Below are 162253 nucleotides of genomic sequence, written 5' to 3'. Positions count from 1 at the left end.
TTCTCTCATGCGAGAGAACCAGCTATCCGGTCTTAGCTATCGTTTCCGATAGTTATCCCAGTCTTACAGGCAGGTTGCCTACGTGTTACTCACCCGTCCGCCGCTATCCCCGAAGGGACCGCTCGACTTGCATGTATTAGGCACGCCGCCAGCGTTCGTCCTGAGCCAGGATCAAACTCTCCAAAAAGGATGAATCTGAATAGCTCATTTAAAGCTGACGAGATTGTTAATCTCTTTTAAAGTTTAGAGTCGATTACTCGACTTGCTTCTCACTCGTTGTTCAGTTTTCAAAGAACAATTCTCTTTCTTCATCCCCGTCTGCTTTTCAGCAACAGGAATTACAATATACCACAGCAACCCAACCAGATGCAAGCTTTTTTTAAAAATCTTTTTTTGAAATTTCAGCTCGTCATGGCCGGAAAAATAATATAGCATGCTGGCACAGCGTGCGCAAGAACCTAAATTTCCCATTCACCAACTATCGATCCAACATGCCCTCAACCAGCTCTTGCTCAAATCGTTCTTTCAGCGAATCGTTGCTGTAGCCCGTCGAAAAGCGAAGCTCATGATACTGCGCAATTAAATTCTGAATGTCGGTAAGCTTCCCTTCCTGAGCCAGTTGTCCGGTTTGTTCAATCACATGGTAGGCTAATGCCTGATAAGCGTCCTCAAAGCTTTGATCGCTATCTGCTGCACTGCGGTAATCGGCATAATATCTTTTTAAAGTCTCAATTAGTGTCTCGTTCATCGTCAGCACTCCTTTCAAGATACGAGACAGTTTGCCTCATCATCCATCAAAATATGCGGCATCACATGCAAAAGCTCCCACTGATGGCAGCAGGAGCTTCTACAGGATTCAATCCTTTTTCATATTTATCGTATCTCTATTATTTAACGTCAATTGCGTTAACGACTTGATTCTGGCCTTTTAGCTCAACCACATGACCATTTGTGAAGGAACCGATGTTGCCTGTCAATGCAACGTCAGAAGCTACATTGTAAACAGTGCTTTGGTTCGTACCATTGATGGTTTGCGTAATGGAGATCGTTGCGATTTTACCTTGCGCGTTCAGCGTAGTGCTATCCAGCGTGCCTACTACGTCAAAAGAAGCATTGACATCCGCCAATTTAGTAACTTCGATATAGACAACAACGTTGTTGAATGTGCGCACTTTCACTTCATCGCCTACTTGCAGAGCGGAAGCAGCCACTTTCACTCCGTTACGCAGCACGAATACATCCGGATGAAGCGTGTATTGCGTTGGCGTACCGTTTTTAGTCAATGTCATAGTATTGTTGTAGACAGTTGTGCTTACAGTGCCGCTGCTTGCATTGGCATCTTGATCAGGCAGTTGGTCGCTAGTACGATCCAACAATGCTGCTAATTGTGCACGCGTCACGTTTTGGTTCGGTCTGAATGTATTGTCCTCGAAGCCATCAACAAGGTGCTTCTCGATCGCTTCTTCTACATATCCAACGGAACCAGCTGGGATTTTGTTGGCATCTTTAAAGGAAAGCGTGGAGTTCATTTTCGTTTTTGCTTCGCCTTCCAGTTTCAAAGCTTTCACGAGCAATGTAGTTGCCCACAAGCGGTCTGCTGGTTGATCAGGTTTTACGGAATCATCGTTCTCGGAGAAGAGATCGTTCTCCAATGCCACTGCAACATAGCCGACTGCCCATGCAGGAATTTTGTCAGCATCTTTGAAATTCAGCTTTGTTTGCATTTCTGTTGTTGATTCAGCTTGATCGCGCAAGCCCATCAGACGAACAGCCGCTGTGATCGCTTCGATGCGGGAAACTGTGTTGTCAGGTTTGAAAGAACCATCTTCATAACCTTCGAATACGCGCTTGGAAGCAAGGCTCGCTATGTATCTCAGTGCCCATTGTGCACCTTTCATATCATTGAAGTTCAAGTTGATTTGAATGTTGCCACTTACATTGCCATAATTGTTCTTGCCGTTTGTATTATAGTAAACATTTTTGTTGTTATTTTTATCATTACCTTTATTGTCATTGCCGTGGGCAAAAGCTGCAGTGCCTCCACCAGCGATCATCGTAAGTGCCAAACCAGTTGCTACTACCTTTTTCATCATGTTCTTTTTCATCAATTCTCTCTCCTTAAACTAATTAAGTGGTAGATTACTGCTGGAGCCTTCGCGAAGGGTTCCTGTGTTATGCTACAAGGATTCGCCGCGGCGGATATGTTTAGGGGGGTGACAGCAAAAATCGTCAAAATCTGTACTCCCAATCTCTTAAACAGTGGACCCATACTATTAAAAAGATAGGGAAACTGATAGACTGAAAAGGTACGAATCTACCTGTAAAAAAGGAGTTATCGCATGCGACTACTAAGCCCTAGAATTCAGCTCATTATCGCCATTGCCGTCATCCTTATCGTGGCTTCCGTTTTCTCTGTAAACAAGTTCTGGATACAGCACGACAAAAGTGAAGTTCCGACGGCACCCGCAATTTCGCATGAGAACCCCAGCGAACTTCCTTCAAAGCAGGAAGCGACAGCCGCAACAACTGAAAACCCAAACAATGTGTCGGAGCATACTGACATTGTGGTAATCGGCAGCGAGCTGGAAGGTCTTTATCTAGCCAGAGCGGCAGCTGATGAAGGACTGCAAGTGCATATTCTTGATCCGCACGCGGAGTTTGGCGGACAGATTTTGCAAAGCCAGATGCTGTTTCTAGACGAAACAAAGGATGATCAGGGTAAAGTGCTCGTGCAAGGCAGAGCCAAGGAGCTATTCGACGGCTTCCGAAATGGTAAAATCCGCAAGCTCCCCGAGTTTACGGCTTATATGGATAAATTAAAATTGAACATTCCCATTGAATCCGGCATCGTCATCGACGATATTGAACAAGTGGAAACACCTGATAACTTACATAAAATCAATTCCATCGAATACACCGATGCGAATCATACGAAAAAAAGAATCACGGCGTCTTATTATGTCGATAACAGCGACTATGCCGCTCTAATCAGCCGGTTGAATGTAAAACGGCTCCCTGGCTTGGAAAGCTTTTATGGGCAAAAGAATATTGAGTATATGAGCGCCGGCATGATGATGAAGTTCAAAAACGTCGATTGGAAGAAGTTCAATACTGCGTTCAACCAATTGAAAGCTGAGGAAAAAAAGAAGCAGTTCGGCGGAGGCTACGTCGACAATAATTTTGCCATCGGGTTAAGCGGCATGACGAATGGCTATCATCCCTCCAATGACCGCGTCTTCCTGCGGGGATTGAATGCGGTGAACCAGCGAGACGGTGACGTGCTCATCAATGCCTTGCTCGTCTACACGGTAGACCCTGCGGATCCGGCCTCCGTGCAAGAAGCTGTAGCTCTGGGCAATAAAGAAACGCCGCTCATTTTGGACTATTTCCGCAAAGTATTGCCGGGCTGGGAGCAAGCCACACTTGGTGATTTGCCGACATATCCGTATATCCGGGAATATAATCATTATGAAATGGATTATGTATTGAAGCCTTCGGACTTGCTCTCCGGCCGTATGTTCTGGGACAATGTGAGCATCGGCGGATACCCGCTTGATCTCCAGGGCACAAGCGCGAACAAATGGGGCATCGAGATGGGACGTCCTGACAAATACGGGATGCCGCTGCGAAGCTTTATGCTGAAAAACTATGACAATGTGATCGCCGCCGGCAAAAACGTCGGATCTTCCGCCATCGCTTACGGCAGTACTCGCATTCAGCCGAATACCAGCCTTGCCGCAGAGTCCATCGGGATTATTCTCGGACAGCTGCATGGTAAGCAGAGGCTGCGCGATGTCCAACCAGAGGATATGGAGAAGCTGCAAAAATATATAGCCGACCGCTACCATATCAAACTGACCGGCATTACTGGAGCGAACAAGATCAGCGGCTGGAACGACGAAGAAATCCGCAAGCTGGATGCCGGAGAGATTACGTATCCGAACTATGTGCTCAAGCGCAAGCAAGCAGCTCCGCCAGCTTCCGTTTCGACGCCGAAGCCATCTCCGACTCCATCTCATCACTCGAGTTCAGCTGCGGCTTCAACGCCAACAACAACCACAACGCCAACCCCGGCTCATCCAAAAAAGTGAGCGAAAATAGACGAAATACCCTGGAACATGGTTCCGGGGTATTTTTTGTTGAAGTTATGCCGTATTCATGCATATAATAAGGATATAACTTATAATTACTTACGAAACCTTAAGTGAACGGAGGTGATTCTCCTTGTTTCAGGAAGAACGACTGATTTCTATCCTTAATTACTTAAAATCAAATAAGCGAATTACCGTTGATCTCATTTGCGAGCTGTACGATGTTTCGCGTGACACGGCAAGACGGGATATGGTCAAGCTCGAGGAGCAGGGTCAAATCATCCGCACTCGCGGAGGCGCCATCCTGCCTACGCTCTCCAAAATTGTTGGTGACTATGATCAGCGGCTGCAAGCTGAGCCCACGTCCAAAGTCACCATCGGCAGAGCGGCAGCGGAGCTGATTCAAGATGGCGATTACATCATGATGGACGCCTCCACCACGGTGCTTCATGCCGCTACCGCCATGACTTCGAGGCATAATGTCGTGGTAACAAGCTCGATTGAGACAGCGGCAATTCTGACGCGCAAGCCGAATATGACGATTCATATGATCGGAGGCGTGCTCGACAATAAGCATCACAGCGTTTACGGCGCCAAAGCGATAGAAATGCTCAGCGAATATCACGTCGACAAGCTGTTCATCGGCACATGCGGCATTACCGCAGAGGGGCTGTATGCGCCTAATGAAGAAGATTGCTACCTGGTGAGGGCGATGATCCAGCATGCCGATCAAGTCATCGTGTTGGCGGATCACTCCAAATTTGGCAGAAGGCTGTTTCAACGTGTCGTCGGTTTTGAAAACATTGATATTCTGATTACGGATCAAGAGCTCAGCTCGGAAATCAAAGAAAAGCTGCTCGCATGTAATGTGGAGCTTGTATTAGCAGGAGGCGAAAATACATGATTAAACTCATTGTCAGCGATCTGGACGGTACCTTGCTTGACCACCATAAACAGGTGAGCCTGAGAGAGCAGGAGCAATTGGCGAAGGTCAAAGAAGCAGGGCTGCAGCTTTGCTTGGCCTCGGGAAGGAATCATTTTGAAATCCAAAAAATTCTCGGCGACATCGGCCATCAGGCCCATTCCGTATCGCAAAACGGCGCATTCATCCATCTGAATGACGGGACATTTTTTAAGTCTAAGCTTTTTGAGGCTGAGCTGGCCCATCGGGTTTACCAACTGCTGCATGACTTCGATCTTGTTAAATTGGTCTGCTCGATCGATGGCAATTACATCGCGATTCCAACACCTGCGTCTGATGCTATCGAACAAAGAATGTTTCAACCTCTTATTATAAAATCAGATCTGGAACATGCGTTTATGCTCGGCTTGCCGACCAGCAAGTTCTCCCTATTCGGACAATTGGAAGTCTTGCTGCAGGTAAAAGCCAAAATGGAAGATAAGCTAGGGGACCAATTAGAGCTTTTTATTTCAGACAAAGATTGCCTCGACATTATGCCCCAACATGTTTCAAAGGGCAGCTCCCTGCTTGTCCTTATGGAACAATTGGGCTTAAAGCCTGAAGAAGTTGCCTGTGTAGGTGATTCATTTAACGATGTGTCGATGTTCGGGGTCACGCCTCACAGCTTTGCTATGCATGGCGCTCACCCTGACGTGAAAAAAAGAGCCGCTAATCAGGTTCACTCTGTCTCCGAAGCGATCGAACATGTGTTTGCTGTGAATCAGCAGCTTACCCTCCAATCCAAAGGGAGCTCATCACTATGAAAAGACTGCTGATCATGGGCTGCTTGTCTTATTTTTTGACAGGCTCGATGCACGTGATTTATGGAGCCGTTTTGCCGGAATTGCTAGCTCATTATGGGCAGAGCTACAGCGACGGCGGCTTAATTGTATGCATGCAATTTGGCGGCTTCCTGCTTGGCGTGCTCAGCATGCCCGCACTCATCCGGCGCCTAAGCCGCAGAAGCACAATCACCTTGGCGTTCTCGCTGCTTGCTGCCGCCATGTTCGCCATTGTGCTGCTCCCGCCATGGGCGGTAACTGTGGGTCTGACGCTGCTGGCCGGTTTTTCCTTCGGATTGATTGAATCCAGTATCAGCACGTTCGTTTTGACGGCCGCCAAAGATCAACAAGCGACGGCTTTCAGCAAGCTTGAAGTTTTCTTCGGACTCGGTGCGCTTGTCATGCCGCTGGTGTCCAGTTTGCTCATTGCTGCCGGTGGCTGGAGGTATGCTTTCTTCATTCTAAGCGCGAGTGCGCTGATTGCAGGACTCATTTGGTCCAAAATATCGTTAGGCGTGCATGATGAGCTGCTGGCTCACCGGGCTGATCGTTCGCAAACGGCGGCCAAAACGCCACCTTTGACAAAGAGCTCCATTCCCCTCCTCGCTCTGTTCATGGTCGTTTTCTTTTTCTATTGCGGGATGGAAAACAGTATTGTCAACTTCCTGCCTTCGATTTTTATCGATCATTTGAGAGCTCCAAGCTCCATTTCATCACTCAGCGTCACCGCCTACTGGCTGACAATGGTCATTGGCCGTGTCTTTGCAGGTGTGCTTGCCGAGAAAATGACGTATTTCCGTTACTTGGCCGTCTCTTTCGGAGCCTGCTTAGCGAGCGCTCTCCTGTGGGTTTTCAGCGACGCCATCTGGAGCAGTTTCATGATCGTGCTATTGCTAGGGCTGTTCATGTCCGGGATGTTTGCAGTTGCGCTCATTTATGCTAACCAGCTGCTGCCTGGACGCACGGAAGAAACGACCAGCACCCTGATCGCCTCGGGCGGTCTTGGCGGCGCCGTGCTCCCGCTAGCCGTAGGCTGGGGGATGGATCATATTCAGATCGGTGTCCCGATCTGGTTTATTTTGGGCGGGATGCTGCTGTCGCTGGGCATCATGCTGTATTCGCGCCGCTGGAATATGCAGGCTATTCGGGCGCGAGGCAGCGCGGAAATAACGCCTTAGCTGCGGGTAGAGCCGTTGAGGCCGTGTGTAACTCGGGTACCCCCTTAGCGAGTGGAGCCGCATAAAGCAAAAAAAGCTGCAGCGCTTTGGGCGCTGCAGCTTTTTGATGTGTCATTTTATCTATCTGAGTAGTTTCAAATCGATGCGGATGGCCTGATTCTCGAATGCTACATGTTTGACTCCCACCAGCTGAGGCAAATAGGACTCCAACGGGATTTGCACCGGAGCGAGCTGCAGCCAATCGCTGGGCAGCTGCTTGTCTTTGATTTGTGTGCCAACATGCCTAACCTCAATGTTCGGCGGGCTCCAGTCAAGGGCGAACAATACTGTGGCCCCAATCGGTATCTGCTCACGCCAGCGCAGGTTCACATCCGCTTCCAGCTGAGAACCGTTAAGCCGCAGCTTAGCTCCTTCAATCATCAAATCATTCGGCAGTGTGCTGTGCGCAGCAAGCTGTTTTTTGACGATATTGTTGATATCCTGCTCAGTGAGCACCACTTCTAGCTTGCGGTTTTTGATGATATCGGCAATTTTTCCGGAAATGGCGACTTCTTGATAATTCAAGTCCATCGCTTCGCTTGGCTTCACGTACGAAACTAGACTTAGCAAGCCAACTGCGAGGACCAAGATGACTACGACTATGAAAATCATCAGCTTCTTCAACCAGACTGCCCCCCATCTCTCCCGTGATGCGGATTCGCTCAGGCCACAGGCCGCGCTACTCTTCTTTGCCCTGCTGCTTCGCTTTCAGCCAGCGCGGCGCGCCCTTGCTCTTGCGGTCCCGCTCGCGCTCCGCCTTGCGAGCGGCTGCACTCACGCGCACGGCCGGCTTCGCTGGGGCCGCTTCGCGCACCCCGCCGCGCTCGCCACGAGCCGCGGCGTCGCCAGTACGCGCCGTGCCTGCGGCAGGCGCAGCATTCCCCCGCGCGCCACCGGCCGGGCCGCGCGCAGGCGCTGCGCCGCCCGCTGGGCGCGCGGCCTGAGTGCGGCTGCGCTTCGCAGCCGCACTGCGGTCCTGGGCCGGGTCAACGATCCGGCCTTCGTACATCGCTTTCGGCGCAATCTCGATGCCGAGCTGCTTCTCAAACTTGCCGAGGATGAACAGCTCCTTCGGCGTCACGATCGATATGGCCGTGCCCTTGCGGCCCATACGGCCTGTTCGGCCTACGCGGTGCAAGTAGTACTCCGCGTTTACAGCCGGGTCCAGATGGAAGACGTGCGTCACGCCTTCAATATCCAAGCCCCGGGCTGCGATATCCGTAGCCAGCAGCAGCTGGAATTTGCGTTCGCGGAATTGGGTCATCACTTTGGCCCGCTCCTGCTTGCCCGCCTCACCATATAGAGCCTCTACGGAGAGACCGATATATTGAAGCTTGGCCACAACCTCGGCGATGTCCGCAGTCGCGTTCACAAAAACAATGGCGGAAGGCGGATTAATCAGCCGCACCAATTTCCGCAGCGTGTCGATTTTGTTCCGCTCCTCACAGACAAAATAGCAGTGCTCCAACGTTTCCGCTGTACGCTGCGACGGATTGATTTTGACAATGACCGGCTCCTTCATCCATCTCTGTGCGGACGCTTCAATCGTCGGAGGGATCGTCGCCGAGACAAACACCGTTTGACTCGAACGCAGTGTTCCTTTAAGTACAGCTTCCACTTCATTCATCGATCCTAGTTCAAAGACTTGATCAACTTCATCGACCACAGCCAGCTTTACGTGATGCAACGTTAGCTTCCGCAGCTTGAGCAGCTCCAGAATACGCCCAGGCGTCCCAACCACAATGTGCGGGTGCAGCTTCAGCTTCTCGACCTGTCTGGCGATTGCCGCCCCGCCGATCAACGATTGAGATCGAATGGAACCGCCTTGTGTCAGCAGCTCAATCTGCTGCAAGATTTGCATGCCCAATTCGCGTGTAGGCACTAAGAGCAGAACTTGCAGCTGCTTTTGCTGCGGGTCGATCTGTTGCAGCGCCGGGAGCAAGTAAGCCAATGTTTTGCCCGTGCCTGTTTGCGACTGGATGATTGCATCCTTCCCTTGGCCAAGGAGGGGAATTGCTTCCTCTTGAATCGGCGTTGGCGAAGCGATTCCCATTTCTTGTAATTTATGTACATACGACTGCTCAACCAGCAGTTGCTCGAAAGTCGTGCTCACTAATACAAAACCCCATTTCTTTCAAACCTTTTTTTCAATTATATGACACGCTGCACGGGGACACAAACAAAAGGGCAAAAAAGCTCTGTCCACATCGACAGAACTTCACAATTCGCCGCCATTTGTTCTCGGGAGACGGTTCCCGCAGCACATTCATCATGCTGAATGACGGACCGCTGGATCCGCTCTATTCATGAGCGGTCCCCCACTCAGCAAGCAGCTTCTGCTTAATGGCCTCGCGCGCCCGGAATAGCCGCTGCCTGATGACCCCTTCCGTGACACCAAGCTCCCCAGCCATTTCTTTGTAGGTTAAGTTATGTATCCATTTCATAGCGATAATTTGCCTATAGGATGGGCTTAATTGATTGATATACTTGATAATCGCTTCGCGCATTAGTTTTAATTCGACTTCTTTTTCCAGAGGGACCAGACTTTCCTGTGCCGGCGCCGCCTCCATCGTCATCAAAACGAGCTCGGCTTCCAGCTCCTCGCGATTCCGCTTATGCTTGCGCAAATGATTCAACGTCACATTGCGCGTCAGCTTCTTCAGCCAACTCTCGTATTTATCCATTTCTTTGAGCATAGGAGCCTTGCGGACCGCGCGCAAGAACGACTCCTGAACAATGTCCTCAACAGCGGAATGATCCCGCAAAATAAAATAAATCATCGGATACACAAGCAAATAAAATTCCTGGTAGACTTGCTCCTGAATATCTTTATCTAACGTATAAAAGTCGCAAGTAAAAATCAGCAATAAATACTTCGACATAAAAGCCCCCCGCTGCAACCGGCTCAAAACACGATGTCCACTCCTTCATATTAGGGCATTAGCGGTGAGTAAACAATATTGAAAAGCAAAAAAAGTGGAATTTCCTGCCTAAAATTTAGCTTTTAACCTATCATTCAACCATTCGAAGACGGAGTCCAGCGCTTTTTCGTCTTCCTTTTTCGGAAAACGGTGATCAAGCCCGTCATATAAAGCCATCGTATAGTCTTTGCCGGCTTGCTCCAAAGCCAGGGCCAGCTTCCTGGCATGACCGATATCGACTTGCGTATCTTTGGTGCCGTGTACAATGTAAATCGGCGATTGGACTTGATCCGCCCAATGCGCGGGAGAGCGCTGAATGTATGCTTCTACATCTTTTTTCGGATGACCGACAACCCGCTTCAGCATTCTTCTCATGTCAACCCGCTGTTCATACGTATCGAGCATATCGCTGACCCCGCTCCACACGACGACAGGACCGACTCCGCCGCATTCTTGTGCAGCGCGCATCGCCATGACCGCGCCTCTGGAAAATCCAATCAAGGCAACGGGGCCGGACTTCACTTCAGCCAAAGCCTGAACCATGGGAATGGCGTTAAACACGTCAAAGCGGTCCTCTCCGCCAAAATCTTCGCGTCCTTCCCCACCTTCATTGCCTCGGTAAAATGGAGCAAACACCACGAAGCCGCGCCCGGCCATCGACACAATTCTCCGCTTACGAACCATGCCGACCCGTCGAATACCGCCTCGGCAATAGATCACGGCAGGCTTCGGATCCTCTCCGGCGGGAACGGCCAGAAACCCTTTTACCCGCAGCCCTTGACTGCTATATGTAATGAGGTATAAGGATACATGCTTCGCATAGCAGCGCAGCTGTTCTCTTGCTAATAATTGACCGTCCGGGACGATCGTTTCCAAGCTTGTCATGTAAGCCTCCTTAGACAATAGCCGTCCAGCGTTTTTTGACACTTGTAACGTCTTGCGATAGACTGTGCATATACTTTAATATTCCATCCGAAGGGATGAAACTATGAATACGGAATTTACTCAGGAATTTGAAGCTTTACTGGTCAAAACGGCCGAACTGATCACGGGTGACACCTCGCCAGAAATGGTAGAGAAAATCAAGATTTGGGCCATCTATAATCACATTCATAAATCATTGCCTGCACTTGCTTCTCACTGGAACCAAACGCATGCGGTCGGCAAAGCCGAGGTTCGTCGCATTTTTGAAGAAGTCCGTGATTTGAATCAAGCGTTGAAAGCAGCCCAAACAACGAATCAGCAATAGCCCAATGAAGAAAAGCGGTACCCCGATCGATCTATATCGGCGGGGAGCCGCTTTTTTTTACTTTTTATTGAGCAGCCTGGCCGTCAATCGGTTAAACGTACTCGGGAACAGATGGAACAGCTTCACGCCGACATTCGCGACGAAAGGCAAATTCTTCTCAGGTACGTTGCGTTCCACGGCATCAATCAGTTCATTCACGACCTTGTCCGGCGTGAGCATAAATTTGGCAATGTTCTTCACATAGTTGCCGCTGGGATCAGCGCGGTCAAAGAAAGGCGTAGCAATCGGCCCTGGATTGACCGCCGTCAGTGATACGCCGGTTCCCGCCAATTCCTGGCGCAAGCTGTTGGTGAAGCCCAGCACCGCATGCTTGGTCGCCGCATAGGCGGTCGATTTGGCGGTACCGATTTTGCCGGCCATGGAAGCAACATTGACGATATGCCCGCTGCGCGCAGCCAGCATAGAGGGCAAGACCGCTTTCGTGCAGCGTACGATGCCCATATAATTGACGTCCATCATCTCCTCGAAGTCGGCCAAGGACGCTTCAATAAAAGATTCAAACCGGCCGTAACCGGCGTTATTAATAAGGACATCGATTCGTCCGTATCGCTCCAAAATCTGTCCCACAACACGGAACACTTGTTCCGTATCAGTCACATCCAGCGGATACACAGCATGCGGTGTCTGCAAAGCCGCAGCAATTTCCTCTAACTTCGCTGCGCTTCGCGCGGTAAGAATCGGAATCGCTCCCTTGTCTGCGAACCGCTGAGCCATCACCGCCCCGATCCCGCTCGATGCGCCTGTAATCAGCACAACTTTACCTGATAAGTGCACGCGCTACGCTCCTCTCATACAAAAAAATGGAGCCGCTGCAGAAGCAGCACTCCATTCCTATTCTAACCTTTTTCTCTTTTTCAATCTATGAAGTTGACAATCTCACCTAATATCAAAGATAAAATTGCAACTAAGTAATCAGTACTTGAATATCCAACTCACCGATGTTTTCCATAATTAAAGGTATAGTGAGCGCCTTCTTCGGCACAAACCCTGCCGCGGTAGCGGACTGAACAAGCTTCGGCGGCGTAATGTCTACGCGAACCCCTTGATTGAACAGCATTGTACTCGCGTTGCCGCTGATCATATTCCCGAGCTCGGAAATTGCGCTCTTCCCCATTTCATCCATTTCTGTCACAGTAAAGCCGCCCATCATCGCAGAGACCATCTTCAGAGCTACCTCTTCCGCCAATCCAAATACGATATCGCCTTCCATTTGACCGGTCATCCCAATTTGGATCCAGATGTAACTTTCCACAAATTTGACGTCTTTGACGCCGAGCTGGCCTGTTGTAGGGCGAATGTTAGCAACTTGCTCGATGACGATTCTAGCTGATTCCAAAAAAGGGTTAATATACTCAGCCTTCATAGCTCCGATCTCCTTTGTAGACGATATTCCGGAAAAACCGACTTTTTCTTACATTATACCTAAATTTTTAGGACAAGTATACTGAATTTTTTGGTGAAAATGGGGCTACTTACTCAAATCCGTACGAATTATAGCTGACATTCTGCCTTTTTCTCTTCAATTAGCAATCATTACAAGAGTGACATTTCACTCAAGTCCCAGAATCTATAGGCCAAATAGAGGATTTACCCTGAATGCTTGACTTTACAGCGAATATTCTAACCTATAAATTCACATAAATTCCTGATACACTATTGGTAGAAAATGACTTGAAGGAGCGCTGAAAGTCGAACATGTCGAATCAGAACCGAGCTAATCCGCGACCTGCATTTATTGAAATCGTGCAAGGCTTCTTGATCGTAGCCTTTGTACTTCTTCTGATTGATTTTCTCGTTTTACACCGCGTCGACGCTTCGACAACCTTCAAGTACGCCGTTACGGCGATCGATCTGTTGCTGACAGCTTCGATTCTATGGCTTGCCTCTTATTCCTTGAAGCAGATGAAAATGAAAGAAACGCAAATGGCAGAGACCGTAGAACGCTTTAAGTCGCTCTATGACAATCACCCGGATTCGATCATTTCATTCAGCCTGGATGGCGAGGTGCTGTCTTCCAATCACGGATTGGAGAGCCTGCTTGGTCTCAGCCGGGAAGATTCCCTACTAACCTCGTTCATTCCAATGATCCATCCGCCGGATTTATTGAAAGCTCTGCATCACTTTCAAGTCGCTTCCGCGGGGATGCCGCAGCACTTTGAGGCTGCTTTTGTCCATAAGAAGGGCTTTCCAGTCCTGTCCCATGTGACGTTCGTCCCGACGGTGGTGCATGGCCGTATTGTCGGCGTCTACGCGATTCTGAAGGACTTGACAGAAGTCAGGGAACAGAAAAAAGAAATTGATAAGCTGCATAAGCAAAATCAATTGATCCTCAACTCGGTTTCCGAAGGCATATATGGGATTGATAGGAATGGAAGGACCATTTTCTGGAACAAAGCAGCTGAAGCCTTGACAGGGTGGAGAGTCGATGAGATGCTGGGCAAACAGATTCACCATCTCTTCCAGGATACTTACATAAACAACAAGGAAAGCTCCGGTACAGGCGAGATTTTGAATACCGTGCTGAGCCGGGAAGTGATCATTGAGAAGGATGGCACGTTCTGGCGAAAGGACCACTCCAGCTTCCCTGTCGAGTACATGTGCAGCCCGATGCTGGACAACCACGGTCAGCTGCTCGGAACGGTGATCACCTTCAACGATATTACGGAACAGAAGAAAACGCAGGAGCTCCTGATCAAATCCGATAAACTGTCGGCGGTCGGTCAACTGGCGGCAGGTGTCGCGCATGAAATCCGCAATCCTTTAACGGCTTTAAAAGGTTTTCTGCAACTCCTGAAGACAAACAGCGCGAAAGAGAAATATTATATAGAAATTATGCAAAAAGAACTGCAGCGCATCGAATTTATCGTCAATGAATTTCTATTCGTTTCCAAACCGCAGGCCATTCACTTCGTACCGCGCCGGCTGGAGGCGATCGTCACGAGCACGATCGATCTATTGCAGCCGCAAGCGCTGCTGGGAAATATCGAGATCGAAAATGAGCTCGCTCCCGATCTGCCGCTCGTCTCCTGCGATGAGCACCAGCTTAAGCAAGTATTCATTAATGTCCTCAAAAATGCGCTGGAGGCGATGACGCTGGGCGGTGTCATGCGCATTGAAGCGCTTGTTGAGCCAAGCGGAACCGATATCCTCATCCGGTTCACTGATCAAGGCTGCGGGATCGCGCCGGAGCGGCTGCCGAAGCTAGGCGAGCCTTTTTACAGCACGAAGGAGAAAGGTACGGGGCTTGGCCTCATGGTGTGCTATCGGATTATCGAAGCCCATGGCGGCACGATGAAGATCCGCAGCAAGCTGGGCGAAGGCACGACGGTGGAGATTACACTGCCTGCGAGCACGATCAGCTAGGCAGTGTAGATAGGCAGTTCAGAAAGGGACCAACATAGTTAGGAGCATGCAACTAATGAAAGAGAAGAACAGAACCATCGGATTCCTTATTGACTTGGACGGAACGTTATATCGGGGCCGGGAGCCGATCCCGCATGCTGCGGAATTTATTCGCTTCCTGCAGGATGCGGCCTTGCCGTATCTGCTCGTGACGAATAATTCCTCGCGCTCGCCGGAGCAGGTCGCTGAGCATCTGCAGGAGCTCGGGATCGAGGTTCCGGCAGCAGCCGTCTATACGTCATCGCAAGCGGCCGCGCAGTATATGCAGGAGCAGCGCCAGGGCAACCGCGTGCACATGATCGGGGAAGCCGGATTGCAAAACGCCCTGGAGGCGGCCGGCTTCCTGCTTGATGCACAGACGCCGGACTACGTCGTCCAGGGCATTGACCGCAGCTTCACCTATGCGAAGCTGACGGAGGCGGCTCGCCACCTGCATAAGGGGGCGGCCTATGTATTAACGAACCCCGACAGGCTGCTGCCGTCGGATGGAGGACTAATGCCAGGGGCAGGCACCCTGGCCGCTGCCATCACCGCCGCCACAGGCGTGCAGCCGGTGATCATCGGCAAGCCTTCGCCGATTATTATGGCTTACGCCATCGAGCGGCTCGGTCTGCCTGCCGCCGATGTCTGGGTCATCGGCGACAATGCGGCGACGGACATCCGCGGTGGCCTGGAAGCCGGATGCCGCACGGCGCTCGTGCTGACGGGCGTCGCCACGAGCGCGAATGTGCAGGATCAGCTGGCAGCGGCCGGCGTGACACCGGACTTGATTGCAGCTGATCTGCGGGAATTGCTCACGCGGATTATGCCGCGTGATGAAGCAGATTCTGCCAGCCGTCGATAAAAATCTTCACCGTCAGGAACAGGAACAGAACCGCGGAGACCAGCGACATGACGCGTACGAATCGTGCGCTGGACCATTTGCGGGAGACGCCGGAGACCAGCGCGATAAACCCGGACCAGACGACGCTGGCGGCAAAGAACCCGGCAACGAAGACGGTCGTCGTCTTCAAGTCATGTGTGCCGAAACTGGCGATAATCGGTCCAGCAACGATGGCGAACCATAGAATAACGGTCGGCGACGACAGCGTGAGGCCAAGCCCCCACCAGAACTGCTTGCCCTCCTTCGTCTGTGTGCCCGAAAGCTCAAGCGCCGCTTGCCGGCTGAGCGATTTGCGCAGCATGGAAACCGTCATCCACGCCAATACCAGCGTTCCGCCAATCCACAAAACCCATCGGATAACTGGAATTTGAAAAATAACAGTGACGCCAAGCAGCGCCAGCACCAAGTAAGTCAAATCGCCGAAGCAGGAGCCGAACCCCAGCTCAAACGAAGGCTTAAACCCTTTTTCAATCCCCGTCTTAATCATCGCTATATTGACAAGCCCAAGATCGCAGCAGAGCGATAAAGAAAATACAAATCCTTTGATAAATGCCGTAAGCAACACAATAATACCCCTTTCCTTCTGTACAAGCGCTTCTGAAATACAGCTTAAACGAATTGGCCGCTATCGTCAGGAGCCAATTGGCAGTTGATTTTGCCGGCCAATTCGCCCAAGATAAAAGAAACAGCTTTGAAACAAAAGGATGAACGGCAGTTATGCAAATTGAAATTAATCGCAATCGTGACACCAAAGAATCGATTCCCAGACAAATCACCCGACAAATCGAAGCGATGATCATGGACGGCACGCTCGCTCCTGGCAGTCAGCTGCCAACGGAACGATTCCTGGCTTCCTTACTCGGTGTTCACCGCAGCACGGTGACCAAATCATTCGAGGAGCTCCGCGCCTTTGGCCTGATCCAATCTTCACAAGGACGGGGCACGTATGTGAGCGATAGCTTGTGGAATTTATCCGCCTCAAAATTCTCGGAGTGGCGCAGTTATATGGCTTCAGGACTGTTCCGCCCGACGCAGTCACTGCTGCGCAAAGTACGTGAGCTGACGATGGACCCGATCTATCTGAACTTGGCCGATGGGGAAATGTCGGCCGATCTCTTGCCCGCCGACATGGTGGCGGACATGCTAAAGCGCAGCAGCCGCACGCTGCCTCTGCATTACCCGGATGCCAAGGGCGAGCTCAGCCTGCGCCAAGCGCTATCCGCCCATTTGCTCCACAATGCCGGGATCAGCTGCAAGCCGGAGCATCTCCTGATCACATCCGGGGCGCAGCAAGCGCTGCACTTGATTGCCCAGTGCCTGCTGAGTCCCGGTGACAGCATCGCGATCGAAGGCCCGTCCTACCATTACTCCCTGCCGCTATTCGGTGCGTCAGGCATTCGCCTGGTGCGGATCCCCTTCGATCGCGATGGTCTGCTGCCGGACGAGCTGCATGCCCTGCATAAAATGCACCGCATCAAGATGGTCATCACCATGCCGACCTATCACAACCCGACAGGCGCGGTGCTGCCGCTTGAACGGCGCCGGCGCCTGATTGAAATCTGCGAATCGTACCGCATTCCGATCGTTGAGGACCAAACGTTCGGCTCCATTACGCTTGCCGGAGAAGCCGATCCGCCCCTTTCGCTGCTGGCGCTCAGCGGCTCGAAAGAGTCCATCCTGCACATCGGCAGCATGTCCAAAACGACCGCGCCGGGGCTCCGCCTCGGTTGGATGGTCGGGCCGGCCTCGGTCATCGACCGGCTCGCTGATGCGAAGCAGCAGATGGACTTCGGCACGAGTCCCTTGCTGCAGCATCTCGTGGAGACGTTCATCACATCGAACGCCTACACGGAGCAGCGCGAGCGCGTGCTGCAAGGCTTAACCGTGAAACGGGATTACATGCTGGCGGCGATGGAACAGCATCTACAGGGCAAAGCCGAATGGGAGAAGCCCGTCGGGGGCTATCATATCTGGTGCAAGCTCAGTCAGCCGATCGCCGAAACCGAGCTGCTGGAGCGCGGCATCAGGCAGGGCGTACTATTCGTGCCAGGGGGCGTCTATGGCGCAGACAAAGGGTATGTGCGCTTTTCTTATGCGCGCGCGAATCGAGCGGAGATTGAAGAGGGCATCGCCAGGTTTGCTCGTATATTGGAGCCGTAGCGGGCTATCGTGGGACATGGCGGGGACATAGCTGGACATGGAAGGGGCATTGGCCGGGGCCATAACGGCAAACAGCCGCAGCAGCTCTCATCGGCAGAGTCGCGGCGGCTGTCCTATTTTACAAGGATACTCATTCAATCCGGTCCCAATTCACTTCCAGTGGTGCGCCTTTCTCATGCAGCCTGCCCTCTTCGGCATCTTGCTGCAGTTTCTCCAGCCATCTGAGCTCGGCAAATGCCCGCTGATACCAACCGACCATCATATGCAAGGAAACCCTTGGAATGATATCCACGTGCTCTTCGTACAGATCTTTCGCTCGCTGCATCGCGATTTTTTGCGCCATGATCTTGTTCTCGAGAATTTGGGCAATTTTCTTCTGGTCGCCATGCACCGTAAAAGGCAGCGCCACATAAAGCGGGTGGTAATGCTTAATATCCTCATGAAGCTGTTCGACCAGCATCTGCTGAAACTTTTTTCGGCCGGATTCCGTCACTTGATAGATCGTCTTCTCAGGACGCTTCGCTTCCCGCACAACTTCCAATGCTTCTACATGGCCATCTTTCTTCAGCTGGTCCATCGCATAGTAGAGGGAGCCATCCTGAAGCTTCATATAATTGTGCATGCCTCTTTCTTTCATAATTTGCCTGATTTCATAGGGATGCCGGTTGGCTTCCATCAGGAGACCAAGTATGACAAGCTTCATTGACATAAGTTTAACGCTCCTTCGTACCCTGCAGCAGATGAGCGTCATCTGTCAGGGGCTCTGCCTGCTTCCGCATTCATATTTTAATATTTTAGCATCACTTCAGCTGAATGTGAAAAGGAACCAAACGACGAACATTGCCGACATTTGCGACATCGCATATAATGAGGTTATCCAAAGTTAGAAAAGGATTTTATCCCTCTTTACAATTTCGATAAATTTTATTTGTATATCCTTTACAATTCGATATGCAGGAGGTGCGCTCATGAATATGAACCAGTTAGAAACGCTGCTCACGATTTCCAAAACGATGAGCTTCCGTAAAGCTGGAGAAATTCTCAACTTGACCCAGCCTGCCGTTTCCGCGCAAATCAAAAGCCTCGAAGACGAATTCGGCACGATTCTCATTGACCGCAATCAACCTGTCACTTTAACCGATAGCGGAAAACTATTCCTGGAGCATGCAGAAAAAATGCTGCGCATCGCCAGCGACCTGAAGCAGCGGCTAGCAGATTTGAATCAGACCCCGCAAGGGCATATTCATATCGGAACGACCACATCGATCGCGATGCAAATTTTGCCGCGGGTTTTATCCTATTTTCAAGATCAGTTCCCCCTGATCAAAACGACGATCCATTCAATGACCTCTTCCCTCATTATGAACAGCGTGGAAAATGGGCATATCGATATCGGGATCACATATTTGTTCGAGAAAAATCAAGCGCTGGAAACATCTGTCCTCTACTATGACAGCTTTGAGCTGATCGTAGCGGCCCAGCATCCGCTCAGCCGCTTTGCTCATTTATCGATCGAGAAGCTGCGCAATATTCCGTTTATTATGCTGTCTCCAGAAACGGCGGGGCGGCGGTTCGTTGACAAGCTCTTTGCCACCTACGACGTGTCGCCTCATATTGTCATGGAACTTTCGAGCAGCGAGGAAGTCAAGCGCATGGTTGAACTGAATCTTGGCGTCGCCATCATTTCCAAGATGTCCGTTGCCGACGAGCTGCGCCATGGGACGTTAAAAATGATTAAGGTCAGTGAACTGGATATTACCCATCCGGTAGGTGTAGTATATAAGTCAGGGCGTTATCTGAACTCGGCCATGCAGCAATTTCTCCTAGATCTCAAAGGTATGCCCGAGACTCAATTTCTCGGTTCGGAGTAGCGAGCTCCGAGCGTTCAAAGGAGGCTTCATTGTATATGAAATTCGATCTACATACCCATCACGACCGCTGCGGTCACGCGCAGGGTAAGATTCGCGATTATATTGAAGCCGCCATTGCCGGCGGTCTGAGCGTCATCGGCATCTCGGACCACTCCCCCTATTTCGGCAGCCCGGATGATCAGGCACAGCCGTTGATCGCGATGGCGAAGAGCGAATTCCCCCGCTATGTGGAGGAAGTGCTGCAGCTCAAGCGGGAGTACGAAGGCCAAATCGACGTCCTGCTCGGCGTGGAGTCCGATTTCTTCCCGGAACATGCGGAAATCTACCGGCAGGAATACAAAAAGTACCCGTTTGATTACATCATCGGGTCCGTTCATTTGTCCGGCGGCGTCAGCATTTTCAACCGCAACCGCTGGAAGAAGCTGAACGACGCGCAAAAGGTGGAGCAAAAAGAGGAGTATTACCGCCTCATTCAAGAATCCGCACGGGCGGGCATGTTCCACATTCTTGGCCATATCGATGCCATGAAGGGCTTTTATCCCGAGTTTTCGGATATCCGTACACCGAAAGTGAACGATACACTCAAGGTCATCGGCGAATGCGGCGTTGCGATTGAAATCAACACGTCCGGCAAAACCAAAGACGTTGGCGGCTGGTATCCGTCCGATGAGATTCTGGAACGGGCGCTGTTTTACGGTGTAGAAGCCACCTTCGGTTCTGACGCTCACATTCCGAGCCGGGTCGGCGACGAGTGGCAGGAGGTCAGTGCGAAGCTGAAGGAGATTGGTTTTAAACACTGGGTTTATTACAAAAACCAGGAGAAACAGATCGTGCCGCTATAAGCGAGACACGTGCAAAGAGGCTGCTCCCCGGCAGATGAATCTGCTGGGGAGCAGCCTTGTTTTTTACGCTGGGCGCGAGGGAGGGGGCACACCTTTCAAGCCTGCCCCTCAGCAGCGGCGACTTCCATGAAGGCGAGCTTCGATCGCAAGCTCTGTCTTAACACAAGCAGCATATCCTCGGCGAACATCGGCCGGTAGAAATAGTAGCCTTGAATCTGCTTGCAGCCATTTTCAACGAGAAAGCTTGCCTGCTCCTCAGTCTCCACACCTTCAGCGATAATATTCAACTGGAAGTAATTGGCGACAGAGATGATGGCTTTCACCATAGCGCGATCCTTGGCATCCGTGTGCACACCGCGTACAAACGACTGATCCAGCTTAATTTTAGTAACAGGGAACCGCTTCAAATAGCTGAGCGAGGAATATTTTGTCCCGAAATCGTCGACTGAAATGGCGATGCCGAGACTCCGCAGCTCACGCAACACATCGAGCTGCTCGTCCTTCATCGCTACATTTTCGGTAATCTCCATCTCCAAAAATCGTGGTTCTAAGCCCGTCTCCTCCAAAATCAAACGCACCTTGTCCACCAATCGCTCATCATGCAGCTGACGGACAGATAGATTGACCGACAGGGCGACGGATATCCCCATCTGCTTGTGCCAGGCCTCCATCTGTGCGCAGGCGCTGCGCAGCACCCACTCGCCGATCGGGATAATCAAACCCATCTCCTCGGCTAATGGAATAAACTCAGCGGGCGAAATATAGCCTTTGGTCGGATGCTTCCATCGCAGCAGCGCTTCGACACCTACAATTCTTCCCTGCTCGCAATCCACCTGCGGCTGGTATACGATCTCCAGCTCATTGCGCGTCATCGCCTGCCGCAGATGATTGCCCATCTCCAGCTTGCTCAAAGTGTTCGACTCCATCTGCCGGTTGAAAAAGATGTAGGAGCCGCTGCTTTCTTTTTTCGCTATGTACATGGCAATGTCCGCATTCTTGAGGATGCACTGCGCTGTCGTGCCGCCATGCGGATATTCGGCAATCCCGATACTCAGATTGATAAAGAACGAGCGGTTCGCGATGAGGCAAGGAGCTTTAAACAGATCCAGCAGTCGTTCGCATACTTGACGAATGTCCTGAACATGATCGAATGCTGTAAACAGCATGACGAACTCATCGCCCCCAAAACGGGCGAACGTATGGTAAGGCAGCTCGGCCTGTTGAATGCGGTTCACCACCTGCTGGAGCAGCAGATCGCCTATGTGATGGCCATGCGAGTCATTGACGATTTTGAAGTTGTCCAGATCAAAAAATAATACGGCCAACAAACCGCCCCGCTCCTGCTGGAGCTCCATCTGCTCCTGCAATCGCGTTTGAAAATGCGTTCGATTATAGATGCCAGTCAGCATATCATGGTAAGCCATGTACGTCAGCTTTTGCTCCGATACTTGCAATCGCCGGGTTGACTCCTGCAGCTCTTGCTCCCCTACCGTCAGCTCTTCATTCATCGCTGTGAGCTCTTCATTGGCCAAAAGCAGCTCTTGCGTGCGCTCGCGAACGATGCGGCTTAGCTGAATCCGCTGCCTTACGATGTATAAGTAAAATAGCAACCCTAATACCAGAACACTAATATACGAGGAGCGAATGAAGCGGATCTGTTGACTGACGTGTTGCAAGGCGCTTTGCTGCGGCAGCGCTGCGAGTTCCCATACGTTATCTGAAAAAGTAATGGTAGCGAACATTGGCTTCATTTGAAAAATGCGGTCATCCCCATAAAAAGCAGGCTCTCCCGGCTTGCGGATGGCGACCTGCAAAGCGCCGTTATCTTTGCCTTTAACACCGGCGTCCACCATCAATTGCTGTACATCCAAACCGACGGAAATCAATCCCCAAAACTCGCCGTCATGATAAAAAGCTTTTCTTGCTACGACGCCGTCCTTGCCCTGAATCAGTCGAAACGGTCCGTCAATGGTCATACCTTTCGAGTTTAATGCGCGCGCAACCTGCGCTTGCACATTGCCCCTGGGATCATGCAGCAAGTCCCTATTCATAATACTCTCATTGCCTTCGAGCGGATACACATATTTGACAATCCCGCCGGGAGCGATCAGCACATTCAAGGCCGAGCCTTGAATTCCTGTATACAGCGAGGACATGTAATTCAGAACCTCTATATCGCTCTTGCCCTTCAAGAAATCCGAATTCACATAGGCTTCCAAGCTGGCCATGAGGTTAAAGTTACGGTCAATAACCGATTTAAGGGCGAGCGCCCTAGAGGATAACTGAGACTCTTCGGACAGTTTGCGCTCATGGAGCAGCGCATTCTCATAATTACCCAGCACGGCTTCGACGGAAGAAACAATGGCAGTGACAATGACAGCAATAAGTATAAGATGAAGAGTTCTCATATAATGACACTATCCAGCAGCCGATGTGGGATGGTCCAAGGTTTTCGCATAGTTCTTCACTCCTATAAAAGGATCGCATAAATCCCGGAAGCTGCACAATTAGCTCGCAGCTGTAGTCCTATTTTCTCATTTCGCACGTGTTCATGTCTACGAAAAAAGTAATCGCGCACCATGGCAATTTCTAACAATAAAAAAAGGGACTCAACCGACGTGGTTGAGTCCAAATTATATATTAAAAAAAGGGGGTCTTGGTAATTATAATACCCGCTAATTGTTATCGGAAAGTAACGGGAATATTCCAATTGTGTTACAAAAATAGCGATTTCAATCAGGCTGCTTGTTTATCCATCTGTTGCACATACTAAAAAACGGGGGAAATTTAATAGTAGGAGCCAACTTATCGTGAGCGTTCAGGATGTTATCGTCGATCAACTGGCCAAGCAAGCTATCCCGCTGCGTACCTCTGACGATTTGGATGTACTGCTTGAGGCCATCGGAGATAAAAAAGTGGTGCTGCTGGGCGAAGCCACGCATGGCACATCGGAGTTCTACAAGCTGCGCATGGAGCTGAGCCGGAAGCTTATTGAGCAAAAAGGTTTTTCATTTATTGCGGTTGAAGGCGATTGGCCTTCCTGCTATGAGATTAACCGCTATGTCAAACAATATGCGGATGCTAAATCTGATGCACGCGAGGTGCTCGAAGGCTTCGACCGTTGGCCGACTTGGATGTGGGCCAATGAAGAAGTGCTGGCCTTGATCCAATGGCTGCGAACGCATAATGCTGCTTTGCCGCCGGAACGGCGCGTAGGCTTTTATGGCCTGGATGTGTACAGCCTGTGGGAATCTCTGCAGGAAATTGAGCGCTACCTGCAGGAGCATGGCACGCCCGAACAGCTTGCTTTGGTGCGCGAAGCTTTTGAATGCTTCGAGCCATACGACAAGGAAGGCCAGCATTACGGTGTGTCGGCAGCTTTCTACGGAGAAAGCTGCGAAGATGATGTCCTGAAGCTGCTGGCAGCGCTTCATGAGAAACGTATGCGGTACGAGCATGACCGCGAAGCCTCGCTCAGCGCGGAGCTGAACGCGCTGGTTGCGGTCAATGCGGAGCATTACTACCGCATCATGGTGCGCGATGACGTGGAGTCGTGGAACATCCGCGACCGCCACATGACCGAGGTGCTGCGCCGCCTCGGTGAATTCCATGGCCCAGACGCCAAAGTGATCGTCTGGGCGCACAACACGCACATCGGCGATGCGCGTGCTACCGATATGGCCGACGACGGCATGGTGAACGTCGGCCAGCTCGTGCGCGAAGCGCACGGGGAAGCCGATGTATTCGCCATCGGCTTCGGCACTTATCGCGGCACCGTGATCGCCGCGAAGTCCTGGGGCGCGCCGATGGAAGCGATGCAGGTGCCAGCTGCCCGGAAGGGCAGCTGGGAAGAGCTTCTGCATCGGGCCGGCGCGCAGGATCAGATCCTCCTGCTGAATCAGGAGGATCCCTTGCTCGGGCACGAGGTTCAGCGGCACCGTGCCATCGGGGTCGTGTACCGCCCGCAGTATGAACGCGGGAACCTTGTTCCCACGGTGATGGCGCGGCGGTACGACGCTTTTGTGCATATAGACGAGAGCACTGCGCTTCGTCCGATAGCCATTAAAAAAGTGCTTGTGTGATTACACAAGCACTTTTTTTGTTCGCTGCTAGGACATACCCAACCATTTTTTTATACACAAAGTTCCATATACACTTCTAGTTCCAGGGGGAATGGTTTCCGTACATTTTTATCCGTGCTTAACAGCATGGTACAATAGCCATATGAAGTGATGATTGAGGTGGCTTTTGCATGATACGTTTGTTAGCTGTAACGACTGACTATGAGGTGCTGACCGATCTTCCGCTGGAGAAGCTCTCACAGAACAGCATTCTATGGTACTGGGTCGATTTTAATAATCCGAGTGAAGAGGAAGCCAGGCTTTTGCGGGACCACTTTCATTTTCATCCGCTGGCAATTGAAGATTGCTATTATTTGTTGCAACGGCCCAAAATGGATCATTATGAGGATGTTACTTTTTTTGTTCTGCATGCGATCAATGCCAAGACATTAGAAGCTGAAGAAGTGGATATGTTTTTGGGGAAAAATTTTATCGTTACCTTTCATTTAAAGGATTCTCAGGAGATTGAAGATGCCTGGTGCCATGTTCGTCAGGAAGAGAAGATCCGCGTCAAAGGCCACTTCTATGCGGCTTATTTGGTGATGGACAATTTGGTTGACCAGTATTTCCCAAGTGTTTTTCAGATCGAGGACCAATTGGATGAAATTGAGGACAATGTGAAAAATGAATCGATTCAGGAGTTAATGGATCAAATTTTTGATATTCGCGCCAAGCTGTTGAGGCTGCGCCGGACGATTGTGCCGATGCGCGACTTGCTTTATCGGGTCGTGAATTCGGAACGCGTTCAGGAGTTAAAGGAGCATCATCTGTTTTTTACGGATGTTTACGACCATTTGCTGAAGTTATCGGAAATGATTGAGTCGAATCGCGATATGACCGCAGATATGCGGGACAATCATATTTCGATGAATTCGAACCGCATGAATGCCATTATGAAAACTTTGACGGTCATTACAACGATTTTCATGCCGTTGACTTTCATCGCTGGGATTTACGGGATGAACTTCAATTATATGCCGGAACTCACCTGGCATTGGAGTTATTTTGTCGTGCTGGCGATCATGTTGGGGATTGGCCTCGGCATGTACATGTGGTTCCGCAAAAAAGGCTGGTTTGACTAGTAAAGTCAAATCAGCCTTGTTTTTTGGGACTTGCGATCAGGAGCATCGCAAATGAAATCAGAATGATCGCGCCGGCCCAACACCATGCCAAGGGCTGGTTGCCGGATTCAACCGCGATATAGATCGCTGTGGGCAGCGTCTGTGTCTTATGCGGGATGTTCCCCGCAATCATCAGCGTGGCCCCGAACTCGCCAAGCCCTCGGGCAAAGCCGAGGACATAGGCGGTGATCACCGAGCGCCAAGCCAAGGGCAGGGTGATGAGACGCAGCACCTGCCACTCGCCGGCGCCGAGTGACCGGGCCGAGTCCTCGAGGTCGCGGCTGACGGAGGCAAAGCCCGTTTTCATCGTTTGATAAACAAGCGGGAACGCGACGACGATCGAGGCAATGACAGCCGCTCCCCAAGTAAAGATGATGGGCTGGTTGAACCATTTTTCCATGATGATGCCTACCCAGCTTCTTTTCCCCAAGGTGACGAGCAGGATGAAGCCCACCACGGTCGGCGGGAGCACAAGCGGCAGCAGCAGCAGCGTTTCCAGTACGATTTTCCCCTTAAAGCTGTATTTGGAGAGCCACCAGGCGGCTAAAGCGCCCAGGATGAGGACCAGCACGCTGGAGACGACCGCAACTTTCAGTGACAACAGGATGGGAGACAGGAAATCTGACCAGTTGATTGACAGCATTATTTGGCAGGGATTGTGAAACCATATTTAACGAAAACATCCTGCGCCTCTTTGGTTTTCAAGTACGCATAGAAATCTCCGGCTTCTTGGCTGTGCTTCGTTGCTTTTACAATGCCTGCCGGATAGGCAATCGGTGTGTACGATTTGGGATCAACGGCAAAGGCGACTTTGACTTTTTTCGATGTTAACGCATCTGTCTTATAAACAAAGCCCGCTTCTGCATTCCCGGTTTCGACGTAAGTCAGCACTTGGCGCACATCTTTGCCTTGCACAAGCTTCGGCTGGAACGCATCCCACTGCTTCGCATAAGTAAGCGCGTCCTTGGCATAGCTGCCAGCTGGCACGGTTTGCGGTTCGCCGATAGCCAAATGCTTGACGTCGCTGCTGGTCAGATCTTCGATCTTGGCAAACGCCGCTTTCCCGTCAGCCGGCACAACGACGACCAGCTCGTTGACGAGTAGGTTCGCTTGCTGGGAAGCATCGATCAACTGCTGATCGACGAGCGCCTTCATATTTTTAGTGGCAGCCGAAAGGAATAAATCGCTCGGCGCTCCTTGTTCGATTTGCTGTTGCAGTGCGCCTGAGGCGCCAAAGTTGAAGTTGAGCTTGATGTTCTTATGTTTGCTTTCGTATGCTGTCTGGATTTCTTTCAGTGCGTCGGTTAAGCTTGCTGCCGCCGAGATTGTAAGCTCCACTTGCTGAGCAGGCGTCTGTGAGGCTGCGGCTGTTTGCACAGGCGTCTGAGCGGGTGCTTGCGTAGCTGTTTGTGTTTGTGCGGTTGTTGTAACTGCAGGTTGCTCTGCTTGCTGCGCGCAGCCGCTCAAAAGCGCTAATGATAAACCAAGTATTACCATACTGCTTTTCCCCATTTTGAACATGATCGTTTCCTCCACCGCTTTGTTTTGTTTAGTTATATTTAGATATAATTAAATATATGTAATTATAAATGATTATACTGAAACCGTTGAATCTAGTAAACTAGAAATACCGAATTGTTTTTGGAGGTAACGATGACCGCCGATATTTCCTACACCACTGAAGAAATTTCCAAATTGTTAAAAATATCCAAATTAACCGTATATGATTTGATTAAAAAAGGGGATCTCCCCGCTTATCGCGTAGGCAAGCAAATGCGTGTAGACGCGGTCGATCTTGAAGCTTACAAGGCGCGCGCCAAAAGCGGGCATGCCTTCGCAGCGCCCAAAGAAGCCATAGAGATACCTGTCCGCGGCGAAGCTTTCGCTGCTGGCGGCGGCAGCCGGCCGCTGGTCATCACCGGCCAGGACGTGAGCTTGGACATTCTGGCCAAGCATATGGAGAAAAAAGTGCCAAGCCACCGGCCGCTGCGCTCGTACTCCGGGAGTCTGGACAGCCTCATCTCGATGTACCGCGGCGAATCGGATATCGTCAGCACCCACTTGCTGGATGGTGACACCGGGGAGTATAACCTCCCCTACATCCGCAAGCTGCTGATCGGGTCCTCCTACGTTGTCGTGAACCTGATCGCCAGAGCCGCCGGGTTGTACGTGCAGCGCGGCAACCCGAAGCAGCTCAGCGGCTGGGCCGACCTGGCGCAGCCCGGGCTGCGCCTTGCCAATCGCGAGAAGGGCTCCGGCGCGCGCGTGCTTCTGGACGAGCAGCTGCGGCTGCACGGCATGGCGCCGGCGGCGCTGCTCGGCTATCAGGACGAGGAGACGAATCACATGAGCGTCGCTGGCAAAGTGGCTTCCGGTGAAGCCGATGTCGGCGTCGGCATTGAGAAAGCCGCCAATCTGGTTGGCGGCGTCGATTTTATACCGATGATCCAGGAGCGCTACGACCTGGTCATGCTCAAGAAGCCCGAGAACCTGGAATGGATCGGGCAGGTGAAGGCGATTCTGCTGTCGGAAACTTTCCAGCATGAGCTGCGGTTCATTCACGGCTATGACTTGGCGCAAACAGGACGCGTGCTGTTTGAAACATAAAAAAAAGGAACAGAACCGAATCCCCAGGATTCGTCTGTTCCTTTATCTTTTTTAGTAGCCTTCGCCCTTACCGCCAGTCACGATGGCAATGCTGGAGCTTGCGCCGATGCGCGTTGCGCCCGCTGCCACGATCTTGCGAGCCGTTTCGAGGTCGCGCACGCCGCCGGAAGCTTTAACGCCCATATCCGGGCCGACCGTTTTTCTCATCAAAGCAATGTCTTCCACCGTTGCGCCGCCATGGCCAAAGCCTGTGGAAGTTTTCACGAAGTCCGCGCCAGCCTCTTTGCAGATCGCGCTGGACGTCACTTTTTCCTCATTGGTCAACAAGCCTGTTTCCAAAATCACTTTCACAACCGCTTGGCCGTTAGCCGCTTGAACGACGCCTTCGATGTCTTTTTTCACCGTATCCAGATCACCGGATTTCAGTGCGCCGATATTCAATACCATATCGACTTCCGTCGCTCCGTTCGCGATCGCGTCGCGCGTTTCAGCCATCTTGGCAAATGTCGTTGCTGCGCCTAGAGGAAAGCCGATGACCGTCGTGATGCCAACGCTCGAGCCTTCAAGCTCTTTCGCAGCAAGCGCAACCCATGTCGGATTCACGCACACGGTAGCGAAACTGTATTGTTTGGCTTCGCTGCAAATTTTTACGATTTCATCCTTCGTTGCATCCGGTTTTAAAAGCGTGTGGTCGATTATTTGAGCAATATCTTTGTTTTCCATCGGGTATACTCCTTCTGTTCTTCCAATTATTTATTTCGTTTGTTCTTCGGCGTAAGCCAACAAATGTTCTGCGGTGAATTGATCTGTAATCAGTGTATTGGTATAATTTCCTTTGATAACACCATAGATGGCTTCTACCTTCTTCATGCCGCCTGCGACTAGAATCGATTTCTCTTTCGTTCTCAGTTCGGCAAGGTCGATGCCAATCGTCCGAAGATTCAGCTCTTCGCTGCACACTTGGCCTTCCAGATCGATAAATCTGGAACAGATGTCGCCCGCCCCCTTGGCGTGGATGATCTCCAGATCGGATTCGGAGAAATAATTCGCCTTGATCAGCACCGAGTCTTCCGACGGGACGCCAACGGTGAACACTGCGATATTCGCCCGCTTACCGATTTCGAGAATTTTGCGGATATGCCGATCCGCCTCGATCGCCTGCTTCACGACAGCGTGATCCACGATCGCCGGCAGCGGCAATAAATGCGGAGTCGTGTTATACGCATTGCCAAATAGATGAATGATTTCCGAAGCATACGTATTCGTCTCCGAATAACTTACGCCGCCGTTCAATTGAACGACTGTGACATCTTTCACAAGCTTATTCGGCAGATGGACGGCAACTTCGTAAAGCGTCGTCCCCCAAGTCATGGCGATCGTGTCGCCATCTTTGACAACTTCATGCAAATATTCAGCCGCCGCTTCCCCGATATATTTCTTGACGATATGATCTTCATATTCGGGAACCGAGGCGACGACCGCCTTTTTGAGTTTAAACTTCTCTTCCAACTGTGAAGCTAAAAGCTCTTTATTTTCAGTCGGATCCATGATTTTGATCTGGACAATGCCCTCTTCTTTCGCCTGCTGCAAAAATCGGGATACAGTCGGACGAGATACTCCTAGTTTCTTGGCTATGTCTTGTTGACTATAATCCAATTGGTAGTACATGCGAGCCGCATCTACGATCTTCTCCAGTTTGTCTCCGCCCATATGTCTCCACCCTTATAATAAATTGAAATTCCGTTCAGAAGTTATTGACATAATTTCATATCTATTATACGGAGATTTTCCCCTAAAGACAATGCTTTTATGCAAAAAAACCTTGTATCCATTCAATCAGTTTCCCGCCTGCGTAAATGCCAACGATCCCGATGATCCCGGATAAAACGGGGGGAGCCGGCAAAGGCAAACGAAGAAATTTAAAGACGACACCGACTAGCGCTCCAGCTGCAAATGCGAGCAATACTTCCTTCATGTTCGTTCACCCTTTAACTTGCATGTTGGAATCTTGTTGTTGTGTATGCAAGCCCTCATCTTTAAGATTCCCATTTTCCGACTGAACAACCACATATTTCAGTTGTCACTAATTGAAATAATGTTCATTTCTATTTTTACTATTTACAATAAAATTTATTATAACTCAACTTTTCATTTTTTCAAATAGCCATTCTATCTTTTTTCATCTTTTTTTTACATTTATACTGAAAATTCGGTTTATACTATATTTACATTTGTGCATGAAAAAAGGCGCCTCACGGGCACCTTCTGTATCACTCGTTATGTTTGCTTATTTAACCGTAAATGTCCCTTTGTAACCTCCAGGCTCCACCGTATAAGCATATGTGCCTGGCTGCGGGTTGTTCATGAGGAACATGTTATCGCCATTTTTAAGGTCAGCTTTGATGCCCAGAACGTCAGAGATCAGCTTTAAGCCCGTTTCGGCATTTGGCTCCACTTTGACAATAACCTTCATCATCTGCTTAGCTTTAAAATCTGTATTGGGCGGACTGATGCCAGCATGCGACAATTGAATGGTGGCTACTTGCATATCGTTCTTCTCATCAATCGCGGCCATCTGTGATTGCGGTTTACCGATTTGACCGATATGAATGTGGTTTTTCCCGATGAGTACTCCAAAGCCGAAAATGAAACAAATGACAGATAATATCACTGTCGAGATGTAGGAAGCTTTCTGGACAACGAGTTTCTGTTTATTTTTTTTGGCAGGTTTCGACTGTGCCTGTATGCCCGGCTGCCGGGACTGCCATTCCATCGTTTTTTGGAAGAGAAACATAACTACAATGAACACAGTATCGACGATCAAAACGGTACGATCCGCTCCAAAGAGCAGGATGCCCAACAACGAACCGATTCCCGCTCCAAGCAATCCTGTTATTGCGCCATTGATCGCAGTCATTGGACTGTAAGATTTACCGGCAACATAACCGGCAGCAATAGCATAGAGCAATGCCACACCTACCGCCACAATCAGATAATCTCCAAAAGACATCACAGCGACTATAGCTGCTGAGGCACTGGACATAAACGCAGCCGCAAGCGCTGTAAAGGCGCCCATTTTTTTAGAAATCAGTTCTTTTCTGCGGTATGAATAAAAAATAATGTAGCTTGTATAGAGCAGTATTAATACTAAGCTTCCCGCCTGTAAAAGCATGCAAGCACCTCTCCATTTCCAACACACTGGTTACAATTTTGATGCAAAATCCCAATCCGGATACACATAAGGCACACTTGGCGCTTTCGCAGGCTCTACGCTGCTAATGTTGATTTTCATGACTTTTTGATCGTGGTAAGAGGTTTTGCTGATCGTGCCCGTCACGGTGATCCAAGAATCATTGGCATACTGGTTGGCGTCTCCGCCTTCAACGATAATGCCGTAAGGCGCAATATCTGCAATGCAATGCGTCATTGCTAACCGGCCAATAATAAACTGGGAATCGGGAAGCCCGTCCTCCCGGTAAACAAAACCGGTAATTTTGATCTGTTTGTTTTCAAAATTGTCGACGAACGTGTTCATTGCTCTCATTTTCTCAATATACCACTCATCCTTCATCTCAATCCTATCTTGTTGGTACAAGAGCATTCCCAGTTTGGCGTAATCCCGATTGTAGGGGGTTGTTTTGAATTTTTCCTTTAGCGCAGGATCTTCGGTTCCTTCCACCTCAACAAGGTCGGCGGGCGCTGCGCTCTGATTAGCCAAAACGCCTCCCAGGTTCATCCCTTTCGTTTGAGCCAGTGAACCAGCAAGCGCTGTATTGGGCAGCAAGGTGCCAAACAAGAGCGGAAGGATGAATATGCCGTAGACGACGACATTTTTGCCGATCGATTGCGGCGGCTCATGAGAGTGTCGACCGTGTTCATGATCGTGGTCATGACCGCACTCGCAGACGATCACTGGCTTTTTCAGAGATAGAAAGGAAATGTAGAATTGAAAAGCTGCAGTAACCATCAGCCCCGCGGCAGCTATTTCCAAATAAATGCTTAACCGCGGTGTCACATAGAGTAAGATATCGCCAGATATCTTCAAATATACAATTAAAGCCCCGAATCCCAATAGGATAAACGCTCTTAGAAAACTGTGGAACACGGCGGCGTTCATTTTCTTCATTAATTAACCCACCTTCCCGGGTGAATGGAACTACTTTAACACGAAGCCTTCAAGCAGCAGGGTGCCTGCATAGACAAGAACGATGACAAGAACACTGAGAATGACGACGAACTTGGCCTTGAAAACAGCTGACATCATAAAGAGACCTTTTAAATTAAGCATCGGTCCGAACACCATAAAAGCGATTAGCGAACCTTTGGAGAAGGTTGTCAGGAAAGACTGTGCTACAAATGCGTCAGATGTCGAGCATAGCGATAAGATGAAGCCGAGGCCCATCATAAACACATTGGCGCTGCCTTGGCCATGTCCAAGGGCAACCAGGCTGTCTTTGGAGACAAAGGTTTGAAGCAAACCCACCAAGAGTGCGCCGAACAATAAGAACTTGCCCATATCAAAAAATTCGCTGACTGTATGTCCCATCACTTCTACGACTTTATTGGGACGGATTTGATCATGGCCATGATCCTGATTGTGAACGTGCGCATGAGTGTGCGTGTGAGTATGATCGTGAGTGTGCGCGGCTTTGCTGCTGCCTTTTACGGATTTCAGCGTTTTCTTAACTTTGTGCTGCTGAACAGGCGCATGCTCTTTCAATTGATCCGGGTTCACAAATTTATAAACGATTAACCCGGCCACGAGCGCGACCACGAACGCTAAACCCATACGGGCATAGGCAATTTCGGGATTGCTGCGGAAGGCAATGAAAGTCGACCAGAATACGATCGGATTCAGGATCGGTCCTACTAAAATGAGTGTCGTCGCCACATAGAGCGGCATTCCCTTCTTCATCAGCTTGCGAATCGCCGGGACCATGCCGCACTCGCAGATCGGAAAAATGATTCCGATAATACTAGCCGTCAGGATACCGAGCAGTGGGTGGCTAGGAATCATTTTTTTAATCATCTGATCCGTAACAAACACTTGCAGCAGCGCGGAAATAAAGACACCTATCAAGATAAACGGCATCGCTTCTAATATAATGCTAATAAACATCGTCTTAAAAATTTGCAGCTTGGTATTTGTTAGAACAGTCCCAGGTGCTGCTGTAGAAATAAAGTAAAGAGCCAGTATAAATGCTAAACAAAAGCCGGCTAACACATTGCTATTCCACGCTGAGCTTTTATTCGCGACTGCCGTTTGCATGATTGCCTTTCTCCCTCCCTTAGGCGATTAACCTTTGAACTAGCCAGATCGCGCCCAATAAGAGCACGATACCTGAAGCTGCAACGATTGCCCGTCTCGATAATTTCCAGCGATGGAAATAAAACAGCAGCGGAAGCATAATCGCTAAAATCGTAATTTGTACCACCTCAATACCCAAGTTAAAACTGATCAAATCTACAGCTAACTCATGCTTAGGGATAACCATTTCCTTGAGGATATCGGCAAACCCCATACCGTGAATTAGCCCGAATAGGAAGGTCAGCAACCAGCGGTGGCTAACGTTAGTACGCATCATATTATCTGCAGCCACATAACAAATGCTCAATGCAATGGCAGGTTCTACCAGCTGCGAAGGCACATTGATCATGCCTAGCACCATTAATGTCAAGGTTAAACTGTGAGCGACCGTAAACGCTGTAATCATCGTGGCGTACTGTTTAAAGGATTGTCTGGCAATCAGCAAGGAAAAAATGAAAAGCAAGTGATCATAACCGGATAAAATATGGTTAACACCAAGTTTGAAAAACGAGAACCAGCCTGATGACTTGTCCGTACTTTCCTCATGCGCTTGAGCTCCTGATTCGCCCTCTGTCTGCTGAACTTCTGCCTTTTGATCAGCTGCTTGCCCAGCCTGTTGATCGCCAGCTTGCCCGTTCTGCCCGATACTTGTCTGCAAGGAAGCATAATCTTCCGGGCTCATGCGCATGATCCAAGTGCGATCCTTACCGGATAACGCGGACGTACTTTTCAGCGCACCGTATTGAATCGTCAATAAGTTTACATAATTCGTCTTTACATCACTTACATATTGATCATCCGACAAAGAAATGGAGCTTGAATCCGATATAGGAGGATATAAGACCTTCAAAATAACCTTGGAGTTATCCCCTTTTCGATCCAATATGAAACTTTCAACTTGCGTCCACGCTTGCGGTTCATTATCGATTTTTAAAATAACATGATCTTTCAACATCGTGCCGATCTTATCTTTCATCGCATCGAACTCTTCTTGTTCAATCATGTAATTGCCATTGAGGTCTCCGCCAACCAATTCGATGACAGACAACTCGTCTAAAGCATAAGTCATCTCGGTCTGTGTTTTCGTCAATGTCAGTGTTGTATAAGCTGCACTATAGGCATGGGCATAAGCCGATTGTTTGAAAGGAGCTGCACATAAAATAAAAACAACGAATGCAATAACGAAGATTCGCAACGGTTGATAAAGCTTGTACATGTCCGCCTCCAAAAAATACCTGATGTCTATGGATGAATCAGAATGCCATTCCTAAGAATGGCATTCTGTTCATTAACGCATACTTCAAACTATTTAGTTAATAGATTATAAATGACTTGCGCCGCTTCCGCACGGGTTGTGATGCCCTGTGGATCAAATACGCCTGCTGCGCGTCCTTGAATCAATTGCTTCGCTGCCGCTTGTTTCACAAATGCTGCAGCCCATGTGGAAATGTCAGCTTCATCCTTAAAGGATGTGCCGCTAGCAGCCGGTTGAGCGCCATGCACAGTTGTATAAGCGCGCATCATCATCGTTACCATTTCTTCACGAGTGATTTGTGCGTTCGGGTCAAAGATACTATCGCTTTTCCCGTTTGCAATTCCCACTTTCACGGCAATGGCAATAGCATCCGCATACCAATCGCTAGACAACACATCTGTAAAGGCAGTCTTCTCAGTTGCAGTAAGCTTCAATGCTCTTACCAGCAATGTTGTGAACTCAGCGCGAGTCACATTACGTTCCGGAGCAAAGGTTGTTGCATCCATGCCGTTCACAATTTGCTTCGCAGCCAATTCTTTAATGACGCCTGCCGCCCAATAGCTGGAAGCTACATCTGTAAAGCTCTTGGTTACTTGCAGCACAGCATATTTACTGAAGTGGCTGATTAGTGCAACCATTTCTCCGTTGGAATATGTCCCTCCAACAAACTCCAATGCACCGGAGTCGGAAATGTAGTAAATACCTGCTGTTTTCGGATCAATGGAAGCATCCACCTTCAGGTGAATGGTGATTGGTTCATCGAATTGCGATAGAACCGAAGCATCTGTACCATCCGCACGTTTAACCGATAACTTGAATTCGTAAACTTCACCGGCAAGTTTAATATCGGATTTAGACACGTCTTGCGCTTTGGAAACCGCGCTTATTGCGTCAGACTCAGCTAAAGGCTCAAACTTCAATGAAATTGTACTGTTCTTCAATTCATCTGCACTGAGTTGACTTGTCAACTTTTTAATCAGACTAGCTGGAACATCCAATGTCATTTTGTCCGTATTCAACTCAAGCTTGTTCTGACCGAGCAGATCTGCAGTGTTAACCGGCAGTGAAACTTCTGTAGAGTTCGCTGGTACTGTAAGTACTGCTTTGCCGTCGCCGTTCACAACAAGTTTATCCGGTGTGATCGTCGTAACTGTCGTTGAGCCTGTCGTTGAACCCGTCGTTGAATTGTTTGCTGAACCTGTACCATTGACAGATCCGCTATTTCCTTTATCATCGTTGGTTTTGCCTGTTCCAGGGTCTCCTACCGCTGTTAACTTCAATTCCTTGGTATCTCGGATACGAATTCGGTTGCCTTCCGAGAATTTACCCGATAGACCTACAGCTTCTAGCGTATCGCCAATTTTCGCTACTGGAATTGGACCGCTTTGGTTAATGATATAGCCGTCTGCGAAGACTAACACATTGCCGGATCCATCATTGATCACGTAGGAGGTGCTATCAGGAATTGCAACAACCTTACCTGTTACTTTCACCAATTGCCCTTGATACGCATCGCTTACTGAATCTTTGGTGCTTACTGATTTCGGCGCAATCGGTTCTCCCGAGCTTACTTGAACAACGCTATTTGCAAATTTGTCAAATTCAAGCTCTGTATTATTTTCGAAAACTTTGATGTGACCGTAAACACGAACAACGTCGCCTTCCTTCAAAGTTCCCTCTGGTACTTCACTAAAGGCCATAATCCCGCCAGTATCATCTTGTACATATGCGGAGTCATAGAATACGCCAGCCGCTGTAGTCACTTTACCTTGTACGACAACTTGCGTACCTTCCGGCAATGCGCGAGCATCAGCGATATTGATAACTTTTGGCTCCATGTGCGATAACCAGTTCATCGCATTCAATGCAAACGGGTCATTCCCTTTCGGATTAAAGGACTGATCCATTTCTTTATCATGGAAAATGTTCATCCCCGAAACAATGATTCTTCCGCCATTAGCGCCAATCGTTTCGGAAGCTACCATCGGAATGACGGATCCGCCAGTCACCGTATCCAACGCAGGACCTGCCGGCGCTTTGGACGTTTGCACATTGTAAGCTGCAGCATCTTCTTTCACGGTTGGACTGTTCTGGAACGTTGTTTCGTTACCGCGCACAAGGATCGTAACCGAGCTGCTGTCGGTAAGCGGCGCTTTTTTCGACGTGCCATCATTTTTGGCAAGACTTGCACCCATGAAAGATTCTATCGTCGGTACAAAATCGGTCAAATGATTGCTCACTGGTGTCGGATACGCTTTAACCGCGTAGTTATATTTCAGCTTGTCGCCGAAGAAGTTCCCATTCTCCGACTCGTCGTAAATACTATCGTTGTTCACTAGGATGCTTGAACCGATACCTGACAGAACCGAATTCAACGCTTGATTCGATACGCTGTAATTGCTATCCTCTGCCAAGAATACGGATCTACCCTTAGCAACAAAGTTGTTCACAGCCGCGATTTCATCTGTACTGTACGGAGTAGCTGGATGCGTAATGAACAGTACGCTAGCGTTATTTAACACTGCATCCGTCAAATTCGCTGTATTTTCAACTACCGTGTAGCCCTGCTGCTTCATCATAACGGTGAACAGCTTCAGGTTATCCGGGTAACCTCCAGTGTCTTTCGTTGTATTCTCGTTTTTCTTCGAGGCTTCAATCATAATCGTTTTGCCCAGAGGCGGTTTGATCGTGAAGCTCTGCTCGAACTTATTCGTACCTAAGTCGGCATCTGTTGAGCTTAACACAACAATCACTTTATGCTCCCCGACAGGCGGGTTCACCCAAAGGGTATTTACCGTAGCGGACTTGCTGGCCTGAAGCGACGTAATTGGCGCATTCCCGATAGCATGTGCTTCGTCCACTTGGTCGTAATAAAATTTGGCTGTAATGTTGTTAACGTCAACAGTTCCCATATTCGTAACACCGGCTTGCACGTTAGCGTCAAATCCGCCGATGATGGCACCGTCAACCGCTACCACATTGTTGACTTTCACAGAAATCGCTTCGGAAGGCGACCAGATTGGCGAAGAATAGAGACGATCGCCATCTTTTTGCGTAACACGTACGACAAACCATTGCTGTCCTCCGACAACGTTAACTTCAGGCTTCCAGTTAAAGGAAGTAGAATCTGTTGTCGGCGTGAAGGTGTCAATGACGCGTCCACCGTTCGTAATCAGCTCGACTTTAGCAATGTTATCGTTGGACTCTGTTTTCATATAGCTGTATTTCGGATCAGAAGCGCTTTCCTTAACGGAATCGGAACCCGTAATGTTAAATTGAAGGTCCTTGGTATCCACTGTCGAACCCATGTACCACCCACTTGCAAGTACATCCAGCTTGGCATTTGGATCTTCCGTCATGTACACATGCATTTTGCGCATAGCATCAAGCAACGAGTCTTGGCTTAGGTCATTTGCTACGATAACCGTACGTTTATTCGTTTGGCCCCAAGTTGCATCATGGTTGTCTTCCCCATAAGTTGGTGAAACATGCCAGCCCAAGTCAAGCGCGCTAAAGAATTTATCTTCCGCGTTGGCATAAGAATATTTACCAGAGCCATTGCCTACTTCCAGCATCGTAAACAGCTTATCCACTTTTTTATCGTAAGGGATGAAGTTGTCGAAGGCGTTAGCAGACATGTCCGGATGGTTAAACTGTGCGACTATGTTGTCGTAAGTCAGAATCCATCCGTAGTATTGTTGCAGGTTTTGGTACTTACCGCCGTCTTGTACGCGATCAATAAAGTTGCTTGTTCCGAATACGTTGGAGTGTCCCCAAGTCGTTGAGGTCATCTCGAACGCCGGGAATACGACAAAGCTTCCATTATGCGTGTACTGTGCAGCCAAATCTTTCGTCAGCTGCCAGTCCGAGCCGCCTGTACGTTCCGGCATACCGTTGTGATCAACTGTGTCGGTACAAGTCTTATTCGCACATGCATCAATATCATGCGAGTGGTCAGAGAAAGCAAACCAGTCGTAATTATGAGCCTGCGCAGCTTTCAAAGCATCTTCCGGGCTACCAGCAGCGTCATGCGAAATATTCGTATGATTGTGCGTCGTACCGTAGTAGTGATTGCCGCCCGTGAAACGTTCCACGACGTTGAAGGACCAGTTAAGTGTACCTACATTTTGCTTAGCACTTTTATCCTTCGCCGTAACTTTTACGGCATAAGTGCCGATTGCGAGATCCGTGTCAGGCGTGTAGCTCAGAACATCGCCGTTAATGACTGCTTTGGATGTCACTTCGGCATCATTGATCCACATTTGAACCGAAGAAGCATCGACGCCGCTCGGATCATCAAGAAGGATTACAATTTCCGGCCTAACTGATTCCACATTGTTGCTAGGCTTATCCACAGTCATCATCGGACCTTCAGTATCTTCAACCAACGTGACATGGAATGGGCCAGCTTGTTGCTTTTTGCTGCCTGCTACAGCTTCAATGTAGTAATCGAAGCCTCCAACAGGAATTACAGATGCAGCCAAAGTAACGGAATATAACGATTGATTATTAGTGACCATGTCGACTGCCGTATAAGCTGCGTCACTTGTCGCTTTGTAATAGAGCTTAACCGAAGCCGCTCCACTTGCATTTGCTTTAAATTGAATATTCGTTGCCTTATACGCTTGTTGAATAGGAGTGTGTTCTAGCGACAACTCCGGCATAATGTCGTTTTTGTCTCTTGGGAACAACTCATATCCAGTGGTATAAGGGGAAGACGAATCGTATTGACCGACAATGCCTACGAATGTGTAAGTTTTGTTTAACTCCAGATCATGAGCAAGGTCAATACCAGTTCCAGCCATCACACGCAAAATCGTCGATTTGCCTGCTTCGTCAACGATCGTAATGTTTTGACTACCGCTTGTTGATGGAATGTTGCTGACTTTACCAGTCAATGTTGCAAGTAATCCATCAACCGGTTCAGCCGCTGCATAGTTGTTCAAATCCGCGATCGTTATTTCCTTCGGATCTGGCAGTTGCTGGCTTGTACCCGTCTGTTCCACGGAAGTGGCTTCCAATTCAACCAAGCCATTGTAATTGAGCACTTTACCAGTTGCCTTAATTTTGTCGCCGCGTACAATCGTTAAACCATGATCGACGACATTTCCATAAATATTGATCCCGCCTGTGGCATCTTGAATATAGAAGTTGCTCTTCTGAGTGCCAAGCTTTCCGTTCTCAAAAGTTACAGTACCCTCAACGGTAAATGTTTGATTCAGGTTAACAGGAACACCGCTTGCATCTGCGGCGCGAACCGTGTTAATCGGAGTAACGGCTGATGTATCAAGCTTCGTAATAGAAACAGCAGCGCCTTCCAACAGATAACCGTTGCTGCCGGTTGCTTGTTGAGAGATGTAGATCGTGTTCGGAGCGGACGTATTAATCGCGGAAGTGAACCCGCCGGATCCATTCGCGTACACCGCAGCACCAACCGAATTCATCTTAGCGCTGTCCGCATAGATACGAATATAGGAAGCTGCTCCTGCGGCTCCGTTGCTTCCTGTAATTGTGCCTTTTCCTGTAGCATCTACAGAATAGCTCACTTTGGTAGCGTCGATTGCATCGCTGAGACTAGCCAATTTAATGAGCGTGGCATCACTTCTTGTCTTTCCACTCTCCGTAGCCGTCACGTAAACAGAGGATAGGCTGCTAGAATTAAAACTCAACGAGAAGGAGCCGTTAGCGCTGCTAATTGTCGTTGCTAACTCTGTTCCACTCGCTTCAGGATCACTGCCGTATACAGCGACTTGCACGCTAGATGATACTGCGCCAACATCACCGATCAGGTTGCCGTTGGTGAACTGAATTTTGCTGCCTGCAGGGGCAGTAGATTTGGAAGGTGTTGAGTCACCGCCGCCTGTTAAAGAGATCCCCATGATAGAGATATCAGAGATTCTGCTGTTACCGCCGCTTGCAGTCGTTCCACCACCAATAGAAGTGGTCGTGTAGTTAAGCCAGCGGATGTAAACGGCAGGCTGATTATCAACTGCACTAGGAAGTACCAAATCTTTAACGCCATCAGCTATCGTTGAACCTTGGACAAACGCACCGTTAGGTACATCGGTAAAATCAGTTCCATCCAGACTGTATTGGATTTTAAAATCTTTCGGCCCCGTACTAGTGCCGTAGTTTCTAGAAGAAAGCGTCAACTGAGAATACCCCAACGTGCTTACTTGAGCTTGCCAGTATCCGTTTGCCGCATTCCAGCCTCCGGCATATATCGTCGAGTTCGCGCTAATATTAATTGTGCGGCCTCCGCTAACAGCAAGAGTAGCACTCGACTTGTTCACGCCGCTTGTTGCCGCGATTGGAGTCGTCGTAGTTGAAGCAGTTGTCGGGAATGTCCAACTTGCTACCGCTTCCGGCGTTCCCGCATAGGCTGCGAGCCCATTCGGCAGAACCATCGAAAGCACCAGCAAAGCAATTAACGCAATGCTGTACCACTTTTTGTTTCTATGTAACATACCTTGCAACCCAAGCACCTCCATCTTTTTACGCTGTTAACACTTCATACATTGAAACGCTTAAACCTGCATCAATTCAAACAAGACAGCCCGTTGATTCCTTTTCTTAAAATTAAACCAGTATACCTCACGCTCCGATCCATCTTTTCGCAAAAGCCCATCTCCACATTAGCGAATTGACATTTTGCAAGAATCAATATTTTACAAATGTAAAGAATAATAAATAGATCTTCCATTTGAAAAATGATTCTTAAGACTCATATATCACTATAAACCTGTTTTATTCGTTGAATGTTATCGCAACTTGAAGGAATTATTAAGACTTTATCTTGCTAAATTAAAAAGATAGACGCCTATTAGGATTTCGGCATTTAGAATGGAACATGATGTCGGAAATATGGATAAAAATGTATTTTTACATTTGTTCAACAAAAAAAGCCATCCAAGCTCTAGGCCTGAACGACTTTCACACACCATCTATTCCATTACAGCAGCCAAATCTTTAATCCAAGGTAAGCCTGACAGCGGTTCGACCTTCACACTCGAATCCGGTACAGCGCGAATACTGCATAAGTAGCCGGCCTTGCCGTCAACGACAGCCATGCACTCCTTGCACGCATTGGCTGAGCGGCACGAGTACCTGACCGCCAGGGAAGGGTCTTGATGTTCGCGGATCCAAAATATCGCTTCTAATAAGCTCATACCTTCGCGGTATGGCACTTCGTAGTCTTCGAATCTTCTTCCCGTTTCTCTATCTCCGCGGACGACATGCAATGTGACACTCGACATGTTGATGAGCCCCTTTCTCCATTAATGGATAGCCGGCAATGGAATTTCCTCCATCGTCCACTTACCGCTTGGATCGAATTGAAACTTCGTACTTACCGCTGTTTCATAAGCAGAATCGTAATCGAGACGTACGTGCGCCCCTCGGGATTCGCGTCTAGCCAGCGCTCCCATAATGATAGATTCGCTTAATTGAATCATATTGAAGAGTTCGATTTTTTCGAGCAGCGTCAAGGCAAAAAAGTTCACCTTCGCCAAAGCAGCGCTTTCCACGCGTTCGCGCAGCTCGCGAAGCTGCTCCACCGCACGGCTCAAGCTCGCCTCTGTACGAAGTGGGCCTGCGCCAGCCCACATGATTTTTTGCAGCTCATGCTTCAAGCTCAGCATAGCGACCTCATCTTGATCCACTTGACGTGGATGCCAAAACTGCTCTAGCCGCTCCTGCTCCTGCTCCATCTCTACCTGCAGACGCTCGGCAGACGCTTGCTTGCCGCGAACTTGGGATGCCGCTTCTGCAGCGATGCGGCCCGTCACCAAAGCTTCCGTTATCGCATTGCCGGACAAGCGGTTAGCGCCATGCATGCCGTAAATCAGCTCTCCGCAAGCATATAAGCCGGGAACCGTCGTTTCCATCTCGGTATTCACGCGAATGCCGCCCATCGTGAAGTGCGCCATTGGCGCGACCTCGACCATATCCCGCGTCAAGTCGACACCTTGGTTTTTCAAAAGATCGATAACCGGCCCGAACGCTTCCTTCAATTTATCTTCAGGCACCATACGGAAATCCAAATAAGCGCCACCGTGTGGCGTCCCTCTTCCCGCTTCCACCTCTTTAAAGATGGCAAACGTCGTCTGATCACGGGCAGCCGTATATTTCCCCGCAACTTCATTATTGTACTTATCCATGAATTCTTCTTGCAGGCCATTCAAGAGCCGTCCGCCCAATTTATACCGGAATGGGTCCCACATGATCGGATCGATGCCGACCAAAGGCGGGTACAGATGAGCTATCGGGAAAAATTGCACCATTTCCAGATCGCGCAGCTCCGCTCCCGCTTCTGCAGCGAGCATGAAGCCGTCACCGGTCATGTTGGCAGAGGCGCTGTTCCGTTCATAAATTTCCGTTAATCCGCCGGTTGCCAAAATAACGGCGTTCGCCGAAATTTGCACAGGCTGAAATTGCTCAGCCGCGAAGCCTACGGCGCCAACTACCGCTCCATCCTCGATCACCAATTTGGTGATCATGACATTTTTCAAACGCTCGATGGACGCATCCTTCCAAATCGCTTTTCTTAACCCGGCAGAGGTGGCCCCGCCCGTATTCAAAATGTCCACATAGACACAACGTCTACGTGAGTGCCCAGGGGCAACGACTTGGGAATGGTTGCCGTCCGCGGTCCTTGCCCACTTTACGCCGTAGCCCTCAACTTCCCGAATCAGCTCGGGTCCGCGGTCCACAATCGCTTTGACAATGTTAGGATCGGCCATACCGCGGCTGCCTTTCATCGTATCCTCGAAATGGATATCCGGATGATCTTCTTCCGCTTCACCCAGCGCCACGGCGACAGTCATTTGTGCCAAAATGGTCGCACCGCCGCGTCCAACCAGACTTTTATCGACCAGCAGGACGCTAGCGCCTGCTTGGGCAGCCGCTTTAGCCGCCATCATCCCTGCGGCACCAGAGCCAATAACTAATACATCTGCTTGTTTATATAGGGGATTCATCGATATGCTCCTATCTGTACAAGTACTATTCCGCCCATGTTTTTCCAATTGGTTGCACAGTTATACCCGCTTGTGCTAGAGAGTCGTTAATCGTTCGGGCAAACGCAAGCGCATGCACACCGTCGCCATGGATACAGATCGTGTCCGCCTGAATATTAACGTCGACCTGCTGCCTGGATAGCACCTTGCCTTCGTTCACCATGCGAATCACCTGCTTCAAAGCTTCCTGATCATCCGTAATCATGGAATCCGGCTGCCTTCTGGAAGTTAACGATCCGTCAGATTGATAGGTGCGATCCGAGAACACCTCACTCGCCGTACGGAGCCCCGCCTTCTTACCGGCTTTCACCAATTCGCTGCCGGCTAGTCCGAGCAGAATCAGATTGGGATCTACCTGATACACGGCTTCCGCAATCGCCTCAGCCAGCGCTGGATTAACAGCCGCCATATTGTATAATTCGCCGTGCGCCTTCACATGCTGCATCGCGCCACCTTCAGCGCGGACGAAGCCCCACAAAGCGCCGATTTGGTACACGACAATGTCGTATGCTTCTCGCGGAGATATATCCATTTTTCTGCGGCCAAACCCAATCAAATCCTGCAGGCCCGGATGTGCGCCTATACCGACGCCGTGCTCCAGGGCCAGCTTTACCGTCTTGCGCATCGTCCCAGCATCGCCCGCATGAAAACCGCACGCGATATTGGCCGAAGTTATATAGGGCATAATCTCAGCATCTCTGCCCAGCGTGTATGCGCCGAAGCTCTCACCCATATCACAATTCAAGTCTACATATCTCATGCTTGTTCCTCCTTAATCGAAGTACATGTGAATACTCTTTTTCAAATATTTTACATTTAATTCCATCTTCAACTGTGTTTCCTGCGCTTCATACAGATCGACCAGCTTGAAGCGTATCCGACTGCCAATTGTCGCTTGAGCCAGCAGCGGCAGATCCGCCGAAATGACTTGCGCCACCTTCGGATAGCCGCCTGTCGTCTGCCGGTCCGCCATCAAAACAATCGGATTGCCATCCGGCGGCACCTGCATCGTGCCGAACGTCACCGGCTCTGACAGCATTTCTTTACGCTCGATCATCTCTAACGTCTTGCCCGTGAGCCTGTACCCCATCCGGTCCGACTGGGGCTGCACGACAAATTCTTCCGTAAACAGAGCTTCCAGACTCGCCGGTTCAAACAAGGAATACTGCACGCCGGCAATCACACGAATCTCCGGATTCGCCGCATAGGCAGGCAAGAGTTCGTAGGATACACGCCATGATATCGTGCCGAACGACGCATCCGCATCCATCTGGCTTCTAAGCCGCTGCTGGATGTTCTCACCCAGCGCGCTTGCCGGCTTCACTTGAAGCTGGTCGCTCGCCTTTAACGCTCTTCCCTCGAAGCCGCCCAGCCCCGCGCGGAGGTAAGTGGAATAGCTATCCATCTGCCGGGGGACGTCAAAACCGCCCGAAACCGCGAGATAGCTTCGGCAGCCTTCACGGGAAGACCCGAATTGCAGTGTCGTTCCCGGCTTTATATAGACGGGCCTCCATAACGGCACGGGCACCCCGTCGATGCGGGGCTGCAGATCCGACCCGCAAATGGCAATCAGCGCAGCCTCAGCGAAGTAGAGGACCGGCCCGATCACGGTCATCTCTATCGTGGCTTCGTCTTCCTCATTGCCGACGAGCCAATTGGCTGTATGATGAGCAAATCGATCCATTGCACCACTGACAATGACGCCATATTTCTGGTAGCCATAACGACCCGCATCCTGCAGCGTGGACAGCAGGCCTGGTTTATGCACATGAATGCTCATCCGGTTACTCCTTCCATTGATCGTACTCTCGGCGGGTGATGGGATAGAATCGGATCCGGTTACCCGCTTCCAACAATGTGGGAGGCTGCTGCTTGGGCAAAAACAAAGATAGCGGCGTTCTGCCGATTAACTGCCAGCCGCCTGGCGTTTCAATCGGGTACACGCCCGTTTGTTCACCGGCAATCCCCACTGTCCCGGCTGGAATCGCCAAACGCGGGGTCATCTTGCGCGGTGCCGCAATCCGCTTATCCATCCCGCCTAAATAAGGAAAGCCCGGAGCAAAACCAAGCATATACACGAGATACTCGCCACTGGCATGAATCTCAATCACTTCATCTTCGCTTAGGCCGTTGAGGCTGGCGACATACGCCAAATCGACCCCAAACTCGCCGCCGTAGCAGACGGGAATCTCGACAATGCGAGGCGTGGCTGCTGCCGCTTCGCGGATCGACGCGAGAATCTGTCTAAGCTGCTGTTCCACATAATCGTATGGATAGCGAAACTCTCCGGCATGCGGCTTTTTATTTTCACTCATAAAAATTTGAACTGGATCATACACGACCGTCACCGAGGTAAAAGCCGGAATGTATTCGATCATTCCCACAAACGGATGCTGCTCCAAATAATCAGCGACCATGCGCACTTTCGTATTCGTATCCAAGTCGGCCTGCTCGCCAAGCCTGACGATAATGGCACTATCCCCCAATGGAGACATTTCCACATCTCGCAGCATACTTTTACCCCTTTCCTATGAAGCTTGCACAAAAAGAAATAGGCTAGCCCCAAGCTGGCCTAGACAAGAGCGGGAACTTCCTCCTTGCCCAGTCATCCTCTCGGAGCTGCAGCCCAGAACACCTTAAGGTCATTCTCCTCCAAAGTGTAAGCAATCTTTAGGCTTTGGTAAAGCCAGCTTCTTCGTTCTCCACATCTTGACCGACCGGCTCCCATTTGATCAGCAGTGTAGCTACCAAACCAAGAAAAGGAACGATCGCCAGCAAAAGCAGCGTATTGTACAGACCAACCGCAGCCAGTACGACTGGGAAAAGGAAAAATCCTAATACACTGCCAACACGTGTAATACCTTGTCCAAAGCCTGTGCCCAATCCGCGCAGTTCTGTCGGATAAGACAGCGTAGCCATCGTCATCCCTTGGGAACCTGGACCGAAGGCATGACCAAAAATAAATGCAGCCAGCAAGACAGCAGATATGCCGATGTAGGAGTTGCCCACAGTACCCATGCAGATCAGCCCAAGCGTAGCAACGACGTACCCGATGATCGACAATTTGCGCACGCCCCAGCGGGTATTGAGCGACGAACCGACGAAGCCGCCGAGCGCGCCGAACAAGTTAAATACGATCGTTCCCGTAATGGCATAGATAACGCCTTTTCCAAACAAAATCGTCGAAATCGTCGGGATATAGAAGCCTACAGCAAAATACTCCATACTTTGGGTGAATGTGATGATAGAAGCAAGTACCGTTCTCAATTTGTATTTGCCTTGAAAAATCGCTTTGTAGGATAGCTTCTCCTTGCTGACCTGTGCAGCGCTCGTTTTAACAGCAGCCTGTGGTTGTACGTTCACTTCAATGTTGTACGTTTGACGGATGACCTTCGCGCTTTCTTCCAGAGTCAAATGCTGAGCCGCCCAGAGCGGACTTTCGTTCATATAAAAATAACGCAAGAACAATACGATAAGTGCAAAAACACCGCCAAGACCTACAGACCAGCGCCAAATATATTCATGTTGGTTTAAAAAGTAAAACGGCAGCGCAATCAAGCCGGTCACCGATGCGGCGCTAAACCAGAGCGGGCACCACAGCGTGACATTAGCGCCTTTTTTCCGCATATTGCTGTACTCGGCAATAAAGCTCAAGGCAACCGGAATGTCGAGGCCTACCCCGATGCCCATCAGTAAACGGAAGAACACAAGCGTCGCAAAATTTGGGGAAAGCGCTGCACCGAACGCTGCGAAAACCATTAGAAACAAATCGATCAGAAACATTTTGTTACGGCCGAATTTATCGGTGTAATAACCGCCGAAGATCGCTCCCAGCAAGGAACCGACAGCCATAATCGCCGTTAGGCTTCCCAGTTGCACAGCCGACAGTCCGAACTGCTGCTGAAGTTGGGCCGTGCCAATTCCAATGCTCGTAAAATCATACGCATCGACGAAAACGCCTGCGAGCGCGAGCAAAATAATTTTCAGTCCCGGCCGACTGACCGGATTGGCATTGATGAAGTTGACGATATCGCGTCTGCTTCTCACTTCTAATTGCGCCTGCATAGTTCCCATTGCCCCTCTCTTCTTTAGTTCCGAATACCGGAACGGCAATTCCGAATTTTAATTCATATATATACGATCATTATAGTCGGTATTTACCGAAAAGCAAGAGAAAATTTCGAGCGATTTACTAGGAATTAAGGCGATCTGAATGGAGTTCATCTACCATTCGATGTATACTGGATAAATATAGTTAAAAGCTCGGATTTTTAGAGGCTACAAACCGCTTATCGGCATCTGAACACAGGGGGAACATCGTGCAAAATAAAAACAAAACCGTTATTAAATCTATGGATTTGCTTAATCTTTTTTTGACCCACCATAAATTGAGCATGAACGACATGGTGCAGCTTTCCGGCATGCCAAAGACATCTGTCCATCGCATGATCGGCTCACTATCCGATATGGGCTTTTTGCATAAAAATAAAGATGGCTACTATTCGCTTGGCCTGCTATTTCTGCAATTCGGCAACTTGGTGGCGGAGCGCCTGGATATTCGGCATATCGCCTTAGCCATCATGGAGAAGCTGCGCGACGATATCGGTTTTGCCGTTCATCTCGTGCTGCGGGACGGGGAAGCATCCATCTATATTGAAAAGCTGGATACCCATCATCCTGTGCGACTGTTCACCAAGATCGGCAAAAAAGCGCCGCTTTACGCAGGAGCTTCCTCGCGCACGATTCTTGCTTTTATGCCGGATTCGGAAACCGAGGCTTATTTGGCAGAGGTTGAACTAGAGCCCATCGGATCGGGGACGATTCTAGGCAAAGATGAGCTTCGCGCCCTGCTAGCCCAAACGAGGCAGACGGGGTACAGCTTCAGCCGCTCGGAATTGGAGGATTACACGGCGGAGCTGAGCGCGCCGATCTTCGATCATTCCGGCCAAATCATTGCCGCGCTCAGTATCGCCGGGCTTGAGGTGCAGTTCGGCGAGGAGCACATCCCCGATCTGATCCAGAAAGTGCGCAGCGCAGCAGCGGAGATTTCGCTGAAGCTGGGGTATGGCGGGTCGCGGGTGTGAAAGAAAAGGCTAAGCACGATTTATTGTGCTTAGTAAAAAAAAAGGAACCCAGCCAACGAGACGTAGGTTTCGAGATTTCGGTAATTTTTTAAGGATTGAGAGATAAGGAAAACCAAGGCGCAAAGCCTTGCGTGACAAGGGTTTGCGTGTGCTACTGAAAATGGAGGAATTTTGCGCCGCGGTCCGCTCCGGACACAATGATCGTGTACGGTTGATATTGTAAAAAGAAATCCAGGCCGTCACGGAGTAGGAGATAGTCACGACTGCCCGTAACAATTAAACGAAATAGCTGCGCATCATCTGGAATTTCTCAAACGTGGCTAGAAGTATAGGAGGGGCAAATGAAAAAGAACAACAATCGATTCTTCTTTCGGTTACTCTCGTTTTTTAATCCGAAAATTAATCCTTTAAACATCGTGCTATTGGCTTTTGCAGTTGTTATATTGGCTTTTTTTATTGGCTTTTACGGGATGAATGCTTCTTAACAATGTGTAAAATGAACCTTGGTGTCAGCCAGAACTATTGCGAACACCATGTGAACATTCAGTAAAATCGTCAATTGGAAATTATCTAGGGTTCATTTACCCTAGGTTTTCCACTATGTATTATATATAGTGGCATTTTTAATCAAGCTTCATGAATCAAGTAATCATGACATCCCTCATCTTTTGGATAACCAAAAATTCATTCCAAAAAACCAAATCATTTCAAATTCCCTTATACTCCCTTTTATATATACACCTATCCCCGTATACCTTTACCGTATAAGGGCTATTCGCGCTGCATAAAAAAAAGGAACCCGGCCAACGGGGCCAGGTTCTAAAGTTTATATATTAAAAAGGGGGTCTTGCTTATTATATTACCTCCCCAACATTATGAAACCATAACAGAAATATTTCAATTGTGTAACAATTATGAAAGCGCCACCACATTTAGGCAGTTTTTTCATTTTCCTGTTGCACCTTTTCGAACTTTGGCATATACTGATCTCAGTTAATTAGAATTATTCTAAATAAGAGAATCATAATCATTCTCAATTAGCATGCATTGAACTCGCCAAAGGAGGACTACACATGGCCATGGAATACGATTACCACCATCTACACCACGTCAAAGAACAAAGCAAATCGCGGAGAACATTATGGGTGACCCTCATTCTGACCGCTTTTTTCACCGCTGTAGAAATCATTGGAGGCCTGCTGTCCAACTCTCTTGCGCTGCTTTCGGACTCCGCCCATATGATCTCGGACGTGATCGCGCTAGCGTTAAGCATGATCGCCCTGAACCTCGCAACCCGGCAGCCAAATGCCAGGTTCACGTTTGGGTTCCTGCGCTTTGAAATCATCGCATCATTTCTTAACGGCTTAGCGCTCTGCGTCATTGCGGTCGGCATTTTCATCGAGGGCATCCAGCGGATCATCCATCCGCAGCCCATTCAGCTCGGCCTTATGCTGGGCATCGCGTCAATCGGCTTCATCGTCAATCTCGTGCTCACCTTGGTGCTGCACAACAGCGTGAAGGAAGAAGAGAATCTGAATGTCAAAAGCGCGCTCTGGCACTTCTTCGGTGACCTGCTCAGCTCAGCCGGGGTCATCATTTCATCCATTATCATATATTTCACTGGCTTGCTCTGGTTCGACCCATTGATCAGTATGGTCATTGGCGGCATTATTTTCACAGGCGGCAGCAAAATCATTCGTGAATCGTACCTGATTCTGATGGAATCCGTACCGAGTCACTTCGACCTCGATGAGATCCGCAGCACAATCCGGCATGTCGAAGGGGTCGAGGATGTGCACGAGATGCATCTATGGGCGGTGTCTACGGATCATTACTCGCTCACCGCGCACGTCTTTATCGATCCGAACATCCAGCCGTTCTGCGTCATTCTTGCCATCAATGAAACGTTAAAAAGCAAATATGGCATCGCTCACGCCACGATCCAAATCGAGAACGCCAACATTAACCCGCATGGTGAATATGGTAAAGAGTTTCTCAAGCATCAAGAAGAACTCAAACGCCGGGAGCGCCTCGTATAAAACAACAAAAACCGTTACAAGCTATCATCAGCTTGTAACGGTTTTTTGTGCTGTCGATTGTCGCGCAACCATCTGCATATCGATCAGCAATTCCCGCCCATCGGCGCGGGGCCTATGCGTATCAAGCAGCCGTTCGCTTTCCTCATCCAACGTTTCGCCGATTTGCTTCATCAGGAAGGCAGCCACCAGACTGGCCTGCAGTTCCACAGGCATATCGAAGCTCGTAATGGAAGGAAAACTGGCGTTCGCATAAAATTCATTATCCATACCGATGAGCTGAATCTCCTCAGGCACCCGGATTTGGCGGGCGTGGCATAACGCCAACAGTTCCAAAGCCAGCGCATCATTGAAGGTATAGATGCCCAGAGGCTTCTGCCCGCCGCTTAGGCGCAGCGCCTCATCCAGCGTACCTTCGATGCCAAGCTCGCCGGCGTCCAGCACCGCGTGAGGCGTATCTGCGGTGAAGTCGCGGATGCCTGCGCGGAAGCCTTGAATGCGCTGCTCATTGGCGCCCAGCCCTTTGCGCCGGCCTGCATAGATAATCGCCTTGCAGCCATTGGCCTGAAATTGCCGCACCGCTTCGTACGAAGCTTTGGCGAAATCCAGGTTGATCGCCAGCTTCACAATTTCCTCCGGCCAGCCCCAGCCGTTAAAGATCACAAGCGGCGTCCCTTCGCCGACGATGTGCTGCGTCGACTCCATGCTCATCGCCAAGCCGTGGCATACCAGCCCGTCCACCCGGCGCTGCAGCAGCGACTCCAGATGACGCCGCTCAATCTCCGGATTCATGCCTCCCGCCGAAAAAATAGATAAGTGATAGCCGAAGCGGTGCACCTTCTGCTCCAGCATCTCGGCAAACCGCCCGTAATAGCCGCCAAAATGCGGAATGATCAGCCCGAGCTCATAAGAACGCCGGCGGCTTAAGTTCGTCGCCATCACATTGCGGCGATAGCCCAGCCTGCCCACGGCCTCCTCCACTTTGCGGATCGTCTCCGGCGCCATCGGCACCTTGCGGCGATTGATCACATTGGAGACCGTCGCAATGGAAACACCGGCTTCTTGGGCCACGTCGATGATCGTGGGCTGTTTATAATTATTCATCCATAATCCCTCATTATCTTGTTGAAGCGCTTCATTTATTGTATCGGTTGCCAATAGCCTCCGTCAAATCGCAGGGAAGAAAAAAGCCCAATCTCCATTAAGGAGACCGGGCTTTTCAATGTTACACGCCTAACCACTTTTTGAACAAGTGCTTTGTTGTGTCTGCGTTCAATGCTGCGATGGAAGTCGTCAGCGGAATGCCTTTCGGGCAGGAGCGTACGCAGTTCTGCGAGTTACCGCAGCCTTCGATACCGCCATCTGTCATTAGCGCTTCCAGACGCTCTTCTTTGTTCATCTCACCTGTTGGGTGAGCATTGAACAGACGAACTTGCGAAATCGCAGAAGGACCGATGAACGAGTTCTTATCGTTCACGTTCGGGCAAGCTTCCAAGCAGACGCCGCATGTCATACATTTGGACAATTCATATGCCCATTGACGCTTGGACTCAGCCATACGCGGTCCAGGACCGAGATCGTACGTACCGTCGATCGGAACCCACGCTTTAACTTTCTTCAAAGCGTTGAACATGCGTCCGCGGTCGATAACAAGGTCACGCATAACAGGGAACGTGTTCATCGGCGCGATGCGGACAGGCTGTTCCAGCTTGTCGATCAGCGCGGAGCACGCTTGACGCGGTTTGCCGTTGATCACCATGGAGCAGGCGCCGCAAACTTCTTCCAGACAGTTGGATTCCCAACATACTGGCGTTGTTTTATCACCTTTGGAGTTCTTCGGATTCCGTTGAACCTCCATCAGACCACTAATCACGTTCATATTAGGACGGTAAGGAACTTCAAACTCTTCGGTGTAAGGTTGGGAATCTGGGCTCTCTTGACGAGTGATAATAAACTTCACTGTTTTTTGTGCAGTTTGTGTATCAGCCATGATTAGTTTCCTCCCTTCTTCTTATCCGTGGAGTAGTCACGTTTACGTGGCTTAATCAAGGATACGTCGATATCTTCATAGCTGATTTTCGGGCCGTCCGGCGTCCAGTCAGCGATGGTTGTCTTCATGAAGTTATCATCATCACGTTCAGGGAATTCTGGCTTGTAGTGCGCGCCGCGGCTCTCGTTACGCATAAGAGCGCCAACCGTCATCGCTTCAGCAAGCTCGAACATGTTCCACAGTTGACGCGTGAATGCGACACCTTGGTTGTTCCAACGGGCTGTGTCTGTGATGTTGATGTTTTTGTAGCGTTCTTTCATATCTTTAATACGATTGATCGTATTTTCCAAACGGTCATTATAACGAACAACCGTCATGTTAGCATTCATCATATCGCCGAGCTCTTTATGCAGCACGTACGCGTTCTCTGTACCGCTGTTCATTTTGAGCAGGGACTCGTAACGGTCTTGATGACGTTTCTTCTCGCGATCGTAGACGATCGAGGAAGTGTCGTCCGCATGCTTCGACAAGCCGCGAATGTATTCAACCGCTTTAGGACCGGAAACCATACCGTCGAAAATCGCGGATACGAGCGAGTTTGCACCCAGACGGTTAGCGCCATGATGCTGATATTCGCACTCACCGGCAGCGAACAAGCCCGGAACGTTCGTCATCATGTTGTAGTCAACCCACATGCCGCCCATGGAGTAGTGAACCGCTGGGAAAATACGCATAGGAATTTTGCGCGGGTCATCGCCCATGAACTTCTCGTAGATTTCCATGATACCGCCGAGCTTCACGTCAAGCTCTTTCGGATCTTTGTGGGAAAGATCCAGGTAAACCATGTTTTCGCCGTTGATGCCGAGCTTCTGGTCTACGCAGACGGAGAAAATTTCACGTGTCGCAATGTCACGGGGAACCAGATTTCCGTAAGCTGGATATTTCTCTTCCAGGAAGTACCAAGGCTTACCGTCTTTGTACGTCCAGATTCGACCGCCTTCACCACGCGCAGACTCGGACATCAAGCGAAGCTTGTCATCGCCAGGAATCGCTGTCGGGTGAATTTGAATCATTTCGCCGTTCGCGTATTTCACGCCTTGTTGGTAAACCGCACTTGCCGCCGTACCCGTGTTGATAACGGAGTTCGTCGTTTTACCGAAAATGATACCAGGGCCGCCAGTCGCCAAAATAACAGCGTCAGCCGGGAACGTTTGAATCTCCATGCTGCGCAGATCTTGTGCGGCAATACCACGGCATACGCCATCGTCATCGATGACCGCACCCAGGAATTCCCAGTGCTCGAACTTCGTAACGAGACCTGCTGTTTCCCAACGGCGTACTTGCTCGTCGAGCGCGTACAGCAATTGTTGTCCGGTCGTCGCGCCTGCGAACGCCGTACGGTGATATTTCGTTCCGCCGAAACGACGGAAGTCAAGCAGACCCTCTGGCGTACGGTTGAACATAACGCCCATACGGTCCATCAAGTGGATGATACCAGGAGCTGCATCACACAGAGCTTTAACTGGCGGTTGGTTAGCCAGGAAGTCCCCGCCGTATACTGTATCGTCAAAGTGCTCCCAAGTGGAGTCGCCTTCACCCTTCGTATTTACCGCACCGTTGATGCCCCCTTGAGCACACACGGAGTGCGAACGCTTAACCGGAACCAAGGAGAACAATTGAACGTGTACTCCAGCTTCCGCCGCTTTGATTGTCGCCATGAGTCCCGCAAGGCCTCCGCCGACGACGATAATTTTTGAATTAGCCACTTTACTTCACCCTCCCTTAATGCCCGGCATGCGCTTCAACAGGAAGCTGCTGGAATTCTGATCCTGTAAATGCGGTCAAAGACATAATGAACATAACCGCCATTACAACGAAAAGCGCCATCCATACAAACGAAGAAATACGCTGTGCGCGAGGGCCCACCGTGATTCCCCAGCTAACTAGGAAAGACCACATTCCGTTACAGAAATGGAACGCCGCAGATACAGTACCGATGACATACACCGTGAACAACACAGGGTTCGTCGCGATGTCATGCATCGTCATACCGAGCGCTTCGTGCTCCACATTCCCAATCGCCACTTGAAAGCGCGTCTCAAAGAAGTGCCACGCGACAAAAAGGAACGTAATGACGCCTGTTACACGCTGCAGCAAAAACATTTGGTTACGGAAGTAACCGAATCTGCTGACATTGTTGCGCGCTTGATAGGCGACGTACAGGCCATAAACCGCATGATAAAGAAGCGGAAGCCAGATCCCGAAGATTTCGAGAAACAAAACCAATGGCAGTCCGTTCAGCCAATTAATCTGATCCACAAAAGCGCCATGCCCTTTTGTAGCCTCATAGTTCGTGATCAGATGCTCGATGAGAAAGAAACCCACTGGAATTACGCCAAGCAAAGAGTGGATCTTTCGAAAGTAATACGAATTACCCGTCATTGAACCAATTCCCCCCCTAAATGATAACTTCCGGCATTTTCGGACAGACAAGCCCATACTATTGTACTCTCGCCGCAAACGAGCGTCAACCCAGATTCATCCACAACTATTGTGTCAAAATAAACTGTTGTCTATGCAGTTCTTAACAAATAATGTGAACCGGCAATATTGACAATACATCAACAAGCGGCGGTTTTTTGTGAACAAGAGATGACATATACATCGTACCTCTTCATCGCTTATAATGGAAGTGCTGATTTTTTATAAACGCTTATAACAATTTTGCATATAGATAAGAACGGAGTGAATGCAATATGGAACTTCTGGATATCTTCGCGGTCGTCGTCGAGCAAAAGAGTTTGAATAAAGCTTCCGAATTGCTTAATCTGTCACAACCGGCGCTTTCCCGGAAGATCATGAAGCTGGAAGAAGAGCTTGGCGCGCTCCTCTTTACCCGCAAAGGAAAGCGGCTTGAATTAACGAAGGTCGGCCAGCTTTGTTATGACCACGCTTTGGAGCTGCGCCATCTGGAACGCAAATTCCAGCAGGCGATTCAAATTTACAAATCAGCCGGTCAACAGGCCTCCATCACGATCGGCGCCAGCTTAACCACCTTGCAAGCAACGCTGCCGGACTTGATCACCGACTATCTGCATGACCATCCGATGACCGAAATCAAGCTGCTGACCGGTAAAACCCATGAAGTCGTCACGATGGTCAAAGAGAAGAAAGTCGACATCGGCCTCGTAGCCTCGCAGATCAACGCTGCTGGCCTGCATTGCGAACACCTGTTCGACGACCATCTCTGCCTCGTGCTGCCGCTCGGCCATCCTTATATCGACCGGCCGCGCCTGGCGATTCACGATTTAAACGAACTGCCGATGATCTTATTTTCCAAAGGCACCTGGTATCGCGTTTTGATGGATGAACTGTTCCATCGGTATTCGATTTTTCCGAACGTGCAGATGGAGATCGACTCGTTTGAAGCGATTTTGCGCCTCGTCTCCACCTGTAAAACGGCAACGCTGCTGCCCAAATCCTATTTGCGCGAAGATCTGATCGGCAATAACGAACTGATTCTTCGCGATCTAGCCGAGCTGCAGCAGACGAAGCGCACCACCTCGATTATTTACGCGGAGAGCACTTCGGATAATCCGGCCGCCGTGAAGTTCATCTCGCAAGCGACAGCCTACTTCGCCGATCATGAATGACAAACAAGCCTCTATGCGCAGATTTCTCTCGTAAGAGACTGCTTATAGAGGCTTGTTTTGTCGGCATTATTGCACATATTTGTACCCGACACCCCAGACGGTGCGGATGCGCTTCGGTTCTTTCGGGTTCTCTTCGATTTTCTTGCGCAAATTGGCAATATGAACGTCGATCGCCCGATCTGTCACCAAGGAATCAATACCGCGCACGGTTTGCAGCAGATCTTCCCGGCTGAACACCCGTCCCGGGTATTTGATAAAACATTTCATAATTTCAAATTCGGAATACGTCGTTTCAATCAAATCGCCTTTGACCCAGATCGAGCGCGTATGATGATCCAGGCTGATTAAACTGGAGGATTCATCCATTTCCTGCGCAGGCTTTTTCGGCAATTTGGATAGAGCCTCCACAGGTTTGGCAGGAATGCTTGAAGGCACAGCTGACGAATGGTAATGCTTAGATCGCCGGATTAATGCCTGCACTCTGGCACTCATTTCGTGCATGCTGAAAGGCTTGCTCAAATAATCGTCGGCGCCCGCCGTTAAAGCATTGACCCGCTCAATCACTTTATTCTTCATCGACACAACCAAGATAGGGATGTTGGAGAGTTCCCTGATTTGCCCGCATAAGGCAAGTCCATCTATATCAGGTAGCATAAGATCCAGCAGGATAATATCAGGCTGAAACTCGCTCATTGCCTCAAGCCCCGCATGCCCCGTCTCATAACGGACTACATGGAATCCTTCTTCACCTAAATACATCGACACCATATCACCGATTACAGCATCGTCTTCGATCACTAATACTTTATACATGATGAGTCCACCTCATCTTTCGAAATCCCCTTGTTCGAGCAAATTGATATGCCTACTATACTATACGGCTGCCGCGACAAACAAGTTAAGCATACAGGAACCTGTTTCAATCCGCTGTGGCCTGCACTTTCAGCCCCAATTTTGTTGCGACCCATGCGGTCGTGCTGGCCTGAAACAGAATCGTAATCAACACTGCCATGAAAGTGACGCTTGCAATCAACTCGCTGTGCTGAAGGCCTAGTCCTGCAACCATGCCGCATAGCGCCGCGGGAATTACCCCCGTTTCCCGCACCCAGAACATGAACAAGATTTCATTCCATTGCCATCCCGCTTTCCGGTCAGGAAGCGCACAGAGCAATACTGTCAAAGGACGGGCGATAAACATGAAGACAACAATAATACCGAGGCTTGCCCAAAAATGCTCGAAGATCACGGCAAAGTTAACCTGACTGCCGAGCAGGATGAAGATGAGCATGCGCATGATGACCGTTATGTTTTCCGAAAAATGCTCCATTTCATGCTGTTTATCATTCATCTCCAGCTTAAACGTCCCGGCATTGCCCCAGATGAGCCCGGCCGTGAACGTTGCCATAAACCCGCTGACCCCAAGCTTTTCACCTAACATATAAGCGCCAAGCGAGGTGACAACCATGGCAATCGTTGCATAGTCCCGGAGAAATCCGAGCTTCAGATGAGCCGTCAAATAGGTCACCAGATAGCCAAATACACCGCCAAGCAGTAAGCCGCCGACCGCTGTTTTCACGAATGCGCCGGCACCTGAGGCTAGCGACACTTCTTGGGTGCCGAGGATAATCGCAATCAGGGAAAATGTCAGGATTGAGCCTGTCGCATCATTGAAAGCCGACTCGCTCTCCACCGTTTCCCGCACTTTAGCGCGAATCCGCACTTGCTTAAACACCGGAATCAGCGTTGCTGGGTCCGTCGAACTGATGATCGCTCCCAGCAATAGCGCGTAGAGCCATGGCAGATCCAGCAGCAGGTGCGCCGTGAGAGCTACCGCCCCACACGTCACAATGACGCCCGGCACGCTGAGCAAGCTGACAGTCAGCCACACCTGGCGCAGCCCTGCAAGCCTTATATTTCGCCCGCCATCAAACAAAATAAGCGTCGAGCCGATGACCAATATAAACTGATTTGTGAAAGAAGTGCTCGGCTCGTCAATCCAGTGTAGCCCTTGCCCAATCAACATGCCGGCAATAAGAAACATCGCCACGTCCGGCAGCTTCAAAAAATGCGCCGCTTTTCCGAACAGCATCCCCAAACCAAAGATTAAAATGAGCAAAATAATAACATGATCGATAAGAATCGAGGTCGCGTTCTCCACTATCTGATAACTTCGCTTTCGAATTCTTCGATTTGCGCATTCGTGCCGATAATCACCATGACATCCTTTTCATGGATAACATCTGTGCTGGCTGGGGCAATGATGACACCGTCCTGTTTATGAATCGCCACGATACTGCAGCCGTACTTCGCCCGCGGATCCAGCTCCTTCAAGGACTTGCCGCTAAGCGCTTGGGGTACGGAGAGCTCAGCTATCGTATACTCTTTGGAAATCTCAATATAATCCAGCAGGTTCGGCGATACCAGTTGATGCGCCACCCGCACGCCCATATCCCGCTCCGGATAAACGACGCGGTCGACGCCAATCTTATCCAGCACTTTGCCGTGAAGCTCGGATAACGCTTTGGCCACAACGGTTTTGACGCCCATGTCCTTCAGCACAAGAGCAACCATAATACTGGACTGAATATCGTCACCAATCGCGACGATCGCACAGTCAAAATTGCGGAGGCCGAGCGATTTTAATACCTCTTCGTCCGTCGCATCGGCAACAACCGCATGGGTCAAATCATCGCTGAGTTCATCCACAGCTTCCTCATCAATATCAATCCCCAGCACTTCGTTTCCCAGATTCACGAGTTCTTTCGCTATGCTGGACCCGAAACGTCCCAAACCAATAACTGCATACTGTTTACCCATTCCTCTGACTCCTAACCAATGGTGATTTTACCCTCTGGGTATCTGAAAAGTTCTTTCTCCTGCTTCGGCTGCAGTGCATAAGCGAGTGTAATTGGCCCTAACCGCCCTGCGAACATCGTTAGGCTGAGCATGATTTTCCCAAACGTCGTCAAATCCGGCGTGAGCCCCATCGTCAACCCGACCGTCCCGAATGCTGACGTCACTTCAAACAATATCTTCAGGAAATGCGCGTCTTCCGTCGTCGACAGCAGCATCGAGACGAAGATCACCAGGAATAAAGCGAACATAGACAGCGTAATCGCTTTGAGAATGCGGTCTTTGGCTAAGCGGAAGCGGAAAATGACGATATCTTCCTTGCCTCGCAGCATGGTCAAGATCGCGCTGATCAAGATCGTGAACGTCGTCGTCTTAATCCCGCCTCCCGTTGATCCCGGCGAAGCCCCGATGAACATGAGCAGCACGATGAAAAATTGCGACGCTTGACGCATCGATCCAATATCGATCGTATTCGGTCCGGCTGTTCGCGGAGCAACCGATTGGAAGAAAGAGGCAAGTATTTTGCCGCCCATATGCAGCTGGCCCAGCGTCTTCGTATTCGAATATTCAAAGATGAAGATCACGATGGCTCCAAACACAATCAGAAACCCGGTCATGCTGAGTACAACTTTTGTATGTAAGGATAACTTTCTCGTCCTCTTGTAATCCATGACGTCCGCCATGACGATAAAGCCGATTCCCCCTAGCACAATTAGCGCCATCGCCACAACGTTGACAACCAGATCATTGGCATAGCCGGTAAAAGAGACAAAAGGTGCATCGACCGTGCCGAACAAATCAAATCCGGCATTATTAAACATCGATACCGCATGCCAGATTCCAAAATATAATGCTTTGGAGAACTCCATGTCCAGCGACCAGCGAATCGTAAAAATGACTGCTGCTGCAGCTTCAATACTGAGAGAATAAATGATGACTTTGCGGATCAGCCGCACGATGCCTTCCATACTGCTTTGGTTCAATGCTTCCTGGAGAACAAGTCGTTCTTTCAAAGTAATCTTCTTGCGGAAAACAAAAGCAATCAATGTTGCCATCGTCATAAAGCCCAAGCCGCCAATCTGGATCAAGCTGACGATCACAATCTGCCCGAAAACCGTAAAGCTGCTGCCTGTGTCTACGACAATAAGACCTGTTACGCAAGTCGCCGAAGTTGCGGTGAACAGCGCGTCAATGAAGTGCAGCGACTGGCCTGATGCCGAAGCGATGGGAAGCGTTAACAAACCGGCGCCGGCCAAAATAATCAGGGCAAAACCCAGGACTAGAATTTGCGGCGGAGTCAACTGCCAGATGCTCAATTTCTTCTTCATATTGCCCCCTATACACGTGAAAAAGACACTGGAAACCCAATGCCTGTTCGATGTGTTCCTCGCTTAAAGCCTACGAGGGTTAGCTGTCCCCAACATATGGTTCCCCCGTTTTTACATGGAAATTCGGCTTTTCCCTGCAATTCATATGAATTATATTATTGAATACGTCGATAGACAAAGCTCGTTTCAGTAAATTGGCATTATTTTCCGCGCGTTATCGCTGGTTTTCGAACGTTTCCACCGAAATTGGTTTTCTTTGTAAACTGTGATAATTTAGATGTAACTGTATGTTGAAGGGGACAACTGAATGATCGAGCTGAAATTGAACCGCTTCCTGCTCTTGCTTGCGGTCATTGGCATCGCACTGTATGCGACCATTACCGCCTTATACGGTCTACATGAGGAAGACGCTGCTCCTACGGATAATCCGTCAATTACGAAGCAGCAAGCGGCCGAGAGAGCCGCTCAGTTTGTTCTGGAACGGTATAACATCCATGATCCACAAACGTTCGTCGTCTATCAATCCGAGAAAGAGCGAAGCGGATATTTGCAAAAGGAACAACTCACGGATGTTTATGAGCAAAAATATGGGGACCGCTTCCCCATCGACTTCTATCAGGTACGAGTCGTGGACCAGGCCACTGACCGCCGGTTCGACATCGAGGTCAACTATCGCACCTCACAGATTATTGGCTGGAACCAAATTTCTGACATTTCCGCCTCCATGAATAAGCAAAAAGCCGATATTATGGCCAAAGAGGAATTGCGTAAGCAAGGCTGGAATCCGGACGATTTTGTTCAGGTAAATAAGCCCAATACCTCAAGGGATCAACGCATGACGCTCGTTTATGAAAAACAAGGTGGTGCCGACGCGATCGGGGAAGCGCGCTTGCAATTGCAGATGAATTTCGATAATCAATCGATTATCGGTTACAACTCTCTTTTCAGCTTACCTGCATCGTACCAAGCTTGGCTGGATCAGCAGGACCATTCGGCCTCGGTGATGACATGGGTTTCGATGGGGTTTACATTGTTGATGTCGCTGGCAGCGGTCCTATACATCATCAAGCATAGGAAACGCGTTGATTTTCGCAGAGGTCTGCTCTTAACGGTGATCTTCGTTGTGATCTATATCATCAACAACATTAATATGTACCCAGCCTACAAGTCCATGGCAGGGGCGTCCAATGAAGGGCTGGCCATGCTGCTTGCCGCCTTGTTCATGAATGCCGTAACGATGCTCCTCGGTGTCGCGCTCTACTTAGCGCTGGCAGCAGGCAACGCCTGGTGGGAGCAAAGCGGCTGGCGGCCATGGCCATCCTGGCGCGAGCGCCGGTTCGGCGAAGAAGTCTGGAGGGGCATGGGACGCGGATATTTGCTGGCCCTCTTTATTTTAGGCGTCCAGCAGGTGCTGTTTTATTGGGGCGAAAAGCAATTTGATGTATGGTCCGTCAACGATCCGTCCGATTCCGTGCTCAACATGCTGGAACCGCGGTTGTTCCCGCTCATGGCCTGGGTGGCTGCCATCTCCGAAGAAGCTACCTTCCGGCTGCTGGGAATTGTGCTGTTCAAACGAATATTCCGCAACAATTTCATCGCGGTCTTGATTCCCAGCATCATCTGGGCCGCCAGCCATACGCAGTACCCGATTTATCCTGTCTATACAAGGCTCGTTGAAGTTACCGTTATTGGCCTTATTCTTGGTTATGTATTTCTCAAATACGGTTTTATTACAGCCATGTTCGCTCATGCTTGCATGGACAGCATTCTGATGGGCATGTCCTTGTTCTCGATCGGTTATGTCAGTGATGCGATCGCCGGCGCTTTCTACATCCTGCTGCCTGCGCTGATTGCGCTGCTGATCTCCTGGATGCACAAAAGGCGGGGCCCCCTTACTCCTGGGGAGCCGCCGCCTCGCCTTGAAGCGCTTTGAGAATTTCGCTTGCTAATTTTTCACCAATACCTAGAGGCTTGAAGTCCTGGACTTCGGCCTCTTTAATTTTGCGCACGGAGCCAAAATGTTTCAGAAGCGCCTTGCGCCGCTTCTCGCCAATGCCTGGAATGGCATCCAGCTGCGAGGTGATCATGGACTTGGCGCGGGTTTCGCGATGGAACGTGATTGCGAATCGGTGAACCTCGTCCTGGATGCGCTGCAGCAGGTAAAACTCCTGGCTGTCGCGCGGCAGCGGGATCACTTCCGCCGGATCGCCCATCAGCAGCTGGGCGGTTTTGTGTTTCGCATCTTTTACGAGACCGCAAACCGGAATGAACAAGCCAAGCTCATTCTCCAGCACATCAATTGCGCCTGAAATTTGCCCTTTACCGCCATCGACAACAATCAAGTCAGGCATGGTCAAATTATCCTTCAGCACGCGCTCGTACCTGCGGCGAATGACTTCGCGCATTGTTTCGTAATCGTCAGGGCCTTGCACAGTCTTGACTTTATACTTGCGGTATTCTTTGCGATCCGGCTTCCCGTCGACGAAAACCACCATGGCCGAAACCGGATTCGTGCCTTGAATATTCGAGTTGTCGAACGCCTCGATCCGGCGGATCGTGCCGGTGCCAAGCCATTGGCCGAGATTCTCCACGGCCTTGACCGTACGCCGCTCGTCCCGTTCAAGAAGGCGGAACTTCTCCTCGAGCGCGTTGCGGGCATTGTCCTTGGCCATATCGACCATTTGCTTCTTCAGTCCTCGCTGCGGGAACAGCACCTTCACCTTCAGCCATGACTCCAACGCCTCGCGCACATCTTTCTCCTCGGCTTCCTCGTGCGGAGCCGTCGGCTCGGCGGATCCTGCGGGCTCGGCGGTTGCTTGATCCGACGCCGCCTCAGGCATGCCCGGCAGGAAAATCTCTTTCGGCAGGGCCGGATTGTCACTGTAGACCTGCATCACATAGGTGATGAAATCACTGTATTCATCCCCGTAATAAGGGAATAAAGAGACGTGCCGCTCGATGAGCTTGCCCTGTCTCATGTACTGGATGTGCACCGCCATCCAGCCCTTGTCGACGGCATAGCCGAAGACGTCACGATCAACGGCATCGTTCGTCGTGATCTTCTGCTTCTCCATCACGGCATCGATGTTCATGATATGATCGCGGAGCTCTTTGGCGCGCTCAAAATTCAATTCCTCTGCTGCGGCTTGCATCTTGGCCGTCAGCTCTTCTTTGATCTCGTCGTGTCCCCCGTTCAGGAAACGCGTAATTTGCTGCACCATCCGCTCGTTCGTCTCCGCGGATATGTCATGCACGCAAGGCGCGAGACATTGCCCGATATGATAATAGAGACATACTTTATCGGGCAGCGTGCGGCACTTGCGGAGCGGATACAGGCGGTCCAGCAGCTTCTTCGTCTGCTGGGCCGCGAAAGCGTTCGGATAAGGGCCGAAATACTTCCCCTTATCCTTCACAATCCGCCGCGTGACTTCCAGACGCGGCTGCTCTTCATGCGTGATTTTGATATAAGGAAACGTCTTGTCATCTTTGAGCAAAACGTTATAGCGCGGATAATGCTGCTTAATCAGGTTGCATTCGAGAATTAACGCTTCCATATTACTGGAAGTAATAATATATTCAAAGTCGCGGATTTCGCTGACTAATCGTTGCGTCTTGGCGCCATGGCTCCCCGTAAAATAAGAGCGCACGCGATTTTTCAAAACCTTCGCTTTGCCCACATAAATGATCGTGCCTTCGCGATTCTTCATCAAATAGCAGCCAGGCTTATCCGGAAGCAGTGACAGCTTATGGCGTATCACTTCCAAGCTCGCTTCCCGGGATGCTGCATCTTCATGTTCCATGACGGTCTTCACTCCTTCCCGTTAACAACAAAAAAACTCTTTCTCAGCATAGCAGAAAAAGAGTTTTTTCTAAAGAAGTTTTGCCGGAAGCAAATCTCCAATTTTTTGTCATTATTGATGACGGGATACTACGTTTTTCAGAGCGTCTTTGGATTGGAAGCCAACCACTTTATCTACAGGCTGTCCGTCTTTGAATACGATCAGTGTAGGAATGCTCATTACGCCAAAGCGAGCAGCGGACTCCGGATTGTCGTCAACGTTCACTTTTGCGATTTTCAAAGATTCTACTTCTTTATCCAGTTCTTCCAAGACTGGCGCGATCATTTTGCAAGGTCCGCACCAAGGAGCCCAGAAGTCCACCAATACTGTACCTTCACTTTCAACTTCAGCTTTAAAGCTGCTATCGGAAACATTCACGATTGCCATGAGAGTTCCTCCTTCTTAAACATAGAATTTATAACATCAAGTAGATCAATGGCTACTGATGAGTCAACATGTAAAGTATACCACATTAGCAGGTCATTTCAACCGAGCCTCAAGCTAGTGAAATGCTGGCAGCCGGCTAAACGTGCGAAGGTGTGTCCGCATGCTAGCCTTGCCGTTTTTGCTGCTCAATGTAAGCGATCCGGTCTTTCAGATTCGCCTGCAGCAGCTTCAGCATCTCCATTTGCTGTTCGATTTCTTTCAGCTTCTCGGTGTATAAAGGCAGCAAGTCGTCGCATAACGACTCCTGATTCTTCATGACACAATTGAGGAAGCTCTCAATCTGCTCGGTTGTAAAGCCCAAGCTCAAATAAAACTGGATCGTTTTGACCCGTTCTACAACCATCTGGTTAAACACCCGATATCCGTTTTCCTCACGTTCGGTTGTAATCAAACCCTTTTGCTCATAGTAACGTAAGGAGCGGATACTGGCGCCTGTAAGCTTGGATAACTCGCTAATCCGCATGGCGTTCACCTTTTCTTCCTGATCTCATCGTAGTGATCTATCGAGAATGATTTTATTTTAAACCATAACACTAATGTCATAGTCAAGTGTTTTTTGAATATTCCGCTGCCATCCTGCATATGCTCCTTGCATAGTGTTTGCATAATTGTCAAAAAAGCCACATGGACGTGCTTTACAACTTTCGACGAATTTGGTTATACTAAACTTAAACTTATTCTAACGACGGACGTCAGGGGGTAACCAACATGAGCGATCCTAAGCATCCTGAGCTACACGTATACGAAGAGCCGCGCAACGATTTTATGGATGTCGGCATGGGCTTCGGCGTATTCTTCGGATTTCTGTTAGTTGTAGCAATCATTGCTACCATCATTCAAGTGATGAAATAATTGAACATGTGAGCGAGGGCTGCTTTGCACGGATGCGAAGCAGTTCTCTTTCTAACCGGTTGTGAAGCACAAGCCGCTTTTCCAGATGAGTCTGGGGGAGCGGTTTTTTATTTTTGCGGTTAGTCCGGATCTGCTTTCTGTAATCCGATTTTTCCGAACTACAGGGGGCTTACAGCGGAATTCCCCTCTGCAATCAGAATTTGCCCAGCTACAGCGTCATAATCTGCACAACCGCCGCTTTTTCCCGCTGTAATTCGGCGAAATCGGACTGCAGCGTATTTTAGTCGGTGTAAACCTCCTGCAATTGGGCAAAATCGGGCTACAGCGTTATGAAGTCGTTGCAAGCGTGCGCACCACCACCACCAAACAACAAAAAGCCGCACACCCAAGGTGTGCGGCCTGCCAACTCAGCCCCCGCGCTTATTCCTGCCAGTCACGGGAACGACTTGGACGAACGGGCGGATCCGGTCCATGATCCGCTGCCCTTTATACTCTTCATCGCCATCTTTGTTGGTGAAGCTGAAATGCTTTTCGAGCCCGGAGAGCTCGTAATTAGAGGTGAAAAATGTCGGCTTGCGATTCATCCGATAGTTCAAGATCGCGCCAATGACATGATCCCTCAGCCACGGATTCAAGTTCTCCGCGCCGATATCGTCGAAGACGAGCAGATCCGTTTCCTTCAGTAGGTCCACGGTTTCCTTCAGCTTCTGCGGCTCCTGAAACATGCCTTTCAAATCCTCGGCAAAATCCGGCATGTACACAATCGCCCCCGTCATGCCTACCTTGGCCAGCTGGTAAAGCATGTAGCCCATCAAGAACGTTTTGCCCGTTCCAAAAGAACCGGACAAATACAGTCCATTCGTCTGCAGCCCTTCCTCGATTGTCAGATTAACGTAGTCGTTGATCTGCATGACCGCTTTGGCCCGGTCCAGATCGACTTCGAGAATGTCACCGAACGAGTAGCTGCGCGAAATCATCCGCGGATCAACATGGAACGTGCGAATTCGGCTGCTGATCGCATCCTGCATCTGCTTGGCAACAAACTTTTTGCAGGCGACCTTCTCCTCATGAATAAAAGAAACTCCATTCACCGATTCCGCCGCCAACATCGTATAATGGCCTGTCATATCATTTGGACAAAGGTCCAAGCCTGGGCAGTTGGAGCAAGATTTGTACTCGTTAACATGCTGATACAGCTTATTCATATTGATCTTAATTGTATGGTCATCAAGAAACGGGTATTTCTGACGGAACTTTCCAATCAAAGGATCCTGCATAACAAGCCGAATCTTTTCCTCTGCGTTCTTTCGCCACTCCGAACTCGGCATTGCTTTCAGCAACTGAGACAAGGATTCCATCAAAATGCCACCTCCTGGCTTTAGCTTTTGCGGTTAAATCGTTCATCGAGCTTCTGGGCCATGCGCCTTGCAGCCTCGAGCTCTTCATCGGTCAAACGGGATGACGCTGTATTCCCCTCATCCGGCACAACGATCGGAATGTGCGGCTTCTGCGTCTTGCCTTGACGTCCACGCGTCACCGCGCCGCCGCCTGCCTTGGCCGCTTCTACCTTGGAAGCTGCCTTCTGTTTATAACTGATTTTCTCACGCACGTATTCAACGGCTTGTTCGTATGTCGAAATTTGCTTGCCAAGCATATCGGAAGCTACAGCTTCAATCGAGGACTTAGCCCAGGAGCGGCGATCGATGTGCAGATAATGGATCAGCACATTAATCACTTCCTCCTTCAATTTATAGTTCAAATCGATTTTCTCGAAAATATTAAGTACACCGTCCGGGATCGACCCCTGCGTGAAAAACATTTTCAATACTGCCGTGTAAGGCTCGTTGCGCAAAATATAATTATACTGATGATCCGTGCATTCACCGCGCAGCTGCTGAGGTACTTCCAAGTAATACTGCATTTCTACCGATTTATCGGCAGCAGCCTCAGTACCTTGTTCCGTCTCTTCTCCGCGAGCCAGTACGCGCTCACGCTCTTCATCGCGCTTCTTGCTCTGCCTGTAAAACAAATTCGCATTGTACTGCAGCAGATCCATCTGCAGCTCGCCCTCTTCCGAGAACACCCCGTCCTCATCCAATAAGCGGCAGGTTTCTTGGAGCGATAAATGATACTTCTTGGCCACAATATTGATGGCCGCCATCTGTTCGGGCGCATGCTTGAGCGCCTCTACGAAGACCCGGTTGTTCGCGCCGCGCGGGAACCTCATAATGATATCGGCATATTGGAAGCCCTTCGTCGTCACATCCAGCCTGCCCTCGCCCTGCTTGGACGCGGAGGCTTCATAGAGCGCCTGCTCCAACTCGTAATCAATGACCTGCGTATTAAGACGAAACAGATCGTAAAATGGCACCGACAGGTCCTCCGAGTTTGCATCCCGGCACTCTTCCGGCTCGGGAGACAACAATTCTTCCCGCAAGGACAGCAGCATGAATTTCCCGACCTTATCGCGAAGCAGCAGCGTCAAATGCTGGTTGCGGAAAAATTCGTTCGGTCCCAGCGGCGGGAACAGTACATATTCGAATATATAATCCTCCTCGTCGGGCAGAAACTTGCGGCTCGTCTGCATCAACCCGATCGCCTCGAGTTTAGAGGACTGTTCAATCAAATACTTGCGACCGCGCTCCCCCTGTTCCAGCTCCAACAGCAAGAACAGTTTGCGCTGCTGCTCCAACGGCGAATAACCTACTCTATCAGCGCTAATCTGCTGGTAGAGAACTTGATAGAGACTTGTCGCATAGCCGCCAATCATTGGCTGATACATCATCGCCAACATTTTATAATCCAGGCTGCTCAAAGAAAAGTCCCGGCTTACACAGAAGCGGTGATTCTCCGTAAAGTGCAGCATATTCGTCATTCGCATTCTATTCCAGCACCATCCTGACCTATCCGTTCTAGCCCAGCCTTCTCAGCTACACTCTATCAGTCTACCACAAAAATCGACACGCTGGGATGCATCGGATGAAAGATAATTTTTCCTGAAAAAAAATCGCCAACCTGAAGGCTGGCGTGTGTAAATCCTCATATTGTTGCAAATATTTAGAACATTTTGAAGCCTTTAATTCGCAGCGCTTTAATCGCTGATCCGCTCAAAATCGCTCCGGCAAAACCGCCGATCGCCGGCACAATATCCACGATAGTAAACCCTGTATCGCTGGACAAGAATGAAGCCGTTCCCATGTAGCCGTAAATAATAACGCCGATGATCAAGGCAATATAGACGTATAGCGGAAACCAGGTCGTTTTCATCAGCATATTCAAAATAAAGCCCAGTCCAAAAAACAGAACCATCATAAGGACTGTAGCAATAATCATCTGTAACAAAACATTCTCCTCCTATTGTTGAAACTATTCGAAACTATGAAGCTCTCTTCACTTCGTCGGAAATGGTCTGACCATTATGTATATTTACATTTTAATTCACCTGTTGGTTTAGGTAAAGTGTCCACATGTTGAACATTTGCATTTTCACCCATTGTTCATTTGCCCTTTCTCCATGAATTGGATACAATGTAGTGGATATTAAGCCCTGAATGGAGGATTTTTCATGAGTGAAGCCGTACAAACACTGGAAGGCTGGTATGCGCTCCATGACTTTCGTCTGATCGATTGGAATGCATGGAATGCCGCAACACCTCAGGAACGCAAGCACGCTCTCGATGAGCTGAATACATTTCTGACACAGTGGCAGCAAGTTGAAAATGACAAGTTAGGCAGCACAGCCGTTTATAGCATTGTAGGCCAAAAAGCCGACTTCGTATTCATGCAGCTGCGTGAAACTTTGGAAGAACTGAACGAACTGGAAACAGCTTTTAATAAATCCAGCTTTGCCGCATTTACAATTCCGGTTTATTCGTACGTTTCGATCGTCGAGCTTAGCGCTTACTTGGCCAAGCCTGGCGTCAATCCAGCCGATGACCCTGAGCTTCAAGCGCGTCTGAAGCCCATTCTGCCTAAAGCGAAGCACATCTGCTTCTATCCGATGAACAAACGCCGTGAGGGCAATGACAACTGGTACATGCTCCCTACGGAAGACCGCAAGAACATGATGCGCAGCCACGGCATGATCGGACGCTCCTATGCGGGTAAAGTGAAACAAATCATTACCGGCTCCGTCGGTTTGGACGACTGGGAATGGGGCGTTACGCTCTTCTCTGAAGACCCGCTTCAATTCAAGAAGCTCGTCTATGAAATGCGTTTCGATGAAGTAAGCGCGCGTTATGGCGAGTTCGGCGACTTCTACGTCGGCAACCTGCTGACGTCCGAGAAGTTCGCGAAGATGCTGCAAATTTAATCGCACACAAAAAGGAAGCTGACTCTATGAGCCGAGCTTCCTTTTTTCATGGATTAATCCTCATCTTCGTCATCGCGCATGGCAGCTGCTAGCTCAGCTTCCATCTGAGCCTTGCGGGCCAGATAAACTTCCGTGTCGCGGTCGCGCTGGCGTCCCTTTTCCTTCAGCCGCTCAATGGCCGGCAAGATGAGAATGTCAATTTCTTTTTGGACAACAGCTACGTGATCGTAACGCTTCTCGTTCTCCAAGAAACGGCCGACCTCGATCAAGGCATTATAGCGATCCAGTTCCTCCCGGGTAAGAAGTCCTCTTACTTGGACACTGCAGTGCCGCATTGACAATTCCCCCGATACTTAAGGATGCTAGAAGCGGCCTTTACGAATAACTAGCGGAATACCGCCAATAATGTAAAGGTAACGCATATCTACGATTTTCTTCATAATAGCCGCAACATTGCCTTTCAGCTTGCGGGAGCCGACGATGCCGATCGCCTGGCCTTTACCCAATGAAGCAACGGTTCCCTTGTTGGAGAACTTGAACGTCTTCATTTGGGATCCGCGGATCGACGCAATCAAGTTATGAGCGACAGCTTCGCCCTGCTGCATCGCGATTTGCGCTGTCGGCGGGAACGGTCTGCCTTCATCATTCATTACGATGGAGCAGTCGCCTACGACATAAATGTTATCGAACTGCGGTGCACGCAAGTATTCGTCAACTTTGATTCTGCCGCGCATCGTTTCAAAACCGGCTTCTTCGAGCATGTGATTGCCGCGGATACCCCCCGTCCATACTACGGTAGCCGCTTTGATAAACTCGTCGCCAGCGATCAGCACGCCTTCCGGAGTGCATTCTTTAATCGCTGTGCCAATTTTGAACGTGATGCCTTTATCTTCGAGGACTTTCATCGCATACTGAACTAGCTCAGGATCGAAGCCTGGAAGAGCTGTCGGCGCCGCTTCAATATTATAAATTTTGACCAAGGAAGGATCCACGTCAAATTCTTTGCACAATTCAGGCACGCGATCGGCCAACTCGCCGATGAACTCGATACCGGTAAATCCGGCCCCACCGATAACAAAGGTCAAATAATCTTTGCGCTCAGGCTCGCGCTTGTATTTAGCGAATTGATATTCGATATGTTCACGGATGAAGCGAACGCTGTTGATGCTGCGGATGTTCATCGCGTATTCTTTCAGACCAGGGATACCAAAGGTTTCAGCTTCGCCACCAAGACCGATGACCAAGTAATCATAGGATAATGTGCCATCTTCTAGAATAACCTTTTTCTCGTGAGGGCGAATTTGTGTCACCGTTGATTTCACAAAATCCACTTTGAATTCATCGATTAATTTCAAAATGTTCACGCGTGCATTCTCAGGGTTATCTGTTCCCGCAGCAGGCATATGAAGATGGGTTGTAATATAATGATAATCGTGTTTATTAACGAGGGTTACATCAGCTTCATTATAATTTAATTCCTTTTGCAGGCGAATTGCTGCCAGGATCCCGCCGTAACCGGCACCTAAGATGACGATTCTTGGTATTCTGCTCATGGCTCTCTCACTTCCATATCCATTTTATTTCTCTATCTTGTGAAAAATTACACAAACGGCTTCAAATTAGCAATTCTACACTTAGTTTGCACGTTACAGAAGTGATTTATGATGCAATAAAGCTGATAAAATCACAACATACGAAAAGATTCTCCATGATATAATATAATGTTCATAAGTAAATATCAAGTGCTATTTGCCTGAAAATGGGGCTTGTTGGCGATTCTCCGGGCCTCCCATTCCATTACTAAAACTTCTCATCTTTATGGATGAAATATTTAAAGAACTCACACTTTTCTGTTTCTTTCGACAAGCTAGCCGTTTATAATGTAATAATGGTTAGGAAATTGCTGGCTGTAACAAATTTACATCGGAGGAGAGTTTCAAATGAGTGAGAGAGAAATTAGTCAAGATGTTGTAGACATAATTGTAATCGGTGGCGGTCCTGCTGGGATGTTCGCGTCTTTCTATGCCGGCATGCGTCAAGCTTCCGTTCGAATTATTGAAAGTATGCCCCAGCTCGGCGGCCAGCTTGCGGCGTTGTATCCGGAGAAATACATTTATGATGTAGCCGGCTTCCCTAAAGTCACGGCTCAAGAGCTCGTGAATAATCTACTTGCTCAAATGAAGCACTTCGCTATCGACGTTCGTTTGGAAGAGAAGGTGCACCAAGTGAACAAGAAGGAAGAGCGTCTGTTCGAAGTTACCACGGATAAAGGCGTTCACTACGGCCGTGCCGTTGTCATTTCCGGTGGCGTAGGCGCCTTTGAGCCGCGTCGTCTTGAATTGCCAGAAGCTCCTCAATATGAGAAAAAGAACCTCCATTACTTCGTTAGCGACCTGAATGCATTTGCCGGTCAAAAAGTGCTGATCAGCGGCGGCGGCGATTCGGCGGTAGACTGGGCGCTGATGTTGGAGCCGATTGCCGAGAAGGTTACGCTGATCCATCGCAGAGATAAATTCCGCGCGCATGAACATAGCGTGGAGAACTTAATGAAGTCGAATGTCAACATTGTCACGCCAACGGAAATCACGAAGCTGACTGGCAGCGACAAGATTGAGCAAGTCACCTTGAAAGATATCAAATCCGGCGAAGAAACCATCGTTGATGTTGATGCGGTGATCGTAAACTTCGGTTTCGTCTCTTCCTTGGGTCCAATCTCCGAATGGGGACTGCAGATCGAGAACGGCTCCATCGTCGTTGATTCCCGTATGGAGACGAACATTCCAGGCATTTTCGCAGCTGGCGACATCACCACCTATCCTGGCAAATTGAAACTGATCGCTGTAGGCTTCGGTGAAGCTCCAACGGCCATCAACAATGCGAAGGTTTATATCGATCCTTCCGCTAAGCTTTCTCCAGGACATAGCAGTAATTTGAAATTTTAATTATTTATAAATAAAATGGGGTATTCTATGCCTAATCAAATGGGAGACTTTGTTGCGAACAAAGATCCTATGTCGGTTAGGAGGAATACCCCTTTGTCTTATATATGTCCGGTTTGTAATGGCTTGCAGTCTTTAAATGCCGAATGCCCCGTATGTACCCATCAGGCCAGTGATTGCGGGAGGCTGGACGACTACCTCGGTCCCTATTCCCCATATCGCGAAATTGACGACATCGCGATGACGAATGGATATCAAGATGTCGTGAACCATCTGTGCATTCATCTCGTGAATTGTACGGAATGCCATCACAGCTTCACCGTGCAAATTACAACAGATCCATAGCCAGCAGCTCTCTATTAAGTGCTAATTCATAGGTGTTTCGTCTTTCACGAACACATTCAACTTTAAATTGCGTCTCTTAATTTCTGCTAGCAACAGGTCGAGAAAATCTGACTCTAATCTCAAATCTATAGCTTTGTAATAGGAGTCAATCAATGTTTCATCGCTTATTTGTCTCACCTGAATCACCTTTATCCTAGAATTTGTAATTATATTATCACGCGCCAAAAAATAGAACAAGCGTTCCAATATCCACAGGTAATTGTGCATATCTTGTGGGTAACGTGTTGATATGTACCAGAAATATACAATTTACTAGGGGGATAATGTGTATAAAGTTATGCACATGCGCACACTCCTCTTGACTGATAAAAAAAATTGATCACAAAAAATGGAATGATTAAGTGCCAATTAACATTCGTCTAACAAATATCATGCAATTTTCACAGAATCGAAAGAAAAAATTAATAGTGACTTAATGTTTCTCTCCTACAATGAATCTATAAGCAAAGAAGAAACACAATTCCCCAAAGGAGTGAAATGATAATTATGCTAGTCTATGATATTGTGGTTAATGGTGAGATTAAAGAAACGATCAAGCCTCGCAAGAACAGATTGAAAGAAATATATGCGTACATGCTGGAACAAACCAAGCTGATGAGAGCCAAATACGGCGAAAACGTCAAAATAAAAGGCCGCATGGTGTACTAGGGATTCACCCTTTTGTCACCGCGGCCTTTTTCTCTATTAATTACTTCACTTCTAAGGTTGATGAAGATTCGGAAATGCCTTCCTGCAGGATGAATTCGCGCAGCTTCTGATCCGCTCTATCGTAACTCAGGCGCATAATGTTCTCCACATCATGCGTAGAGACAGCGTCACCTTGTTGCGTTGATTGCTGCTTCGAGCACTTCAAAACTTCAAATAGCATGCCCAATCTGGATCACCTTCTCTTTCTCTACGAATTCATGATCTACGGCGAACCGTCCGCTTGGGTGCGGTACCTTAGGCAAGGGTAGATCAATCGCTTCATCCAGAAGTCCATTGCAATGAAATCGCACTTCAAACATGCTGAAGCCAAGAGCCTCCGCTTTATATCGTACAAATCTCCGAATCGCTTCAAGGAGCCCATCATATTGCTCACAGGTTTCTATCTCTGACAGGAATAGGTCCACCAGGATCACAAGTTCCCGCTTCATGGTTGTAATGTGCCCTACGGCAGCCCAGGGATCCAAATATCCTTGCTCGAGCTGAAATCCATATAAATGATCGGAGATACTTATCGTGTTCCACATCACAATTCATCCACCTTTGTAAGAGTAGTTGTTTGTTGTATGTATGACGCTACATATTCATTTTAAATGAGAATGATTATCAATGTCAACTGTAGGTGGGGGTTGGCGATGAATCGTTTCCTATTTTCAAACGTATGATTGGATAAACGGATCCTATGGAGGGATTACACCATGCGAGTCGAAGACGCGATTCAGGAGAAATTCAAATGTACCAAGTGCAGCGGCAACCACTGCCGCATCAAAGAGGTAGCCATGACCGGCACAGGTCTCAGTAAAATGTTTGACATACAGAATAATCACTTTTTATTCGTATCTTGTGAGAATTGCGGTTTTGTGGAGGTGTACAACCCGAACATTCTGGAGGGCAAAACCCGGGGGCAGCTGGGGACGATCCTGGATGTGTTGTTTGGTTAAGGTGGAGTCGTAGGGGCGGGGCTCCAGGCCGGATTTGCCCAATTGCATACGGACCATGTGTAGGTATGGCTGTTGCAATTAGGTAAAACCTGACTACAGGGCGACTTGGATGAAGCCAGCCCCTGTAGCTGGGCATAATCTGACTGCGGCATCTCCGGCTTAATGCCACCCCCAAAAGAATCCATCGCGTTCCCAAGCCGCTCTTCCATTGTGCAGCTTCTTAAAAATCTTTTTTACTTCTTTTGAAATGGCTTGATTCCCATTTTCATTGACATAAATATATGATTCTCCGAAGTTTTTCAAAATATAGTCAACGGCGTCCTTTTGGTACAAGATGCCTGAAGATTTCACTTCAGTTAGCATCCACTCTGCTATTTCATTTGCTGTAGTATCCATTGTTGTTCTCTCTCCGCTTTCTATTTTTAAGTTTCAACATGATTGAGCCTAATCTCTCTACTTTTATAATAAACGATCTCAGGGTCGCCTTCATCTAAATTCTCAATCCACCCGCTCTTGGCAAATCCAAGCGACTCGCAGAGATGGTGCATGTCAGTATTAGATTCATTGGTAGAGGTAAACAATTTTTCCGTTGGGCTGATCGATTCAATATGTTGGATTAACGCTGTAGCAATGCCTTTTCGCCGGTAACGAGGACTTACAATGACTAACCATATAAAAGCATGATGATAAAAAGTGGTATCATAAATGATAAATCCAGCTGGTTCGTGATCCATTTTGGCTATATAACATTTTCCGTCCAAAATAGCTTGAAAGAGATACTCCCTTCTGCTCGCATTCCCCAAAACGATTTCATCAATCAAGCAAACAGCTTCAATATGTTGGTCTGTTGCAGCAGTAATGTCCATAACCATGTTCTCCCCCAACTGTTAACACCAGACTTCGTCAAAATAATACAAAACACAAATAAGCTAACAGCTCAATATAACTCAGAGTGATCCTATAGGGTAAGGTTTCTCGCGGGTTTCAACAAAATAAAAAAACCTCCCCTACATGTGCATTTTAGCATGATACACATGTTTGAGAGGTTATATTTAACAAGCTTCCAAACCTTAATCCTCACAAGGCTGCGCCAAAACCGCATCCTCTTCCTTTGTACGGAACGACTGACCGCATCCGCAGGAAGCTACGGCGTTCGGGTTGTTGATGGTGAAGAAGCGGCCGGCTAACGTTAGGCTAAAAACCGCGGTAGGTCAACGTTTGTTCACTCGGTTAGGGATTGCGGATTGTAACGATATGTTGTGGATTGCTGCGAATCCTGACGGTTATTCACGTTGACTCAATTGTACCCAAACGCATGAAATTACGCAACTTCTATAAAATAGAAGGATCGCGCGGGTTAGAGAGTGTCTTATTACTAATTCGACTCGCTCGAAAATTTATCGCATATAGAAAATTGGAAACGCATAAAGGAATAATATGAAAATACGTCGAAACTGAACGTAGTAGTAAATCCATATTTTAGGAGAGTGCGCCATGAATTTGAAGAAGAAAGTTTTAATCGCAACAGGCATCACCGCAATAGTAGCCGCAGCGTTCTCAATCGGTGTGTACGCAGCCTCTGATATTAAATTATTCATTAACGGCAAGCAAACTTCCGCTGATGTTCAAATCATTGACGGATCGAGTTACGTACCTCTTCGCGTAGTATCGGAAATGTTGGGAGCTAACGTTAAGTGGGACGGGGATGCGCGGACGATTACAATTACGTCGGGTCCTTCGGGGAACAGCGGGCCGTCATCTAATGTTTCCTCTAATAAGGCAGGGGTATTTGCTATTGATGACTTCACAGTTAAAAAAGATGACATTGGAATATGGAGAATAGCCGGTGACGTGAAAAACACAGATTCAAAGGACTATAAATCAATTCATTTAACCGCTGCCTTTTACGACGAATCGGGTAAAAGATTAGGAACAGCTGGCGCATCTCTTTTTGACCTAAAGCAGGGCGATATTAAGACAGCGGATTTCGCAACCAGTGATGATCTAAGTAATTATGCGACAGTAAGGTTTCAAGTTGACGTTGCCTATTGATCGATAAAAGGCGCCACCCATTCGTTAGGACCGTAATCCTGACGTTTGAGTGGCGTTTTATTTTCGTTTACAGCGCGAACTTAAACTCGCGTCTTAACATCGACATGATGTCACTACCAATTTGTTTGCCGTCCTTACCTGCGCCACTAACCGTAATGTTAATACCACCGTTAATCACAGTCTGTCCCGTACGCACACCGCTCGCTCCGCCTGGCATAGAAACACCGTTTAATCCGAGCGTATAACCGTCTTGACCACGCAGCTTACTCTCCGGCAGGATGTACTCAGGCTCACCGCCTTCGCCGACCATTGCGAGAGTCGGTTTCGTAACTTTACCGCCTTCTGCGAATTGAGGAACTGCCGCCGCAGCTTGCGAGATCGCGTTTCCGCTGCTAATGCTCGGCGACGTCGGTGCTGACGAGAATATCGATGTAATCGCGGAAACAACTTTCCTAGCGGCCGATATTGCGGCATCTATGGCGCCTTCGATACCTCGAGCCACCGCCATTACCATATCCTTACCGAAATTGAACGAGTTCGTAACGAAATCGCCGAACAGTTTGTTGATATCTCCGAACAAATTTGATAGGAGTGTTTTCATATCCTCCCAAGCTTTCGACCAGTTTCCACTGAGTAAGTCGAGCGCAATCTTAAATATGCCGGTAATGTCGTCCCACCCGATACGTATCAGATCCACTAATAAGTCCCACGCCGTCTTAAACAAGTCTTTTATCGCGTTCCAAGTATCACTCCAAGCGCCCTTGATGAATCCAAGGGATACTGAAAAGTATCCTTTTATAAGTTCCCACGTTATCCTGACGATCGGTTCTAAGAAGTCCCAGAAAGCCTTAGCGATATCACGCATCTGCGGAAATACTTCGCCCCAAAAGTCCGAGATTGCCTTGAGGCCGTCGGTAATCGTAGGACCGATATAATCCCACACTTCCTGCGTAATCTTCTTAATCCCGTTCCACGCGTCAGAAAATATGTCGCTAATTGCTTTGAAGACGGCGGTCGCCGTGCTCTTTAGCGCGGTCCATATTTGCGGAAGGTCAATGCCGATGTGTTGACGCATCCACGCGTTAACTTCGTCCCAATGCTTAATGAGTTCGTACACGGCAAGGCCGAGGACTGCGACTGCTGCGATGACGAGCCCGATGGGTGAAAGTAAACCTGTCAGGGTTGCGCTAGTTCCCATGAGACCCTGCATCCCCATTTTCAAAAATCCGAGCGTCGAAACTACGCTGAGAATCGATCCGCCAACAACGAACATGGCCGAGGCAATCCCGCCGACTACCATAATGGCTTGTTTCGTAGCCGGCGAGAGTTCCGCAAACCAGTTTACAGCCCCCTGCGCAGCTTGCGCTACGCTTCGCATCGCCGGCGCCAATGTGTCACCAAATGATTTCTTAGCGGTTTCCACTGACGCGTTCAGTTTCCACATATCGCCCTGAAGGTTGTTCATCTTTTCTCGCGCGATATCAGCGGACTTTTCTTCCATGAGCGTTTTCTTAAGCTCTTGGAATTTATCCTTGCCTTCTCCGACGATCGTATTGAGACCGGCTAATCCGTATTTAGTGAATGTCGCGCTTAAGGCCGCTTGCTTCTGCGAGTCATTTAGATCGCCGAATTTATCGTGAAGCACCCCGATAATATCTGGCAATGGCTTAAGATTACCGTTCAACTGATAGAACGAATCGGCAGCCCCATTTTTCGCGGAAATCCCCAGGTCCTTCATAAGAGCCGCAGCTTTCTCTGTCCGTGGTTCGAGTCCGAGAAGCATGTTTTTCAAGGCGGTGCCTGCACTACTTCCGGAAATACCATGCTGTGCAAGTTCAGCTATAACCGTCGAAACGTCCTCAATCGATTGATGCATATTTGACGCGACCGGTCCGACTTGCCTCAATGAGTAGTAGAAGTCATTCATTGAGATAGATGACGTATGCATAGTTCCGGAGATCATATCGCCTACCTTCGCCAATTGATCGCCGGACATGGAAAATTCGTGCATTACGTCGGTGATGACTTTGGCCGTTTCACTCATATCCGTATCAGTTGATTGCGCGAGATTATTTACAACCTCGATCGCGCCATTTACACCATCGCCGAGAATTTGCGTAGATGACAAGCCTTGGCGTGCCAAGTCATAAAGGCCTTGCGCGATTTCATTCGCGGAGAATTTTGAGTTAGAACCGAGTCTAAGCGCCGTCTGCGACATCTCTTCCATATTGGCGTTTGGTTCACGGTTCATTAAGACCGCATGAATCCGGGAAATGTTCGCCTCAAATTCAGCTGCCGACTTAATCGCGTCCTCAAACATATGCGCACCGGTCTCGCCTACGCCTTCCATGCTCTGACCGAGCATTTGCATGCCGATGAGCAAGCCGCCCTTATCGACCGACTCTTTCAACGTATTGGCGTTACCACTCGCTTTATTAAAAGCCTGGGACGCTTCCCCTACGCCACGCATCGTTTGTGCCGTCTCATTAAGCGCGCGATCAAATCCGCTAAGCGACTGCGTTACCTCTCCAACCGCTTTCTGATCGCCCTCTAACGCTTTTGTTAAACCGCCGGAAGCCTGCGTAACGGCCTCAAACGATTTACCTGTATCGTTAATTGTTGTTGAAGCGCTCTTTAGCGAATCGGTAAACCCGCGTAGTCCGCTAGCTGCTTCGTTAAATGCCTTTGACGCGGTTTCAGCCGGTCCGTTAAGGTCGCGCATCGCTTGCGCAGCCGATTCAAATGCTGGGTTAGCTTCATTCTGCGCGGTTAGTTTTAGCCGTAATATTGCTTCTCTTTCCATATCTATCCCCTTTTCTTTGCATATAAAATAGCCCCACGGCAATAACCGTAGGGCTTAGCGAATATTATTTGAAAAACACTTCGTTTAACTAACGTTATCAGAAAAGCCGGAAAAGGGGCTTGTGTAAAATAATAGACGGTTCAAATTCGTTGGTGGACCGCCAAATCATTTTATAACCTAGCTAGTCTAAACATTTGTCAGAGTCTTACGATTAGCTGCATGTGGTGGTTCTTCCATCCAGCCGTTATCAATCATGATGTTTATCCCATCCTCACCATAATGTGCAAACTCTGCCGCTAGACGAATGTACTGTGCTGCTATATCATGTCTCACGGCTGTAGCTATACCAGTTCCGTAATTGCCTACTCCAGCCATACTCAAAACCCTTGTATGGAACATCATGAGTTTATCTGAAAATGGTGGAACCGTGGAATCCATGACTTCTGAATCCCAAGTTTGGGGTAAAGAAAGGTCATTTTCACGAAAGAGTCCAGTAAAAACTTCAACATGTTTATCAGCAATGTTTTTCCCCCTAATCATATACTCACGAACTTCTTTTGATTTTGCCACTTGACTATAACCCATTACCAATGCCTTACCAAACACATTTGTAAGTATGCTTAAGAAAAGTTGAGTTATTTCCATCGCTTCTAGTGGTCTACGATCTCCAAACCAACCTGTCAGAAAGCTCTGCTTATTTACAAAATAAACCATTTCTGGTACAGGAATGTAGGGTGGTCTCGTAAATATTCCTTTGGATAGGATAACGTTTTTTACTTTTTCTGTTAGCTGAGTAGATGAAGAAAGACATTCATTGTAAAAATCACAAACGTCTGATCGTACCATTAAAGGTAAAGCTAAACTGTACCCAATCAACCCAATTCTAGACATATTCTGGAGATAAATGAGGTAGAATGTATCCGTAAACAAGCGTGGGGCATCTAGGTTCACATCGTCATCTGTAAAGCCTTGAGGAATAGGGTAGTTTTCACTTTTAAAGATTTCAGTAATTCTTTGAACATGCTGTTCTGATAAACCCAAAGCGTATTCGATAACAGGGCGAATTTCTGCATCTTCAACTTTGTTCACATAGTATTTAAGGACACATATTGCCAAACTGTCAGTTAAATACTGATTCCAAAGGTTTCCGATTTCTGCTGCAGTTAATCTAATGTTATGAGCCGATTCCAATGCCTTTTACCTCCCGAAGTAAATTCAACATGTATTAGGTATCCCCTTGTATCTTTGCCTCTATGTAAATATTCACCATTATTCGTAATTAATTTTTGTTCAACATTAATGTTTAGTAGAATCATTTGAAAAAGTCTCGAATCCTCTGTCCTAACGTCTTCTCTTCGGGTAAATCGAAACTGATGGACTGCGCAATTTTCACCAATTGGCGCATCTCTTCGTCAAGACGCTCGCCCTCCCGTTCATGAACTACGTTACCGGTCTTGATAAACAGCGCGAACTGATTTATCCGCGCCTGATTCGATAGGATGATGCGATCAACAAGTCCGCCATACATCCGCCCGATGTCCGAGCGATACCGCGTGTTAATGGATTCCTGCGCCACTACTGCCAGTTTGCGCGTATATGTATCGGCATGGCGAACGATTAGCGCCTTCGCTACGGTCGGAGTAAGCTCGTAAAACTCCCGCATAATCTCGGCAATTGCCGTACCTCTATGTGAAATTGCGTAAAAATCTGCGGCTACGTCTGCCTCATTAATTCCGTCTAATCGTTGCTCTAAAATTGCGTTTGTCATTTCATTTCCACCTTCCGCGGGATCTCCGCAAATTTTTAAAATTTTTTGAGCGGCTAGCCACATTTTCAAAATCGAAATGGTAGCGAGGGAGTGGCGTACCCCCTACCGTTTGAAAGTCCTGAGAGGTTATCCGGATGTTTACGCAAAGTCTAACGGTCTACGCGATATAGAAGCGGGACCATTTCTTGCACACGGGCGGGACCCTCCGAAGTTGCCGAAGTTGTGCAATCGAGCGCGAGAAATCGGGCCGGCGTGCTCGGAGCGATGCCGCAATTCTTTCGCATACGGTAGCGGTACCCTGGGGCCTTTACCGATCGCAGCGCAACGCAAAAAGACCGGTCCCAATCGGGCCGGCCAAAATGTATCGCTATAGTCCCGCTTAAATTACGCGGCTATCCTCGTACTCCTTAACGATCTTGTAGAACGTCGTCTTCTTAACGTCAAGCCTGCGCATGAACTCGACGGCTGTGATCGCTTCTGACTTCCATTGCGGATACATAGCATCGAATACCGCCAGCTTATCCTTAGTCAACGCTGACAGGTTCATTTGCGGACGTCCCAGGTGCTTACCTTGCTCTTTAGCTACCGCAATACCTTCGGCCTGCCGCTGTTTAATCTTCTTACGCTCCTGCTCCGCTACGTACGATAGTAAGCTAAGGAATTGATCCTCCATCAACTTACCCATATCACCCATTGCTTTGAACTTACGGCTATCGAATAGCGACTCGTTCTCAAGAATGACGATATCGGCGTTTAGCTCGCGCGTGATGTACTTCCATTCGCGGATAATGCCGTCATAGTCCCGGCCAAGACGATCCAGCGCGTCAATGTAAATCAGGTCACCTTCGCGAATAACTGATTTCATCGCCTGGTACTGCGGCCGATCGAAATCTTTGCCGCTTTGCTTATCAACGAAAATGAATCGGTCATCGATTCCAAGCTCGCGCATTTTAACGAGCTGCCGTTCCTCATTCTGTGATAAGCTCGATACCCTTACGTAACCGATCTTCGCGCTTTTCATATTGACCGCCGCCCTTTCGTTGATCCCTTATGACCCAATTATACCCAATTAGTTCGTAAAGGTCAACGAAATAACGCGAACGTTCGTAAATAATTTTAAGTGCGTTTACGGACGGAAATAGTATTACTTTTCGCGTCGTCTTAAAATCATACCTTTGCGAACGCATCTAACGAGATGATTTTCGAAACACTTCAACGAGAAAATCAGTGAATTTTTTATTTGTCACGTTATATGAGTTTAATAGTTCTGGATAAAGCGCTATTTGAACTGTTTCAAAATTTGGACCTGTTCCAAACCTAAGGCCTGATTGATCGGTAAATTTATCTCTAAGCGGTAAATCTAATCGATTTCTTATTTCCTCACTGTTAAAAGCCCCATGTGGATAATCTATAGCAAAAAACAGTCTTGATTTTTCTAGATGCATGACTCCCCATTTCTTTCCTCCCCAAACAACTCCGCGACCTGACCTTAATGTATACCAATCTTTACTGGTGTCCTTTAATTTCGTTTTGTAAGGTACGAACCCAGGTACACCTTTAAGAAATTCAAGTAACTGCAAACCTTGTTCAACGATCATAACGCAACCCTCCTCATCAGATTTAAGGAGATATTACCACACCAAGGAAACATTGTGTGCGTTTATGCAACAATGATTTTGAAACGGTTTTTAAAACTACAAACCGGTTATTTAGCTTCAAATTTTACCCGTTTCACAATCGCATCATATACGAAGGTTTTTGAAACGATTTTCGCGATGAAACCCTTTGATCAAGTATCCGCGCGGGTTCGCGTCATATCAGCATTGCTAATTTTTTGGGGCCATGTAAAAGTATTTAATGTGAACTCTGATTTTATATATAGGAGGTGAACGATATGCAAATCCGAAAAGCAGATTGCTGTAAATGCTGTATGGAGACAGACCACAAAGTAATCGCGCATCGCCGTGATTCCTTACGGGACTGGACTCTTATTATTGTATGTATAAAATGCGCTGAGACGCGTTACATGTTCGAATATTTGCAGGGTTAGCCTTTCAAACCCGAGTAGCAATTTAAGAGGGGTGTTTATTATACGCCGCCTCTTAAATACCATTTTCTCTGTTTCTCTGAGCGTTCATAGATATTTTTATCGCTATTGCGGACGGACACAGAAAACTGCCGTCCACACAACGAAAAAAAGACCGGAATCATTTCAATTCCAGCCTAATAAGTATCGAAAAAGTCCTTTTCACTTTCACATAAATTGTTTATTCTACTTAGGACGGTATTTCCCGATCATCATAGGCTCAAGCGATCGCAACTATGAATTAATCCAAGTGTTTAAACAAACTTACTTTTCACTTGTTGCACCGGACTTGCGAAGTGTTTGGTAGGTTTCCTTCGAGTACGATACCTTATATATCCAATTAAAAATGAATCCCTTCCAGATTAAATTCAATATAAAATGTGCGACAACTAATCCTATTACAGCTGGAATCATCCAATGAGAATCCCTATTGTTATCGTAACTACTACCTATTCCAGAGAAAACAAACAAATAAACAATTGCCCTTACTAACCGCCAAATTATAGACCTGACCATGAAACCTTTAGGTAATATAATATATTCCTTGTCTGGGCCAATTTGATCTTTTCTTTGAAATAACTCAAACTGCTGCTCATCACTCATTTATGTTACTCCCCTTTGATGTTGGTGTACAAGTAGAATAGTATATTATTCCTATTTTGGGAAGTGATTTTGTCGAATCAAAGCAACGCTGAATACCGTTTGCACGATCAAAACTATGTCTATTCCAAACGGTTAGTCCGTTTTAGCGCTATTGAAAACACCGAGAACCAGCACCACTACGCGATTCCTGTCCGTCTACGCGTACGCCCCCGCGTAAACTTCGAAGTTTAAGTGTATCACATACAAAAGTTTCGGAACAAAAGTTCGCTAATAACATTAAAAAGGAAAAATCCCCCTAATGTCGAATAATAAAGCAAGTCTATTCTAATCTCAACTGAAAGGGAGGTCACCAATCGATGGATGAAAAGAGAAAAGTCATTAATGATTCCCTAAATAAAGTATCTGCGAAGATGGCTACTCCAGCAGAAAAAAAAGTAACGGCATCGGTTGATAAATTATCAGCAAGACTAACCGATTCTGGCAACACTAAAAAGAAATGAGGAGATAAGTTTGAGCAAAGAGAACAATGATAATAAATTAAATATACTAAATGAATCCTTCAATAAACCCTCGGCTAAACTGGAGAAATCGCTTGACAAGCCGTCGGCCAGACTTACTTCTCCTGCTGATCCAAAGAAGAAGTAACAGAAACGGGTTCTTTTTGAAGTTCTGCTTTTTGACGATCTTCCACTTGTGCATTATAAATTGCTTCGGCATCAAATATTTTCACGTAAGAACCAGACTTTGTATCATAAAAGACATGAGATTCAGGAATAGGATAGTTCTTAACGAGTTCGGTGAAAAAAGTAACATCTTCTAAATGTAAATGGCGTTCCGGTTCAAAAGTACGGGACGCTTTTTTTATACAACCGATCATCGACATACCTGACTTATCGATTCTGCCAATTTCAACAACTTGGGAGTCATTCTGAGCAAATACTTCATCCCAAACAGAAGACGAACTGGAAAAAGGAGCTAGTCCACGCCATTCCCTAACCCTATTGATAATTTTATTTTGCACCAATGGGTGAACCCACTTTGCCCAAATGATACTTGCAATCAAACTAACAATTCCACTCAGGCATAAAAAGATAACTAAGAAATAAAGATTTGATGATTCTGCTTTTAATGCATCTAAAGTCCAAATTTGACTTGCTGTTGAAATCAGCTTAGATAACGAAATAGCCGAGTTATATAATAATATTGTTAAGAATGAAACCGGTAACCATAAGAGTGCAGAAACTGCGGTAAATTCCGTTGGGGTATGTTTTACTACAGGGTTAATCCCAAACGCTTGAAGCCAAAAATACATAATAAATCCTGGAAGTAAAAAAACAATTGTTCCCAAAAGATTATCCAAAATACATCTCCTCCCGAAAATATGTATTCGACAAGTAAAACTTTTCACCTTTTTACCATTCCAATATTTTGAAGAAAAATCATTTGCATGATCGCAATTATGTCATATTCCAATCAGTCGGATCATTTTATTGCTTTTGAACCGCCGGAAAGCCGCGCCACTATGCGTTTTTCGTCCCAAATACACTATGCGTACACCTACCATTCTAAGTTTTTAATATGATGGAAGCGAAGCTAGAAATCTCGTTAAATATTGCATTTTTCGTTAAGTTTACATGTCATTCAATCCAATCCTAAGTCTCAACTCCGCTAATTCGTTTGTCAGAGCATCGTTATCTTGATCCGCTACTCCAACGTTAACAATCGTATCCGGACCGCCTTCTCTCCGGTCGACTAGCATTCCACGCGAACGAAGTACAATTTCCGCAGCCTTGACATTTCGTTTGGTACGAAGCTGATACCTTAGCGCAGTAAACGCGTCACCAACGATCTCATCTGCGTAACTATCGACTAATTCTTTGCGTGCAGCTTTAAAGTCCGGATCTTGCGTCCGCCACCGGAACAATGTCGCCACATCAACACCGCATTCCTCCGAAATCTTGCCATATGTAAGGCGCTCAGCCTCCGGATCAATGATAGACTGCGTTAACAGAAGTATCGCCTTTTGCTTTTCAGGTTTCAATTCGTGGAATTTACTCATAATTCGCCACCCTCCCGCTTACTTAGTTCTCTACATCCATTGTGGTTTTATCTGATTCGTACTCAATTTCGAATTTGTCGATGGCACCAGGAACTTTCGAAAATAGCGCTATCGGTAAATTCCCGAAAGTATCGCGCAAATCCAAAGCTCTAAAAAATCCCGACCATAGCGCATCGACCGCGGATTCAAGAGGCGTTTTATCTCGATCCATTTCCCAGTTTCCAATCTCGTACTCATATCCTGATGGCGCATAGATTCGGACAATTTCCTTCCTTCCATCTTGTACATGTCGTACCGAAATTTGTTGAGGGTTTGTCATACTCTACCTTCTTTCCGTATTTTTTAATAAGCATAGGAGCCATGAAGCCGATATATTGCTCACTTACACTTTCACCAAAAGTCATCCACTTGTTGCCGATCGTAACAATCCGCTTATGGCCGATGCGTTCGATATGCATGATTCGCCTACTTCCTCTATAGAATCGACGCTTTACAACGTAAAAAAAGCAATAAATGGTTTATCCCCTTATCGCAGTTATCGAGTGCTTAATTTCCCGCTTTAAACGCGTCATATCATGCTGATTCTACTCTTAAACCGTCGCTTTCTTCCCTTTGTACCGCGCGTCTCTCTTACGTCTCGCCAACGACTCGGCACGATCACGACAACCGGTACAATACCGCTGTCTGTTCGATGTTTTAACGTAATCCTTACGGCACATATCGCAACGATCGAGGTTTTTCTTCGTACCTCCGAAATACTTCGCTTCGAGTCCGCTATCTTCCGGAAGCACGCTGGATTCGAAATACTTACAACGTGCCCCTTCTGCATTATCACGAAAGAACCGGCATGTTAGTCGATCGTCTAATTCGATTAGACAACCGTCACAACGTGTAAAATTTGCGCACCGATTTCGGGCTAAGCGCTGAATTTCCGTTAGAACGCTAACTTTGGCCCCCTCCAAACCTCGTAAGATTAGTTTTCTTAAGCATAAAAAAAGAGCCTTATCCAACAAATGGACTGCCCCGTTCAAAATGCGCATGCGCAAAATCGCTCCATTATGCAAGCGTATCTGAGTAGCGCGCACGTTTTATTGCTTCGATGATGCCGTCATCAACACCGACAAACTGCGCTATTTTGTATTGAAGTTTTAGACTGACCGCGCGTAATCCAGCCTCGACACTCGAAATTAAGGAACGACTGACACCGAGATGCACAGCAAATTGTTGTTGTGTGAAGCCTAGTTTAATTCTGACTGCTCTTACCGCCGTCGAATCCATATACGTCTGCTCCTCTCTGCTTTAGAATGTCACATATAATAATCTCGCAGGAGTTTGGCCCCCTACATGTATACCTTTTTGTCGCCACTTAAAAATCATCTGTCTTGCTCGTCCTCGCCGTTTTTTACTTTGCGATTACCCTCCCCGTAAATTAGTCTTTGGCCAAGGATGGCGTCAATTAGTTCGGTTTCGTATGGAACTTCGTATTTCCAAGATTGTTTGAGCATTTCGTACTCGTTCAGCCAGAACGGATACTCGTGCCACCATATGTAGTTCTCTTCACGCTTCGTTTTCTTCTTTTTAGATACTACACCAGCTAGCAGTGCTTTATCTGTGCGTTGATTCCTTTTTTGAAGTGTCTTAAATGCTCGCTTACAATCGTCGCAGCAAGTTTGCTTAGTATTGTTTCGGCTATCATCCCTCCACAGGTGCCAGCAAAAAGCACACTGTTTAACTCGTTTGTCTAAAGGCAAAGCAGCGCATAGTTCACTTATGATTGGGGCGGCCTCCTCACGCGTTAAACCAGATACGTACTCAAGTGCGTAAGCTATTGCACCCGTGCCAGGATCGATACGATGAATTAGACCTACCCGATTTTCTGTTTCTGGCTGTAACGACTCGATCCGGGCACCAATTGCCTCCGCATCAATAATACGCTCGATCGCGTCGTAATCTCCGTTATAGTAAGCGTCCTGACGTGCTAGCTCGTATTCCCTTTGTCTAATCAATAGTACCGCCCTCCAGTTGTCTAATTGTTGACTTTCGATTGTTTATCGGGTATATTTTAAGCGAATGGTATAATTGAGATAACTTTGTACGTTTTGGGGGTTAATAGGTTTATTTCATCTTTTATGACGTTTACTTACGATACTGTTAATACCGCATTACTCTGTCTCCGCGGTAATAACGATCTAATCTCCTTCTCCGTATAGAAATACCGTAAGCAATCTCCAATATCTGAGCCCCCGTTAATTTCGTAACTCCGCTCATCCGCAGCTTTTTCTACGCTTAAAGTCATCCGGTAAAAGTTTGGCCTTTTCTTATACGTTCCCTTCTGCTTTTGATTCCGGCTTACTATCGCGATTACGCCGAGCTTTTCGAGTTTATTTATCTGCCGGCCGACCGTGTTATCGTCCACGCCCGCTGCTTCTTCGATCTGACCGTACGACATGTAAAAAATCCCGTTTCCCCATCGTTTAGAATGTACAAGCATCGCATACGCGACCGCCTTCTGATTCTTCTGCGGACATCGCCGGATTATCGCGTCAATCTCTGAAAATGTAACCGTGAGGTCCCGCTGATCGGTAATGAGCGTTTGATTATGGTGATAAACGTAATCGACGCACTCCTGCAGATCCTTTATGCATGCGGACCATTCCGTACTATATAAGCGGCGATCCTGCCACGTAAACCATTCGGTTATTGCCGCTAATGCGTCCGGCCGCTCAACCCCGTTATGGTTCATTAATCGCGCGAGCAGTAAGAATGATTTATGACGCTGCCCTGGCGCCGTCATTCCGTCGTTGTAACGCTTGGCCGCGTGCGCCAACGTATAGCTCTCCGATTGGTCATAGATCGCGAGCGGTTTGTGTCGGCTTATCGCGTTTTCCATATCGGCGGCGGCCCGGCTATCGTACGAGCTCTCTTCGTGAATAAGCTCGAGAATGGCGGCATGGTCCGTCTTCTTTAGCGTGAGAAAGTAAGCAATTGATTCGGATCGGTCCATAACGCGCAGCCCATCGTCAACGTTGCAGAAGCCGCAAAAATTGCCCGTTTTCTGCTGGATTCCAAGCGGCAACTTAACGCCCCTTGTCGCGTACGGTACGAACTCCGTTTTACCCTGACCGACACCTACTATTTCCGCGCGTTGCACGATAAAATCGAAGAACTGGCGGGAGGCGGCGACGCTGATCGCTTTGTCGTAGAATAACTCAACGTGGTAACCCTTCGAGCCGCTGAAAGATATCGCGTAATTATGCAGGCCAAGATCGTCGAGTGTATCCGCCAATTTATACGTCACCCATCTGGCCGTTTCCGCTTCATCAGCGTAATCAACGTCGAAGCAGATAAATTTTGTTAGGTACGCGCCGGAAAATGTACCGATCGGCAGCTTGCCGCCGAGATGGTTTTGAACGTGAAACCGACGTAATGGCTTGCTACGATCATTCCGCGTGATAAATGTACCGTCTTTCATTTGAATGAGGTAATGCGTGTTCTGAATTAAGTAATAATCGAACAATTTGTCTATCACTTTTTGCATTGTTTAACCGCACTCCTCCGCTAATTGAGATGATATAACGCTTCTGAAAGTTCGAGTGTTTGCTCGTAAAGCCAGAACATTCGATGAGTCTTCGGATGAACCGCGACGGTTATGTACCTAATACCTCGATCGCGGAGTTTTCGGCTTAATCCAACGTCATAGCAAAAGAAATAAGTTTTCAGTTGCGACCCTCCCTTCAAGTTTATTGTTCTCACTGTTACTTACGAGGCGATATTTAACTTCGCACACCTGCCGCGAAAATTAATTCCCGCCCTACACCACGTTAATATACGGCGAAGATAACTTCGCACACTTTTGCCAAAAAAAAATTCAATATTTGAATGAAACCACCACGAATGCATGTTCGTATTAATGAGTATAAGAAACGCGCAGACAACGGCAGCCTATCCCGACATCTACGCGTTATATGTAAAATTCGGCGTTGGCGTACGAGTCGTTTGGCGCCGACTCCACCGGACACAAGATCGGTTAAACAACGTTGGCGCGTTTGTTTAACAGAACGTACAATTTGTTTAACGGTCCCGACTGGCGGTAAACGTTTGCAGCGTTAACGACGGGATCGCGCTTCAAGCTAAGCAGACATTACGTAAGAGCGCGAGCTGTGCCGGCGTTTGAAACGTTCGCAGCGTCTCGACACCGGTGAAACTACCGTCTTCACGCGATTGGATCCGTTGAATCTTAACGGCTCCTGTTTCGCTATCATATACAAGCGCGATTTCGTCATATACGACTACGGCCGCATTACCGTCGACCATGAGCAATAAAACCACCCCCTTTCCGGACTCGTAAGCGGTGCGGTCTTGCAGCTTCGTAACAATTTCCGGTATCATCGATTCATCTCGATCGGTATGTCCGATAAGAAGCGGCGCGCCCACTTGCCGGTATAGGTCCGGCTTGTCCAACGGTTTAACACGGATAACCCACAAGCTGCCGCCTTCCTCGCGTTCGATAAAGGAATACGTTATTCTCCGAGGTGAGGACGCCGGGCATCGGCAGGTACTCGTCATTGTCAAAACGGTCCAATTTCAGCGATTACTTGTTTCATTGCGCAGCCCTCCTTTTACGCTAAAAATGCGTGTAGCATCTCGGCTAAGATAATACCGATTAGCTTCAAAATGAGGCGCGTGTGTTTACGGCGATAGCGTGGGGTAGGCTCTGGCGGATAGATCGATGCTCCAACATACGTCATACAGCGACATCTCCTTTCGCGATCGGTACGATGAAGCCGAGTGCTACGGCGATGGTTGGCGCTATTTCAACGGCGCCAAGGATTGCGTCGCGACCAACGCCTGTTAACGAGCAAAAGTAACCGTGTTGAACCGAAATAGTCTGGCGATTTGCTACGTTTAACATAGTTGCGTGAATAGTTCCGGACGGTGAGTGCTTAATGAATCGAATATGTACAATAGTCATAAAATGTGAAACCTCCTTGCGTTATTTATCGTATAATGTTTAACGTCTATCGTTAACTTTAGTTTATACGTCCTATCGTTAAACGTCAAGGAGTAATTTCCAGATGATTAATATTACGTTATAATCAGGAGGTGAGGAGTTGATGACGTTGGCTATTCGGATTAAGTTAAACGAGGTCCTTGAAGCAGCGAAGATTACAAAGAACGCACTAGCGCGTGAAGCAAAAGTAAGGCCAAATTTAATTTACGATTTATGCGAAGAAGATAAGACGAAGCAAACGAAGCGTATTGATCTCAAAACACTAAGTACAATCATCGATACTCTTGAAGAACTAACTGGAAAAAGTTATAGTATTTCGGACATATTAGAATACGTTTCTGACAAAAAATAAACCGCGCCCTCACTAGAGGAACGCGGCTTTTATTTTTAAATCCATATCAAGTTTTTGAACTGCCATTCAAAGTTTCTACCGAGTACCTTCTGTATTCGATAAACGTAAAATTGTTGCGGCCGATAAAAGTATGGTGACTCTAGCCGTTTGATCACGTTAGTTGGTAAATCGAACTTTGCGGCAAACTGCACCTGCGTTAGTCCGTGTGTTTGCCTTCTGCGCATTTTTACAAGGTCCCACCTCGTAGTCATCCGCGAATCCCAGCACATATACGCCTGACGTGTTTCACACCAAACGAGATTAATAACAGCGTCACCTATATCGATTTGCCGGATTCCTTTCGTTTCCTTATTAACCTTTATACTCTCTTCTGTTTGCGGTTCGAAAAATGTTGTCGTCATCACATATTCCCTCCCCGTTATTTTGGCCAGTCAACGTGATCCATTACAAAATCCATCGTTACCCCGAGAATTTTTTCGTATTGCTCGCTTCTCCACGCTGGATTATACGGTTCTCTCGATTCTAGTCTCTGTATTACAGCTACGGACACTTCACATTGCTCCGCGTACTCTTCTTGATTCATGTTTCCCCACGCCCGTCGGCGCAACTTGCATAGATCCCAGCGAGTGATCACGCGCAATCGTTGTACTTCCTCCTCCGTATACCGAACGCAAGTGTAATAGTTAATCCCTTTCATCGCACACCGTCTCCGTTCTTTTGCGGAATAAACGGCTTCGACTTAACCGTTACCAGTGGCTGAAAAATTTCCGACTGCTTATCTTCGCGTCTCCCGCTAATATTCATCTCGATCGAATCAGGGCCACGTTCTTCTAATTTGAGATTCAATACTCTGCGCAGCCCCTCACGACAAATCGCGGATAAGGTGTTATTTGATGTAATGTTTTGAACTGCAGCTATGATATCGGAATCCGCTTCCTCACGAAGTCGGAATGCTATAAATTTACGTTGCACATCGATTACCTCCATTCGTTTAACTCCTGATGGTAAACAATATGCGCTAATCACCTGAGTATGACAACGAAATAAAAAAGCCCGCCCGATGTTTAATCGGACAAGGCGCGGAATGTTTAACGTATTCTGTTTAACGTGCATACCTCCGGTAACGCTCGGGGCCGACGCGTACGGGCACTGCTTTATGTGCCCTAGCGCACTATTTAGCGTATTCAGACCGGCTCGTACATAATGCAAGTCCCGTTTAATATTTGAGGGCACTTTACCTCCCCTGTTTAAATTACGAAGTCCACGAACGCGGGCGATCGAAGCTGTCCTCTACGCGTCCAGTTGCGGATTTTTACGCGAGCCTTGAGCTCAGGTCGCAAATAGACGTATTCATCGTCCTCAACCCTTTTAAGATGGTCCTTGACGCTGTTAAACGCCTTGCGCTGCGCCGGTGTAACGCCTAACTCTATAACTCCGATCGGTTCAAGTCGTTCATTAGCGGCAAGCCATCCGAACTCTCCTTTCGAATAGCCCATGATGTAAACGTCGGTATATGTCCAGTTAATTATTTTAAGCCAGGCGCTTGATCGGCTACTGACATACGTGCTGTCTTTCCGTTTCGCGACGATACCTTCCATGCCCTGCGCCTCGATATTTTTGTATAGCGCAATACCGGTCCCGTCAAAATACGGAATTTTAGCGATAAGTGAATTCTGCGGGAACACGATCGACGATAGAATTTTCTTGCGCTGTTCGAGCGGTAGACCGCGCAAATCTTCGCCCTTATAGCGAAGGATATCAAATACAATGTAGTTAGCCGGTAATTTTTCCGAGAGCCTCCGTATCTTGTCAGCTTTCTTAGCTGAAAATCGCTCCATAACGGATTCGAAGCATATTGCGCCTGTTTCCGGGCTAACGCATGCTACCTCACCGTCGAGTAAAATATCTTCAGTAAATGGAACCGCTAGTAATTCTGGATATTGATGAGTGCAGTCATTGTTATTGCGCGTAAATAGACGTGTAAGACCGTTTGTACGTGAAAGTATTAAGCGATGACCATCGATTTTCGGCTCGAATATGTAATCATCGCTATCAAATGGTTCTTTCGCTGTTTCGAGTAACATCGGCGATATAAATGCCGGTAGATTGGTAGATGCTTGTGTAGCCATAGTTAACACCTCTACCGTAATTATACCGCGATGGTTTATACGTGTAGAGGCGGGAACTAGTGGGATAATACGCATATCCTTCCTGTGCACGTTGAGAACGGCTTAATTCGACGATTCAACCGAGAAAGTTAACGATAAAGTGACGCAAACATACGCGGTGGACACGTATAAGTATGTGGATTATGTTCGTGGTAAAAAAAATGCCAGCATAGCAGAATTTCCTCCGTTATCTGGCGTTTTTATTTTGTTAATTATTTACTTTTTTTCTTTTTGCGTTTACTAAAATACTGTTTTAGTGCCTTGTTAATTATTCTAGTTTGTTCCCCTCGTTCCGCTTCAAGCATAGCGGCCATGATTTTATCAAGCAGTTTTTTTTGAATCATAAACGTTTTCTTAACGAGCTTCCCCTCATCAGATTTAATTATCGGGGAATCACCCTCGTTATTCTCTACTTCTATTACTTCAATTGCCTTCTTCTTTCCCATATTCTCTTCTCCTCCCATGAAAACAATAAAACCGCCCTGCGCATATTTGCGTGGACGGTTTCGTCAATGTTCGTTAATTTTACGTGTGATTTGATTAGTGCTATGTTGACCTGTGTGCGATACCATATTCTGTGAATATCGTTGTTTCTTCATGCTGCCACCTCCTCTACGCGACATTGTAGCATATCACTTTTGATTGCGTAAACTAACCCCAACTCAACGTTGATTATGAATCCCTACCGCGATATAATTTATACAAACTAATGTTCGTACGTTTTCCTTGGAGGCTGAGCAACACCATGACTAATACAACTACGCCAAACGAAGTCGAAACGCTTTTCATCCGCCAGTACATCATGCTACCGTTTCTGACCACGATGGTCGAAAAAAGTATCCGCGACATCAAAGCGGACCCGACCGGTGTACTTGACGAATTGTTCATACGGACTTCGCAGCACATCATCAATGAAATCCAGGCGGACTTAACCGAGGTCCGCAAAGCGCTCCGATCGTTAAATATTCGCGTATGGGACGATCCGAAGAATGACGGCGCGCTGCACTACCGCTATCTATGCCGTGGCCGCGAATACGAGCTTGCGATACCGCGCGTAATCGCCAGAACGGAACTTAGCGAGTTGCTCGGTAAATATACGCATAGAGCAGAAAAAGCGCTAAGCCAACGGTAGGCTTGCGCTTTTCTTTTTATTGAAATTTGTTATATACGCTTTTTCACGAACTTATTGGCCGGGGAATATAAATCGTGACTGTTCCGCATCTCCGATGTGTCCATTTGAATATATCGCCGCATGGTCCGGATATCAGCCCAGCCTCCCATCTTTTGCAGCGTAAACGGATCGCAGCCATTAAGAATCATATTCTTCGCCCAAGTATGGCGATACACGTGCGCAGTCATCTTAGCCGCGGTTATTCCGGCTTTTTGGCCGTAATATTTTAACCGCTTATTAAACTGATTCGCGCCAAGTGGTTCCCCGAAAGACGACATAAAGATGCGCTCCGTCGTAAAGTGTTGCCGATTTTCTTCTATCACGTTTAACGTAAGCTTCGCTACTTGCGGGGAGAATGGAATAAGTCTCGGCCGGCGATTCTTGGAACGGTCGCCGGGTAATGTAACAAATCGCGTTTGAAAGTCGATATCGCTAATTCGTAAGCTCAATAACTCCGAAATCCTCAAGCCTGCGTCCAACATCCACATGATCGCGACATAATCCCGGTAGCCTACATAATCTCTCTGGTTTGGCTGCGCTAATATCGCTTTAACCTCGTCGTCCGTTAAGCAGTTCGTCAAATCGATATCTTGCTTAAGAGTTTTAATGTTATTGAGCGGACTCCCCTCGATAAGCTCGTCCTTCTGCAGTTGGTTAAATATAGCCTTTAACGTTCTGATCCGGATGTTGACGGTCGTATCCGATAATCCTACGCGCTGCTTTTCCGTTGGAATATACGCATGCCCTTCGTACCTAATCGCATCATAGCGCATGAAATTGATGTGATCGCGTATCATTCCCGTTGTGATGTCACCAATGAACTCAACGTCCGGATACGCGTTATTCAGCCATTTCAAAAAGTAACCGTAATGTTTCTCGTAATCTATAAGCGTTCGATCGCGTACACCTTCCGATCTTTTTGCACTCATTACAAGATCCAGCGCATGATCAAATGTTAGCCGCGGAAACTCCTGAACATTCGTGCGAGCTCCAACCGGAACTCTCCGTTCTTTCTTTTTTAGCGTCAAAATAAAAAACCTCCCAAAGAATATTCGCGTAGAATATCCGTCAGGAGGTCCGTAATCCACAACCCTGAAACGCCAATTTAAGGGTTGTTATTGTACGTATCGCACGGTTGTTAATCCGCTGTTTTATCGATACAATCCGCAATCCACCGCATCGGCTAACGTTTAGGCAACGTCTAGGCCACCGATTAGGTCAACGAAGCTAAAAACGTTGATTTAACGCTTAATCCTCACAAGGCTGCGCCAAAACCGCATCCTCTTCCTTTGTACGGAACGACTGACCGCATCCGCAGGAAGCTACGGCGTTCGGGTTGTTGATGGTGAAGCCCCCGCCCATGCCTTTGTCTTCGAAGTCGATCTCGACGCCGTACAAATACTTGGCGCTTTCCTCATCCACAACGACCTTCAGTCCGTTGAAGTTCATTTCTTTATCGGTATCGATTTGCTCGTTATCGAAGCCCATGCCATAAGAAAAGCCGCTGCAACCTCCTGCTTTGACACCAAGACGCAGGAATAAGTTCGGTGTTTCTTCAGAGGCAAGGAGCTCCTTAATTTTATCACAAGCTGGTTCGCTGATCTTAATCATATGAGAATCCCTCCTAAGCGTTTTTCCCTGAAAAACGTTTTCATAAGCACTTTAATCTTCATGCTTACTATTAAGTATACTCCTCTTCGAGAGATTGCTCAAGGGCGCTGACACAGGTCAGCTTTATCGGCTTCGCCGAATCTCATAATACTGCAATAACAGCTCGTCCAACTGTCTGCTGCAGTGTTGAACCTCAGGATGAAGTAAGCCATACGTGTTACCTAAAGTAACCATCTGTTCCCTGAGTCGTTCGATTTCCAAAATCAATCGTTCCTGTGGTTCGGTCACGAAAGTATGTAGCACGTTTTATTCACCTTTGCACACGTTATCACATTGGACTAGTATACAGGAATAAGCCAATATTGGGAATATGTTTCTCCATATAAAGTTGGACATCCGTTGAATTGTGGCGATTGTCTGTTAATCGCGGTATATAGGTTGCCCGTCCTTATCAGTAGGTTTATAATAGGATGGATTGCTTGTGCGTTTTTCAACAACATGGTGAATCTCCTGTACCGCAACGGAAGAAAGGCGCAGGACTCATTCACATCAGGAATGCATTCGTTCGGGTCACCACGGATGCGTCCATTTTGCATGGACATAATTGAATCTAAGGAGGCACGAATTATGAGTATGCTCATCACCAATCCAGACAAACGGATGGCCGAAATCGCCGAGAAAGTGGAACATGGCGAGCGGTTATCTCTGGAAGACGGGGTCTATTTGTACCAATCGGACGATTTGCTAACCATTGGTCAATTAGCCAATGTAGTGAACACGCGACTGAACGGAAATAAGGTTTATTTTGTGCAAAATATGAGCTTGTACTTCACCAATGTGTGCGAAGAGCACTGCGCGTTTTGCCATTTCCGCCGGGATGAAGGCGAAGAAGGCGCATATACACTAACGCCAGAGCAGATGCTGGAATTTGTGCAGGAACATTATCACCCTGAGATCAGAGAGTTTCATATCAGCCAAGGGCACAACCCGCACAAGCCATTTGAGTACTATGTCGATGGCATACGACAGTTGAAGAAGGCTTACCCGAACGTTACGATCAAAGCGCATACCGCGGCTGAAATCGAGTTTTTCTCCCGCATCAGCGGACTCAGCTTCCGTGATGTGCTGAAAACACTGATGGATGCCGGCCTCTCCACCCTGCCTGGCGGCGGCGCTGAAATTCTGACAGAGCGTTACCGGAACAAAATGCGCGTGGAGAAGGCTTCCTCCGAGGAATGGCTCGACGTACACCGCAACGCGCATCAGCTCGGTATGAAAACCCATGCGACGATGCTGTACGGCTCCATCGAGACGATGGAAGAGCGGATTCGCCATATGATGCTGCTGCGCGAGCTGCAAGATGAGACACAAGGCTTCCTTGTCTTCATCCCGAACTCGATCCAGCCAGCCAGCAAAACGGCGGGCATTAAACGCCGCGTACCTGCTTTTGACGAACTGAAAACGATGGCGATCAGCCGCTTGATGCTGGACAATTTCCCACATGTGAAAGCTTACTTTATTAATATCGGCGTGAAGCTGACCCAGTTGTCGTTCGCTTTTGGCGCTTCCGATGCCCACGGTACGATTGTTAAAGAGCGCATCTCCCATGCGGCCGGCGCATTGTCTCCGGAAGGCCTTACTCGCGACGAGTTGGTATGGCTGATTAAGGGCGCAGGACGCGTACCTGTGGAACGAGACACCTTTTATAATGAAATCAAAGTGTATTAGTCATACTATGCGTAGAGATAAAGATTAGAAGGGATTAGGAGCGCAATGAAAAAGTTTGTCATTCTTGGAGGAGGTTATGGCGGTTTGACCATAGCCTTGAACATGCTGGAGAAGGATCTCCCGGAAGATACAGTGATGGTGCTTATCGATCGCAGCCCGTTCCAAGGGCTGAAGACGGAGTACTACGCGCTGGCTTCCGGCACCATTGCAGAAACGGAAATTCGCGTGCAATACCCGGTTGATCCACGCTTAATTCTTACTTATGGCGAGGTCACCTCGGTCGATATGGACAATAAACAAATTTTGTTCGCTGATAAAGAACCGCTGTCTTATGACTGGTTAGCCATTGGTCTCGGATGTGTGGACAACTATCACGGAATTACAGGAGCTGAAGATCACACCTTCAGTATTCAAACACTCGGACAAACCCGCCAGACATATCAATATGTAAATGATATTGCACCGTATGGTCAAGTTTCCATTATTGGCGGCGGCTTGAGCGGCGTGGAGATGGCAGCCGAGCTGCGTGAAAGCAGATCCGACTTGAACATCCGGCTGATTGACCGCGGACCAAGCCTGCTGTCTTCGTTCCCGAGCAATCTGCAGAAGTATGTGCGTGGTTGGATGGTTGAACATGACATTGAGCTTCGCCCGAATGTCTCTCTTTGCCGCATCGACGGCGGAGAATTGCAAAACAACGAAGAAATTATTAAAACCGATATCACGATCTGGACAGCCGGCATCCAGCCTAATCCAATCGTACGGGCATTGAATGTGCCTAAGGACAAGCAAGGCCGGGTAGTGCTCAATGAGTTTCATCAAATCCCGGACTATCCGGATGTGTTTGTTGTCGGCGATTGCGCTTCGCTGCCATTCTCTCCAAGCGCCCAAGCGGCACAGGCACAAGGCAAGCAAATTGCTGAAGTGATGCACGCTATCTGGAAAGGTGAAACACCGAAGCTGGGCAAAATCAAGCTTCGCGGAACACTGGGTTCACTCGGCAAGAAGAGCGGCTTCGGTATTATGGGCTTCGGTATTATGGGTAAAAGCACGTTAATGACAGGCAAGATCGCCCGCGCCATCAAAAGCGGTGTGCTGTGGAAATCCAAGCGTCATTTTGGCTAGTTCGGCTTGCTGCTCTTGCGCGCAGCATCAATCGTCTCCAAGAAGATCATACATCGCTTCGATCTCTTTGATCTTGCCAAGTATGCGCTCAAGGAGCTGATCAGCGTCAGGAGCTGCAATAATCTCACCATTGAGCAGCGCGTATGGCTCCATATAGCACTGCCCGCAATTGCCAAGGCAGCCGTATTCGATCACGTCGTAATCCGGGTTTTGTTCGAGTGTCTTCATCACTTTATCAGTGCCGTGATGCATGTTGCTTGCGCAAAATTCAATAATAGGTCTCATAATAAAAAATTTCCACCTTATGATTTATAGATTCAGTTGAAATCCATTTTCATTTACTTAGTATTGTACTATAATAATAAAAGAAAGGAGATGAATCAAATGTCTGAAAGAACAAAAGACGTCATTTATGATGAAGTCCTAGAGGTTTTAGATAAACTCCGCCCATTCCTACAACGCGATGGCGGTGACGTAGATCTGGTTGACGTTGAAGATGGCGTCGTGAAGTTGAAGCTGATGGGTGCATGCGGAAGCTGCCCTAGCTCCACGATTACATTGAAAGCCGGTATCGAGCGTGCCCTGGTTGAAGAAGTAGAAGGCATCCAAGAAGTCGTTCAAGTATTCTAATACGGCTCTACCATAGACATGAGGATGTCCCCGCTGGGACATGATTGAAAAGGAGTTAAGCCCAAGGGCTTAGCTCCTTTTTATGTTCGTTTTCGAATAACGGGATAGACAATCGACTTACCAAAAATTTGATCATTTTTATCGTTCTACCAGTTACTGTGTGCTATAATCAGTATACCAATAGAATAGGCTTTAGGGCGGTCGGCTAATCCTCTGTGAAAGGAGGGTGATGCCTATGGAAGTATACCAAACATTGACGTTAATGATTTCATTCGCGACATTGGTTGTGCTGATACTTTCCTTCAATAAACGCAAATAGACCGCCCTCTGTCATGGAATGCGGTCTATTGCTGCTCCGTTAAAGCCTACCGCCTTAAAAGCGGCTATTGCGCGGGAGAGTCGTGTTACAGCACGGCTCTCTTTGCATTTTATACATATCTTGTTTCCAGTATACCACAGCACAACAAGGAATATAAAGTCCCCATAGCCTGCCTATTACCAGGCACTTGTAATAAATTTAATGATTGCGCTGCTTCAGCACGGGCAAAGTTTGAATCGGATCCAGCCCGCCGGAAATATCCATAATATTGCCTGTAATAAAATCCGATTCCGCTTGGCACAGGAATCCAATTACGCGGGCCACATCCTCTCCCGTCCCTGGACGCCCGACTGGCGTTTCGCCATCAGCCTCCAGGCGAGCCTCTTGCATCGTCAACTCTTTGTAAAGGCCACGGATATCGCCGGGACAAATCATATTGACGGTGACTCCATAAGCGGCTTCTTCCTCAGCCAGCGTCTTCGTAAAAGAGACGAGGCCGACCTTAGCCGCGGCATAAACCGCGCGATGCGGCCATCCTCTAGCCTCGGCGGCTTTGCCAAAACCAAAGTGCAGGATCCGGCCCCAGCGCCGTTCCCGCATCATCGGCAGCACGAGGTGATCCAGTTCCATCACGCCAAGCAAATTGCCGCGCATCAAATATTCAATTTCATCGACCTGGTAGTCAGCAAAGAAGCGTCTTTCTCTGAAAAAAGGGCCGGCATTATTGACGAGGATGTCAATCGGGCCTAGCTTGGAAACGGTCGTCTCCACCATCCGGACAATATCGTCCCGCTTGGCAACATCGCCTTGCACGGCTATGCTGCGGACACCGAGCTGCTCCAACTGGCTGACAAGCCCAGCTGCTTCTGCTTCACTATTGACATAATTGACAGCTACATTACACCCGTGCTTTGCGAGTGTCATCGCCGTCATTTTCCCAAGACCCTTGGCGCTGCCTGTGATCAGAACCGTTCGCCCTCTCAATTCCATCCTCCTCTTATTCCTTTGCTTGCAAGGACGTAATGTAACTAAAAGCTATTATTAAGGTTCTGCAAACCATATCAAATCCCTGCTGGAGATCAGCTATATTCGCTTTCACATTTTCCACATGAAGGGGCTCGGCAAGTTTGGGCTCCTGCTGTGTAAGATCGTCGAACATATCCGCATTAATATAGTGCATCTCCATATTGCGCTGGTTGCGCAGCCGCTCGAGCGCAGGTTTATAGTCGAGTTTGAGATTGTACAACTGATTCTCCAGCGGTCCGTGAATGTGATGCTCATGCATGCGGCGCAGCACGGTGAAATAGGAAAATCGCGTTTTGACCTTCTCCGTCTTAACCTCGAAAAGATCGTTCAGGAAGGTCCCTAATTTATCCAATATCGAGAATAAACGAATGAAAGCATTTTTATAAAAATAAACGAACCGATGATAATCATCCTGCTCTTCGGGATTCATAGCATCCACGGTCACCTTGCTGATTCGCTGAGCAAAGCGTTCGCAGCAGTACTTGCTCCCCTCCAGCTCATCCAAGGCATCAATGAACCCTTGACTCCAGATCTTATAGCGATGATGCCGTTTATGTGCCTTTGTATCCGAACGCTCCTGCGCCGCTTTCTGCAGCGACTGCATATAGCCTTTCACCGCTTGTATCGCTTCAAGCAGCAGCCCGCTGTCAATCCGCTTCGGTTCATTGAACAAAATGCGCAGCATAGGTACACCCCTTTGATTGGAAAAGATGTCGGTTACAGCCCTGCAGCCGGTTCACGGCGGTAAGCAGGTTTAGCCGCTTGATTGCGGTCACGCTGCACCAAATACATGGCTGTCAGTACGCCCGCGCCTCCGACACACTGGTACAACGAAATGGATTCCTGCAGGATGAAATAACCTGCAATAGCTGCCGTTACCGGCAATAAATAGCCGTATGCGGAGGATTTGAACGGCCCAAGCCGCCCCAGACTCCAATTATGGATGGAGAAGCCCAATGCGGTCGCGAGCAGCGACGTATAAATCAGGCTGATCCAGCCTGTCGTAGAAATGGCGGCGAAATAAGCCGCGTCTGCCCGCCATAGGACGAAGGGCAGCAAAGACAGCGCGCCGGCTGTCATTTCCAGCGAGATGAGCAGCGGCAGCGGATAGCGCTTTACAAGGCGATTCATCCCGATCAGGTAGATCGCGCCCATGACGCTGCGCATCAGCAGCAGGACGTCGCCTTTCATCGTGTCAGCGCCCAGATGGAAGCCGCCGGCTCCGCCTGACACGATCACGATGACGCTGATGAGCGCCAGCGGGATGCCGACGAAGATCCGCCATGTCGGCCGCACTTGGCGCGCGAACAAGGCGATGACCACCGTGATCACCGGCATAAAGCCGCGCCCCAAGACAGCGCCGTTGGCCGAGTTGGAGAATTGCAGCGCGTACTGCAGCATCGCCTCCATGCCTACGGCATTGAGAATGCCAAGCCCGCAAATCAACAGCAGGTCACCTGCCGCAATGCGGGGCTTTAGCGAATGCGAGCGATAATAGAAATAAGTATAGACCCATAGAATCGGAATCATACTTGCAAAACGCAAGCCATTAAAAACGAGGGGGTCCCATTCGGTCCCCCCGATTTTCATCGAAGTCAAATTGATGCCCCACAGCACATAGACAAGCACAAATCCCGCGTGAGGATACCAATGACTTAAACGGTTCGAGCTCATGCGAAATATTCCTTCCAGCGACGGTCTACGAGCTCGACAATATCTTCGCGCGGGAACAGCTCGTCCGGATAGCCGGGCTTCATCCTGGCGTCGATGACAATCGGCAGCTCGTATGCAAGGTGGTGACGGTCAACACTTGTCTGCGCGAACATATCCGTCGCCGGGTTAAAACGAGTGAACACCGTCCATAAGAACTGGGTCTGGTCACCGGCAATGCCGCTCGCATCATCGACAAGAATGACCAGCGGCCATTCCGTTAAGCGGCCGGCGGCATTCGCCAGCAAGCGCTGCGGCAGCTCAGGCTCGACCTCGTAAGCAGCGCCGGATACGAGCAGACAGCCGCCGCAGTACACGGCAATGTCATGGATCTCCGGCAGCTCGCCAGCGGTGTACGCTCTCGGAAGCTCGCGCACGGGAGCTCCTGTGCCGAGAAGCACGGCTTTGCTGCCGTGGTTGAGCTTGCCGCCTGTATAATCCAGCGTATCATGCGACGTTTTATTAAAAATAAACAGATCCCGATGTGGATCGAAACGTTCCAGTACAATTTCAAACAATTGCTTGAAATTCGCCAAGTCGACACGTTGATCCGTGACGATAAGGAATTTGGTCAGCGACAGCTGGCCTTCGCCGAGAATGCGGAAGGCTGTACCCAGCGCTTCCCGGCTGTAGCTTTCGCGGACGACGGCGGCCGCCAACGGGTGGAAACCGGTCTCGGCGTAGGTCCACAGGTCTTTGACACCCGGCATCGCCATCGGGAAAGCGGGCTCCAGCAAACGCTGCAAGAACTCGCCGAGGTAGTAATCCTCCTGGCGGGGCTTGCCGACGATCGTCGCTGGATAGATCGCGTCTCGGCGGTGCCAGACATGATTCACGTTGAACACAGGGAAATCATGGATGAGCGAGTAATACCCGAAGTGGTCGCCGAACGGCCCTTCGGGACGTCTGAGATGCGGCGCCACGGAGCCGCAGATCGCGAACTCCGCCTCGGCTACGAGGCGGTGCCCCCCATGGGGGTTGTCCACCATGGGGAGCTTCTGCCCGAGGATGAGCGAGGTCAGCATCAGCTCGGGCAAGTGCTCAGGCACCGGCGCAATCGCCGAGGCGATGAGGGCCGGCGGCCCGCCCAGGAACACGGTAACGGGCAGCGCCTGGTTGCGGTTCTCGGCTTCGTGGTAATGGAAGCCGCCGCCTTTATGGATTTGCCAGTGCATCCCCGTCGTGCGGTCATCATAAACCTGCATGCGATACATGCCCAGATTATGATGGCCTCCGTCAGGATGCTCGGTATAGACGAGCGGGAGTGTAACGAACGGCCCCCCGTCTTCCTGCCAGCTGGTCAGGACCGGCATACCGGCCAGCGGTTTATCGCGGTTGATAGCGCCGAGTATGGGCGCTTGGCTCGGTTGGACCTTTTTCGTGCCGACTTTAAACAGGTCCATAATCAGTTCGCGCTCGTTCCACAGCGCTTTGGGCGTCGGCGGCATCAGGGTGCTGGTTGCGTTCACAACCGCTTTCATGAATTGCTCCGGTTTTGGCCCGAAAGCGAGATCGACACGGCGCGTCGTACCGAACAGGTTGGTGACGACCGGGAAGGAACTGCCTTTTACATTCGTAAAAAGCAAGGCTGGTCCCCCTTCGTCGATCACGCGGCGATGAATTTCGGCCAACTCCAGATTCGGGTCAACCGGCGCTGAGATTTCCACAAGTTCATTCTCGCGGCGTAAAATATCCAGAAATACTCGTAAATTCGTGGGTACCATGTTTTGTCTGTTCCACCTTTGACACTAATAATAAGGTAAATATGTAGAAATAGCCTTCTATTAGAAGGCTTTTCGGTCGTATATAGTCAGTACGCAAATATAGCACAGGAATCCAAACAGGCCTGCGACGATCATCGCATGAACCATTCCGGCAAACAGATACGCCACATCGTGCCCGATCGACCAAGTCACGACAGCACCACTGACAATTTGCAGCAGTACGAAAATCAAGGCCCATCTGCTTCCTGTTACCAAACGGTCCGAGGAGCTGTAATGGCGCTTGGCTTGAAGATAAAGAAACAGCAGACAGATGAACAGGAGCACGGCCGCAATGCGGTGAATGAACACAATCCCTGTGGCTCCGCTCAGTTCAGGGACCACTTCGCCGTTGCACAGCGGCCAACCGACGCAGCCTCCCGAGGAAACGGTATGGCGGACGAATGCGCCCAAGTAAACGACAACGTAGCAATAAACGACGGAGAACCAAGCCATCGTCTTAAAACCCGGAAGGATCCTCTGCGACCTCGAATAATCGCCGTACGACGTAAACACGAGCGATAGCAGCAGCGAGAAGGCGAAGGCAAGCAGCGAGAGGCCAAAATGCAGCGCAAGCACAATCGATGATTGTGGCCAGACGACAGCCGCAGCGCCCATGAGCGCTTGAATCAAGGTCATCAAGACGGTCCCGCTGATAAACCACCTGGCATCGGATCGCTTCACATAACGGAAAACGAGGTACAAGGTGATAATGAGGATCACCGTAACGATGCCGACTACGAGCCTATGACTATATTCAATAAAAGATGAAATCGTGTATGCCGGGATGAATTTCCCGTTACATAGCGGCCAGTCGTCTCCGCATCCTCTTCCCGCTTCGGTCTTGGTAACCAAAGCGCCCATAGCTAGAATCAGAAACATCCCTATAGCCGACAAATTCGCAAATGTCTTAATCCATTTTTGCAAAACGGCACCTACTTTTTTGTGTGACTTCTGAGCACATGTCGAATTTCGTCTTACCGTTTCAATTATAGCTTTAATTGTCAAGCAAATCCATTCGCATTTGTTACAAAGCTCAGACAGGCTTGTGACAACTTTGGTAAAAGAATGTTTCGGTGAAGTCAGGCTAATGTAGGCATTGCCAGCACAAAAAAACCTGGCCGTTAGACCAGGTTTTCTCTGAATTTATTTGGCCAGCGCGTTCGCTACTTCTACCGCCCGGTCCAGGAATTGCTCGATTTCCTCGCGCGTCTTACGCAGCTTGCTGACGAAACGGACGAGCTCTTGGCCTTCACGAAAAGCGATGAAGCTTGGAATGCCCAGAATATTCAGCTGTTCGCACAGATCCGGTACTTCATCACGATCTAATTCAATAAAAGTGATCCGGTCCGCATAAGCTTGCTCCACATCCGGCATGAAAGGTTCGATATAGTGGCAATCTTTGCACCAGGTTGCTTTAAAAACAGCCACGGTCAGCTTCGACTGCGATGTTTGCTCATGGAAATCATGTTCATTGGACACTTTACGCATATCAAGGCACCTCTTTGAAAGTGAATTTACTCACTTATAGCATGCCCGAATTACAGTGTCAAGGTTCCATCGGCATGGGGAACGTTTTTGGGCTTATTTACAATTTACAATTTAAGTAAAAAGTGATATCATATAAATATCAAAACAATATGTTTCTTGTTGAACTATCCTACAACTACGTGAGGTGTTGAGAATGAAAGAAACGAAGGCTTGGTCACTGAATGGGTTTTTGGGATTGCTATTATTCCTGATAGGTGCAGGATTAGGCGTTTATCTGTTGACTCAGATGTTTATTCTGCCTGGAGTCATCCTCGTGATCCTAGGTTTTATCTTTGTCTCTACCATTACCGCCGTACAGCCAAACGAAGCTTCGGTCATTACGTTCTTCGGCAATTATCTGGGTACGATTCGCAAAAGCGGGCTATGGCTGGTCGTTCCATTTTCCACCAGGAAGAAAATTTCCCTGCGCGTCCGCAACTTCAACAGCGTCAAACTAAAGGTGAACGATGTCGAGGGGAATCCGATCGAAATTGCTGCCGTCGTTGTTTTTAAAGTCGTGGATACGTATAAAGCGCTTTTCGAAGTGGACAATTACGATAAGTTTGTTGAGATTCAAAGCGAAACCGCACTGCGTCACGTCGCCAGCAAATATCCGTATGACCGTTTTGATAACAATGGCTACTCGCTGCGCGGCAACGCTGACGAAGTTGCTGCCGAGCTCAGCCAGGAGCTGCAGCATCGGCTCGCCGTTGCTGGGGTGGAAGTGATGGAATCACGGCTAACGCACCTCGCCTACTCGACGGAGATTGCCAGCGCCATGCTCCAGCGCCAGCAAGCCGATGCCATCCTGTCCGCCCGCCAGAAGATCGTCGAAGGCGCAGTCGGGATGGTGCAGATGGCCATTGCCAAGTTGGAAGCCGAGGGTCTGCATCTGGATGAAGAGAAGAAAGCTGCCATGATTAACAATCTGCTGGTAGCCATAGTCTCCGATCGTTCGGCGAGTCCGGTTATCAATACAGGCACGCTGTATTAACGGGTCGTGTTGTCATGGCGCCTAAGAAAAACTTCCCGCTGCGGCTCGATCCGAAACTTTACGAAGCGCTGGAGCGTTGGGCCGGTGACGAGTTCCGCAGCGTCAACGGGCATATCGAGTATTTGCTCCGCGAGTCGCTTCTGCGCGCTGGCCGTCTACCGAAGCCAGGTGCAGGGACGCGATCAGCCCTAACGGCAGATGAGACGGAGCCGCAAGAATGATGCTGCTGGCTGCATATTGATTCATTTTGACTGCATCATCCGCCTTTCCATTTTTTCCAGTACGCAGTAATTTCAGCATGCAAAAAAGCAAAAAAGCCTCTCCTGAACTACGTTCAGAAGAGGCTTTTTTTACGAGCGGCCAGTCAGCCGCCCGGCCTTGGCAATGATTTTTTGCAGCGGTCTAGGGAAATTGCCGACATCGTCTTTGGTTACGACGCGTGTGAGCATCAGCATCACTGGATAGAGTACTGCGGTGAAGCCGCATACGAGAATCGCATTCAGCCCTTCATTGAGACGGTACTGAGCGAAAGGATGCACATATGTATGTGTCAACCACTCAGCGAGTGCGCCTAGTACGACGATAACGATAATGCTCACCAGGAGACCGCCAAAACGGCGTCCAAGAACGGTGAAGCGGAACTCCTGGCGCAGCGCGCGCAAGTTCAACCATGACATGGCGATGAAGCAAAGGCCTGTGGAAACAATGATTCCATAAATGCCAAGCGATCCGGCAAGAAGGAAGCTGCCCGCCAGCTTCACGGCGATCCCTACAGCCACGTTTACCATAAGCGGCTTCATGCGCCCCATCCCCATCAGGACAGCGCCGGAAGTTTGCATGACGATCTGGAACATGGCGCTCAGCGTGAGCAGTGAAATCATGTGTGGACCATGGAGCATCCCATACGCAGAATCCTCATGCCCAAACAGGAAGTAGTCCAGCGGGCGTGCCGCCAGGCTGATGACAAGTACGGCTGGAAGCCCGGATAGAATCGCCAGCTGCAGCACCCGGGTCGTTTGATGTCCGACCTGCTGCATATCCTTGCGCGAATAGGCGCCCGAAATGATCGGAACGACAGATTGGCTCAGCGCAATGGCCAAAATAATCGGAATACCGGCCAAAGACTGCGCGCGTCCGCCCATGATGCCGACAAGTCCATGGGCTTCCTTGCGGGTAATCGCTCCTTCAAGAAGCGGAATAATGATGGATGTATCAATGGCGTATACAAGGGTTACGGTCACTGAAAAAATAACAATCGGGATCGAGAGCTTGAGCATGCTGCCGTAAATCGCCTTGTAGCCCAGCAGGGCTGGAACGGAGTCGGATGCGCTTGGTGCGCCAGAAGCGCCAGCTGCCGCTTGCTCGGCGGCAGCCTGCGACACAGCGCGGTCGCTTCGCTTCTGTCTCAGCGCATAGTAGAACATCACGGCCAACGCCGCAACGCCGCCCATGACACCGCCGAACGAAGCTCCAGCCACGCCCCAGCCCAAGCTGATGTTCAAAAATAAATAAGCCAAGCCGATAGAAGTCACCAGCCTGAACACTTGCTCCACGACTTGGGAAACCCCGTTCGGCATCATGTTGCGGCGTCCCTGGAAGTACCCGCGCATGATCGCGATCAGCGGGAACATCAACATGGCCGGCGCAATGGCGCGTGTCGCCAGTGTCGCATCAGGACCGCCGCGCGAGATCGATTCGGCGTACAGCGGGGCGAACACGTACAGCAGGATCGTCATGACGACTCCCGCAACGACAGCGAACAGAACGGCCGCACGATAGATGCGCTCCGCTTCCGCTGCACGGCCGACAGCATAGCGTTCGGATACCATTTTGCTTAAAGCACTAGGAATACCGGCTGTCGCCACAACAAGTAAAATCGAATATAAGTTAAAGGCGATGGAATAACTTCCCATCCCTTCCTCGTGAAGCAGGGACACCAGCGGAATCCGCTGAAAAACGCCGAGAAACCGCGCTACAAGCGCGGCCACGGTGAGGATGAGCGTCCCTTTTACAAGAGAATCTTTTGTTTCTTTCGTCAACGTCCGTTCCTACTCTCTCAGTTCGCTTTAATTTCCTCTAAAGGCTTGTGATTGCCGTAATAAGGACGTGTACCATGCACAGGCGCAGCCCAATTAATGCCGTTAGAGATGACTTTTAACACATTTTTTTCGAAATAAGTGGGATGCGTCTCATGCCCGGGACGGAAATAAAACACTTTCCCGTTGCCGCGATGGTAGGTGCATCCGCTGCGGAACACTTCTCCGCCTTCGAACCACGAGATGAAAATCAGCTCGTCCGGCGCCGGAATATCGAAGTGCTCCCCGTACATTTCTTCATGCTCCAGCTCGAAATACTGATCCAAGCCTTCCGCAATCGGATGAGCGGGATCGACCACCCAGATGCGCTCTTTCTCATTTGCTTCGCGCCATTTTAAATCACAGGAGGTACCCATCAGTTTCTTAAAAATTTTGGAAAAATGTCCGGAATGCAAAACGATCAGCCCCATGCCCTGCCAGACACGCTGCTGAACGCGGTCGACGATTTCATCAGCCACCTTGTCATGCCCCATATGCCCCCACCAGATAAGCACATCGGTTTGCTCCAGCACCTCTTGCGTCAAGCCATGCTCCGGCTGATCAAGCGTTGCGGTTCGCACCTCAAAGGAAGGACAGGCAATGCCTTCGGCGATGGCGTTATGAATGCCTTTCGGGTAAATCTCTTGGACTTCTTTGTGCGTTTGCTCGTGCAAATTTTCGTTCCATACCGTAACCCGGATCAAGTTGAATGCCTCCTGACATGTTATCGTTGGTTCATCTTAATGAGCAAAAACCCATATCAGGAACAGAACGATCATCATCAGCTGCAGGACGATTTTGACTGCGGTGCTGGCAAAAAAACCGAGCACAGAGCCAAACCCGACGCTGAACGCTTTGTTCCACGCTGTTCCGATAATAAGTTCTCCGATCACTGCCCCCACAAACGGTCCAATGATGAGCCCGAACGCCGGAATGACGAAGGGGCCGAGAATTAAACCAATCGTGCTGCCGATCACAGAGGCGCGGGAGCCTCCGAACTTTTTGACCCCTAGAGCGCTAACCGCATAGTCCGCCACGATGACGATCAGTACGATTAACGATTGAATCAGCCAAAACCAGAAACCGAACGGTTTGAAGCTGATCAACCAGCCATAGAGGAAGAATGCGCCGTAAATCGCCAGCACACCCGGCAGCACAGGGTAGACAGCGCCAAGCATGCCCACTACAAATAATAGGATAACCAAAACCCAACCTAACTCAACCATGTTTTGCAAGCTCCTCCAGGTCACGGATTGGATACTAAGCTTTTATTTTAACAAGTACTCGTCAATCACCTTGGCAACGGCATGCTCTTCGTTCGTTACGGTCGTTACATCGGCGATTTGCTTCACTTCCTCTTGGGCATTGCCCATCGCAACGCCGAGTCCGGCCGCTTGAATCATGGAGATATCGTTCTCACTGTCCCCCATGGCGATCACTTCGGACATCTCGATGCCGAGCAGCCGGCAGACAGCTTGAACGCCGCTGGCTTTGCTGATGCCTTGAGGGTTCAGTTCGATATTGCACGGATGTGAATTCGTAATTTCAAAACGCTCCATCGCTTCGGCAGCGGCCCGGATGTGCTTCAGCTTCTCTTCATTTTCGGTAAAAAAGCCGAATTTCAACCAATGCAGCTTATCGATATCCATGGCTGCGCTCTCCCGATTGAAGATGCCTTCAACCGCATACGCCCACCACCACACGTCGTACTTCTGCGCGAGAGCGTGCAGTTCATGTACAGCGGCCGTTTCCATTAATTGGCGGCTGAGCAGCTTATCTGGCGTCTCCCAAACTTCGCCGCCATTGACGGTGACGATCGGCGTATTCAAGCCGAGTTCCTTAATATAAGGCATCGCGCTTTGGACGCCGCGTCCCGTCGACATGATGACCGTTTTGCCTGCTTTCAGTGCGGCGGCAATCGCTTTGCGATTTTCGGCCGAGACGGTCTTCTCCTCCGTTAACAACGTCCCGTCCATATCGAGAGCAATCAGTTTATACGTCTGTGATCCCACCGTTTCTCATCCCCTATCTTTTGAATGCCAAGCCAGGTGCAAGGTGTTGGGTGCTGAGCGTTAGTACGCAGCCAGCACTTTTTTCGGCAGCTCTTCCATATAAGTCATATGCCACAAAGCAAAAATATAGATCGTCCAGATGCGGCGCGCATAATCGCCTTGACCGCTGCGGTGCTTTTGCAGCATCCGCTCGACTGCTGCGGTATTGATGTAGTCTTCAATGCCGCTGGCTTTGATCTGCTCCAGCACCATGTCACCAACGGAGCCGTTCATCCAATCGCGGAGCGGAACCGGGAAACCAAGCTTCGGACGGTTCAAAATAAAGTCCGGAATGATCCCTTCCATCGCTTTACGGAAGATGTACTTGGTCGTGCCGTTCGCAATGCGGTACTTCGCCGGAATGCGGCGGGCCACCTCGTACAGCTCCTTATCGAGGAACGGTACGCGCAGCTCCAGGGAGTGCGCCATCGTCATCTTATCAGCCTTCATCAGAATATCGCCAGGCATCCACAGGTTCATGTCGATATACTGCATGCGGCTCACCGGATCGAGATGACGGGTTTTGGCATAGTAATCGCCGGCGATTTGCAGCGGATTTTTGTAATTGCGCAGCATCTCCGTATCCAAGCGCAGAATCTCCGCTTTCATATCTTCGGTGAAGATTTTGGCGTTACCGATGAAGCGTTCTTCCAGCGGAGTCGTACCGCGCAAGATGTAATTGCGGCCGCTCACCCCGCTCGGCAGCAAGCGCGCCAGGCGGTTCAGCATCCGCTTGAGGCCATGCGGCAGCCGCTCGATCGGTCTGAGCGCCAGCGGCTCGCGATAGATGCGGTAGCCGCCAAACAACTCGTCCGCGCCTTCGCCGGACAGGACGACCGTCACGTGCTCGCGCGCCAGCTGAGCGACGTGGTACAGGGCGATTGCCGAAGGGTCGGCTACAGGCTCATCCTGGTGCCAGATCGCTTTCGGCAGTGTGTTGAAGAAGTCATCGCGTGTGATGACTTTGTCGTAATGCTCTGTGCCCAAGGCGGCAGCCGTTTGGGCTGCGATCGGCGTTTCGTTGTTGGGCCCATCGAAGCCAACCGAGAACGTACGAATCGGTTCAATGTTCCGCATATGTGTGGCAATCGCTGTCGAATCGATGCCGCTGGACAAGAAGCAGCCGCGTTCCACATCGCTCACCATATGATGTTTCACGGAATCATTCAACGTTTCGCGAATTTGTTCCACATAATAATCGAACGGGCGCTCTTCCGGCTCGAACATCGGGTCCCAATACTTATGTATGGACATCTCCCCATCATAAGTCATCACCACATACGAAGCCGGCGGCAGCTTCTGGATGCCGTGGAACATCGTATTTGGTTCAGGCACATATTGGAAAGTCAAATAATTGAGCAAACTGTCCGTATGGATCAGCCTGTTCATGCCGTCGGCTGCCAGAAGGCTCTTAATCTCCGAGCCGAACAGGAACTGCCTGTCATTGACATGATAGTAAAACGGCTTAATGCCGAAATGATCGCGTGCGCCGAACAGACGTTTTTTCTTTTTATCCCAAATAACAAATCCGAACATGCCGCGCAAGTGCTTCACGCAATCATCGCCATACTCTTCATAGAGATGAACGATGACTTCCGTATCGCTGTGCGTGCGGAATTGGTGACCGCGCTCCTGCAGCATGCTGCGCAATGCTTTATAGTTATAAATTTCCCCGTTAAAAATAATCCAGACCGATTCATCCTCATTGGTTAGAGGCTGATGACCTTCCTGGATATCAATAATCGATAATCTGCGGAAACCGAGACCAATCCGGTTATCCGTCCAGAATCCCGAATCGTTCGGACCCCGATGCACAATGACATCCGTCATTTGCTCTAACATCGCGACTGTCGGTTCTCTATCTTCAAAATACATGACACCAGCAATACCACACATGGTGAAACTCACTCCTCCGCACCATTCATCAATCTGTCTTTCTTGGACTGTCGATACAATAGTATACCATAACAGCCCTACATACCGGAAATGGGAAGAGGGTGAGAAGCCTATTTGGGCTTATAAAAACAAAAAAGTAATCACGAGGTGCTTTAATGAAGAGGATAATTTACTTTTCTTCACTGCCGCTCACCGCCTTCCTGCACGCACGCATAATTGTTGACTTAGTGCAACTTTTAGGGTAAAAAGAGGGCTGCCCCTGCCATCAGCGTATGCGGAGGGCCGTGCATTGGTTCGTCTATTGTTCCATATTTCGCTCTAGTTCTACTGCCACCATCTCCCGTCCCTTTAACTCCAGACGGCTTTGCCTCATTACTTTTCTTCGCAAAACATCGACACAGTTCCGGATGACCTAATGATACAAAAAAGATGCCCCTGAGCTAGCCGCTAACCGGCTCCAGGGACACCTTCAAATTACTTACCAAGGGCGCTTGCCGCCGCCCAGTTTGGTTAAAATGCCATCATTGGCAGCATCGTAGGCTTGAAAAATCTTAGCCGCAATCGGGGATGCGCCATAGCGGCCGAATCCGCCCTCCGGCACCACGACGGCAACGGCCAGCTTCGGATTCTCAACCGGCGCGAAGGCAACGAATACGGCGTTATCAATGGTTCCGCCCGATACCGCTTGCGTCGACGTACCGGTCTTCCGCGCGACATTGTAAGGCAGCTCATCGATACCTTCGGCGCCGCTCTTCATTCCATGAATGATTGTGTTCCAATCATTGTTGGAGAAGAGGGACGATGAATCCTCAACCACTTCCGGCTCAACCTTTTTCACCAGCTCGCCTTCATACGTTCGGATCTCATCCACGAACAACGGCTTCATCCGCTTCCCGCGGTTCGCTAATGTCGCTGCATATTGAGCCAGCTGCAGCGTTGTCGTCTTCTCATTCTGTCCCCAAGATGCGTACACCATGGCGGACTGGTAACTATCCTTCTTGGCGTTCTTAACGAAGTCGTTGGAGCCAATATTCTCTCCAGGCAGTCCGCTGCCGGTCTTCACCCCGATGCCGAATTTCGCCAAGTAATCGGCCCATTTATCGGTCACCGCGACATTCTCGCCGCCGAATTTTTGATAGAACGGAATGCCCACTTTGGCGGACATGTACGTATTGGACGAGTGCTCAATCGCCGATGAAGCATTAAGCGCTCCATAACCGTGGCCGTCGGAGTTGCGGATCGTACTCGCGGCGGTCGCTTTACCGAACGTAAAGGAACCCGTATCGTAATAAATATCTCCAGCCGAGAACAGTTTCTCCGTCAAGCCAATAAGAACAGATAAGGGCTTAATCGTCGAACCCATGAACACGATCGACGACGGATGCTTCGGACGTTCCTTATCCGTATATTTCGGATAGGCGGTAGTAATCGTACCGTTGTAAATATACGATCCGATTTCATCAAGCGTCGCTTGCGAAATGCCCCCGGTCCACTCGTTTGCGTTGTAGTCCGGGAAGTTGGCCATCGTGACGACGCGTCCCGTATCGACTTCCATCGCTACGGCGTAACCCGCTTGCGCGTTGGCGCCATATTTGATGAATGGATCGTTTCTGGCATAAGAGCTGTGCAGGAAGTCAATTTGATCCTTGATCGCTTTTTCCGTCGTTTTCTGAATATCTTTATTGATCGACAAGTACAAGTTGTTGCCTTTGATCGGGGCCGTTACCTTGGCTCGGCCGATAATTTTCATCGCGGCATTCACCGGATATTCCTTGGAGCCATTCTTACCGCGAAGATCGTCCTGATACATTCGCTCGATGCCGTCGAAGCCGACGTTCTCCGAATCCAGGTACTCCTTGCTGTTCGGATTATCTTTGTAAATTTCCTTCGCTTTCTCCGTGGAATACGACTTCAAATAGCCGATAAGCTGTGGAGCGATGGTCGTATTGTCATCATCCATCTCATAGGTACGAATGCTTTCCTCGTTCACTTCCAGCCACTTGAATTCATCGCGATGTTCCAGAAGCACGGCGATTTCTTCCTTGGACAAGTCTGCTTTAATCCTGCGGGGAACCCAATAATAGCTGGGCTCTTTAATCTTATTCTTATTAATATCGTAGCCCAGGTCCATGGAGAGGACAATATCCTCAGGCGTCAGCTTTTTAGCATCCTTTTTACCGTATTTGTCGAAAACATCCTTCAGCTTATAAGCGAGGCTGATAACTTCATCTTTATTTTGCTGGGAAGGCTCGATCCGAAAAAACAGCGATTGCACAGGAATCGTATAAGCGAGCGGAGACTTCGTGGAGTCATAAATATTGCCGCGAATCGGAGCGATCTTCGTCGTCTGGTTCGTGTTCGTATTTTCTGCCGCCTTCAAATCTTTCGCTTGAACGAACTGCAGAATCGCCAATCGGACGATAAGTACGGAAAACAATAGAAAAGTAACAAAGAAAAATACATTAATCCGCAAGGAAAAATGGCGTTTTTTGGCCACTTCATTTTTTTTCGAATCATCCATAATGGACGGCTTCATTGTTTCTCAAATCCTTTCTCACACGCCTGCGGGGCGGTCGAACAATTCCATTAAGGAGCGTATACCTGCTCCTGTGTGATAGGGGTAGCGCAAAATGCGGACAGCATCGATCCCGACCTGGTTCGGCGCCCAGATATCATTGGTTTCATGATCACCTATATACAAGATCTGCTCAGCCGCAAGCCCCGCACGATCCAGAGCCAGCTGGAAGATCGCCGGATCCGGCTTCTCCAGCCCCACCTCGGTAGAGACGATGACCAGCTCAAAATAATGCAGAATGCCTTTGCTCTCCAGAACCGCCTTCAGCGTCGGTGCAAAGTTACTCACAATGCCCATGCGAAATCCCATCGCTTTCACACGCTCCAGGCACGGCAGCACATCGTCAAACAGCTCGTAATACGCAGGCGCCGTGTAAATGTCATAGAGCTCATGGCAGCACGCATGAATCTCCTCTACGGACCATTCCTGGTGAAGACCCAGCTTATGCAGCACGTACTTATATAGATTCACCCAGAATTCACGGTCTGACTCAGGTGTGCAAGGTTCAAAGGAATCTTGCTTATTTACATAATAAAATAGACGAAATGCTTCGGCAAAAAGTTCACCGATTTCCTCTTCCGTTCGCTCCATCGCCCGCGCCTGCAAGTACTGCTGCAAGATCGTCTGAGCGGCTGGAATCGTGAGCAGCGTATCGCTGGCATCAAAATAGATCATTTGGTACTGCTCTAATGGTTTACGCATAACATCTCCTCTTCAGGCAAAAAAAGAAGCGCCAACAACTAGTTTACCACAGATGATACGGAAGAAAAAAGAAGCCGTCCCCATGCTGTTGCAGGGAAAAGCTTCCTTCTAGGTGAGCGGTCTCCACTCACGCCTCTTTGATATGCGTTTGGTCGAAATTCGGCGGGTTAAACCAGTTGCCCCCGCTTGCCACCCATGTCGAATCGAGCGGTACCCAGCGCGACGATTCCTTCAGATAAACCTCGTTCCAGGCATGCGGCCCATAGCTGCCCTGCCCATCATAGCCTAACCCCGTGACCACCTTCACTTCCAGGCCTGCGGCCCGGGCCATTGCAGCATACAACCGCGAGTAGTCGATGCATACCCCTTTGTGTGTATTGAACGTGTCCTCAGGCGTCTGCTCTTTCCAAATCCGCTGATCTTCATACAGCTTGACTTTGTCCCAGTCGTATTGCACGCTTTTGCCGACATAATTGTAAAGCAGCTTGGCCTTTTCCTCATCCGTCTTGCCCTTGGCGGTTACTGTTTTGGCCGCATCCGCGATATTGCTGGGGATTTGCGCGTCCAGCACTTCGTATTTGCGCTGCAGGATGTTGGAGAATTCCTGCTCCACCGCCCGCGTAAATACAGGCGCTTTCGCTGAGATAAAATCGCCGGTAAACGGCGAGATCACCTCTTTGGCCCCTTTTTGATACATCCCCGAGGATTCAATATACGGCGTTGCCATCGAATGCGGGAACAGCGTTACATAAATAAATAGCACGGCTATCAACATCAGCGCCCTGGCCAGCCCCGCTACGGAACCGATCACGCCGCCGGTCACGGAGCTGATGAACGATTTGCGCATAGGTTCATAAGGGTTCTGTCTAGCATACATTGAGCCGATGAACGGATCCGTCAGCAAATTGAGCACATACTTAACCGCCACATATAAAGCCAAAAACAAGACGCCGAAGCGCAGCAGCGCAAAATCGCGGAGACTCGTCATCGCCGTGTAATACATCTGTTTAAACGTCCCGATCTGCCCCGTGGGAATTTGTAAGTCATGGCCTTTCAGCCACGTTTGAAGCAGGGGAGAGAGCAGCGTAGTCCCCTTCCATGCCACAAACATGGATAGGATCACGATGACGGCCTCCATCAGCATGGAAACGACGTGCTTGGCCGAACTCGACCCGCCCCGAATAAATCCCTGGATGACCGAGACGGCAATGGTGAGAACAATCACGAGTGATATGAGGTTATACGACGATACTTGTGTCCACATCATATCCTTCATGATGCTTCTCCTCCTCGATTAGGATTGGCCGGCATTCTTCTTCGCTTGCTCGATCAAAGCCTTGACGGCTGCGTTCGCATTCATATTGAACGATTTACCCATAAAAGTAACTTTCACGTCATCAGAGCCCGCTTTGCCTTCCACTTTCAAGCTCTTGGTCGTTATTTCGAATGAACCGTCCGGGTTCGCTTTAAACTTCGCATCCTTCGCCTCGGAAGTCAGCGTGCTGACCGCCTTATCTTTGACTTCATCGCCAACCTGGCTGATCACACTTGCCCCGATATCCTGCAGTTTATCCTTATAATTGGCTCCGTATAACACTAAGCCGCCGACAATCACAACAATCAGGATCCATTTAATAACCGTTTTGACAATGCCGATAATAATAAAAAGTAAAATAATCGCAGCAGCAATTAAATACCAGCGATCTTGGGCAAAAGAAATCCACTGATCCACGATAACGCCTCCCTATGAAAAATTTCAATCCTATCATACTACAGCCGCTCGCTACTCTTCATCCCTTTTTTTGCGCAACTCCACTAACTTTTTCTGGATATCTTCGGAACGGTCAGCCTGATTCCTCACTTTGCGAAACGATTGTCTCAGACGGAGAATCAAAAACACGGCGATAGCCGCTAACAATAGAATGACGGCAGTATCCACTTGTCGTCCTCCTCTCTCATATGGTGAACTTCTCTATGAATTGTGTCAAATGAACAGAAAGGTCATAACCGCTGGACGGGCCGCGTACATCTAAGGAGAGACAAGACAATATGAGTTAGGCGGTGAGCAAATGCGAACAGCGATCTGGTTGTATCTGTTTATGTTTGTGGCTTTTTTCGATTTGCACGCACAGTATCCGATTTTATCCCCTTTTGCGTTATCCCTTGGAGCAGCCCCTTCGTTTATCGGCTTAATCATGGGTGTATATTCCCTTACTCATCTGCCCGGCAATGTTCTTGCAGGGTACGGCGTGGATAAATACGGCAGCAAGTTTTTCATCGTTATCAGCCTGATTGTAGCAGGGATTATCCTGATATTTCAATCGACTGTCAAGGATCCGTGGCATCTGCTCTACATTCGCTCGATCAGCGGTTTTGTACTGGCCTTCCTGTCCCCGGCCTGTCTCTCGCTGCTCGCCCGCATCGCGCGGGATCGCATTCATCAGAGCAAGCTGATGACCGGCAACGGGCTCGTTCACACCTTGGCTTCCGTCGTCTCGCCTGCGGCAGGCGCTCTCTTGGTAGCCAAAATCGGCTTCACCACAGCATTTTCCGTGTTGGGTTGGATTTTGATCATTACAGGCCTGCTGGCCATCGTAGGCGTGAAGGAACATAAGAGTCAGCTGCCCTCCGCGGACGCGTCCACCGTTATCGACATGCATGGCCATGCCTTGTCGAATGAATCGAACAATATGTCCGGGTACGGGAACCTCCCCATTCCCTGGCTCTTTTTTCTCATTCCCGTGGCTATCTCCTGCTCGCAAGGCATTCTTTTCTTCGAGCTCCCACTCATGCAAGCGGCTCGCAGTTCCATTCTGACCTCGGGCATGTTCTTCACGCTGGTCAGTCTAGGGGCGTTGTGCAGCATTAGCTTATGGTTTCTGAATTATATTTCACCGTTCCTGCGAACCGTTGGAGGCAGCTTGTCGCTGGCCATTATTTTCTTCGGCTTGGCGATACAATGGCCCCTTCCGCTGTCCGTCTCCCTCTTCATGATCGGCATGGCCAAGGGCGTCATCTTCCCTGCACTCGCCGCCTTGCTCGCCAGCATCACTAGCAGCACTCGATACGGCCGCGTCTTCTCTCTTTTATCGATCTCTTATTCGATCGGCGCATTCTTCGGCCCGCTGCTAGCCGGACAGCTGCGCGATCATATTTCATCGTATTTCATCGCTTTCTTCATCCTCATGCTAGCCCTTTCACTACTGCCGCTGCGCACGTTCAAAATTCCAGTTACCACTTAATGCACGGGCAGACAAACCTGCGATACGCGAGACTATGCGTGGTTTTTGTCAACAGCTGTCATTTCCCGGGAAATTTCCACTTCAGACTGCCTATTTCATCTTGGATCACATGCAATTTCTGGTTATACTACAGAAAACACAGGCAAACGGGGGAACAGCAGCATGTCCATCGCCATTATCGTAGAGGGTAAAAACGACAAGAGCCGCTTGAAACGAATCATCACCGAACAAATCACGATCCTATGCACCTTCGGCACGCCTAGCACCAACACACTAGATAGCCTTAGGAAAAAAGTGGGAACCAAGCAGGTTTATTTGTTTACGGACAACGATTCCTCCGGCAAACGCATTCGCAGCCTTCTGCGCGACACCTTTCCCGACGCTGAGCAGATTTATACGCGCAAAGGTTATGCGGGCGTTGAGGGAACGCCGGAAGAGTACCTCATTCAACAGCTAGAAAAAGCAGGGCTGGAAGAGTATATCATCTACCCTGAACCAGACCCCGCTTTTGAATAGTGCCAGCTTATTTACCTTTAGACAACGTAACGACGTCTTTCACGATATGGTCCGCATCCAGCTCCGGATTGCCCGCATCGTAGTAGTTGCGCAGCATTCCCTTCGGATCGACCAGCAAAATCGCATTGGAATGCGAGAAATTGCCATCCTTTTCTTTGATCACCATAATGCCATAATCTTCCGCCAACTGCTTCGTCTTCTCTTCATCGCCGCGCAAGAACGTCCATCCGCCCGGGATCGGTTTCGACTCAAATTGGTCCCCGAACTTCTTCAATACATCTGGTGTATCCCGCGTCGGGTCGATCGTAATGGATACGATCTCGGCTTTCGTACCCAGCAAGCCCTTCTGCTTTAGAGAATCCTGTACTTGTGAAAGTAAAAAGGACGTTGGCATACACACATCAGGACAAAAAGAATAGAAAAAGTACACGAGTCTCACTTTGCCGTCCAAATCCTTAGAAGATACCGTCTTCCCGTCTAAATCCTGCAGTTGGAACGCAGGCGCCGCTTTCATCGCCTTCAACCGCTCATCGTCCGCTCCGCTGCCGGTAAACCATAGCTTATAAGCAAAGGAAGCGATCATTGCAATCAAAATCACGCCGATGGCCAGCTTGAACCAGTTCTTTTCGAAAAATGTCCCCACGCTCTTTACCTCGCTTTGTTTATGTATGAAAAGAAAATCCCATGTTGCCATGGGATCTTATGTTACCTTCAATTATGCCACATCTTTCACCGTATCGATCACCATGAGAATCGACAGCAGCGTTAAATAATTGATGGAGAAAATGAACATGCGCTTTGCCCACTTCACTTCGTCCGCGCCGGTTGCTTTAAAGCCCTTGAGGCTCATAAACGCCCAGACAAGACCGAGAACCGTGGAAGCGATCAAGAATATGTAACCCACGTATCCGAACGCTGTCATCATCACCGTCACCGGTACAAGCAGCACCACATAGCGGACCATGCTGATCTTGGTGACGTAACTGCCGCGAACAACCGGCAGCAAAGGGAAACCTGCAGCGCGATACTCTTCCATACGGCGAATGCCCAGTGCCCAGAAGTGCGGCGGCTGCCAGAGGAATAAGAAGGCGAACAGCAGAACGGCGCCCAAATCAATCGTGCCGGTGACGGCGCAGTAGCCGATTACAGGCGGAGTTGCTCCTGAGAAAGCGCCGACAAAAGTGCTCCATACGGAAGTTCGCTTGAACCAAGCGGTGTACAGCCATACATAGAGGAACAGACCGATTAGACCGACCAATGTGGCAAGCGGCGAATGCGCTGCGAAGTAGAGAACAGCTAAACCTGCGATGCCCAATATGATTCCGTACCATAGCACAGTGTTAGGTGAAATTCTGCCGCTAGGAAGCGCCCTCTTCTGCGTACGTTCCATCTTGGCGTCCATTTCGCGGTCCAAGAAGTTATTCAGTACCGTGCCGCCTGCCATTACCAGTGCCGTGCCCAGCAGCGTGAAGAGCAAATGCAGCCAGTCAACCTGCCAGCGGGCCGCTACCCAATAGCCGGCGAAGGCGGTCATGGAATTGGAATAAATAATGCCTGGTTTGACCAAGCGATAAAAATCTTTAATCGTCACAGGTTCTGCCGAAGCATGAACTGTGCTGCTTTCCAGCGATTCAGAGCGTTCCGATGCTTGAGGCGATGCACTCGAGACCGACTCGTAGCTCACTTGATTCTCCACGTTATTGCCCTCCTGTATTTCAAAACTCGAGCAAACAGTCTAATATAAACATTCTCATCATATCAACACGAACCCCGTTTGACAATGAAGCGAGGTCAGTTGTCATCATTTTGTCGATTCTCCTTCCAGTATGCGTGGAAAATTCGCTCTCCATTCGAAGATAAAGGAAAAGGAGCCCGTAGGCTCCCTATTTATGCACATGTAATGGACACCAGGCAAACAAGCTTTGGCGAATGCACCGCCAGGCATAAGTGATCCCATGTTGAAGCTCCCAAGCGCTGGTGCCCATCATCGTGACGATTAAGCCGTGCTTGTAGCCCATGCTTGCTCCGCTGCGCACGCGCACATCCCGCAGCTCATCCAGCTGCTCCTGAAGATCGTCCAGATGGCGCTGCCCAAGACGATCGGAGAACACGTATAGGCTGCCGAGGTGGGTATCCTGTCCCCAGCAGCCCGCCGCTTGCAGCTGCATGGACTGCGGCTCGATTTGCTGATTCTGATAATAGATCAGCTCATCATCATACCAAACCTTCATCCGGTTCCTTAATGAAGTATACTGAAACACTTCGCCGCGCTGTGTTCGTCCCGGACAGAGAATGTCCGAGAGAATCAGCGCTGCGCCAGGCGCCAGGTACACCTCCATATCCGCATGCAGCCTGGCGTCCTTGTACAGCATCAGCGGCTCGGGCATGTACTCGAGCAGCGCGCCGGGCGCTAGCTGCAGCGTCTGGCGCTGCGTGCAGCCGGCGCCGTGCAGAGCAGGATGAACCTTCGTGAACGACTGGTTCGTCAGAAACACGCGTGCGCCCTCCTGCAGGCGCACGTTGATTTCATAATGATCCCCTGCCATCAGGCCCGGGGAGCAGTCCATGATATAGACGCCTAGCTGCTCAGCCACGTCGTCGGTACCGAGCGTTTCGTTCTCGAATCGAAACGTTTTGGCAATCTTGAGCGGGGAGGCGTGATAGTTGCGGACGAGCTGCGTCAAGCCGCGGCGCACCGCAAATTCAGCCGTCATCTCCCCGGTCACGCTAGGCATGGCTGTACTCCCGCTCCACCCATGACACGATGTCATCCAAACCTGTGCCGCCCATCAAATTGGAGAAAATATACGGGCGGTCGCCGCGCATTTTTTTCGTATCCTCATCCATGACTTGCAGACTTGCTCCGACGAAGGGAGCCAAATCGATTTTGTTGATGATCAGCATATCGGAGCGCATGATGCCCGGACCGCCTTTGCGCGGTATTTTCTCCCCTTGGGCCACATCAATAATATAGATGAAACGATCGACCAGCTCCGGACTGAACGCCGCCGCGAGATTGTCGCCACCGCTTTCGATAAAAATCATATCCAGATGCTCGAAGCGCTTCTCCAGCTCCTCAATCGCCTCGAAATTCATGGACGCATCCTCACGGATGGCGGTATGCGGGCACCCTCCCGTCTCCACCCCGATGATCCGCTCTTCTGGCAGCGCCTCGGAGCGAATGAGTATCCGCGCGTCTTCCTTCGTATAAATATCGTTCGTAATGACCGCGATGCTGTAACGCTGATTCAGTTTCCGTGCGAGACGTTCAACCAAAGCCGTTTTACCAGAGCCGACCGGTCCCCCGATTCCGATACGCATCGGACGGCTGCGATCGACATCCGGTTTTTCCCATCCTTGGTGATGATGATGCCCTGGACCTTTACCTTGACACATAGAGATTCCTCCTCAAAGTTAAAAGTTAATCCGTCCTATCCAAACAGGAATACTAGGACATGAACAATCGGGAATACAGGGTTTCGTGCTGCATCATCGCCAGATCCGCAGCCGGTGTGTTCGTATAAGCATCCATCGGGTCCAGATGCGCGACCCGCTGCCACTCACTGCCCGTCAGGGGCACCAACTTCGCCAGCAGCATCTGTCCCTGGGTCTGCCCCATGGACATTAACCGCAACGCGCTGTTCACGCAGGTGACGATACAACAGTATAAATAACCTTCTACCGCGTTATCCAACGGAACGCCGAGATGATAGCTCACCCAGCCGTGCACAAGCGCATGGGTGCAGCCGCACCGTTCGGCGGTCACCGCCTCATCGAGCGGCGCCCAATTGAGCTCGGGATACATCGAGCGCGTGAGCTGCAGCAAGCGGCGGCCCATCTTCTGGACGCCGGTTCTGGCTTCGCTGGATGCCCGCTGCACATGCAGCATCCGGTCGATTTGCCATAGCTGCGGCAGGTTGTTCACCGGGATGCATGCGTAGGCCGCCTTGATTACCATAGCGTCCGCGGTCGCCCAGCTGCCCGCCAGCATCGAGCGGATATAATCTTCCAGCTCGTCGACAGTCCGCAGCCGCTCCTGCTGCACCAGCGTCTCCAGCCCGAAGGAATGGGAGAAGCCGCCGATTGGCAGCGCAGAATCCAGCAGCTGCTGATAAGCCAGCCAGTGAAACCCGGTCGAAGCCGTCATCGCCGTCACCTCCGCTTTTTTAGAATAAAAAGTACCGCTGCGCCATCGGCAGCTCCTTCGCCGGCTCGCAAGTGATCGCTTCACCATTCACCTTGACCTCATACGTCTCCGGATTCACTTCAATTGAAGGCGTCTCGCCATTGTGAATCATGTCCTTCTTGGTCACATGGCGGCAGCCTTTCACCGGCTCGACCCGCTTTTGCAGACCGATGGTCTGGGCGATACCGCGGTCATAAGCCGCTTGCGAGACGAAGGTGATGGAGCTTTGCGTCAGCGACTTGCCGAACGCAGCGAACATCGGTCGCCCGAAGACAGGCTGCGGCGTCGGGATCGAGGCGTTTGGATCGCCCATTTGCGCATAGGCGATACTGCCGCCTTTGAGCACCAGATCCGGCTTGACGCCGAAGAACATCGGGCTCCAGATGACTAGATCGGCGAATTTTCCCGCTTCGACCGAGCCCACGAGATGGGAGACTCCGTGCGTGATCGCCGGATTAATCGTATATTTGGCGATATACCGCTTGATGCGGAAGTTATCGCCTTCTTCCGAATCCGGCGCGAGCGGGCCGCGCTGTTTTTTCATTTTATCGGCGGTTTGCCAGGTGCGGATAATGACTTCCCCCACACGCCCCATTGCCTGTGAATCCGAGCTCAGCATGCTGAACACGCCGAGATCGTGGAGAATATCTTCCGCCGCAATCGTCTCCGGGCGGATCCGTGAATCTGCGAAAGCCACATCTTCAGGAATGCGGCTGTCCAGATGATGGCACACCATCAACATATCCAGGTGTTCTTCAATCGTATTGATCGTAAAGGGCCGCGTCGGGTTCGTTGAGGAAGGCAGCACATTCAGCTCGGAAGCGGCGCGAATAATATCCGGGGCATGGCCGCCGCCTGCGCCTTCCGTATGGTACGTATGGATCGTCCTGCCCTTAATCGCCGCAAGCGTATCCTCTAAAAATCCCGCTTCATTCAATGTGTCCGTATGGATCGCCACTTGGACGTCGTACTGGTCGGCGGCTGCAAGACACGCATCGATCGCTGCGGGTGTCGTCCCCCAATCTTCATGGAGCTTCAGCCCGATCGCTCCGGCTTCAATCTGCTCTGTCAAGGGCGCCAGAAACGACGAGTTGCCTTTGCCCGTAAAACCCAAATTCATGGGGAACGCCTCGGCAGCCTCCAGCATTCGGCGCATATGCCATGCCCCTGGGGTGCATGTCGTCGCATTCGTCCCCGTCGCCGGTCCCGTTCCGCCGCCAATCATCGTGGTCACACCCGAAGCTAGCGCTGTTTCAATCTGCTGCGGACATATATAATGAATGTGCGCATCGATGCCACCGGCTGTCACGATTTTGCCTTCGCTGGCGATGACCTCCGTACTTGCGCCTACGATTAGGTTCGGGTGCACGCCGTCCATAATGTCAGGGTTGCCCGCTTTGCCGATGCCGACGATATGGCCGTCCTTCAGACCAATATCACCTTTGACAATGCCCCAATGATCAATGATGACAGCATTGGTGATCAGCGTATCCAGCACGCCCTCCTGACGCGTCGCCCCGCTGGATTGACCCATCCCGTCACGGATGACTTTGCCCCCGCCGAATTTGCACTCGTCCCCATAGACCGTGTAATCGTGCTCGATCATAGCCCAAAGGTCAGTGTCCGCCAGCCGCACGGCATCGCCCTTCGTAGGTCCGAACATCAGTGCGTAGCTCTTACGATCGATCTGCTTCATCGGAGCACTCCTTCCACGCCTGCCATCGTTCACGGACGTCTGCAGGCATCACACCTGGCATCGCCAAGCCTAGGCTAAGGCCATTCAGGCCGTAGGACTTCTGCGCGCCTCCCAGCGCCACAAGCTGCACCGGCTTCTGCTCGCCGGGCTCGAAACGCACAGCCGTTCCAGCCGCAATGTCAAGACGCATACCGAAGGCCATCTCCCTGGGGAAGTCCAACGCCCGATTGACTTCAAAAAAATGATAATGCGAGCCCACCTGCACAGGCCGATCGCCCGTATTCGTAACCACAATCTCGGCTGTGAGCCTGCCTTCATTAAGGGTAATGCTACCCTTCCGCGTTCGGAATTCACCAGGAATCATGCCGTTCCCCTCCCCGATTAGTGAATAGGTTGATGAATTGTGACCAGCTTCGTGCCGTCTGGAAAGGTCGCTTCCACCTGCACCTCATGAATCATTTCCGGCACGCCCTCCATAACCTGATCCGCTTTCAGAATCGTCGTGCCGAAATCCATCAGTTGAGCTACCGTCAAACCGTCTCTTGCCCCTTCCATAATCTCTGAGGTCAGCAAAGCGATACTTTCCGGATAGTTCAGCTTGACACCTCTGGCCAACCTGCGCCTGGCCAAGTCCGCAGCCACCGTGATGAGCAGCTTCTCCTTTTCTCTCTCCGTCAAATACATCTCTTCACCTCTTCAAAATCCGAAAATTGGAAAAGCGTTACCCTCATTATATTCGGCTCCTCGAGTGGTGTAAATCATTTATGTTAGAATATATAACATTTAAACGCGAAAAATTCTTTTAAATTGGTATATTATTAGAAAAATAACTCAAATATCGAAGTTCATTTGTGCGCCAACCACAACTATTTATTATTTATGTTAATATTGTTGACATTATTTTCGATCACACTTTATTATTTTAGTATTAAACCTATAAAACAGCAGGACGTAAATGAGAACTGCACCTCATCCGTCCGACCAATAGACGATCAGTTAACCTAAGGAGGAGGATCTTCATGCTAGGACAATTTGCGCTGCACAATCCTGCACCCGGCAGGGACATTCTTCGTTTGGAAGGATTGGAAGTCCGTTTTGGCGATATCCAAGCATTGCACAATGTAAACTTTACTTTGCAGTACGGCGAGCTGCGCTTCCTCGTTGGTCCCCATGGCTCAGGCAAAACAACACTGCTTCATGTCATCAGCGGAAAGGTGAAACCTTCCCAAGGGCACGTACTGTTCAAAGATTCCATCGACTTGACGAAGCATCAGGAGCAGCAAATCGCCCAATTGGGCATTGGCCGCAAATCGCAGGCGCCATCGGTCTTCTCGACATTGACGGTGTTCGAGAACTTGGCGCTGTCCCTCAAGCAGCAACGAGGCTTGCTCAGCGCGCTCTGGACGAAGATGACCAGCGAGCAGCGCGACCGTCTGCATCATAGGCTTGCCATGATCGGCCTGCAGAGCAAGGCCAAAGAACGGGCAGGCTCGCTGTCCCACGCCGAGAAGCAATGGCTCGAAATCGGCATGCTGCTTATGCAGGAGCCCGAGCTGCTGCTGCTTGACGAGCCTACGGCCGGCATGACCGTCAGCGAGGCTGAGCAAACCGGCGAGCTGCTGCATGCGATCAACGCGGAGCAGACGATCCTTGTCGCCGAGCGCGATCTCGCCTTTGTCCGCTGCTTCGCCGGCAAGGTCACTTTGCTCCGTGAGGGCGCACTGCTCCGGGAAAGCCTGGTACAGGAGCTCCTGAACGATGACAAAGCAGCGGAGACGTTCCTCGGCAGGAAAGTGGAGCGAGGCGCTTAGCTTCATTGCGTGTCTGACCCCGCAATCATAAAAACATCCCCAAGCTCCCTAATATGAAAATTTTCATCATAGCCTGTGATCCGGTCGAGGGAACGAAAGTTTTTATTTGCGTAAATGGCGCAGATTTTTAGTCACCAAATGGGCTCCTGCTCATATGATGATTAGGGAAATGGCCCAGTGCCAAAACGCAAAATGAAGAAAGCTTTCGATTGGAAAGCTCAAGGAGGATTTGCAAATTATGATGAACAACCCTTACAAGGCAGGGATGCAAGTACCGTACGGCTATCCTTATCCGTTGAACCCTGCACACCCTACAGCAACACCGCCAGCCGCAACACCTACGGGTCCAGCTACTTACACAGGCGTTCCAGGCGCCCCAGGACAAATTGGAACGCCAGGCCAACTGCCTATGGAGCAATCGTTCATCGAGAACATTCTCCGTTTAAACCTCGGCAAAATGGCTACTTTGTATATGACATATGAGAACAACTCGGAATGGAACGCCAAAATTTTTAAAGGCAGATTGGAAGCAGCCGGCCGCGACCACATCATCATTAGCGATCCTACGACAGGCATGCGCTACTTACTGCTTATGGTGAACCTGGACTACATCACTTTTGATGAAGAACTGAACTATTACTATCCGTATGGCGGTGGGCAAGGAACTCAAGTCCGCTAAGCATGCAAAAAAAGCCGCAGTGCTCTATCCATATAGAGCCGCGGCTTTTTATTATTTATTTACCGCGGTGAAATGCCACATATGCAGCTTCCGCAGTCCGCCTTCGATCCACTGCTCCCATGAGGCGCCTCTTTCTTCAGTAGCCGCAGGCGTGAGCCGCTCTTTTTTGAGCGCTTCATATTCCTCGAACGTCAGTCCATCCCAAATCTCGACAAAAAGCCCCGGCTGGTCAGTACCCTCCAGCAGCTCCAAACGCCCTTCCCGCTTCCTAAGCTCCTGCATATAGATGAGATAGGTCGAGCGCCCCTCCGCTTTGACTGCATATTCAACAAAAACTTTAAACATTTTTAGCACTCCTTCTGATTTATTTTTTGCTCCAAAATGGTAAACTAGACTTATGCTTACCAATCAACCAAAGGTAAACAACCTTGACATCCACGATCAAGGTCTTATCGAAGGTTGACTGAAAAAACCTCTACCGAGGCCTTAGGAGGAACTTCATTGGACACTGGCACACATCTCGTTATCGGTTTAGGGTTAGCGGGTTTGTCGCAAATCGACCCAGTCGTTGCAGCTAGTCCGGCTGTTACTACAGCCGTATTCGTCGGAACCGTCATCGGTTCCCAGATTCCTGACGTGGACGGTTTGCTCCGGTTCAAAGGAAACGCTACGTACATCCGCAATCATCGCGGCCGCTCGCATTCCTTGCCCGCTTTATTGATCTGGACACTGCTCATCACCGGAGCGCTTGCGCTATGCTTCCACGGACTTCCTCTTCTTCACGTGGGGATGTGGGTCGCCATCGCCGTCTGCTTTCATGTGTTTACTGACTTATTCAATACGTATGGAACACAGGCGCTGCGCCCTTTTTCAGAAAAGTGGGTGTCATGGAACATTATACACATTTTTGATCCTTTCATCTTTTTAAGCCATCTGGTCGCGATCTTTATGTGGTCGTTCCATTTGGCCAAACCGCAGCTCATTTTTCCGTTCCTTTACGCCTTAATCGCACTGTACTATATGTGGCGATCGCTGGATCATTATATATTAGAAAAGGGACTTTACCGCAAAGACCCTACGTACCAGCCAGGCGATAAGTATACCCTGATCGTCACTTTTCACTTCTATGTATGGAATGTCGTGAAACGAAGAACCGATGGCACGTTCCAGCTCGGTGAGCTTCGCAATTTGAAACTGAAGTGGATCGATACGATCAAATGCGAAGAGCATCCAGCCATTGAAGCTTCCAAAAAGCATGAGAATATCCAGGCTCTGCTGTACTTCTCCTCTTACGCGTGCGCAGAAGTTAGTGAGCATCACTGGGGCTACGAAGTTCGCTGGGCTGACGTGAGATACCGCCACCGCAAGCAGTATCCGTTCGTGGCCGTTCTACGGATGGATCACAACTTTTTGACCCTTGATTCTTACGTAGGCTGGGTCAATGAGTCGCGACTGGAGAAGAAACTGAAAGTCGATCTCTTATAAGCAAACCAAGGCGCGTTGTCGGACGCGTCTTTATTTTGGCCAAAACAAAAGCCCGGAGGAATGATCCTCCGGGCTCGCTATTCCACTTCTCGAGATTAACGGTAGTTGCCTTGACCCGCCAATGTTTGCTCAGCGATTTGCACCAAGCGGCGAGTGATGTTACCACCGATCGCGCCAGTGTCACGGGTAGCCATATGGCCCCAGTAACCATCTTGAGGAGCTTGAATGCCTAGCTCTTGAGCTACCTCATATTTCATTTGGTCTAATGCTGCATTAGCTTGTGGAACGATCAATGTGTTACTGCTGCGATTTTGTGCCATAAGGATCTTGCTCCTTTCAGTCAGCTATGATCTTTGATGTATTTGCAAGCTTGCAAAGATAGTATGTGAAGGAAATGAAATTATATGCACAGCGATGAAAAAAGTTTAAAATGGTAAGATAAGTTTATCGATAGAAAGCAGGTGACCTTCATGAGCAAACCGCTCGCACTTCTATTCGCTGTTATCGGCACCTTACTACTGGCCGGCATCAGTTTGTTCATCGCCCTCAGACAGCCTTGGATGGTACTGCTTTGCGCTGTTATCGCAATCGGTTTTATCGGTTATGGTTTCGTCGTTAAAGCCAAGCTGCGCAAAAGGGACAATTAGAACCGTTGACACCGGCTTGACTAGAAAGCTATACTTTTCTCACGACCAAGTAAAAAACTAGCCTAAAAGAAGTAGTTGTCCAGTACCACTACTTTTTTTCATCAATTTTATTACCAAAATGAAAATATTTTATTATTGAAATATGTGTAGAATTTGTAAAAAGCGTGAGGTGAACCCGATGCTGAAAATCGGTATTGCTTGCTACCCGACACTCGGCGGTTCCGGTGTCGTAGCGACAGAGCTGGGCAAGATGCTGGCGGAGAAAGGCCATGAAGTCCATTTTATTACGGATCGGATGCCTTTTCGCCTTGGCCAGTTCCATACAAACATTTTTTATCATGAGGTGGAAGTCAGCGATTATTATGTGTTCCGCTATCCGCCTTATGATTTGGCGCTGGCCAATAAGCTTGCGCAGGTTGCCAAGCAGGAGCAGCTGGACTTGCTGCATGTCCATTACGCAGTCCCGCATGCGATTTGCGCTTATTTGGCGAAGCAAATGGTCGGGGAACATTTGAAAGTGGTCACAACTTTGCACGGGACCGACATCACGATTCTTGGACATGACCCGTCGCTGCGCGATCTGATCCGCATGGCTATTCATGAGAGCGATGCTGTCACCGCGGTTTCACGGGATTTAATGCTGGAGACGTACGACGTGCTCGCGATTGATAAAGAGATTGATCTTGTCTACAACTTCGTCGATCCGCGGGATTACATGACGCCTGCCAATCCGCAGCTCCGAGCCGGGTTCGCCCAGCCGCAAGAGAAGATCTTGCTGCATATGTCCAACTTCCGGCCGGTGAAACGGATTACCGATGTCATCGACATCTTCGCTGCTGTACATAGACAGGTGCCTTCGCATCTTATTTTTGTCGGCGAAGGCCCGGACCTGGCCAAGGCCGTGAACCAGGTGAAGGAGCTGGGGCTCACGAACCGAGTGCACTTCCTCGGCAAGCAAAACAACGTAGCCGAGGTGATCGGCCTCGCCGACCTGCTCCTGCTCCCTTCGGAGAAGGAGAGCTTCGGTCTCGTCGCTTTGGAAGCCATGGCTGCAGGCGTGCCGACAATCGGCTCCGAAGCCGGAGGCATCCCGGAAGTGGTCCGCCACGGCATTGACGGCTTCCTTGCATCGGTCGGCGATACGCAGCAGATGGCAGCCTATGCCGTGCAACTGCTGCGCGACCCGCAGCTGTGGAGCGATTTCTCACGTGCGGGCATGCAGCAGGCACGCATGAAGTTTTCCGCGGCCTCCGTCGTGGAACAATACGAAGACATCTACTACCGCGTCGTGGGGAATTCACAGCGGCTGAAGCCCTCTGTGAACATGTGACGCGAGCAAAAAAAGTGGTTAAGCCAGAGCGCATCGCTCTTGACTTAACCACTTTTGTTTTTACAGTACAAACCCCATCCGCTTCTTCACTTCAAGCAGCGTCTGATTGGCTACTTCGGCGGCTTCCTGCGCGCCTTTTTTCAGCACGTCGTGAATCTCGCCGGAACGGCGGATTTCTTTGTAACGCTGCTGAATCGGCTCCAGCACAGCGACAATTTGCTCGGCCAAATCTTTTTTGAATGGCCCATATCCTTGTCCCTCATACTTCGCTTCAATCTCAACAAGACTCATCTCCGCAAAATGGGAGTAGATGCTCATCAGGTTGCTGACTTCGCGCTTGTTCTGCGGATCGAATTTCACTTCGCGGCCGGAATCGGTCACCGCGCGGCTCAGCTTCTTGCGGATGACGTCCGGCTCATCGAGCATGCCGATGAAGCTACCCGGATTCGGCGAGCTCTTGCTCATTTTTTTGGAAGCATCGTCCAGGGACATAATTCTCGCACCCACTTCAGGCATGTACGCCTCAGGCATCGTGAAGTACTCACCGAAACGGTTATTAAAGCGGTTCGCCAAGTCGCGTGTCAGCTCCAGATGCTGCTTCTGGTCGTCTCCGACCGGAATAATATCAGCATTATAGAGGAGAATGTCCGCCGCCATCAGCGATGGATACGTGAACAAGCCAGCGCCGACGGAATCCTTGCCCTCGGCCTTGTCCTTGAACTGCGTCATGCGCTCCAGCTCACCCATGTTGGTCAGCGTCGTCATGATCCATCCCAGCTCCGCATGGGCGCTTACATGCGACTGCAGGAAGATGGTCGCTTTGTTCGGGTCCAGACCTGCCGCTACGTACAGAGCCGCGGCCATCTCCGTCTGTTCACGGAGCGCAGCCGGTTCCTGCGGAACCGTGATCGCGTGCATATCCACGACCATAAAGAAACATTGATGCAAGTGCTGCAATTTGACATAGTTGCGCAGTGCGCCGATATAGTTGCCAATCGTCAGTTGTCCGCTGGATTGCATCCCGGATAATACTCTTTTCATACAATTCCCTCCCGTAGTCAGTTGCCATATATTGTAAAATACTGCTGAATAAACGTCAAAAAGGCCTCTCGCCGCAAGGGACGAGAGACCGTGGTACCACCCTAATTTGTCTATGATCACAGCCATTCGCATCGCTAAGCTCATAAGACCTTCAAACTCCGATAACGGGGAGCGGCCGTTCAGCATACTGACAAAAACGGTATAATAGCCAGCCTAGGTTCTGGTCATCCGTCACTGCGTTCAGCCTCAAGCTCAAGGATCCATTCGGCTTGCGCGTTTCACCGGTTCGCACCAACCACCGGCTCTCTGGGAAACAGCCATTCAAGCTTACTTGTTCCTGTCTTCGCTTACTGATTTTATACTATTATACACCCTCGTTCCACAATGTCAATCAAGCAATCTGTCCTATCCATAGCGTCTTGTACATAGGATAGGGATGTATGACATTTTTAGGACAAAGGGGTAATGCGACTTGGCTTCCGCTCTGTACCGATGGAGTCTTCCTGTCACCACCGCCATTTGCATGGGATTAATCATTCTGATCCTGAATACAAGACCGCTTCCGGACGTCACTTTGGTGACGCATGAAGTCAGGCTTGTGTTCGCTCAGTTTATGGATATTTTCCTGGATGCGCTGCCTTTCATGCTATTGGGTATCTTGCTTTCCACCATTGTCGAAGGCTTCATCCCGGAGTCGTTCATCCGCCGCATGACACCGCGCCATCCGCTCGTCGGCATCTTGTTCGGCTGCGTGCTGGGCATTATGTTCCCGCTTTGTGAGTGCGGGATGATCCCTTTTGTGCGCCGGCTTATGCGTAAAGGGATGCCGGTCTACATCGCCGTCATTTTCATCCTCGTCGGACCGATTCTCAATCCGATCGTGTTCGCCTCCACGTATATGGCTTTTCGCAGCGAGCCGGCGATGGCCTATTCACGAATGGGCCTCGCGTTCCTCGTCGCGCTTGTCGTCGGCTTCGTGCTGACACAGTTCCTCAGAAGCAGCCCGCTGCGGCAGCCTATCGCGCCCAGCAGCGGCGGCGGCACGCATGTGCATGCAGGTGGTGGCGCTGGTGCGCACGATCACACGAATGCTGACATTCGTGTGCATTCCGGTGGTCATCATAATCATGACCATCTTGGCCATAACCATGGTCATGACCACCACCATGACCATGACCACGATCACCATCATGGGCATGATCATGGCCATGCCCATGACCACAGCCACGCGCACGGCGGCCGATTGGCGATGATGCTGAGCCATGGCACTTCCGAATTGTACGAAATGAGCAAGTACCTTATGATCGGCGCCATGCTCACAGCGCTCGTTCAAACTTTTATTACCAAAGATAGCCTTAGCGCTATCGGCCAAGGGGCCATTATTTCCCACTTGTTCATGATGGGCTTTGCTTATCTGCTTTCGCTTTGTTCCACCACGGATGCCTTCGTCGTCACTTCCTTCTCCAGCACTTTTTCAGCGGGTTCCATTCTGGCTTTTCTCGTTTTCGGGCCGATGATTGATGTCAAAAGCACGTTCATGCTGCTATCTATCTTCAAAGCGCGCTTTGTGCTGACACTGTCTATTCTGGTAGGCGTTACTGTTTTCGCAGGTTCACTCCTTTTTATGAAGTTTTTCCATCTTTGATGCATATGGCGGGAAAACCGCTTTGAAGGGGCACCAGAACCCTCGCCTGCCTCCCTAAAGCGGAATATCCGCCATGCCGCCGGGACAGACGGGCCCTCACAAGCCTCCCTAGAGCGGAATATCCACTTTGGCAGGGTTAACCTAGCTAGGCCCAGCCCCCACCAGCCGCAGCCAAAAAAGCTTTCATGACGCTCGACCGGATCATAGGAATTTTACATCCCCTTATTTTCAACAAAAAAAGCTCTGCTCAAAAGCAGCACACATGCCGCTTTAAGCAAAGCTTTTTTATTCTGCAATTAGATTTTCAAAATACCGCCCGCGCTAGCATTCGTCACCAGCTTGGAGTAACGCGCCAAGTAGCCGGACTGGATCTTCGGCTCAAAGCCTTTCCAGTTCTCGCGGCGCTTCGCCATCTCTTCTTCGCTGATCTGCAGCTCAATCTTGCGATTGTTCATGTCCAGATCGATGATGTCGCCGTCTTGAACGAAGGCCAGCGGTCCACCCTCAGCCGCCTCAGGCGAGATGTGACCGATGGAAATACCGCGCGATGCGCCGGAGAAACGTCCATCTGTGATCAGACCGACTTTGGCTCCCAGACCCATGCCGACGATTTGCGAAGTTGGCGCCAGCATCTCTGGCATACCAGGGCCGCCCTTCGGTCCTTCGTAACGAATGACGACAACGTGGCCTTCCTTCACTTTGCCGTTGGCGATGCCATACAGCGCGTCCTCTTGCGAGTCAAAGCAAATCGCTGGACCCACGTGGCGTCCGCCTACGGATTTGTCCACGGCACCAACCTTGACAATACTGCCCTCTGGCGCAAGGTTGCCAAACAGAACAGCCAGACCGCCTTTCTCACTGTGCGGGTTGTCCAGCGTATGGATAACGTCCGTGTTCAAAATCTCGCAGCCAGCTACGTTCTCGCGCAGCGTCTTGCCGGTTACCGTGATCCGGTCTCCGTCCATGGCGCCCGGCTTCTTCAGAAGCTCATTGATGATCGCGCTCACGCCGCCAGCCAAGTGCACATCTTCGATGTGGTAGTCGGAGGCAGGGGCAATTTTGGCCAAGTGAGGCACGCGCTCAGCAACTTCATTGATGCGGGCAATCGGATACTCCACGCCTGCTTCAGCAGCGATAGCCAGCGTATGCAGAACTGTATTGGTGGAACCGCCCATCGCCATATCCAGCGCAAACGCGTTGTCAATCGCTTCCATCGTCACGATGTCGCGCGGTTTAATGTCAAGTTTGATCAATTCCATCAATTGCTTCGCGCAATCTTTGACGAACTGCTTGCGCTCTTCGGCAACCGCCAGGATCGTACCATTACCTGGCATAGCGAGGCCGAGGCCTTCCGCCAGACAGTTCATGGAGTTCGCTGTGAACATACCAGAGCAGGAGCCGCAAGTCGGACAGCCGTATTGCTCAAGCTCTTCCAGACCTTTCTCATCCAGCGTTCCCGCTTGGAAAGCGCCGACGCCTTCAAATACGGAAGACAAGGAGATCGATCTGCCGTTCTTATCTTTACCGGCTTTCATCGGGCCGCCGCTGACGAGCATCGTCGGGATGTTCACGCGAAGTGCGCCCATAATCATGCCTGGTGTAATTTTGTCACAGTTCGGAATACAGATGAGACCGTCGAACCAGTGCGCGTTCACGACGGTTTCCAGGGAATCGGCGATAATTTCCCGGCTTGGCAGGGAATAACGCATGCCGATATGGCCCATCGCGATACCGTCATCAACACCGATCGTGTTGAATTCGAAAGGAACGCCGCCCGCTTCACGAATAGCTTCCTTAACCAACTTGCCAAATTCTTGCAGGTGCACGTGACCAGGAATGATGTCAATATAAGAATTGCAGACTGCAATAAACGGTTTTCCAAAATCTTCCTCTTTCACACCGGCAGCACGCAGCAAGCTGCGATGAGGAGCGCGGTCAAAACCTTTTTTAATCATGTCGCTACGCATTTTCGGATTAGCCATTAGTAGTTCTCTCCTCTTCCTTCTCAATTCAGAAAATATTAAAAACTATCATATCACACTTTTCAGAATTTTTCTCGCTTTAGTCTGTCGACGCGTCAAAGTATTGGCAGCAACCTTACTTCCGCCCGAAATCCGCTTTGATTTCGCCCCATTTTTTCGTATCCCATTTGACAATTTTGTTCGTATACGTATTGGTTTTGAGCCATTTGAGCGCCCGGTCCACGAGTGTCCATATCTCCTCGGTCGAAGCGTCCCGGACCAGATTGCTCGCAACTTCTTTTTTGCGGATCCAGCTCAGCGCCGTCACCGAATCCGTATAGATCGTTTTATTGCTCCCTTGCTTTTGCAAATAGGCCAGCCCGTGAACGATCGCCAGAAATTCACCCATATTATTCGTACCTTTGGAAATCGGGCCTTGATAAAAAATAATCTCGCCAGTTCTCGTATCCACGCCTTTGTATTCCACGATGCCTGGATTGCCCGAGCAGCCAACATCAACCGAGATACTGTTATAGTCGACCTCTGGCGGGGCCTCATTGCTGGCAGCTTTGCCGGACGCGCTCGCCGAACCAGACCCTGAGAAGTTCAGCGACTTTTGCCAGCCGCGTTCAAAAGCTTTTGACGCCTCAGCCTCCGACTCATAGGACTTGAAGCGAGCCTGCGGGTACCCTTTAGTCTGCGCCTGGCAATCCGCCCACGATCGATAAATCCCAGGTTGATGGCCTACCCAAACGACATAATATTTTGCTTGCGCCATGATCCACACTCCGTCATTGTTGTTGTAATTGTTCAACCAGCTCTGTTACGACTTTCACGGTATCGGCAAAATAAGGCCTGTAATCCAATCCATTTATAAAGTGAAGAAACGATTGACCTAACTGCAGCGCCTGCTTGCTGTACTCGTCCTTGGCGATGAGATAGCTGTCCAGCTCCCGGTAAGTACCGTCCCCACGCTCTTCCACATGGCGCAGTTCGACCTGTTTACCATCAAGATGGCGTACAACAAAGGAAAAGCCCCTGCATTCCGGGTCCCCGCACCCGCATACGAAAAACGGCATCCGCTCCCACTGGTCAGCAGGCGCAAAGCGGTTAGGCTCCGTATCCTTGAACACACTGCCCAAAAATGCAGGAAGTCCGACATCCACACACAGCGGCTCTTCGATAATGATATCCTCGTCTACAGCCATGCGCACATCCGCTTGAATAATTTGCAAATCGCGATCGTGCGACCAGCCCGTTACTTTGACCTCAAACATCACTCCACCTCCGCTCCCATAGGTTCGATTTCTCCATTATAACAAAGACCGAATTTATATGCTTATCTAACCTTAACAAAATGTAAAAATTTCCAATTGAAAGATGAGTATAATTTGAAAATCCGTTTATACTACCTATTACTGGAGGTGATAACAGATGGCTGGACAATCTCGTAGCAGTAACCAGTTAGTTGTTCCACAAGCTATGGCCGCTCTAGACCAATTGAAGTATGAAGTTGCCCAAGAATTGGGTATCCAAATTCCTCAAGACGGCTACATGGGCTACATGGCTACCCGCGATGCAGGTGCAATCGGGGGCAACATCACTCGTCGTCTCGTCCAAATTGCTGAGCAGCAACTTGCTGGCAAATTCGTAAGATAACAGAATTCCCTATACTTAACGAACAAGGGCTTTCTCTTAAGGGCATTTCCTTAGGGGGAGGCCCTTCTTGCACTGTGGCTGAATAAAAAAACCCCCCGTTCTTGCGAACGAAAGGCCTGTTGACATTATTGTTTGATGTCGTAAATTTTGTAGAGGTCATCGAGCATAATGTTAGCCGCCTTAACGCCGCCAGCTGTATTCCAAGTGGCATCATTCACTTTAACCAGTTTGTTATCTTTGACAACTTTCAAGTTTTTCCAAAGCGGATCGTTCATCCATTCTTGTTCTTGCTTGTTGCCTTTGCCATCGCCAGTTTCATAGGTGAAGTAGAACACGCGATCTGCGTTATCCAACTCTGTCAAACGCTCTTTCGTAATATCTTCGAACGCTTTCTCATCACTCTTCGCATCAGAACGGGCAAAACCGATTTGTTTAAAGATAACACCAGTGAACATATCGCCGAAATAGAATCTTGTTTTACCGCCCATAAAGCGAACGACGGCTACTTTCTCTTTCAACTTGTCACCGGCTTTACTCTTGAAGTCTTCAATACGCTTGTCGAACGCAGCGATTACTTTATCGCCTTCGTCTTTTTTGTTCAAAGCATTCGCATACAATTGGAAGTTTGTTTTCCACTCGCCGCGCAGCGTTTCGGAATAAACTGTCGGTGCGATAGCTTTCAATTGGTCATAAATTTTCTCATGGCGCATTTTGTTACCGATGATCAGATCCGGCTTCAACGCCGCGATTTGCTCCAGGTTCGGCTGGGATTCGCCGCCAACGACGGTCACGCCTTGCATATCATTTTTGATATGATCGTACCAAGGACTGCCTGTATAGGATTGCACAGCACCTACCGGCTTAACACCTAACGCCAGCAAAGCTTCTGTACCTTCATTTGTTAAAATGACGACCCGCTGCGGGTTGGCAGGCACTTGCGTTTCGCCCATTGCGTGCTTAATCGTGCGCGGTCCGGACGCTTGTGTAGTTTCTTTAGGCGCCGCAGATGCTGAAGATGCTGCCGTTTGTGCAGCCGGCTTCTCTCCACACGCTGCAAGCACAACGGATAATACGAACATGACAGCAAGCAGGGCCCACCCTCTTGCGAATTTGAACTTACGATTAACTGACATTTCAGTTCCCCCCATGAATCTCTTTCCTATTTATAAATAATGAATGTACATGCTTTATGTACTCGCTTTGATAACGATTATCATTATCCATGATACTCTGCCCCTTGTCAATCATTTTTGTGATAATGATTCTCATATTCATTGACATAAATGGACACTCCTTATTAAAATAAAAAAGCAACTAATAAGGAAGCAGGCGTACGCACATGAATTCAATCCATTCACACCGTAATGTCAACATTTATAAAACGCTCGGCTTGATCGCCGCCTGCTGTGTCTTGGCGCTGCTCATGGTCGGCAGCTTGAGGTTCGGCTTACATACTTATTCGTGGAATCAAATCACAGACTCATTCTCGAATGCGCAATCCAACGATGCCATTATTATTCAAACCGTCAGAATCCCGAGAGCGCTAATCGCCGCCTTGGTTGGCGGAAGCCTGGCCGTAGCTGGTGCGCTCATGCAGGCCATGACCCGCAATCCGCTGGCCTCGCCAAGCATCTTCGGCATCAACGCCGGAGCGGCGTTCGCGATCGTCCTATCCGTCGGCTTTTTCCAAGTAAGCAGCATGACGCAGTTTACATGGATCGCCTTCCTCGGCGCTGCCGTAAGCTCAACCCTCGTCTATGGCTTAGGCTCGTTGGGCCGCGACGGGTTGACGCCGATGAAAATCACGCTCGCCGGTGCTGCGATCACCGCTTTTTTCGGTGCGCTGACGCAGGGCATCCTGCTCGGCAACGGCAAAGCGTTCGATCAAGTGCTGTATTGGCTCGTCGGCTCCGTCGAAGGACGCACAATGGCGATGCTGCAATCGGTGTATCCCTACATTTTGATCGCTTGGGTAGCCGCCCTTATCCTCTCTCCTCATATTAACGTCTTGGCGATGGGGGATGATGTTGCCAAAGGCTTAGGCCAGCAAACCGTGCTGATCAAATTCGTCACTGCCGTCGTGATCGTTGTTCTCGCCGGCGGTTCCGTGGCCGTTGCCGGTCCGATCGTCTTTGTCGGCATTATCGTACCTCATATCGTGCGGTTCCTTGTCGGTATTGATTACCGCTGGGTCATCCCGTATTGCGCGATCCTGGGCGGTATTTTACTAGTCGGGGCCGACATTGCGGCAAGATTCATCATTATGCCGAAGGAAGTCCATGTCGGTGTGACGACAGCTATACTGGGAGTTCCCTTCTTCATCTATATCGCACGCCAAGGGAGACTTCTGAAATGAAACAATCCGACCGTTATTACTCGATTCGAACGAAGGGCTTTTCCTTTTTAATCGCTAAAAAAGCCATGCTCATAACCTTCATCCTGCTGCTCGCCGTGCTCGTTACGATGATTCTAAGCACAGGCATCGGCAGTATTTATATCAAACCGACGGAAGTGGTACGCGCCGTTTTCGGCTACGGGGCCGACTCCAGTACGATGATTGTGCGCTCATTGCGCTTGCCCCGGGTCATCGTCGCCGTCTTAATCGGCGCTGCCTTGGGCGTATCCGGATCCATCCTGCAAGGCATTGTGCGCAACTCGCTCACATCGCCGGACACGATCGGCACAACCGGCGGTGCTACACTCGGCGCGGTATCGTTCTTCTTCTTTTTCTCCGATAAAGTCAGTATTCATCTACTTCCAGTTGCCGCCATTATCGGAGCGTTCGCAGCGACTTTGCTGGTCTACATGTTTTCATGGAAAAACGGCATCACACCGCTGCGGCTCGTCTTGATTGGCACTGGCTTCTCTGCGGCTATGAGCTCTATCTCATATCTCATGATGCTGTCAGGCCCGATCATTCTTGCCAATCAATCCTTAACATTTATGACCGGCAGCATTTATGGCGTCTCTTGGCAAAAAGCCGTGTACCCGCTGCTCCCGTGGGTCGGAATCTTGATTCCTGCTATCTTCCTCTTATCGCGCCATGTGACGATTCAATCGCTTGGTGAAGAGGTGGCTCGCGGAGTCGGTAGCAACGTGCAGCGCCAACGCTTCCTATTGATCATGCTCAGCGTCGCACTCTCTGGAGCTGCCGTCGCTTTTGGCGGCGCGATTAACTTTATCGGCTTAATGGCTCCGCATATGGCCCGCAAGCTCGTAGGGCCCAGCTTCGGTGCCCTTGTTCCGGTGTCAGCACTGACAGGATCGCTGCTCCTGCTGCTGGCCGATCTCGCCGGCCGGTTCCTGTTTCAGCCCTTGGACATTCCTGCCGGGGTGTTCACAGCGTCCATCGGCGCGCCTATCTTCATCTATCTGCTCTATCGCAGCAGAAACCGCAGTTAAACTATGCGTAATCCAAAGGAGAAGACAATCATGACAAGCGGAACGGCTCTTGAAGCACAATCCCTTCAGTTGACATATGGCGAAAGCACCATCTTCGAAAGCTTGAACCTGCAAATTCCCAAAGGCAAAATCACAGTGTTCATTGGCAGCAACGGCTGCGGCAAATCAACGCTGCTGCGCTCCCTGGCGCGTCTGATGAAGCCAAAATCAGGCAGCATCCTGCTCGATAGCGAAGAGATCGCCAAGCTGCCAACCAAAGAGGTCGCCAGACGGATGGCGATTCTGCCGCAAGGTCCGTCCGCGCCTGAAGGATTGACCGTCCTGCAGCTTGTCAAGCAAGGCCGCTATCCGTATCAGAGCTGGCTGCAGCAGTGGTCCGCCGAGGACGAGGACAAAGTGCAGAATGCGCTGCGCCTGACGAATATGCAGCCATATACCGACCGCAGCGTCGATTCGCTATCCGGCGGCCAACGGCAGCGAGCGTGGATTGCCATGACACTCGCCCAAGATACGCCTACCATTCTGCTTGACGAGCCGACGACATATTTGGATTTAACCCACCAAATCGAAGTGCTGGACCTATTGTTCGAGCTCAATGAGCATGAACAACGCACGATCGTGATGGTGCTTCACGATATTAACCTGGCGTGCCGATATGCACATCATATCGCCGCGATCAAGAACGGCTCTGTATACGCGGAAGGAACCCCTGAGGACATTATCAATGAGCAGCTGCTTCAGGACGTTTTCGATATGAAATGCCGCGTTTCCACGGACCCGATCTTCGGGACACCGATGTGCATCCCTTATGGCAAGGGACGTATGCTAAGCTTCGCCTAATCGAAAGGCATTCTCCGTCTGCATCCTGATCGGGGAATGCCTCTTTCTGGAAGATGCCTCGATAGAGGTCATCTCCTCGCTCCTCCTCAGCCGAAGATCTAAGCCAAATGGCGCAACAATTGAAAGAAGCGCTAGCGAAGTTTAAAACGAGCTAGCTTCGTCAGACAAGCCACTAGCCTTCACTAGTGGTTTTCCCTTGCATGCTATAGCAAAAGGCTGCTTCGCTTTTGGAAGCAGCCTAGAATTTAGCCACGTACAATAAGCGTCATTACAACGGAACGTTCATTACGTAATATTTTGCTCCATTCCCGTCATCTACTTTCGCCCCATATACGCCCTATCCTCACAAAGCCTTCCCACTATTATAGCTCGCCATATTATAATTGCTTTCGAACTGTACGCTGGCCATAAGGACGTTCTGCCTGATCGTAAAATCGAACATGATCTCACCATGCGTCCAATGCTGCTTGTATTTCAATGAGTCGATTGCCATCTGACGGAAGGACTCGTATTGCTGGGCGGTCAGCCCTTGCTTCGGCGAAGCGGCTAGCACGCCATCTTTGCTCTCAATAGGCAAATGCTTGATACCGAATTTGCCAACCACATTGTTCCGTATGTGAATAAACACAGTCCCGGAACTCACATGACATAATTCTCCCTTCATCTTGGCGAATACAAAATCGATTTGTCTGGATAACGGCAAATGCTCCAAATTCATTATCATCCTCCTCATAGACATTCATTGATCGACTGTGAATTCACAGGATATATAACCATTATATGGTATATTTTACAATATATCAATATTTTTTTCTATTATTTAGTTGAATATCCAAAGGTAGAACCGAAAATTTATTAAAGGTTGTATAAAGTTGACAGAAATGAATAGATTGTTTCCCCATTCGATGTTATAATTTCAAACAACACCTAAGTTTCTGCATAATTTTACAATCTTCGCAGAGGAGCGGTAGGAATGGGGCGCATGTCGTCGATGTCTTTTAGTAAGAAGCTGCAGTTAGGATGTTACTCTCTCATAGGTTTAAACGCGATTTTTTTGTTAATCGTGACTTTTGCCTCAGAATGGAACCGCTTACTGGGAATCATCTTCCTCGTGCTTATGGTGGCAGGCGGGTATCCGTTCATTAAGTGGTTCGAAGGACAGCTCACAGAGCCTGTGAGCGAACTTTCACGAATTGCCCTGAATATTTCTAAAGGCGATTTCTCACAAAAAGTAACTGTGACTTCCGATGACACACTGGGTCAATTGGGTCAATCTTTTAACAAGATGATCGATAAGCTCCGGGATATTTTGAAGGATACCGGATCGATTTCGAAGCAAGTTTTTGAGACAAGCCGTGATATTTATACGAAAAACGAAAACTTCCGCTCGGTGCTCGAACAAGTAAGCATTTCCGCACATGAGCTGGCGTCCGGCGCTGGACAAATTTCCGAAGAAGTGTCAGGTGTATCGGTCACTTCCAAAGATATCGAAACGAAAGTCGCCGAGTATGCCGAATCCGCGCAACAAATGAAGAGCCGGTCCGATCAAATGATGGCGCTTGTCGACAAAGGCCGCTCTTCCGTAGAAAGCCAAGGCGCCGGGATGAAGCGCAACGTCGAGGTCACCAAGCAAGTGTCGGAGACGATTGATCATTTGGCTCGCCAGGCTGCCGGAATCAGCAGCGTAACCCGCTCCATCTCCGAGATCGCCGAGCAGACGAACCTGCTGTCCCTAAATGCCTCGATTGAAGCCGCACGTGCGGGTGAGCACGGCAAAGGCTTTGCCGTTGTCGCACAAGAGGTTCGCAAGCTGGCCGAAGAGTCGACGTCCTTGACACGCGAAGTATTCGGCTTCGTGAAGAGTATCGAACAAGGCATTCAGGACGCGATCAACAGCATCCAAATTAATGAGGAAGTCGTGAAGAAACAAACCGTCCTCATCGATCAAACCGAAGTTGTGTTTGCCGAGATCGTCGGCAGTGTCAGCTTTATTTCCGAGGAAATTACCCGTTTTGCCGAAGCAACCGGGCAGATGATTCAAAGCTCCGAACAAATCGCAGCAGCGATGGAAAACATTTCCGCGATTACCGAGGAATCGGCTGCGGGTACACAGCAGGTATCAGCATCGATGAACGAGCAGATCGCAACCGTGCAAGCAATCGTCAGCCAAGCGGAGGAGATGACGCGCGTCGTCACGCAGCTGCACCAGACGGTTCAGATCTTTAAGCTATAAATCAAAAAGGCGCTCCAAGGTCTTAGCAGACCGTGTGGAGCGCCTTTCGATTTATCCGCGATTATGCGTTAACTTTGGCTTCTGTCAAAGCCATGAACTGCTTAACATCCTCAATCGCCATGTCAACCGCGCTTTGCCAGAAATCAGGCTGTGTTAAGTCCACGCCCAAATGCTTCGCCGCGAGGTCCTCGACCATCATGCTGCCTGTATCCCTGAGCAGCGCGATGTATTTGTCTTCGAATCCCGCGCCTTCCTGCACAGCTCTGGCATAAATGCCTGCGCTGAACAAGTAGCCGAACGTATACGGGAAGTTATAAAAAGGAACGTCCGTCGCGTAGAAGTGCAGTTTCGCAGCCCAAAAATGCGGGTGATAGCTGCTCAGCGCATCTTTGTACGCCGCTTTTTGCGCTTCAACCATCAGCTCGTTCAACCGCTCGGCACTAACCAACCCCTGGCGGCGCTCCTCATAGAAATTCGTCTCAAAGATAAAACGCGCATGAATGTTCATGAAGAACGCAATCGCACGTTGGATCTTGTCTTCCAGCAGCACGATGCGCTCCTCATCCGAAGCCGCATTCTTCACCACGGCATCCGCCACGATCATTTCCGCGAACGTGGAGGCCGTCTCCGCTACGTTCATCGCATACTCTTGCGCCAAAGCCGGCATGTCGTTCATCACGTGCTGATGGTAGCCATGGCCAAGCTCATGAGCGAGCGTAGATACGTTATTCAGCGTGCCGCCATAGGTCATGAAAATCCGCGTCTCCCCTTTGACCGGGAAAGACGTGCAGAACCCGCCAGGACGCTTGCCTGCGCGATCTTCCGCTTCAATCCAGCGGTTCTCAAAAGCAAGCTCCGAGAACGCTGCCATCTTCGGGCTGAATGGCGCAAATTGATCCACGATCAGCTTCGCGCCGTCATCGTAGGAGATCTTCTTGGACGCATCGCCAAGCGGCGCGTCCACATCAACCCAGGCCAGCTTCTCGACGCCGAGCAGCTGCGCTTTCCGGTGCAGGTAATCGACGAAAACCGCTTTGTTGCGGTCGATCACATCCCACATCACCTTCAGCGTTTGCTCCTGCATGCGGTTGATGCTTAGCGGTTCTTTATGTACGGAATCCCAACCGCGGTATTTGTAAACCTGCAAGCGGAATCCAGCCAGATGGTTCAGAGCTTCGGCACAATATTCCGCTTTCTCGGCCCAAGTCTCTTCCCATTTGTCAAATAGCGCCAGCCGCTCTTCACGATTCTCCGTATGCAGCTTGTTGAAGGCTTGACCGGCGGACAGCTCAACGGTTTGTCCGTCAACGTCTACAGGCATGCGGAATTGACCGACGGTCGTATTGTACAAATCACCCCACCCGTGATAACCGTCTACGGCTAAATCATTGATCAAGGCTTCCATTTCCGGGGAAAGCTTCTCCTTAGCCAGCGCACGGCGCTCATCTAGCGGATACTCGATCCCTTGGAAAGGCGCTTTCTTCAACAGTTCAACCCAAGCGTCGTCAGCAACGCCGGCCAGCAGCTGGTCAAAGTGCGTACGCGAGGACAGGAATTCAGCGAACAGGCTTTTCACTTGTCCGCTAAGCACAACGGCCTTTTTATCTTTTTGATTATCGGCCAGTAAACAACCTACGAATGAATCCGCTTCATTGATATTTTTCAAAATTTGCTGCAAGGTGGCAACAAGCGCCTCCAGGTTTGTCGTGTCTTCTGCAGATGCAGGTGCTGCTGTTGTTCGCAACTGTTCTTGAAATGATGCGATAGATGATTGCAGCTCTTTCAGAAACGCCGCGAATGCAGGAGACTCACTGCCTCCAGGAAAAAAGGCATCCAAATCCCAAGTTTGATTAAGTGGTAATTGTAACAAATTCATCACCTTTCCCTTCCTACTCTTCATTAAATCATAATTAGTCCGTATTCGCCAATTACTCCCAATCCTACATTGCGTCCACGCTCAATATGTGCTATCAATGAAGTAGAGTTCCACAAGACAGGAGTGATAGACCGATATGAGACCTTTGCAAATTTCACCGGAAACCGCCCAGAAGCTGGCCGAACAGCTCAACGTGCCACTGGAACATCTCATGCATATGCCACAGCATATTTTATTGCAAAAACTGGCCGAGCTGGCCAAAGCAGCACCTGACACTAACAAAGATCCGGAAAAGAGCTAACCTTTGATTCCTTTTGCTAACACTTTACCCTATGAAATTATTATGAAGGACGTTTATGTGGCAGAATGTCCATTTTGTCATAGTTCAAGTGTACTGTTACCTCTTAAAATTTCCGAGCTGCAATCCATCCGCGAAGGCAAGAAGAAGCTGCTGGTCTTTCCGTGCTGCTACAACAAGCTGACGATCATCGATACAGACAGGGACTACTTATTAGCGGATAGCCCTGTGCGTCCAAGATAAAGCTGCATATAGCCAAAAATGAACGCTTATTCCTTCAAAGGCTGCCTGTTAATCCAGCCCCCGAATGAATAAGCGTTCATTGGCTTTATTTAGCTTGCTTCATCTCTTCCGGAAGCTCCAGTCTGGCCGCGATCATATCTTCCCGCGTGACGATCCATTGCTCGCGGCAAGCCCTGATCATACCGGCATCCATGATTCGCTTGTCGTTGATGACTCGCGAAAACCACTTCACCGCGTCCTGATATTGACCGAGCATGCGGTTCAACTCGCCCATTAAGTACATGAGCCGCGCCTGATTCAAGTCCATGCCTTCCGTCTCGAAGACCGAGATATACGCCTCCAGCGCGAAGCCCAGAAAACGCTTCTCCTGCTCCCACTGCTCCCTTTCGCGGTACAACCAGGCAATATGGTGCAACAGTCCTGCGACAACCCGGGACTTCTCTTCCTTGATCTGGGCGCTGAGCAATGCCAGCTTATAGGCATACAAGGCGTCTTCCCAGGTCCGTTCACCGCCATAGTCGCGTCTCACCCAATTCTGGGCGACTTTCATTTGGAACTGTTCACGCTGGAGCGGCTTCCATTGATCCGAGAAATTCTCGGTATGGGCAAAGCCGCACGAAGGACAGATGCGAACGACATAATATTCAGGATTCAACTGTTTATAATGTTGGCAGAAATCCGTGTCCGTCTTTGATGCTTTTTTGAAACTGGGACGTACTTTTTTGGTTTGAAACGTAAGCGTGCAAAACGAGCACCTTACCGTTATGTCATATAATGGTTCAAGCATGAACGGACGCCACCTTTGTCTTTGTCAGCATAAAATGGAGAAGCTGCGCGCTACTCTTCATCCGGGGTATTTACGAAATGATATGCCGAGCCTTTTAACCGTTCAAGCAAGAAATCGCGAAGATCTTCAGGCATTTCTATTTCTTCCATGGCTGCTTTCATACAGCTCAACCAAGCGTCTGCCCGCTCATATGTAATGGGAAAAGCCATATGTCTTCCCCGCATCATCGGGTGTCCGTACTGCTCCGAATACAGCGGTGGGCCTCCGAAGAACTGCGTTAAAAACAAATATTGTCTCTCCATGACGGGGATAAGATCTTCAGGGAACAAAGGCGCAAGCAGCGGGTGCTTCTGGACTTTCGGATAAAAAGCTTCCACCAGCCTGCGGATTGTCTCTGCTCCCCCCATGATCTCATACAACGTATTGCGCTCACTGTCTGTCATGCTGCCAAACCTCGTTTCGTTCGTCTCACCTAGCCGAAATTACACCTGTGATAAGAGATGCAATTATCACCTAGTAGTTCTCATAATCCTCATCAGCCGTGTTCATCAGCGTTTCCCGGATGACATACACAAAGGCACATACGACAATCCCAACAATGATACCTGTCATATGACTCACTCCCCTGGCTAAGGATATAAGACTTTGTAGTCCCATTTTACCATAAAAAATCATAGATAGCAGTACCAAAGTCCAAGTAATTTGGGACGGCATGTATGTCCACCCCTCCACATATAGTGAACTGTAGGGGGTGTACAAGTTGCAAAAGCAGAACTTTACGATAGCTTTACTCACGGTCTTCCTCATTGCGGGCATTATCTTCTGCCTGCTTTTATTCCCGCATGAAGGCATGAAAGCCGCCATGCGCGGTGTCTCCATTTGGTGGGACGTGCTCTTCCCTGCCTTGTTTCCCTTTTTTGTCATTTCCGAAATTATGCTCGGCTTCGGCATCGTGCATTTCTTCGGGACGCTGCTGGATCCGATGATGCGCCCTGTATTTCGAATCCCGGGCATTGGCGGGTTCGTCATGACCATGGGCTTCGCTTCCGGCTACCCTGTCGGCGCCAAATTAACTTCCCAGCTCTGGGAACAGAAGCTGGTGAACCGCGAGGAAGGCGAACGTCTCGTCGCCTTCGTGACCAGCTCGGACCCGATCTTCCTGATCGGGGCGGTCTCCGTCGGCTTTTTCCATGACGCCTCACTCGCACCCATCCTGGCTGTCGCCCATTATGGCGGCTCCTTGCTGATCGGCCTGCTCATGCGGTTTCACGGCCGGAAGAGCGAGCCTACGCAGCAACTGAACGCTGCAGGCAAGGGATGGATATGGAAGCGAGCGTTTGACGCGATGCATAATGCTCGTATGAAGGATGGCAGATCGATCGGCTCCCTGCTGAGCCAATCCATCTTACAATCCCTCAACCTCATCTTTGTGGTCGGGGGTCTTGTCGTTTTTTTCTCCGTCGTACTCGAGGTATTGACAGCAGCCAAAGTCATGAATGCGATGTATTTCCTCATCCAAAGCATGCTGCAATTGACCGGGCTCCCGCATGAACTGTCGCAGGCTGTCATGAATGGACTGTTCGAGGTCACACTCGGCGCCAAAGCCGCCGGTGGCGCTGACGCATCGCTAGCCCTCTCCAGCAAGGTGGCGATCGCTGCTTTCGGTCTTTCATGGGCCGGGCTTTCCGTCCATGCACAAATTGTCAGCTTGCTCAGCCATACGAATATGCGCTACCTGCCGTTTGTAACAGCCCGCTTCATCCACGCACTGGCCTCCGCTGCTATTGTGCTCCTTATTTGGGAGCCTATGCAGCAATTCCGGCGCGATGTCGCTGTCTTTTTCCCGGGATACGACGCCCAATCCCCCCTTTCCAGCTTCTACAAGCTGCTGCTGCCTGTGAGTGGAACAATGGCCTTAGCCGCTTTTTCTGTCATCGTGCTGCTTTTTCTCGCATACTCTCTACTTAAACTGATGTATGAAAAGGTTGGTGGATCAAGATAATATGGGTACTCATGAAAATCCAAACAAAGGAAGTGGACGTCAAGATATGCATGCTGCCTTTACACACGATGCAAGACCTTTACCGCAACCCGTTCAGCGACTGATGGAACTGGCCTATAATCTATGGTTCAGCTGGAATGCCGATGCGCTGAAGCTTTTTGCTCAGATGGATGCAGCGAAATGGGAGCAATCTGGCCATAATCCCGTCCGGCTGCTTCTTGAGTTGGATGACTCGCAGTTAGAGGCTCTGAGCACCAACGGAGACTTTTTGAGTGCCTACCGCCAAGTGATGGAACAATTCGATGAATACATGAACAGCAGCGCCTGGTTTCAAGAAAATCATGCCGACCGTGGGTATGTGAAGGTCGCCTACTTCTCTGCAGAGTTCGGCTTTCATGAATCGCTGCCTATCTATTCGGGCGGTCTCGGCATTCTCGCCGGCGACCATTGCAAATCTGCAAGCGATTTAGGCATTCCTTTGGCCGGAATGGGGCTTTTATATAAAAAGGGCTATTTCACGCAAAAAATCGATATCTCTGGCACCCAGCAAGCCGAGCTAAATCAATATGATTTCGCCAAGCTGCCCATCAAGCAGGTGTTCGACAACGACCAACCGCTCCTTATATCCATTGATATGCCAGGACGGTCCATCTCTTTACAAGTATGGTGCGCACAGGTCGGTCGAAACGTCATTTATTTATTGGATGCCGATCATGATGCCAATCAACCTGCGGACCGCGAGCTGACTGCCCAGTTGTACGGAGGCAATCAAGATACGCGCATCGCGCAGGAGATCATTCTCGGCATCGGCGGCGTCAAAGCGCTTCGCGCTGTCGGATATTACCCGAATGTTTATCATATCAACGAAGGGCATGCCGCTTTTCTCGCTCTGGAACGGCTCAAAGATCTGCTGCAGCTGGGGCTTCCGTTTCACGCTGCTGTGGAGACCGTGCGGTCGGCAACGGTTTTCACGACGCATACGCCAGTGCCAGCCGGTCATGACACCTTCACCATCGGCATGGTCGAGCACTTTCTCGGCCCTTTCTTCCAGGAGCTTAGCCGGCATAAGCAGGATATTCTGTCCCTCGGCCTCGATCATCGCACAGGCCAGTTCAATATGACGCATCTGGCATTGAACACCGCAGGACTTCGCAACGGCGTCAGCAAGCTGCATGGCCAGGTATCGCGCGAAATGTTCCGCGAGTTCCACGGGAATATCGATGCCGGCGAAGTGCCGATCGACTCCATCACGAACGGAGTGCACTTGCAGACATGGATGGCTCCGCAATGGCAGGAACTGCTGGACCGCTTCCTCTCCGGTACATGGCGGCAGGAGCAAGCGAATCGGCACCAATGGCAGGCGGTTGAAGTCATTCCCGACGAGTCGATTTGGAAGGTGCACGCTGAGCTCAAGGAGAACATGATCCGCTATGTGAGGCATTCCCTCGCTGAGCAGCGGCGGCGTAATGGAGAATCGCAGGAACGTATTGATGAGGTACGGGGCTATTTAAATCCGAAGGCGCTTACGATTGGCTTCGCGCGCCGATTCGCAACGTATAAGCGGGCAAATTTGATTTTTAACGACTTGTACCGCCTGAGAAAGCTGATTAACGATACCGACCGTCCGGTTCAGTTAATTTTTGCCGGCAAGGCCCACCCTGCGGATTATCCGGGGCAAGAGCTGATTCGGGAAGTTTATCGGGTCTCGCAGCGCAAAGAGTTTCTCGGCAAGATCGTGATCCTGGAGAACTACGATATCCATATGGCCCGCTACCTGGTTCAAGGTGTGGACGTTTGGCTGAACAACCCGCGCAGACCGATGGAAGCTAGCGGAACGAGCGGCCAAAAAGCGGCGATGAACGGTGTGCTGAATTTCAGCGTGCTGGACGGCTGGTGGGAGGAAGGCTATAACGGAACGAACGGCTGGGCGATCGGATCCACCGGCAAAGCGGAATGGGCGGCGCAGGAAAAAGAGAATACGGAAGCCATCTACCGGACGCTGGAACAGGAAATCGTTCCGCTCTATTACAACCAAGGTGCGCTCCCGCACCAATGGATCGCCCGGATGAAGCGTTCGATCGAATCGCTTAGCCCTGCTTATAACACACACCGCATGGTGCAGGACTATACGGAGCTCACCTACCTGCCCACTGCGCAGCGGGCGCGCCAATTTGTGAGCAACGGATATGAAATCGCCAAGCAAGTGGCCGATTATAAGCGCTTTATTCGCAGCAACTGGTATCATGTCAAAATCATCTGCATCGATGACCGCTCTGCGAAAATATCGAGCGCAACGCCGATGAATCTGGAACAACCGACGATGAAAGACATTACAGCGGACGTCATGTTCGGGCCGATCTGGCATTTGGACGCACTCGTGGAGGTCGTGTATTACGAGGAGATCGGCGATGCATGGGAGCAGCGGGTCATTCCAATGGAGCCACTCGGTGCAAGCAGCGGCCAAAAGCAGAGGTACCGTGCCTCCATCCCGAGCCATCTCGTTCACGGGCCGCATTTCTCCGTGCGGGTACGCCCAACGAGCTCGAACTTCGTGCATGCGTTCGAGCTTCCGCTAGTGACCAGCACGCTGAATTGGAAGTAGGCTGAAGCTGCTGCGGTGCCATCACTTTGTTGATGGCGCTGCAGCAGCTTTTTGGCGTGCGCGGGGTGCGGCGGCATAAGCTGGGCAAGGCTCACTAAAGACCCGCACGCCGCTCACTAAAGCGGGTTAGCCCAAACTTCTCCCACCGCGCAGTCCGATTTTGCCCAATTGCATATGCTTTTCCCCGCTTCAACACGGCTCCAATCCGATTTCACCCAACTGCACGCGCCAAAAACTAGCCACACGAATAAACCAGCCTCTATAAGCAGGCAAAATCGAATTACAGACACTTTTTCCGCTCACCTACACTCTGCAATTGGGTAATTCCGGACTGCAGCAGCTCCTGCACCCTGCCCTTCTGTCGCTGCATGGCTCTAAGTTGATACGGCCTTCGCAGTGCCGCTAAGGGTAATCTATATCAAGGGCTTCTCATGCTCTTGCGACACCGCTAGGACAGGCTTTGAACGCGACTGGCTTTACATCCTCTTTTCTTATTTTCCATTTTTGATTATGATGAGAAGAGCAGATCAGGCAGACATTTGCCAGATTCATGCATGCAGTTGAATCCATTTGGTCATGATATGGCACAAAAGAGATTACATAACGAAAATCGGCGAGATGAAAGCAGCGCAATCCATCCCGCTATCAGGAGGACTAGACCATTGAAGTATAATGTGATTGAACGGGGAGATGAAGTCTCTAAGCAGTTAACGGAGCGGTTTCATGCGCTCGCAGCGGAGCATGGCGTAACCAGAGATGAAGAACATCCGGATATCGTACTCTCGATCGGCGGTGACGGTACAATGCTGCAAGCTTTTCACAAATATGTGCAGCAGCTTGACCACATTGCTTTTGTCGGTATTCATACCGGACATCTTGGTTTTTTTGCCGACTGGAAGCCCGCCGAGATGGATGAGCTGGCCTCGCTCATGCTCAGCGCCCAATCGCCTGAGGAACTGCGTGTCGTTCAATATCCGGTGGTCGAAATTGAAATTAGAACCGAAACCGGAGTCGAAACCCACTTGGCTCTAAATGAATTCACGCTGCGGGGCATTGAGGTTTCTCTCGTGGCCCAGCTGGATATTAACGATGAAATGTTCGAAATGTTCCGCGGCGACGGCATTTGCATCTCTTCCCCCGCAGGCAGCACAGCTTATAACAAAAGCTTAGGCGGCGCGATGGTGCACCCTTCTCTGGAGGCGATTCAAATCGCCGAGATCGCTTCAATTAATAATCGCGTGTACCGGACGCTCGGTTCGCCGATTATTTTACCGAAGCACCACCACTGCGATATTTACCCTAGAGCTCATCAGAACATGCTGCTCTCACTGGATCACTTGTACATGCAGCGCAATGATGTGGTCTCGATCCGCTGCCGGGTTGCAGCCAATGTCAAGGTCAAGTTCGCCCGCTTCCGCCCGTTCACCTTCTGGAACCGCGTCCGGGAAGCGTTCGTCGGCTACACGGAAAACAATGACACCCGCAAATAACGAACCCAAGTTCGCTATATGAACAAAAAAGAACGCCCCAGCTCCAGATGATAAGAGAGCTAAAGGGCGTTTTTTTATGATACCGGTACGTTACTGTCCGCATTGGCATGCTGCTTCACGTTCACTTTTTCAATAATAAAATAGGCGCAGCCGAAGTTGCAGTACTCATTCAAATAGTCTTGCAGCGACGCAATGGAGCTCTCCTTCGTCGCCTTCGGATGGTTCTCTTTGAAAAATCCGCGCAGACGCAGCTGATTATACCCCCAGTCGCCTACGATATAATCGTAGCGCTCCAACACCTCGCTGAAGCGGTCCCGGAACACTTCGAAGTTCCAGCCGTTCTTGTGATCGGTTACCAATTCATATGATTTATTCGCGATATGGATCGTCATTTACGAAAGCTCTCCTTTCCAAGATCCGTCTGAGGGTTACGCCTAATTGCTGAAATTGCTTAACTGCTTAACTGCCAAATTGCGTCGCCTAAGCTTGCGTCGCAGCAGCAGACTGCACTTGCTCATGCGCATGATAGGAGCTTCTGACCATCGGCCCCGACTCCACGTGCTTGAAGCCCCGCTTCATGCCTTCTTGCTTCAGCTCGGCGAATTGCTCCGGCGGGTAATACTTCTTAACGGCCAAGTGCGTCGGCGACGGCTGTAAATATTGACCGATCGTCATAATATCACAGTCAACTGCGCGCAGATCATCCATCGTTGCAAGCACTTCGTCCCACTCCTCGCCCACGCCGATCATAATGCTCGACTTGGTCGGAATGGTGGGCGCAATGCGCTTGGAGCGCTGCAGCAGTTCCAGGGAACGGCTGTATTTCGCTTTGGAGCGCACGCGGTCGGACATCCGCTCAACCGTCTCGATGTTATGGTTCAGGATGTCAGGTTTGGCCTCCAGTACGGTCACGAGCGATGCTTCACGTCCCAGGAAGTCCGGGATAAGCACTTCGACGGTGCAAAGCGGCAGCTTGCGGCGAATCGCGCGGATCGTCTCCGCAAAAATCATGGCGCCGCCATCCTCCAAATCATCACGCGCGACCGAAGTCACGACGCAATGGCGCAGACCCATTTGCACAGCGGCATCGGCTACGCGCTCCGGCTCCTGGAGATCGAGCTCGGTCGGAAGACCCGTTTTTACCGCACAAAAACGGCAAGCTCGCGTACAAATATCGCCTAATATCATAAACGTCGCGGTGCGGTTGGCCCAGCACTCGTGAATGTTCGGACATTTCGCTTCTTCACAAACGGTATGCAGCGTCTTGGAACGCATCATGGATTTGATTTCTTTGAAATTTTCACCGGTGGTAAGCTTAATTTTGAGCCACTCCGGCTTTCTCTCTATTGGTTTAGTAGGCATTTGCATTACCCGCCTTTTGCTTGGTTTCTCGTCAGTTGTTATTATAACATGAATGGTTGACAAAACAATCCACTTTGCTCTCCAGTTGTGATACACTAGTCTGGATAACCAAAATCAACAACAAACCAAAGCCGAAGCAGCTAACATACATATAGGCTGTATGGGAGGGAAGAATCATGAGCATTTCAGAGCTTACACGTGAGAAAGACCAGCGATTAGGCGAAATTCTGCGTGGAATGGGCCGTGTGCTGGTTGCATTTTCCGGTGGCGTTGACAGTACGTTCGTCCTCAAACGCGCAAAGCAGGAGCTTGGCGATCAGGTTTTAGCCGTGACCGCTGCATCGGAAACGTTTCCATCGCGGGAATTTGATGCCGCAGTGGAGCTGGCTCAGCAGCTCGGTGTGGCCATGCACAAGACAGAGGTTAAAGAGCTGGATAATGCAAATTTCGTAGCCAATAATCCAGACCGCTGCTATCACTGCAAAACGGGACTCTACTCCCACCTGCAGCAGCTCGCCAAGGACCTCGGCTACCCTTATATTTTGGATGGCTCCAACGTTGACGACCTCGGTGATTACCGCCCAGGCCTGCAAGCGAAAAATGAGCAAGGCGTCCGCAGCACGCTGCAGGAAGCCGGACTGACCAAAGCTGAGATCCGTGAGCTCTCCAAAGAACTCGGGCTCAAAACTTGGGATAAGCCTTCCTTCGCCTGCCTCTCCTCGCGGATTCCTTATGGAACGAAGATTGAAAAGTGGAAGATCGATCAGCTGGACGAAGGCGAATTTTTCCTGTCGCAGCTTGGTCTGTATCAAGTTCGCGTAAGACACCATGACAAAATCGCGCGCATCGAAGTGATGCCAGATGAGATTCACAAGGTCATCGAGCACCGCGAAGCGATCTATGACAAATTCAGCAAGCTCGGCTTCAATTATGTGACGCTCGATCTGCAAGGATACCGGACAGGCAGCATGAACGAGGTTCTGTCCAAGGAAACCAAAGAAAAGGTGAAAGAAGCTTCCTTATGATGGATTTGGAAAAAATATTAAAGCTCGTCCAAGCCGGGGATTTGGACGTTGAAGAAGCCAAGCGGCAAATCATCAAGGAGGGCGGCGCCGGCGGCAATGCCACCCTTGACCTCGGATTTGCCCAACTGGACGTCGAGCGCGAGAAGCGCACCGGCTTCCCCGAAGTCATCTTCGGGGAAGGCAAGACCGCCGAGCAGCTCGTCGCGATTTTCCAGCGGCTCATGGAGCACACCGACCGCGTGCTAGCCACGCGCGTCGATGCGGCCAAAGCCGCTCATGTGGTAGGTGCCATCGAAGGCGTCACCTACCACGAAACCGCGCGGTCGCTGACCTGGTTCAAGCGACCGATGCTCAAAGTCCACGACGGGTACATCGCCGTCGTGGCCGCAGGCACCTCCGACCTCCCTGTGGCGGAGGAGGCCGCACTTACCGCAGAATGCCTGGGCAGCCACGTCGAACGTGTGTTCGACGTCGGTGTAGCCGGCATTCATCGCCTGTTCCGCCGGCTGGAGCTCATTCGCGGTGCTAACGCGATTGTCGTCGTTGCCGGCATGGAAGGCGCGCTCGCCAGCGTCGTCGGCGGGCTGGTGTCCAAGCCGATCGTCGCGGTGCCGACGAGCATTGGATACGGCGCGAATCTGGCAGGTATCGCAGCGCTCTTGTCGATGCTCAATGCCTGCTCGCCAGGCATCTCCGTCGTCAACATCGACAACGGCTTCGGGGCCGGCTACTACGCTGGACTGATCAACAAAAATATGTCAAAACGAACGTGAGGTCACTACGTTATGCGCATCTTATATTTGGACTGCTTCTCCGGGATTAGCGGCGATATGACTTTAGGCGCGCTGGTCGATGCCGGAGCGGATCGGGCTTATATCGAAGAAGAATTAGCCAAAATCCAGCTTGAACCGTACATGCTGGAGTGGAAACGCGTCATCAAGAAGGGCATCTCGGCCTTAAAGCTGGACGTGCTGCTTGACCCGAACCATCCGCCTAAGAACCACCGCCACTATTCGGAGATCGTGCGTGTCATTCAGTCCGCGGGCTTCAACGAACGCGTCACAGCGATGAGTTTGGCGATCTTCGAGAAGATTGCCATTGCGGAAGCTAAGATTCACGGCATGTCCGTGGAGAAAGTGCACTTCCATGAAGTCGGCGCCATCGACTCCATCGTGGACATCGTCGGCGTGGCATTGGCCATCGATTCCTTGCAGATCGAGCGGATCTACGCTTCTCCGGTGCCGCTCGGCTCCGGAACGATCCATATCGATCATGGCATCTATCCGGTGCCGGCGCCAGCGACGTTGGAGATGATGAAAGGCGTACCGATCGCATCGACCAACTACAGCTTGGAGCTGACGACACCGACGGGGGCCGGCATTATCTCAGGGCTCGTGGACGAGTTCTCCAAGAGCTTTCCGCCGATGGTCGTGGACGCCATCGGATACGGTGCAGGTACGCGGGAACTGCCGAACCAGCCGAATGTGCTGCGCGTCGTTGTCGGTAACGCAGACCCGTTCATCGGCAAATGGCAGATCTCCCATGAGCATCTAGCCCATGAACACGGTCATGCGCACTCGCATTCACACGATGATCATCACCATCATCATCACCATGGCCACGACCATCATGATCATCACCATCATGACCACGATCATGATCACGATCACGACCATGACGATCACCATCATGATCACAGCCATAGCCATGCACATACTCATAGTCACCACCATGATCACGATCATCACCATGCGCACCACGCTGGCACCGACCCGGTCCCACAATAAAAAAAAGCCTCTTCCTGCCAGTCAGGAAGAGGCGTTTTTTTATAGGTCTTTGCTCACCACCGCTTGGTGCAATTTGCTGTATAGCGGTTAAGCCAACATGCTGCAGATGCAAGGCTAGCCCCCCGCGCTCCAGTCCGATTTTGCCGACTTATTGCAGCCCGCGCCCGCTCGATCCCCCTGCAGTCCGATTTTGCCAACTTACTGACAGGAAATTGCAGTTCGCAGGCCCAAATACCCGCTGGAAGTGGGCAATTCCTGACTACTGCCGCTCATCACCAATACTGTCCGTAATTCATTGGGCGAATTCGGACTCCACCCCTGTATAGCATGTTTAGAAGAAATTAAAAAAGGCTACGAAATTTTCATCATAGCCTGTGAATACGGTCGAGGGTCATGAAAGTTTTTGTTTTTCCATAAAATTCCTTCTCACTTCATCATAAACGACCTTTAGCGGCACCTGATGCTGCTTGGCGATCTGCTCGCATTCCTTGAACTCGGGAGCGAACTGCACCAGCTTGCCCTGATGATAACCTGCTTTGACAGTCAAGGGTCCCCACGGCGTGTCCACGCGCTCAAAGTCTCTCGCCAAGCGATGGCAGGAGGCGTGAATATAGCGGATGCCAAGCGTGGTCGTCTCGCTAAAAATAACGTCCTCCATCTCCCCAAGCCGCCCGGCGTCTACCAGGACGTTCAGCATCATGCCGGGTCTCCCTTTTTTCATAATAATCGGCACCACATAGACATCATTGGCTCCCCGGTCGAACAGCTTGTCCATAATATAAGAAACCCACTCGGGATTCATGTCGTCCAGATTAGCCTGCATGATCAGCATCTGATCATCAATATGTTCTTCTCTATGATTAAAGCTCACCTTCGCCCACCTCTTACAGGCATCATAGCAAAAATAGAGGGTCTGCGAAAGAGAGGGATAATATTCCGTGATCGGCGCATCCTAAGATCTAGCATTTCAGGAAGGATGATCGAGATGAAAAGCAGATCCATTTGGCCCCGGGCTCTCGTGCTTAGCCTTCTCCTTGCGGCATCCGATTCAGAGATCCAGACTGTGAGCGCTGCATCTCTTACGAAACCGTCTGCTGCTGTTCAAAAGGTTCAAGAGGCGAAGCAAGCACCTGCCCTCAATGCGAGGCAAAAAAACGCGGAACGGCTGGAACTTTTTGAAAAAATAGGCACACTTACCGGAATTCCTTGGGCTTACCTTGCCGCTGTGGACCAGTATGAAAGAACGATGAATATCGCCCGCAAACGGCCGATTCATGAAGGCTCGATCAGCATTTATTTCCCTCCGGCGGAATGGGTGGGATTAATGAATCCGGATCAGCAAGATACGAACCCGCAGACCATCGCGCTGTTTAACGGCTTTGGCAAGGACGGTTCCGGTGACGGTATCGCCGATCGAACGAACGATCTGGACTTGCTAGCTTCGATGACCTCGCTCATGACCAAGCTGGGCCACAAAGAAGAACAAATTCAGATCAGCCTATGGAATTATTATCAAAATTCGCGCAGCGTGGAGCGCATAAAAGAATTTGCTACGATATACTCGGCTTTCGGCACGCTGGACTTGGACGAGCACGCTTTTCCTCTTCCCGTTACGGCCGACTATTCCTATCACAGCACTTGGGGCGCCGGACGCGGCTGGGGCGGGCATCGCATCCATGAAGGCACCGACCTCTTTGCAAGGCATGGCGTTCCTGTGCGCTCGACCTGTTACGGCATTGTCGAAATCAAAGGCTGGAATCCGTACGGTGGCTGGCGGATCGGGATCCGCGACGTCAACAACCTTTATCACTATTACGCCCACCTGTCCGGATACCAAAAGGGGATTAAAGAAGGCGATATCGTGAAGCCCGGACAAGTCATCGGCTGGGTCGGAAGCTCCGGTTACGGCAAAAAAGGAACTTCGGGCAAATTCCCGCCTCATCTGCATTTTGGCCTGTATCGCGACAACGGACTCGCCGAGTGGAGCTTTGATCCGTACCCATCCCTGCGCAAATGGGAACGGGAGGATTGGACTAGGCGGAAGTCTCAGCATTAACTTAAGCATGAACGGCAGCCTTCCTGTCAGCGGCGAATGATGAACTGCACCCCATTTGTTAGACACGACTAACAATGGAGGTGCAGTTTTTTTGCCTAATTTCAGTTTAGATGAGAAATTGAAGGCCATTTTTAAGTATCAGAATGGTACGGAAGGAATTAAAAGCGTTGCAAAATCATTAGGGATAAACCATGAAGTTTTACGTATGTGGGTTAGGCAATACGAATATCACGGGGTAAAAGCTTTTGAAAAGAGCTATACAGCTTACAGCATGTCATTTAAACTAGACGTACTCAACTATATGAACGAGCATGGGACGTCTCCAAATGAAGCTGCTGTCATTTTTAATATTTCCTCCCCTGGGATCATTAGAAAATGGCGCAATCAATTTAATGAAGATGGAAAGGACGCCCTGAAATCAAAGAAAAAGGGGCGCCCACTTATGACAAATAAGAAAGAGAACAATTCGAAAAAACTAGAACCTGCGGAGGGTTCAGTTGAAGCTCTGAAAGCAGAAATAGAACGTTTGCGTATGGAAAATACCTATCTAAAAAAGTTGAATGCCTTAGTTCAAAACAAGGAAAAATCACCAAACAAGACAAAGCACAAGTAGTCTATGAATTAAGGCTTGAATTCCCGGTGGTTGCATTGCTAGCGTTTGCTGACATCCCTCGTAGTACCTTTTACTACTGGGTAAAGCAGTTGAATAAGCCCGATCTAGACAAAGATCTAAAACTCCTTATTCGATCCATTTACATCGAACATCAAGGACGTTATGGCTATCGTCGTATCCGTGATGAACTATATAATCGGGGACATCGGGTTAATCATAAAAAAGTGCAGCGTATCATGAAAGAATTAGGCTTGAAATCAGTGGTGCGTATGAAGAAATATCGTTCCCATAAAGGAACAGTAGGTAAAATTGCACCTAACGTACTCAATCGTAATTTTCACGCGGAAAAACCAAATGAGAAATGGGTTACCGATATTACGGAATTTAAGCTATTTGGAGAAAAGCTGTACTTATCACCTGTTTTGGACTTGTTTAACGGTGAAATTATCACTTACACAGTAGGGCCCCGCCCTACTTATTCCTTAGTCTCTGAGATGCTAGATAAGGCCTTTAAACGCTTATCCGAAGAGGATGAACTCCTCCTACATTCGGATCAAGGCTGGCACTACCAGATGAAGCCGTATCAACATGCTTTGAAGAAACAAGGAATTACCCAAAGCATGTCACGCAAAGGAAATTGTTACGATAACGCGGTGATGGAGAACTTCTTTGGCATTATGAA

The 162253-nt window shown here is 49.6% G+C and carries 163 protein-coding genes, 1 rRNA gene, 3 pseudogenes, 1 riboswitch and 1 other annotated feature; of the genes and pseudogenes, 56 read left to right on the top strand and 111 right to left on the bottom strand.

Annotation, left to right across the window (positions count from 1 at the left end; translation table 11 throughout):
- From O9139_RS23215 to O9139_RS23205, 3 genes are all read right to left on the bottom strand, one after another.
- Positions 1-187 (bottom strand): 16S ribosomal RNA (locus tag O9139_RS23215); the annotation flags it as partial.
- A 291-nt stretch (positions 188-478) separates the two neighbouring features.
- Positions 479-748: a hypothetical protein gene (locus O9139_RS23210; protein ID WP_270884137.1), complete on the bottom strand. Its 270-nt coding sequence runs from the start codon at positions 746-748 to the stop codon at positions 479-481.
- A 139-nt stretch (positions 749-887) separates the two neighbouring features.
- Entirely contained in the window at positions 888-2105 is a 1218-nt protein-coding gene (locus tag O9139_RS23205) for an S-layer homology domain-containing protein (RefSeq protein ID WP_270884136.1), read from the bottom strand.
- 234 nt (positions 2106-2339) lie between these two features.
- On the opposite strand from O9139_RS23205, the gene O9139_RS23200 reads away from it, so the two are divergent.
- The 4 genes from O9139_RS23200 (at position 2340) to O9139_RS23185 (ending at position 7012) form a co-directional block, all read left to right on the top strand.
- Complete coding sequence (locus O9139_RS23200; RefSeq protein ID WP_270884135.1) at positions 2340-4091, top strand: FAD-dependent oxidoreductase; 1752 nt, start codon at positions 2340-2342, stop codon at positions 4089-4091.
- A gap of 133 nt (positions 4092-4224) precedes the next feature.
- Positions 4225-4995 (top strand): DeoR/GlpR family DNA-binding transcription regulator, encoded by a 771-nt coding sequence (locus O9139_RS23195; protein WP_270884134.1) that lies wholly within the window; start codon positions 4225-4227, stop codon positions 4993-4995.
- A complete protein-coding gene (locus O9139_RS23190) occupies positions 4992-5816 on the top strand; it encodes an HAD family hydrolase (RefSeq protein ID WP_270884133.1) in 825 nt (274 codons plus the stop codon). Before O9139_RS23195 ends, O9139_RS23190 begins: the two co-directional genes overlap by 4 nt.
- The gene (locus tag O9139_RS23185; protein ID WP_270884132.1) at positions 5813-7012 is read left to right on the top strand and encodes an MFS transporter; all 1200 of its coding nucleotides are present in this window, start codon (positions 5813-5815) and stop codon (positions 7010-7012) included. The genes O9139_RS23190 and O9139_RS23185 overlap by 4 nt, the downstream gene beginning before the upstream one ends.
- Positions 7013-7132: 120 nt before the next feature.
- Here O9139_RS23185 and O9139_RS23180 read toward each other — a convergent pair whose 3' ends face one another.
- The 4 genes from O9139_RS23180 to O9139_RS23165 form a co-directional block, all read right to left on the bottom strand.
- On the bottom strand, positions 7133-7675 hold the full coding sequence (locus O9139_RS23180; protein ID WP_270884131.1) for a hypothetical protein: 543 nt from the start codon (positions 7673-7675) through the stop codon (positions 7133-7135).
- Between the two features lie 55 nt (positions 7676-7730).
- Positions 7731-9164: a DEAD/DEAH box helicase gene (locus O9139_RS23175; protein ID WP_270884130.1), complete on the bottom strand. Its 1434-nt coding sequence runs from the start codon at positions 9162-9164 to the stop codon at positions 7731-7733.
- A gap of 187 nt (positions 9165-9351) precedes the next feature.
- Positions 9352-9933, bottom strand: a complete 582-nt coding sequence (locus O9139_RS23170) for an RNA polymerase sigma factor (RefSeq protein WP_270884129.1) — start codon at positions 9931-9933, stop codon at positions 9352-9354.
- 108 nt (positions 9934-10041) lie between these two features.
- Entirely contained in the window at positions 10042-10857 is an 816-nt protein-coding gene (locus O9139_RS23165) for an alpha/beta hydrolase family protein (protein ID WP_270884128.1), read from the bottom strand.
- 103 nt (positions 10858-10960) lie between these two features.
- Here O9139_RS23165 and O9139_RS23160 point away from each other — a divergent pair, with 103 nt between their 5' ends.
- Positions 10961-11221, top strand: coding sequence for a DUF2573 family protein (locus O9139_RS23160; RefSeq protein ID WP_270884127.1), 261 nt, complete (start codon positions 10961-10963; stop codon positions 11219-11221).
- A 57-nt stretch (positions 11222-11278) separates the two neighbouring features.
- On the opposite strand, the gene O9139_RS23155 is transcribed toward O9139_RS23160, so the two are convergent.
- A complete protein-coding gene (locus tag O9139_RS23155) occupies positions 11279-12055 on the bottom strand; it encodes an SDR family NAD(P)-dependent oxidoreductase (protein WP_270884126.1) in 777 nt (258 codons plus the stop codon).
- Positions 12056-12185: 130 nt separating this feature from the next.
- Positions 12186-12644 carry a chemotaxis protein CheX gene (locus tag O9139_RS23150; RefSeq protein WP_270884125.1) on the bottom strand — a complete coding sequence of 153 codons (459 nt, stop codon included), beginning with the start codon at positions 12642-12644 and terminating at the stop codon, positions 12186-12188.
- A 332-nt stretch (positions 12645-12976) separates the two neighbouring features.
- On the opposite strand from O9139_RS23150, the gene O9139_RS23145 reads away from it, so the two are divergent.
- On the top strand, positions 12977-14644 hold the full coding sequence (locus O9139_RS23145; RefSeq protein WP_270884124.1) for a PAS domain-containing sensor histidine kinase: 1668 nt from the start codon (positions 12977-12979) through the stop codon (positions 14642-14644).
- Between the two features lie 46 nt (positions 14645-14690).
- Entirely contained in the window at positions 14691-15527 is an 837-nt protein-coding gene (locus O9139_RS23140) for a TIGR01457 family HAD-type hydrolase (protein ID WP_270884123.1), read from the top strand.
- Here O9139_RS23140 and O9139_RS23135 read toward each other — a convergent pair.
- Positions 15487-16131, bottom strand: a complete 645-nt coding sequence (locus O9139_RS23135; protein ID WP_270884122.1) for a LysE family translocator — start codon at positions 16129-16131, stop codon at positions 15487-15489. The two genes, O9139_RS23140 and O9139_RS23135, sit on opposite strands and share 41 nt — an antisense overlap.
- A gap of 152 nt (positions 16132-16283) precedes the next feature.
- Here O9139_RS23135 and O9139_RS23130 point away from each other — a divergent pair, with 152 nt between their 5' ends.
- Positions 16284-17726, top strand: coding sequence for an aminotransferase-like domain-containing protein (locus O9139_RS23130; RefSeq protein WP_270884121.1), 1443 nt, complete (start codon positions 16284-16286; stop codon positions 17724-17726).
- Positions 17727-17856: 130 nt separating this feature from the next.
- Here O9139_RS23130 and O9139_RS23125 read toward each other — a convergent pair whose 3' ends face one another.
- Positions 17857-18435: a PadR family transcriptional regulator gene (locus O9139_RS23125; RefSeq protein ID WP_270884120.1), complete on the bottom strand. Its 579-nt coding sequence runs from the start codon at positions 18433-18435 to the stop codon at positions 17857-17859.
- Between the two features lie 259 nt (positions 18436-18694).
- Between O9139_RS23125 and O9139_RS23120 the strand changes: the two genes are divergently transcribed.
- Positions 18695-19597, top strand: coding sequence for a LysR family transcriptional regulator (locus tag O9139_RS23120; RefSeq protein WP_270884119.1), 903 nt, complete (start codon positions 18695-18697; stop codon positions 19595-19597).
- Positions 19598-19632: 35 nt separating this feature from the next.
- Positions 19633-20439 carry a histidinol-phosphatase gene (locus O9139_RS23115; RefSeq protein ID WP_270884118.1) on the top strand — a complete coding sequence of 269 codons (807 nt, stop codon included), beginning with the start codon at positions 19633-19635 and terminating at the stop codon, positions 20437-20439.
- A gap of 95 nt (positions 20440-20534) precedes the next feature.
- On the opposite strand, the gene O9139_RS23110 is transcribed toward O9139_RS23115, so the two are convergent.
- Positions 20535-22847: a putative bifunctional diguanylate cyclase/phosphodiesterase gene (locus O9139_RS23110; protein ID WP_270884117.1), complete on the bottom strand. Its 2313-nt coding sequence runs from the start codon at positions 22845-22847 to the stop codon at positions 20535-20537.
- 402 nt (positions 22848-23249) lie between these two features.
- On the opposite strand from O9139_RS23110, the gene O9139_RS23105 reads away from it, so the two are divergent.
- Positions 23250-24521 carry an erythromycin esterase family protein gene (locus O9139_RS23105; protein ID WP_270884116.1) on the top strand — a complete coding sequence of 424 codons (1272 nt, stop codon included), beginning with the start codon at positions 23250-23252 and terminating at the stop codon, positions 24519-24521.
- Between the two features lie 170 nt (positions 24522-24691).
- Positions 24692-25642, top strand: coding sequence for a magnesium/cobalt transporter CorA (gene corA / locus O9139_RS23100; RefSeq protein ID WP_270884115.1), 951 nt, complete (start codon positions 24692-24694; stop codon positions 25640-25642).
- 10 nt (positions 25643-25652) lie between these two features.
- Here the strand turns inward: corA and modB are convergent, their stop codons facing one another.
- Together modB and modA are read right to left on the bottom strand one after the other, a co-directional pair.
- Positions 25653-26324 carry a molybdate ABC transporter permease subunit gene (gene modB, locus O9139_RS23095; RefSeq protein WP_270884114.1) on the bottom strand — a complete coding sequence of 224 codons (672 nt, stop codon included), beginning with the start codon at positions 26322-26324 and terminating at the stop codon, positions 25653-25655.
- The gene (gene modA / locus O9139_RS23090) at positions 26324-27202 is read right to left on the bottom strand and encodes a molybdate ABC transporter substrate-binding protein (RefSeq protein ID WP_270884113.1); all 879 of its coding nucleotides are present in this window, start codon (positions 27200-27202) and stop codon (positions 26324-26326) included. Before modA ends, modB begins: the two co-directional genes overlap by 1 nt.
- Before the next feature lie 132 nt (positions 27203-27334).
- Between modA and O9139_RS23085 the strand changes: the two genes are divergently transcribed.
- Positions 27335-28288 carry a helix-turn-helix transcriptional regulator gene (locus O9139_RS23085; protein ID WP_270884112.1) on the top strand — a complete coding sequence of 318 codons (954 nt, stop codon included), beginning with the start codon at positions 27335-27337 and terminating at the stop codon, positions 28286-28288.
- Between the two features lie 51 nt (positions 28289-28339).
- Here the strand turns inward: O9139_RS23085 and deoC are convergent, their stop codons facing one another.
- The 14 genes from deoC to O9139_RS23015 form a co-directional block, all read right to left on the bottom strand.
- Positions 28340-29011 (bottom strand): deoxyribose-phosphate aldolase, encoded by a 672-nt coding sequence (gene deoC / locus O9139_RS23080; protein ID WP_270884111.1) that lies wholly within the window; start codon positions 29009-29011, stop codon positions 28340-28342.
- Between the two features lie 30 nt (positions 29012-29041).
- Entirely contained in the window at positions 29042-29998 is a 957-nt protein-coding gene (locus O9139_RS23075; RefSeq protein ID WP_270884110.1) for a sugar-binding transcriptional regulator, read from the bottom strand.
- 97 nt (positions 29999-30095) lie between these two features.
- Positions 30096-30263 carry a XapX domain-containing protein gene (locus tag O9139_RS23070; RefSeq protein WP_270884109.1) on the bottom strand — a complete coding sequence of 56 codons (168 nt, stop codon included), beginning with the start codon at positions 30261-30263 and terminating at the stop codon, positions 30096-30098.
- A gap of 312 nt (positions 30264-30575) precedes the next feature.
- A complete protein-coding gene (locus tag O9139_RS23065; RefSeq protein ID WP_270884108.1) occupies positions 30576-31460 on the bottom strand; it encodes a hypothetical protein in 885 nt (294 codons plus the stop codon).
- A 30-nt stretch (positions 31461-31490) separates the two neighbouring features.
- Complete coding sequence (locus O9139_RS23060) at positions 31491-32414, bottom strand: TIGR03943 family putative permease subunit (protein ID WP_270884107.1); 924 nt, start codon at positions 32412-32414, stop codon at positions 31491-31493.
- 30 nt (positions 32415-32444) lie between these two features.
- A complete protein-coding gene (locus O9139_RS23055) occupies positions 32445-33557 on the bottom strand; it encodes a permease (RefSeq protein ID WP_270884106.1) in 1113 nt (370 codons plus the stop codon).
- 19 nt (positions 33558-33576) lie between these two features.
- Positions 33577-34812 (bottom strand): HupE/UreJ family protein, encoded by a 1236-nt coding sequence (locus O9139_RS23050; protein ID WP_270884105.1) that lies wholly within the window; start codon positions 34810-34812, stop codon positions 33577-33579.
- A gap of 89 nt (positions 34813-34901) precedes the next feature.
- Positions 34902-41318, bottom strand: coding sequence for an S-layer homology domain-containing protein (locus tag O9139_RS23045; RefSeq protein ID WP_270884141.1), 6417 nt, complete (start codon positions 41316-41318; stop codon positions 34902-34904).
- Between the two features lie 477 nt (positions 41319-41795).
- Positions 41796-42107 carry a 2Fe-2S iron-sulfur cluster-binding protein gene (locus O9139_RS23040; protein ID WP_270884104.1) on the bottom strand — a complete coding sequence of 104 codons (312 nt, stop codon included), beginning with the start codon at positions 42105-42107 and terminating at the stop codon, positions 41796-41798.
- A gap of 21 nt (positions 42108-42128) precedes the next feature.
- Positions 42129-43829: an FAD-binding protein gene (locus O9139_RS23035; RefSeq protein ID WP_270884103.1), complete on the bottom strand. Its 1701-nt coding sequence runs from the start codon at positions 43827-43829 to the stop codon at positions 42129-42131.
- 25 nt (positions 43830-43854) lie between these two features.
- A complete protein-coding gene (locus O9139_RS23030) occupies positions 43855-44628 on the bottom strand; it encodes a LamB/YcsF family protein (RefSeq protein ID WP_270884102.1) in 774 nt (257 codons plus the stop codon).
- 12 nt (positions 44629-44640) lie between these two features.
- Positions 44641-45648, bottom strand: coding sequence for a 5-oxoprolinase subunit C family protein (locus tag O9139_RS23025; protein ID WP_270884101.1), 1008 nt, complete (start codon positions 45646-45648; stop codon positions 44641-44643).
- Positions 45649-45652: 4 nt separating this feature from the next.
- A complete protein-coding gene (gene pxpB, locus O9139_RS23020; RefSeq protein ID WP_270884100.1) occupies positions 45653-46381 on the bottom strand; it encodes a 5-oxoprolinase subunit PxpB in 729 nt (242 codons plus the stop codon).
- A 157-nt stretch (positions 46382-46538) separates the two neighbouring features.
- A complete protein-coding gene (locus tag O9139_RS23015) occupies positions 46539-47942 on the bottom strand; it encodes an MFS transporter (RefSeq protein ID WP_270884099.1) in 1404 nt (467 codons plus the stop codon).
- Positions 47943-48187: 245 nt separating this feature from the next.
- On the opposite strand from O9139_RS23015, the gene O9139_RS23010 reads away from it, so the two are divergent.
- Positions 48188-48952 (top strand): IclR family transcriptional regulator, encoded by a 765-nt coding sequence (locus tag O9139_RS23010; RefSeq protein ID WP_270884098.1) that lies wholly within the window; start codon positions 48188-48190, stop codon positions 48950-48952.
- 1073 nt (positions 48953-50025) lie between these two features.
- On the top strand, positions 50026-50991 hold the full coding sequence (locus O9139_RS23005) for a cation diffusion facilitator family transporter (protein ID WP_270884097.1): 966 nt from the start codon (positions 50026-50028) through the stop codon (positions 50989-50991).
- A 27-nt stretch (positions 50992-51018) separates the two neighbouring features.
- Here O9139_RS23005 and O9139_RS23000 read toward each other — a convergent pair whose 3' ends face one another.
- The 4 genes from O9139_RS23000 to O9139_RS22985 form a co-directional block, all read right to left on the bottom strand.
- On the bottom strand, positions 51019-52092 hold the full coding sequence (locus O9139_RS23000; protein WP_270884096.1) for a LacI family DNA-binding transcriptional regulator: 1074 nt from the start codon (positions 52090-52092) through the stop codon (positions 51019-51021).
- 121 nt (positions 52093-52213) lie between these two features.
- Positions 52214-52978 (bottom strand): succinate dehydrogenase iron-sulfur subunit, encoded by a 765-nt coding sequence (sdhB, locus tag O9139_RS22995; protein WP_270884095.1) that lies wholly within the window; start codon positions 52976-52978, stop codon positions 52214-52216.
- A 2-nt stretch (positions 52979-52980) separates the two neighbouring features.
- Positions 52981-54744, bottom strand: coding sequence for a succinate dehydrogenase flavoprotein subunit (gene sdhA, locus O9139_RS22990; protein WP_270884094.1), 1764 nt, complete (start codon positions 54742-54744; stop codon positions 52981-52983).
- A 16-nt stretch (positions 54745-54760) separates the two neighbouring features.
- Positions 54761-55420 (bottom strand): succinate dehydrogenase cytochrome b558 subunit, encoded by a 660-nt coding sequence (locus O9139_RS22985; protein WP_270884093.1) that lies wholly within the window; start codon positions 55418-55420, stop codon positions 54761-54763.
- Between the two features lie 314 nt (positions 55421-55734).
- Between O9139_RS22985 and O9139_RS22980 the strand changes: the two genes are divergently transcribed.
- Positions 55735-56631, top strand: a complete 897-nt coding sequence (locus O9139_RS22980) for a LysR family transcriptional regulator (protein WP_270884092.1) — start codon at positions 55735-55737, stop codon at positions 56629-56631.
- A 66-nt stretch (positions 56632-56697) separates the two neighbouring features.
- Here O9139_RS22980 and O9139_RS22975 read toward each other — a convergent pair whose 3' ends face one another.
- The 4 genes from O9139_RS22975 to O9139_RS22960 form a co-directional block, all read right to left on the bottom strand.
- Complete coding sequence (locus O9139_RS22975) at positions 56698-57444, bottom strand: response regulator transcription factor (protein WP_270884091.1); 747 nt, start codon at positions 57442-57444, stop codon at positions 56698-56700.
- Between the two features lie 106 nt (positions 57445-57550).
- Positions 57551-58789 (bottom strand): cation:proton antiporter, encoded by a 1239-nt coding sequence (locus O9139_RS22970; protein WP_270884090.1) that lies wholly within the window; start codon positions 58787-58789, stop codon positions 57551-57553.
- Positions 58789-59448: a potassium channel family protein gene (locus tag O9139_RS22965; RefSeq protein ID WP_270884089.1), complete on the bottom strand. Its 660-nt coding sequence runs from the start codon at positions 59446-59448 to the stop codon at positions 58789-58791. The genes O9139_RS22970 and O9139_RS22965 overlap by 1 nt, the downstream gene beginning before the upstream one ends.
- Positions 59449-59459: 11 nt before the next feature.
- On the bottom strand, positions 59460-60812 hold the full coding sequence (locus tag O9139_RS22960; RefSeq protein WP_270884088.1) for a TrkH family potassium uptake protein: 1353 nt from the start codon (positions 60810-60812) through the stop codon (positions 59460-59462).
- Positions 60813-60865: 53 nt separating this feature from the next.
- Positions 60866-60951, bottom strand: a riboswitch (cyclic di-AMP (ydaO/yuaA leader).
- A gap of 168 nt (positions 60952-61119) precedes the next feature.
- On the opposite strand from O9139_RS22960, the gene O9139_RS22955 reads away from it, so the two are divergent.
- On the top strand, positions 61120-62745 hold the full coding sequence (locus tag O9139_RS22955; protein ID WP_270884087.1) for a CPBP family intramembrane glutamic endopeptidase: 1626 nt from the start codon (positions 61120-61122) through the stop codon (positions 62743-62745).
- Here the strand turns inward: O9139_RS22955 and uvrC are convergent.
- The 3 genes from uvrC to O9139_RS22940 all read right to left on the bottom strand — a co-directional run bounded on the left by uvrC (position 62705) and on the right by O9139_RS22940 (position 65561).
- Complete coding sequence (uvrC, locus tag O9139_RS22950; RefSeq protein WP_270884086.1) at positions 62705-64612, bottom strand: excinuclease ABC subunit UvrC; 1908 nt, start codon at positions 64610-64612, stop codon at positions 62705-62707. The genes O9139_RS22955 and uvrC overlap by 41 nt on opposite strands.
- Positions 64613-64723: 111 nt before the next feature.
- Positions 64724-65038, bottom strand: a complete 315-nt coding sequence (gene trxA / locus O9139_RS22945; RefSeq protein ID WP_270884085.1) for a thioredoxin — start codon at positions 65036-65038, stop codon at positions 64724-64726.
- A gap of 163 nt (positions 65039-65201) precedes the next feature.
- Positions 65202-65561 carry a MerR family transcriptional regulator gene (locus tag O9139_RS22940; RefSeq protein ID WP_270884140.1) on the bottom strand — a complete coding sequence of 120 codons (360 nt, stop codon included), beginning with the start codon at positions 65559-65561 and terminating at the stop codon, positions 65202-65204.
- Between the two features lie 245 nt (positions 65562-65806).
- Here O9139_RS22940 and O9139_RS22935 point away from each other — a divergent pair, with 245 nt between their 5' ends.
- A complete protein-coding gene (locus O9139_RS22935; protein ID WP_270884084.1) occupies positions 65807-65950 on the top strand; it encodes a YqzM family protein in 144 nt (47 codons plus the stop codon).
- Between the two features lie 407 nt (positions 65951-66357).
- Here O9139_RS22935 and dnaI read toward each other — a convergent pair whose 3' ends face one another.
- From dnaI to O9139_RS22920, 3 genes are all read right to left on the bottom strand, one after another.
- Complete coding sequence (dnaI, locus tag O9139_RS22930; RefSeq protein ID WP_270884083.1) at positions 66358-67308, bottom strand: primosomal protein DnaI; 951 nt, start codon at positions 67306-67308, stop codon at positions 66358-66360.
- Between the two features lie 20 nt (positions 67309-67328).
- Positions 67329-68831: a DnaD domain protein gene (locus O9139_RS22925; RefSeq protein WP_270884082.1), complete on the bottom strand. Its 1503-nt coding sequence runs from the start codon at positions 68829-68831 to the stop codon at positions 67329-67331.
- Between the two features lie 176 nt (positions 68832-69007).
- Positions 69008-69292, bottom strand: coding sequence for a YuiB family protein (locus O9139_RS22920; RefSeq protein WP_270884081.1), 285 nt, complete (start codon positions 69290-69292; stop codon positions 69008-69010).
- Between the two features lie 223 nt (positions 69293-69515).
- Between O9139_RS22920 and hemQ the strand changes: the two genes are divergently transcribed.
- On the top strand, positions 69516-70262 hold the full coding sequence (gene hemQ, locus O9139_RS22915; protein ID WP_270884080.1) for a hydrogen peroxide-dependent heme synthase: 747 nt from the start codon (positions 69516-69518) through the stop codon (positions 70260-70262).
- 53 nt (positions 70263-70315) lie between these two features.
- Here hemQ and O9139_RS22910 read toward each other — a convergent pair whose 3' ends face one another.
- Both O9139_RS22910 and O9139_RS22905 read right to left on the bottom strand, forming a co-directional pair.
- The gene (locus tag O9139_RS22910) at positions 70316-70597 is read right to left on the bottom strand and encodes a hypothetical protein (protein WP_270884079.1); all 282 of its coding nucleotides are present in this window, start codon (positions 70595-70597) and stop codon (positions 70316-70318) included.
- Positions 70598-70624: 27 nt separating this feature from the next.
- A complete protein-coding gene (locus O9139_RS22905; RefSeq protein ID WP_270884078.1) occupies positions 70625-71815 on the bottom strand; it encodes an NAD(P)/FAD-dependent oxidoreductase in 1191 nt (396 codons plus the stop codon).
- Positions 71816-72202: 387 nt separating this feature from the next.
- Between O9139_RS22905 and O9139_RS22900 the strand changes: the two genes are divergently transcribed.
- Together O9139_RS22900 and O9139_RS22895 are read left to right on the top strand one after the other, a co-directional pair.
- Positions 72203-73204 carry an NAD(P)/FAD-dependent oxidoreductase gene (locus tag O9139_RS22900; protein ID WP_270884077.1) on the top strand — a complete coding sequence of 334 codons (1002 nt, stop codon included), beginning with the start codon at positions 72203-72205 and terminating at the stop codon, positions 73202-73204.
- A gap of 93 nt (positions 73205-73297) precedes the next feature.
- On the top strand, positions 73298-73546 hold the full coding sequence (locus O9139_RS22895; RefSeq protein WP_270884076.1) for a hypothetical protein: 249 nt from the start codon (positions 73298-73300) through the stop codon (positions 73544-73546).
- Between the two features lie 21 nt (positions 73547-73567).
- Here the strand turns inward: O9139_RS22895 and sda are convergent, their stop codons facing one another.
- Positions 73568-73813 carry a sporulation histidine kinase inhibitor Sda gene (sda, locus tag O9139_RS33420; protein WP_377523731.1) on the bottom strand — a complete coding sequence of 82 codons (246 nt, stop codon included), beginning with the start codon at positions 73811-73813 and terminating at the stop codon, positions 73568-73570.
- 279 nt (positions 73814-74092) lie between these two features.
- On the opposite strand from sda, the gene O9139_RS22885 reads away from it, so the two are divergent.
- Entirely contained in the window at positions 74093-74254 is a 162-nt protein-coding gene (locus O9139_RS22885) for a mechanosensitive ion channel protein MscL (RefSeq protein WP_270884074.1), read from the top strand.
- A 40-nt stretch (positions 74255-74294) separates the two neighbouring features.
- Here O9139_RS22885 and O9139_RS22880 read toward each other — a convergent pair whose 3' ends face one another.
- Both O9139_RS22880 and O9139_RS22875 read right to left on the bottom strand, forming a co-directional pair.
- Positions 74295-74474 (bottom strand): hypothetical protein, encoded by a 180-nt coding sequence (locus O9139_RS22880; protein WP_270884073.1) that lies wholly within the window; start codon positions 74472-74474, stop codon positions 74295-74297.
- A complete protein-coding gene (locus O9139_RS22875; RefSeq protein WP_270884072.1) occupies positions 74464-74838 on the bottom strand; it encodes a recombinase family protein in 375 nt (124 codons plus the stop codon). The genes O9139_RS22880 and O9139_RS22875 overlap by 11 nt, the downstream gene beginning before the upstream one ends.
- Positions 74839-75009: 171 nt before the next feature.
- On the opposite strand from O9139_RS22875, the gene O9139_RS22870 reads away from it, so the two are divergent.
- Positions 75010-75252 (top strand): zinc ribbon domain-containing protein, encoded by a 243-nt coding sequence (locus tag O9139_RS22870; RefSeq protein WP_270884071.1) that lies wholly within the window; start codon positions 75010-75012, stop codon positions 75250-75252.
- Between the two features lie 159 nt (positions 75253-75411).
- On the opposite strand, the gene O9139_RS22865 is transcribed toward O9139_RS22870, so the two are convergent.
- From O9139_RS22865 to O9139_RS33415, 3 genes and pseudogenes are all read right to left on the bottom strand, one after another.
- Entirely contained in the window at positions 75412-75648 is a 237-nt protein-coding gene (locus O9139_RS22865; RefSeq protein ID WP_270884070.1) for a DUF6953 family protein, read from the bottom strand.
- A 26-nt stretch (positions 75649-75674) separates the two neighbouring features.
- Positions 75675-76118 (bottom strand): GNAT family N-acetyltransferase, encoded by a 444-nt coding sequence (locus O9139_RS22860; RefSeq protein ID WP_270884069.1) that lies wholly within the window; start codon positions 76116-76118, stop codon positions 75675-75677.
- Positions 76119-76322: 204 nt separating this feature from the next.
- Positions 76323-76424, bottom strand: a pseudogene (locus O9139_RS33415) (iron-sulfur cluster assembly accessory protein); the annotation flags it as partial.
- A gap of 322 nt (positions 76425-76746) precedes the next feature.
- Here O9139_RS33415 and O9139_RS22850 point away from each other — a divergent pair.
- A complete protein-coding gene (locus O9139_RS22850; RefSeq protein ID WP_270884068.1) occupies positions 76747-77304 on the top strand; it encodes a stalk domain-containing protein in 558 nt (185 codons plus the stop codon).
- A 67-nt stretch (positions 77305-77371) separates the two neighbouring features.
- Here O9139_RS22850 and O9139_RS22845 read toward each other — a convergent pair whose 3' ends face one another.
- The 6 genes from O9139_RS22845 to O9139_RS22820 all read right to left on the bottom strand — a co-directional run bounded on the left by O9139_RS22845 (position 77372) and on the right by O9139_RS22820 (position 84564).
- On the bottom strand, positions 77372-80107 hold the full coding sequence (locus tag O9139_RS22845) for a phage tail tape measure protein (protein WP_270884067.1): 2736 nt from the start codon (positions 80105-80107) through the stop codon (positions 77372-77374).
- A 186-nt stretch (positions 80108-80293) separates the two neighbouring features.
- A complete protein-coding gene (locus O9139_RS22840; protein WP_270884066.1) occupies positions 80294-81298 on the bottom strand; it encodes a DUF3231 family protein in 1005 nt (334 codons plus the stop codon).
- 121 nt (positions 81299-81419) lie between these two features.
- The gene (locus O9139_RS22835; protein ID WP_270884065.1) at positions 81420-81875 is read right to left on the bottom strand and encodes a hypothetical protein; all 456 of its coding nucleotides are present in this window, start codon (positions 81873-81875) and stop codon (positions 81420-81422) included.
- 379 nt (positions 81876-82254) lie between these two features.
- A complete protein-coding gene (locus O9139_RS22830; RefSeq protein ID WP_270884064.1) occupies positions 82255-82896 on the bottom strand; it encodes a recombinase family protein in 642 nt (213 codons plus the stop codon).
- 166 nt (positions 82897-83062) lie between these two features.
- Positions 83063-83473 carry a hypothetical protein gene (locus O9139_RS22825; protein ID WP_270884063.1) on the bottom strand — a complete coding sequence of 137 codons (411 nt, stop codon included), beginning with the start codon at positions 83471-83473 and terminating at the stop codon, positions 83063-83065.
- A gap of 752 nt (positions 83474-84225) precedes the next feature.
- Positions 84226-84564 carry a hypothetical protein gene (locus O9139_RS22820; protein ID WP_270884062.1) on the bottom strand — a complete coding sequence of 113 codons (339 nt, stop codon included), beginning with the start codon at positions 84562-84564 and terminating at the stop codon, positions 84226-84228.
- Positions 84565-84920: 356 nt separating this feature from the next.
- On the opposite strand from O9139_RS22820, the gene O9139_RS22815 reads away from it, so the two are divergent.
- On the top strand, positions 84921-85064 hold the full coding sequence (locus O9139_RS22815; protein WP_270884061.1) for a hypothetical protein: 144 nt from the start codon (positions 84921-84923) through the stop codon (positions 85062-85064).
- 113 nt (positions 85065-85177) lie between these two features.
- Here the strand turns inward: O9139_RS22815 and O9139_RS22810 are convergent, their stop codons facing one another.
- From O9139_RS22810 to O9139_RS22775, 9 genes are all read right to left on the bottom strand, one after another.
- Positions 85178-85924, bottom strand: coding sequence for a DUF6338 family protein (locus tag O9139_RS22810; protein ID WP_270884060.1), 747 nt, complete (start codon positions 85922-85924; stop codon positions 85178-85180).
- 270 nt (positions 85925-86194) lie between these two features.
- Positions 86195-86623, bottom strand: coding sequence for a phBC6A51 family helix-turn-helix protein (locus O9139_RS22805; protein ID WP_270884059.1), 429 nt, complete (start codon positions 86621-86623; stop codon positions 86195-86197).
- 22 nt (positions 86624-86645) lie between these two features.
- Positions 86646-86942 (bottom strand): hypothetical protein, encoded by a 297-nt coding sequence (locus tag O9139_RS22800; RefSeq protein ID WP_270884058.1) that lies wholly within the window; start codon positions 86940-86942, stop codon positions 86646-86648.
- Positions 86943-87213: 271 nt separating this feature from the next.
- The gene (locus tag O9139_RS33410; RefSeq protein WP_377523740.1) at positions 87214-87663 is read right to left on the bottom strand and encodes a cysteine-rich VLP protein; all 450 of its coding nucleotides are present in this window, start codon (positions 87661-87663) and stop codon (positions 87214-87216) included.
- A 16-nt stretch (positions 87664-87679) separates the two neighbouring features.
- Positions 87680-87901, bottom strand: coding sequence for a helix-turn-helix transcriptional regulator (locus O9139_RS22795; protein ID WP_270884057.1), 222 nt, complete (start codon positions 87899-87901; stop codon positions 87680-87682).
- 95 nt (positions 87902-87996) lie between these two features.
- A complete protein-coding gene (locus O9139_RS22790) occupies positions 87997-88629 on the bottom strand; it encodes a hypothetical protein (RefSeq protein WP_270884056.1) in 633 nt (210 codons plus the stop codon).
- 134 nt (positions 88630-88763) lie between these two features.
- Positions 88764-90161, bottom strand: coding sequence for a TOTE conflict system archaeo-eukaryotic primase domain-containing protein (locus O9139_RS22785; protein ID WP_270884055.1), 1398 nt, complete (start codon positions 90159-90161; stop codon positions 88764-88766).
- A gap of 587 nt (positions 90162-90748) precedes the next feature.
- On the bottom strand, positions 90749-91108 hold the full coding sequence (locus tag O9139_RS22780) for a hypothetical protein (RefSeq protein ID WP_270884054.1): 360 nt from the start codon (positions 91106-91108) through the stop codon (positions 90749-90751).
- A gap of 259 nt (positions 91109-91367) precedes the next feature.
- Positions 91368-91535, bottom strand: a complete 168-nt coding sequence (locus tag O9139_RS22775) for a hypothetical protein (RefSeq protein ID WP_270884053.1) — start codon at positions 91533-91535, stop codon at positions 91368-91370.
- A 202-nt stretch (positions 91536-91737) separates the two neighbouring features.
- Here O9139_RS22775 and O9139_RS22770 point away from each other — a divergent pair, with 202 nt between their 5' ends.
- Positions 91738-91986: a helix-turn-helix domain-containing protein gene (locus O9139_RS22770; protein ID WP_270884052.1), complete on the top strand. Its 249-nt coding sequence runs from the start codon at positions 91738-91740 to the stop codon at positions 91984-91986.
- 35 nt (positions 91987-92021) lie between these two features.
- On the opposite strand, the gene O9139_RS22765 is transcribed toward O9139_RS22770, so the two are convergent.
- The 4 genes from O9139_RS22765 to O9139_RS22750 form a co-directional block, all read right to left on the bottom strand.
- On the bottom strand, positions 92022-92387 hold the full coding sequence (locus O9139_RS22765) for a helix-turn-helix domain-containing protein (protein ID WP_270884051.1): 366 nt from the start codon (positions 92385-92387) through the stop codon (positions 92022-92024).
- A 292-nt stretch (positions 92388-92679) separates the two neighbouring features.
- Complete coding sequence (locus O9139_RS22760; RefSeq protein ID WP_270884050.1) at positions 92680-92973, bottom strand: hypothetical protein; 294 nt, start codon at positions 92971-92973, stop codon at positions 92680-92682.
- 260 nt (positions 92974-93233) lie between these two features.
- Entirely contained in the window at positions 93234-94115 is an 882-nt protein-coding gene (locus O9139_RS22755) for an ATP-dependent DNA ligase (RefSeq protein WP_270884049.1), read from the bottom strand.
- A 251-nt stretch (positions 94116-94366) separates the two neighbouring features.
- On the bottom strand, positions 94367-94600 hold the full coding sequence (locus O9139_RS22750) for a hypothetical protein (RefSeq protein ID WP_270884048.1): 234 nt from the start codon (positions 94598-94600) through the stop codon (positions 94367-94369).
- Between the two features lie 299 nt (positions 94601-94899).
- On the opposite strand from O9139_RS22750, the gene O9139_RS22745 reads away from it, so the two are divergent.
- On the top strand, positions 94900-95286 hold the full coding sequence (locus tag O9139_RS22745) for a hypothetical protein (RefSeq protein ID WP_270884047.1): 387 nt from the start codon (positions 94900-94902) through the stop codon (positions 95284-95286).
- Positions 95287-95315: 29 nt separating this feature from the next.
- Here the strand turns inward: O9139_RS22745 and O9139_RS22740 are convergent, their stop codons facing one another.
- The 3 genes from O9139_RS22740 to O9139_RS22730 form a co-directional block, all read right to left on the bottom strand.
- A complete protein-coding gene (locus O9139_RS22740) occupies positions 95316-96353 on the bottom strand; it encodes a tyrosine-type recombinase/integrase (protein ID WP_270884046.1) in 1038 nt (345 codons plus the stop codon).
- A 220-nt stretch (positions 96354-96573) separates the two neighbouring features.
- Complete coding sequence (locus O9139_RS22735) at positions 96574-96936, bottom strand: HesB/IscA family protein (RefSeq protein WP_270884045.1); 363 nt, start codon at positions 96934-96936, stop codon at positions 96574-96576.
- Between the two features lie 123 nt (positions 96937-97059).
- The gene (locus tag O9139_RS22730) at positions 97060-97239 is read right to left on the bottom strand and encodes an aspartyl-phosphate phosphatase Spo0E family protein (RefSeq protein ID WP_270884044.1); all 180 of its coding nucleotides are present in this window, start codon (positions 97237-97239) and stop codon (positions 97060-97062) included.
- Between the two features lie 324 nt (positions 97240-97563).
- On the opposite strand from O9139_RS22730, the gene mqnE reads away from it, so the two are divergent.
- Both mqnE and O9139_RS22720 read left to right on the top strand, forming a co-directional pair.
- Positions 97564-98664 (top strand): aminofutalosine synthase MqnE, encoded by a 1101-nt coding sequence (gene mqnE / locus O9139_RS22725; RefSeq protein ID WP_270884043.1) that lies wholly within the window; start codon positions 97564-97566, stop codon positions 98662-98664.
- A 45-nt stretch (positions 98665-98709) separates the two neighbouring features.
- On the top strand, positions 98710-99789 hold the full coding sequence (locus tag O9139_RS22720; RefSeq protein ID WP_270884042.1) for an NAD(P)/FAD-dependent oxidoreductase: 1080 nt from the start codon (positions 98710-98712) through the stop codon (positions 99787-99789).
- Positions 99790-99816: 27 nt separating this feature from the next.
- Here the strand turns inward: O9139_RS22720 and O9139_RS22715 are convergent, their stop codons facing one another.
- Positions 99817-100074 (bottom strand): YuzB family protein, encoded by a 258-nt coding sequence (locus tag O9139_RS22715; RefSeq protein ID WP_270884041.1) that lies wholly within the window; start codon positions 100072-100074, stop codon positions 99817-99819.
- A gap of 99 nt (positions 100075-100173) precedes the next feature.
- Here O9139_RS22715 and O9139_RS22710 point away from each other — a divergent pair, with 99 nt between their 5' ends.
- Positions 100174-100419 carry a NifU family protein gene (locus tag O9139_RS22710; RefSeq protein WP_270884040.1) on the top strand — a complete coding sequence of 82 codons (246 nt, stop codon included), beginning with the start codon at positions 100174-100176 and terminating at the stop codon, positions 100417-100419.
- 229 nt (positions 100420-100648) lie between these two features.
- Positions 100649-100738, top strand: coding sequence for a putative holin-like toxin (locus tag O9139_RS33405; RefSeq protein ID WP_408638372.1), 90 nt, complete (start codon positions 100649-100651; stop codon positions 100736-100738).
- A gap of 198 nt (positions 100739-100936) precedes the next feature.
- On the opposite strand, the gene O9139_RS22705 is transcribed toward O9139_RS33405, so the two are convergent.
- From O9139_RS22705 to O9139_RS22680, 6 genes and pseudogenes are all read right to left on the bottom strand, one after another.
- Positions 100937-101728: an SDR family oxidoreductase gene (locus O9139_RS22705; RefSeq protein WP_270884039.1), complete on the bottom strand. Its 792-nt coding sequence runs from the start codon at positions 101726-101728 to the stop codon at positions 100937-100939.
- A 7-nt stretch (positions 101729-101735) separates the two neighbouring features.
- Positions 101736-102449: a Cthe_2314 family HEPN domain-containing protein gene (locus O9139_RS22700; RefSeq protein WP_270884038.1), complete on the bottom strand. Its 714-nt coding sequence runs from the start codon at positions 102447-102449 to the stop codon at positions 101736-101738.
- Positions 102450-102481: 32 nt separating this feature from the next.
- Complete coding sequence (locus tag O9139_RS22695; RefSeq protein WP_270884037.1) at positions 102482-103438, bottom strand: DMT family transporter; 957 nt, start codon at positions 103436-103438, stop codon at positions 102482-102484.
- Positions 103435-105198 carry a menaquinone biosynthesis decarboxylase gene (locus tag O9139_RS22690; RefSeq protein WP_270884036.1) on the bottom strand — a complete coding sequence of 588 codons (1764 nt, stop codon included), beginning with the start codon at positions 105196-105198 and terminating at the stop codon, positions 103435-103437. Before O9139_RS22690 ends, O9139_RS22695 begins: the two co-directional genes overlap by 4 nt.
- Positions 105199-105258: 60 nt before the next feature.
- Positions 105259-106161 (bottom strand): COX15/CtaA family protein, encoded by a 903-nt coding sequence (locus O9139_RS22685; protein WP_270884035.1) that lies wholly within the window; start codon positions 106159-106161, stop codon positions 105259-105261.
- 219 nt (positions 106162-106380) lie between these two features.
- Positions 106381-106731, bottom strand: a pseudogene (locus tag O9139_RS22680) (thioredoxin family protein); the annotation flags it as partial.
- 187 nt (positions 106732-106918) lie between these two features.
- Here O9139_RS22680 and O9139_RS22675 point away from each other — a divergent pair.
- Positions 106919-107758, top strand: a complete 840-nt coding sequence (locus O9139_RS22675) for an SPFH domain-containing protein (protein ID WP_270884034.1) — start codon at positions 106919-106921, stop codon at positions 107756-107758.
- Between the two features lie 14 nt (positions 107759-107772).
- Entirely contained in the window at positions 107773-107979 is a 207-nt protein-coding gene (locus tag O9139_RS22670; protein ID WP_270884033.1) for a hypothetical protein, read from the top strand.
- A gap of 129 nt (positions 107980-108108) precedes the next feature.
- Here O9139_RS22670 and O9139_RS22665 read toward each other — a convergent pair whose 3' ends face one another.
- From O9139_RS22665 to O9139_RS22620, 10 genes are all read right to left on the bottom strand, one after another.
- The gene (locus O9139_RS22665; RefSeq protein ID WP_270884032.1) at positions 108109-109797 is read right to left on the bottom strand and encodes a putative polysaccharide biosynthesis protein; all 1689 of its coding nucleotides are present in this window, start codon (positions 109795-109797) and stop codon (positions 108109-108111) included.
- Positions 109798-109814: 17 nt separating this feature from the next.
- A complete protein-coding gene (locus O9139_RS22660) occupies positions 109815-110537 on the bottom strand; it encodes a ThuA domain-containing protein (protein ID WP_270884031.1) in 723 nt (240 codons plus the stop codon).
- A gap of 36 nt (positions 110538-110573) precedes the next feature.
- A complete protein-coding gene (locus tag O9139_RS22655) occupies positions 110574-111059 on the bottom strand; it encodes a DUF456 domain-containing protein (RefSeq protein ID WP_270884030.1) in 486 nt (161 codons plus the stop codon).
- Between the two features lie 42 nt (positions 111060-111101).
- Positions 111102-111845 carry a Cof-type HAD-IIB family hydrolase gene (locus O9139_RS22650; RefSeq protein WP_270884029.1) on the bottom strand — a complete coding sequence of 248 codons (744 nt, stop codon included), beginning with the start codon at positions 111843-111845 and terminating at the stop codon, positions 111102-111104.
- Between the two features lie 60 nt (positions 111846-111905).
- The gene (gene asnB / locus O9139_RS22645; protein WP_270884028.1) at positions 111906-113780 is read right to left on the bottom strand and encodes an asparagine synthase (glutamine-hydrolyzing); all 1875 of its coding nucleotides are present in this window, start codon (positions 113778-113780) and stop codon (positions 111906-111908) included.
- Positions 113781-114258: 478 nt separating this feature from the next.
- Entirely contained in the window at positions 114259-116316 is a 2058-nt protein-coding gene (locus O9139_RS22640) for a peptidoglycan D,D-transpeptidase FtsI family protein (RefSeq protein ID WP_270884027.1), read from the bottom strand.
- Between the two features lie 18 nt (positions 116317-116334).
- Complete coding sequence (locus O9139_RS22635) at positions 116335-117057, bottom strand: HAD-IA family hydrolase (protein ID WP_270884026.1); 723 nt, start codon at positions 117055-117057, stop codon at positions 116335-116337.
- A 127-nt stretch (positions 117058-117184) separates the two neighbouring features.
- Positions 117185-118333 (bottom strand): transglutaminase domain-containing protein, encoded by a 1149-nt coding sequence (locus O9139_RS22630; protein WP_270884025.1) that lies wholly within the window; start codon positions 118331-118333, stop codon positions 117185-117187.
- 18 nt (positions 118334-118351) lie between these two features.
- On the bottom strand, positions 118352-118789 hold the full coding sequence (locus tag O9139_RS22625) for a hypothetical protein (protein WP_270884024.1): 438 nt from the start codon (positions 118787-118789) through the stop codon (positions 118352-118354).
- Between the two features lie 51 nt (positions 118790-118840).
- Positions 118841-118996 carry a hypothetical protein gene (locus tag O9139_RS22620; protein ID WP_270884023.1) on the bottom strand — a complete coding sequence of 52 codons (156 nt, stop codon included), beginning with the start codon at positions 118994-118996 and terminating at the stop codon, positions 118841-118843.
- 130 nt (positions 118997-119126) lie between these two features.
- Between O9139_RS22620 and O9139_RS22615 the strand changes: the two genes are divergently transcribed.
- Both O9139_RS22615 and O9139_RS22610 read left to right on the top strand, forming a co-directional pair.
- A complete protein-coding gene (locus tag O9139_RS22615; protein ID WP_270884022.1) occupies positions 119127-120299 on the top strand; it encodes an MFS transporter in 1173 nt (390 codons plus the stop codon).
- A gap of 162 nt (positions 120300-120461) precedes the next feature.
- Positions 120462-120815 carry a toprim domain-containing protein gene (locus O9139_RS22610; protein ID WP_270884021.1) on the top strand — a complete coding sequence of 118 codons (354 nt, stop codon included), beginning with the start codon at positions 120462-120464 and terminating at the stop codon, positions 120813-120815.
- Between the two features lie 7 nt (positions 120816-120822).
- Here O9139_RS22610 and O9139_RS22605 read toward each other — a convergent pair whose 3' ends face one another.
- From O9139_RS22605 to O9139_RS22570, 8 genes are all read right to left on the bottom strand, one after another.
- Positions 120823-121458, bottom strand: coding sequence for an SCO family protein (locus O9139_RS22605; RefSeq protein WP_270884020.1), 636 nt, complete (start codon positions 121456-121458; stop codon positions 120823-120825).
- Between the two features lie 72 nt (positions 121459-121530).
- On the bottom strand, positions 121531-122499 hold the full coding sequence (cyoE, locus tag O9139_RS22600) for a heme o synthase (RefSeq protein WP_377523784.1): 969 nt from the start codon (positions 122497-122499) through the stop codon (positions 121531-121533).
- A gap of 199 nt (positions 122500-122698) precedes the next feature.
- Positions 122699-123550 (bottom strand): urease accessory protein UreD, encoded by an 852-nt coding sequence (locus O9139_RS22595; RefSeq protein ID WP_270884018.1) that lies wholly within the window; start codon positions 123548-123550, stop codon positions 122699-122701.
- On the bottom strand, positions 123543-124211 hold the full coding sequence (ureG, locus tag O9139_RS22590; RefSeq protein WP_270884017.1) for an urease accessory protein UreG: 669 nt from the start codon (positions 124209-124211) through the stop codon (positions 123543-123545). Before ureG ends, O9139_RS22595 begins: the two co-directional genes overlap by 8 nt.
- Before the next feature lie 52 nt (positions 124212-124263).
- A complete protein-coding gene (locus O9139_RS22585) occupies positions 124264-125049 on the bottom strand; it encodes an urease accessory protein UreF (protein ID WP_270884016.1) in 786 nt (261 codons plus the stop codon).
- Positions 124982-126697 carry an urease subunit alpha gene (gene ureC, locus O9139_RS22580; protein WP_270884015.1) on the bottom strand — a complete coding sequence of 572 codons (1716 nt, stop codon included), beginning with the start codon at positions 126695-126697 and terminating at the stop codon, positions 124982-124984. Before ureC ends, O9139_RS22585 begins: the two co-directional genes overlap by 68 nt.
- Entirely contained in the window at positions 126678-127061 is a 384-nt protein-coding gene (ureB, locus tag O9139_RS22575) for an urease subunit beta (protein ID WP_270884014.1), read from the bottom strand. The genes ureC and ureB overlap by 20 nt, the downstream gene beginning before the upstream one ends.
- A 17-nt stretch (positions 127062-127078) precedes the next feature.
- Positions 127079-127381, bottom strand: a complete 303-nt coding sequence (locus tag O9139_RS22570) for an urease subunit gamma (RefSeq protein WP_270884013.1) — start codon at positions 127379-127381, stop codon at positions 127079-127081.
- A gap of 335 nt (positions 127382-127716) precedes the next feature.
- Here O9139_RS22570 and O9139_RS22565 point away from each other — a divergent pair, with 335 nt between their 5' ends.
- Positions 127717-128508, top strand: coding sequence for an ATP-binding cassette domain-containing protein (locus O9139_RS22565; RefSeq protein ID WP_270884012.1), 792 nt, complete (start codon positions 127717-127719; stop codon positions 128506-128508).
- Positions 128509-128746: 238 nt separating this feature from the next.
- Positions 128747-129187: a spore coat protein GerQ gene (gerQ, locus tag O9139_RS22560; RefSeq protein WP_270884011.1), complete on the top strand. Its 441-nt coding sequence runs from the start codon at positions 128747-128749 to the stop codon at positions 129185-129187.
- Between the two features lie 51 nt (positions 129188-129238).
- On the opposite strand, the gene O9139_RS22555 is transcribed toward gerQ, so the two are convergent.
- Positions 129239-129532 (bottom strand): hypothetical protein, encoded by a 294-nt coding sequence (locus tag O9139_RS22555; protein WP_270884010.1) that lies wholly within the window; start codon positions 129530-129532, stop codon positions 129239-129241.
- A gap of 156 nt (positions 129533-129688) precedes the next feature.
- Here O9139_RS22555 and O9139_RS22550 point away from each other — a divergent pair, with 156 nt between their 5' ends.
- Positions 129689-130672: a metal-dependent hydrolase gene (locus tag O9139_RS22550; protein ID WP_270884009.1), complete on the top strand. Its 984-nt coding sequence runs from the start codon at positions 129689-129691 to the stop codon at positions 130670-130672.
- 95 nt (positions 130673-130767) lie between these two features.
- Here O9139_RS22550 and O9139_RS22545 read toward each other — a convergent pair whose 3' ends face one another.
- Complete coding sequence (locus O9139_RS22545; protein WP_377523759.1) at positions 130768-130992, bottom strand: small, acid-soluble spore protein, alpha/beta type; 225 nt, start codon at positions 130990-130992, stop codon at positions 130768-130770.
- A gap of 150 nt (positions 130993-131142) precedes the next feature.
- Between O9139_RS22545 and O9139_RS22540 the strand changes: the two genes are divergently transcribed.
- Both O9139_RS22540 and bshA read left to right on the top strand, forming a co-directional pair.
- Positions 131143-131319: a DUF5325 family protein gene (locus O9139_RS22540; RefSeq protein ID WP_270884008.1), complete on the top strand. Its 177-nt coding sequence runs from the start codon at positions 131143-131145 to the stop codon at positions 131317-131319.
- 169 nt (positions 131320-131488) lie between these two features.
- Positions 131489-132649 (top strand): N-acetyl-alpha-D-glucosaminyl L-malate synthase BshA, encoded by a 1161-nt coding sequence (bshA, locus tag O9139_RS22535; protein ID WP_270884007.1) that lies wholly within the window; start codon positions 131489-131491, stop codon positions 132647-132649.
- Between the two features lie 60 nt (positions 132650-132709).
- On the opposite strand, the gene trpS is transcribed toward bshA, so the two are convergent.
- Complete coding sequence (gene trpS / locus O9139_RS22530) at positions 132710-133690, bottom strand: tryptophan--tRNA ligase (RefSeq protein WP_270884006.1); 981 nt, start codon at positions 133688-133690, stop codon at positions 132710-132712.
- Between the two features lie 73 nt (positions 133691-133763).
- Positions 133764-134043, bottom strand: a binding site (T-box leader).
- Between the two features lie 119 nt (positions 134044-134162).
- Here trpS and O9139_RS22525 point away from each other — a divergent pair.
- The gene (locus tag O9139_RS22525; RefSeq protein ID WP_270884005.1) at positions 134163-135335 is read left to right on the top strand and encodes a permease; all 1173 of its coding nucleotides are present in this window, start codon (positions 134163-134165) and stop codon (positions 135333-135335) included.
- A gap of 296 nt (positions 135336-135631) precedes the next feature.
- Here O9139_RS22525 and ilvD read toward each other — a convergent pair whose 3' ends face one another.
- The 3 genes from ilvD to O9139_RS22510 all read right to left on the bottom strand — a co-directional run bounded on the left by ilvD (position 135632) and on the right by O9139_RS22510 (position 138573).
- Positions 135632-137317: a dihydroxy-acid dehydratase gene (ilvD, locus tag O9139_RS22520; protein WP_270884004.1), complete on the bottom strand. Its 1686-nt coding sequence runs from the start codon at positions 137315-137317 to the stop codon at positions 135632-135634.
- Positions 137318-137432: 115 nt separating this feature from the next.
- Entirely contained in the window at positions 137433-138074 is a 642-nt protein-coding gene (gene rnhA / locus O9139_RS22515; RefSeq protein ID WP_270881664.1) for a ribonuclease H, read from the bottom strand.
- 13 nt (positions 138075-138087) lie between these two features.
- Complete coding sequence (locus O9139_RS22510) at positions 138088-138573, bottom strand: hypothetical protein (RefSeq protein WP_270881663.1); 486 nt, start codon at positions 138571-138573, stop codon at positions 138088-138090.
- Positions 138574-138730: 157 nt separating this feature from the next.
- Between O9139_RS22510 and O9139_RS22505 the strand changes: the two genes are divergently transcribed.
- The gene (locus O9139_RS22505) at positions 138731-138955 is read left to right on the top strand and encodes an alpha/beta-type small acid-soluble spore protein (protein ID WP_270881662.1); all 225 of its coding nucleotides are present in this window, start codon (positions 138731-138733) and stop codon (positions 138953-138955) included.
- 125 nt (positions 138956-139080) lie between these two features.
- Here O9139_RS22505 and O9139_RS22500 read toward each other — a convergent pair whose 3' ends face one another.
- Positions 139081-140088, bottom strand: a complete 1008-nt coding sequence (locus O9139_RS22500) for an ABC transporter substrate-binding protein (RefSeq protein ID WP_270881661.1) — start codon at positions 140086-140088, stop codon at positions 139081-139083.
- 206 nt (positions 140089-140294) lie between these two features.
- Between O9139_RS22500 and O9139_RS22495 the strand changes: the two genes are divergently transcribed.
- The 3 genes from O9139_RS22495 to O9139_RS22485 are packed head-to-tail and all read left to right on the top strand — an operon-like array spanning position 140295 to position 143197.
- Positions 140295-141311, top strand: a complete 1017-nt coding sequence (locus tag O9139_RS22495; RefSeq protein ID WP_377523766.1) for a FecCD family ABC transporter permease — start codon at positions 140295-140297, stop codon at positions 141309-141311.
- Positions 141308-142357, top strand: coding sequence for a FecCD family ABC transporter permease (locus tag O9139_RS22490; protein WP_270881660.1), 1050 nt, complete (start codon positions 141308-141310; stop codon positions 142355-142357). Before O9139_RS22495 ends, O9139_RS22490 begins: the two co-directional genes overlap by 4 nt.
- 30 nt (positions 142358-142387) lie before the next feature.
- Positions 142388-143197: an ABC transporter ATP-binding protein gene (locus O9139_RS22485; protein WP_270881659.1), complete on the top strand. Its 810-nt coding sequence runs from the start codon at positions 142388-142390 to the stop codon at positions 143195-143197.
- A gap of 343 nt (positions 143198-143540) precedes the next feature.
- Here the strand turns inward: O9139_RS22485 and O9139_RS22480 are convergent, their stop codons facing one another.
- On the bottom strand, positions 143541-143915 hold the full coding sequence (locus tag O9139_RS22480) for an O-methyltransferase (RefSeq protein WP_270881658.1): 375 nt from the start codon (positions 143913-143915) through the stop codon (positions 143541-143543).
- A gap of 255 nt (positions 143916-144170) precedes the next feature.
- Between O9139_RS22480 and O9139_RS22475 the strand changes: the two genes are divergently transcribed.
- On the top strand, positions 144171-145430 hold the full coding sequence (locus tag O9139_RS22475) for a methyl-accepting chemotaxis protein (RefSeq protein ID WP_270881657.1): 1260 nt from the start codon (positions 144171-144173) through the stop codon (positions 145428-145430).
- A gap of 61 nt (positions 145431-145491) precedes the next feature.
- Here the strand turns inward: O9139_RS22475 and O9139_RS22470 are convergent, their stop codons facing one another.
- Positions 145492-147306, bottom strand: coding sequence for a M3 family oligoendopeptidase (locus tag O9139_RS22470; RefSeq protein ID WP_270881656.1), 1815 nt, complete (start codon positions 147304-147306; stop codon positions 145492-145494).
- 136 nt (positions 147307-147442) lie between these two features.
- On the opposite strand from O9139_RS22470, the gene O9139_RS22465 reads away from it, so the two are divergent.
- Together O9139_RS22465 and O9139_RS22460 are read left to right on the top strand one after the other, a co-directional pair.
- On the top strand, positions 147443-147607 hold the full coding sequence (locus O9139_RS22465) for a YycC family protein (protein ID WP_270881655.1): 165 nt from the start codon (positions 147443-147445) through the stop codon (positions 147605-147607).
- 3 nt (positions 147608-147610) lie between these two features.
- Complete coding sequence (locus tag O9139_RS22460; protein ID WP_270881654.1) at positions 147611-147847, top strand: hypothetical protein; 237 nt, start codon at positions 147611-147613, stop codon at positions 147845-147847.
- An 85-nt stretch (positions 147848-147932) separates the two neighbouring features.
- On the opposite strand, the gene O9139_RS22455 is transcribed toward O9139_RS22460, so the two are convergent.
- Both O9139_RS22455 and O9139_RS22450 read right to left on the bottom strand, forming a co-directional pair.
- Positions 147933-148634 carry a DUF2225 domain-containing protein gene (locus tag O9139_RS22455; protein ID WP_270881653.1) on the bottom strand — a complete coding sequence of 234 codons (702 nt, stop codon included), beginning with the start codon at positions 148632-148634 and terminating at the stop codon, positions 147933-147935.
- 50 nt (positions 148635-148684) lie between these two features.
- A complete protein-coding gene (locus O9139_RS22450; protein WP_270881652.1) occupies positions 148685-149077 on the bottom strand; it encodes a globin domain-containing protein in 393 nt (130 codons plus the stop codon).
- Between the two features lie 317 nt (positions 149078-149394).
- On the opposite strand from O9139_RS22450, the gene ylbJ reads away from it, so the two are divergent.
- The 3 genes from ylbJ to O9139_RS22435 all read left to right on the top strand — a co-directional run bounded on the left by ylbJ (position 149395) and on the right by O9139_RS22435 (position 154728).
- Positions 149395-150636 carry a sporulation integral membrane protein YlbJ gene (gene ylbJ, locus O9139_RS22445; protein ID WP_270881651.1) on the top strand — a complete coding sequence of 414 codons (1242 nt, stop codon included), beginning with the start codon at positions 149395-149397 and terminating at the stop codon, positions 150634-150636.
- Position 150637: 1 nt separating this feature from the next.
- Positions 150638-153238 carry an alpha-glucan family phosphorylase gene (gene glgP / locus O9139_RS22440; RefSeq protein WP_270881650.1) on the top strand — a complete coding sequence of 867 codons (2601 nt, stop codon included), beginning with the start codon at positions 150638-150640 and terminating at the stop codon, positions 153236-153238.
- 662 nt (positions 153239-153900) lie between these two features.
- Complete coding sequence (locus O9139_RS22435; protein WP_270881649.1) at positions 153901-154728, top strand: NAD kinase; 828 nt, start codon at positions 153901-153903, stop codon at positions 154726-154728.
- A gap of 74 nt (positions 154729-154802) precedes the next feature.
- Here O9139_RS22435 and O9139_RS22430 read toward each other — a convergent pair whose 3' ends face one another.
- Positions 154803-155120 (bottom strand): YutD family protein, encoded by a 318-nt coding sequence (locus tag O9139_RS22430; protein WP_377523774.1) that lies wholly within the window; start codon positions 155118-155120, stop codon positions 154803-154805.
- An 88-nt stretch (positions 155121-155208) separates the two neighbouring features.
- A complete protein-coding gene (gene lipA / locus O9139_RS22425; RefSeq protein WP_270881648.1) occupies positions 155209-156096 on the bottom strand; it encodes a lipoyl synthase in 888 nt (295 codons plus the stop codon).
- Between the two features lie 170 nt (positions 156097-156266).
- Between lipA and larE the strand changes: the two genes are divergently transcribed.
- The 3 genes from larE to larC are packed head-to-tail and all read left to right on the top strand — an operon-like array spanning position 156267 to position 158902.
- On the top strand, positions 156267-157115 hold the full coding sequence (gene larE / locus O9139_RS22420; protein WP_270881647.1) for an ATP-dependent sacrificial sulfur transferase LarE: 849 nt from the start codon (positions 156267-156269) through the stop codon (positions 157113-157115).
- A complete protein-coding gene (gene larB / locus O9139_RS22415; RefSeq protein ID WP_270881646.1) occupies positions 157112-157888 on the top strand; it encodes a nickel pincer cofactor biosynthesis protein LarB in 777 nt (258 codons plus the stop codon). The genes larE and larB overlap by 4 nt, the downstream gene beginning before the upstream one ends.
- A 12-nt stretch (positions 157889-157900) precedes the next feature.
- Positions 157901-158902 (top strand): nickel pincer cofactor biosynthesis protein LarC, encoded by a 1002-nt coding sequence (gene larC, locus O9139_RS22410; protein ID WP_270881645.1) that lies wholly within the window; start codon positions 157901-157903, stop codon positions 158900-158902.
- A 391-nt stretch (positions 158903-159293) separates the two neighbouring features.
- On the opposite strand, the gene larC2 is transcribed toward larC, so the two are convergent.
- Complete coding sequence (gene larC2, locus O9139_RS22405) at positions 159294-159773, bottom strand: nickel pincer cofactor biosynthesis protein LarC2 (RefSeq protein WP_270881644.1); 480 nt, start codon at positions 159771-159773, stop codon at positions 159294-159296.
- Between the two features lie 114 nt (positions 159774-159887).
- Here larC2 and O9139_RS22400 point away from each other — a divergent pair, with 114 nt between their 5' ends.
- Positions 159888-160958 (top strand): M23 family metallopeptidase, encoded by a 1071-nt coding sequence (locus O9139_RS22400; protein WP_270881643.1) that lies wholly within the window; start codon positions 159888-159890, stop codon positions 160956-160958.
- A 91-nt stretch (positions 160959-161049) separates the two neighbouring features.
- Positions 161050-162253, top strand: a pseudogene (locus O9139_RS22395) (IS3 family transposase); the annotation flags it as partial.

This window comes from Paenibacillus aestuarii, assembly GCF_027789125.1.
Classification (GTDB): Bacteria; Bacillota; Bacilli; order Paenibacillales; family NBRC-103111; genus Paenibacillus_E; species Paenibacillus_E aestuarii.
Note: the sequence above shows the minus strand (reverse complement) of the source record. Positions and strands in the feature narration are given on the sequence as shown.

What these genes read in the sequence shown, in the direction of transcription:
- O9139_RS23210 (WP_270884137.1), bottom strand. Translation starts at nt 748, where the DNA reads ATGAACGAGACACTAATTGAGACTTTAAAAAGATATTATGCCGATTAC.
- O9139_RS23205 (WP_270884136.1), bottom strand. Translation starts at nt 2,105, where the DNA reads ATGAAAAAGAACATGATGAAAAAGGTAGTAGCAACTGGTTTGGCACTT.
- O9139_RS23200 (WP_270884135.1), top strand. Translation starts at nt 2,340, where the DNA reads ATGCGACTACTAAGCCCTAGAATTCAGCTCATTATCGCCATTGCCGTC.
- O9139_RS23190 (WP_270884133.1), top strand. Translation starts at nt 4,992, where the DNA reads ATGATTAAACTCATTGTCAGCGATCTGGACGGTACCTTGCTTGACCAC.
- O9139_RS23185 (WP_270884132.1), top strand. Translation starts at nt 5,813, where the DNA reads ATGAAAAGACTGCTGATCATGGGCTGCTTGTCTTATTTTTTGACAGGC.
- O9139_RS23170 (WP_270884129.1), bottom strand. Translation starts at nt 9,933, where the DNA reads ATGTCGAAGTATTTATTGCTGATTTTTACTTGCGACTTTTATACGTTA.
- O9139_RS23165 (WP_270884128.1), bottom strand. Translation starts at nt 10,857, where the DNA reads ATGACAAGCTTGGAAACGATCGTCCCGGACGGTCAATTATTAGCAAGA.
- O9139_RS23160 (WP_270884127.1), top strand. Translation starts at nt 10,961, where the DNA reads ATGAATACGGAATTTACTCAGGAATTTGAAGCTTTACTGGTCAAAACG.
- O9139_RS23150 (WP_270884125.1), bottom strand. Translation starts at nt 12,644, where the DNA reads ATGAAGGCTGAGTATATTAACCCTTTTTTGGAATCAGCTAGAATCGTC.
- O9139_RS23145 (WP_270884124.1), top strand. Translation starts at nt 12,977, where the DNA reads ATGTCGAATCAGAACCGAGCTAATCCGCGACCTGCATTTATTGAAATC.
- O9139_RS23140 (WP_270884123.1), top strand. Translation starts at nt 14,691, where the DNA reads ATGCAACTAATGAAAGAGAAGAACAGAACCATCGGATTCCTTATTGAC.
- O9139_RS23130 (WP_270884121.1), top strand. Translation starts at nt 16,284, where the DNA reads ATGCAAATTGAAATTAATCGCAATCGTGACACCAAAGAATCGATTCCC.
- O9139_RS23125 (WP_270884120.1), bottom strand. Translation starts at nt 18,435, where the DNA reads ATGTCAATGAAGCTTGTCATACTTGGTCTCCTGATGGAAGCCAACCGG.
- O9139_RS23120 (WP_270884119.1), top strand. Translation starts at nt 18,695, where the DNA reads ATGAATATGAACCAGTTAGAAACGCTGCTCACGATTTCCAAAACGATG.
- O9139_RS23115 (WP_270884118.1), top strand. Translation starts at nt 19,633, where the DNA reads ATGAAATTCGATCTACATACCCATCACGACCGCTGCGGTCACGCGCAG.
- O9139_RS23110 (WP_270884117.1), bottom strand. Translation starts at nt 22,847, where the DNA reads ATGAGAACTCTTCATCTTATACTTATTGCTGTCATTGTCACTGCCATT.
- corA (WP_270884115.1), top strand. Translation starts at nt 24,692, where the DNA reads ATGATACGTTTGTTAGCTGTAACGACTGACTATGAGGTGCTGACCGAT.
- modB (WP_270884114.1), bottom strand. Translation starts at nt 26,324, where the DNA reads ATGCTGTCAATCAACTGGTCAGATTTCCTGTCTCCCATCCTGTTGTCA.
- modA (WP_270884113.1), bottom strand. Translation starts at nt 27,202, where the DNA reads ATGTTCAAAATGGGGAAAAGCAGTATGGTAATACTTGGTTTATCATTA.
- O9139_RS23085 (WP_270884112.1), top strand. Translation starts at nt 27,335, where the DNA reads ATGACCGCCGATATTTCCTACACCACTGAAGAAATTTCCAAATTGTTA.
- deoC (WP_270884111.1), bottom strand. Translation starts at nt 29,011, where the DNA reads ATGGAAAACAAAGATATTGCTCAAATAATCGACCACACGCTTTTAAAA.
- O9139_RS23075 (WP_270884110.1), bottom strand. Translation starts at nt 29,998, where the DNA reads ATGGGCGGAGACAAACTGGAGAAGATCGTAGATGCGGCTCGCATGTAC.
- O9139_RS23070 (WP_270884109.1), bottom strand. Translation starts at nt 30,263, where the DNA reads ATGAAGGAAGTATTGCTCGCATTTGCAGCTGGAGCGCTAGTCGGTGTC.
- O9139_RS23065 (WP_270884108.1), bottom strand. Translation starts at nt 31,460, where the DNA reads ATGCTTTTACAGGCGGGAAGCTTAGTATTAATACTGCTCTATACAAGC.
- O9139_RS23060 (WP_270884107.1), bottom strand. Translation starts at nt 32,414, where the DNA reads ATGAAGAAAATGAACGCCGCCGTGTTCCACAGTTTTCTAAGAGCGTTT.
- O9139_RS23055 (WP_270884106.1), bottom strand. Translation starts at nt 33,557, where the DNA reads ATGCAAACGGCAGTCGCGAATAAAAGCTCAGCGTGGAATAGCAATGTG.
- O9139_RS23050 (WP_270884105.1), bottom strand. Translation starts at nt 34,812, where the DNA reads ATGTACAAGCTTTATCAACCGTTGCGAATCTTCGTTATTGCATTCGTT.
- O9139_RS23045 (WP_270884141.1), bottom strand. Translation starts at nt 41,318, where the DNA reads ATGTTACATAGAAACAAAAAGTGGTACAGCATTGCGTTAATTGCTTTG.
- O9139_RS23040 (WP_270884104.1), bottom strand. Translation starts at nt 42,107, where the DNA reads ATGTCGAGTGTCACATTGCATGTCGTCCGCGGAGATAGAGAAACGGGA.
- O9139_RS23035 (WP_270884103.1), bottom strand. Translation starts at nt 43,829, where the DNA reads ATGAATCCCCTATATAAACAAGCAGATGTATTAGTTATTGGCTCTGGT.
- O9139_RS23030 (WP_270884102.1), bottom strand. Translation starts at nt 44,628, where the DNA reads ATGAGATATGTAGACTTGAATTGTGATATGGGTGAGAGCTTCGGCGCA.
- O9139_RS23025 (WP_270884101.1), bottom strand. Translation starts at nt 45,648, where the DNA reads ATGAGCATTCATGTGCATAAACCAGGCCTGCTGTCCACGCTGCAGGAT.
- pxpB (WP_270884100.1), bottom strand. Translation starts at nt 46,381, where the DNA reads ATGCTGCGAGATGTGGAAATGTCTCCATTGGGGGATAGTGCCATTATC.
- O9139_RS23015 (WP_270884099.1), bottom strand. Translation starts at nt 47,942, where the DNA reads ATGGGAACTATGCAGGCGCAATTAGAAGTGAGAAGCAGACGCGATATC.
- O9139_RS23005 (WP_270884097.1), top strand. Translation starts at nt 50,026, where the DNA reads ATGGCCATGGAATACGATTACCACCATCTACACCACGTCAAAGAACAA.
- O9139_RS23000 (WP_270884096.1), bottom strand. Translation starts at nt 52,092, where the DNA reads ATGAATAATTATAAACAGCCCACGATCATCGACGTGGCCCAAGAAGCC.
- sdhB (WP_270884095.1), bottom strand. Translation starts at nt 52,978, where the DNA reads ATGGCTGATACACAAACTGCACAAAAAACAGTGAAGTTTATTATCACT.
- O9139_RS22985 (WP_270884093.1), bottom strand. Translation starts at nt 55,420, where the DNA reads ATGACGGGTAATTCGTATTACTTTCGAAAGATCCACTCTTTGCTTGGC.
- O9139_RS22980 (WP_270884092.1), top strand. Translation starts at nt 55,735, where the DNA reads ATGGAACTTCTGGATATCTTCGCGGTCGTCGTCGAGCAAAAGAGTTTG.
- O9139_RS22975 (WP_270884091.1), bottom strand. Translation starts at nt 57,444, where the DNA reads ATGTATAAAGTATTAGTGATCGAAGACGATGCTGTAATCGGTGATATG.
- O9139_RS22965 (WP_270884089.1), bottom strand. Translation starts at nt 59,448, where the DNA reads ATGGGTAAACAGTATGCAGTTATTGGTTTGGGACGTTTCGGGTCCAGC.
- O9139_RS22960 (WP_270884088.1), bottom strand. Translation starts at nt 60,812, where the DNA reads ATGAAGAAGAAATTGAGCATCTGGCAGTTGACTCCGCCGCAAATTCTA.
- O9139_RS22955 (WP_270884087.1), top strand. Translation starts at nt 61,120, where the DNA reads ATGATCGAGCTGAAATTGAACCGCTTCCTGCTCTTGCTTGCGGTCATT.
- uvrC (WP_270884086.1), bottom strand. Translation starts at nt 64,612, where the DNA reads ATGGAACATGAAGATGCAGCATCCCGGGAAGCGAGCTTGGAAGTGATA.
- trxA (WP_270884085.1), bottom strand. Translation starts at nt 65,038, where the DNA reads ATGGCAATCGTGAATGTTTCCGATAGCAGCTTTAAAGCTGAAGTTGAA.
- O9139_RS22940 (WP_270884140.1), bottom strand. Translation starts at nt 65,561, where the DNA reads ATGCGGATTAGCGAGTTATCCAAGCTTACAGGCGCCAGTATCCGCTCC.
- O9139_RS22935 (WP_270884084.1), top strand. Translation starts at nt 65,807, where the DNA reads ATGAGCGATCCTAAGCATCCTGAGCTACACGTATACGAAGAGCCGCGC.
- dnaI (WP_270884083.1), bottom strand. Translation starts at nt 67,308, where the DNA reads ATGGAATCCTTGTCTCAGTTGCTGAAAGCAATGCCGAGTTCGGAGTGG.
- O9139_RS22925 (WP_270884082.1), bottom strand. Translation starts at nt 68,831, where the DNA reads ATGCGAATGACGAATATGCTGCACTTTACGGAGAATCACCGCTTCTGT.
- hemQ (WP_270884080.1), top strand. Translation starts at nt 69,516, where the DNA reads ATGAGTGAAGCCGTACAAACACTGGAAGGCTGGTATGCGCTCCATGAC.
- O9139_RS22910 (WP_270884079.1), bottom strand. Translation starts at nt 70,597, where the DNA reads ATGCGGCACTGCAGTGTCCAAGTAAGAGGACTTCTTACCCGGGAGGAA.
- O9139_RS22905 (WP_270884078.1), bottom strand. Translation starts at nt 71,815, where the DNA reads ATGAGCAGAATACCAAGAATCGTCATCTTAGGTGCCGGTTACGGCGGG.
- O9139_RS22900 (WP_270884077.1), top strand. Translation starts at nt 72,203, where the DNA reads ATGAGTGAGAGAGAAATTAGTCAAGATGTTGTAGACATAATTGTAATC.
- sda (WP_377523731.1), bottom strand. Translation starts at nt 73,813, where the DNA reads ATGCACAATTACCTGTGGATATTGGAACGCTTGTTCTATTTTTTGGCG.
- O9139_RS22885 (WP_270884074.1), top strand. Translation starts at nt 74,093, where the DNA reads ATGCTAGTCTATGATATTGTGGTTAATGGTGAGATTAAAGAAACGATC.
- O9139_RS22880 (WP_270884073.1), bottom strand. Translation starts at nt 74,474, where the DNA reads ATGCTATTTGAAGTTTTGAAGTGCTCGAAGCAGCAATCAACGCAACAA.
- O9139_RS22875 (WP_270884072.1), bottom strand. Translation starts at nt 74,838, where the DNA reads ATGTGGAACACGATAAGTATCTCCGATCATTTATATGGATTTCAGCTC.
- O9139_RS22870 (WP_270884071.1), top strand. Translation starts at nt 75,010, where the DNA reads ATGCGAGTCGAAGACGCGATTCAGGAGAAATTCAAATGTACCAAGTGC.
- O9139_RS22865 (WP_270884070.1), bottom strand. Translation starts at nt 75,648, where the DNA reads ATGGATACTACAGCAAATGAAATAGCAGAGTGGATGCTAACTGAAGTG.
- O9139_RS22860 (WP_270884069.1), bottom strand. Translation starts at nt 76,118, where the DNA reads ATGGACATTACTGCTGCAACAGACCAACATATTGAAGCTGTTTGCTTG.
- O9139_RS22850 (WP_270884068.1), top strand. Translation starts at nt 76,747, where the DNA reads ATGAATTTGAAGAAGAAAGTTTTAATCGCAACAGGCATCACCGCAATA.
- O9139_RS22845 (WP_270884067.1), bottom strand. Translation starts at nt 80,107, where the DNA reads ATGGAAAGAGAAGCAATATTACGGCTAAAACTAACCGCGCAGAATGAA.
- O9139_RS22835 (WP_270884065.1), bottom strand. Translation starts at nt 81,875, where the DNA reads ATGACAAACGCAATTTTAGAGCAACGATTAGACGGAATTAATGAGGCA.
- O9139_RS22830 (WP_270884064.1), bottom strand. Translation starts at nt 82,896, where the DNA reads ATGAAAAGCGCGAAGATCGGTTACGTAAGGGTATCGAGCTTATCACAG.
- O9139_RS22825 (WP_270884063.1), bottom strand. Translation starts at nt 83,473, where the DNA reads ATGATCGTTGAACAAGGTTTGCAGTTACTTGAATTTCTTAAAGGTGTA.
- O9139_RS22820 (WP_270884062.1), bottom strand. Translation starts at nt 84,564, where the DNA reads ATGAGTGATGAGCAGCAGTTTGAGTTATTTCAAAGAAAAGATCAAATT.
- O9139_RS22815 (WP_270884061.1), top strand. Translation starts at nt 84,921, where the DNA reads ATGGATGAAAAGAGAAAAGTCATTAATGATTCCCTAAATAAAGTATCT.
- O9139_RS22805 (WP_270884059.1), bottom strand. Translation starts at nt 86,623, where the DNA reads ATGAGTAAATTCCACGAATTGAAACCTGAAAAGCAAAAGGCGATACTT.
- O9139_RS22800 (WP_270884058.1), bottom strand. Translation starts at nt 86,942, where the DNA reads ATGACAAACCCTCAACAAATTTCGGTACGACATGTACAAGATGGAAGG.
- O9139_RS33410 (WP_377523740.1), bottom strand. Translation starts at nt 87,663, where the DNA reads ATGCGCATTTTGAACGGGGCAGTCCATTTGTTGGATAAGGCTCTTTTT.
- O9139_RS22795 (WP_270884057.1), bottom strand. Translation starts at nt 87,901, where the DNA reads ATGGATTCGACGGCGGTAAGAGCAGTCAGAATTAAACTAGGCTTCACA.
- O9139_RS22785 (WP_270884055.1), bottom strand. Translation starts at nt 90,161, where the DNA reads ATGCAAAAAGTGATAGACAAATTGTTCGATTATTACTTAATTCAGAAC.
- O9139_RS22775 (WP_270884053.1), bottom strand. Translation starts at nt 91,535, where the DNA reads ATGTTAAACGTAGCAAATCGCCAGACTATTTCGGTTCAACACGGTTAC.
- O9139_RS22770 (WP_270884052.1), top strand. Translation starts at nt 91,738, where the DNA reads ATGACGTTGGCTATTCGGATTAAGTTAAACGAGGTCCTTGAAGCAGCG.
- O9139_RS22765 (WP_270884051.1), bottom strand. Translation starts at nt 92,387, where the DNA reads ATGACGACAACATTTTTCGAACCGCAAACAGAAGAGAGTATAAAGGTT.
- O9139_RS22760 (WP_270884050.1), bottom strand. Translation starts at nt 92,973, where the DNA reads ATGGAGGTAATCGATGTGCAACGTAAATTTATAGCATTCCGACTTCGT.
- O9139_RS22755 (WP_270884049.1), bottom strand. Translation starts at nt 94,115, where the DNA reads ATGGCTACACAAGCATCTACCAATCTACCGGCATTTATATCGCCGATG.
- O9139_RS22750 (WP_270884048.1), bottom strand. Translation starts at nt 94,600, where the DNA reads ATGGGAAAGAAGAAGGCAATTGAAGTAATAGAAGTAGAGAATAACGAG.
- O9139_RS22745 (WP_270884047.1), top strand. Translation starts at nt 94,900, where the DNA reads ATGACTAATACAACTACGCCAAACGAAGTCGAAACGCTTTTCATCCGC.
- O9139_RS22735 (WP_270884045.1), bottom strand. Translation starts at nt 96,936, where the DNA reads ATGATTAAGATCAGCGAACCAGCTTGTGATAAAATTAAGGAGCTCCTT.
- mqnE (WP_270884043.1), top strand. Translation starts at nt 97,564, where the DNA reads ATGAGTATGCTCATCACCAATCCAGACAAACGGATGGCCGAAATCGCC.
- O9139_RS22720 (WP_270884042.1), top strand. Translation starts at nt 98,710, where the DNA reads ATGAAAAAGTTTGTCATTCTTGGAGGAGGTTATGGCGGTTTGACCATA.
- O9139_RS22715 (WP_270884041.1), bottom strand. Translation starts at nt 100,074, where the DNA reads ATGAGACCTATTATTGAATTTTGCGCAAGCAACATGCATCACGGCACT.
- O9139_RS22710 (WP_270884040.1), top strand. Translation starts at nt 100,174, where the DNA reads ATGTCTGAAAGAACAAAAGACGTCATTTATGATGAAGTCCTAGAGGTT.
- O9139_RS33405 (WP_408638372.1), top strand. Translation starts at nt 100,649, where the DNA reads ATGCCTATGGAAGTATACCAAACATTGACGTTAATGATTTCATTCGCG.
- O9139_RS22705 (WP_270884039.1), bottom strand. Translation starts at nt 101,728, where the DNA reads ATGGAATTGAGAGGGCGAACGGTTCTGATCACAGGCAGCGCCAAGGGT.
- O9139_RS22700 (WP_270884038.1), bottom strand. Translation starts at nt 102,449, where the DNA reads ATGCTGCGCATTTTGTTCAATGAACCGAAGCGGATTGACAGCGGGCTG.
- O9139_RS22695 (WP_270884037.1), bottom strand. Translation starts at nt 103,438, where the DNA reads ATGAGCTCGAACCGTTTAAGTCATTGGTATCCTCACGCGGGATTTGTG.
- O9139_RS22690 (WP_270884036.1), bottom strand. Translation starts at nt 105,198, where the DNA reads ATGGTACCCACGAATTTACGAGTATTTCTGGATATTTTACGCCGCGAG.
- O9139_RS22675 (WP_270884034.1), top strand. Translation starts at nt 106,919, where the DNA reads ATGAAAGAAACGAAGGCTTGGTCACTGAATGGGTTTTTGGGATTGCTA.
- O9139_RS22670 (WP_270884033.1), top strand. Translation starts at nt 107,773, where the DNA reads ATGGCGCCTAAGAAAAACTTCCCGCTGCGGCTCGATCCGAAACTTTAC.
- O9139_RS22655 (WP_270884030.1), bottom strand. Translation starts at nt 111,059, where the DNA reads ATGGTTGAGTTAGGTTGGGTTTTGGTTATCCTATTATTTGTAGTGGGC.
- asnB (WP_270884028.1), bottom strand. Translation starts at nt 113,780, where the DNA reads ATGTGTGGTATTGCTGGTGTCATGTATTTTGAAGATAGAGAACCGACA.
- O9139_RS22640 (WP_270884027.1), bottom strand. Translation starts at nt 116,316, where the DNA reads ATGAAGCCGTCCATTATGGATGATTCGAAAAAAAATGAAGTGGCCAAA.
- O9139_RS22635 (WP_270884026.1), bottom strand. Translation starts at nt 117,057, where the DNA reads ATGCGTAAACCATTAGAGCAGTACCAAATGATCTATTTTGATGCCAGC.
- O9139_RS22630 (WP_270884025.1), bottom strand. Translation starts at nt 118,333, where the DNA reads ATGAAGGATATGATGTGGACACAAGTATCGTCGTATAACCTCATATCA.
- O9139_RS22615 (WP_270884022.1), top strand. Translation starts at nt 119,127, where the DNA reads ATGCGAACAGCGATCTGGTTGTATCTGTTTATGTTTGTGGCTTTTTTC.
- O9139_RS22610 (WP_270884021.1), top strand. Translation starts at nt 120,462, where the DNA reads ATGTCCATCGCCATTATCGTAGAGGGTAAAAACGACAAGAGCCGCTTG.
- O9139_RS22595 (WP_270884018.1), bottom strand. Translation starts at nt 123,550, where the DNA reads ATGCCTAGCGTGACCGGGGAGATGACGGCTGAATTTGCGGTGCGCCGC.
- ureG (WP_270884017.1), bottom strand. Translation starts at nt 124,211, where the DNA reads ATGTGTCAAGGTAAAGGTCCAGGGCATCATCATCACCAAGGATGGGAA.
- O9139_RS22585 (WP_270884016.1), bottom strand. Translation starts at nt 125,049, where the DNA reads ATGGTGAAGCGATCACTTGCGAGCCGGCGAAGGAGCTGCCGATGGCGC.
- ureC (WP_270884015.1), bottom strand. Translation starts at nt 126,697, where the DNA reads ATGAAGCAGATCGATCGTAAGAGCTACGCACTGATGTTCGGACCTACG.
- ureB (WP_270884014.1), bottom strand. Translation starts at nt 127,061, where the DNA reads ATGATTCCTGGTGAATTCCGAACGCGGAAGGGTAGCATTACCCTTAAT.
- O9139_RS22570 (WP_270884013.1), bottom strand. Translation starts at nt 127,381, where the DNA reads ATGTATTTGACGGAGAGAGAAAAGGAGAAGCTGCTCATCACGGTGGCT.
- O9139_RS22565 (WP_270884012.1), top strand. Translation starts at nt 127,717, where the DNA reads ATGCTAGGACAATTTGCGCTGCACAATCCTGCACCCGGCAGGGACATT.
- gerQ (WP_270884011.1), top strand. Translation starts at nt 128,747, where the DNA reads ATGATGAACAACCCTTACAAGGCAGGGATGCAAGTACCGTACGGCTAT.
- O9139_RS22555 (WP_270884010.1), bottom strand. Translation starts at nt 129,532, where the DNA reads ATGTTTAAAGTTTTTGTTGAATATGCAGTCAAAGCGGAGGGGCGCTCG.
- O9139_RS22545 (WP_377523759.1), bottom strand. Translation starts at nt 130,992, where the DNA reads ATGGCACAAAATCGCAGCAGTAACACATTGATCGTTCCACAAGCTAAT.
- O9139_RS22540 (WP_270884008.1), top strand. Translation starts at nt 131,143, where the DNA reads ATGAGCAAACCGCTCGCACTTCTATTCGCTGTTATCGGCACCTTACTA.
- trpS (WP_270884006.1), bottom strand. Translation starts at nt 133,690, where the DNA reads ATGAAAAGAGTATTATCCGGGATGCAATCCAGCGGACAACTGACGATT.
- ilvD (WP_270884004.1), bottom strand. Translation starts at nt 137,317, where the DNA reads ATGGCTAATCCGAAAATGCGTAGCGACATGATTAAAAAAGGTTTTGAC.
- rnhA (WP_270881664.1), bottom strand. Translation starts at nt 138,074, where the DNA reads ATGGCGCAAGCAAAATATTATGTCGTTTGGGTAGGCCATCAACCTGGG.
- O9139_RS22510 (WP_270881663.1), bottom strand. Translation starts at nt 138,573, where the DNA reads ATGTTTGAGGTCAAAGTAACGGGCTGGTCGCACGATCGCGATTTGCAA.
- O9139_RS22505 (WP_270881662.1), top strand. Translation starts at nt 138,731, where the DNA reads ATGGCTGGACAATCTCGTAGCAGTAACCAGTTAGTTGTTCCACAAGCT.
- O9139_RS22500 (WP_270881661.1), bottom strand. Translation starts at nt 140,088, where the DNA reads ATGTCAGTTAATCGTAAGTTCAAATTCGCAAGAGGGTGGGCCCTGCTT.
- O9139_RS22495 (WP_377523766.1), top strand. Translation starts at nt 140,295, where the DNA reads ATGAATTCAATCCATTCACACCGTAATGTCAACATTTATAAAACGCTC.
- O9139_RS22490 (WP_270881660.1), top strand. Translation starts at nt 141,308, where the DNA reads ATGAAACAATCCGACCGTTATTACTCGATTCGAACGAAGGGCTTTTCC.
- O9139_RS22485 (WP_270881659.1), top strand. Translation starts at nt 142,388, where the DNA reads ATGACAAGCGGAACGGCTCTTGAAGCACAATCCCTTCAGTTGACATAT.
- O9139_RS22480 (WP_270881658.1), bottom strand. Translation starts at nt 143,915, where the DNA reads ATGAATTTGGAGCATTTGCCGTTATCCAGACAAATCGATTTTGTATTC.
- O9139_RS22475 (WP_270881657.1), top strand. Translation starts at nt 144,171, where the DNA reads ATGGGGCGCATGTCGTCGATGTCTTTTAGTAAGAAGCTGCAGTTAGGA.
- O9139_RS22470 (WP_270881656.1), bottom strand. Translation starts at nt 147,306, where the DNA reads ATGAATTTGTTACAATTACCACTTAATCAAACTTGGGATTTGGATGCC.
- O9139_RS22465 (WP_270881655.1), top strand. Translation starts at nt 147,443, where the DNA reads ATGAGACCTTTGCAAATTTCACCGGAAACCGCCCAGAAGCTGGCCGAA.
- O9139_RS22455 (WP_270881653.1), bottom strand. Translation starts at nt 148,634, where the DNA reads ATGCTTGAACCATTATATGACATAACGGTAAGGTGCTCGTTTTGCACG.
- O9139_RS22450 (WP_270881652.1), bottom strand. Translation starts at nt 149,077, where the DNA reads ATGACAGACAGTGAGCGCAATACGTTGTATGAGATCATGGGGGGAGCA.
- glgP (WP_270881650.1), top strand. Translation starts at nt 150,638, where the DNA reads ATGGGTACTCATGAAAATCCAAACAAAGGAAGTGGACGTCAAGATATG.
- O9139_RS22430 (WP_377523774.1), bottom strand. Translation starts at nt 155,120, where the DNA reads ATGACGATCCATATCGCGAATAAATCATATGAATTGGTAACCGATCAC.
- lipA (WP_270881648.1), bottom strand. Translation starts at nt 156,096, where the DNA reads ATGCAAATGCCTACTAAACCAATAGAGAGAAAGCCGGAGTGGCTCAAA.
- larE (WP_270881647.1), top strand. Translation starts at nt 156,267, where the DNA reads ATGAGCATTTCAGAGCTTACACGTGAGAAAGACCAGCGATTAGGCGAA.
- larB (WP_270881646.1), top strand. Translation starts at nt 157,112, where the DNA reads ATGATGGATTTGGAAAAAATATTAAAGCTCGTCCAAGCCGGGGATTTG.
- larC (WP_270881645.1), top strand. Translation starts at nt 157,901, where the DNA reads ATGCGCATCTTATATTTGGACTGCTTCTCCGGGATTAGCGGCGATATG.
- O9139_RS22400 (WP_270881643.1), top strand. Translation starts at nt 159,888, where the DNA reads ATGAAAAGCAGATCCATTTGGCCCCGGGCTCTCGTGCTTAGCCTTCTC.